Origin of the sequence: Pseudomonas sp. B6001, from assembly GCF_013386015.1 — a bacterium.
Classification (GTDB): Bacteria; Pseudomonadota; Gammaproteobacteria; order Pseudomonadales; family Pseudomonadaceae; genus Aquipseudomonas.
In genome coordinates this window covers 577130-771352 of the sequence record NZ_JACAOX010000002.1, presented here as the reverse complement: position 1 = coordinate 771352, position 194223 = coordinate 577130, and the positions used below count along the sequence as shown (strand labels likewise).

The 194223-nt window shown below is 60.7% G+C and carries 184 protein-coding genes and 1 pseudogene (1 of these 185 running past the window's edge); 99 read left to right on the top strand and 86 right to left on the bottom strand.

The window, feature by feature from the left end:
- Nucleotides 1–124: 124 nt before the first annotated feature.
- Nucleotides 125–1345 carry a CaiB/BaiF CoA-transferase family protein gene (locus HX821_RS05920; protein ID WP_177022447.1) on the bottom strand — a complete coding sequence of 407 codons (1221 nt, stop codon included), beginning with the start codon at nucleotides 1343–1345 and terminating at the stop codon, nucleotides 125–127.
- A gap of 13 nt (nucleotides 1346–1358) precedes the next feature.
- Nucleotides 1359–2540: an acyl-CoA dehydrogenase gene (locus HX821_RS05915; protein WP_177035402.1), complete on the bottom strand. Its 1182-nt coding sequence runs from the start codon at nucleotides 2538–2540 to the stop codon at nucleotides 1359–1361.
- 157 nt (nucleotides 2541–2697) lie between these two features.
- Between HX821_RS05915 and HX821_RS05910 the strand changes: the two genes are divergently transcribed.
- The 11 genes from HX821_RS05910 (at nucleotide 2698) to HX821_RS05860 (ending at nucleotide 12794) form a co-directional block, all read left to right on the top strand.
- Nucleotides 2698–3597, top strand: coding sequence for a LysR family transcriptional regulator (locus HX821_RS05910; protein ID WP_003214745.1), 900 nt, complete (start codon nucleotides 2698–2700; stop codon nucleotides 3595–3597).
- Nucleotides 3598–4044: 447 nt separating this feature from the next.
- The gene (locus tag HX821_RS05905) at nucleotides 4045–5166 is read left to right on the top strand and encodes a Re/Si-specific NAD(P)(+) transhydrogenase subunit alpha (protein ID WP_008439665.1); all 1122 of its coding nucleotides are present in this window, start codon (nucleotides 4045–4047) and stop codon (nucleotides 5164–5166) included.
- A gap of 15 nt (nucleotides 5167–5181) precedes the next feature.
- Nucleotides 5182–5505, top strand: coding sequence for an NAD(P) transhydrogenase subunit alpha (locus HX821_RS05900; RefSeq protein WP_008439664.1), 324 nt, complete (start codon nucleotides 5182–5184; stop codon nucleotides 5503–5505).
- On the top strand, nucleotides 5502–6938 hold the full coding sequence (locus HX821_RS05895) for an NAD(P)(+) transhydrogenase (Re/Si-specific) subunit beta (protein WP_003214748.1): 1437 nt from the start codon (nucleotides 5502–5504) through the stop codon (nucleotides 6936–6938). Before HX821_RS05900 ends, HX821_RS05895 begins: the two co-directional genes overlap by 4 nt.
- A 179-nt stretch (nucleotides 6939–7117) precedes the next feature.
- On the top strand, nucleotides 7118–8611 hold the full coding sequence (locus HX821_RS05890; protein WP_177035401.1) for an acetyl-CoA hydrolase/transferase family protein: 1494 nt from the start codon (nucleotides 7118–7120) through the stop codon (nucleotides 8609–8611).
- A gap of 318 nt (nucleotides 8612–8929) precedes the next feature.
- Complete coding sequence (locus HX821_RS05885; RefSeq protein ID WP_003214752.1) at nucleotides 8930–9145, top strand: DUF1127 domain-containing protein; 216 nt, start codon at nucleotides 8930–8932, stop codon at nucleotides 9143–9145.
- A gap of 262 nt (nucleotides 9146–9407) precedes the next feature.
- Nucleotides 9408–9602: a DUF1127 domain-containing protein gene (locus HX821_RS05880; RefSeq protein ID WP_003214754.1), complete on the top strand. Its 195-nt coding sequence runs from the start codon at nucleotides 9408–9410 to the stop codon at nucleotides 9600–9602.
- A gap of 151 nt (nucleotides 9603–9753) precedes the next feature.
- Entirely contained in the window at nucleotides 9754–10074 is a 321-nt protein-coding gene (locus HX821_RS05875; protein ID WP_008439660.1) for a DUF2388 domain-containing protein, read from the top strand.
- 106 nt (nucleotides 10075–10180) lie between these two features.
- On the top strand, nucleotides 10181–10489 hold the full coding sequence (locus tag HX821_RS05870) for a DUF2388 domain-containing protein (RefSeq protein WP_008439654.1): 309 nt from the start codon (nucleotides 10181–10183) through the stop codon (nucleotides 10487–10489).
- Nucleotides 10490–10515: 26 nt separating this feature from the next.
- Nucleotides 10516–10836, top strand: coding sequence for a DUF2388 domain-containing protein (locus HX821_RS05865; protein WP_003214760.1), 321 nt, complete (start codon nucleotides 10516–10518; stop codon nucleotides 10834–10836).
- Nucleotides 10833–12794 (top strand): DUF4105 domain-containing protein, encoded by a 1962-nt coding sequence (locus HX821_RS05860; protein WP_003214762.1) that lies wholly within the window; start codon nucleotides 10833–10835, stop codon nucleotides 12792–12794. The genes HX821_RS05865 and HX821_RS05860 overlap by 4 nt, the downstream gene beginning before the upstream one ends.
- Here HX821_RS05860 and HX821_RS05855 read toward each other — a convergent pair.
- The gene (locus tag HX821_RS05855; protein WP_008439652.1) at nucleotides 12791–13192 is read right to left on the bottom strand and encodes a GFA family protein; all 402 of its coding nucleotides are present in this window, start codon (nucleotides 13190–13192) and stop codon (nucleotides 12791–12793) included. The genes HX821_RS05860 and HX821_RS05855 overlap by 4 nt on opposite strands.
- A gap of 272 nt (nucleotides 13193–13464) precedes the next feature.
- On the opposite strand from HX821_RS05855, the gene HX821_RS05850 reads away from it, so the two are divergent.
- The 9 genes from HX821_RS05850 to HX821_RS05810 all read left to right on the top strand — a co-directional run bounded on the left by HX821_RS05850 (nucleotide 13465) and on the right by HX821_RS05810 (nucleotide 23634).
- The gene (locus HX821_RS05850) at nucleotides 13465–14772 is read left to right on the top strand and encodes a CitMHS family transporter (RefSeq protein ID WP_003214766.1); all 1308 of its coding nucleotides are present in this window, start codon (nucleotides 13465–13467) and stop codon (nucleotides 14770–14772) included.
- A gap of 65 nt (nucleotides 14773–14837) precedes the next feature.
- On the top strand, nucleotides 14838–15605 hold the full coding sequence (locus tag HX821_RS05845; protein ID WP_003214768.1) for a TerC family protein: 768 nt from the start codon (nucleotides 14838–14840) through the stop codon (nucleotides 15603–15605).
- Between the two features lie 214 nt (nucleotides 15606–15819).
- Nucleotides 15820–17478 carry a Na/Pi cotransporter family protein gene (locus HX821_RS05840; protein WP_003214770.1) on the top strand — a complete coding sequence of 553 codons (1659 nt, stop codon included), beginning with the start codon at nucleotides 15820–15822 and terminating at the stop codon, nucleotides 17476–17478.
- A 58-nt stretch (nucleotides 17479–17536) separates the two neighbouring features.
- Nucleotides 17537–18919, top strand: coding sequence for a pitrilysin family protein (locus tag HX821_RS05835; RefSeq protein WP_177035400.1), 1383 nt, complete (start codon nucleotides 17537–17539; stop codon nucleotides 18917–18919).
- A gap of 71 nt (nucleotides 18920–18990) precedes the next feature.
- Nucleotides 18991–20034, top strand: a complete 1044-nt coding sequence (locus HX821_RS05830) for a DUF5924 family protein (protein ID WP_003214774.1) — start codon at nucleotides 18991–18993, stop codon at nucleotides 20032–20034.
- A 55-nt stretch (nucleotides 20035–20089) separates the two neighbouring features.
- On the top strand, nucleotides 20090–21238 hold the full coding sequence (locus HX821_RS05825; protein WP_032899919.1) for an ABC transporter permease: 1149 nt from the start codon (nucleotides 20090–20092) through the stop codon (nucleotides 21236–21238).
- Nucleotides 21235–22038 carry an ABC transporter ATP-binding protein gene (locus HX821_RS05820; protein WP_003214778.1) on the top strand — a complete coding sequence of 268 codons (804 nt, stop codon included), beginning with the start codon at nucleotides 21235–21237 and terminating at the stop codon, nucleotides 22036–22038. Before HX821_RS05825 ends, HX821_RS05820 begins: the two co-directional genes overlap by 4 nt.
- A gap of 1 nt (nucleotide 22039) precedes the next feature.
- Nucleotides 22040–22978, top strand: a complete 939-nt coding sequence (locus HX821_RS05815; RefSeq protein ID WP_003214780.1) for an MlaD family protein — start codon at nucleotides 22040–22042, stop codon at nucleotides 22976–22978.
- Nucleotides 22975–23634 carry an ABC-type transport auxiliary lipoprotein family protein gene (locus tag HX821_RS05810; protein ID WP_177022442.1) on the top strand — a complete coding sequence of 220 codons (660 nt, stop codon included), beginning with the start codon at nucleotides 22975–22977 and terminating at the stop codon, nucleotides 23632–23634. Before HX821_RS05815 ends, HX821_RS05810 begins: the two co-directional genes overlap by 4 nt.
- Before the next feature lie 86 nt (nucleotides 23635–23720).
- Here the strand turns inward: HX821_RS05810 and HX821_RS05805 are convergent, their stop codons facing one another.
- The 5 genes from HX821_RS05805 to HX821_RS05785 all read right to left on the bottom strand — a co-directional run bounded on the left by HX821_RS05805 (nucleotide 23721) and on the right by HX821_RS05785 (nucleotide 28107).
- On the bottom strand, nucleotides 23721–24950 hold the full coding sequence (locus HX821_RS05805; RefSeq protein WP_003214785.1) for a nucleoside recognition domain-containing protein: 1230 nt from the start codon (nucleotides 24948–24950) through the stop codon (nucleotides 23721–23723).
- Between the two features lie 99 nt (nucleotides 24951–25049).
- Nucleotides 25050–26381 (bottom strand): glutamate/aspartate:proton symporter GltP, encoded by a 1332-nt coding sequence (gene gltP, locus HX821_RS05800; RefSeq protein ID WP_003214787.1) that lies wholly within the window; start codon nucleotides 26379–26381, stop codon nucleotides 25050–25052.
- Between the two features lie 729 nt (nucleotides 26382–27110).
- Nucleotides 27111–27578 (bottom strand): inhibitor of vertebrate lysozyme family protein, encoded by a 468-nt coding sequence (locus HX821_RS05795; RefSeq protein ID WP_102604421.1) that lies wholly within the window; start codon nucleotides 27576–27578, stop codon nucleotides 27111–27113.
- Between the two features lie 2 nt (nucleotides 27579–27580).
- Complete coding sequence (locus HX821_RS05790) at nucleotides 27581–27745, bottom strand: DUF1328 domain-containing protein (RefSeq protein ID WP_003170804.1); 165 nt, start codon at nucleotides 27743–27745, stop codon at nucleotides 27581–27583.
- A gap of 77 nt (nucleotides 27746–27822) precedes the next feature.
- Nucleotides 27823–28107 (bottom strand): hypothetical protein, encoded by a 285-nt coding sequence (locus HX821_RS05785; RefSeq protein ID WP_087694545.1) that lies wholly within the window; start codon nucleotides 28105–28107, stop codon nucleotides 27823–27825.
- Nucleotides 28108–28499: 392 nt separating this feature from the next.
- Between HX821_RS05785 and algB the strand changes: the two genes are divergently transcribed.
- Nucleotides 28500–29846 (top strand): sigma-54-dependent response regulator transcription factor AlgB, encoded by a 1347-nt coding sequence (gene algB / locus HX821_RS05780; RefSeq protein ID WP_003214793.1) that lies wholly within the window; start codon nucleotides 28500–28502, stop codon nucleotides 29844–29846.
- A 10-nt stretch (nucleotides 29847–29856) separates the two neighbouring features.
- Nucleotides 29857–31644 carry a KinB sensor domain-containing domain gene (locus tag HX821_RS05775; RefSeq protein WP_008439641.1) on the top strand — a complete coding sequence of 596 codons (1788 nt, stop codon included), beginning with the start codon at nucleotides 29857–29859 and terminating at the stop codon, nucleotides 31642–31644.
- Nucleotides 31645–31661: 17 nt separating this feature from the next.
- Here HX821_RS05775 and HX821_RS05770 read toward each other — a convergent pair whose 3' ends face one another.
- The 6 genes from HX821_RS05770 to HX821_RS05745 form a co-directional block, all read right to left on the bottom strand.
- On the bottom strand, nucleotides 31662–32438 hold the full coding sequence (locus tag HX821_RS05770) for an N-acetylmuramoyl-L-alanine amidase (RefSeq protein ID WP_008439640.1): 777 nt from the start codon (nucleotides 32436–32438) through the stop codon (nucleotides 31662–31664).
- Between the two features lie 102 nt (nucleotides 32439–32540).
- Nucleotides 32541–34646 (bottom strand): GGDEF domain-containing protein, encoded by a 2106-nt coding sequence (locus HX821_RS05765; RefSeq protein WP_177035399.1) that lies wholly within the window; start codon nucleotides 34644–34646, stop codon nucleotides 32541–32543.
- On the bottom strand, nucleotides 34643–35521 hold the full coding sequence (locus HX821_RS05760) for an endonuclease/exonuclease/phosphatase family protein (protein WP_087694547.1): 879 nt from the start codon (nucleotides 35519–35521) through the stop codon (nucleotides 34643–34645). The genes HX821_RS05765 and HX821_RS05760 overlap by 4 nt, the downstream gene beginning before the upstream one ends.
- Before the next feature lie 10 nt (nucleotides 35522–35531).
- Nucleotides 35532–36170 carry a thiol:disulfide interchange protein DsbA/DsbL gene (locus HX821_RS05755; protein WP_177035398.1) on the bottom strand — a complete coding sequence of 213 codons (639 nt, stop codon included), beginning with the start codon at nucleotides 36168–36170 and terminating at the stop codon, nucleotides 35532–35534.
- A gap of 169 nt (nucleotides 36171–36339) precedes the next feature.
- Nucleotides 36340–36945, bottom strand: coding sequence for a cytochrome c4 (locus HX821_RS05750; protein WP_177035397.1), 606 nt, complete (start codon nucleotides 36943–36945; stop codon nucleotides 36340–36342).
- A gap of 33 nt (nucleotides 36946–36978) precedes the next feature.
- Entirely contained in the window at nucleotides 36979–37281 is a 303-nt protein-coding gene (locus HX821_RS05745; protein WP_003214809.1) for a cytochrome c5 family protein, read from the bottom strand.
- A gap of 192 nt (nucleotides 37282–37473) precedes the next feature.
- Here HX821_RS05745 and yihA point away from each other — a divergent pair, with 192 nt between their 5' ends.
- On the top strand, nucleotides 37474–38115 hold the full coding sequence (gene yihA, locus HX821_RS05740; RefSeq protein ID WP_003214811.1) for a ribosome biogenesis GTP-binding protein YihA/YsxC: 642 nt from the start codon (nucleotides 37474–37476) through the stop codon (nucleotides 38113–38115).
- Nucleotides 38116–38381: 266 nt separating this feature from the next.
- On the opposite strand, the gene polA is transcribed toward yihA, so the two are convergent.
- Entirely contained in the window at nucleotides 38382–41174 is a 2793-nt protein-coding gene (gene polA / locus HX821_RS05735) for a DNA polymerase I (protein ID WP_177035396.1), read from the bottom strand.
- A gap of 74 nt (nucleotides 41175–41248) precedes the next feature.
- Between polA and HX821_RS05730 the strand changes: the two genes are divergently transcribed.
- Together HX821_RS05730 and HX821_RS05725 are read left to right on the top strand one after the other, a co-directional pair.
- A complete protein-coding gene (locus HX821_RS05730; protein ID WP_003214814.1) occupies nucleotides 41249–41539 on the top strand; it encodes a DUF2782 domain-containing protein in 291 nt (96 codons plus the stop codon).
- 56 nt (nucleotides 41540–41595) lie between these two features.
- On the top strand, nucleotides 41596–42549 hold the full coding sequence (locus tag HX821_RS05725) for a homoserine kinase (protein WP_087694550.1): 954 nt from the start codon (nucleotides 41596–41598) through the stop codon (nucleotides 42547–42549).
- Between the two features lie 127 nt (nucleotides 42550–42676).
- Here HX821_RS05725 and HX821_RS05720 read toward each other — a convergent pair whose 3' ends face one another.
- On the bottom strand, nucleotides 42677–43606 hold the full coding sequence (locus HX821_RS05720) for a zinc ABC transporter substrate-binding protein (protein WP_008439631.1): 930 nt from the start codon (nucleotides 43604–43606) through the stop codon (nucleotides 42677–42679).
- 58 nt (nucleotides 43607–43664) lie between these two features.
- Between HX821_RS05720 and HX821_RS05715 the strand changes: the two genes are divergently transcribed.
- The 4 genes from HX821_RS05715 to HX821_RS05700 are packed head-to-tail and all read left to right on the top strand — an operon-like array spanning nucleotide 43665 to nucleotide 46470.
- A complete protein-coding gene (locus HX821_RS05715) occupies nucleotides 43665–44147 on the top strand; it encodes a Fur family transcriptional regulator (RefSeq protein ID WP_003214819.1) in 483 nt (160 codons plus the stop codon).
- The gene (gene znuC, locus HX821_RS05710; protein ID WP_003214821.1) at nucleotides 44147–44932 is read left to right on the top strand and encodes a zinc ABC transporter ATP-binding protein ZnuC; all 786 of its coding nucleotides are present in this window, start codon (nucleotides 44147–44149) and stop codon (nucleotides 44930–44932) included. Before HX821_RS05715 ends, znuC begins: the two co-directional genes overlap by 1 nt.
- A complete protein-coding gene (gene znuB / locus HX821_RS05705; RefSeq protein ID WP_003214823.1) occupies nucleotides 44925–45713 on the top strand; it encodes a zinc ABC transporter permease subunit ZnuB in 789 nt (262 codons plus the stop codon). Before znuC ends, znuB begins: the two co-directional genes overlap by 8 nt.
- Nucleotides 45714–45750: 37 nt before the next feature.
- Nucleotides 45751–46470: a PA5502 family lipoprotein gene (locus tag HX821_RS05700; RefSeq protein ID WP_003214825.1), complete on the top strand. Its 720-nt coding sequence runs from the start codon at nucleotides 45751–45753 to the stop codon at nucleotides 46468–46470.
- A gap of 112 nt (nucleotides 46471–46582) precedes the next feature.
- Here the strand turns inward: HX821_RS05700 and katE are convergent, their stop codons facing one another.
- Complete coding sequence (katE, locus tag HX821_RS05695; RefSeq protein WP_177035395.1) at nucleotides 46583–48724, bottom strand: catalase HPII; 2142 nt, start codon at nucleotides 48722–48724, stop codon at nucleotides 46583–46585.
- 268 nt (nucleotides 48725–48992) lie between these two features.
- Between katE and HX821_RS05690 the strand changes: the two genes are divergently transcribed.
- The 3 genes from HX821_RS05690 to HX821_RS05680 are packed head-to-tail and all read left to right on the top strand — an operon-like array spanning nucleotide 48993 to nucleotide 51499.
- Entirely contained in the window at nucleotides 48993–50000 is a 1008-nt protein-coding gene (locus HX821_RS05690; RefSeq protein ID WP_003214829.1) for a methionine ABC transporter ATP-binding protein, read from the top strand.
- A complete protein-coding gene (locus HX821_RS05685) occupies nucleotides 50000–50674 on the top strand; it encodes a methionine ABC transporter permease (RefSeq protein WP_003214831.1) in 675 nt (224 codons plus the stop codon). The genes HX821_RS05690 and HX821_RS05685 overlap by 1 nt, the downstream gene beginning before the upstream one ends.
- Nucleotides 50675–50725: 51 nt before the next feature.
- Complete coding sequence (locus HX821_RS05680) at nucleotides 50726–51499, top strand: MetQ/NlpA family ABC transporter substrate-binding protein (protein WP_003214835.1); 774 nt, start codon at nucleotides 50726–50728, stop codon at nucleotides 51497–51499.
- Between the two features lie 212 nt (nucleotides 51500–51711).
- Here the strand turns inward: HX821_RS05680 and HX821_RS05675 are convergent, their stop codons facing one another.
- The 5 genes from HX821_RS05675 to HX821_RS05655 are packed head-to-tail and all read right to left on the bottom strand — an operon-like array spanning nucleotide 51712 to nucleotide 55629.
- Nucleotides 51712–52347 carry an SCO family protein gene (locus tag HX821_RS05675; protein ID WP_008439627.1) on the bottom strand — a complete coding sequence of 212 codons (636 nt, stop codon included), beginning with the start codon at nucleotides 52345–52347 and terminating at the stop codon, nucleotides 51712–51714.
- Nucleotides 52344–53243 (bottom strand): heme o synthase, encoded by a 900-nt coding sequence (cyoE, locus tag HX821_RS05670; protein WP_003214839.1) that lies wholly within the window; start codon nucleotides 53241–53243, stop codon nucleotides 52344–52346. Before cyoE ends, HX821_RS05675 begins: the two co-directional genes overlap by 4 nt.
- Nucleotides 53231–54310 (bottom strand): heme A synthase, encoded by a 1080-nt coding sequence (locus tag HX821_RS05665; protein ID WP_177035394.1) that lies wholly within the window; start codon nucleotides 54308–54310, stop codon nucleotides 53231–53233. The genes cyoE and HX821_RS05665 overlap by 13 nt, the downstream gene beginning before the upstream one ends.
- 10 nt (nucleotides 54311–54320) lie before the next feature.
- A complete protein-coding gene (locus tag HX821_RS05660; RefSeq protein ID WP_177035393.1) occupies nucleotides 54321–54920 on the bottom strand; it encodes a hypothetical protein in 600 nt (199 codons plus the stop codon).
- Nucleotides 54886–55629: an SURF1 family protein gene (locus tag HX821_RS05655; protein WP_177035392.1), complete on the bottom strand. Its 744-nt coding sequence runs from the start codon at nucleotides 55627–55629 to the stop codon at nucleotides 54886–54888. The genes HX821_RS05660 and HX821_RS05655 overlap by 35 nt, the downstream gene beginning before the upstream one ends.
- An 84-nt stretch (nucleotides 55630–55713) precedes the next feature.
- Here HX821_RS05655 and HX821_RS05650 point away from each other — a divergent pair, with 84 nt between their 5' ends.
- Complete coding sequence (locus tag HX821_RS05650) at nucleotides 55714–55917, top strand: twin transmembrane helix small protein (protein WP_010168612.1); 204 nt, start codon at nucleotides 55714–55716, stop codon at nucleotides 55915–55917.
- Nucleotides 55918–55923: 6 nt separating this feature from the next.
- Here HX821_RS05650 and HX821_RS05645 read toward each other — a convergent pair whose 3' ends face one another.
- From HX821_RS05645 to coxB, 4 genes are all read right to left on the bottom strand, one after another.
- A complete protein-coding gene (locus HX821_RS05645; protein ID WP_003214849.1) occupies nucleotides 55924–56811 on the bottom strand; it encodes a cytochrome c oxidase subunit 3 in 888 nt (295 codons plus the stop codon).
- Between the two features lie 35 nt (nucleotides 56812–56846).
- Complete coding sequence (locus tag HX821_RS05640; RefSeq protein ID WP_008439615.1) at nucleotides 56847–57398, bottom strand: cytochrome c oxidase assembly protein; 552 nt, start codon at nucleotides 57396–57398, stop codon at nucleotides 56847–56849.
- A gap of 141 nt (nucleotides 57399–57539) precedes the next feature.
- A complete protein-coding gene (ctaD, locus tag HX821_RS05635) occupies nucleotides 57540–59129 on the bottom strand; it encodes a cytochrome c oxidase subunit I (protein WP_003214853.1) in 1590 nt (529 codons plus the stop codon).
- 58 nt (nucleotides 59130–59187) lie between these two features.
- Complete coding sequence (gene coxB, locus HX821_RS05630; RefSeq protein WP_177035391.1) at nucleotides 59188–60315, bottom strand: cytochrome c oxidase subunit II; 1128 nt, start codon at nucleotides 60313–60315, stop codon at nucleotides 59188–59190.
- A 368-nt stretch (nucleotides 60316–60683) separates the two neighbouring features.
- On the opposite strand from coxB, the gene HX821_RS05625 reads away from it, so the two are divergent.
- Complete coding sequence (locus HX821_RS05625; RefSeq protein ID WP_003214855.1) at nucleotides 60684–61331, top strand: hypothetical protein; 648 nt, start codon at nucleotides 60684–60686, stop codon at nucleotides 61329–61331.
- Between the two features lie 129 nt (nucleotides 61332–61460).
- Here the strand turns inward: HX821_RS05625 and HX821_RS05620 are convergent, their stop codons facing one another.
- The 3 genes from HX821_RS05620 to HX821_RS05610 form a co-directional block, all read right to left on the bottom strand.
- On the bottom strand, nucleotides 61461–63008 hold the full coding sequence (locus HX821_RS05620) for a SulP family inorganic anion transporter (RefSeq protein ID WP_008439613.1): 1548 nt from the start codon (nucleotides 63006–63008) through the stop codon (nucleotides 61461–61463).
- Between the two features lie 85 nt (nucleotides 63009–63093).
- Entirely contained in the window at nucleotides 63094–63825 is a 732-nt protein-coding gene (locus tag HX821_RS05615) for a carbonic anhydrase (protein WP_076013306.1), read from the bottom strand.
- A 196-nt stretch (nucleotides 63826–64021) separates the two neighbouring features.
- Nucleotides 64022–65080, bottom strand: a complete 1059-nt coding sequence (locus HX821_RS05610) for a PA0069 family radical SAM protein (protein WP_177035390.1) — start codon at nucleotides 65078–65080, stop codon at nucleotides 64022–64024.
- Between the two features lie 287 nt (nucleotides 65081–65367).
- On the opposite strand from HX821_RS05610, the gene HX821_RS05605 reads away from it, so the two are divergent.
- Nucleotides 65368–65553: a hypothetical protein gene (locus HX821_RS05605; RefSeq protein ID WP_173406106.1), complete on the top strand. Its 186-nt coding sequence runs from the start codon at nucleotides 65368–65370 to the stop codon at nucleotides 65551–65553.
- A gap of 54 nt (nucleotides 65554–65607) precedes the next feature.
- Here HX821_RS05605 and HX821_RS05600 read toward each other — a convergent pair whose 3' ends face one another.
- From HX821_RS05600 to HX821_RS05590, 3 genes are read right to left on the bottom strand one after another with little or no spacing between them, the layout of a single operon-like run.
- The gene (locus HX821_RS05600; protein ID WP_177035389.1) at nucleotides 65608–66891 is read right to left on the bottom strand and encodes a cytochrome c; all 1284 of its coding nucleotides are present in this window, start codon (nucleotides 66889–66891) and stop codon (nucleotides 65608–65610) included.
- 12 nt (nucleotides 66892–66903) lie between these two features.
- A complete protein-coding gene (locus HX821_RS05595) occupies nucleotides 66904–68688 on the bottom strand; it encodes a GMC family oxidoreductase (protein WP_003214867.1) in 1785 nt (594 codons plus the stop codon).
- Between the two features lie 2 nt (nucleotides 68689–68690).
- Nucleotides 68691–69431 carry a gluconate 2-dehydrogenase subunit 3 family protein gene (locus HX821_RS05590; protein ID WP_003214869.1) on the bottom strand — a complete coding sequence of 247 codons (741 nt, stop codon included), beginning with the start codon at nucleotides 69429–69431 and terminating at the stop codon, nucleotides 68691–68693.
- A gap of 284 nt (nucleotides 69432–69715) precedes the next feature.
- Here HX821_RS05590 and HX821_RS05585 point away from each other — a divergent pair, with 284 nt between their 5' ends.
- The gene (locus HX821_RS05585) at nucleotides 69716–70402 is read left to right on the top strand and encodes a tyrosine-protein phosphatase (RefSeq protein WP_177035388.1); all 687 of its coding nucleotides are present in this window, start codon (nucleotides 69716–69718) and stop codon (nucleotides 70400–70402) included.
- 27 nt (nucleotides 70403–70429) lie between these two features.
- Here the strand turns inward: HX821_RS05585 and HX821_RS05580 are convergent, their stop codons facing one another.
- Nucleotides 70430–70702 carry a YheV family putative zinc ribbon protein gene (locus tag HX821_RS05580; protein ID WP_003214872.1) on the bottom strand — a complete coding sequence of 91 codons (273 nt, stop codon included), beginning with the start codon at nucleotides 70700–70702 and terminating at the stop codon, nucleotides 70430–70432.
- Nucleotides 70699–72798, bottom strand: coding sequence for an oligopeptidase A (gene prlC, locus HX821_RS05575; protein WP_173406107.1), 2100 nt, complete (start codon nucleotides 72796–72798; stop codon nucleotides 70699–70701). The genes HX821_RS05580 and prlC overlap by 4 nt, the downstream gene beginning before the upstream one ends.
- Before the next feature lie 54 nt (nucleotides 72799–72852).
- Between prlC and HX821_RS05570 the strand changes: the two genes are divergently transcribed.
- Together HX821_RS05570 and HX821_RS05565 are read left to right on the top strand one after the other, a co-directional pair.
- Nucleotides 72853–73395: a gamma carbonic anhydrase family protein gene (locus HX821_RS05570; RefSeq protein ID WP_003214876.1), complete on the top strand. Its 543-nt coding sequence runs from the start codon at nucleotides 72853–72855 to the stop codon at nucleotides 73393–73395.
- Between the two features lie 11 nt (nucleotides 73396–73406).
- Nucleotides 73407–74060, top strand: coding sequence for an HAD family hydrolase (locus HX821_RS05565; protein ID WP_177009008.1), 654 nt, complete (start codon nucleotides 73407–73409; stop codon nucleotides 74058–74060).
- 96 nt (nucleotides 74061–74156) lie between these two features.
- Here the strand turns inward: HX821_RS05565 and HX821_RS05560 are convergent, their stop codons facing one another.
- A complete protein-coding gene (locus HX821_RS05560) occupies nucleotides 74157–75212 on the bottom strand; it encodes an aminopeptidase (protein WP_177035387.1) in 1056 nt (351 codons plus the stop codon).
- A 142-nt stretch (nucleotides 75213–75354) separates the two neighbouring features.
- Here HX821_RS05560 and HX821_RS05555 point away from each other — a divergent pair, with 142 nt between their 5' ends.
- Nucleotides 75355–75777, top strand: coding sequence for a hypothetical protein (locus HX821_RS05555; RefSeq protein ID WP_032899915.1), 423 nt, complete (start codon nucleotides 75355–75357; stop codon nucleotides 75775–75777).
- Here HX821_RS05555 and HX821_RS05550 read toward each other — a convergent pair whose 3' ends face one another.
- Together HX821_RS05550 and HX821_RS05545 are read right to left on the bottom strand one after the other, a co-directional pair.
- Entirely contained in the window at nucleotides 75778–76017 is a 240-nt protein-coding gene (locus tag HX821_RS05550) for a DUF1161 domain-containing protein (protein WP_003214887.1), read from the bottom strand.
- 182 nt (nucleotides 76018–76199) lie between these two features.
- Nucleotides 76200–76631 (bottom strand): OsmC family protein, encoded by a 432-nt coding sequence (locus HX821_RS05545; RefSeq protein ID WP_003214889.1) that lies wholly within the window; start codon nucleotides 76629–76631, stop codon nucleotides 76200–76202.
- Nucleotides 76632–76848: 217 nt separating this feature from the next.
- On the opposite strand from HX821_RS05545, the gene HX821_RS05540 reads away from it, so the two are divergent.
- Entirely contained in the window at nucleotides 76849–77850 is a 1002-nt protein-coding gene (locus HX821_RS05540) for an LLM class flavin-dependent oxidoreductase (protein WP_087694564.1), read from the top strand.
- Between the two features lie 118 nt (nucleotides 77851–77968).
- Here HX821_RS05540 and HX821_RS05535 read toward each other — a convergent pair whose 3' ends face one another.
- On the bottom strand, nucleotides 77969–78196 hold the full coding sequence (locus HX821_RS05535) for a DUF1161 domain-containing protein (RefSeq protein ID WP_003214893.1): 228 nt from the start codon (nucleotides 78194–78196) through the stop codon (nucleotides 77969–77971).
- Nucleotides 78197–78313: 117 nt separating this feature from the next.
- Nucleotides 78314–78529 carry a dodecin gene (locus tag HX821_RS05530; RefSeq protein ID WP_008439585.1) on the bottom strand — a complete coding sequence of 72 codons (216 nt, stop codon included), beginning with the start codon at nucleotides 78527–78529 and terminating at the stop codon, nucleotides 78314–78316.
- Between the two features lie 156 nt (nucleotides 78530–78685).
- Here HX821_RS05530 and HX821_RS05525 point away from each other — a divergent pair, with 156 nt between their 5' ends.
- Nucleotides 78686–79012: a YqjD family protein gene (locus tag HX821_RS05525; protein WP_003170746.1), complete on the top strand. Its 327-nt coding sequence runs from the start codon at nucleotides 78686–78688 to the stop codon at nucleotides 79010–79012.
- Here HX821_RS05525 and HX821_RS05520 read toward each other — a convergent pair.
- Nucleotides 79009–79905, bottom strand: a complete 897-nt coding sequence (locus HX821_RS05520; protein WP_177035386.1) for a LysR family transcriptional regulator — start codon at nucleotides 79903–79905, stop codon at nucleotides 79009–79011. The two genes, HX821_RS05525 and HX821_RS05520, sit on opposite strands and share 4 nt — an antisense overlap.
- 109 nt (nucleotides 79906–80014) lie before the next feature.
- On the opposite strand from HX821_RS05520, the gene trpB reads away from it, so the two are divergent.
- The 3 genes from trpB (at nucleotide 80015) to HX821_RS05505 (ending at nucleotide 82635) form a co-directional block, all read left to right on the top strand.
- Nucleotides 80015–81241: a tryptophan synthase subunit beta gene (gene trpB / locus HX821_RS05515; protein WP_003214899.1), complete on the top strand. Its 1227-nt coding sequence runs from the start codon at nucleotides 80015–80017 to the stop codon at nucleotides 81239–81241.
- A complete protein-coding gene (gene trpA, locus HX821_RS05510; RefSeq protein WP_177035385.1) occupies nucleotides 81242–82051 on the top strand; it encodes a tryptophan synthase subunit alpha in 810 nt (269 codons plus the stop codon).
- A gap of 140 nt (nucleotides 82052–82191) precedes the next feature.
- Entirely contained in the window at nucleotides 82192–82635 is a 444-nt protein-coding gene (locus HX821_RS05505; protein WP_003214903.1) for an anti-virulence regulator CigR family protein, read from the top strand.
- Between the two features lie 203 nt (nucleotides 82636–82838).
- Here the strand turns inward: HX821_RS05505 and HX821_RS05500 are convergent, their stop codons facing one another.
- The 6 genes from HX821_RS05500 to HX821_RS05475 all read right to left on the bottom strand — a co-directional run bounded on the left by HX821_RS05500 (nucleotide 82839) and on the right by HX821_RS05475 (nucleotide 88519).
- Nucleotides 82839–84143: an MFS transporter gene (locus tag HX821_RS05500; RefSeq protein ID WP_003213647.1), complete on the bottom strand. Its 1305-nt coding sequence runs from the start codon at nucleotides 84141–84143 to the stop codon at nucleotides 82839–82841.
- A 180-nt stretch (nucleotides 84144–84323) separates the two neighbouring features.
- Entirely contained in the window at nucleotides 84324–85472 is a 1149-nt protein-coding gene (dgoD, locus tag HX821_RS05495; protein ID WP_003213645.1) for a galactonate dehydratase, read from the bottom strand.
- A 33-nt stretch (nucleotides 85473–85505) separates the two neighbouring features.
- Nucleotides 85506–86126 (bottom strand): 2-dehydro-3-deoxy-6-phosphogalactonate aldolase, encoded by a 621-nt coding sequence (locus HX821_RS05490; RefSeq protein ID WP_003213643.1) that lies wholly within the window; start codon nucleotides 86124–86126, stop codon nucleotides 85506–85508.
- A 13-nt stretch (nucleotides 86127–86139) separates the two neighbouring features.
- Complete coding sequence (locus tag HX821_RS05485; protein WP_003213641.1) at nucleotides 86140–87108, bottom strand: 2-dehydro-3-deoxygalactonokinase; 969 nt, start codon at nucleotides 87106–87108, stop codon at nucleotides 86140–86142.
- Between the two features lie 102 nt (nucleotides 87109–87210).
- Nucleotides 87211–87537: a DOPA 4,5-dioxygenase family protein gene (locus HX821_RS05480; protein ID WP_003213639.1), complete on the bottom strand. Its 327-nt coding sequence runs from the start codon at nucleotides 87535–87537 to the stop codon at nucleotides 87211–87213.
- A 31-nt stretch (nucleotides 87538–87568) separates the two neighbouring features.
- A complete protein-coding gene (locus HX821_RS05475) occupies nucleotides 87569–88519 on the bottom strand; it encodes a LysR family transcriptional regulator (protein ID WP_177035384.1) in 951 nt (316 codons plus the stop codon).
- Nucleotides 88520–88622: 103 nt separating this feature from the next.
- Here HX821_RS05475 and betC point away from each other — a divergent pair, with 103 nt between their 5' ends.
- The 3 genes from betC (at nucleotide 88623) to HX821_RS05460 (ending at nucleotide 92808) form a co-directional block, all read left to right on the top strand.
- Nucleotides 88623–90137: a choline-sulfatase gene (betC, locus tag HX821_RS05470; protein ID WP_008439571.1), complete on the top strand. Its 1515-nt coding sequence runs from the start codon at nucleotides 88623–88625 to the stop codon at nucleotides 90135–90137.
- Nucleotides 90138–90153: 16 nt separating this feature from the next.
- Nucleotides 90154–91074 (top strand): choline ABC transporter substrate-binding protein, encoded by a 921-nt coding sequence (gene choX, locus HX821_RS05465; RefSeq protein ID WP_177022425.1) that lies wholly within the window; start codon nucleotides 90154–90156, stop codon nucleotides 91072–91074.
- 165 nt (nucleotides 91075–91239) lie between these two features.
- Complete coding sequence (locus tag HX821_RS05460; protein ID WP_177035383.1) at nucleotides 91240–92808, top strand: SulP family inorganic anion transporter; 1569 nt, start codon at nucleotides 91240–91242, stop codon at nucleotides 92806–92808.
- A gap of 114 nt (nucleotides 92809–92922) precedes the next feature.
- On the opposite strand, the gene aroE is transcribed toward HX821_RS05460, so the two are convergent.
- Nucleotides 92923–93741, bottom strand: coding sequence for a shikimate dehydrogenase (gene aroE / locus HX821_RS05455; protein ID WP_177022423.1), 819 nt, complete (start codon nucleotides 93739–93741; stop codon nucleotides 92923–92925).
- Nucleotides 93741–94670, bottom strand: coding sequence for an oxygen-dependent coproporphyrinogen oxidase (gene hemF / locus HX821_RS05450; RefSeq protein ID WP_003213625.1), 930 nt, complete (start codon nucleotides 94668–94670; stop codon nucleotides 93741–93743). Before hemF ends, aroE begins: the two co-directional genes overlap by 1 nt.
- Nucleotides 94671–94828: 158 nt before the next feature.
- On the opposite strand from hemF, the gene HX821_RS05445 reads away from it, so the two are divergent.
- Nucleotides 94829–95806 carry an NADPH:quinone reductase gene (locus HX821_RS05445; protein ID WP_076013283.1) on the top strand — a complete coding sequence of 326 codons (978 nt, stop codon included), beginning with the start codon at nucleotides 94829–94831 and terminating at the stop codon, nucleotides 95804–95806.
- A 145-nt stretch (nucleotides 95807–95951) separates the two neighbouring features.
- On the opposite strand, the gene HX821_RS05440 is transcribed toward HX821_RS05445, so the two are convergent.
- From HX821_RS05440 to HX821_RS05430, 3 genes are all read right to left on the bottom strand, one after another.
- A complete protein-coding gene (locus tag HX821_RS05440; protein WP_003213622.1) occupies nucleotides 95952–96509 on the bottom strand; it encodes an L-threonylcarbamoyladenylate synthase in 558 nt (185 codons plus the stop codon).
- Nucleotides 96510–96563: 54 nt separating this feature from the next.
- Entirely contained in the window at nucleotides 96564–97658 is a 1095-nt protein-coding gene (gene dprA, locus HX821_RS05435) for a DNA-processing protein DprA (protein ID WP_177035382.1), read from the bottom strand.
- A gap of 63 nt (nucleotides 97659–97721) precedes the next feature.
- The gene (locus HX821_RS05430; RefSeq protein ID WP_177022420.1) at nucleotides 97722–98510 is read right to left on the bottom strand and encodes a peptidoglycan-binding protein; all 789 of its coding nucleotides are present in this window, start codon (nucleotides 98508–98510) and stop codon (nucleotides 97722–97724) included.
- 150 nt (nucleotides 98511–98660) lie between these two features.
- On the opposite strand from HX821_RS05430, the gene def reads away from it, so the two are divergent.
- The 5 genes from def to HX821_RS05405 are packed head-to-tail and all read left to right on the top strand — an operon-like array spanning nucleotide 98661 to nucleotide 103217.
- Nucleotides 98661–99167, top strand: a complete 507-nt coding sequence (def, locus tag HX821_RS05425) for a peptide deformylase (RefSeq protein ID WP_003213617.1) — start codon at nucleotides 98661–98663, stop codon at nucleotides 99165–99167.
- Between the two features lie 57 nt (nucleotides 99168–99224).
- Nucleotides 99225–100184 carry a methionyl-tRNA formyltransferase gene (fmt, locus tag HX821_RS05420; protein ID WP_003213615.1) on the top strand — a complete coding sequence of 320 codons (960 nt, stop codon included), beginning with the start codon at nucleotides 99225–99227 and terminating at the stop codon, nucleotides 100182–100184.
- Complete coding sequence (rsmB, locus tag HX821_RS05415) at nucleotides 100181–101491, top strand: 16S rRNA (cytosine(967)-C(5))-methyltransferase RsmB (protein ID WP_177035381.1); 1311 nt, start codon at nucleotides 100181–100183, stop codon at nucleotides 101489–101491. Before fmt ends, rsmB begins: the two co-directional genes overlap by 4 nt.
- 22 nt (nucleotides 101492–101513) lie before the next feature.
- Complete coding sequence (gene trkA / locus HX821_RS05410) at nucleotides 101514–102887, top strand: Trk system potassium transporter TrkA (RefSeq protein WP_003213611.1); 1374 nt, start codon at nucleotides 101514–101516, stop codon at nucleotides 102885–102887.
- Nucleotides 102888–102905: 18 nt separating this feature from the next.
- On the top strand, nucleotides 102906–103217 hold the full coding sequence (locus tag HX821_RS05405) for a lipopolysaccharide assembly protein LapB (RefSeq protein WP_003213608.1): 312 nt from the start codon (nucleotides 102906–102908) through the stop codon (nucleotides 103215–103217).
- A gap of 134 nt (nucleotides 103218–103351) precedes the next feature.
- On the opposite strand, the gene HX821_RS05400 is transcribed toward HX821_RS05405, so the two are convergent.
- Together HX821_RS05400 and HX821_RS05395 are read right to left on the bottom strand one after the other, a co-directional pair.
- The gene (locus tag HX821_RS05400) at nucleotides 103352–104239 is read right to left on the bottom strand and encodes a lysophospholipid acyltransferase (protein WP_003213605.1); all 888 of its coding nucleotides are present in this window, start codon (nucleotides 104237–104239) and stop codon (nucleotides 103352–103354) included.
- 40 nt (nucleotides 104240–104279) lie between these two features.
- On the bottom strand, nucleotides 104280–104837 hold the full coding sequence (locus tag HX821_RS05395) for a DNA-3-methyladenine glycosylase I (protein WP_087694571.1): 558 nt from the start codon (nucleotides 104835–104837) through the stop codon (nucleotides 104280–104282).
- 81 nt (nucleotides 104838–104918) lie between these two features.
- On the opposite strand from HX821_RS05395, the gene glyQ reads away from it, so the two are divergent.
- The 4 genes from glyQ to HX821_RS05375 all read left to right on the top strand — a co-directional run bounded on the left by glyQ (nucleotide 104919) and on the right by HX821_RS05375 (nucleotide 109317).
- Nucleotides 104919–105872, top strand: a complete 954-nt coding sequence (gene glyQ, locus HX821_RS05390; protein WP_003213601.1) for a glycine--tRNA ligase subunit alpha — start codon at nucleotides 104919–104921, stop codon at nucleotides 105870–105872.
- Nucleotides 105869–107923: a glycine--tRNA ligase subunit beta gene (glyS, locus tag HX821_RS05385; protein WP_003213599.1), complete on the top strand. Its 2055-nt coding sequence runs from the start codon at nucleotides 105869–105871 to the stop codon at nucleotides 107921–107923. The genes glyQ and glyS overlap by 4 nt, the downstream gene beginning before the upstream one ends.
- 2 nt (nucleotides 107924–107925) lie before the next feature.
- Nucleotides 107926–108462 (top strand): D-glycero-beta-D-manno-heptose 1,7-bisphosphate 7-phosphatase, encoded by a 537-nt coding sequence (gene gmhB / locus HX821_RS05380; RefSeq protein ID WP_177035380.1) that lies wholly within the window; start codon nucleotides 107926–107928, stop codon nucleotides 108460–108462.
- Between the two features lie 84 nt (nucleotides 108463–108546).
- Nucleotides 108547–109317: a 1-acyl-sn-glycerol-3-phosphate acyltransferase gene (locus HX821_RS05375; protein WP_177035379.1), complete on the top strand. Its 771-nt coding sequence runs from the start codon at nucleotides 108547–108549 to the stop codon at nucleotides 109315–109317.
- A 180-nt stretch (nucleotides 109318–109497) separates the two neighbouring features.
- Here HX821_RS05375 and HX821_RS05370 read toward each other — a convergent pair whose 3' ends face one another.
- The 3 genes from HX821_RS05370 to HX821_RS05360 all read right to left on the bottom strand — a co-directional run bounded on the left by HX821_RS05370 (nucleotide 109498) and on the right by HX821_RS05360 (nucleotide 113324).
- On the bottom strand, nucleotides 109498–111789 hold the full coding sequence (locus HX821_RS05370) for a CHASE2 domain-containing protein (RefSeq protein WP_177035378.1): 2292 nt from the start codon (nucleotides 111787–111789) through the stop codon (nucleotides 109498–109500).
- An 18-nt stretch (nucleotides 111790–111807) separates the two neighbouring features.
- Complete coding sequence (locus HX821_RS05365; RefSeq protein ID WP_256344268.1) at nucleotides 111808–112803, bottom strand: FecR domain-containing protein; 996 nt, start codon at nucleotides 112801–112803, stop codon at nucleotides 111808–111810.
- A gap of 269 nt (nucleotides 112804–113072) precedes the next feature.
- On the bottom strand, nucleotides 113073–113324 hold the full coding sequence (locus HX821_RS05360) for a hypothetical protein (protein WP_003213590.1): 252 nt from the start codon (nucleotides 113322–113324) through the stop codon (nucleotides 113073–113075).
- 173 nt (nucleotides 113325–113497) lie between these two features.
- Here HX821_RS05360 and HX821_RS05355 point away from each other — a divergent pair, with 173 nt between their 5' ends.
- Nucleotides 113498–114220, top strand: a complete 723-nt coding sequence (locus HX821_RS05355; RefSeq protein ID WP_003213588.1) for a response regulator transcription factor — start codon at nucleotides 113498–113500, stop codon at nucleotides 114218–114220.
- 98 nt (nucleotides 114221–114318) lie between these two features.
- Here HX821_RS05355 and gyrB read toward each other — a convergent pair whose 3' ends face one another.
- Genes gyrB through dnaA form a run of 4 tightly spaced genes read right to left on the bottom strand, consistent with a single transcriptional unit; the run spans nucleotide 114319 to nucleotide 120534 of the window.
- Nucleotides 114319–116742: a DNA topoisomerase (ATP-hydrolyzing) subunit B gene (gene gyrB / locus HX821_RS05350; protein ID WP_003213587.1), complete on the bottom strand. Its 2424-nt coding sequence runs from the start codon at nucleotides 116740–116742 to the stop codon at nucleotides 114319–114321.
- A 4-nt stretch (nucleotides 116743–116746) separates the two neighbouring features.
- Nucleotides 116747–117850: a DNA replication/repair protein RecF gene (gene recF / locus HX821_RS05345; RefSeq protein WP_003213585.1), complete on the bottom strand. Its 1104-nt coding sequence runs from the start codon at nucleotides 117848–117850 to the stop codon at nucleotides 116747–116749.
- Between the two features lie 20 nt (nucleotides 117851–117870).
- The gene (dnaN, locus tag HX821_RS05340; protein ID WP_003213582.1) at nucleotides 117871–118974 is read right to left on the bottom strand and encodes a DNA polymerase III subunit beta; all 1104 of its coding nucleotides are present in this window, start codon (nucleotides 118972–118974) and stop codon (nucleotides 117871–117873) included.
- A gap of 39 nt (nucleotides 118975–119013) precedes the next feature.
- Entirely contained in the window at nucleotides 119014–120534 is a 1521-nt protein-coding gene (gene dnaA, locus HX821_RS05335) for a chromosomal replication initiator protein DnaA (RefSeq protein ID WP_177035377.1), read from the bottom strand.
- A gap of 585 nt (nucleotides 120535–121119) precedes the next feature.
- Here dnaA and rpmH point away from each other — a divergent pair.
- From rpmH to mnmE, 5 genes are all read left to right on the top strand, one after another.
- Nucleotides 121120–121254, top strand: a complete 135-nt coding sequence (gene rpmH, locus HX821_RS05330) for a 50S ribosomal protein L34 (RefSeq protein ID WP_003213577.1) — start codon at nucleotides 121120–121122, stop codon at nucleotides 121252–121254.
- 16 nt (nucleotides 121255–121270) lie between these two features.
- Nucleotides 121271–121675 carry a ribonuclease P protein component gene (gene rnpA, locus HX821_RS05325; RefSeq protein ID WP_010168490.1) on the top strand — a complete coding sequence of 135 codons (405 nt, stop codon included), beginning with the start codon at nucleotides 121271–121273 and terminating at the stop codon, nucleotides 121673–121675.
- Entirely contained in the window at nucleotides 121668–121913 is a 246-nt protein-coding gene (gene yidD, locus HX821_RS05320; protein ID WP_003213574.1) for a membrane protein insertion efficiency factor YidD, read from the top strand. The genes rnpA and yidD overlap by 8 nt, the downstream gene beginning before the upstream one ends.
- Before the next feature lie 2 nt (nucleotides 121914–121915).
- Nucleotides 121916–123598, top strand: a complete 1683-nt coding sequence (gene yidC / locus HX821_RS05315; RefSeq protein ID WP_003213572.1) for a membrane protein insertase YidC — start codon at nucleotides 121916–121918, stop codon at nucleotides 123596–123598.
- Between the two features lie 80 nt (nucleotides 123599–123678).
- Nucleotides 123679–125049 (top strand): tRNA uridine-5-carboxymethylaminomethyl(34) synthesis GTPase MnmE, encoded by a 1371-nt coding sequence (mnmE, locus tag HX821_RS05310; protein ID WP_134327611.1) that lies wholly within the window; start codon nucleotides 123679–123681, stop codon nucleotides 125047–125049.
- Between the two features lie 22 nt (nucleotides 125050–125071).
- On the opposite strand, the gene HX821_RS05305 is transcribed toward mnmE, so the two are convergent.
- From HX821_RS05305 to HX821_RS05295, 3 genes are all read right to left on the bottom strand, one after another.
- The gene (locus tag HX821_RS05305; RefSeq protein WP_102370204.1) at nucleotides 125072–127513 is read right to left on the bottom strand and encodes a TonB-dependent siderophore receptor; all 2442 of its coding nucleotides are present in this window, start codon (nucleotides 127511–127513) and stop codon (nucleotides 125072–125074) included.
- A gap of 93 nt (nucleotides 127514–127606) precedes the next feature.
- Complete coding sequence (locus HX821_RS05300) at nucleotides 127607–128551, bottom strand: FecR domain-containing protein (protein ID WP_087694576.1); 945 nt, start codon at nucleotides 128549–128551, stop codon at nucleotides 127607–127609.
- Entirely contained in the window at nucleotides 128551–129057 is a 507-nt protein-coding gene (locus tag HX821_RS05295) for a sigma-70 family RNA polymerase sigma factor (RefSeq protein WP_008439546.1), read from the bottom strand. Before HX821_RS05295 ends, HX821_RS05300 begins: the two co-directional genes overlap by 1 nt.
- Before the next feature lie 586 nt (nucleotides 129058–129643).
- Between HX821_RS05295 and mnmG the strand changes: the two genes are divergently transcribed.
- From mnmG to HX821_RS05205, 18 genes are all read left to right on the top strand, one after another.
- Nucleotides 129644–131536, top strand: coding sequence for a tRNA uridine-5-carboxymethylaminomethyl(34) synthesis enzyme MnmG (gene mnmG / locus HX821_RS05290; protein WP_177022416.1), 1893 nt, complete (start codon nucleotides 129644–129646; stop codon nucleotides 131534–131536).
- Nucleotides 131533–132177 (top strand): 16S rRNA (guanine(527)-N(7))-methyltransferase RsmG, encoded by a 645-nt coding sequence (rsmG, locus tag HX821_RS05285; RefSeq protein WP_003213561.1) that lies wholly within the window; start codon nucleotides 131533–131535, stop codon nucleotides 132175–132177. Before mnmG ends, rsmG begins: the two co-directional genes overlap by 4 nt.
- An 18-nt stretch (nucleotides 132178–132195) precedes the next feature.
- On the top strand, nucleotides 132196–132993 hold the full coding sequence (locus HX821_RS05280) for a ParA family protein (RefSeq protein ID WP_003213559.1): 798 nt from the start codon (nucleotides 132196–132198) through the stop codon (nucleotides 132991–132993).
- A gap of 9 nt (nucleotides 132994–133002) precedes the next feature.
- A complete protein-coding gene (locus tag HX821_RS05275) occupies nucleotides 133003–133875 on the top strand; it encodes a ParB/RepB/Spo0J family partition protein (protein ID WP_063033750.1) in 873 nt (290 codons plus the stop codon).
- Nucleotides 133876–134023: 148 nt separating this feature from the next.
- Complete coding sequence (locus HX821_RS05270) at nucleotides 134024–134431, top strand: F0F1 ATP synthase subunit I (protein WP_003213556.1); 408 nt, start codon at nucleotides 134024–134026, stop codon at nucleotides 134429–134431.
- A gap of 16 nt (nucleotides 134432–134447) precedes the next feature.
- Nucleotides 134448–135317, top strand: coding sequence for a F0F1 ATP synthase subunit A (gene atpB / locus HX821_RS05265; RefSeq protein WP_003213554.1), 870 nt, complete (start codon nucleotides 134448–134450; stop codon nucleotides 135315–135317).
- Nucleotides 135318–135450: 133 nt separating this feature from the next.
- Complete coding sequence (atpE, locus tag HX821_RS05260) at nucleotides 135451–135708, top strand: F0F1 ATP synthase subunit C (RefSeq protein WP_002555987.1); 258 nt, start codon at nucleotides 135451–135453, stop codon at nucleotides 135706–135708.
- A gap of 56 nt (nucleotides 135709–135764) precedes the next feature.
- Nucleotides 135765–136235, top strand: a complete 471-nt coding sequence (locus tag HX821_RS05255) for a F0F1 ATP synthase subunit B (RefSeq protein WP_008439543.1) — start codon at nucleotides 135765–135767, stop codon at nucleotides 136233–136235.
- Nucleotides 136236–136247: 12 nt separating this feature from the next.
- Nucleotides 136248–136784 (top strand): F0F1 ATP synthase subunit delta, encoded by a 537-nt coding sequence (locus HX821_RS05250; protein ID WP_003213551.1) that lies wholly within the window; start codon nucleotides 136248–136250, stop codon nucleotides 136782–136784.
- A gap of 21 nt (nucleotides 136785–136805) precedes the next feature.
- Nucleotides 136806–138350, top strand: a complete 1545-nt coding sequence (gene atpA, locus HX821_RS05245; RefSeq protein ID WP_003213549.1) for a F0F1 ATP synthase subunit alpha — start codon at nucleotides 136806–136808, stop codon at nucleotides 138348–138350.
- Between the two features lie 50 nt (nucleotides 138351–138400).
- A complete protein-coding gene (gene atpG, locus HX821_RS05240; RefSeq protein ID WP_003213547.1) occupies nucleotides 138401–139261 on the top strand; it encodes a F0F1 ATP synthase subunit gamma in 861 nt (286 codons plus the stop codon).
- A gap of 27 nt (nucleotides 139262–139288) precedes the next feature.
- Nucleotides 139289–140668, top strand: coding sequence for a F0F1 ATP synthase subunit beta (gene atpD, locus HX821_RS05235; RefSeq protein WP_003213545.1), 1380 nt, complete (start codon nucleotides 139289–139291; stop codon nucleotides 140666–140668).
- Between the two features lie 44 nt (nucleotides 140669–140712).
- Nucleotides 140713–141138 carry a F0F1 ATP synthase subunit epsilon gene (locus HX821_RS05230; RefSeq protein ID WP_008439541.1) on the top strand — a complete coding sequence of 142 codons (426 nt, stop codon included), beginning with the start codon at nucleotides 140713–140715 and terminating at the stop codon, nucleotides 141136–141138.
- Nucleotides 141139–141253: 115 nt separating this feature from the next.
- Nucleotides 141254–142621 carry a bifunctional UDP-N-acetylglucosamine diphosphorylase/glucosamine-1-phosphate N-acetyltransferase GlmU gene (glmU, locus tag HX821_RS05225; protein WP_177022415.1) on the top strand — a complete coding sequence of 456 codons (1368 nt, stop codon included), beginning with the start codon at nucleotides 141254–141256 and terminating at the stop codon, nucleotides 142619–142621.
- Nucleotides 142622–142849: 228 nt separating this feature from the next.
- Nucleotides 142850–143617 carry a DeoR/GlpR family DNA-binding transcription regulator gene (locus tag HX821_RS05220; RefSeq protein ID WP_003213539.1) on the top strand — a complete coding sequence of 256 codons (768 nt, stop codon included), beginning with the start codon at nucleotides 142850–142852 and terminating at the stop codon, nucleotides 143615–143617.
- 10 nt (nucleotides 143618–143627) lie between these two features.
- Nucleotides 143628–145460, top strand: coding sequence for a glutamine--fructose-6-phosphate transaminase (isomerizing) (gene glmS, locus HX821_RS05215; protein ID WP_008439539.1), 1833 nt, complete (start codon nucleotides 143628–143630; stop codon nucleotides 145458–145460).
- A 161-nt stretch (nucleotides 145461–145621) separates the two neighbouring features.
- Nucleotides 145622–146203 carry a LemA family protein gene (locus tag HX821_RS05210; protein WP_177035376.1) on the top strand — a complete coding sequence of 194 codons (582 nt, stop codon included), beginning with the start codon at nucleotides 145622–145624 and terminating at the stop codon, nucleotides 146201–146203.
- The gene (locus HX821_RS05205; protein ID WP_177035375.1) at nucleotides 146200–147366 is read left to right on the top strand and encodes a hypothetical protein; all 1167 of its coding nucleotides are present in this window, start codon (nucleotides 146200–146202) and stop codon (nucleotides 147364–147366) included. The genes HX821_RS05210 and HX821_RS05205 overlap by 4 nt, the downstream gene beginning before the upstream one ends.
- Here the strand turns inward: HX821_RS05205 and pbpC are convergent, their stop codons facing one another.
- From pbpC to HX821_RS05190, 3 genes are all read right to left on the bottom strand, one after another.
- The gene (gene pbpC, locus HX821_RS05200) at nucleotides 147367–149664 is read right to left on the bottom strand and encodes a penicillin-binding protein 1C (protein ID WP_177035374.1); all 2298 of its coding nucleotides are present in this window, start codon (nucleotides 149662–149664) and stop codon (nucleotides 147367–147369) included.
- On the bottom strand, nucleotides 149645–155488 hold the full coding sequence (locus HX821_RS05195; RefSeq protein ID WP_177020331.1) for an alpha-2-macroglobulin: 5844 nt from the start codon (nucleotides 155486–155488) through the stop codon (nucleotides 149645–149647). The genes pbpC and HX821_RS05195 overlap by 20 nt, the downstream gene beginning before the upstream one ends.
- A 79-nt stretch (nucleotides 155489–155567) precedes the next feature.
- Nucleotides 155568–156197, bottom strand: a complete 630-nt coding sequence (locus HX821_RS05190; RefSeq protein ID WP_177035373.1) for a LysE family translocator — start codon at nucleotides 156195–156197, stop codon at nucleotides 155568–155570.
- A gap of 145 nt (nucleotides 156198–156342) precedes the next feature.
- Here HX821_RS05190 and HX821_RS05185 point away from each other — a divergent pair, with 145 nt between their 5' ends.
- Nucleotides 156343–156816 (top strand): Lrp/AsnC family transcriptional regulator, encoded by a 474-nt coding sequence (locus HX821_RS05185; RefSeq protein ID WP_032899927.1) that lies wholly within the window; start codon nucleotides 156343–156345, stop codon nucleotides 156814–156816.
- Between the two features lie 173 nt (nucleotides 156817–156989).
- Here the strand turns inward: HX821_RS05185 and HX821_RS05180 are convergent, their stop codons facing one another.
- The 6 genes and pseudogenes from HX821_RS05180 to HX821_RS05155 all read right to left on the bottom strand — a co-directional run bounded on the left by HX821_RS05180 (nucleotide 156990) and on the right by HX821_RS05155 (nucleotide 162665).
- The gene (locus tag HX821_RS05180; RefSeq protein ID WP_063033761.1) at nucleotides 156990–157922 is read right to left on the bottom strand and encodes a phosphatidate cytidylyltransferase; all 933 of its coding nucleotides are present in this window, start codon (nucleotides 157920–157922) and stop codon (nucleotides 156990–156992) included.
- A gap of 1 nt (nucleotide 157923) precedes the next feature.
- Nucleotides 157924–158544 (bottom strand): 1-acyl-sn-glycerol-3-phosphate acyltransferase, encoded by a 621-nt coding sequence (locus HX821_RS05175; protein WP_003213522.1) that lies wholly within the window; start codon nucleotides 158542–158544, stop codon nucleotides 157924–157926.
- Between the two features lie 9 nt (nucleotides 158545–158553).
- Entirely contained in the window at nucleotides 158554–158997 is a 444-nt protein-coding gene (locus HX821_RS05170) for a hypothetical protein (protein ID WP_003213520.1), read from the bottom strand.
- The gene (locus HX821_RS05165; RefSeq protein WP_177022410.1) at nucleotides 158987–160285 is read right to left on the bottom strand and encodes a phosphatase PAP2/dual specificity phosphatase family protein; all 1299 of its coding nucleotides are present in this window, start codon (nucleotides 160283–160285) and stop codon (nucleotides 158987–158989) included. The genes HX821_RS05170 and HX821_RS05165 overlap by 11 nt, the downstream gene beginning before the upstream one ends.
- A gap of 3 nt (nucleotides 160286–160288) precedes the next feature.
- Nucleotides 160289–162031 (bottom strand): annotated as a pseudogene (locus tag HX821_RS05160) (bifunctional alpha/beta hydrolase/class I SAM-dependent methyltransferase).
- A 10-nt stretch (nucleotides 162032–162041) separates the two neighbouring features.
- A complete protein-coding gene (locus HX821_RS05155) occupies nucleotides 162042–162665 on the bottom strand; it encodes a CDP-alcohol phosphatidyltransferase family protein (RefSeq protein ID WP_102370198.1) in 624 nt (207 codons plus the stop codon).
- Nucleotides 162666–162849: 184 nt separating this feature from the next.
- Here HX821_RS05155 and hflK (HX821_RS05150) point away from each other — a divergent pair, with 184 nt between their 5' ends.
- The 8 genes from hflK (HX821_RS05150) (at nucleotide 162850) to cfaB (ending at nucleotide 172032) form a co-directional block, all read left to right on the top strand.
- A complete protein-coding gene (hflK, locus tag HX821_RS05150) occupies nucleotides 162850–164781 on the top strand; it encodes a protease modulator HflK (RefSeq protein ID WP_177022408.1) in 1932 nt (643 codons plus the stop codon).
- Nucleotides 164782–164790: 9 nt separating this feature from the next.
- Entirely contained in the window at nucleotides 164791–165789 is a 999-nt protein-coding gene (gene hflC, locus HX821_RS05145) for a protease modulator HflC (protein ID WP_161635746.1), read from the top strand.
- On the top strand, nucleotides 165786–166820 hold the full coding sequence (hflK, locus tag HX821_RS05140) for a protease modulator HflK (RefSeq protein ID WP_003213508.1): 1035 nt from the start codon (nucleotides 165786–165788) through the stop codon (nucleotides 166818–166820). The genes hflC and hflK (HX821_RS05140) overlap by 4 nt, the downstream gene beginning before the upstream one ends.
- On the top strand, nucleotides 166817–168712 hold the full coding sequence (locus tag HX821_RS05135) for a cation-translocating P-type ATPase (RefSeq protein ID WP_003213505.1): 1896 nt from the start codon (nucleotides 166817–166819) through the stop codon (nucleotides 168710–168712). Before hflK (HX821_RS05140) ends, HX821_RS05135 begins: the two co-directional genes overlap by 4 nt.
- Before the next feature lie 107 nt (nucleotides 168713–168819).
- Nucleotides 168820–169071, top strand: coding sequence for a hypothetical protein (locus HX821_RS05130; protein ID WP_003213503.1), 252 nt, complete (start codon nucleotides 168820–168822; stop codon nucleotides 169069–169071).
- A gap of 67 nt (nucleotides 169072–169138) precedes the next feature.
- The gene (locus HX821_RS05125; protein ID WP_003213501.1) at nucleotides 169139–169984 is read left to right on the top strand and encodes a DUF692 domain-containing protein; all 846 of its coding nucleotides are present in this window, start codon (nucleotides 169139–169141) and stop codon (nucleotides 169982–169984) included.
- On the top strand, nucleotides 169975–170760 hold the full coding sequence (locus tag HX821_RS05120; protein WP_177035372.1) for a DNA-binding domain-containing protein: 786 nt from the start codon (nucleotides 169975–169977) through the stop codon (nucleotides 170758–170760). Before HX821_RS05125 ends, HX821_RS05120 begins: the two co-directional genes overlap by 10 nt.
- 87 nt (nucleotides 170761–170847) lie before the next feature.
- Nucleotides 170848–172032 carry a C17 cyclopropane fatty acid synthase CfaB gene (cfaB, locus tag HX821_RS05115; protein WP_003213498.1) on the top strand — a complete coding sequence of 395 codons (1185 nt, stop codon included), beginning with the start codon at nucleotides 170848–170850 and terminating at the stop codon, nucleotides 172030–172032.
- 130 nt (nucleotides 172033–172162) lie between these two features.
- Here the strand turns inward: cfaB and cls are convergent, their stop codons facing one another.
- Nucleotides 172163–173602, bottom strand: a complete 1440-nt coding sequence (gene cls / locus HX821_RS05110) for a cardiolipin synthase (RefSeq protein WP_177035371.1) — start codon at nucleotides 173600–173602, stop codon at nucleotides 172163–172165.
- Nucleotides 173603–173732: 130 nt separating this feature from the next.
- On the opposite strand from cls, the gene HX821_RS05105 reads away from it, so the two are divergent.
- A complete protein-coding gene (locus tag HX821_RS05105) occupies nucleotides 173733–174254 on the top strand; it encodes a DUF3617 domain-containing protein (RefSeq protein ID WP_003213494.1) in 522 nt (173 codons plus the stop codon).
- A gap of 142 nt (nucleotides 174255–174396) precedes the next feature.
- Here HX821_RS05105 and HX821_RS05100 read toward each other — a convergent pair whose 3' ends face one another.
- The 7 genes from HX821_RS05100 to folE2 are packed head-to-tail and all read right to left on the bottom strand — an operon-like array spanning nucleotide 174397 to nucleotide 180039.
- Nucleotides 174397–175734 carry a dihydroorotase gene (locus HX821_RS05100; RefSeq protein WP_177035370.1) on the bottom strand — a complete coding sequence of 446 codons (1338 nt, stop codon included), beginning with the start codon at nucleotides 175732–175734 and terminating at the stop codon, nucleotides 174397–174399.
- Between the two features lie 2 nt (nucleotides 175735–175736).
- Nucleotides 175737–176297 (bottom strand): DapH/DapD/GlmU-related protein, encoded by a 561-nt coding sequence (locus tag HX821_RS05095; protein WP_087694587.1) that lies wholly within the window; start codon nucleotides 176295–176297, stop codon nucleotides 175737–175739.
- Nucleotides 176294–176719, bottom strand: a complete 426-nt coding sequence (gene hisI / locus HX821_RS05090; protein WP_177035369.1) for a phosphoribosyl-AMP cyclohydrolase — start codon at nucleotides 176717–176719, stop codon at nucleotides 176294–176296. Before hisI ends, HX821_RS05095 begins: the two co-directional genes overlap by 4 nt.
- Complete coding sequence (locus tag HX821_RS05085; protein ID WP_102604031.1) at nucleotides 176716–177600, bottom strand: metal ABC transporter substrate-binding protein; 885 nt, start codon at nucleotides 177598–177600, stop codon at nucleotides 176716–176718. The genes hisI and HX821_RS05085 overlap by 4 nt, the downstream gene beginning before the upstream one ends.
- An 11-nt stretch (nucleotides 177601–177611) precedes the next feature.
- The gene (locus HX821_RS05080; protein WP_003213483.1) at nucleotides 177612–178478 is read right to left on the bottom strand and encodes a metal ABC transporter permease; all 867 of its coding nucleotides are present in this window, start codon (nucleotides 178476–178478) and stop codon (nucleotides 177612–177614) included.
- Nucleotides 178478–179146, bottom strand: a complete 669-nt coding sequence (locus tag HX821_RS05075) for a metal ABC transporter ATP-binding protein (protein ID WP_008439505.1) — start codon at nucleotides 179144–179146, stop codon at nucleotides 178478–178480. The genes HX821_RS05080 and HX821_RS05075 overlap by 1 nt, the downstream gene beginning before the upstream one ends.
- On the bottom strand, nucleotides 179143–180039 hold the full coding sequence (gene folE2 / locus HX821_RS05070) for a GTP cyclohydrolase FolE2 (RefSeq protein WP_003213480.1): 897 nt from the start codon (nucleotides 180037–180039) through the stop codon (nucleotides 179143–179145). Before folE2 ends, HX821_RS05075 begins: the two co-directional genes overlap by 4 nt.
- A 128-nt stretch (nucleotides 180040–180167) precedes the next feature.
- Here folE2 and HX821_RS05065 point away from each other — a divergent pair, with 128 nt between their 5' ends.
- Nucleotides 180168–181391: an N-acetylmuramoyl-L-alanine amidase gene (locus tag HX821_RS05065; protein WP_003213478.1), complete on the top strand. Its 1224-nt coding sequence runs from the start codon at nucleotides 180168–180170 to the stop codon at nucleotides 181389–181391.
- Here the strand turns inward: HX821_RS05065 and HX821_RS05060 are convergent.
- A complete protein-coding gene (locus HX821_RS05060; protein ID WP_003213476.1) occupies nucleotides 181388–181756 on the bottom strand; it encodes a hypothetical protein in 369 nt (122 codons plus the stop codon). The genes HX821_RS05065 and HX821_RS05060 overlap by 4 nt on opposite strands.
- 127 nt (nucleotides 181757–181883) lie before the next feature.
- Between HX821_RS05060 and dksA the strand changes: the two genes are divergently transcribed.
- The 4 genes from dksA to HX821_RS05040 are packed head-to-tail and all read left to right on the top strand — an operon-like array spanning nucleotide 181884 to nucleotide 185173.
- On the top strand, nucleotides 181884–182288 hold the full coding sequence (dksA, locus tag HX821_RS05055) for an RNA polymerase-binding protein DksA (protein WP_003213474.1): 405 nt from the start codon (nucleotides 181884–181886) through the stop codon (nucleotides 182286–182288).
- A gap of 27 nt (nucleotides 182289–182315) precedes the next feature.
- Entirely contained in the window at nucleotides 182316–183521 is a 1206-nt protein-coding gene (gene zigA / locus HX821_RS05050) for a zinc metallochaperone GTPase ZigA (protein WP_177035368.1), read from the top strand.
- Entirely contained in the window at nucleotides 183521–184165 is a 645-nt protein-coding gene (locus HX821_RS05045) for a DUF1826 domain-containing protein (protein WP_102370191.1), read from the top strand. The genes zigA and HX821_RS05045 overlap by 1 nt, the downstream gene beginning before the upstream one ends.
- A 45-nt stretch (nucleotides 184166–184210) precedes the next feature.
- Complete coding sequence (locus HX821_RS05040) at nucleotides 184211–185173, top strand: GTP-binding protein (protein WP_177035367.1); 963 nt, start codon at nucleotides 184211–184213, stop codon at nucleotides 185171–185173.
- Here HX821_RS05040 and HX821_RS05035 read toward each other — a convergent pair.
- Nucleotides 185167–185565, bottom strand: a complete 399-nt coding sequence (locus HX821_RS05035; protein ID WP_003213466.1) for a DUF3301 domain-containing protein — start codon at nucleotides 185563–185565, stop codon at nucleotides 185167–185169. The two genes, HX821_RS05040 and HX821_RS05035, sit on opposite strands and share 7 nt — an antisense overlap.
- A gap of 117 nt (nucleotides 185566–185682) precedes the next feature.
- Between HX821_RS05035 and pdxY the strand changes: the two genes are divergently transcribed.
- Nucleotides 185683–186555, top strand: coding sequence for a pyridoxal kinase PdxY (gene pdxY, locus HX821_RS05030; RefSeq protein WP_003213465.1), 873 nt, complete (start codon nucleotides 185683–185685; stop codon nucleotides 186553–186555).
- On the opposite strand, the gene HX821_RS05025 is transcribed toward pdxY, so the two are convergent.
- On the bottom strand, nucleotides 186552–187037 hold the full coding sequence (locus tag HX821_RS05025) for an acyl-CoA thioesterase (RefSeq protein WP_003213461.1): 486 nt from the start codon (nucleotides 187035–187037) through the stop codon (nucleotides 186552–186554). The genes pdxY and HX821_RS05025 overlap by 4 nt on opposite strands.
- A 295-nt stretch (nucleotides 187038–187332) precedes the next feature.
- On the opposite strand from HX821_RS05025, the gene HX821_RS05020 reads away from it, so the two are divergent.
- A complete protein-coding gene (locus HX821_RS05020; RefSeq protein WP_177035366.1) occupies nucleotides 187333–189096 on the top strand; it encodes a cation:proton antiporter in 1764 nt (587 codons plus the stop codon).
- Between the two features lie 80 nt (nucleotides 189097–189176).
- Here the strand turns inward: HX821_RS05020 and HX821_RS05015 are convergent, their stop codons facing one another.
- The 3 genes from HX821_RS05015 to uvrD form a co-directional block, all read right to left on the bottom strand.
- A complete protein-coding gene (locus HX821_RS05015) occupies nucleotides 189177–189584 on the bottom strand; it encodes an SMI1/KNR4 family protein (RefSeq protein ID WP_003213456.1) in 408 nt (135 codons plus the stop codon).
- 136 nt (nucleotides 189585–189720) lie between these two features.
- Entirely contained in the window at nucleotides 189721–190596 is an 876-nt protein-coding gene (locus tag HX821_RS05010) for a Tim44 domain-containing protein (protein ID WP_003213454.1), read from the bottom strand.
- A gap of 191 nt (nucleotides 190597–190787) precedes the next feature.
- A complete protein-coding gene (gene uvrD / locus HX821_RS05005; RefSeq protein ID WP_003213452.1) occupies nucleotides 190788–192971 on the bottom strand; it encodes a DNA helicase II in 2184 nt (727 codons plus the stop codon).
- A 279-nt stretch (nucleotides 192972–193250) separates the two neighbouring features.
- Here uvrD and HX821_RS05000 point away from each other — a divergent pair, with 279 nt between their 5' ends.
- Nucleotides 193251–194223: the beginning of a GGDEF domain-containing phosphodiesterase gene (locus HX821_RS05000; RefSeq protein WP_008439498.1), read on the top strand. The gene runs 1901 nt beyond the window's last position; the window shows 973 of its 2874 coding nt (coding positions 1–973); its start codon is at nucleotides 193251–193253; the stop codon falls past the right edge of the window.

Here is a 194223-nt window from a genome sequence, read left to right as displayed (position 1 = left end):
ACTTCCAGAATCTGCCGTCAACCCTTAATTCAGCTTTTCTATCAAATAGGCATTTCTGGCTAAAAACCGACCAACTTCCCTCCATATAGAGAGCCTCAACAACCCTCTATATAGAAGAGAAGCTTCAGATGACCCCGGCCTCCCTCAAAGCCGACACATTCGCTGGCGTCAAACCCAGCACTTGCTGCAGCACCTGATGGGTATGCTCACCCAACAGCGGAGGTGCGCTGCGGTATTCAACAGGCGTCTTGGACAGGCGCATAGGACTTGCCACCTGGGGCACAGTACCAGCCAACGCATGAGGCAACTGCATCGCCAACCCGCGCGCTTTCACCTGAGGATCGGCAAACACCTGCGCCAGGTCATTGATCGGGCCGCAAGGCACACCTACTCGCTCCAGCTGAGCCACCCATTCAGCCGTGCTCTTGAACACGGTAGCCTGACGGATCAACGGAATCAGCACCGCCCTGTTAGCCACTCGCAGCTTATTAGTAGCAAACCTAGGATCATCCGCCCACTGGGGCTGCCCAGCCACTTCGGCAAATTTGCGGAACTGCCCATCATTACCCACAGTAAGAATGAAGTCGCCATCCGCCGTAGGAAAATCCTGATAGGGAACGATATTCGGATGAGCGTTACCCAGGCGCTTTGGAGAGACGCCCGTCGTCAGGTAGTTCATCGCCTGATTAGCCAGACAAGCCACCTGCACATCCAGCAACGCCATATCGATATGCTGGCCGCCACCATCATGATCCCGGTGAGCCATGGCCGCCAGGATCGCAACTGTCGAGTAAAGCCCCGTAAGAATATCCGTCAGCGCCACGCCAACCTTAACCGGTCCGGCGCCGTCTTCACCCTCCGGGCGGCCAGTCAGGCTCATCAGCCCGCCAAGCCCCTGGATCATGAAGTCGTAGCCCGCCCGCGTCGCATAGGGCCCGGTTTGACCAAACCCGGTAATCGAGCAGTAGATCAACTCCGGATTGAGCTCCTTGAGCGACTCATAGTCCAACCCATAGGCCGCCAAGCCGCCTACCTTGAAGTTCTCGATCAGAATGTCGGACTTCGCCGCCAGGTCACGCACCAGCTTCTGGCCCTCCGGCCGCGTGAAGTCGATCGTCACCGATTCCTTGTTGCGATTGGCAGACAGGTAATACGCCGCCTCAGTGGTGTTTTCCCCATACGCATCCTTGAGGAAGGGTGGCCCCCAGGCACGAGTGTCGTCGCCATTCCCGGGCCGCTCGACCTTGATCACTTCAGCGCCAAGGTCTGCAAGTATCTGCCCGGCCCAAGGGCCCGCCAGCACTCGCGACAAATCCAGTACCCGCAGGTGCGAAAGCGCGCCCATGGTCGTTCTCCTATTAATAGAACGCCTGAATACCGGTTTGCGCTCGCCCCAGGATCAATGCATGCACGTCGTGAGTACCCTCATAGGTATTCACCACTTCAAGGTTGACCAGGTGGCGGGCAATGCCGAACTCATCCGAGATGCCGTTACCACCGAGCATGTCACGCGCCATCCGGGCAATGTCGAGCGACTTGCCACACGAGTTACGCTTCATGATCGAGGTGATTTCCACAGCCGCAGTGCCCTCATCCTTCATACGACCCAACCGCAGGCATCCTTGCAGCGCCAGGGTGATTTCAGTCTGCATGTCTGCGAGCTTCTTCTGAATCAGTTGAGTAGCCGCCAAAGGCCGCCCGAACTGCTGGCGATCAAGGGTGTACTGACGCGCGGTATGCCAGCAGAACTCCGCGGCCCCCAAGGCACCCCACGAGATCCCGTAGCGTGCCGAGTTAAGGCAAGTGAACGGTCCTTTCAGGCCACGCACATCCGGGAAGATGTTCCCTTCAGGAACAAACACGTTATCCATGACGATTTCACCGGTGATCGAGGCGCGCAATCCGACCTTGCCGTGGATCGCCGGAGCACTCAGGCCTTTCCAACCCTTTTCCAGCACGAAGCCGCGAATGTCGCCCGCATCGTCCTTGCCCCACACCACGAACACATCCGCAATCGGGCTGTTGGTAATCCACATCTTGCTGCCAGTGAGGCTGTAGCCGCCATCCACTTTGCGCGCGCGGGTAATCATCGCGCCCGGGTCGGAACCATGGTTAGGCTCGGTCAGGCCAAAGCAGCCAATCCATTCACCAGAGGCCAGCTTCGGCAGGTATTTCTGCTTTTGCGCTTCGGTACCGAATTCATTGATAGGCACCATCACCAGTGAGGACTGCACACTCATCATCGAACGGTAGCCAGAGTCCACACGCTCTACTTCACGAGCGATCAGGCCATAGCTGACGTAGTTCAATCCACTGCCACCGTACTGCTCTGGAATCATCGCCCCCAGCAGGCCGGTCTCACCCATTTCGCGGAAGATCGCAGGGTCAGTCTTTTCATGGCGGAAGGCTTCGAGAACACGGGGCGCCAGCTTGTCCTGGGCGAACTGTTGGGCACTGTCGCGCACCATGCGTTCTTCTTCGGTGAGCTGTGAATCCAGCAGCAGTGGATCGATCCAGTTGAAGCTTGCCTTACCGCCCATGAGTGAGTCCTCGCGAAGTAAATCAAAAGTCGTGCATGGAGCCTAGGCCGGGCAGGAGAGGAGGGCAAACGAGGATTTTGCATAGCCTTGTGCTAATTTCTCACTCCGTAACATTCAAAAGCGACATAGATGCTCTTTACTTGTGAGGTCACGGTACATGCGCAGAAAAATTCCCAGCACCACGGCGCTGGTCAGTTTCGAGGCTGCAGCCCGCCACGAGAGCTTTACCAAGGCGGCACAGGAGCTTTCGATCACCCAGGGCGCAATCTGCCGACAAATCGCCAGTCTTGAGGAGTTTTTAAGTGTCGAGCTGTTTCGACGCTCGCGCCGGGGCGTGAAACTGACAGAAGCAGGGCTTTCCTACAGTCGCCGGGTGGCTACGCAACTTGACGCCGTGGAACGCGACACCCTTTCGATCATGGGACAGCAGGGCACCAACGTTATTGAATTGGCGGTGGTCCCGACCTTCGGCACCCAATGGCTGATCCCACGCCTCAAGGACTTTCAGCACCAGCATCCCGAAGTCACCGTCAACCTGACCAACCGCACACGGCCTTTCCTGTTCGCCGATACCGAATTCGACGCGGCAATCTACTTTGGCGATGCCGACTGGTCCGGTACCGAATCCCACAAACTGATGGGAGAAAACCCGCTCCCGGTATGCAGCCCGCGCTTGCTGGGCGATCGCACGCACTTCACTGCACACGAAATCGCCGAACTGCCCCTGCTGCAACAAACTACTCGACCCTATGCCTGGCGCCAGTGGTTCAACGCGCAACAGCTGGACATACCCCGCGACATGACAGGCCCGCGTTACGAGCTATTCTCCATGTTGTCCCAGGCAGCCATGCACGATATGGGCATTGCACTGATACCGCCGTTCCTTATTCAAAGGGAACTGAGCGATGGGCACTTGGTGATTGCCAGCCCTCAGGTACTGGCGAGCTCAAAGGCTTACTACCTGATGATTCCCGAGAGAAAGGTCGAATCAGCTTCTCTGCATGCGTTCAGAGACTGGCTGATTGATCAGTCGCATCGTTACAACCCCAATATCTAAAGGGTCTTCGTCAATTTATTAACTTTGTAGTCAACAAAATAAAATACCTACATATGTATATATATGTCGCAATTTAGAAGACCGCATCTTTTGACCCTGAAATGGCCTTTAAGCCATGTAGGTATTGGCCTGTAGCCATAAAATTGCAGCGATGCCCAATCATTCACGTCGGCGATGGAGAAGCGCTGATATTTCGGTAAAAACTCTTTAATCTCCTGTATTTAAACGACTTTAATCTATCCATTGCGACAATCGGTCACGGGGTGACTTGTAGTTAATTTTTTGTCACCCGTCATAATCTCTTGAAGGCCGTAAAGTTCGCCTGCAAAATGCCGCGCCCCGCTGTATTTCAGCGGGATCGTGCTGATCGGCCGCCCAGATTCGCCTGTCGTGGCGCACTGGCCTTTTACAAAAATCAAAGCAAAAAGATCATGCAGGAGATTTGACGTGCACATTGGTGTTCCTCTCGAAACCCAGACCGGTGAAACGCGGGTGGCTGCCACCCCGGAAACCATCAAGAAGCTGATCGGCCAGGGCCACAAGGTCACTGTGCAAAGCGGGGCAGGCATCAATGCCAGTGTCGTCGACAGTGCCTATGAAGCAGCGGGCGCAACCATTGGCAGCGCCAGTGATGCATTCGGCGCCGAGCTGATCCTCAAGGTGGTCGCCCCCAATGACAGCGAACTGACGCTGATCAAAAGCGGCGCAGTGCTGGTGGGCATGCTCAATCCGTTCAGCAACGAAACCATCACTCGACTGGCCGAGCATGGCATCACGGCCTTTGCCCTTGAGGCCGCGCCGCGCACCTCCCGCGCGCAGAGCCTGGATGTGCTTTCTTCCCAGGCAAACATTGCCGGCTACAAGGCTGTACTGCTCGCCGCCCATCACTACCCACGCTTCATGCCAATGCTGATGACCGCCGCCGGTACGGTGAAAGCCGCTCGCGTGCTGATTCTTGGAGCTGGTGTAGCAGGGCTGCAGGCGATCGCTACCGCGAAACGCCTGGGTGCGGTCATCGAAGCGTCCGACGTGCGTCCGGCGGTAAAGGAACAGATCGAATCCCTGGGCGCCAAGTTCGTCGACGTGCCATACGAAACTGATGAAGAACGTGAATGCGCGGTTGGCGTGGGCGGTTACGCGCGCCCAATGCCAACAAGCTGGATGCAGCGCCAGGCCCTGGCCGTGCATGAACGTGCCAAGCAAGCCGACATCGTCATCACCACCGCATTGATTCCGGGTCGCAAGGCACCGACCCTGCTCAGCGCCGAGACCGTCGCTCAGATGAAGCCAGGCTCGGTGGTCATCGACCTCGCCGCAGCCCAGGGCGGCAACTGCCCGCTGACCGTGGCAGACCAGGTGGTCGTGGAAAACGGTGTGACCATCTGCGGCCCGACCAACCTGGCCGGCGCCGTCGCCGCCGATGCCTCGGCGCTGTACGCACGCAACCTGCTGGACTTCCTGAAGCTGGTCTTCACCAAGGAAGGGCAGTTTGAAATCAACCTCGAAGACGACATCGTCGCCGCGTGCCTGATGTGCCGCGACGGCCAAGTCATCCGCAAAAACGCCTAAGCAGGGATTCAGACGATGGAAGAGCTTATTTCCCCCGGTATCTACAACCTGATCATCTTCGTGCTGGCGATTTATGTCGGTTATCACGTGGTCTGGAACGTCACCCCGGCCCTGCACACCCCGCTGATGGCCGTGACCAATGCGATTTCGGCGATCGTGATCGTCGGCGCCATGCTGGCTGCCGCACTCACCGTGACACCGCTGGGCAAGACCATGGGCACCCTGGCCGTGGCGCTCGCAGCGGTCAACGTGTTCGGTGGCTTCCTGGTTACCCGCAGGATGCTTGAGATGTTCAAGAAGAAAGCCCCGAAAGCAAAAGAAGAGGCGCCATCGTCATGAGCATGAATCTGGTCACGACGCTCTACCTGATCGCGTCGATCTGCTTTATCCAGGCCCTTAAAGGCCTGTCACACCCGACGACGTCCCGGCGCGGCAACCTGTTCGGCATGCTCGGCATGGCGCTGGCAGTGCTCACCACCGTGGGCCTTATCTATAAGCTCGGCGCCGAGCTGGCCACTGCCGGCATTGGCTACGTCATCGTTGGCCTGCTGGTCGGCGGCACCGCCGGCTCGATCATGGCCAAGCGCGTGGAAATGACCAAGATGCCGGAGCTGGTGGCGTTCATGCACAGCATGATCGGCCTGGCTGCAGTGTTTATCGCCATCGCCGCAGTCGTGGAACCACAGTCGCTGGGTATCGTGAAACACCTGGGGGATTCGATCCCCGCCGGTAACCGCCTGGAGTTGTTCCTCGGTGCAGCCATCGGTGCAATTACGTTCTCCGGCTCGGTCATCGCCTTCGGCAAGCTGTCGGGTAAGTACAAGTTCCGCCTGTTTCAGGGCGCACCGGTACAGTTCGGCGGTCAGCACAAGCTGAACCTGGTGCTGGGGCTGTTGACACTGGGCCTGGGCCTGGCCTTCATGTTCACCGGCAACCTCAGCGCCTTCGCATTGATGCTGGCCCTGGCGTTCGTGCTGGGCGTGCTGATCATTATCCCGATTGGCGGCGCCGACATGCCGGTGGTCGTCTCGATGCTCAACAGCTACTCCGGCTGGGCTGCGGCGGGGATCGGCTTCTCGCTGAACAACTCGATGCTGATCATCGCCGGTTCGCTGGTGGGTTCAAGCGGTGCGATCCTGTCGTACATCATGTGCAAGGCGATGAACCGCTCCTTCTTTAATGTACTGCTCGGCGGTTTCGGCAACACGGCAGACGCCGCCGGCCCGGCCGGCTCGAAAGAAGCGCGCCCGGTGAAATCCGGCTCGGCTGACGATGCAACCTTCCTGCTGACCAACGCCGATACCGTAATCATCGTACCGGGCTACGGCCTGGCGGTGGCACGGGCACAACATGCACTGAAAGAGCTGACCGAGAAGCTGACCCACCGCGGCGTGACCGTGAAGTACGCGATCCACCCGGTTGCAGGCCGTATGCCTGGTCACATGAACGTATTGCTGGCCGAGGCAGAAGTGCCTTACGACCAGGTGTTCGAGATGGAAGACATCAACTCCGAGTTCGGCCAGGCCGACGTGGTGCTGGTGCTAGGCGCCAACGACGTGGTCAACCCGGCCGCCAAGAACGATCCCAAGTCGCCCATCGCGGGCATGCCGATCCTCGAAGCGTTCAAGGCCAAGACCATCATCGTCAACAAGCGCTCGATGGCCAGCGGCTATGCCGGCCTGGACAACGAACTGTTCTACCTGGACAAGACCATGATGGTCTTCGGCGACGCCAAGAAGGTCATCGAAGACATGGTCAAGGCCGTCGAATAAACACTGCGCCAGCGCAATACCCAAAACCCTGGCCTTTAGTAGGCTGGGGTTTTTTATTGCCGGTAAAAACCGACAAAAGGCTCTAAATCGCTGCCTGGCATTCGACCATGGTAGCGGGACGAAATTTTTTGAAATCACTAGACTGCGCATCTTGCTTCCGTAGCCCGAGATAACAATCCATGTACCGTGATCGTATCCGCTTGCCTTCGTTGTTGAACAAGGTCATGAGCGCGGCTGACGCTGCCGCACTGATCCAGGACGGCATGACCGTCGGCATGAGCGGCTTCACCCGCGCCGGTGAAGCCAAGGCCGTGCCCCACGCCTTGGCCGAACGCGCCAAGACATCACCGCTGAAAATTACCCTGATGACCGGCGCCAGCCTGGGCAACGACCTGGACAAGCAACTGACCGAGGCCGGTGTACTGTCGCGACGCATGCCATTCCAGGTAGATAGCACCCTGCGCAAGGCGATCAACGCCGGCGAGGTGATGTTTATCGACCAACATTTGTCGGAAACCGTCGAGCAGCTGCGCAACAATCAGCTCAAGCTACCGGACATCGCGGTGATCGAAGCCGTAGCGATCACCGAGCAAGGCCACATTGTGCCAACCACTTCCGTGGGCAACTCCGCCAGTTTCGCGATTTTCGCCAAGCAGGTGATCGTCGAGATCAATATGGCGCATAACCCGAACCTGGAAGGCCTGCACGACATCTATATCCCGAGCTATCGCCCGACCCGCACGCCAATTCCGCTGGTGGCCGTGGACGACCGTATCGGCAGCACCGCGATTCCGATTCCGCCGGAAAAGATCGTCGCGATCGTCATCACCAATCAGGCGGATTCGGCCTCCACCGTGACGCCGCCCGACAGCGACACCCAGTCGATCGCCAATCACCTGATCAACTTCCTTAAAGAAGAAGTCGACGCCGGACGCATGACCAACAAGCTCGGCCCGCTGCAGGCAGGCATCGGCAACATTGCCAATGCGGTGATGTGCGGTTTGATCGAGTCGCCCTTCGAAGACCTGACGATGTATTCGGAAGTCCTCCAGGATTCCACATTCGACCTGATCGACGCAGGCAAGCTGAGCTTTGCCTCAGGCAGTTCGATCACATTGTCGGAACGGCGCAACGCCGACGTGTTCGGCAACCTGGAGCGCTACAAAGACAAATTGGTGCTGCGGCCCCAGGAAATCTCCAATCACCCGGAAGTGGTGCGGCGCCTGGGCATCATCGGCATTAACACCGCGCTGGAGTTCGACGTCTATGGCAACGTCAACTCCACCCACGTCTGCGGCACCCGGATGATGAACGGAATTGGCGGCTCGGGCGACTTTGCGCGCAACGCGCACCTGGCGATCTTTGTCACCAAGTCGATTGCCAAGGCCGGCGCGATTTCCAGCGTGGTGCCAATGGTCAGCCATGTGGACCATACCGAGCATGACGTCGACATCCTCGTGACCGAGGTCGGCCTGGCGGACCTGCGGGGCCTGGCGCCGCGGGAGCGGGCTCGGGTCATCATCGACAACTGTGTGCACCCGGCGTACCGCGATGCCCTGAACACCTACTTCACCCAAGCCTGTGTGCTGGGCGGGCACACCCCGCATATCCTGCGAGAAGCACTGAGTTGGCACATCAACCTGGAAGAAACCGGGCATATGCTGAAGGCGTGATTGATACAGATTCGGGCTGATGCAAACACAGTTTCATCAGCCCGAGCTTCCGAGCCCAACTTTTATAAAAAACTGTACTGCTGTACCGGTCATTTCCTACCGAAATATCCTACCTCGAACTCCATAAACGCCTAAAACGCACCATAAAAGTGCCGACAGGTACAGTTGCCCCAATTTCGTACAGTACAGCCCCTATAAACAGTTAACTGGCCCCTCACAATACAGGTGAACTGTATCTAGAGAGTCTTGCGCGGGAGGAGGATCATTGGCACCAGTTAAACCACTACCTAATCCCGCCACAAGCGGAAGGATGTCATCATGGAACGTACACTCAGTTCCGATCTGTTCTTCGAAGAAAAAGCTGTAAACACCCAGGCTTCCCTGCCTCTGCGCGTTCTCGCCAACCTGATGTTGTGGCAGCGCCGCATCTCCAGCCGCCATCAACTGGCTCGTCTGGATTCGCGTCTGCTGGCTGACGCCGGTATCAGCGAAGCACAACGCTACGAAGAGCTGAGCAAGCCGTTCTGGCGCTAATTAGCGTCCGCTGGCCCTGACCCACCGGGTCCACCGCCAGCACTCCGAATTGTTAAAGCAGAACCCGCCCCGGGTAACCGGCGGCGGGTTCTGCTGTTTCTGGGGTTTGGATTTTCAATGGCGAAAACAGTCGGCTTTCTACAGACAGATACAGTTTAAAAAATATAACAATTAAGCAGTACAATTTAATCCGCGTGTATCTGTACCGGTAGCACCCTCCAGCCCAAGATGGTGTTCCAGGACCTCATGAAAGGCGCGCGTCATGAATACCAAAAACCAGCAACACCCTCGGTTGATACAGCTACTCAAGCGCACCGCTGCAGCACTCGTCTGCTGGGGGCAACGGGCCCGCACACGCAGGCTGCTGGCTCAACTGGATCCGCGGGAATTGTCCGATGCGGGTATCAGTCACGGCGACCGGGCATCTGAGCTGGCCAAATCGTTCTGGCGCGAGTAATCACCGCAGGAAGCTATCCGAACAGATAAGCGGCGGCTAATATCCGGCTACCACGTGGCGAACCCTGTAGAACGGGCGTCTGATGCCCATGGTCTCGCTGCTCAAGCAGTAGCTTTGTGCCACCCTTTCGTTCATTTACAGGAGTCACCCCATGTCCCGTCTTCACCTGCTGAGCGCTGCAGCCCTGCTGGCCCTGGCTGCCAATGCCAACGCCTCCAGCCTGATCGTGACCACGGATTCGATCGTCGGCGCACTGAAAGCCACCTCAGACGCCACCTCCGATGCCACTTCCTCCCTGCGTGACAACAAGGTCGTACGTGCCGCCCGTGACGACGCCGCCAGCTTCGTTGCCAGCGAAGGCGCCATCCGTGGCGTAAAACTGGAAAGCGCCCTGGCCCAGATCCGCCAACAGGCTCCACAACTGAATACCGCGACTGACGCGCAGCTGGCCCAGGCGATCCTGGCCATCTGACCGCTGGTGGGATAAAGGGGGCGCCAGGCGCTCCCCGAACCCTCCGCGCTGGCTCTCGCCCGGGCATTGCGCTAGCCTTGGCGCTCGTTTTCAGTTGTCGAGTCCCATGGCTTTTTCATACCGCCTGTTGATCGCTCCCGTAGTGTTTTGCACCTGCTGGTCCACGCAAGCTCCGGCCTTTGACCTGTCCACCCAGAGCCTCGTTGTCAGTGCGTATGCCACCAGCAAAGTGACCTCCGCACCGTTCGACCATAAACTGATACTGGCCGCCCAGGATGACGCTGCCGCTTTCATTGCCACTGACGGCCAATGGCGGGGAGCCCGACTGGAATCAGCGCTGGATTATCTGCGCCATACCCAGCCAAAACTTAACGCCAGTGACCTTGAACTGGCGCAAGCAATTCTCGTCCAATAATCATCTTTGTATTTCGGAGTCATTCCATGCGTAGCCCGCTGATCGCCGCCGCTCTCGGCCTGCTGTTGTTGGCCGGTGTTGCCCAGGCACAAACCCTGAAGGCCACCAGTAACATCATCGTCCGAGCCTCGGCCCGTACCATCGATTTCACCTCGGACACCACCACGTCCATCCGCGACTCCAAAGTCGTACGCGAAGCCCACGACGATGCCGCCAGTTTCGTCGCCAGCAATGGCGAGATTCGTGGCGCTCAACTGGAAGCCGCCTTCGACACCCTGCGAACCCGCGTGCCGGAAGCCCGCGACGCCAGCGACCAGGTCCTCGCCGAAGCTATCCTCTCTCTGTGAGGCGCATTGCCGCCTGGCTACTGGCCGGCACCTTGCTGCTGGGCGCCAGCGCGGCTCAGGCCGCCCTGCAACTGCGGCTCAAGACCGATGGCTTGAGCCCGGCCCAGCAGCAGGCGAGCCAGGCATTGCTGGATGAAGCGATGCAGGCGTTGCCGCCGCGCTTCATCGAGCAACTGGACCGGACCATCGACGTCGGCTGGACCGACAAGATGCCCGAGAACGCCTACGGCCAGGCTTCGCTGGTGTCCGAACTGGACCTCAACAGCAACTTGCTGGAAAGCCTTACCGACGGCAGTGCCGCGACGCAAAAAACCAATCGCCCCCACGGCACCGTGCGCCGGGAAATGCTCGCCACCGTGCTGCATGAACTGACCCACATCTATGACCGTGCCCGCCTGTGGTCCAGCGCCGACCGCAAGCTGATCCAGCGTTGCAGCCGCCAGAACAACATCACCGGCCTGATCGGCCTGCCCGATCAATGCCGGGGCCAGAACGACCGCCGCTTTACCCTCAGCGATGACCCACGCCTGCTGGACCTCGCCGGGTGGCCGCAATACGTCGGCCGTCGCGGCGAACGTGAACAGAACAACCATCAGGTCGCCCGCAGCCCGGACATCTACGAAACCACCAGCCCGCTGGAATTCGTCGCCGTCAACATGGAGTACTTCCTCCTCGACCCGAGCTATGCCTGCCGCCGGCCTTCGCTGTACCGCTATTACAAGGAACACTTTGGCTGGGCGCCGCCCGCCAAGGACACCTGTGCCAAAACCTACGCCTTCCTCAACGCCGGCAACGACTTCGCCAAGACTCCACTGGGCCAGGTCGACCCCGAGCGGGTCTACGAAATCGACTACCTGCTGGCCGAAGCCAACCAGAACCTCGTGAGTCGCTGGGGCCACAGCATGCTGCGCCTGGTGATCTGCGCCCCCGGCCGGCCACGGGGCCCGGACTGCCGCCTGGACCTGGACCAGCACCTGGTGTTGTCCTACCGCGCGTTTGTCGGTGACGTACAACTGTCGAGCTGGGACGGCCTGATCGGCAAATACCCGTCGCGGCTGTTCGTGCTGCCGCTGTCTCAGGTCATTGACGAGTACACCAAGACCGAGCTGCGCGGCCTGGCGTCGGTGCCGTTGAAGCTCACGCGCCAGGAGATCAACGATACCGTCGAACACGCCGCCGAAATGCACTGGAGCTACGACGGCAACTACTTCTTCATCTCCAACAACTGCGCAGTAGAGAGCCTGAAACTGTTACGCAGCGGCAGCGCCAACCCGCAGCTGACCGGCCTGGACAACATCACGCCCAATGGCCTGCTGGAAGTCCTCAAGGGCCGAGGCCTGGCCGATACCAGTGTGCTGGACGACAAAAAACGCGCGCTGCGCCTCGGCTATCACTTCGACTCCTTCCGCGAGCGCTACCAGGCGATGTTCGAGGTGTTGAAAAAGCGCCTGCCGATCAAACAGGCTGAAGTGGAGGATTGGTTGTCACTGAGTGCCGAAGAGCGCCGCCCATGGTTCGCCGAAGCCGACCTGCGCGCCAGCGCCGCCTTGTTGCTGCTGGAACAGGCGAGCTTCCGCAAGCAGCTCATGCTGGCCCAGGATGAAGTCAAGCAACGCTACCTTGGCGCCCGCGAGCTGAAGAACGGCGGCATGGAAAAGGCCAACGCGACGTTGCAGCAGATCCTCGCCAACAGTGGCTTCCTCAGTCGCCCGGCAGAGCTGCTGGGCACCAGCGGTTACGGCTTGCCACAACCAACAGAATCCAAACGCCTGGAATCAGAGAGCGCCGCGCGCCAGAAGCAGTTGCAGTCGCTGACCGGCGATCTGGACAAAGAGGTGAGGGCGCTGCTGGAACCGGCCCGCGCGGCGGAGATTGCCGCATGTGAAGCCAACCTCAAGCAGCTAGGCGAGCACTTGCGCGCACTGCACAAGGCCTCCGGCGGGTTCGAACTGCCCTAGAGCGCTTCTCCGGCTTCTTCCGGTAGTTGCTCATCCAGGTGTAACCACGGCAATCGGCTCTCTACCCAGATATGCCGATCTGCCGGGGCCAGCTCCGGGTGATCCAGGGTTGCGATGGTCACATCGATACTCTCGGCACTCAGTTGCGTTACCAGCGCCAAATGCGCCCCACAGTTAGAACAGAAATACCGCACGCATGTCGGCGAAGATTCGTACTGCGCCGGCGTTCCCGCCACCCAGGCGAACGCGGAACGGGGCAGGGTGATCCAGGTTGTCACCAAGCCGCCGCTGACCCGCCGGCAAATCGAACAGTGGCAGTGGGCAATATCCACCAACGCCCCGCTGAACTGATAACGCACCCGCCCGCAATGGCAGCCGCCTTGGTGTTGCTCATGCATGCTCTGTCTCCCACATCCTTATTTCACACAGGACCAGTCGTCCATTCAACGTAGCCCGTTTCTCAAGCGAAAGCTGGCTGAAAGCTTCCGGGACTAGGATCGCCCACCACTACCGGCAACAGACCGGTTGTTAACAACAACAATGGTGATTCCCGATGTCCGCTCGTACCCGCCTGTTTGCCCCGACTCCACCCGTACGCCTCGTGCCTTTCGTTCTGCGCTGACCCAACCGGTTCGCCATTCCCTAGCCGCGCTACGCCTGGAGTATTCCTATGCTGACTTTCCTTGGCTTTGCCATGGTCATCACGTTCATGTTCCTGATCATGACCAAGCGCCTGTCTGCGCTGATCGCCCTGATCATCGTACCGATCCTGTTCGCGCTGTTCGGCGGCTTTGCCCCGCAGATCGGCCCGATGATGCTCGCGGGCATCACCAAGCTTGCGCCGACCGGCGTAATGCTGATGTTTGCCATCCTCTATTTCGCCTTGATGATCGACTCCGGCCTGTTCGACCCGGCCGTGCGCAAGATCCTCAAGCTGGTCAAGGGCGACCCGCTGAAGGTCTCGGTCGGCACCGCCGTGCTGGCCCTGGTGGTATCACTGGACGGAGACGGCGCCACCACCTACATGATCTGCGTGGCCGCCATGCTGCCGCTGTACCAGCGCATCGGCATGAGCCCGCGGATCATGGCCGGCCTGATCATCCTCGCCGGTGGGGTGATGAACATGACCCCATGGGGTGGCCCGACCGCCCGCGCCGCCAGTGCATTGCACGTGGACCCATCGGATATTTTCGTACCGATGATTCCAGCCATGGCCGCCGGCGTCGTCGCCATCCTGGTGATTGCCTATATGTACGGCAAGCGCGAACGGGCACGCCTGGGCGAGTTGCACCTGCAAGGCGATGAAATCGACCACAGCGAAATCAGCGTCTCGCAATACCCGGACGCCCGCCGTCCGAAACTGATCTGGTTCAACGGCGCACTGACCTTCGCCCTGATGTGCACCTTGATCGCCGGCCTGTTGCCACTGCCAGTACTGTTCATGGTGGCCTTCAGTATCGCGATGATCGTCAACTACCCGTGCCTGCAGATGCAGAAAGACCGGATCGCCGCCCATGCCGGCAGCGTCCTGGCGGTCACCGGCCTGATCTTCGCCGCCGGTATCTTCACCGGCATCCTGTCCGGTACCGGCATGGTCGATGCCATGTCCAAGAGCCTGCTGGCCGTCATCCCTGACGCGCTGGGGCCTTATCTGGCCGTGATCACCGCGCTGGTGAGCATGCCGTTTACCTTCTTCATGTCCAACGATGCCTTCTACTACGGCGTTCTGCCGGTACTGGCCGAAGCCGCCAGCCACTACGGCATCACTGCCGTGGAAATGGCCCGCGCCTCAATCGTTGGCCAGCCTGTGCACTTGTTGAGCCCACTGGTTCCATCGACCTACTTGCTGGTAGCCCTGGCGGGTATCGAATTTGGCGATCACCAGCGCTTCACCCTCAAGTGGGCGGTGCTGGTGTGCCTGTGCATAATGGTCGCCGCTTTGCTGATGGGGATTTTTCCGCTGTTCAGCACTCTATAATCGTACAACTCACTGCGCCGGCTCTTAAGGCTGGCGCGGTCTAACACTCGCTCAAAGGAATACACATGGAATGGCTGACCAATCCGGAAATCTGGATTGCCTTCTTCACCCTGACGGCCCTCGAGATCGTCCTGGGCATCGATAACATCATCATGATTTCGATCCTGGTCAGCCGCATGCCCAAGCACATGCAGGCGCGTACCCGGATCTTCGGCCTGGCGCTGGCGATGGTCACGCGGATCCTGTTGCTGCTGTCGATCACTTGGGTCATGCGCCTCACCGACGATCTGTTCGTGGTGTTCGGCCAAGGCATTTCCGGCCGCGACCTGATCCTGTTCTTCGGTGGCCTGTTCCTGCTGTGGAAAAGCTCCCAGGAGATGTACCACGCCCTGGAAGGTGAAGACGAAACCCACGACGAGCCGAAGGGCGCCGGTGGCAAGTTCATCTACACCATCATCCAGATCGCGATCATCGACATCGTGTTCTCCCTGGACTCGGTGATTACCGCCGTTGGTATGGTTTCCCACGTACCGGTGATGGTGGCCGCGATCATCGTCGCCGTACTCGTGATGATGCTGGCCGCTGGCACCATCAGCGATTTCATCGACAAACACCCGTCGCTGAAGATGCTGGCGCTGTCGTTCCTGCTGGTGGTGGGTACCGTGCTGATCGCCGAAGCCTTCGACGTTCACGTGCCAAAAGGCTACGTTTACTTCGCCATGGCGTTCTCCCTGGCGGTTGAAGCGGTGAACATCAAGATGCGTACCGCCATCGCGAAAAAGAAGAAACAGCAGGACCCTGTGAAACTGCGCAAGGACATTCCGGGTCAATAACCTGGACCCGCTGCTGAAAAAGGGGCTTTAGAGCCCCTTTTTTTCATCTGCAAAAAGCTGATTTCATGACAGTTTTGTTTCAATCCCGACTTTAGCTATGCGATGCTGGCGCCGAGCCCATTCGCCAACTACAGCTTAAGTACAAGACGTAGAACGGCACGCGGCACTATTCACTTGCTCCGATTGGAGCACGACTCAACACAGGGGGCCCAGCATGCTGACCCTGCTCAATCTGCTTTCCGCGGTAACCCTGCTGATCTGGGGCACGCACATCGTCCGTACCGGCATCCTGCGGGTCTACGGCTCCAACTTGCGCCAGGTCATCGGGCAGAACATGTCCAAGCGCTGGCTGGCGTTTATCGCCGGCATCCTGGTGACGGCCATGGTGCAAAGCAGCAACGCCACGGCGATGCTGGTGACTTCGTTTGTCGGCCAGGGCCTGATGGGCCTGATGCCCGCCCTGGCGACCATGCTCGGTGCCGATGTCGGTACCGCGCTGATGGCCCGGGTGCTGACCTTTGACCTGTCGTGGCTGTCGCCGCTGTTGATTTTCCTCGGGGTGATTTTCTTCCTGTCGCGCAAACAGACACGCGCCGGGCAGATGGGCCGTGTCGGGATCGGCCTCGGGCTGATCATCCTTGCGCTGCAACTGATCGTCGAAGCCGCGGGCCCGATCACCCACGCGCAGGGCGTCAAGGTCCTGTTCGCCTCGCTGACCGGCGACATCTTGCTCGATGCCCTGGTCGGCGCACTGTTCGCGATGATCTCCTACTCCAGCCTGGCCGCCGTCCTGCTGACCGCGACCCTCGCCGGTGCCGGCGTGATCGGCCTGCACGTGGCCATCGGCCTGGTGATCGGCGCCAACATCGGCAGCGGCGTGCTGGCCTTCCTCAGCACCAGCATGCAGAACGCCGCCGGGCGCCAGGTGGCCCTGGGCAGCCTGCTGTACAAGCTGATCGGCTTGCTGCTGATCATCCCGGTACTCGACCCGCTGGTCGGCTGGATGGATAACCTGGACTACAGCGCCCAAGGCATGGTGATCACCTTCCACCTGCTCTATAACGTTATTCGCTGCCTGATCCTGCTGCCCACCATCGGCCCGATGTCCCGCTTGTGCGCCTGGTTGCTCCCGGAACGCGAAGAGGTCAACGGCCTGGCCAAGCCGCGCCACCTGGACCTGGCAGCACTCGCCACCCCAAGCCTGGCACTGGCCAACGCCGCCCGCGAAACCCTGCGTCTGGGCGACCTGATCGACAACATGCTGACCTCGATGCTGGAAGTGCTGCGCGGCAAGCAAACCGCCATCACCCAGGAAATGCGCAGCCTGAGCGACGATGTCGAGGCGCTCTACAGCGCGATCAAGCTCTACCTCGCGCAAATGCCCCGGGAAGACCTCAGCGAACAGGACAGCCGACGCTGGGCCGAGATCATCGAACTGTCGATCAATCTGAAACTGGCCGGCGACCTGATCGAACGCATGCTGCGCAAGGTCCAGCAGCAAAAGACCTCCCAGCGCCGCTCATTCTCCGAAGTCGGCCTGGAGGAACTCGCGGGCCTGCAAACCCAACTGATCGCCAACCTGCGCCTGGGGCTCTCGGTGTTCCTCAGTGCCGACCCGGAAAGCGCCCGGCAACTGCTGCGGGAAAAGCGCCGCTTCCGCGCCCAGGAGCGTCGCCTGGCCCACGCCCACGTCAGCCGCTTGCAACGTAAAATCGTACAGAGCCTGGAGACCAGTTCCTTGCACCTGGAGCTGATTGCCGACATGAAGCGTCTCAACTCGCTGTTCTGCAGCAGCGCTTATGTGGTGCTGGAAACCACCGACACCGGCGCCCTCTCGGCGGACGATATTGCCGACATCACCCATTCGCCCTGAACGTACGACGGCGAGTGAAGTCAGTTAACAATGGACCTCACTCGCCAGGAAGCCTGTTATGCGTCGCCTGCTATTCGCCTGCCTGCTCATGGGTTCGGCACACACCTTTGCCTTTGACCGCCTGCAAGTCGAGGGCTACACCCTGCCCAACGGCCTGCAATTGCTGCTCAAGCCGGGCACCGAACGCGGCCACGTGGCAATCCGCCTGGTGGTGGGTGTGGGCCTGGATGACTTCAGTTGCGAAGACAAGGAACTGCCGCACCTGCTGGAGCATTTGCTGTTCAGCGGAATCGACGGTGGCGGCGAAGGTGAGCTGGAAGAACGCATGCAAGCCCTCGGCGGCGACTGGAACGCCTACACCAGCAATGCCGACACCACTTTCGTCATCGAGGCTCCGGCGCAGAACCAGCGCAAGGTGCTCGACCTGCTGCTGGCCATCATCACCCGCACCCAATTGACCGACGCCAACATCAATGCCGCCAAACAGGTGGTGGAGCGCGAAGACGGCGGCCATTACTCACACCTGCAACGGCTGCTGGACCGCCAGGACCTCGGCCACAAGGCCAGCAGTCAGCTTGCCGTCGAACTGGGGCTCAAATGCGCCGAGCGGGCCGAAGTCGAGCACCTGACCCGCGACCAGTTGGAAAAGCTGCGCAAGGCCTGGTACGCCCCCAACAACATGACCCTGATCATCGTCGGCGACCTCGACAAGCTGCTGCCGGCCTATCTCGAACGCACTTACGGCGCACTGGATCCGGTTGACCCCAGCGAACATCGCCCGTTGCCGGAGATTCAACACGCCGCCGCCGTCCGCCTCGACCTGATCCACGGCTGGGTCGGTGACAACGCCAAGCTGCACTGGTTATTCCCCGAGCCGGTGCTGGACGACCAGTACGATGAAACCTTCGACCTGCTCAAGGACTACCTGGATTGGGCGCTGTATCGTCAATTGCGCTTGCAGCACGGCTTGTCCTATGGCCCATGGAGCGAGCGCGAAGTGCTGGGCGGCGTCGGCTTCATGAGCCTCAACGCCGACCTTGAACGCGACAACCTGCCCGAAGCCGAGCACGTGCTGGAAACCCTCAGGGCCCAACTGCTCAAGGACGGCCTCGACCCGGCCACCTTCGCCCGCCTGCAACAAGCCGCCATTGCCCGCCAGGCGTGGGCCGTTCAAGGCAACAGCGCGTTGGCCGACTATTACTGGAGTGCCTCGGGCGACTACGCCAAAGGGCATTTCAGCGACCCGGCCAAGCGCATCAAGGCCGTCAGCCTGGAGCAAGCCAACCAGGCCATGCGCGAGTTGTTCAAGCAGAACGGCTACTGGCGCATCGAGAAACCGTTGTTCAGCTACGATAGCCTCAACTGGATCGCCGCAGGCGCACTGGGGCTGATTGCGATTGTGTTACTAGGTGTGTGGCGTTATCGCAAAGGGATTGCGTAATCGGGCCCCGAGAAAACGGCTAAAACGTTATTCTGTCTGGGATTTTTCCTACAAAGACTGTGAACTGCCGAATGCCTATCCTGACCCACACCATCCAGCGCATCCTCGAGCTGATGAAGCGCTACCCAGGGGTGATTGCACTCGGCGGTTTCATCTCGGGTGTGGGCAGCTTCATCCTGGTGGATCGCCAGCAAGGCATGGCCAGCTGGATCGCGATCATCATGCTGGTGAGCTGGTTATGGCTGATGCTCGAAAACAGCCTCACCCAGCTGTTCAGCAAAGTCTTCAAACGGGAAATCCCCGAACCGCTGCTGCGCTACGCCACGCAGATGATCCATCAGGAAAGCCTGTTTTTTGTCCTGCCGTTCTTTTTTGTCACCACCACCTGGAACAGCGGCCAGTCGATCTTTACCGGCCTGCTGGGCGCGGCGGCACTGGTATCGATCACCGACCCGCTGTACTACAAGTGGCTGGCACCCAAGCGCTCGCTGTTTCTCGCACTGCACACCCTGACCCTGTTCGCAGCCCTGCTGACCGCGCTGCCGATCATCCTGCACCTGACCACCGCCGAGAGTTACAAACTGGCCCTCGGCGTGGCGATGGCGCTCTCTATCCCGAGCCTGGCCGTGAGCCTGCCGCTGCGTAGCATCAAGGGCTGGGCGATGCTGTTGGGGGTTACCGCAGCGATTGGTTGCGCCGGCTGGTTCCTGCGCACTTGGGTGCCACCCGCGACGCTGTGGATGACCGAAGTGGCCATCAGCACCCAATTGCAGGACCGCACGCCCGGCGATGACCTAAAAGAAGTCAGCGCCGCCCAACTGCGCAGCAGCGGGCTGTATGCCTACACCGCGATCAACGCACCGCGCGGCCTGGATGAGCGGATCTACCATGTGTGGAAATTCAACGGCAAGGAAGTCGACCGCATCGCCCTGGACATCCATGGTGGGCGCAAGGAAGGCTATCGGGCCTGGACCCACAAGCAGAACTTCCCCCCCGACTCGGTAGGACGCTGGCAGGTACGGGTGCTGACCGAAGATGGCCAAGTGATCGGCGTATTGCGCTTCAAGGTGACTGACCCCGGTCAGGGCGCTACAACGCCAGACGCGCCAAAGTAGGCAGGATCGTGCTATTACGTAGGAATTCTGGAATAGCCAAACAAGCTCGGAGCTTATGACCAGTAGCACAACGGCCGGTGCAGCCCATCTGGACACGTCCACCCAGCCTCCATTGCTGAGGATTACAGGGGATTGGACGCTTGCCCACTATGCCAACCTGAAGAAGCTGTCGGAAAAGCTCGACGGCCAGTACGACGCTGGCGCACGTATCGACCTTAACGGCCTCGGCGCCCTGGACACGGCCGGCGCCTCGCTGCTGGTGGAATTGCTCGGCCCCGAGCGCATCGAACAGTCCGCCGAACAGACCGACTGCAGCCTCTCGACCGCCGACCGCGCGTTACTGAAAACCGTCTACCGCTCTCTGAACGACTTCTGTGTGCCGGTCAAGGAACCCGAAGAAGCCGCCGGCATCATGTTGCTGGCGCGCATCGGCGGCGCGGTCTACACCGTCTGGCAAGACGGCATGAAACTGCTGGGCTTTATCGGCCTGATCCTCGAAACCTTCGCCCGTGGCGTATTCCGGCCCAAGCGCTGGCGCGTGACGCCAATGGTTGCGCATATCGAACAAACCGGCCTCGATGCGGCCCCCATCGTGGCCTTGCTGACCTTCCTGGTGGGCGCAGTGGTGGCGTTTCTCGGTGCCACGGTGCTGGCCAGTTTTGGCGCGAGTATCTTCACCGTGGACCTGGTGGCGTTCTCCTTCCTGCGGGAGTTCGGCGTGTTGCTCACCGCGATCCTGATGGCGGGCCGCACTGCCAGTGCCTTCACCGCACAAATCGGCTCGATGAAGGCCAACGAAGAGATCGATGCGATCCGCACCCTGGGCCTCGACCCGATGGAGTTGCTGGTGCTGCCCCGCGTACTGGCGTTGCTGGTGGCGCTGCCGATGCTGACGTTCCTGGCAATGCTCTCGGGCATTATCGGCGGCGGTGTGGTGTGTGCCGTGGCCCTGGATATTTCGCCGGCAATGTTCCTGTCGCTGCTGCAATCGGACATTGGCGTGCAGCACTTCCTAGTCGGCATGGTCAAGGCGCCGATCTTCGCGTTCCTGATCGCGGCCATCGGCTGCCTCGAAGGTTTCAAGGTCAGCGGCAGCGCCGAGTCCGTCGGCGCCCACACCACCTCCAGTGTGGTGCAATCGATTTTCGTGGTGATCGTGCTGGATGCGGTCGCCGCACTGTTCTTCATGGAGATGGGCTGGTGAGTCGTCTGCGCCGTGCGCCCACTGAGGCGGTGATCGAAGTCCGCGGGCTGTGCAACCGGTTTGGTTCGCAAAGCGTGCACGAGAACCTCGACCTGGACTTGTACAAGGGTGAAATCCTCGCCGTCGTCGGTGGCTCCGGCAGCGGCAAGTCGGTACTGCTGCGCAGCATCATTGGGTTGCGCCAGCCCAGCGAAGGCCAGGTGCGGGTGTTCGGGCAGAACTTGCCGAGCCTGTCGGAACACGAGCGGTCGCTGGTGGAGCGGCGCTTCGGCGTGCTGTTCCAGAAGGGCGCGCTGTTTTCCTCGCTGACGGTCACCGAGAACGTTGCGTTGCCACTGATAGAGCATGCCGGCCTCAGCCGTCCCGATGCCGAGCACCTGGCGGCAGTGAAACTGGCGTTGGCCGGGCTGCCGCTGTCGGCCGCCGACAAATACCCCTCGTCACTCTCCGGCGGCATGATCAAGCGCGCGGCCCTGGCCCGTGCCCTGGCTCTGGACCCGGATATCCTGTTTCTCGACGAACCCACCGCCGGCCTCGACCCGATCGGCGCCGCCGCCTTCGATCAACTGATCCTGACCCTGCGCGATGCGTTGGGCCTGAGCGTGTTCCTGGTCACCCACGACCTCGACACGCTGTACACCATCACCGACCGTGTAGCGGTGTTGGCGCAGAAAAAGGTACTGGTGGCGGATGCCATCGATGTCGTCTCGGAAACCGACGACGCCTGGATTCACGAATACTTCCATGGCCCACGGGGCCGCGCGGCATTGGATGCCGCTCAACTGCTCAACGAGGTATGACATGGAAACCCGAGCCCATCATGTGATGATCGGTCTGTTCAGCGTGATCGTCGTGGTCGGCGCCATGCTGTTTGGCCTGTGGCTGGCCAAGTCCAGCGTCGACAGCGCATTCCAGGATTACGAAGTGGTGTTCAACGAGGCGGTCAGTGGGCTGTCCCAAGGCAGTGCCGTGCAGTACAGCGGGATCAAGGTGGGCGACGTCACCAGCCTGCGCCTCGACCCGAAAGACCCGCGCCGGGTGCTGGCGCGCATCCGCCTGGCCGGGCAGACGCCGATCAAGGAAGACACCCAGGCCAAGCTGGCCCTGACCGGCATCACCGGCACCTCGATCATCCAGCTCAGCGGCGGTACGCCCCAAAGCCCTGAGCTCAAGGGCAAGGACGGCAACCTGCCGGAGATCATTGCGTCGCCATCGCCGATCGCGCGACTGCTGAACAACAGCAACGACCTGATGACCAGCATCAACTTGCTGCTGCACAACGCCAATCACATGTTCTCCCGGGAGAACGTCGAGCGCCTCAGCAATACCCTGGACAACCTGCAACAGACCACCGGCGCGATTGCCGATCAGCGCGGCGACATCAAGGTGGTGATGCAGCAATTGATGCAGGTGAGCAAACAGGCCAGCGCCACCCTGGAGCAAACCACCGCGTTGATGCGCAACGCCAACGGTTTGCTCAACGACCAGGGCAAGCAGGTTTTCGGCAGTGCTGAAAAGGCCATGCAGTCCCTTCAACAGAGCACGGCCACGATCGACACCTTGCTGACCAACAACAAGGATTCCCTGAACAGCGGCATGCAGGGTCTCAACGAACTGGCGCCAGCGGTGCGCGAGCTGCGCGAAACCCTGGGTTCGTTGCGCGCCATTTCCCGCCGCCTGGAAGCCAACCCCAGCGGTTACCTGCTGGGCAGCGACAAGAACAAGGAGTTCACGCCATGAAGCGTGCGTACCAAATGATCGCCCCCGTTGCGCTGGTATTGGTCAGTGCGTGTTCCATCCTGCCGAAGGCGGATCCCTCGGACGTGTACCGGTTGCCATCGGCGCAGGCCGCCACGCAGGCCAGCCCGGTGGCCTGGTCGCTGCGGGTGGCGAAGCCGCAGACCAGCGAATTCCTCGACAGCCCGCGGATTGCCGTGGTGCCTAACGGTGACTTGATCAGTAGTTACGCGAATTCCCGCTGGAGCGATCCAGCCCCCGTGCTGTTGCGTAATCGGTTGCTGGACGGGTTCCAGCGGGATGGGCGGGTGACGTTGCTCAGTACCGATGAGACCAATCTGCAGGCGGACTTTGAGTTGGGCGGGCAGTTGCAGGCGTTTCAGAGTGAGTATCGCGGCAGCGCAGTTGAAGTGGTGATACGGCTGGACGCACGGTTGGTGCGCGGCAGTGATCAACGGATTATTGCCAGCAAGCGGTTCGAGGTGAGGCAGCCGGTGGGGGATACCAAGGTGCCGGCGGTGGTGGCCGGGTTTGGTCAGGCTGGCGATGTACTGAACAGGCAGGTGGTGGATTGGGCCGTCGGCCTGGGAAGCCGCGCTTTTGTGGCGAGGGAGCTTGCTCCCGTTGGGCTGCGCAGCAGCCCCAAAACCAGTCAATGAGCTTTGACTGACACACCTGAGATAACTGACTGGGGCCGCTTCGCGGCCCAACGAGAGCAAGCTCCCTCGCCACAGGGATTCAGGTCTTAGCCGAAGAACCAGTAGCACACCGCAATCGCCGCCACCACACCAGCAAACTCCGCCAACAACGCACACCCCACCGCATGCCGTGCCCGCTGGATTCCCACCGAGCCAAAGTACACCGCCAACACATAGAACGTGGTCTCGGTGCTGCCCTGAATCGTCGCCGCCACCAGCGCCGGGAAGCTGTCCACGCCCTGGGTCTGCATCGTCTCGATCAACATCGCCCGCGCCGCACTGCCGGAGAACGGCTTGACCATCGCCGTCGGCAGCGCATCGACAAAGCGCGTGTCCATGCCGGTCCAGGCCACCACGTGGCGGATGCCTTCCAGGCCGAAATCCAGCGCGCCGGACGCCCGCAACACGCCCACTGCACACAGCATCGCCACCAGGTACGGCAGCAGGTTCTTGGCAACGTCGAAGCCCTCTTTGGCACCTTCGACAAACGCTTCGTAGACCTTCACCTTGCGCAGCGCGCCGATCACCAGGAACAACATGATCAGCCCGAACAGCGTGAGGTTGCCGAGGATCGACGACAGCCCCGCCAGCGCCGTGGCTGAGAGCGTCGCCAGCAAGGCCATGAAGCCACCCAGTACCAGCGCACCCGGAATCAGATACGCCAGCACCACCGGGTCCCACAGCCGCAGGCGTTGCATCACCGCCACCGACAACAGGCCCACCAGGGTCGAGGCGCTGGTGGCCAGCAGGATCGGCAGGAACACCAGCGTCGGGTCCGCCGCACCTTGCTGGGCGCGGTACATGAAGATGGTGACCGGCAGCAGGGTCAGGGAAGACGCGTTGAGTACCAGGAACAGAATCTGCGCGTTGCTGGCGGTATTGGGGATAGGGTTGAGCTCTTGCAGCGCCTTCATGGCCTTGAGGCCGATGGGCGTAGCGGCGTTATCGAGGCCCAGGCCGTTGGCGGCGAAGTTGAGCGTGATCAAGCCGATGGCCGGGTGACCGGCAGGCACTTCCGGCATCAGGCGCCGGAACAGTGGCCCCAGGGCCTTGGCCAGCCAGTCGACGATCCCGGCTTTCTCGGCGATACGCAGGAAGCCCAGCCACAAGGTCAGGGTGCCGAACAGCAACACCATCACCTCGACCGACAGCTTGGCCATGGCGAAAATGCTTTCCACCATGGCCGCAAAGATCCCGGCATTCCCGCCGATCAGCCATTGCGCCAGCGCAGACACCATCGCCACGATAAAGAAGCCAAGCCACAGGCCATTGAGCATCAGTTGAATCCCCCGAAAGATGGGGCGAATGATAGCGGGGCTGGCAGAAACGACAAACCCCGGATTTTCCGGGGTTTGTGTAGGAGCCAGTCCTGGCGGTCAGCCGCGAGTGGTCTCGCCGGCCGGCAGTGCTTGCTTGGTGCGCCAGTGCGGCAGGGAGTTCCAGTAGCGCTCGCCCTTGGCATCGTCGTACATGCCTTCCCAACGGGAGATGACCAGTACGGCCAGGGCGTTACCGATCACGTTCAGTGCGGTACGGGCCATGTCCATGATGCGGTCGACACCGGCGATGAACGCCAGGCCTTCCAGCGGAATGCCCACGCTGCCCAGGGTCGCCAGCAGTACCACGAACGACACACCCGGTACGCCGGCGATGCCTTTGGAGGTGACCATCAGGGTCAGCACCAGCATCAGTTGCTGGCCAATCGACAGGTCGATGCCATACAGCTGGGCGATAAAGATCGCCGCGATGCTCTGGTACAGGGTCGAACCGTCGAGGTTGAACGAGTAGCCGGTCGGTACCACGAAGCTGCAGATCGCCTTCGGCGCGCCGTAGGCTTCCATCTTCTCGATCACACGCGGCAGCACGGTTTCAGAGCTGGCAGTGGAGTAGGCCAGCACCAGCTCATCCTTGAAGATGCGCATCAGCTTGATCACTGAGAAGCCGAACAGGCGGGCGATCAGGCCCAGGACCACAAAAGCAAAGAACAGGATGGCGACGTAAACCAGGATCACCAGCTTGGCCAGCGGCAGCAGCGAGGCGAAGCCGAAGTTGGCGACGGTCACCGCGATCAGGGCAAATACACCGATCGGGGCGTATTTCATGATCATGTGGGTGACTTTGAACATGCTCTCGGACACGCCCTGGAACATGGTCACCAGGGGCTCGCGCAATTCAGGCTTGAGGCTCGACAAGCCGAGGCCGAACAACACCGAGAAGAAGATGATCGGCAGCATGTCGCCACGGGCCACGGCGGCGAAGATATTCGACGGGATCAGGTTGAGGATCGTCTCGATGAACGCGTGCTCGTGCTGGACCTCGGCGGCGGTGGCCGTGTATTTGGAAATGTCGACGGTACCCAGGGTACTCATGTCGATGCCGGTACCCGGATGGAACAGGTTGGCCAGCAACAGGCCGACCACAATGGCAATGGTGGTGACCACTTCGAAGTAAAGGATGGTTTTAACGCCGATCCGGCCGAGCTTTTTCGCATCGCCAACACCGGCGATTCCGACAATCAGCGACGAAATCACGATCGGGATAACGATCATCTTGATCAGGCGGATAAAGATATCGCCAGCGGGCTGCAACACGTTGCTGATCCACCAGGCCTTTTCAGCACTGAAATGGTTAAGCACCGCACCGATTGCAATCCCCAGCACCAGACCGATGAGGATCTGCCAGGCGAGGCTTAGCTTTGCCTTCTTCATGTCATTACCCTTACTTCAAGTGGACTCAGGCAGATGCGCCAGCAGCTGGAACGCTCGAGAGCGAAAAAGTGTGTGCATCTGCCCCCGTAGAAGGTCACCGCAGTTGGCCGATATGGCTCACTGGCAGGCGAAAAAAGGCGCAACTATTCCGATGCAAGGAGGCGACGTCTAATGCCGTAAACGCCTACCCTATGCCGAATCGGCATGAGTTTTTTTGAGTTTTTCTGTCTGAACGGTCAGTTCGAATACGACATTTCGGCAGGCATAAATGCCGCGAACCGGCCATTTCAGGCTCGCGCAGGGTTTTTTGAAAATCTACGGTCGCGGTTGAAAACCCCTGAAAATTCCTACGCATACCATCGAAAAACTCGTCTGGCAGGAGACAAACTTTCTCGATAGATGGTCACGCGGAAACACCAAGAAATGGTTGGGCGGACGCAAAAAGGAGAATTGCCGCTATGGGCGGCATGACAGAAGCGGGCATAGGAGCCGCAAGCCCGTCGCAAGTTCCACAAACCATCGGCTTGGGAACTTGCGTCGCAGCTTTTCACCTGACCCGGCCCTTGCGCAGGCACTCCCTGTCCCCGTAGGTCACGCCGATCCAAACGATCAGAGCAACCCGGCCCCCTGGTCATGCACCACCCTTGTCGGGCGATGCAAACAGAAAGAAGCACGGCGCTTCTTTCTATGGACGTTAAGCCGGTAGACGACAGCGTCGTCAGACCGAACCTAGTACCAATTCGGATCTTTCTTGAGCTGTTCCATCAGCAGCTTTTGCATGCCTTCGTCCGGCTTGCCAAGAAAACGGTAGTCGGCGTGCCGCGTTGGCGATTTGTCCGCGGGCAAGCCCGCCGGGACTTCTACCAACATCGCGTAAGCATCTTCCTTGTCGAAGCTGAAAGCGACGATCAGGCGCTTGTTCAGGCATGTGTCTGCGGTTTCACAGAGCGGCCCGACTAAGTACTTGTCACCATCCTCTTCAACGGCATTCATCTGTTCAGCGCTACCCGACAGGTTCATCACCCATTCAGGCAGGCGCTCTTCCTTCTTGACCACGCTCTGCCAGGTCTCGCGGTACTGCGGGTCCGCACTCAGCAGTTCGTTGGCTCGGGACTGGCCATCATTGGCAGCCAGCACCAAGCCGCTGCCGCCCAACAACAGGGCGGCAGCCAGGACTTTAAGGGACGAGTTGAACATGCTTAGCCTCGACCACGACGGCCAAAGAAGAAGGAAGCGATGAACATCACCAGGAAGACCACAAACAGAATCTTGGCGATACCCGTGGCGGTGCCCGCGATACCACCGAAGCCCAGGACTGCAGCCACAATGGCGATGATCAGAAATGTGATTGCCCAACTCAACATGGTGATTCTCCTTACGCTTCTTTTAGGGGTAACAGCGGTAGTGCCTGCGGTCGCTCGATTCGAGGACCGTGTATTGCCTAGAACACCCAGCGTTCCTGCGATGGCAGGTCGCCGAGGGTGGAGTCCTGTTCAACCGCCGCCAATTGCGGGGTTGTCACATCGGCGGCAGTGCTGCCGACGGAGCGGAAATGGGTCTGGGTCATCATCGGACGTTCAAACTGCACGACTTGCTGCTGACTCTGCTGCCAATGCGCCAATTGCTGACCGCCAATCAAGGTCACCATCAGGGCCAGGCTGGCAAACAGCCCCTGTTGCAGGCGCAGTGGCGATACACGCAGTTGGGTCAGGCTTTGGCGAGTCATGCTGTATCTCTCCCGCATTCTGATTATTCGTAGATGAAACTCGTATGAGGTGTATTGCAGCCTGCGTGCCAGTTTTTTAACAAAATAAAAATCAATAAAATCAACAAGTTAAAAACAAAAGCGCTTTGACACCACGAGCATCCTGCACGATGCCCCTATCCTTGCCGTGCGAAATGCACGATGGTCACTGGTCGGATCAAGGGATAGGAAGGCAACGTTCGACTGCCGAAGTGGCAAGAGGGAGACAAAAACGCCTTTTGTGGGCGTCTTTGTAAGAAGAAGCGCAGATAGCTGCGCGGTGACGGCTTTAATCAATCAGAATAAACCATGCAACTTGCCCGATTATTCCGGGACTAAACAACATCATTCATTCTTAAGGGAGCGCGGGACAGATGGAATCAGCCAAGGAACTTCAAGGCCGCATTCTTTTAGTGGATGACGAATCCGCGATCCTTCGCACCTTCCGTTACTGCCTGGAAGATGAAGGCTACACCGTAGCCACCGCCAACAGCGCCGCCCAGGCCGATGCCTTGTTGCAACGCCAGGTGTTTGACCTGTGCTTCCTGGACCTGCGCCTGGGCGAAGACAACGGTCTGGACGTACTGGCGCAAATGCGTATCCAGGCGCCGTGGATGCGCGTGGTGATCGTCACGGCCCACTCGGCCGTCGACACCGCCGTGGATGCGATCCAGGCCGGCGCGGCCGACTACCTGGTAAAGCCTTGCAGCCCCGACCAATTGCGCCTGGCCACGGCCAAGCAGCTGGAAGTGCGCCAGCTCTCGGCACGCCTGGAAGCCCTGGAAGGCGCAGTGCGCCAGCCCAAGGACGGCCTCGACTCCCATAGCCCGGCGATGATGGTGGTGCTGGAAACCGCACGCCAGGTGGCGGGCACTGATGCCAACATCCTGATTCTCGGCGAATCCGGCACCGGTAAAGGTGAACTGGCCCGGGCGATCCACGGTTGGAGCAAACGCGCGAAAAAATCCTGTGTCACCATCAACTGCCCGTCCCTGACGGCGGAACTGATGGAAAGCGAGTTGTTCGGTCATAGCCGTGGTGCGTTTACCGGCGCCAGCGAAAGCACCCTCGGCCGCGTCAACCAGGCCGATGGCGGCACCTTGTTTCTCGACGAGATCGGCGACTTTCCGCTTACTTTACAACCCAAGTTGCTGCGCTTTATCCAGGACAAGGAATACGAGCGCGTCGGCGACCCGGTGACTCGCCGTGCCGATGTGCGAATCCTCGCCGCAACCAACCTGAACCTGGAAGACATGGTTCGCGACGGCCGTTTCCGCGAAGACCTGCTGTATCGCCTGAATGTCATCACCTTGCACCTGCCGCCCCTGCGCGAACGCAGCGAAGACATCCTGACCCTGGCCGACCGCTTCCTGGCGCGCTTCGTGAAGGAATATGCGCGGCCGGCGCGCGGCTTCAGCGATGAAGCCCGTGAGGCACTGCTCAACTACCGCTGGCCGGGGAACATCCGTGAGCTGCGCAACGTGGTTGAGCGGGCCAGCATCATTTGCCCGCAGGAAAAAGTTGAGATCAGCCACCTCGGCATGGCCGAGCAGCCGACCAACAATGCCCCGCGTATCGGTGCGGCGTTGAGCCTGGATGAACTGGAAAAGGCGCATATCGGCGCCGTGCTGGCCACCAGCGACACCCTGGACCAGGCGGCCCGAACCCTTGGCATTGATGCGTCGACGCTGTATCGCAAACGCAAACAATACAACCTGTGAGCTGTAGCCTATGAAGCTTGCGATGACCCTGCGCACTCGGTTGTTCCTGAGTATTTCCGCGCTGATCACCGTCGCCCTGTTGGGGTTGCTGCTGGGGCTGGTGAGCGTCATGCAAATGGCCAAGACCCAGGAATCGTTGATTCGCAGCAACTTCATCACATTGGACCTGGGGCTCAAGCTTCGGCAGACCCTCGGCGACCAGTTGATGATCATGCTCAATGAACAGCCGAATACCGCTGCGCTGGAGGACTCCAAGCAACGCTATTTCGCCCTGTTGCAGCAAGGTATCGACCACGAACAAAAGGACGCGGTAACCAGCGGTTTTACCCAGGCCAAGACCAATTACCTGAGCTTTCTCGAGGCGTTCGATGAAAAGGAGAATGCTCCGCCGCAACTGCGCAACAACGACGAGCTGACCAAACGCTTCAACATCCTGCGCAACGGCCTGATCGCCGAGCACAAGAAAGCCCTGGATAACATCAACGATACCGAACACAAGTCCCGTGAACGTGCGCTGCTGATTGCCGGCCTGCTGGGCCTGGTCGGGCTGGCCGTGCTGATCATCGGTTTCGTTACCGCCCACGGTATCGCCCGACGCTTTGGCGGGCCGATCGAAGCGCTGGCCAAGGCCGCCGACAAGATCGGCCAGGGCAACTTCGAAGTCACGCTGCCCATTTCATCCGCAGCGGAAATGAACCTGTTGACCCGACGCTTCGGCATCATGGCCGAGGCGTTGCGCCAGCATCAGGCAACCAATGTCGACGAGCTACTCGCCGGGCAGCAACGCCTGCAAGCGGTGCTCGACAGCATCGACGACGGCCTGCTGATGATCGACCGCCAGGGTCGCCTGGAACACCTTAACCCGGTGGCACAACGTCAACTCGGCTGGGACGAGAATCGCCTGGGCCAAGGCCTTGGCGACGCCCTGGGCCGCCCGGAACTGGATGAACAGCTGCAGCTGGTACTGCGCGGCGGCAACCTGGAGCGCGCACCTGAAGACCTGGAAGTAGAGGTTGAGGGTGAGCTGCGCCTGCTGACGTACAGCCTGACGCCGGTCAGCCATACCCAGGGGCACATTCTGGGCGCGGTGATGGTGCTGCATGACGTTACCGAACAGCGTGCCTTTGAACGAGTGCGCAGTGAGTTTGTATTGCGCGCGTCCCATGAATTACGCACGCCGGTGACGGGCATGCACATGGCCTTCGGCTTGTTCCGGGAACGGGCGAAGTTTCCTGCGGAGTCGCGCGAAGCGGACCTGCTGGATACGGTCAACGAGGAAATGCAGCGCCTGATGCAGTTGATCAACGACTTGCTCAACTTCTCGCGCTACCAGAATGGCTTGCAGAAACTCACCTTGGGCCCGTGTGACATCAGCGACCTGCTCGAACATGCCCGCGCCCGCTTCGCGGAGCAGGCGAATGCGCAGAACATCGAGCTGCTGGTTGAGGAACAATCCCCGCTACCGAGGTTGCATGCCGATCGAGCGCAGCTGGAAAGGGTGCTCGACAATTTGCTGGGCAATGCCCTGCGGCACACAGCCGACGGTGGGCAGATCCGCTTGCAGGCGCGTCGTCATGGCGAACGGGTGATTGTCAGCGTTGAAGACAACGGTGAAGGCATTGCCTACGGCCAGCAGGGACGAATCTTCGAACCGTTTGTGCAGGTAGGCCGCAAGAAAGGCGGCGCCGGGCTGGGCCTGGCGCTGTGCAAGGAGATCGTGCAATTGCACGGTGGCCGCATGGGGGTGTATTCGCGGCCGGGGCAGGGGACGCAGTTCTACATGGCGTTGCCCCTGTAGGACCAACGCGCCAACCGTTATTGGTGATTCAACGCCCGCAGGATCGCAGCACTTTCGGCATCCGGCGTCCCATCAAACAGCGACGCCCGGAAATGCATCTGGAACGCGGCCACCACATGCCGCGTCGCCACATCCAGCTCGCCCGTCTGCGGCGTCGGATAGCCCAGCTTCGCCAACTCTTCCTGGAACCAGGTAATGCTCGGCAGATCGGCTGCGTACTGCACCTGGTAACGGGCCACCGCCTTGGCGTCCGGCCACATGCCCAGCCCTTCATCCGCCAGGCGCTTCCAGGGGAACAACGGCCCCGGGTCCAGCTTGCGCAGCGGGGCAATGTCGCTATGGCCGATGATGTTTCGCGGGTCGATGCCGTTGCGTTTGGTGATGTCCTTGAGCAGCACCACCAGCGACTGCACCTGCGCTTCGGAATAGGGATACCAGACGCGGCCCGTCGGCAAATCCCGATAACCCGGGTTCACGATCTCGATCCCGATGGAGCTGGAGTTGAGCCAGGTGCGGCCCATCCATTCACTTTCTCCGGCATGCCAGGCGCGCTGGCTTTCATCCACGAGCTTATAGATGGTGGCCGAGGCGTTATCACCGATCAGGTAATGACTGCTGACCTGGCCATGGGTCAACAGCGCCAGGGAGCGCTCAAGGGACGCCGAGGTGTAGTGCACGACGACAAACTGCACACGATTGTCGTGGTTCACCGAAGGATGACTGGTGTCCAGGCGAGGGCCGCTCGCGCAACCGGCGAGCAGGAGAAACAGAAAGGCAGAACACAGAAGTTTCATGGCAGCAAATAGTACGCTTAAGACGATAATGCAACAGTGTAACGTACCGTTTGCTGCCAGGCGGCCAAATGCGATGTTTTAAACAAAATGGAACATTTCCGGTCAGGCCGCCTGCACCTGATTACGCCCCGCCGCCTTGGCACGATATAACGCCTCGTCAGCGCGCTTGAGCGCCAGGTCACTGCGTTCTCCCGGCTGAAACTGCGCCATGCCCATGGACACCGTAATCGTCACCGGCTCGCCCTTGAAGTGAAACGGGCAGGCTTGGATGGCTGCACGCAGGGTTTCGCCCACCGCCAACGCATCGGACAGCGACGAGTTGGGCATCAGCAGCACAAACTCTTCACCGCCAAAACGCGCGATGAAGTCGTTCGGCCGCAGGCGTTTGCGAAGCACCGTGGCGATGATCTTCAGCACCTTGTCGCCCGCCAGATGACCATAGCCGTCGTTGATGCGCTTGAAGTGATCGAGGTCCAGCATGGCCAGTGACAGGTTATTTCCACGCTGGTGCCAGGCGTTGACCTCCTGCTCCAGGCGCTCGCTCCAGGCAGCGCGGTTGGGTAGTGCGGTGAGCGGATCGATCAGGGCTTTCTGGCGCTGAACCTCAAGGTGTTCACGGTAGCCCTGAGCCTCTTGCTCCATATTGGCGACCCGTTCGGCCAGGCCCTTGAGCCGTGCAGCCACTTCCTGTTCGCGCTGGTCACGCTGGTGGCGGTGTTCATCCATGGTGCCCAGCAACCCTTCGAGATGGCTCTCCAGCACGTGCTTGAGGCTGTCGAGGTCCGCGGCATCCTGCATGCTGGTTTGCAAACCATCCACTTGTTCGCGGATCTGGGTATCCAGTTCCCTGGCCGCCGAGCGGCTGTCGGCGTGGCCGTCACTGGCGACCTGCAGGTGCCCCTGGAACGCCTCGAGACGATCGTTGAGTTGCTTGAGGTAGGCTTCAAACTCGTGCTGGCCGCTGTCGGTGATCGCCAGCATCAACACCGCCAGGTCATCGAGGATCGGCAGCAATTCGTACCAGTTCAATCCGTGGGCCAGGCGTTCACGCATGGCTTCGGCCTGGGGCCGATGGCGCTCGGGCAGCGAGAGGTCTTCCAGTAAGCCGAGCAGGGTATCTTCGATGTGCTTGGCCACCGAACTGTAAGACGGCTCGGGAGTGTCGGGCAGGGCGTAGGCTTGATCCGCTTGCAGCTCGTCTGGGTTCAGCTCTGCCTGCTCGGGCGATTCTTGCGGTTCATCGGCCAGGACCGGGGGCAGGGAAAGACTGCCGATCTCTGTCCGCTCCGGCTCACGGGCCTGCACCTCTGGCACCTCGACCATGGCGGCGAGAGCGCTCTCAAGCTCAACCTCCGCTTCGATCGGTTGCTCGGGTTCTAGCGTTTCGATAAGCGTAGCGGGTGCCTCGACGACAGGCGCTGTGACCGCGACGGCCGGAACAACAGGCACTGCTTCGCTGACAGCGTCGGTAGCCTCTACTGGCGATACCGGCTCAGGGGGCGACTCGATGGGGGCCGGGACCTTCGGCTGCGGTGCAAAAGCCCGCAGCGCCTGGGCCAGTTCTGCCGATTGCGCCGGCGCTTCAACTTCACCCACCGGGCTGGGCTTTGGCGCAGCAGGCGCCGGAGAAGCCGGGCGGGATGGCGTGGGCGCTTCAACCTCCGGCGTGTCGATTGCGTCCTTGGTGCCAAACAGACGCTGCAACAGCCCCGGGCTCGAACGGCTGGTTTCGCCCTCCGGCTCCAGGTTACTCAGCGCCTGCCCCTGCAGGCCGCTCAGCTCGCTCAGCAACAGCGGGATCTCCCGCGCCTGGCCAACCCGACCGTCCAGCTGCTTGGCGAAAGCCTTCAGCGGGCGACTCACGTCCCGTGGCAAGGGCAGTTTCTGCAACTGAGTGACCAGGGCCGTCAACGCGCTGCCGATCTGGTCAACCCGGGTTTCGCGGCGCTGCTCCGAATCCAGCACGGCCTTTTCCAGGCGCGGCAGCAATGCAGCGAGGGCGGCGTCCATGTCGTCGGTGCGCACCACATCGCGCATTTCCTTCATGCATTGGTCAACCGCTCGGTCGGTCCCTTCTGCCGCCAGGGTGCTGCGCACCAGCCCTCGGCGCAGCAGGTCGAGGCGGGCGGCCCAGCGACGCTCGAGCTTTTCTTGTTGCTCGACGCTTTTAAGGTATTTCTCTTTCCAACGCTGGGCGTCGTCGCTCATGCAAGGGGTCCGCGAGGGCCGGGGCTCAACGCGGGCAATGCATCAGCCGTGAGCGAACCCGGCAGACGAATCTCTACCGCGACGGGCAGGTGATCGGAGATGGGCTGCGCCAGTACCTGCACACTTTCGAGTGTCAGGGTCGGGCTGAGCAGGATGTGATCAAGACAACGTTGCGGTCGCCAGCTGGGAAAGGTGGCTTCGACTTGCGGCGCCAGCAACCCAAGGTCGCGCAACGGGGAATTCTGTAGCAGGTCTGTGGCATGGGTGTTCATGTCACCCATCAGCACCTGGTGTTTGTAGCCGCCAATCAACTCACGGATGTAGGCCAACTGCATGGTTCGGGTTCGAGCCCCCAGTGCGAGGTGCATCATCACCACGACCAATGCTTCCGGCCCTTCGCCGAATCGTACGAGAATTGCACCGCGGCCTTTCGGGCCAGGCAACGGGTGGTCCTCGATCGCCCACGGCTTCAGGCGGCTGAGCACACCATTGCTGTGCTGGCCGAGTTTGCCGAGGTTGCGATTGAGTTGCTGATACCAGTAGGGAAAGGCACCGAGTTGCGCAAGGTGTTCGACCTGGTTGATGTAGCCGGAACGCAGGCTGCCACCGTCGGCCTCCTGCAGGGCTACCAGGTCGAAGTCACCCAGCAGGTCGCCGATCTTTTGCAGATTGCCGGCACGCCCATTGTGGGGCAGCAGGTGCTGCCAGCCACGGGTCAGGTAATGCCGGTATTTCTCGGTACTGATACCCACCTGGATATTGAAACTGAGCAGGCGCAACCGACTGTCAGCCGGCAGGCCCGTGGATTCCAGGTGATGTTCGTTGACCTTCGGGTCATGCAGGCCAACGACACGTTCAGTACCCCAGCGACGCATGACGGGCCCCTTACTTGGCTGCGCGCTCTTTGGCGATCAATTGGTCGGCCACGTTCAGCGCCTGCTCTTCGCCGCCGGCACTGCCGATGTCAAAGCGGTATTTGCCGTTGACGATCAGCGTCGGTACGCCTTGCACGCCGTATTTCTGGGCCAGTTCCTTGTATTGGGCCATCTTGCCCTTCACAGCGAACGAGTTGAATGTCTCCAGGAACTTGGTTTTGTCGACGCCTTGGGTGGCGACGAAATCGGCCATGTCTTCAGGCTTCACAAGGCGCTTGCCTTCTTTCTGGATGGCATTGAAGACAGCCGCGTGAACCTTGTGTTCTACACCCATGGTGTCCAGGGTAATGAACAGCTGGCCGTGGGCGTCCCATGGGCCGCCGAACAGGGCAGGAATACGTTTGAAGTTCACGTCCTCAGGCAGCTTCTCGACCCACGGATTGATGACTGGCTCAAAGGCGTAGCAATGCGGGCAGCCATACCAGAACAGCTCCACCACTTCGATCTTGCCCGGTACGGAAACCGGCACAGGATTGGTCAATTCGACATAGGTTTTACCGGCTTCAAGCGGCACATTATCGGCAGCTTGTGCGGTCATGCCGAAAAGGCTGGCAGTGACGAGAGCGGCGCTGAGGATCAGATTACGCATGCTTTACTCCTGGACAAATAAAGTCGCCTCACGCGACCTTTGTTGTGACAGGTCTACGCGGGCATGAGTTCGTTAGTGTAACGGCACCGGCCACAAAAAAGGGCGGCCTGGGCCACCCTTTTTATGCTTGCATCGACGGATTAATCGAGCGTTAACGTAGCCGGGGCACTTAGTGCAGGCCCTGGATGTATTGGGACACGGCTTCGATGTCCTTGTTGCTGAGTTTCGCGGCGATGCTCTGCATGATCTTGGTATCGCCGTCATTGGTGCGATTGCCTTCGCGGAAGTCTGTCAGCTGTTTGCCGATGTACTGGGCATGCTGGCCGCTCAAGTGCGGGAAGCCAGCGGCAGCAAGGCCTGCGCCGTTAGGCGAGTGGCAGCCGAGGCAGGAAGGCATGCCTTTTTCCAGGTTGCCGCCGCGGAACAATTCTTCACCGCGGGCCACCAGTTTCGGATCAGCAGCTCCCACACTGCCTTTCTGGCTGGCAAAATACGCCGCGATATCCGCCAGGTCCTGATCGCTGAGGTTGGTCAACAAGCCGGTCATTTCCAGGACCATACGCTTGCCGTCCTTGATGTCGTGCATCTGCTTGGTCAGGTAACGCTCACCCTGGCCGGCCAGTTTTGGAAAGTTAGGCGCCGGGCTATTACCGTCCGGTCCATGGCAAGCACCACATACGGCGGCTTTCGCCTGGCCAGCAGTGGCGTCGCCTGCGGCATGGGCAACACCGGTGATGCCCAGGGTCAACAGCAGACTCACGATCAGTTTGTTCATCAGCTAATCCAACTACGGCTAAGGGTTAAAGAGTTATGGACCGGGTTCACTCACCATCAACTGAATGACGGCATGGTAATCCTCGGTACTGCAGTCCATGCACAAACCACGCGGCGGCATCGCCTTGAAACCCTGGGTCACGTGTTGCACCAGCGTGTCCATACCTTGAGCCAATCTTGGCTTCCAGGCTGCCTGGTCACCCCGTCCAGGGGCGTTGGGCAGCTGTCCGGCATGGCAGGCCCCGCAAAAGCGGTTGTACACAGCCTCCGGTTCCTGTGTAGCCTGCGCACTGTAAAGTGGCATCAAGAAACCGAAGGCCAGCAGCCACTTGGTCATACATCGACCTTTTCAGGGTTTGAGAGCGTTTTGCGTTCTAATGCGCAATAAAGGTCTATCGCTCCCGTGAACTTCATCCTTCGCTGGGACAAAGCACACACAAAATCTGCGGCATTATATACTGGCGCTACTGAAACGGAAACGACACCGCTTGCCGCACCTATTCCCGGCACCGCCCACATCGGAAAACTCATGCAACTCAAGAATCCCATCCTCGGCCTGTGCCAACAGTCCACCTTCATGCTCAGCGCCGCCAAAGTCGACCAATGCCCCGATGACGAAGGCTTCGAAGTCGCATTCGCCGGCCGTTCCAACGCCGGCAAATCCAGCGCGCTGAACACCCTGACCCACGCCAGCCTGGCCCGCACCTCGAAAACCCCGGGGCGCACACAGCTCCTCAACTTCTTCAAGCTAGACGATGATCGGCGTCTGGTCGACCTGCCGGGCTACGGTTATGCAAAAGTACCTATCCCGCTGAAGCTGCACTGGCAGCGTCACCTCGAAGCGTATCTGGGTGGCCGGGAGAGTTTGAAGGGTTTGATTCTGATGATGGACATCCGTCATCCAATGACCGACTTCGACCTGTTGATGCTCGATTGGGCCGTCGCCAGCGGCATGCCGATGCACGTCCTGCTGACCAAGGCCGACAAACTGACCTACGGCGCAGCGAAAAACACCCTGCTCAAAGTGCAGGCAGAAATCCGAAAGGGTTGGGGTGATGCGGTGACTATCCAGTTGTTCTCGGCGCCAAAACGCATGGGCCTGGAAGATGCCTACACTGTATTGGCAGGTTGGATGGAACTGGCTGACAAAGGTTCGGAAGCCGCCGAGTAAAAACTCGGGGCAAAAAAAACCCCGGACTTCGTATGGGGAGGGGAAGTTCGGGGTCCAAGTTCCGGACCGCTAGGGCGGGGTCCAGATATCTGCCAACACTTAACACAACATAGGAGCATTGAAGGGCTTCACCACCCATTCAGTAACTCTGAGTAGCAATTCACGGGTTAAGTTCCGGCACGTTCAAAAAACTATTGGAAATAACCCGCCGCGTTTTCCGATCTAAAGCGCTGCCGCGGCATGATGCCGCGGCCCAGGCCCCAGGTTTAGTGCGCTTCGTCCCAGTTGTCGCCCACGCCGACGTCTACCACCAGCGGCACATCCAGCTTTGCCGCCTCGCTCATGTGTTCACGAATCCTCGCGCTGACTTCAGCCACCAGGTCCTCACGCACCTCCAGCACCAATTCATCGTGCACCTGAAGGATGACCTTGGCGTCCAGGCCCGAGTCCGTCAGCCAGTTGTCGACCTTGACCATGGCCTTCTTGATGATATCGGCCGCAGTGCCCTGCATCGGCGCGTTGATTGCCGTACGCTCGGCGCCAGCACGCTCCTGAGGCTTGTTGGAATTGATCTCCGGCAGGTACAGGCGGCGCCCGAACAGGGTTTCCACATAACCCTGATCAGCCGCCTGGGCACGGGTGCGCTCCATGTACTCGCGAACCCCCGGGTAACGGGCGAAGTACACATCGATATAAGCCTTGGCGGTCTTGGTGTCGACGCCGATGTCCTTGCCCAGCTTCTGGGCGCCCATGCCGTAGATCAGGCCAAAGTTGATCGCCTTGGCACTGCGACGCTGATTGGACGTGACCTCAGCCAACTCAACCTTGAACACCTCGGCCGCCGTGGCGGTGTGCACGTCCAGGTCGTCGCGGAACGCATTCAGCAAGCCTTCGTCCTTCGATAAATGCGCCATGATGCGCAGCTCGATCTGCGAGTAGTCCGCCGCCAGCAGCTTGTAGCCCTTGGGCGCGACAAATGCCTGGCGGATACGCCGGCCTTCAGCGGTACGCACCGGAATGTTCTGCAGGTTTGGATCGCTGGAGGACAGGCGCCCGGTTGCTGCTACGGCCTGGTGATAGGAGGTGTGCACGCGACCGGTGCGCGGGTTGATCTGCTCCGGCAAACGGTCGGTGTAGGTGCTTTTCAACTTGCTCATGCTGCGGTACTGCATCAGCACTTTCGGCAGTGGGTAGTCGTCTTCAGCCAATTTGGCCAAGACTTCCTCGGCCGTCGAGGCCTGGCCCTTGCCGGTCTTCTTCAACACCGGCAGCCCGAGTTTCTCGTAGAGAATCGCACCCAACTGCTTGGGCGAGCCCAGGTTGAATTCCTCGCCGGCGATCTCATACGCCTGGCGCTCGAGGTCGACCATCTTGTTGCCCAGCTCGATGCTCTGGATGCCCAGCAAGGCGGCATCCACCAGGGCGCCCTGACGCTCAATGCGCGCCAGCACGGGCACCAGCGGCATCTCGATGTCGGACAATACGCTGGCCAGGGTAGGAATAGCGGCAAGCTGCTTGTGCAGTTCCTGGTGCAAACGCAGGGTCACATCCGCGTCTTCCGCCGCGTAAGGGCCGGCTTGCTCCAGGGCAATCTGGTCAAAGGTCAGCTGCTTGGCGCCTTTGCCGGCGATGTCCTGGAAGCTGACGGTGTCGTGGTCCAGGTACTTCTTCGCCAGGCTGTCCATGTCGTGGCGCGTCGCCACGGAGTTCAGCACATAGGATTCAAGCATGGTGTCGAAGGCAATGCCGCGCACGGTGATGCCGTGTGCCGGGTCACCACCGATGGCGCAGTTGGCCAGGATGTTCATGTCGAACTTGGCGTGCTGGCCGACCTTGAGTTTTTCCGGGTCTTCGAGCAACGGCTTCAGGGCCAGCAGCACGGTGTCCCGATCCAGCTGTTCCGGCGCGCCGATGTAGGAGTGGGTCAGCGGAATGTAGGCTGCTTCATGGGCCTGCACGGCAAACGACACACCCACCAGTTGCGCTTTCTGGGCGTCGATCCCGGTGGTCTCGGTATCAAAGGCGAACAGCTTGGCGTCGTTGAGCTTCTTCAGCCAGACATCGAACTGGGCCTGGGTGAGGATGGTTTCGTACACCGGCTCCACAGAAACCGGCGCGACCACCTCAACCGCTTCCTCGGCGACCGCGGCCGAAGGAGCAGCGCTCAACTCGACGCGCTTGGCATCGCGTTGAATCTCGTCAATCCAGCTCTTGAACTCCAGCAGCGTATACAGCTCCAGCAGCTTCTCGCGATCCGGCTCGATCAGGTGCAAATCATCCAGGCCCACGTCCAGCGGCACGTCGATCTTGATCGTCGCCAGCTCGTAGGACAGGAACGCACTCGCCTTATGCTCTTCCAGTTTGGCGACCAGGGTCTTGGCACCACGAATCGGCAAGGTCGGCACGATATCGAGCTGCTCGTAGAGCTCCTTCAAGCCGCCGTTGACGCCTACCAACAGGCCGGAAGCCGTCTTCGGACCAATGCCCGGAACGCCCGGGATGTTGTCGGACGAATCGCCCATCAACGCCAGGTAATCGATGATCTGCTCGGGAGCGACACCGAATTTCTCCTTCACGCCCTCAACGTCCATGGCGCTACCGGTCATGGTGTTGACCAAGGTAATGTGCCCGTCGACCAGCTGCGCCATGTCCTTGTCGCCGGTGGAAATCACCACCGGACGGTCGGCGGCCGCGCTGCTGCGGGCCAGGGTGCCGATCACGTCGTCCGCTTCGACGCCTTCGACGCACAGCAGCGGGAAGCCCAGGGCGATCACGCTCTGGTGCAGCGGCTCGATCTGCACGCGCATGTCATCGGGCATGCTCGCGCGGTTGGCCTTGTATTCGGCGTACAGCTCATCGCGAAATGTCCCGCCCTTGGCGTCGAACACCACCGCGAACGGACTGTTCGGGTATTGCCTGCGCAGGCTTTTGAGCATGTTCAACACGCCCTTGACCGCGCCGGTAGGCAGGCCTTTGGAAGTGGTGAGCGGCGGCAGCGCGTGAAAGGCGCGGTACAGGTAAGAAGAACCGTCCACCAGGACGAGGGGGGCTTGGCTCATGAGCAGGATCAACCTTTTCGGCGGGTCAGGCGCTAGAATAGCCGGACCAATGACGACAAAGGGACAAGGTTATCATGCGTACAGTAAATCGCTTGTTGTTGACCGGCTTGATTGCACTCACTCCGATGGTGGCCATGGCGGCAGATACTGCCCCTTCGGGCGACCCGGAAGTCACCATTCGCACGGAAGGCGACAAGACCATTCAGGAATACCGCCAGAATGGTTTCCTGTACGCAATCAAGGTGACCCAGAAAGGCTTTCCGCCTTACTTCCTGGTGCGCGCGGACGGAACCGATGCGAACTTCATCCGCTCTGACCAGCCGGATATGCTGATCCCGTCATGGAAGATCTTCGAATGGAAATGATTTCTTAACTTTAATCGGCGCTGCCCCCCGCAGCGCCCGTAACGGCAGTTTTAACCATGTCTGTGTTCACCCCCCTGGCTCGGCCCGAGCTGGAAACCTTTCTTGCCCCTTACGGGCTCGGCCGCCTGCTTGATTTCCAGGGGATTGCCGCTGGTAGTGAAAACACCAATTTCTTCATCAGCCTGGAACAGGGCGAATTTGTCCTGACCCTGGTCGAGCGCGGCCCCGTGCAGGAAATGCCGTTCTTCATCGAACTGCTGGACGTGCTCCACGACGCTGATTTGCCAGTGCCTTACGCCCTGCGTACCACCGACGGCGTGGCCTTGCGCGAGTTGGCGGGCAAACCGGCGCTGCTGCAACCGCGCCTGGCGGGCAAGCACATCAAGGACGCCAACGCCCAGCATTGCGTGCAAGTGGGCGAATTGCTCGGGCACCTGCACCTGGCCACCCAAGGCGAGAAGGTGCTGGAACGCAAGACCGATCGCGGGCTGGACTGGATGCTCAGCGAAGGCGCGCAACTGATCTCGCACCTCGACGCGGAACAACGCGGCCTGTTGCAAGCGGCGCTGGATGAGATCGAGGCGCACAAGGCGCAGATCCTCACGCTGCCCCGGGCAAACATCCACGCCGACCTGTTTCGCGACAACGCGATGTTCGAAGGCACGCACCTGACCGGGCTGATCGACTTCTACAACGCCTGCTCGGGGCCGATGCTGTACGACGTGGCGATCGCCCTGAACGACTGGTGCTCGGACGCCGACGGCGTGATCGACGGCCAACGGGCGCGGGCGTTGCTGGGGGCTTATGCGGGCTTGCGGCCGTTTACCGCCAAGGAAGCGGAGCTGTGGCCGACCATGCTGCGTGTGGCCTGTGTGCGGTTCTGGCTGTCACGCCTGATTGCGGCGGAATCGTTCGCCGGGCAGGACGTGCTGATTCACGACCCGCGCGAGTTTCAGGTGCGCCTGGCGCAACGCCAGCAGGTCAAGACCCCGCTGCCGTTCGCGCTGTAAAGATCGTACGCGATCAAAATGTGGGAGCGGGCTTGCTCGCGAATGTGGAGTTTCAGTCACCAGATGCGCTGACTGATGCACCGCATTCGCGAGCAAGCCCGCTCCCACAGTGGTTATGCGGCGTCTGTCAGAGCGACTCCAGGCACCCAGCCAGGTCATTCCCCAGCTTCTCCAGCACCTGCTCATACCCCTGGGCGGAGGCCGGCGTGTAGCCGCCCAACGCATCCAGCTCCGCCAGCTTCACCGGCAAACCCGCCACCAGCGTTTCCGCAAGGCGCGGGCGCAACGGCGGCTCGCTGAACACACAAGTCTTGCCCACTTCCTGCAAACGCGTACGCATCGCTGCCACATGCTGGGCACCCGGCTGCACTTCTGCGGCCACACTGAACACCCCGGTGTGCTTGAGGCCGTAGGCATCTTCGAAGTAATCGAAGGCTTCATGGAACACGAAGTACGGCTTGCCGGCGACGTCCGCCATACGTGCCTTCAAGCGCGCGTCCAGTGCATCCATACGGCCATCAAAGGCCTTCACGTTGCTCTGGTAACGCTCGGCGTTCGCCGGGTCGGCAGCGCTGAGGTCCGCCGCCATGCGGTTCGCAATCACCCGGGCGTTGACCGTCGACAGCCACAAATGCGCATCCAGGCTGCCCGGGCGATGGTCATGATCATGTTCGTCGGCATCTTCAGCATGGGAGTGGCTATCTTCGGCGAACCGACGCAGTTTCATTCCCGGAAGGTCCTGCACCGCCACCGTCGGCAAGCTGCGGCCTTTCAAGACACGCGGCAGAAAGCTTTCCATGTCCGGGCCGATCCAATACAGCAGGTCCACCGACTGCACGCGCCGTACGTCGGAAGGGCGCAACGCATAGTTATGCGGCGAAGCGCCCGGCGGCAGCAATACCTCGGGAATCGCCACGCCATCCTGCACAGCAGCAGCAATCAGTTGTAACGGTTTGATACTGGTCAGCACCCGAACCTCCGCCTGAGCGGCACCGGCAAGCAGCAAACTGGTGACAAATACGACAAAAACGGGAAAAAGTCTGGACACGATGACCACTCAAGGAGGCAGGAACAGGTAACATAATAACGTCTCTCACAAATATCTGTCGCCGCTCATGCCTAAAACACCGCTTGCCAGCCGTCCCCATGACCACTCTCACTGCGTGCACAGCGCACTGTCAGAGGCCGACGCCTTGTGCGCGCGCCAAGGCCTGCGCCTGACCGCCCTGCGTCGCCGGGTGCTGGAGCTGGTGTGGCAAAGCCACAAGCCGCTGGGTGCCTACGACATCCTCGGCGTGCTCAGCGAGCAGGACGGCCGCCGCGCCGCGCCGCCCACGGTTTACCGCGCGCTGGACTTCCTGCTGGACAACGGCCTGGTGCACCGCATCTCATCGCTCAACGCCTTTGTCGGCTGCAACCACCCGGAACACGCGCACCAGGGCCAGTTCCTGATTTGCCGCGAGTGCCACGCCGCCATCGAACTTGAGCAAAAAAGCATCAGCGACAGCATCATCAAGAGCGCCGGCGACGTCGGCTTCAAGGTCGAAGGGCAAACCGTCGAAGTCGTCGGTGTGTGCTCGGGCTGCCAGGGGGCTTGATGAGCACTGCGTTAATCCGCCTGGAGCAGGTCGGGGTCACGTTCGCCGGGCAAAACGTGCTGGACAACATCGCCCTGAGCGTCGAGCCAGGTCAGATCGTCACGCTGATCGGCCCCAACGGTGCCGGCAAGACCACCCTGGTGCGCGCCGTACTCGGCCTGCTCAAGCCCGACAGCGGCAGCGTGTGGCGCAAGCCGAAGCTGCGAGTTGGCTACATGCCGCAGAAGCTGCATGTGGACCCGACCTTGCCCCTCTCGGTGCTGCGCTTCCTGCGCCTGGTGCCCGGTGTCGACCGTGCCCGCGCACAGTCCGCCCTCAAGGAAGTGGGCGCCGAACAGGTGATCGACAGCCCGGTGCAAAGCATCTCCGGTGGCGAAATGCAGCGTGTGCTGCTGGCCCGCGCCCTGCTGCGCGAGCCGGAATTGCTGGTACTGGATGAACCCGTGCAAGGCGTCGACGTCGCCGGCCAGGCCGAGCTGTACAGCCTGATCACCCGCCTGCGGGACCGCCATGGTTGCGGCGTGCTGATGGTCTCCCACGACCTGCACCTGGTGATGAGCACCACCGACCAGGTGGTGTGCCTCAATCGTCACGTGTGCTGTTCCGGCCACCCGGAACAGGTCAGCGGCGATCCGGCTTTTGTCGAGCTGTTCGGCAAGAACGCCCAGAGCCTGGCGATCTACCACCACCATCACGACCACGCCCATGACCTGCATGGCGCTGTAGTCGATGACTCCACCGCATCCCACACCCACGTTCATGGAGATAGCTGCAAGCATGGCTGATTTTCTGCTCTACGCCCTGCTGGCAGGCTTGGCTCTGGCGCTGGTGGCGGGCCCACTGGGCTCGTTCGTGGTCTGGCGGCGCATGGCCTATTTTGGCGACACCCTGTCCCACGCTGCGCTGCTGGGCGTGGCCATGGGATTTCTGCTGGATGTGAGCCCGACCATTGCCGTCACCGTCGGCTGCCTGCTGCTGGCTGTGCTGCTGGTGACCCTGCAACAGCGTCAGCCGCTGGCCTCCGATACCCTGCTGGGCATCCTGGCCCCAAGCACCTTGTCCCTGGGCCTGGTGGTGCTGAGCTTCATGCATGAAGTGCGTATCGACCTGATGGCCTACCTGTTCGGCGACCTGCTGGCTATCAGCCCCACCGACCTGGCGTGGATTCTAGGCGGCAGCGCGGCAGTGCTGGTGCTGCTGGTGACGCTGTGGCGCCCGCTGCTGGCGATCACCGTTCACGAAGAACTGGCCACCGTCGAAGGCTTGCCCGTGGCGGCGCTGCGCATGACCCTGATGCTGCTGATCGCCGTGGTGATCGCTGTCGCGATGAAGATTGTCGGCGTATTGTTGATCACATCGCTGCTGATCATCCCGGCTGCTGCGGCCCAGCGTCACGCCCGCTCGCCGGAGCAAATGGCGCTCGGCGCCAGCCTTCTGGGGATGCTCGCGGTGTGTGGTGGCCTGGCGCTGTCCTGGTTCAAGGACACCCCGGCCGGGCCGTCGATTGTGGTCACGGCGGCCGCCCTGTTTCTGCTGAGTTTTGTCCTGCCCCGTCGTGGGGTGTAGACTTGCTCGCTTTTTGCGCAATTAGAGAGTCGCAGGAATGAAGCTGTTCAACGCCCGTTATCTGCTCCTTGCCGCATTTTCCTTGCTGCTGGGCGCCTGCCAAAGCACCCCGCCCGCCGCCCCCCAGGCGCCGGACGCACGTGCTGCGGCCATCGCACAGCTGGAGCAAAACCTCGCCAGCAGTGAACTGGCCACCGCCGAAGACGAGCTGGCCGCCTTGCAGGCCCAGTCGCCCAACGATCCGGCGCTGGAGCCTTATCAGCGCCAACTGGCCGAAGCCTATTTGCAGCGCAGCCAGATCGTCCTGCAAAAGGGTGATGTCAACGCTGCCGCGACGGCCCTGAGCCGCGCACGGGCATTGATGCCCAAGGCTCCGGCGCTGACCGGTGGCGTCAACAGTGCGATCGCCCATGCCCGTAAAGTCGAGCTGGACAAAGCCGAGGCCGCTCTGAAAGCCGCCGAAGCCAAGCCGCCGGCCAAGGTCATCGACCCGGCAGCGCCAAGCACTACGGTTGCGCTGAACCTCACCGATATCGAGGCGCTGCGCCATCAACTGGATGAGATCGCCACCGATGTGGTGAATTACCAGTGCGATGTGAGCATCCAGGCGCCGCGCACCGAAGATTACCCATGGCTGGCCACGTTGCTGACCAAACGGGTGAAGCGCATCGATTCGGGGTATGACCTGAAGATTCACCGGCAGATCCTGAAGAAGGTTCCGGCGCAGGTCGTGCTGATTCCGCGTAAGACTGAATAACGCCATTCGCGAGCAAGCCCGCTCCCACATTTAACCGAGTTCCAACTTTGGAATGCGGTCAAATGTGGGAGCGGGCTTGCTCGCGAAAGCGATCTAACAAACAACCGATACCTTAAGCCGGAACAGCTTTAGCCTTCGGCTCCCGATCCCAGACCCGATGCTGGGCAATCGCCGCAAAGAACGCCTTAAACGCCTTCGCGTCGCCGCCCACAATCAAGCCCGCATCCGCCTCAAGCTTCAGCACATCCAGCAACTGCTTCGCCTCACCGGCCAGGGCAATTGCTTTCAAGTGCTTGTAGGCCTCCAGCAGGTAATGCAACGCCACACCATCAGCGCTCAACGCCTGAACCGACTTGGCGCCACCCGGCACAAACACCGCATCGAACGCCACCGAAGGCAAGCCTTCCATGGAAGCATCCACCGGCAGGCTCTTGCCATCCGCCGTCGTTACCGGCGCCGAGGTAGGCCCCAGCAACTTCGCATGCGCACCTGCGGCCTCAAGCGCCTTCTTCAAGGCATCAATCTCCGCACCATCAACACCGTTCGCCGCCAGAATCGCCACCTTGCGGGTCTTGATATCACCCGACAGCAAATTGGCCTGGCTCAACGCTGGCGAGCGTTCCGGAGACGTCTTGCGCTCTGGCACCGTACCTTTAGTCGGTGCTGGCAAGCCCAGGTTCTGCGCCACACGCTTGGCCAGTTCCAAGTCGATGTTGGCGAGGATCTCGTTCACCTGGCGAGCGCGAATAAACTCACGCTCCACCTTGCCCAGTTCAAAGCTGTAGGCGGCGATGATGTGCTCCTGCTCGTGCTTGCTCATGCTGCGAAAAAACAGGCGCGCCTGGGAGAAGTGATCACCGAACGACTCGCTGCGCTCACGGATCTTGTGGGCATCAATACGCTCCGGATACGTCTCAAAACCACCGTCCTGCGCCGCAGGCGGAGTTTCTTTCGGCCAGCCGCCATCAATCGAGTTCGGCTCGTAGGACGCGCGGCCCTTGTCTATGGTGGTGCGGTGCATGGCATCGCGCTGGCCGTTATGGAACGGCGCTACCGGACGGTTGATTGGCAACTCGTGAAAGTTCGGCCCGCCCAGTCGGCTGATCTGCGTATCGGTGTAGGAAAACAGACGGCCTTGCAGCAGCGGGTCATTGGAAAAGTCGATGCCCGGCACGATATGCCCCGGGCAGAACGCCACTTGCTCGGTCTCGGCAAAGTAGTTGTCCGGGTTGCGGTTGAGCACCATCTTGCCCAACGGCGTGATCGGCACCAGCTCTTCGGGGATCAGCTTGGTCGGGTCGAGAATATCGAAGTCGAACTTATGCTCGTCCTCTTCGGCGATGATCTGCACGCCCAATTCCCACTCCGGGTAATCGCCACTTTCAATGGATTCCCACAGGTCACGACGGTGGAAGTCCGTGTCTTTGCCCGCCAGCTTCTGCGCCTCGTCCCACACCAGGGAACAGGTGCCAACGGTAGGCCGCCAGTGGAATTTGACGAAGTTGGATTTACCCTCGGCGTTCACCAGGCGGAAGGTGTGTACACCAAACCCCTGCATGGTCCGTAGGTTTTTTGGAATGGCCCGGTCAGACATGGCCCAGATCACCATGTGCGCCGACTCCGGCTGCAGCGAGACAAAATCCCAGAACGTATCGTGGGCTGAGCCGCCGGTAGGAATCTCGTTGTGGGGCTCAGGTTTTACCGCATGCACGAAGTCAGGAAACTTGATCGCGTCCTGAATGAAAAACACCGGCATGTTGTTGCCCACCAGGTCGAAGTTACCTTCGTCGGTGAAGAACTTCACGGCAAACCCACGCACGTCACGCACGGTATCGCCGGAGCCGCGTGGGCCCTGAACCGTGGAAAAGCGCGCAAATACCGGGGTTTTATGTTCCGGGTTACGCAGGAACCCGGCCTTGCTCAGCGCCGAATGATTTTCATAGGTCTGGAAATAGCCGTGGGCACCGGTGCCCCGGGCATGGACGATGCGTTCCGGAATCCGCTCATGGTCAAAGTGCGTGATTTTTTCACGCATGATGAAGTCTTCCAGCAGCGATGGGCCACGGGAGCCGACCTTCAAGCTGTTCTGGTTATCGGAAACCTTCACGCCCTGGTTGGTGCGCAGCGCCTGGCCCGTCGCGTCGGAGCGGAATGTTTCCAGGCTTTGCAGCTTGGCGTTGGTGTTGCCACGGTCCAGAGTGTCGGTGCCCGCAAGTTCGCTCTTGGGCGGGGTAACTGGCTTTTTAGTACTCATCAGACAAAAACTCCTCGTTTGCGTAGGCCAGAGCGATCCCCGGCTCTTCTTGAGCAAAACCCCAGGCACGGCACCTGGGAGTTTCGAGTTGCTTATGTAGTGACTGACACGGTTTTGTACCGTTCCTTTTTTATGACCTTTGATCGCGTTATTGCCAAATCGCTGGTCGGATGAGAAATAAATGCTAAGAAACGCTATACGGACAGGCTAAAATGCGCGCCCGGCTAACCGCTGATCCCTTTTTAATGCGCCCCACAAGGTTCGCTACGTGATCGAGTTTCATAACGTCCATAAAACCTACCGGGTCGCCGGTAAGGATATCCCCGCACTGCATCCCACCAACCTGCGCGTCGAAAATGGCCAGGTGTTTGGTCTGATCGGCCATTCCGGTGCGGGAAAAAGTACTTTGCTGCGTCTGATCAACCGCCTGGAGCAACCCAGCGGCGGCCAGATCAAGGTCGATGACGAAGAAGTCACCGCCCTCGACGCCAACGGCCTGCGCCGTTTCCGGCAACAGGTCGGGATGATCTTCCAGCACTTCAACCTGCTGGCATCCAAGACCGTTGCCGACAACGTGGCGCTGCCGCTGACCCTCGCGGGCGAACTTTCCCGCAAGGAAATCGACCTGCGCGTGGCCGAATTGCTGGCCCGGGTCGGCCTGTCCGACCACGCCAAGAAGTACCCGGCGCAGTTGTCGGGCGGCCAGAAGCAGCGCGTCGGCATCGCCCGCGCCCTGGCCACCAAGCCGAAAATCCTGCTGTGCGACGAAGCCACCAGCGCCCTCGACCCGCAGACCACGGCCTCGGTCCTGCAACTGCTGGCCGAGATCAACCGCGAGCTGAAGCTGACCATCGTGCTGATCACTCATGAAATGGACGTGATCCGCCGCGTGTGCGACCACGTGGCCGTGATGGACGCCGGCGTGATCGTCGAGCAAGGCACCGTCGCCGACGTATTCCTGCACCCCAAGCACCCGACCACCAAGCGCTTCGTGCAGGAATCCGAGCAAGTCGACGAAGGCGAACAGCGTGATGACTTCGCCCATGTACCGGGGCGCATCGTGCGCCTGACGTTCCAGGGCGAAGCGACCTACGCGCCGCTGCTGGGTACCGTCGCCCGCGACACGGGTGTGGACTACAGCATCCTCGCCGGTCGTATCGACCGCATCAAAGACATTCCCTACGGGCAACTGACCCTCGCCGTCACCGGCGGTGACATGGAGGCCGCCTTCGCCGCCTTCACCGCGGCAGACGTCCATATGGAGGTGCTGCGCTAATGGAAATCCTCTTGAGCTTTTTCTCGAACATCGACTGGTCGGAAATCCTGCTCGCCACCGGCGACACCATGACCATGCTGTTCGGCTCGCTGCTGTTCACCGTATTGCTGGGCTTGCCGTTGGGCGTGCTGCTGTTCCTGTGCAGCCCGCGTCAGCTGTTCGAACAAAAGAATGTTTATGCGCTGTTGTCGCTGGTGGTGAACATCCTGCGTTCGCTGCCGTTCATTATCCTGTTGATCGTAATGATCCCGTTCACGGTGCTGATCACCGGCACCTCGCTGGGTGTTGCCGGTGCAATTCCGCCACTGGTGGTGGGTGCCACGCCGTTCTTTGCGCGCCTGGTGGAAACCGCGCTGCGTGAAGTGGACCGCGGGATTATCGAAGCGACCCAGGCCATGGGCGCGACCACTCGCCAGATCATTACCAACGCGTTGCTGCCCGAAGCCCGCCCCGGCATCTTCGCGGCGATTACGGTGACGGCGATTACACTGGTTTCCTACACGGCCATGGCCGGTGTAGTGGGTGCCGGTGGCCTGGGTGACTTGGCGATCCGCTTCGGTTATCAGCGCTTCCAGACCGACGTGATGGTGGTCACCGTGGTGCTGCTGCTGATCCTGGTACAAATTCTGCAAACCGTCGGCGACAAGCTGGTGGTGCACTTTTCTCGAAAATAACGGCTATTGCCGGCGTTAAGCCGGCCAATTCCCGAACAAGGAGCTTGTTGAATGAAAAAACTACTGGTTGCTTTCGCCGCCGTTGCCGCGTTCTCCGCCCACGCCGCCGAAACCCTCACCGTGGCCGCGTCCCCGGTGCCGCACGCTGAAATCCTCGAATTCGTGAAGCCGGCTCTGGCCAAGGAAGGCGTGGACCTGCAGGTCAAAGTCTTCACCGACTACGTTCAGCCAAACGTACAGGTAGCCGAAAAGCGCCTGGACGCCAACTTCTTCCAGCACCAGCCGTACCTGGATGAGTTCAACAAAGCCAAGGGCACTCATCTGGTGAGCGTTGGCGCTGTGCACCTGGAGCCTCTGGGCGCCTACTCCAGCAAGTACAAGAAGCTGGAAGACCTGCCAAGCGGCGCCAACGTCGTGATCCCGAACGACGCCACCAACGGCGGCCGTGCGCTGTTGCTGCTGGCCAAGCACAACCTGATCACCCTGAAGGACCCGACCAACATCCTGTCGACCATCAAGGACATCACTGAAAACCCGAAAGGCCTGAAATTCCGCGAACTGGAAGCCGCCACCCTGCCGCGCGTGCTGACCCAGGTCGACCTGGCGCTGATCAACACCAACTACGCCCTGGAAGCCAAGCTGGACCCCTCCAAGGACGCACTGGTGATCGAAGGCAACGACTCGCCTTATGTGAACATCCTGGTGACCCGCGAAGACAACAAGGATTCGGACGCGGTGAAGAAGCTGGTAGCAGCCCTGCACACCCCGGAAGTGAAAGCGTTCATTCTTGAGAAGTACAAAGGCGCGATCCTGCCGGCGTTCTGATCCAAGGCCGAAACCCCGATCGAAAAAGCGGACGCAGAGCGTCCAGTGCGGCATTCCCACGCAGAGCGTGGGAACGATCCAAACCAATGTGGGAGCGGGCTTGCTCGCGAAGGCGGTGGTTCAGTCGATACATCTGTTGACTGACACACCGCCTTCGCGAGCAAGCCCGCTCCCACATTTGATTTGTGTCGCTCAGAAAATGGTCGGCAGGCTTATTTACGCTGCAACAACCCCGGGAACTGCGCCACCAGCTTCTGGTTGTTCAACGGCGCCCGGATAAACCCGCGTTGCGTTCCATCCGGCCCGATCAGCGCGAGGTTGCCGCTGTGGTCGACGGTGTAGTTGGGCTTGCTGGTGTCTGCCGGAATAAACGGAATGCTCACCGCATTCGAAACCTTCTGCACATCGTCCACACTCGCACCGGTCAGGCCCTCGAACTGTGGATCGAAGTAGCCCAGGTACTGCTTGAGTTGCGCCGGTGTATCGCGGTTCGGGTCAACGCTGACCAAAATCACTTGCAACTTATCCACAACGTCCTTGGGCAGCTCGCTCTTGATCTGGCGCAGTTGGGCGAGGGTGGTCGGGCAGATATCCGGGCAGAAGGTGTAGCCGAAGAACAGCACGCTCCACTTGCCTTTCAGCTCGTTGACCACCACCGGCTGGCCGTCCTGGTTGGTCATGGTCACCGGTGGCAACTGACGGCTTTGCGGCAGCAGGATGATGCCGGCATCGATCAAGGCCGTCGGGTCGCCCTGGCCTTTGCCACTCAGGACTTTGTTGACGGTCAGGCCCATGATCAACGCGACAATGGCCACCAGAATGAAGACAGTTTTTTGAGTTCGAGTCATAGGTTCAACAATAGGTAATGATCTACGAGCAGGGCGATAAACAGCATGAACAGGTACCCGATAGAGTACTTGAAGGTGTTGATCGCCGCGTGCGGCCGACTGCCACGGTACAGCACCCAGGCCCATTGCAGAAAGCGCCCGCCCAGAACCAGTGCGCACACCAGGTACAGCATGCCGCTCATGTGGATGACATAGGGCATCAGGCTGACCGCCAGCAAGGCGAAGGTGTAGAGCAGGATATGCACCTTGGTGTAGTGCTCGCCGTGGGTCACGGGCAGCATCGGGATGTCGGCCTTGGCGTATTCCTCCTTGCGGTGAATCGCCAGGGCCCAGAAGTGCGGCGGGGTCCAGGCGAAGATGATCAGCACCAGCAGCAACGGCTCGGCGCTGACGTGGCCAGTGACGGCAACCCAACCCAGCAACGGCGGCGCGGCGCCGGCGAGGCCGCCGATAACGATGTTCTGCGGCGTCGCACGCTTGAGAAAGCCGGTGTAGATCACCGCATAACCCAACAGCGAGGCCAGGGTCAGCCAGGCGGCCAGCGGATTGGTAAACGCCAGCAACAGCGCCAGCCCGGCCACCGCCAGCACCATCGCAAAAACAAGCGCCGCCACAGGCGATACGCGCCCTTCCGCCAGCGGGCGCTTATGGGTACGCGCCATCAGCGCATCAATGCGCCGGTCCACCACATGGTTGACCGCCGCCGCGCCGCCGGCACACAGCGCGATCCCCAGGTTGCCGAAAATCAGCACCGGCCACGGTACCCCGGCGCGGGTGGCGAGGAACATGCCCACCAGCGAGGTGATGAGCATCAGCACCACCACTTTTGGCTTGGTCAGCTCCAGATAGTCACGCCAGATCGCCTGGCTGTGACGCTCGCTGATCAAGGTCGCCATGGCATCTCTCCTTTAATGGTTATGAGGCCCGACACGTGTTTACGCGGGCTGAAGCGCCAGCCGAACGGCAACTGATGTCGCACCCGAACCAGGCTGGTGCGGGCGTGGTAATTGACCAGCACCAGCGTCAGCAGCAACGCCGCGCCGCCGGCGTTATGCGCGACCGCAACCGGCAGCGGCAGGTGGAAGTACACGTTACTCAGGCCCAGGCAGAGTTGCGCCGTCAGGGCGATCAGCAACAGGCCCGCCAGGCGGGTCATGCCGACCACCTTGAGCTGCCAGGCCAGGCCCAGCAACACGACAGTGACCAGCAGCGCGCCAATCCGGTGGGTGAGGTGAATCGCCGTGCGCGCATCACTGTCCAGTTGCCCGCCGAGGTAATTGGGGCCGATATGCTGGGTGAGGTGAAAGCCATTGGCGAAATCCGCCGCCGGCCACCATTGCCCGTGACAGGTCGGCAGGTCGATACACGCCACGGCTGCGTAGTTGGAGCTGACCCACCCACCCAGCGCGATCTGGCCGATCACCAGCACCAGCCCGGCCGTCGCCCAATACTGCAAACGCCTGGGCACGATCAGCGCCGGCAATACGCCGGACAATCGCAGCGTCAGTAAGAACAGCAGGCTCAACGTCGCAAACCCGCCCAATAAATGCCCGGTGACCACTTGCGGCCAGAGCTTCAGCGTCACCGTCCACATGCCAAACGCCGCCTGGGCGAACACCACCGCCAACAGGAACAACGGCAGCTTCAACGGCTGGCCCGGATGATGCCGATGGGTCCAGGCGCGCGCCGCCAGCAGCACGATCAACAGCCCGAGGGTGCCGGCGAAGTAACGGTGGGTCATCTCGTTCCAGCCCTTGTCCGCCTCGACCGGAGTGTCCGGGTAATGCAGTTCGGCATGGGCCAGCTGGGCTTCGCTTTTCGGCACGCTGATAAAGCCATAGCAACCCGGCCAGTCCGGGCAACCGAGACCCGCGTGGGTGAGGCGGGTATAGGCGCCCAGCAGCACCACGATCAGGGCCAGCAGGGTGGCAAACAGCGCGAGGCGAAATCCAGGTTTGGCCATGACGGTGTCCTTATCCGATGTTCGACAGTTTCAGCAGCAGGCGCAGGTCGTTGAGCAGGTCCTTGCCCTTGACCCGGGCGTCGTAGCGCAGCACCAGGTTGCCGTGGGGGTCGACGATCCACAGCTGGGCATCGCCGCTGCCTTGGGCGGCGGCGTCTTTGTTGAAGGTCGACAGGTCCAGGGAATAGCGTTGCAGTTGCGGGTATTCGGCCTTGAGTTTGGCGTCATACGCGGTGCTGACCGGCTGCGCACTGGCCAGGGCGTGGCTGGCGCGGGAGGCATCACGGCCCAGGCCGATCTGGAGTTGGCGTGCGAGGTACACCAGTTGCTGGCAGTCGGCGGCGCAAGCGGTGGGCGCGGTGACCAGCAGTTGCCAGCGGTCTTCGTCAGCCTGCACGCCAATGTCGGCACGGGTCTGGCCATTGCCGATCATCTCGCCGTGGTAGCTGCGGCTGTCCGGCACCCAGAACTGCAATTTGTACATAAAGGTGGCGAGCACCATCGGGCCGACCACCATCAGCAGGATCAGGATCAGTTGCCAGCGGCCCTTGCGCCGATTGGGCGCTGCCGGCGCGTCAGATATGTTGAGTGGATTCATGGCCGCTCCCATGGCGCTTCTCCTTTTTTGTGTTGTGCCATCCGAGGTAGAGGTAAAGGCCGAACAGCGCCACCGCCATGGCGAACCACTGCACGGCATAGCCCAGGTGTTTTTCCGGGCCCATGGCGACCACGGGCCAGTTGGTTTCGAAAGTGCCAGGGCCCGCTTCAGCCCGCACTTCATAGGCGAATCCGCTGCGGCCCAACTCGGTCCACAGCGCTGCGGGATGCAGCGCGGTCAACAATCGTGGCCACTGTGCGCCCGCCGGATCGGCATGCAACTGGAAGGTCTCGCCAGGCGCCACATAGACCCAGGCGTCGAGATTCAACAGTTGTTCGGGAGTGGTGAAAACCGGCGGTGCACGGCGGTCCGGCCAGGGCAGCCAGCCACGATTGAGCAACAGCCACTGGCCGCTGGCCTGATCATGGAAAGGTTGCAGTAGCTCCACACCAACCTTGCCGTCGCGAAAGCGGTTATCCAGCAACACGCTGTGCTCGGCATCGAACTGCCCGCGCAAATGCACACGACGGAATGCCGGATCTTCGGTGGCCTGCAGTTGCGTACTGCTCATGGGCTCGGCAACGCGGCGCTCGGCGTAAGTGTCCAGCAGCGCCTGTTTTTCGTGACCGCGAGACAGCTGCCAAAAGCCGAGAAATACCAGTAACGGCAGCAGCACGAGTACCACCAGCGTCGGCGCAATACCGGGGCGAAAGGGTTTCATGGCATTGCCGCAGAGGTCGGTGCTGCGCTGGCTATACTGAATCTCATTGCTCGCCCCCTCCAAAAAAGCGCCCCGGAGCCCACCATGCTCAAAGCAGCCATTGCCCTGATGCTGATTGCTACCGTCGTGAGCCTGTTCAGTGGCTTGTTCTTCCTGGTCAAGGACGAGGGCAACTCCAACCGCCTCGTCACTGCCTTGACCGTGCGTGTGGTGCTGGCCGTGATCACCCTGGGGTTGATCACCTGGGGTTTCTTCAGCGGCCAGCTGGTATCTCATGCGCCCTGGTGAAACACCTCAAAGCACGTAAACGAAGAAAAACAGCCCGATCCACACCACGTCCACAAAGTGCCAATACCAACTGGCCGCCTCGAACCCGAACTGGTGTTCGTTGTTGAAATGCCCCTTCAGGATGCGCATCAGCATCACAAACAAAATGATCGTGCCGATGGTCACGTGGGCACCGTGGAAGCCGGTGAGCATGAAGAAGGTCGCGCCGTACACGCCGGAACCCAGGGTCAGGCCCAACTCCTTATAGGCATGGATGTATTCCTCGGCCTGGAACCCGAGAAACGCCCAACCCAGCAACACGGTGATCGCCAGCCAGATCTTCAGTGCGCCGCGATGGCCTTTGCGCAAGGCATGGTGGGCGATAGTGATGGTCACGCTGGAGCTGACCAGCAAGATCGTGTTGATCAGCGGCAAGCCCCACGGGCTGATGGTGCCCTTGGGCGCCGGAAACATTTTCGGGTCAGGATTGTTCAGCAGCGGCCAGGCAAATTCGAAGTTCGGCCACAGCATGTGCGCGATGCCCTTGTGGCCTTCGCCCGCCAGCCACGGCGCCGACATGTGCCGCACATAAAACAGCGCACCGAAAAACGCGATGAAGAACATCACTTCGGAAAAGATGAACCAGGTCATGCCCCAGCGAAAGGAGCGGTCCATCTGCGAACTGTACAAACCGGCGCGACTTTCCTTGATCACCGCGCCGAACCAGCCAAACATCATGTAGGCCAGCAGCAAGCCACCGACGAAAAAGATCAGCGGGCCGTGGGATTCCGGGCGTGCGGCCTTCAAATCGTTGAACCAGGTCGCCAATCCGAACACCGTGATCAGCATCCCCAACGTAGCAATTATTGGCCATTTGCTTTGCGCTGGTACGTAGTACGTATCATGAGTCGACATGTATTCGTTCTCCTAATCGAGCCCGCAAGCAACGCCTAGCCGCCGGTATGGACAGCCACGGGCGGTTGGCGCGCGGTGATATCGAACAGCGTGTACGCCAGGGTCAAATGCTTCACATCCTTGGGCATGTCGCGGTCGACAATGAAGCGCACCGGCATCTCTATGCGCTGACCTGGCTGTAGCACTTGCTGGGTGAAGCAAAAACACTCGGTCTTGTGGAAGTACATCGCCGCCTCGGCCGGCGAAATGCTCGGCACCGCCTGGGCGGTCATCGGCTTGTCGGTGGGGTTGTAGGCCACGAACAGCATCTCGGTGACTGCGCCGGGATTGACCACCACCTCGTCGGCCTTGGAGTGGAATTCCCAGACCATATCGATGGCATTGGTGGACAGGAACTGCACCCGCACCTGCCGCGTCGGGTCCACCACCTGCTCGCCTTCGTACTGCCCGGCGGTCTTGCCATTGATGCCGAACGCCTTGCACATCACGTCGTAGATCGGCACCAGGGCAAACCCGAAGGCGAACATCGCCACCACCAGGATCAGCAGGCGCGTGACCAGGCGCTTGATAGGCACGGACTCAAGCATGGCGGCCACCTGCGAATGAATGTTCTGCGAATGGCCTTTCTGTGGGAGCTGGCTTGCCTGCGATGCTGGCAACTCGGTCGTTCAGGTACACCGAAGTGATGCCATCGCAGGCAAGCCAGCTCCCACAGGATAGGGAGGTGTTCATTTGACCTCCGGTGGCGTGGTGAAGGTGTGGTACGGCGCGGGCGAAGGAATGCTCCACTCCAGCCCTTCGGCGCCATCCCACGGCTTGGCCGGCGCAGGCGGGCCGCCACGGATGCACTTGATGACGATGAACAGGAAGAAGATCTGCGTCGCGCCAAAGGTGAAGGCACCGATGGAAGAGACCATGTTGAAGTCGGCGAACTGCAGGTTGTAGTCCGGCACCCGACGCGGCATGCCGGCAAGCCCTACGAAGTGCATCGGGAAGAACGCCATGTTCATCCCCACGAACGACAGCCAGAAGTGCAGCTTGCCCAGGGTTTCGTCGTACATGTGACCGGTCCATTTCGGCAGCCAGTAGTAGGCCGAGGCGAAGATCCCGAAGATCGCCCCAGGCACCAGTACGTAATGGAAGTGCGCCACCACGAAGTAGGTGTCGTGGTACTGGAAGTCCGCCGGGGCGATGGCCAGCATCAGCCCGGAGAAACCGCCGATGGTGAACAGAATCACGAAGGCCACCGCGAACAGCATCGGCGTCTCGAAGGTCAGCGAGCCTTGCCACATGGTGCTGACCCAGTTGAACACTTTCACGCCCGTGGGCACCGCGATCAGCAGCGTGGCGTACATGAAGAACAGCTCGCCCACCAGCGGGATGCCCACCACGAACATGTGGTGCGCCCACACGATGAACGACAGGAACGCGATGCTCGCCGTGGCGTACACCATCGAGGTGTAGCCGAACAGCGGCTTGCGCGAGAAGGTCGGGATGATCGAGCTGACGGCACCGAACGCCGGCAGGATCATGATGTACACCTCGGGGTGGCCGAAGAACCAGAACACATGCTGGAACAGCACGGGGTCACCACCACCGGCGGCACTGAAGAAGCTGGTGCCGAAGTGGATGTCCATCAGCATCATGGTCACGCAGCCCGCCAGTACCGGCATCACCGCGATCAGCAGGAACGCGGTGATCAGCCAGGTCCAGACGAACAGCGGCATTTTCATCAACGTCATGCCGGGGGCGCGCAGGTTGAGGATGGTGGCGATGACGTTGATCGCGCCCATGATCGAACTGATGCCCATCAAGTGGATGGCGAAGATGAAGAACGTCACGCTTTCCGGCGCGTAAGTGGTGGAGAGCGGGGCGTAGAAGGTCCAGCCGAAGTTCGGCCCGCCGCCGGGCATGAACAGGGTGGAAACCAGCATCAGGAACGCCGCCGGCAACAGCCAGAAACTGAAGTTGTTCATGCGCGGCAGGGCCATGTCGGGCGCGCCGATCATCAACGGGATCATCCAGTTGGCCAGGCCGACAAACGCTGGCATCACCGCACCGAACACCATCACCAGGCCGTGCATGGTGGTCATCTGATTGAAGAACGCCGGCTCGACGATCTGCAAACCCGGCTGGAACAGCTCGGCACGGATCACCATGGCAAACGAGCCACCAAGCAGGAACATGCAGAAGCTGAACCACAGGTACATCGTGCCGATGTCTTTGTGGTTGGTGGTCAGTACCCAACGCATCAGGCCCTTGGCGGGGCCGTGAGCGTGGTCACCGGCATGACCGTGGTCATCGATCACAGCGCTCATGGCCTTTCTCCTGCGAACGAGTGGGCGGGACGGTTCAGGGAATATGCAATGAAGGAAGTCATTTGCTTTCCGCCTGTTTCAGAGCCAGCACGTCTTTAGGCGTGACCATGTCGCCTTTGTTGTTGCCCCAGGCGTTACGTTCATAGGTCACGACCGCCGCGATATCGACTTCCGACAGTTGCTTGCCGAACGCCGCCATGGCGGTGCCGGGCTTGCCGAAGTACACGCGGTGCAGGTGGTCTTCCTTGGGCCCGGTGGCAATAGGTGAGCCCTTGAGCGCCGGGAACATCGGCGGCAGGCCCTGGCCTTCGGCCTGGTGACAGGCGACGCAGGTGGTGTGGTAGATCTTGTCGCCACGAGCCACCAGCTCATCCAGGGTCCATTCCTTGGAGGTCAGCTCCTTGAGCTTGGCGGCCTCTTCCTTACGCTCGCCGAGCCAGGTGTCGTAGTCGGCCTTGGATTTGACCTCCACCACGATGGGCATGAAGCCGTGGTCCTTGCCGCACAGTTCAGCGCACTGGCCGCGATAGATGCCGGGTTTTTCGATGCGGGTCCAGGCCTCGTTGACGAAGCCGGGAATCGCATCACGCTTCACCGCAAACGCCGGCACCCACCAGGAGTGAATCACGTCCGCAGCGGTCACCAGGAAACGCACCTTGGCGCCCACCGGCAGCACCAGCGGCTGGTCGACTTCCAACAGGTAATGCTTGCCTTTGACGGCCTGGTTATGGATCTGCTCGGCGGGCGTGGCCAGGTTGCTGAAGAACTCGACATCCTGGCCCAGGTATTTGTAATGCCACTTCCACTGGTAGCCGGTGACCTGGATATCGATATCCGACTCAGTGCTGTCGTAGATGTTGATCAGCGTCTTGGTGGCCGGAATGGCCATCGCCACCAGGATCAGCAAGGGCACCACGGTCCAGAGAATCTCCACCGTCGTACTCTCGTGGAACTTGGCTGCCACCTGTCCCGTGGAGCGCCGGTGAACGATCATCGACCAGAACATCGCGCCAAACACGACGATGCCAATCGCCACACAAATCCAGAAAATGGTCATGTGCAGGTCAAACACGGCGTGACTGACTTCAGTGGCCCCTGGCGCCATATTCGTTGTCCAGGCGGCTTGCGCCTGGCCGAATACTGACCACAACAGGAGGCCCATCCAAACATGTGGATGTCGCGTCATTGCGGGTTCCCCTTATCATTCTTGTTATCCCGCCGGTTTGCACCTGCGGCCAAGGGAGCGGCTTCCATACTGCTTACAACCGCCAGGCCTTGCCTGCTCATGCAGTCGGGCGTCATCAGCTAATTGCGTACAAAATCGAGTATAGACAGCGACCGCCACCCCGCAATGTGATCGGGCAAATGAACGAAAATGAGGAAACGGACCACACAACAGGACCGGTGGCGCGCGTTATCCGACGAACGATGGCAATTTGATATAACGCCAGCGCATAACCATGAAATAATTATGACAAATGCGTCTTAGGCTCTCGTATAAACGAGCTACCTTATGCTCTCCCTATTTCCTACGCCTGCATCACTGGAGCTTTCATGAACACCGCCGCATTGCGCGAGCAGATTTCCCGTGCCCATCAACACGAATCCAGCACTGGCCAGCTTGCTCAGCAGCTGGAAGTTCAGTTACCGCACCTGCACCCGGCGATTTCCGTGCCTGACGTCGACGCCAAGGGCGTGATGACGCGTTTTGTAAGCGCCTACATCGACCAGGTCCCCGATCTGCTGGACGCGGCCAACGATGTCGCCCGCGAAGCCGGTATTGAAAGCCAGATCAAACCGGTGCTGAAAATCGCCGAGCATTTCTTCCTGCAGCCGCCGGCGATCCTGGCCGGGCATGAAGGCCTGGACGGTTTGCTGGATGAGGCTTACCTGGCGCATCGCCTGGTGGAAGAGGTCAACGATCTGTATATCAAGCACTTCGGCCAGCCGTTGATTCCGCTGGATACCACTGTGGCGAACGTGATTGCCCACCAATTGATCGGCGAGGCGTTTGCCAATCAGCTGGATGAGGCGGTGCACCACGCGGTGGATGAGATGCTTAACGAGGAGAGTTTTGCGCTGGAGTCGGTCGAAGCCTACCGCGACAAGCTCAAGAGCCCGGACACGGAAGCGGCTTGGAAGCGCTGGCCGTGCCTGTCGCGGCAGTTGGGCGTGGGTCTTGAGCTGGACCAGCCAGCTTAGATTTGCCGGCTTGCAAAGATCCAATGTGGGAGCGGGCTTGCTCGCGAAAGCGGTGTATCAGAAACACATTCAGTGACTGACACTGCGCCTTCGCGAGCAAGCCCGCTCCCACATTTTGATCCGATTTCGTCAGCCAACAGACGGCGCCGAGCCTATTCCGGTCGTCGTTCTTACCCGTCCTTCCAACCTGCGCTTCAACCCCCGCGCCTCGATCATCAGCTTCGAGCCCTTGGCCGCATTGGCCCGACCCCATTCCTCCAATAGCTCAAGGCAGGAGTGGTCGATATAACTCAGGTTACTGAGCGGCACATGCAAGGTGGTCCCGGCGGGTACCGTCGACAGCACCTGGGTCAATGCAGGCACCTTGAGAAAGGTCCCGGCCCCCGTCAATCGCAGCTCCATCTCGCCCTCCTGCGGCAGGTCGATCAGGCTTATCTTCAAGCGTGAGGCCTTGAACGCCAGCTTCACCAGCGTCAACCCGAAGCCCACCAACACACCCGTCAGCAGGTCGGTAAAGATGATCGCCAGCGCCGTCGCCGCGTAGGTAAACATCGGCATTCGCCCGTAGCGCGCCAGGCCACGAAACGCCTTCATGTCCACGAGCTTGATCCCGGTGTACACCAGCACACCCGCCAGGCTTGCCACCGGAATGCTTTGCAGCACACTGGACAGCAACAGCACGAACGCCAGCAGCCACAAGCCGTGGAACATCGCCGACAAACGCGTGGTAGCTCCGGCCTGGACGTTGGCCGAACTGCGCACGATCACACCGGTCATCGGCAGGGCGCCGACCAGGCCACACAGCATGTTGCCCACACCTTGTGCCGACAATTCCTTGTCGAAGTCGGAACGCTGGCCACTGTGCATACGGTCGACTGCCGCCGCCGAAAGCAGCGTTTCAGCGCTGGCGATAAATGCCACGGCGAAGGCCGCGATCAACAGATTGGGATCCGCCAGGTTAAGCAGGTCGCTGGGGCGCAGCCAATCGATGGCATCCGCGAGATTTTCCGGCACCTCCACCCGCTTGACCTGCAACGCCAGCACCAGGCTGGTGACTGTCGCCAAACCCACGCCGAGCAGGGCGCCGGGGACGAAGCGCAGCTTTTGCGGGCGGAACTTGTCCCACAGCCACATCACCATAATCGTCGACAGCCCGAGCAAACCGGCCTGCCAGCCGAGCCCGCCGCCCAATGTGGGGATCGCCTGGATCAGTGCCGCAGGGAAGCCGGCAAGGTTATCCAGCCCCGAGGGCTTTGGCACACCGTCGAGCATCACGTGTACTTGCGACAGGACAATCAGCACCCCGATCCCCGCCAGCATCCCGTACACCACTGCAGGCGCAGTCACGCGGAACCAGCAGCCCAGGCGCAAACGCCCGGCCACCAATTGCAGGAAGCCCGCCAGCAACAGGATCGGCCCGAGCATGGCCATGCCATGCTGGCGAACCAGTTCAAACACCAACACCGCCAAACCTGCCGCCGGACCGCTGACTTGCAACGGCGACCCCGCCAGCCAACCGACCACCAGGCCACCGATGATCCCGGTGATCAAGCCTTTGGCCGGAGGCATTCCGGACGCGATGGCGATCCCCATGCACAGCGGCAGGGCGACCAGAAACACAACCACGGAAGCCAGCAGCTCCCGTGGCAGCACAGCTTTCAATTGAGCAGCACGCATAATGACTCTCCCGAGGCATTCGCCGGGCGTGGCAAAGCCTGGCTGCTCGAATGGCAGCCATCGCGTTACCCGACAGGGGATTGTTTTAGAAGCGCGCTTTAGGCGTCGCGGATGGAATCGGCTGGGTACCGTTCAAGGGCAGGAACGCTGCCTGATCCGCATCGTAGGCCCTGATTTCGCTGGTCTCGATGTCGTAGACCCAGCCATGGATAAACAAATGCCCGTTGGCCATGCGCGAGGCCACGGAGGGATGAGTGCGCAGGTGCTGCAGTTGGGCGATCACGTTTTCTTCGGTCAGCACGTGCATGCTTTCGTGTTCGTTGGCGCAATCGCAGTTGTCCTGGACCATGGTCTTGGCGACCTCGGCGTGGCGCAGCCAGGCCTTTACCGTGGGCATTTTTTCCAGGCTTTGGGGGTTGAGCACCGCGCGCATGGCGCCGCAGTCGGAGTGGCCGCAAATGATGATGTGCTGCACACCAAGGGCCAGTACGGCGTACTCGATAGCCGTGGAAACACCGCCGTTCATCTGCCCATAAGGGGGCACGACGTTACCGACGTTACGGGTCACGAACAAATCCCCAGGGGAGCTTTGGGTGATCAGCTCGGGAACGATGCGCGAGTCGGCACAGGTAATGAACATCGCCCGCGGGCTCTGGGCCGTGGCGAGTTTTTTGAAGAGCTCTTCCTGCTGGGGGAAGATCTCGTTATGGAAATGCAAAAAGCCTTCAACGATGTGCTGCAGCGCTGCATCGGCGGATTCCGCCTCGTGAGGGGCTGAAGCCGACGCAGCCAACGGCTGTTTATCCTTGTCACTCATAATTCATCCTCTTGGTTGGAGCAGGGGAGTTTTCCAGTGCGGCCGGCGCCCGAACTGAAACGCCGACTCATTAGTCACTCGATGAACAAGGTACCCGCCGAAACTTAACTCAAACTGAATGAACCGCTCTAGATCAGGGCTTTCAGTGATATCAAAACGCGACTATTGCTACAGAAAAGTACGCTTATCCAGCAGTTTACAATAAAGCCATCTGTCTGCCCGGCGGACAAAACACCGTGCAGTCCAGATTAAACCCTTCCCGTCGGTTGAGCCCCAATCGTTTGATCGCCTTGGCGAAACGTTGCGCCAGCAAATCGGCAAACGGCCCTTCGCCACGCATGCGTACACCGAAGCGGCTGTCGTAGACCTCACCGCCGCGCACCTGCCGCACCAGGCTCATCACATGGGCCGCGCGCTGCGGGTAATGGGCCGCCAGCCATTCCTCAAACAGCGGCGCCACCTCCAGAGGCAAACGCAGCATCATGTACGCCGCGCTCTGTGCCCCCGCGGCATGAGCTTCGGCCAGCAGGCTTTCCAGCTCGCTGTCGTTGATCATCGGGATCATCGGCGAACACAACACGCCTACCGGTATCCCCGCCTCACGCATCACCCGGATCGCCCGCAGCCGGGCCTTGGGTGCAGCCGTGCGCGGTTCGAGGATGCGCTTGAGTTCGTCGTCCAGGCTGGTGAGGCTGATCATCACCGCCACCAGCCGCTGCTGCGCCAGCGCTGTCAGCAGGTCGAGGTCCCGCAGGATCAGCGAGCCCTTGGTAATGATCGTCACCGGATGACGGTAGCGCAGCAGCACTTCGAGGGTTTGCCGGGTGATCTTGTACTCGCGCTCGATGGGCTGGTACGGGTCGGTGTTGGAGCCCAGGTTGATCGGCGCGCAGGTGTAGCCCGGTTTCGACAGTTGCTGCTCAAGCACGTCGGCGGCGTTGGTCTTGGCGATCAGCTTGGTTTCGAAGTCCAGCCCCGGCGACAGGTCCCAATACGCGTGGCTGGGCCGCGCATAGCAGTAGATACAACCATGCTCGCAGCCGCGATACGGGTTGATCGCCCGGTCAAACGGGATATCCGGCGAGCTGTTGCGGGTAATGATGGTTTTCGCGGTTTCGATACGGACTTCGGTGCCCTGGGTCTGTGGCACTTCCTGATACCAACCGTCGTCTTCCGCCACGCTGACGGTGGGCGCAAAACGGTTGTGCAGGTTGGTGGCCGTGCCGCGCCCGCGAGGCGGCAAAGGGACATTCATAGTCAGACCTCATAAACTGTATCCATATACAGTATTCGAGAAGATCGCTTTTCACCAGCACCACTGGGCGGCGCGGTCTAGCATCGACCTTCGCACGAACGGAATGACACCTTCCTACATGTAACCAAACAAGAAATAAATCGCGACATATGTGACATGGATAAAGTTATTAACACATCGCTATGATCACAACTTAACTCATTACCACCTACAGGATATTTATGTCTCAGGATGAACTACGCTTTACATGCGAAGACTTTGAAAAAGATAACAGCCCGGAAGTATTAATGGAGCGCTTTACCGACGGTAAACTGTCCTACGCCATGTATGCCTCTTCCTCCAACAGGGACGGGCACTACGACACCACCTCCACCACCACCGACCTGGATAACGACGGCGACTTCGATGAACAGGACAAGACCATCTTCCTGAACATGGCGAATAGCTTTGTAAAAACCTGCGCCCCTCGATAATTGATCGGCTAGTTGCCAGGCTTATATATAAAACTATAAACCTGGCAACTGACACTACCTCTCTGAAGTTTGATCAGCTTCGGTAGTTACTGCATCTTTTCGCAAGTCTTTCACTTGCGAAGCCTTTACAGGCTCTCCCTTATTACCCCAACTGTCCCGAACGAAACTGACGACATCCGCCACTTCCTGATCCGACAGCCGCCAGGCAAACGCCGGCATGGTGAAGGTCGAAGGTGCCGTATGCGTCGCCGGCAACGTGCCGCCGTTCAACACGATGTTGATCAGCGACGTCGCATCCGCCGTCTGCAATACCGGGTTGCCCGCCAGCGCCGGGAACACGCGGGTGTAGCCGTGGCCGTCGGTACGGTGGCACGCCGCGCAGTTGTCGATGTACACCGAGGCACCCGGCTTGCTGTCATCACCCTTCCACAGCGCATCGGCGACCTGCTTGTCGTACTGGTGCGGCTGATCCTTGGGATCCACCGCCGGCAAGCTCTTGAGGTAACGGGCGATAGCCGTCAGATCCTCTTCCGACATGTACTGCATGCTGTGGACCACAACGTCGCTCATGCCGCCAAACACCGCGCTGCGATCACTGCGCCCGGTCTTGAGGAATTGCACCAGTTGGTCTTCGCTCCAGCTACCCAGGCCGTCCTTGTGGTCGCCCCGCAGGCTTTTGGCAATCCAGCCTTCCAGCGGCGCACTGCCGGACAGGAAAGCGCTGCCATCCGACGCACTCAGGGATTTTTCCTGCATGGTCAGGGCCCGTGGTGTGTGGCAAGCGCCGCAGTGGCCGAGGCCTTCCACCAGATACGCGCCACGGCTGATCACCGGGTCGGCGCCCGCCTGGGCCTGGTAGTCCTCAACCTTGGGGGCGAACATCCAGCGCCACCCGGCCAACGGCCAACGCATGCTCAACGGCCAGGGAATGTCGCTGTCCTTGTTCACCTGCGCCACCGGCTCCACGCCCTTCATGAAGTACGCGTACAGCGCCTGCATGTCGCTTTCGCTGACCCGCGCGTAAGACGGGTAGGGCATCGCCGGGTAAAGCGTACTACCGTTCTTGGCGACGCCATGGCGCACGGCCTGGTCGAAGTCTTCGAAGCTGTAGTCGCCCAGGCCGGTTTTATCCGGGGTGATGTTGGTGGAGTAGATGGTGCCGATCGGGGTTTCCATCGGCAGGCCACCGGCGAACGGTTTGCCGCCCTTGGCGGTGTGGCAGGCCACGCAGTCACCGGCGCGCGCCAGGTATTCACCCTGTTTGACCAGATCGGTTTCAGCCGCACTCACCGAGCAGCTGCTGAACAAAGCCAGGGACGCGATAACAAATGCTTTCATGGTCATCGCTCCTTATGCCTGAACCAGTGGGCCGGGGTTTTTCAGGTACTGCTCGCGAATTGCCCGCGCCGACCAGTAGGTCAGCGCCGCCACCAGGCCCGTAGGGTTGTAGCCCAAGCCTTGTGGGAACGCGGAAGCGCCCGGGACAAACACGTTGTGTACGTCCCAGCACTGCAGGTAGCGGTTCAAGGCACTGGTTTTCGGGTCGGTGCCCATGATCGCGCCACCGTTGAGGTGGGTGGTCTGGTAAGACGCGGTGTTGAAGTGCTCCCCCACCTTTTTGCCCAGCAAGGCAATCGCCTTGGGGTTCATCGCTTCGGCGATCTTGCTCATTTTTTCGACCATGAAGCGGTTCATCTTGATGTCGTTTTCCTGCCAGTCGAAGGTCATGCGCAGCAGCGGCAGGCCGTAGGCATCGCGGTAAACCGGGTCCAGGTCGAGGTAGTTGCCACGGTAGGATTGGTGGGCGCCATGGGCATCCATCGACACCTGATGGGTGTAGTAATCAGCCGTGGCGCGCTTCCACGCGCTGCCCCAGGCCGGCGTGCCCGGCGGGTTGGAGGTGCCCGCAATCGGCCGGCTGCCCGCCTGGTTGACCCACATCGGCGAGCCGCCCACAAAGCCGTGCGGCCCGTGGTCGAAGTTGTCGGCGTTGAAGTCATCGACCGCCACGCCATTGCCGCCGGCACCGATGAAGTTGTTGGTGTGCACGTCCTTGTCGAAGAACGCCTTGATGGTGGCCATGTTCTGGTAGGCGAAGTTGCGGCCCACCACGCCCTCACCGGAGATCGGGTCGTAGGGTTTGCCGATGCCCGACAGCAGCATCAGGCGCACGTTGTTGAACTGGAAGGAACCGAGGATCACCAGGTCCGCCGGCTGCTCGCATTCCCGCCCCTGGGCGTCGACATACGTCACGCCGGTCGCCTTGCTCCTGGTGCTGTCGAGATTGACCTTCAGCACGTGGGAATTGGGCCGCAGTTCGAACTTGGGTTCCTGGCGCAAGGCCGGCAGGATGTTCACGTTCGGCGAAGCCTTGGAATACATGTAGCAGACATAACCGCTGCAGAAGCCGCAGAAGTTGCACGGGCCCATCTGGGCGCCGTAAGGGTTGGTGTACGGCCCCGATGTATTCGCGGAAGGCAGGTTGTAGGGCTTGTACCCCACGGCCGTGGCGGCCTTCTGGAACAGCTGTGCGGAGACTGTGTTCTTCTGCGATTCCAGCGGGAAGTGATTGGAGCGATCCGGCGCATAAGGGTTGCCGCCCTTGCCTTCGCCCACCAACTGGCCCTTCACCGTCCAGGCTTGCCCGGAGGTGCCGAAGACTTTTTCGGCATAGTCGAAGAATGGTTCCAGCTCTTCATAGCTGACGCCGAAATCCTGGATGGTCATGTCCTTGGGAATGAAGTTTTTCCCGTAGCGCTCTTCGTAATGGCTACGCATGCGCAACTCGATCGGGTCCACCCGAAAGTGCACGCCGGACCAGTGCAGGCCTGCACCGCCGACACCGTTGCCAGGCAGGAAAGCGCCCAGTTGGCGGTTGGGCATCGCCACGTCATTCACGCTATGGCGAATGGTCACGGTTTCCTTGGAGATGTCCTGAAAGAGTTTCTTGCGCACGCTGTAGGTCAGTTCGTCGATGACCTGGGGATAGTTGCCGTCCGGGTAGGTGTCCTGCATCGGGCCGCGCTCCAGCGCTACCACGTTGAGGCCTGCTTCCGTCAGCTCCTTGGCCATGATCGCGCCGGTCCAGCCAAAGCCGACAATCACTGCATCCACTTTCTTCATGATGGTCGCCACGTTTACGCCCTCTCGCCACGGATCGAAACAGCCGGGAAGGGGTATTGCTCGTTGCGTTCAACCCAATCCATGAAATCGGCGCGGGCGCCGGGGAAGCCGATCATGGTCCAGCCGACCATGCCTTTGTTGCCACCGTGGACCGGGTCGCAAAAGAACCCTTCCTTGGTGTTTTGCAGCAACAGATTGAAGAAAATCTTCGGCGGGACGCTGTCGAACTGCGCGTCGCCGGCCTCCAGGCGCTGCAACAACTTTTCCTGGGTAGCGCTGTCTTGCTCGGCAAATAACTTACCGTTCATCGCTTTCGACCAGGCATCCGTGGCAGCGATGCCCAGGCGGTAGATCTCCTTGGGCACCAATTTGCTCTGCCAGCCCATTTCAGGCGGCGCGTCGGCATTGAACGGGCCTTGCATGAACCACAGGGCGCCAGCCGCGTACGGCGTGTTCATCTGACGGTCGATGTATTCCGGCGCACCGGCTTCCAGGGCGCCTGGGCCCTGGTCGTCCGCCGGGATCAGGCGCGCAACGGCCGCGTTGATAAAGGCCCATTCCTCGGCAGTGAAATAGCTCGGCTCATAGGCCTTGCTGCTGACGGGCGCCTTCTCCGGGCTGGCTTGAGCCGGTTCGGGAACCGCCATCAGCATCGAACCGCCCAGGCCCGTGCTGGCGACAGTGACCACGGGGATCAAGGTCAAGGATTTGCGTAAAAACTCACGCCGGGGGTTGTCTTGATCTTGATCAGACATGGTGGCACCTCATCATGTGGTCACGGATTTATCAGCCGCTTCGAGGAACGACTTATAGTTTTGGCAGTAAATGGGATCCAAAGGACCCAAGGGGATAGAACACAGCAGCAATCAATAGTTACAAAGGATAGCAGGCTAAGGATTGGGGAAAATCGTTTCAGCGCGAAAAAATCTGCCCGGAGCCGGCTTATTCACGATTCTTTGACGAGTACCTCACACGGCATTGACCCCCTGTAGGCGAATCTGGGCCCCATCAGCCCCTTCCCTATTCGGTTACATCGCGCATGTTCAAGAATCAATTGCTGCCTGCCGTCAGCCTCGTGTTCATGGCGCTGTTCACCACCGCACCGTCCCAGGCCGAAGAGCTCACGCCCATTCGTTCGTTGGAATGGGCCCAGCCTGTGGGCAATCAATACAACCTGTATCAAATGACGCCCACGCTCTATCGCAGCGCGCTGCCGGATAGCGGTGCTGTTCCTGTATTGGAAAAGCTCAAGATCGGAACGGTGATCAACTTTCTGCCCGAGTCCGATGCCAAGTGGCTGAAATCACCCGGTATCAACCAGGTGCAATTGTCCTATCGCACCAACCATGTCGATGACGCCGATGTGCTCGCAGCGTTGCGCGCGATTCAGGATGCCGAAGCCAACGGCCCGGTGCTGATGCACTGCAAACACGGCTCCGACCGCACGGGCCTGGTGGCGGCGATGTATCGGGTGGTGATTCAGGGATGGAGCAAGGAAGACGCGCTGAACGAAATGACCTTGGGCGGCTTCGGCGCCAGTAGCGGCTTCAAGGACGGCGTTCGCTACATGATGAAGGCGGATGTCGACAAGTTACGCACTGCACTGGCCAACGGCGAATGCAGCACCAGCGCCTTTGCGCTGTGCTCGATGAAAAGCTGGCTGAATACCGCGGACAACGCCAAAGACCCGGCCGAGGAAAAAACCGCCTGGGTGGTCGCTCCCTGAGCCATCAACCCAGGGAGCGCTTCACGATCAGTCTTTCTTCAGCTTCGGATTAGGGAAGAACTGCACCGCTTGCACCTTGGGGTCCGGTGCTTTCAACGCCGACGTATTGACCCGCGTACCCAATTCCTTGGGCACTGACAGACCTTGTTCATTCAGCGTGTCGGAATAGCCGCAAGCCACGCATTCGCGGTGCGGAACATCGTCCTCGCTCCACATCATCAACTTGTCCGGCTCGCTGCACGCCGGGCAGACTGCCCCGGCGATAAAGCGTTTTTTGGTTTTCACAGGTGCTTCACTCATGCTGCCGCGTCCTCACTCAGGCCGCTGTGGCGCAAGAGTGCGTCAATCGACGGCGCACGTCCGCGGAAATCGACGAACAGCACCATCGGTGCCTGGGAACCGCCACGGGCCAGGATCGCCTCGCGGAACGCCCGGCCAGTCTCGGCATTGAGCACGCCATCTTCTTCGAACTTGGAGAAGGCATCGGCCGACAGCACTTCCGCCCACTTGTAGCTGTAGTAACCCGCGGCGTAACCGCCAGCGAAGATATGCGCGAAGCTGTTGGGGAAGCGGTTGTAGGCGGGCGGACGCATCACCGACACCTCATCACGCACGCCTTCCAGCACCTGCAGCACGCTGCGGCCATCGCCGTGGGTGGCGTGCAGCTCGAAGTCGAACAGCGAGAACTCCAACTGGCGAACCATCATCAGGCCGGACTGGAAGTTCTTCGCCGCGAGCATTTTTTCCAGCAAGTCCTGTGGCAGCGGCTCACCGGTTTCATAGTGACCGGAAATCAGCGCAAGGCCTTCCGGCTCCCAGCACCAGTTCTCCATGAACTGGCTCGGCAACTCCACCGCATCCCAGGCCACGCCGTTGATGCCGGACACGCCGGCGTGCTCGACACGGGTCAGCAGGTGGTGCAGGCCGTGGCCGAATTCGTGGAACAGCGTGGTCACTTCATTGTGGGTCAGCAGGGCAGGCTTGCCGCTGTCGGCCGGGGTGAAGTTGCACACCAGGTTGGCCACCGGGCTTTGCAGCACGCCATCAACCGTGCGGCGACGGTCACGGGCGCCGTCCATCCAGGCACCCCCACGCTTGTTGGCGCGGGCGTACAGGTCGAAAAAGAAGCGGCCGACGTGCTGGCCGTTTTCCTTGATTTCGAACAGGCGAACATCCGGGTGCCAGGTGTCGAAGCCTTTCTGCTCGGCGATCTCGATGCCATACAGGCGTTGCACGATGGCGAACAGACCGCTGAGTACCTTGTCGATCGGGAAGTAGGCGCGCAGGGCTTCCTGGGAAACGCTGTAACGCTGCTCACGCAGTTTTTCGCCGTAGAAACCGCTGTCCCAGCTTTGCAGGTCCGCGCAGCCTTGTTCGGCGGCATAGGCCTTGAGCTGTTGCAGGTCCTGGGTGGCAAACGGCTTGCTGCGCTTGGCCAGGTCACGCAGGAAGCTCAGCACCTGGTCGCTGGACTCGGCCATTTTGGTGGCCAGGCTCAGCTCGGAGAACGAGGCGAAGCCCAGCAGTTGCGCCAGCTCCTGACGCAGGTCGAGGATCTGTTCCATGACCGGGCCATTATCATTCTGACCGGCATTCGGGCCTTGGTCCGACGCGCGGGTGCAGTAGGCTGCGTAGATTTCTTCACGCAGGGCGCGGTCGTGGGCGTAGGTCATCACCGCGTAGTAGCTTGGGAATTCCAGGGTGATCAGCCAGCCGTCGAGGCCCTTGGCCTGGGCAGCCGCAGCCATTTGCGCCTTGGAGGAATCGGTCAGGCCGGCGAGGGTTGCTTCGTCAGTGACGTGCTTGGTCCAGGCCTGGGTGGCATCGAGCAATTGGTTGGAGAACTTGCTGCCCAGTTCGGAGAGCTTGCTCTGCACTTCGGCATAACGCTTTTGCTGTTCAGGCGGCAAATCGATACCCGACAGACGGAAGTCCCGCAGGGAGTGTTCCAGGATGGTTTTTTGCGCCACGTCGAAGCCGGCGGCTTCCGGGCTGTTGGCCAGGGCGTCGAAGGCCTGGAACAACTCGCGGTTCTGGCCCATCTCGGTGGAGTAGGCGCTCAGTGCCGGCAGGCACGCCTCGTAGGCTTCCCGCAGTTCGGCGCTGTTGCACACGGCATTCAGGTGGCTGACCGGGCTCCAGGCGGCACCCAGGCGGTCATTGAGTTCGTCCATGGCCAGCACCAGCCCGGCCCAGGTCGGATTTTTACCCTGGCTTTGCAGGATCCCTTCGATGGCGACGCGGTTGTCGGCGAGGATCTGTTCAATGGCCGGCTGTACGTGCTCGGCACGGATCGCCGAGAACGGCGGCAGGTCGTAGGACTGCAGAAGAGGGTTGTTCGCGCTCACGGTTGGCACCTTGGCTGAAGAAACATGTAAGAACAAAGATGGGGCCATCTTAATTACAATCAACGCCCACCGCAGCTATCAGCAGAAGAGAGAGAGCCTATCGTGACCCTTCGCACCTACCAGAATCACACGCCGGCCCTGGCCGCCGGGGCTTTCGTCGATGCATCGGCGGTGGTGATCGGCGACGTCGAAATCGGCACCGACAGCTCGGTATGGCCGCTGACGGTGATCCGCGGCGACATGCACCGCATCCGCATCGGTGCGCGCACCAGCGTGCAGGACGGCTGCGTGCTGCACATTACCCACGCAGGCCCCTTCAATCCTGATGGTTTCCCGCTGCTGATCGGCGACGATGTGACCATTGCCCACAAGGTCATGCTGCATGGCTGCACGGTAGGCAGCCGGATCCTGATCGGCATGGGCAGCATTGTGATGGACGGCGCCGTGGTGGAAGACGAGGTGATCATCGGCGCCGGCAGCCTGGTGCCGCCGGGCAAGAAACTTGAGAGCGGTTTTTTGTATGTTGGCAGCCCGGTTAAACAAATCCGCCCGCTGACTGACAAGGAACGGGCATTTTTCACCTACAGCGCCGCGAACTACGTAAAGCTCAAAGACCTGCACCTGGCCGAAGGCTTCGACCAATGACAAGGACACCCATGCATTACCAGACCGTTTTGTTCGACCTCGATGGCACCCTCACCGACCCGCGCGAAGGCATCACCCGCTCGATCCAGTACGCCCTCGCCAAACTGGGGATCGATGAGCCGGACCTGACCAAACTCGAGCACTTTATCGGCCCGCCGCTGCTGCAAGCGTTCATGCAGTTTTATGGTTTCGACGAAGCCAAGGCCTGGGAAGCGGTGAACTTCTACCGCGAGCGCTTCAAGGTCACCGGCCTGTACGAAAACCGCGTGTTCGACGGCGTGATGCCGCTGCTTGAGGAATTGAATGGCCAGGGCCGCCAGCTGTATGTAGCCACGTCCAAGCCTTGGGTATTTGCCCGGGAAATCGCCCGGCATTTTGATTTCGCCAAGCACTTCAAGGTGATCTACGGCAGCGAGCTGGACGGCACGCGCACCAACAAGGTCGAGTTGATCGCCCACCTGATGGCGCAAGAAAGCCTGGACCCGGCCAGCACCTTGATGATTGGCGACCGCAAGCACGACCTGATCGGGGCCCGCAGCAATGGGCTGGATTCGGCGGCGGTGGGTTATGGGTTTGGCAGCCATGAAGAGCTGAGTGCCGAGGCGCCGACCTGGCATTTTGAAACATTGGCCGAGCTGCATCAGGCGTTTTTGCAACGGCCTTGAATGCGCTATCGCAGGCAAGCCAGCTCCCACATTTGATCACGGTCGGCCAAGACAACTCAGTCAAATGTGGGAGCCGGGCTTGCCCGCGATGAGGCCCTACCGGCCAACCACTTGCCCGGATCCCTCCAACGCCCTCAGGGCCGCCTTGCGCTGATCCACCGGCAACCCGCCCAGCTTCTCCACCGCCGCAAAGAACTTCGGCCAATCCCCGCCTTCCTGCCGGAACAACGCGACGAACGCCGGCACCCACTGGTCATACAGCCCAAACGGCAGCAACCTTGCGTTGTTCATCGGCAGGTTGACCCAGGCGTCATAACGCTTGTCGCCACCCCACTGGCTATCGCGCATGTGCCGGTAGTCACTGCGCAGGCGCTCGAATTCAGCGGCCTTGGCCTGGCGCATGGCATCTGCCGTCAGCGGCTGCGCATACAACTGCTCCAGGCGTTTGCGGGTATCGAGCACCAGCCGGGTGAACTGGTCGCGCTGTTTCAGCGCTGACTCGCTGGCAGGCGGCAAGCCTTGGGCTGCGCGCCATTGCCGGGTACCTTCCTGCTCGACGAAGGTGGCGTACGACTCGTTGAACTCGGTGTCGTCCTTCACATAAAACCGCTGGTGCGCCAGCTCATGAAAAATCAGCGTGGCCAGGCGCTCGTCCCCCCAGCTCATCATCGAACTCATGATCGGGTCGTTGAACCAGCCGAGGGTGGAATAGGCCTCCACGCCGCCAATCGACACATCCATCCCTTGCTGCTTCAACAAAGCCGCCTGGCCGCGTGCGGCGCCCTGGTTGTAGTAGCCGCGATAGGCCACGCAACCGGCAATCGGGAAGCAGTGGGTTTGCGGGGACAGGGAAAATTCAGGCGTGGCGAACACGTTCCAGACCACGTAAGGACGGCCGATATCGGCATACAGCCGGTAACTCTGGTTATCCGGCAGGTGCAGGTGTTCGCTGGCGAAGGTGCGGGCTTTCTGCGACTGCGCCAAGTGCTCGCGCAGCACCTGTGGCCGGGACGGGTCGGCGACGACCGCGGAGACCGGCTCCCGGGCACGCAGCAATTGCCATTGGCCGTCTGCCAGTTGGCTGTAATAACTGACGCTGGAACAGCCGCTGAGCAACAGCAGCATCAAGCCGGGAAGCAAACGCCTGACCATTAAAACCTCTCGCCGGTAACCATCCCGCCAGACTATCTCGCCTGTGGGGAATTTTTCCATGGCGTGGCGTGTTTATACTCATAGGGAGCGTGCTGCCGAACGCAGCCGTTCAAAAAACCATTCCTACAGTTGAGTGCTTAACATGCGTCAGCTACTGCTTCCCGTCGCCGCGATTTTTCTCAGTGCCTGTGCGTCGACGCCACTACCGCCGGTTGATCCACACCAGGCCTGGGTCGACTTCGCTACCCCGACACCCGGCGCCAAGCTGGTAATGGCGCAACGCCTGGACGGGAAAAACCTGAACGACGGGCGCTTCTTCCAGGTGCCGCCTGGCAGCCATGAGCTGATGGTACGTTTTGATTTCGAGGTGCCTACCGGCGGCAGTTTCGGCGGGTTTGGCCAAACCACTGACCGTACCTGCTTCATGACCCTGCAATACGACCGTTTCGAGGCGGGCCAGCGCTATCGCCTGGAAGGGCGCTCACTGGGCTACAACCCGAATATCCGGCTGTACAACAAAGCGGGTCAATTGCTGGCCGAAGAACGTAGCGTCAACTGCATCTGATCAGTCGTTGTTCTTCTGGTAGACGATGGCTTTGGTGCCATTCTCACAGCTGCCGACAACCATGGCGCTGTCGTGCTTGTCAGCTTCTTCCTTGGTGACGATTTCGAGGGTGTAGGACGGAACGGCATTCGCCTGGATTTTGACCTCGATCTCCTTCCTGAGCTCTTCACAATCTTTTGGCGCCGCCAGCGCCGACGTGGCCAGTGCACAGCAGATAACCGCCAAGGCAATACGTTTCATGTGTGAAGCTCCCTGAATGCACGCGCACGGGTGTGCGCTGAGTCTGCAATCGGCTATTCGACCATACCTGAACGTGTAGGAGCGAGCTTGCTCGCGAAAAACGTCAACGATAACGCGTGCCGCCTGGAAGAGCGCGGCGCCTTTGAGCGCTTCGCGAGCAAGCTCGCTCCTACAAGGGTCGATCAATTAACGAGGGTGCCATCCAGGGTAATGGTTGCATTCAGTACCTTGGACACGGGGCATCCTTCCTTGGCCTTTTTGCTCAGCTCATCGAACTGCGCCTGGCTGGCGCCCGGGATCTTCGCCTTGAGGGTCAGGTGCACGGCAGTAATCGCAAAGCCACCGTCCACTTGGTCCAGGGTCACTTCGGCCTGGGTGTCGATGCTGTCGGCCTTGAGCCCGGCATCGCCGAGAATCATGGAAAACGCCATGGAGAAACAACCGGCATGGGCTGCGCCGATCAGTTCTTCAGGGTTGGTGCCCTTGCCACCTTCGAAACGGGCCTTGAAGCCGTAAGGCGCTTCACGCAGAACGCCGGTTTCGGTGGAAATGGAACCCAGGCCAGTCTTCAGGTCGCCTTCCCAATGCGCGGATGCTTTTTTAACAATACTCATAGCGGTCTCCTCGAACGGTGGTTTTGCGTCAGTAAGGGTTCTGAGGATAGACGCCACGGCAAAGTTCATCTTGTCGGAGAAACCTAGCGATTAAGTAGGAAATTTCACCATCGCTATTGAATCTCGGGTATATGCCCTCATTGCATAGGACATGCACATGAAGCGGCAGGTTTTGGTTCGTCTAAGAAGCCTGCGCCCCCATTGGAGAAGCAGGCTTATGAAATCGCTGTCCGACGTAAAGTTCTCGACCCTCGACCTCGTGCCCGTGCGCGCCAACGGCAGCCCGGCGCAGTCGCTGCGCAATTCCCTGGACCTGGCCCAGCATGTGGAAAAATTCGGCTACAACCGTTTCTGGGTCGCCGAACACCACAATATGGACGGCATCGCCAGCTCGGCGACCTCGGTATTGCTGGGTTACCTGGCCGGTGGCACCTCGACGATCCGTGTCGGTTCCGGTGGCGTGATGCTGCCCAACCACGCGCCGTTGGTGATCGCCGAGCAGTTCGGCACCCTGGAAAGCCTGTACCCGGGCCGCATCGACCTGGGCCTTGGCCGCGCACCAGGCTCCGACCAGATGACCGCCCGCGCGCTGCGCCGTGAACGCTCCGGCAGCGCTGATGATTTCCCGGAAGACGTGGCAGAACTGATGGCCTACCTCGGCCCGCGCACTCCGGACCAACGAGTGATCGCCGTACCCGGCACCGGCACCAACGTCCCTGTGTGGCTATTGGGCTCCAGCCTGTTCAGTGCGCAGCTGGCAGGCGAGCGCGGTTTGCCTTACGCCTTTGCCTCACATTTCGCACCGCGCCTGATGCATGAAGCGATTCGCGTCTATCGCAACCACTTCAAGCCCTCGGCCGTGCTGGACAAGCCCTATGTGATGCTCGGCATCCCGCTGGTGGCCGCCGACACCGATGAGCAAGCCGACTACCTGGCCACCTCGGTGTACCAGCGAATTCTCGCGCTGATGCGTGGGCAAAGCCTGGTGCAGCGCCCGCCGGTCAAGACCATGGACGGCCTGTGGCTGCCCCATGAGAAAGACGCCGTGGGCAGTTTCCTCGGCCTGGCCATGGTGGGCAGCCCGCAGAAGATCCGCGCCAAGCTGGAAGTGCTGGTGGAGCAGACCGGCGCTGATGAGCTGATCTTCACCTGTGACCTGTACGAGCATGCCGACCGGATTCATTCCTACGAGCTGCTGGCGCAGGTCATGAAGGGCTGAATCCAGGAGTGAGGCGGGACGCAGAGCATCCCAGGCTTCATTCCCACGCGGAGCGAGGGATCGCAGGCATAAAAAAACCGACGCACTCGCGTCGGTTTTTTACGTCTGCAACACGGGATCACCCGCGCTTGTAGGCGATTTCCTTGGTACCGGCTTCACAGCTGCCGACAACCGTGTGGTCACTAGGTGCAGCACCTTTGTCCACGATTTCCAGGGAGTAGCCCGAAGCGCCTTTAGCGTCGATTTTCGCCGCAATCTCGCTTTTCAGCTCTTCACAAGGCTTGCCCGCCGCCAGGGCCGTGCCCGCAATGCTCAACAAACCTACCGCCAACAAAAAGTTCTTCATCCGTCACTTCCTTGGGTTGATCGAAAGGAAGCACGCCGACGCTCGTCACGTCGACGTGCCTAAAGGTTGTAGCGGAGTTTATGGCAATCGGCCAGCGCGCAAGTTCAACCGGCTCAATCAACTACTGGCAATTCGGAACCCCACCTTGAGGGTGACCTGGAAATGCGCAGCCTTGCCGTCCTTGATGTGGCCACGGGTTTCGGTCACTTCAAACCACTCCAAGTGCTTGATGCTCTTGCTGGCTTCAGCCAGGGCATTGTTGATGGCCTCCTCGATGCTGGTCGCGGAAGAGCCCACCAGTTCGACTTTCTTGTAGGTGTGATGATCACTCATAAGTTTTTCTCCTGGGGTCGTTAATCAAGACTAGCAGTGAATTCTCGTACTGCTTCTGGCGGCTATTGCGATGTGAAAGTTCAGATTTACTGCACTTTCTGAAACCGCCGCAGTCGGAAACAACACACGCCACTCAATCACTCCAGGAGAGCCCACATGGCCAACACCTCTTTACGCAAAGCGTCATTGGAAAGCATGGAAGCCGAGATTTCGAGCCTGCTCAAATCTTTGGAAAGCCTCAAGGACGATGCGTCTGACGAGTCGCGCAAAACCCTGAAGGCCCTGAAAAGCAATGCCGAGAACGCCCTCAAGCATTCCCGCCACCTGATCAGCGATGCCTACGAAGAAAGCAAAGTCAAAATCCGCGAAACCGGTGTTGCAACACGGGACTACGCGCAAGAGCATCCATGGACTACCGCCGGTGTTGCCGTCGGCGCGCTGGGTCTGCTGGCGGCCTACTTGCTGTGCAAACGCGGCGATTAAACGTCCTGGCGCGCAAGCTCAGCCTTGAGCCACTGCGCCAGTTGCCCGGCGCGCCCATCTGCGGCGCGCTTGGGTAGCCACAACGCCAGTTGCGCCGGGGTTTCACTGAAACCCCACGGCGCAACCAGGCGACCCGCTCGCAGGTCCTCTGCCACCAGCGGCTCAGGCGCAATTGCTACCCCCAGCCCGGCCACCGCCGCCTCCAGCAAATAATACAAATGCTCAAACCCCTGACCGTACTTCAACGCGCCAGCGTCGATCCCATGGTGCTGCGCCCAGCTGGGCCAGGCTTGCGGGCGTGAGGTAGTGTGCAACAGGGCCTCACTCAGCAGCGCCTCGGGAGGCGCCTGGCGCAATCGCTCGTAATGGGCAAAACGCGGGCTCATGACCGGGCCGATGCGTTCGCTGGCCAATTCATACACCTGCATATCCGCCGGCCATGGAGGTTCGGCGAACACCAGCAGCGCGTCCAGGCCGGGGCGGCGTGGGTCAAGATCGCCTTCACCCGCCGACAGATGCAGGCGCAAATCCGGCAACTCGGCGTTCAGGCGCCCCAGACGCGGAATAAACCAGCGCGCCAGCAGGCTGCCGGAGCAGCCGAGCACAAACGGCGCATCGGCACTGCTTTGCGTGAGCTCGGCGCAGGTGTCCCTCAGTCGCTCGAACGCCTCGAAACTCGCATCCCGCAGACGAATGCCGGAATCTGTGAGTTTGAGGCCGCGCCCGTCCTTGGCGAACAGGCTTACACCAAGGTGTTCTTCCAACACCTTGAGCTGCCGGCTGACCGCACCATGGGTCACGTGCAGTTGCTCAGCGGCCTGGCTAACGCTGTTCAGGCGCGCAGTCGCCTCAAAAGCGCGCAAGGCATTCAGCGGTGGGAGGTCTCGGCTCATCTGTGAGTTTTCCTGACAGGTTGTGGCGATCTTATCGGTTTTCACGTGGAAGCGTCAGGGGTAGAGTGACCGTCATTGCCTCTTACACATTTTCTACCTGGAGCGTCCCATGACTCAGACCCAGACCGATTTACGCAACGGCCCGGATGCCAATGGCCTGTTTGGTTCGTTCGGCGGCCGCTACGTGGCGGAAACCCTGATGCCGTTGATCCTTGATCTGGCCCGCGAATACGAAGCGGCCAAGATCGATCCGGCCTTCAACGAAGAACTGGCCTACTTCCAGCGCGACTACGTCGGACGCCCAAGCCCGCTGTACTTCGCCGAGCGCCTGACCGAGTTCTGCGGTGGCGCCAAGATCTACCTCAAGCGCGAAGAGCTGAACCACACCGGCGCCCACAAGATCAACAACTGCATCGGCCAGATCCTGCTGGCGCGGCGCATGGGTAAAAAACGCATCATCGCCGAGACCGGCGCCGGCATGCACGGTGTGGCCACTGCCACCGTCGCCGCGCGTTTCGGCCTGCAATGCGTCATCTACATGGGCACCACCGACATCGAGCGCCAGCAGGCCAACGTATTTCGCATGAAGCTGCTGGGCGCTGAAGTGATCCCGGTGGTCGCCGGCACCGGCACCCTGAAAGACGCGATGAACGAAGCCCTGCGTGACTGGGTCACCAACGTCGACAGCACCTTCTACCTGATCGGCACCGTGGCCGGTCCGCACCCGTACCCGGCGATGGTTCGCGACTTCCAGGCCGTGATCGGCAAGGAAACCCGTACCCAGCTGCAAGCCCAGGAAGGCCGTCTGCCCGACAGCCTGGTGGCGTGCATCGGCGGCGGTTCCAATGCCATGGGCCTGTTCCACCCGTTCCTGGATGACACCAGCGTCGAGATCATCGGCGTTGAAGCGGCCGGCTACGGCATCGAGACCGGCAAACACGCGGCCAGCCTCAACGGCGGCGTACCGGGTGTGCTCCACGGCAACCGTACTTTCCTGTTGCAGGACGACGATGGCCAGATCATCGACGCCCACTCGATCTCCGCGGGCCTCGACTACCCGGGCATCGGCCCTGAACACGCCTGGTTGCACGACATCGGCCGCGTCCAGTACACCTCGGTGACCGACGACGAAGCCCTCGACGCCTTTCACAAATGCTGCCGCCTGGAAGGGATTATTCCTGCACTGGAAAGCGCCCACGCCCTGGCCGAAGTCTTCAAACGCGCACCGACCCTGCCGAAAGATCACCTGATGGTGGTCAACCTGTCCGGCCGTGGCGACAAAGACATGCAAACCGTGATGCACCACATGGAACAGTCCAAGCAGGAGAAACACTAAATGAGCCGCCTGCAAACACGTTTTGCGCAACTGAAAGAACAAAACCGCGCCGCCCTGGTGACCTTCGTCACCGCTGGCGACCCGGGCTATGACACCTCGCTGGCGATCCTCAAGGGCTTGCCGGCGGCCGGCGCCGATGTGATCGAACTGGGCATGCCGTTCACCGACCCGATGGCTGACGGCCCGGCCATTCAACTGGCCAACATCCGCGCGCTGACCGCCAAGCAGAACCTCACGAAAACCCTGCAAATGGTTCGCGAGTTCCGCGAGGGCAACAGCGACACGCCGCTGGTGCTGATGGGCTACTTCAACCCGATCCACATGTACGGCGTGCCACGCTTTATCAGCGATGCGAAAGAAGCCGGCGTCGACGGCCTGATCGTGGTCGACATGCCGCCGGAACATAACGGCGAGCTGTGCGACCCGGCCCAGGCTGCCGGTATCGACTTTATCCGCCTGACCACGCCGACCACCGACGACGCGCGCCTGCCGACCGTGCTCAACGGCAGCTCAGGGTTTGTGTACTACGTGTCGGTGGCCGGTGTGACCGGTGCCGGTGCCGCGACCCTGGAACACGTCGAAGAAGCCGTGACCCGTCTGCGTCGGCATACCGACCTGCCGATCAGCATCGGTTTCGGCATCCGCACCCCGGAGCAGGCCGCTGCAATCGCCCGCCTGGCAGACGGTGTGGTGGTGGGGTCGGCACTGATCGACCACATCGCCAACGCCAGCAATGATCAACAGGCCATCGACGGTGTATTGACCCTGTGCTCGGCGCTGTCGGAAGGTGTACGCAGCGCCCGTAAGTAAGCGGCTCGTAAGCGTTAGGTAAAGTTCCTGATACAGAGGAATCATGCTGGCAAATCAGCACCTAAGCTAACAAGACCAAGGGATTTCGAACCCGGTTCGAAATCCCTTTTTTGTTCGTGCAGTACTGAGGAAACAGCCCCATGAAAATCCCCAAACGTTTGATTGCAGGTGTAGGCGTGCTGGTGCTTGGCGCCAGCGCCCTGGTCCAAGCTGCGCCCTATGATCAGGGTGGCGGACCTGACCGTGGTGGCCCACAGGGCCAGCACGATCAACGTGGCGATGACCATCGCGGGCCGCAGGACAACCACCGTGGTGGGCCGCCTCAGGACTTTGGTCCTGTGAGACAGGTCATCCGCGACAACCATGGCGACTTCCGCCGTGGCGCGCCGCCGCCTCCCGGCATCCACCTGGTGCGCGGCCAGCGCCTGCCGCCAAACTACTATGGTGAGCGTCTGGACCCACGGGCGCTGGGCCATCTGCCGCAATACCCTGGTTATGAATGGCGCCGTTCGGGTGGGGACATCGTATTGATCGCCGTTGGCACCAGCATCGTCTATCAGATTCTGGATGGCGCGCTGTACTAGAGCCGCACTGCTTTTGTGGTGAGGGAGCTTGCTGTGGCTAGGGAGCTGGTGTGGCTGGGGAGCTGGTGTGGCGAGGGAGCTTGCTCCCGCTGGGCTGCGCAGCGGCCCCAAAATCCTGGGAGCGCTGCGCACTCCAGCGGGAGCAAGCTCCCTCGCCACACCAGCTCCCTCGCCACCGCAAGCCCCGTCGCCGCAGCAGTCGCCTAAATCTCGATACGCTCGACCTTGCCGACCAACAAGATGTAGGACAACGCCCCCAGCAACGCCAGCACCGCGATGTACGTAATCGCCGGCGCAAACGAATCCCCTGTCGCCAGAAAGCCAATCACGATCGGCGTGGTAATCGCCGACAGATTGCCGATGAAGTTGAACACCCCTCCGGTCAGCCCCAGCAGCCTTGCCGGCGCCAGGGTCGACACCAGCGACCAGGTGATCGACGCCAGGCCATTGCCGAAAAACGCCACCGCCAGAAACGCAATCACCCACGCCGTGGAATCAACAAAGTTGGCGCCGATGATCGCCGTGGAAATCAATAGCCCGCCAATGATCGGCAACTTGCGCGCAAACCCCACGGACGCTCCCCGGCGAATCAGCCAATCGGAAAACAGCCCCGAACACAGCACCCCGACAAACGCCGCCAGAAACGGCAGCGAAGCCAGCAGGCCGGACTTGATGAAGTCCATGCCGCGATATTTCACCAGGTAGGTCGGAAACCACGTCAGGAAAAACCACAACGTGGAATTCAGGCAGAACTGCCCCAAGTAGATCCCCCACAGTTTGCGCTTGCTCAACACGATGCCGAGGTCGACCCAGCTGAACGGCGCCTTGGCCGCCTGCGCCTGGATGTCCACCAACCCGCCGCCTTCGCGGATCAGCTCGATTTCCGCCGCATTCGCGCCTTTGAAATCCCGTGGCTCGCGGTACACCGCGTACCAGATCAACGCCCACACAATGCCCACGCCGCCGGTGGCGACAAACACCATGTGCCAGCCAAAGGTGTGTTGCAGCCAGGCCAACACCGGCGTGAGAAACGCCAGCCCGACAAACTGCCCGGAGGTATAAACACCAATCGCCGTGGCCCGCTCACGCTCAGGGAACCAGGTGGTCACCACGCGGCTGTTGATCGGGTAAGCCGGGGCTTCCAGGGCACCGACCGCCATGCGCAACACGAACAGCGCGATGAAGCTGGCGGCGAAACCGAGCATCACCGTGGCCACCGACCACAGCAGCAGGGCGACGCTGTAGAGAATGCGCGGCGGCACCCGGTCCACCAGCCAGCCGCCGGGAATCTGCATGGCCGCGTAGGTCCAGCCGAACGCGGAGAAGATCAGCCCGACATGCACCGGGTCGATCCCCAGCTCGCTGGTCAGGGCCGGAGCGGCAATCGACAGGTTGCTGCGGTCCAGGTAGTTGATCACCACGGTGATGAACAGCAGCACCATGATGAAGAAACGCTTTCGGCTGGGCGTGACTAAAGAAGCCTGCCCGGTGAAGGACTCGGATTGCATGGGGGTTGCCTCTTCTTATGGTTATTGAGGACAGGTCTTACTGAAGAAACCGAATCAAATGTGGGAGCGGGCTTGCTCGCGAAAGCGGTCTACCAGCTGCGGAGGTGTTGACTGACACTCCGCCTTCGCGAGCAAGCCCGCTCCCACATTGATCGGGTTTTCATCTCAAATTCGCGGTGTTTACCACTCCGCGAAGCTGCCGTCGGCATGCCGCCAGATCGGATTGCGCCAGCGATGCCCGATGGCCGCGCGTTCGATCACGTATTCCTCGTTGATCTCGATGCCCAGGCCTGGCCCGTTGGGGATTTTCACAAAGCCCTGGTCGTAGTCGAAAACACCCGGATCGCGCACGTAATCCAGCAGGTCATTGCTCTCGTTGTAGTGAATGCCCAGGCTCTGTTCCTGGATGAACGCGTTGTAGCAAACCGCATCCAGCTGCAGGCACGCTGCCAGGGCAATCGGGCCGAGCGGGCAGTGCAGGGCGAGGGCCACGTCGTAGGCTTCGGCCATGTTGGCAATCTTGCGGGTTTCGGTGATACCGCCGGCGTGGGAAGCATCCGGCTGGATGATGTCGACGTAGCCTTCGCTGAGCACGCGCTTGAAGTCCCAGCGCGAGAACAGGCGCTCGCCGAGGGCAATCGGGGTGCTGGTGAGCGGCGCCAGCTCTTTCAGCGCTTCGTAGTTTTCGCTGAGCACCGGCTCTTCGATAAACATCAGTTTGTAGGGGTCGAGTTCCTTCATCAGCACCTTGGCCATGGGTTTGTGCACCCGGCCATGGAAGTCGACGCCGATGCCGACGTTCGGACCGACCGCATCCCGCACGGCGGCGACGTTGGCCAGGGCCTGGTCGACTTTTTCGAAGCTGTCGAGAAATTGCAGCTCTTCGGTGCCGTTCATTTTCACCGCGGTAAAACCACGGGCCACGGCTTCCTTGGCGGCGCGGGCAGTGTCGGCCGGGCGGTCGCCACCAATCCATGAATACACGCGGATCTTGTCGCGCACCTGGCCACCCAGCAGGTCGCTGACCGACACGCCGAGGGCCTTGCCCTTGATGTCCCACAGCGCCTGGTCGATACCGGCGAGAGCGCTCATATGGATCGCGCCGCCACGGTAGAAACCGCCTCGATAGAGCACGGTCCAGATGTCCTCGATATTGCGTGGGTCCTTGCCGATCAAGTAGTCGGACAATTCCTCGACGGCGGCAGCCACGGTATGGGCGCGGCCCTCGACAACGGGCTCGCCCCAACCAGTCACGCCCTGGTCGGTTTCAACCTTGAGGAAGCACCAGCGCGGCGGGACGATGAAGGTGGTCAGTTTGGTGATTTTCATCTTCTTATCTCTCTTGTAGATGGAGAACGCTGATCAGCCCAAGGCATGCCAGGCGGCGACGTAGGCCTGGGCGTTGCTCGCCACTTGGGCGACGCTCATGCCCGGCTTGAATAACCCGGAGCCCAGGCCGAAGCCTTTGACGCCCGCGTCGAAAAATACCTGCATGTTGTCCGGGGTGATGCCGCCCACCGGCAGCAGCACGGTGCCGGCGGGCAGTACCGCGAGCCAGGCCTTGACCACCGCCGGGCCCATTTGCTCGGCCGGGAACAGCTTCAGCACGTCGGCGCCTTCGGCCAGCGCGGCAAACGCTTCGGTGGGCGTGGCCACACCCGGCGACAGATACAGGCCCGCGGCCTTGGCGGCTCGCAGCACCTTGGCATCGCTATGGGGCATGACGATCACCTGGCCGCCGGCGGCTTTGACTTGATCGACCTGTTCCGGGGTCAGCACGGTGCCGGCGCCGATCAGGCAATCGGCGGGGAGGCTGTCCCGCAGGATGCGGATGCTGGAATAAGGATCCGGCGAGTTCAGCGGCACTTCGATCACCCTGAAGCCCGCCGTGTACAACACCTCGCCGATCGCCAGCGCCTCCTCCGGTCGCAGGCCGCGCAGGATCGCGATCAAACCGTTGTGTGTCAGTGCTTGCTTGAGCATGTCGGGCCTCTCGTCAGGTTGCAGGCAGCAGCCCCGCCGCCATGGCCAGTTGCCAAAGGCCACGCTCGGTAGCCTCCTGCGCCAGGGTCACGTGGGGGAAGCCACAGAGTTGGAGTGCACGCTGGTAGCGGGTGCAGAGTTGGGGTGTGCCGACCAGGACGATGTCGCGCTGCTGGCTGGGCTTGCGAGTGCGCAGGCCGGTCAGTTCGTGGCCGATCAACAGCCCGGACAGATAGTCCGGTTGCTCGTCAGGCGCCAGCTCGCCGGTCAATCCCAGGGAGCGTGCGCTGAACAAGTTCGACAACAGGCCCGTTTGGCCGTCTGCCGACAGCGCAACCTGAACACCGCGATCAAAAGCGGCCACCTGGAACTGTTCGGAAGGGCGCTGGGTGCGCCCCAGAATGCTGTGCTGACTGAGCACGGCGAACAACTCGCCGGTCATGAAAGTATCGAAGTGAGTGATGCAGCCTTCCACCACCTCCACCCACTTGGAATGGCTGCCCGGCAGGCCGATCAATACGTCGCGCCCGGTATGGGCAGACAGGCTTTGCAGCACGCCGAGCACCTGGGTTTCTTCACCGCGCATCACATTGGGCAACGCGCCGCGTTGAATCACGCCGGGCACGATGTGCACCGCTGCGCCCCGCAGGCTGCGCACCACATGCAGCGCCTGGCCGAGGGTAGAGACGTCGGCCGGGGTGTCGCGGTAAGCCGCTTCGCTCCAGCCCTGGGCGCTGCCGACCATGCCGCAAGCGATAACGGGAAGGTCGGGCTGGGTGTCGAGCCAGTCACCGCAGGCTGCGTCAAATGCCAGCTCGAACCCGTTGCTGCAGCGAACACCGGCTATTTCCCGGGCTTCAGTGGGCAGGTGCATGATCCCCGACGCCAAGGTGCGCCGTTCGATCACGACGCCTGCCGGGCCGAGCTTGTAAGCACGAAGGGAACTGGTTCCCCAATCGAGCGCGATCAATTGCGCCTGCATCGCTTCACCTGAGTGTTCTGAGCGGATGAGGCGAATATAAACCCAAGACCGGCAAAGTCTCAATATATAAATATCAGTCCCATATATAGGGAAATTGAAAGTTTAAAATATTGACAGATCCAGCGTGCGCATCGCCCCCATCCAGATCGCGTGTTCGGTGTGGTCCTTGAGGTCATCACCGGTGGTCGGGTGCAGGAACACCACCAGGCCGTTGCGGTTGAGGGCCAGCCAAGGCAGCACGACGCCGATGTATTCAGGTTCGAATGCCAGCTGGCAGCTCCAGTCCGGGTGCGGGCCCACCGGGCGTTCATGCACGCGGCCCATGCGCAGCGGAAACAATTGCGCGGCGTCTTCGCAGAGTTTGCGCGCCTGGTCGATGGTGTTGGCGTCGAAATAGATATGGGCGTGGTAGCCCTTGATACGTTGCATGACAGGCTCCGGGCTCATTGATCGGCAAATCCTAGACCGCAATGGACGGCAGGGCCAGACCGGTCAGCGATTGTGCGCTGCTGGCCTGTTCGGTCATCAGCCAGTCGACGAAACGCTCGATCAACTGGCTGCGGCGTTTGCGCTGGGGCAGCACCACGTAATAGCCGAAGCGTGAGATCACCGTGTCGCCAATCGGCCGGCACAGCCATTTTTGCTCCAGCAGGTTATCCACAAGGTGACGCCAGCCGATGGCCACGCCCTGGCCCGCGATCGCGGCCTGGATCAACAGCGTGTAATTGTCGAAACGCAGTTGGCCCGGGGTGGGCGCAGTGGTGATGCCCAGTTCGCGAAACACCCCGCTCCAGTCGAACCACTGGTTGTTGTTTTGCTGGCGCAGGTGCAGCAAGGGGAACTCCAGCAGGCTCTGCACCGACAGTGGCGCGACTCGGTCCTGGAGTAGCAGCGGGCTGCACACCGGGAACACTTCCTCGTTGAACAGCCACAGGCTGTCGCCCTGTTTGAAGCGGCCGTCACCGAACAGCACCGCTACATCGATATCGCTGCGCAACGTGGCGTGGTTACGCTCGCTGGTGACCAGGCTCACGTCCACCTGCGGGTTGGCTTCATGGAAACGATGCAGGCGTGGCATCAGCCAATACGCGGCGAAGGCAAAGTCGGTCGCCACCTGCAGGACTTCATGCTGGTCCTGCTCGGCAATCGCGCTCAGGCCCTGGTTGATGCTCTGCAAACCGGCCTGTACCTGCTCGAATAACAAGGCGCCCGCGTCGGTCAGCTCGATGCCACGGTAGATGCGATCAAACAGGCGCACCTTCAGCTGTTCTTCCAGGCGCTTGATCTGCTGGCTGATGGCCGGCTGAGTGGTGCCCAACTCCATCGCCGCTGCCGTAAAGCTGCGTTGGCGCGCTGCGGATTCAAAGGCACGCAGCAAGTCGAGTGACAGGTGACCGAGGGATTCATACATAAGCTGGGCTTATCCTAGACATTGCTTCTCATGGGCTTTACCACGATTTCCATGGCCTGCATGCTCATTCGCATAAACATCGACTATGGAATGCCGCGAAACCATGAAGCGCAAGAACATTCTTTTTATCATGGCCGATCAAATGGCCGCGCCGATGCTTCCGTTCTACGGTCCTTCGCCTATCAAACTGCCGAACCTGAGCCGTCTCGCCGCCGAGGGTGTGGTGTTCGATGCCGCCTATTGCAACAGCCCGCTGTGTGCTCCGTCGCGCTTTACCCTGGTGAGTGGCCAGTTGCCGAGCAAGATCGGCGCCTACGACAACGCGGCCGATTTCCCCGCCGACGTGCCGACCTATGCCCACTACCTGCGTCGCCTCGGCTACCGCACCGCGCTGTCGGGCAAGATGCATTTTTGCGGCCCCGACCAGCTCCACGGCTATGAAGAACGCCTGACCAGTGACATCTACCCGGCCGACTATGGCTGGGCCGTGAACTGGGATGAGCCGGACGTGCGCCCCTCCTGGTACCACAACATGGCGTCGGTGCTGCAGGCCGGGCCGTGCGTGCGCACCAACCAGCTGGATTTCGACGAAGAGGTGGTGTTCAAGGCCCAGCAGTACCTGTTCGACCATATCCGCGAAGATGGCGACCAGCCGTTCTGCCTGACCGTGTCGATGACTCACCCACACGACCCGTACACGATTCCCAAGCCGTTCTGGGACCTGTACGACGACAACGACATCCCGCTGCCTGCAACACCGCCACAGGCTGACCTCGACCCTCACTCCCAGCGCCTGCTCAAGGTATATGACCTGTGGGACAAGCCGCTGCCGCTGAACAAGATCCGCGATGCACGCCGCGCCTACTTCGGCGCGTGCAGCTACATCGACAGCAACGTCGGCAAGCTGCTGCAAACCCTGGAAGACACGGGCCTGGCCGACGACACCATCATCATCTTCTCCGGCGACCACGGCGACATGCTCGGCGAACGCGGGCTCTGGTACAAAATGCACTGGTTTGAAATGGCCGCCCGGGTGCCGCTGCTGATCAGCGCGCCGGGGCAGTTTGCGGCCGGCCGGGTGACCGCCGCCGTGTCCACCGCCGACCTGCTGCCTACCCTGGTGGAACTGGCCGGCGGCGAGCTGGACCCGAGGCTGGCGCTGGACGGCCGCTCGTTGGTGTCTCACCTGCAAGGGCAGGGCGGGCACGACGAAGTGTTCGGTGAGTACATGGCCGAGGGCACCATCAGCCCGCTGATGATGATTCGCCGTGGCGCCTACAAGTTCATCTACAGCGAGGACGATCCTTGCCTATTGTTCGATGTGCACAACGACCCGCACGAGCGGGAGGACCTCAGCCAGTCACCGGAACACCGGCCACTGTTCGAGGCGTTTTTGCATGAAGCGCGGGCCAAATGGGACATCCCGGCGATCCACCAGCAGGTGCTCGCCAGCCAACGCCGTCGCCGCCTGGTGTTCGAGGCGCTGACCCAGGGCAAGCTGAAGAGCTGGGACCACCAGCCACTGGTAGACGCCAGTCAGCAATACATGCGCAACCACATCGACCTCGACGATCTGGAGCGCAAGGCACGTTTTCCACAACCCTGCCAAAACCAATAAAACTGAGGGGAAGGCCATGCAAAAGTTATCCACCGTGTTGAGCGTTGCGCTGCTGGCATTGAGCAGTGCCGGCGTCTACGCGGATACTAGCTGCGACACCGTGAAGATGGCCGATCCGGGCTGGAGCGATATCGCCGCCACCAATGCCATTACCGGTTTCCTGTTGAACGGCATGGGCTACAAGGCCAAGGTCGACACCCTTGCGGTGCCGATCACCTTTGGCGGGCTCAAGGACGGCCAGGTGGATGTGTTCCTGGGTAACTGGATGCCGGCGCAGCAAGGCTTCTACGACAAGTTCGTGGCCAATGGCGATGTGGTGCAACTGGCGAAGAACCTCGACGGTACCGAATTCACCCTGGCCGTGCCGGACTATGTCTGGGACGCCGGGGTGCATGACTTTGCCGACCTGAACAAGTTTGCCGACAAGTTCGACAAGAAGATCTACGGCATCGGTTCGGGTGCGCCAGCGAATCTCTCGTTGCAGGAAATCATCAAGAAAAACGACTTCGACCTGGGCCAGTGGAAGCTGATCGAGTCCAGTGAACAGGCGATGCTGGCCGAAGTGTCCCGGGCGGTGAAAAAGCAGAAGTTCGTGACCTTCCTCGGCTGGACGCCGCACCCGATGAACGTGCAGTTGAAGATGCATTACCTCAAGGGTGGGGAGAAGTACTTTGGTGACACCGGCAGCGTGTATACGTTGACCCGCAAGGGCTATGCACAGGCGTGCCCGAATGTGGGGAAATTGCTGACCAACCTGAGTTTCACCCAGGAGATGGAGAACGCCATCATGGCTGAGGTGGTGAACAAGAAGCTCAGTAATGCGGACGCGGCGAAGGCGTGGATCAAGGCGAACCCGGCGGTGCTGGACAAGTGGCTGGACGGGGTTAAAACCGTGGACGGTCAAGATGCGCTGGCCGCTGTAAAAGCCAAACTCTGATGCACTGATCGTTCCCACGCTCTGCGTGGGAACGCATCCGGTGACGCTCCGCGTCACGACTCAAGAGCGGACGCAGAGCGTCCAGGACGGCATTCCCACGCAGAGCGTGGGAACGATCATCATGAGCCTGATACTCTGATTCAAACCTCTTCAACCGAGTTTCCAATGCCCTGGCCCAACCGCCATACACTCTTCCCCTTCCTCAGCTGGCTCCCGCGCCAAACCCGCGCCAGCGTCGGGCGAGATGCAATCGTTGGCCTGAGCGGTGCAGTCCTGGCATTACCCCAGTCCATTGCCTACGCGCTGATCGCCGGGCTTCCACCGGAGTATGGCCTGTACGCCGCGATCATCCCGGTATTGATCGCCTGCTTGTGGGGCTCTTCCTGGCACCTGATCTGCGGCCCCACGGCAGCCATCTCTATCGTGCTCTACGCCAGCGTCAGCCCGTTGGCCGTGCCCGGCTCCCAGGACTACATCACACTCATCCTGTTGCTGACATTCCTGGCCGGCGTCTTCCAATGGCTGTTGGGTATGCTGCGCTTCGGCGCCCTGGTGAATTTCGTCTCGCATTCAGTGGTGCTCGGCTTCACCCTCGGCGCTGCGGTGGTGATCGCCCTGGGCCAACTGCCCAACCTGCTGGGGCTGGACCTGCCCAGCCAGGCCACGGCGATCAACAGTCTGCTGGCGCTGATCAACCATGCCGGGGAGTGGAATCGTCCTTCACTGGTGCTCGGGCTCGGCACCTTGCTGGTGGGGGTGCTGCTGAAACTCTGGGTACCGCGCTGGCCAACCCTGTTGATCGCGCTGGCCCTGGGCAGCCTCATCCCGTGGCTGTGGCCGACGATGTTCGGGGAGGTGGCGCGGGTCAGTTCATTTGTCGGCAAGCTGCCACCGTTCAGCCCGCTGCCGATGGACCTGGACATGGTCCTGCGCCTGCTGCCGAGTGCCGTGGCGGTGGGCATGCTGGGGCTGGTGACCAGCCTGTCGATTGCGCGCTCACTGTCGGCCCGCTCCCAACAATTGCTCGATGCAAATCAGGAAGTGCGCGCCCAGGGTTTATCCAACATCGTCGGCGGATTTTTCTCCGGGTACTTGTCGGCGGGTTCCTTCACACGGTCGGGCCTGAGTTATGAGGCAGGCGCCTGTTCGCCGCTGGCGGGGGTGTTTTCCGCATTGTGGGTGGCGTTGTTCGCGCTGTTCGGTGCGGCATTGATCGCGCATATCCCGATCCCGAGCATGGCCGCCAGCATCCTGCTGATTTGCTGGGGGTTGGTCGACCATCGCGGTATTCGGGCGCTGTTCCGGGTCAGCCGCGCAGAGTTCGTGGTGATGAACCTGACCTGCATCGCTACGCTGTTGCTGGAGTTGCAAACGGCCATTTACGCCGGGGTGCTGGCGTCGCTGTTTTTCTACCTCAAGCGCACCTCACAGCCGCGGGTCCAGCAATGGCGTGACGGAGAGGACGATGTGCTGCGGGTCGGCGGGTCGATCTTTTTCGGCGCCAGCCATTACCTGCAGGTGCGGCTGCAAAGCCTGCACGGCCAGCGGGTGGTGATCGAGGCGCAGCAGATCAACTTCATCGACTATTCCGGGGTGGAGATGCTGCACCAGGAAGCGCGCCGATTGAATGGAGTGGGGCGCAGCCTGGCGTTGCGCAAGGCCCGGCCACAGGTGGTGGAAGAGTTGAGGAAACTGGAAGGGGCCGACAACTGCCCCATCCATTTCGAAGACTGAACGCGGTTGAAACTGTGGGAGCGGGCTTGCTCGCGAATGCGGTGTGACAGTCGCCGTATGTATCGACTGATCCACCGCATTCGCGAGCAAGCCCGCTCCCACATTTGGATTGCGTCAGGCCAGTTGGCTACGCAATTCAGCCAGCACCGGCGCGGAGTCCGGTCGAACGCCGCGCCACAGGAAGAACGCTTCCGCGGCCTGTTCCACCAGCATCCCCAGGCCATCCATTGCCACCGCCGCGCCCTTCTCACTGGCCCAGCGGCAGAAAGTCGTAGGCTCTTTGCCGTACATCATGTCGTAGCAAAAAGTCTTTCCGGGTTCGATCAGGCTGCCGGCAATCGGCGGTACATCGCCTGACAGGCTGGCGGACGTGGCATTGATGATCAGGTCCACCGGTTCACGCAGCCAGTCGAAACCGCTGGCGGACACCGGGCCGAGATCGTCGAACAGCTCGGCGAGCAATTCGGCTTTTTCCACGGTGCGATTGGCAATGATCAGCGAAGCCGGCTGCTCAGCCAGCAATGGCTCCAACGCGCCGCGCACCGCACCACCGGCGCCCAGCAGCAGGATGCGTTTGCCTTGCAGGCTGAACCCGGCATTCACCGTCAAATCCCGCACCAGGCCGGCGCCGTCGGTGTTGTCTCCCAACAGGCTGCCATCGCCGAGCTTGCTCAGGGTATTCACCGCGCCGGCCCGTTGGGCGCGTTCGGTCAGGGTATTGGCCAGGCGATAGGCCTCTTCCTTGAACGGTACGGTGACGTTGGCGCCACGGCCTTGTGCGAAAAATGCTTTTGCACAGCCGGTGAAATCCTCCAACGGCGCGAGCAAGGTGCTGTAGTCCAGTTGCTCGCCGGTCTGTTCGGCGAACAGACGGTGAATCAGCGGCGACTTGCTGTGGCCGATGGGGTTGCCGAAGACGACATAACGATCCATCAGACCGCCGCCTTGGGCAGCACACCCAGCCAGTCGCGGTCTTGCAGGAAGTAGTCGGTTAGGCGCGCTTCTTCGCTGTCGGGGGCGGCTTTCCAGTCATAGCTCCAGCGCACTTGGGGTGGCAGCGACATCAGGATCGACTCGGTACGCCCGCCCGATTGCAGGCCAAACAAAGTGCCACGGTCGTAGACCAGGTTGAACTCGACGTAGCGGCCACGGCGGAATTCCTGGAATTCGCGCTGCTGCTCGGTATAGGCCATGGCCTTGCGGCGCTGGACGATCGGCAGGTAGGCGTCGATGTAGGCGTCGCCGATGGCGCGCATGAAGGCGAAGCTGGTGTCGAAGTCCCACTCGTTCAAATCATCGAAGAACAAACCGCCGATGCCACGCGGTTCGTTGCGGTGCTTGATGTGGAAGTAGGTGTCGCACCAGGCCTTGTAGCGTGAATAAACGTCCGGGCCAAACGGCGCGCAGGCCTGTTCGGCGACGCGGTGCCAGTGGATGCAGTCTTCTTCGTTGCCGTAGTAGGGCGTCAGGTCGAAGCCGCCGCCAAACCACCACACCGGCTCTTCGCCTTCTTTTTCAGCGATGAAAAAACGCACATTGGCGTGGGAAGTCGGCACATGCGGGTTGTGCGGGTGGATCACCAGCGACACGCCGAGGGCCTCAAAACCGCGACCGGCCAATTCCGGGCGATGGGCACTGGCGGACGGTGGGAGGCCGCTGCCAAACACGTGGGAAAAGTTAACGCCGCCTTTCTCGATTACCGAACCGTTTTCGATCACACGGGTGCGACCGCCGCCGCCGGCAGGCCGGGTCCAGGCGTCTTCGATGAAGCGAGTGTCCGTCTCGAAGGTTTCCAGGGCGCTGCAAATGCGGTCTTGCAGGTCAAGCAGGTAGGCTTTGACAGCCTCGGTGCGGGTAGTCATGACATCACCTTGAATCGGGCAACGCTACACGAGGCCATTGGGCATCGGCGGCAAATGGGCGCACAGGATACCACTGCACCCACTGCTGCCACAGTTGACGAAGATCAAGCTTAGGAGTCCGATAGGGGGCTACGCGAAATGACTTAAGGAGAGTGCAGATGGCCAAACGTATCCAGTTCCGTGCCCATGGCGGCCCCGAAGTGCTTGAGTATGTGGACTACACCCCGGCAGAACCCGGCCCGCAGCAGGTTCGCGTGCAGAACAAGGCCATTGGCCTGAACTTCATCGACACCTATTTCCGCAGCGGCCTGTATGCACCACCGGCCTTGCCGTCGGGCCTGGGCGCAGAAGGTGCCGGCGTGGTTGATGCGGTGGGCAGCGAAGTCACTCAATTCAAGGTCGGCGATCGCGTGGCCTACGGCAGCGGCCCGCTGGGCGCCTACAGCGAATTGCATGTGTTGCCGGCTGCCAACCTGGTGCACCTGCCGGACGACATCAGCTTCGAACAGGCCGCCGGCGCGATGCTCAAGGGCCTGACGGTGCAGTACCTGTTGCGCCAGACCTATGAGTTGAAGGGCGGCGAAACCATTCTGTTCCACGCCGCTGCCGGTGGCGTCGGCTCCCTGGCTTGCCAATGGGCCAAGGCCTTGGGCGTGAAGCTGATCGGTACCGTGAGTTCGCCGGAAAAAGCGGCGCTGGCCAAATCCCTCGGCGCCTGGGAAACCATCGACTACAGCAAGGAAAATGTCGCACAACGCGTGCTGGAACTGACTGACGGCAAGAAGTGCCCAGTGGTGTACGACGGCGTAGGCAAGGACACCTGGCTCACCTCGCTGGACAGTGTTGCGCCACGCGGGCTGGTGGTGAGTTTCGGTAATGCTTCGGGGGCGGTGGATGGGGTCAACCTGGGGATTCTGGCGGCCAAGGGCTCGCTGTATGTGACCCGGCCGACATTGGCGACCTATGCCAACAACCCGGAAAACCTGCAGGCGATGGCGGATGATCTGTTTTCGATGATCATCAGCGGGAAGCTGCAGATTGATATTAACCAACGGTTTTCGTTGGGGGATGCGGCGAAGGCGCAAATTGAGTTGTCGGCGCGGCGGACGACTGGGTCGACCATTCTGCTGCCATAGGGCGTTGGATTTTCAGCGGCTTTGAGGGCCTCTTCGCGAGCAAGTCGAATCGTCGCACCGCCGCTCCCACATTTGTCCGCGTTCCAAAAGTTGGACTCGGTCAAATGTGGGAGCGGGCTTGCTCGCGAAAGCAGGCGGCTCGGTCTCAGGAAGGCCGCACAACCTCACCCGTCGCCAGATCCCGAATCAGACTCGGGTTCTTGCGCCCCCCCAGATTCCCCCCCAATACCAGATCCACCTGCCCGCGGAAGTACTGCTCCACACGAATCCGCGTGCGCGCCGCCGGGCGGCCCTGCGGGTTGGCCGAGGTGGAAATCAGTGGCCCGACCAGCGAGCACAGATCCCGCACTTGCGGATGATCAGTCACCCGCAACGCCACCGTGTCATGCACCCCGGTAATCCACTCGGGCAGCAAGTCCTGATGGGGCACCAGCCACGTATTCGGGCCAGGCCAGGTACTGGCCATGCGGTCCATCCACTCATCGGGAAAGTCTTCGAAGAGAAAATCGAACTGACGGATATTGTCGGCAATCAGGATCAGCCCCTTATCCACAGACCGGCCCTTGATCGCCAGCAACCGATCCACCGCTTCTTCGTTCCAAGGGTCACAGCCCAGGCCCCAGACCGCCTCGGTTGGATAGGCAATCACTGCGCCTGCGCGAATTTCTCGTGCGGCTTCTCGCACCCGCCACCTGTTGACCATTACTCACTCTCCGGACTAAAGCTCTGCGCAGTTTACCGATCTTCGTTACAAAACCTAGCCGCGCGCAAGCCAGCGCCCGCTTTCGCAGATCACCCGGCCTTCCAGTTCCAGCTCCGTCAGGCTGGCCAGCACCTCGGACAAGGCCCTGCCACTGGCAATCGCCAGGGCTTCACTGGTGTGGGGCGCCGCGTGCAACAGCGCCACCAGCGGATGATTGACCGCAATCGGCGCCGGGCGGGAGAGGGCCTGCCAGCCACGCAGGTTTTCGAGAATGTGCTCGATGGTTTCCACCAGCACCGCGCCATCGCGGATCAGTTGATGGCAGCCTTTGGCCCCGGGGTGATGGATGGAGCCGGGGATGGCGTATACCTCGCGCCCTTGCTCCGCCGCCAGCCGCGCGGTGATCAGCGAACCGCTGGCCATGCTGGCCTCCACCACCAGTACCCCAAGCGACAGGCCACTGATAATACGGTTGCGGCGCGGGAAGTTGCCGGCCTGGGGCGCGGCGTCCAACGGAAACTCGGAAACCACGGCGCTGCCTTGGGCAATCATCGCCTCGGCCAAGCGTCGATGGCGCTGTGGATAAAAATTTTCGAGCCCGGTGCCCAGCACGCCGATTGTATGTCCACCAACATCCAAAGCCGCCTGGTGAGCAGCACCGTCGATACCCAGGGCAAGGCCACTGGTGATGACAAAACCGGCACTCGCCAGGCTGCGGGAAAACGCGGCGGCGGTATCCATTCCTGGCCTGGAGGCGCGACGGCTGCCGACCATCGCCAGCTGCGGTTTCTCCAGAATCGCCGGGTTGCCGGCGACGAATAATAGCGGGGGTGCATCATCCAATTCTGCAAGCAATGCCGGGTAGTCGGGTTGGTCCCACATCAGCAAATGCTGGGCCGGACGCTCCAACCAGGCCAATGCCGCACTGGCGCCATCACGTACTTCCTCGCAACGCCGGGCATCGGCGCTGGCCACCTTGAGCCCCAGGGAGCACCAGGCACTGGCCGGTGCGCTGATGGCTTTTGACGCAGAACCAAAGGCCTCGATAAGTTTTTTAAAGCCCTTGGGACCCAGTTCCGGCAGCCTGTGCAAGCGTAGTCGGGCTTCCAGTTCTGCCGGGGAAATTTCACGGTCATTCGTCGGTAACATTTGATCGTCCTTGATCGGAACAAGCTGTGGATAACTCTGTTGGTAACTTATTTAGCAACCTAATTATTGTCTTCGTTCAGGCGCCTCAAAACGGTCCATTACCGCCAGCGAACGCGACGCGCTGAGCACCAGGCCGTAGCTGAGCTTTTCGTAGGTACGGAACACCAATAGCGTCCCGGCCGGCTCGTCGGGCATCTTCACCGGAGCACCGGTCACTCGGTCCCGAACGGTTTCCCCGGTTTTCACCACGGCCAGCAAATGGCCTTCCATCAGGCCGTCACGACGGCCCTTGTTCAGCGTCACCGCGTCCAGCACGCCGATCTGCGTCACGCCCCGTGGCACGTCGATGATGTGCCCGGCAGTGGCGCGAGCAGGCATCTGAATCACCAGGCTGGTCAGGTCGATGGGCGCTTGCTGGCTGAGCAATCGGTCGCCGGGCCGCACTTCCTGGGTGACGCGCTGCACACCCAACGTGCTGACATCGCCCGCCGTCACAAAACGTGCGGTGCCAATGTCGTCGACGTTGATACCCAGCAATTCCTGGCTTTGCGGGTCGGTATAGGCCTTGCCGCGACGGAAGATCCCGTAGCTTTCGACTGCAGGGTCCAGGGCACCTCGCGCATAAATACGCTCGCCATCGGCGCCCAATACTCGTCCGGCATCTGCTGCAACAATATAGGGAGCGTGCTCCAGTTCCTGGGGGGTATCGAGAATGCGGTTGTGCAGTAAAAAGCGCTGGATGGCCTGCTGCGTATGAAGCGGCAACGGTTGGCCGGCCTGTGGATAGCTCTCGGGAACCTGGGCAATAACGGCCTGGGCCCACAGCAGCAAGACGAGTAGCGATTTCCTCATGGGGTGAATCTCCTTTATTATGTGCATTCGCGTGAAACGCCTTGGCCTTCGCGGCTTTCGGACGTTTTCCCACGGCACTTATCCCGGCACATCAAGGGTCCATCCCCGGCGCCGACTTGCCTTTACCTCACATGTGCAGCAATTACGCTTATGGCTATTTTGAACATCCTCGAATTTCCGGACTCACGCCTGCGCACCATCGCCAAGCCAGTGGCCGTAGTGGACGCCAAGGTTCGTCAGTTGGTCGATGACATGTTTGAAACAATGTATGAAGCCCCGGGTATCGGCCTCGCCGCGACCCAGGTCGACGTGCATCAGCGCGTCGTGGTCATGGACCTGTCCGAAGACCGCAGCGAGCCCCTGGTGTTTATCAACCCTGAGTTCGAAACCCTGACCGACGAGATGGGCCAGTACCAGGAAGGCTGCCTGTCGGTGCCCGACTTCTACGAGAACGTCGACCGTCCCCAGCGCGTCAAGATCAAGGCCCTGGACCGTGACGGCAAGCCGTTCGAGATGATTGCCGAAGGCCTGCTGGCGGTGTGCATCCAACACGAGTGCGACCACCTCAACGGCAAGCTGTTTGTCGATTACCTGTCCACGCTTAAACGCGACCGGATCAAGAAGAAGCTGGAAAAGAAGCATCGCCAGCAAGCTTGATTCCCTTCTTTCAAAGGCTTGCTCCGGCAAGCCTTTTTCTTTTGTGAGACGTTTCCCATGACCGAGCCACTGCGCATCGTTTTTGCCGGCACCCCCGAATTCGCCGCCGAACACCTCAAGGCCCTGCTCGCCAGCCCTTATGAAATCGTGGCGGTCTACACCCAGCCCGATCGCCCGGCCGGTCGTGGGCAAAAACTGATGCCCAGCCCGGTCAAGCAGCTGGCACTGGAAAACAACATTGTGGTGCTGCAGCCGCCGACCCTGCGCAACGCCGATGCCCAGGCCGAACTGGCTGCGCTGAAGCCAGACCTGCTGGTGGTGGTGGCCTACGGCTTGATCCTGCCCCAGGCTGTGCTGGATATCCCGCGCCTGGGCTGCATCAACAGCCACGCCTCGCTGCTGCCTCGCTGGCGTGGCGCGGCACCGATCCAGCGTGCCGTCGAAGCCGGTGATGCGCAAAGCGGGGTGACCGTGATGCGCATGGAAGCAGGCCTGGACACCGGGCCGATGCTGCTGAAAGTCACCACCCCGATCACCGGGCAAGACACCGGCGGCAGCCTGCATGATCGCCTCGCCGAAATGGGCCCGCCGGCTGTCGTCCAGGCCATCGCAGGCCTGGCTGCCGGCACTCTGCAAGGTGAAGTTCAGGACGACAGCCTCGCCACCTACGCCCACAAATTGAACAAGGATGAAGCCCGCATCGACTGGAGCCGCCCGGCCGTTGAGCTGGAGCGTCTGGTGCGTGCCTTCAACCCGTGGCCGATCTGCCACAGCACGCTCAATGGCGAGGCCTTGAAAGTACTGGCCGCCACCCTGGCCGAAGGCAAGGGCGCCCCCGGCGAGATCATCGGCGCCAGCAAGGACGGCCTGTTGGTAGCGTGCGGTGAACAGGCGCTGTGTCTGACCCGTCTGCAATTGCCCGGCGGCAAGGCGCTGAACTTCAGCGATTTGTTCAACAGCCGCCGTGAGAAATTTGCCGTTGGCATCGTCCTCGGCCAAGCGGTGGACGCGCAATGAACCCACGTCTGGCCGCCGCCAAGGCCCTGGCCGCCGTGCTCAACGGCAAGGCTTCCCTCAATAGTTCGTTGCCGACCCAACTGGATAGAGTCGAAGACCGCGATCGCGGCTTTACTCAGGACCTGGCCTTCGGTACCGCCCGCTGGCAGCCACGTTTATCGGCGCTGGCGGCCAAGCTGCTGCAAAAGCCGTTCAAGGCGGCGGACGCCGATGTCGAGGCGCTGCTGCTGGTGGGCCTGTATCAACTGCTCTACACCCGCGTGCCGGCCCACGCGGCAATCGGCGAAACCGTCGGTTGCGCCGACAAGCTGAAAAAGCCTTGGGCCAAGGCCCTGCTCAACGCCGTGCTGCGCCGCGCCCAGCGCGAAAGCGAAGCGCTGCTGGCCGAGCTGGAACATGACCCGGTGGTGCGCACCGCCCACCCGCGCTGGCTGCAAAAATCCCTGAAGGCGTTCTGGCCCGAGCAGTGGGAAGCCATCTGCGCGGCCAACAACGCGCACCCGCCGATGATCCTGCGGGTCAATCGCCGTCATCACACCCGCGACGCTTATCTCACATTGCTTGGCGAAGCCGGTGTAGCGGCCACGGCCTGCGTCTACAGCCAGGACGGCATCGTTCTTACAGAACCGGGCGATGTACGTAACCTGCCCGGGTTCGCCGAAGGCTGGATCAGCGTGCAGGACGAAGCCGCTCAACTGGCCGCCGACCTGCTGGACCTGGCCCCGGGCCAACGCGTACTGGACGCCTGTTGCGCCCCCGGCGGCAAGACCTGCCACATCATGGAAGTGCAAGCGGACCTGGCCGGTGTCGTCGCCGTCGACCTGGAAGCCAAGCGCCTGGTGCGTGTGCGGGAAAACCTCGCCCGTCTGGGCCTCAGCGCCGAGCTGATCGCCGCCGACGGCCGCGACACCGCCACCTGGTGGGACGGCAAGCCGTTCCAGCGCATCCTGCTGGACGCACCGTGCTCCGCCACCGGCGTGATCCGCCGCCACCCGGACATCAAGCTGACCCGCCAACCCGACGACATCGCCGCCCTGGCCGTGCTGCAAGGCGAGTTGCTGGACGCGTTGTGGCCGACCCTCGAAGTAGGCGGCATCCTGCTGTACGCCACCTGCTCGACGCTGCCTACCGAAAACACTGAAGTCATCGAAGCCTTCCTTACTCGCACCAGCGGCGCACGGGAACTGGACCTCGACATCCAGGCCGGGATCAAGCAGCCTCATGGCCGCCAGTTGCTGGCCCAGGAAGGCGGCCACGACGGGTTCTATTACGCCAAGCTGATCAAGATTGCCGCCGCTCGCGGCTGAATGGTTTTAAGGGAGTGACCGGATGAAAATCATCATCCTCGGCGCAGGGCAGGTTGGCGGTACGCTGGCCGAGCATTTGGCCAGCGAAGCCAACGATATCACCGTGGTCGACACCGACGCGGAGCGCCTGCGGGATTTGGGCGACCGTTTGGACATCCGTACCGTACAAGGCCGCGCCTCGTTTCCTACAGTGCTGCGCCAGGCCGGTGCCGACGATGCCGACATGCTGGTGGCAGTCACCAATAGTGACGAGACCAACATGGTTGCCTGCCAGGTCGCCCACACCCTGTTTCACACTCCGACCAAGATCGCCCGAGTGCGTGAGGCCGCGTACCTGACCCGCGCCGGACTGTTCGACAACGACGCGATCCCGGTCGATGTGCTGATCAGCCCGGAACAGGTGGTGACCCATTACATCAAGCGCCTGATCGAACACCCGGGCGCCTTGCAGGTGATCGACTTCGCCGAAGGCAAGGCACAGCTGGTGGCGGTCAAGGCCTACTACGGCGGGCCGTTGGTGGGCCAGCAACTGCGCCAGTTGCGCGAGCACATGCCCAACGTCGAGACGCGGGTGGCGGCGATCTTCCGTCGCGACCGGCCGATCCTGCCCCAGGGCGATACGGTGATCGAGGCTGACGACGAGGTGTTTTTCATCGCCGCCAAAGCGAACATTCGCGCGGTGATGAGCGAAATGCGCCGTCTGGATGAGACCTATAAACGCATCGTCATCGCCGGCGGCGGGCAGATCGGTGAGCGCTTGGCCGAGGCCATCGAAAGCCGCTACCAGGTGAAGATCATCGAGATGAATCCGGCACGCTGCCGGTATTTGTCCGACACCCTCGACAGCACCGTGGTCCTGCAGGGCAGCGCCTCGGATCGTGATCTGCTGCTGGAAGAAAACATCGCCGACGCCGATATCTTCCTGGCCCTGACCAACGATGACGAAGCCAACATCATGTCGTCGTTGCTGGCCAAGCGGCTGGGGGCGAAGAAGGTGATGACCATCATCAACAACCCGGCCTACGTCGACCTGATCCAGGGCGGCGATATCGACATCGCCATCAGCCCGCAACTGGCGACCATCGGCACCTTGCTAGCCCACGTGCGGCGCGGCGATATCGTCAGTGTGCACTCGTTGCGCCGGGGTGCGGCGGAAGCCATCGAGGCGATTGCCCACGGTGATTCAAAATCGAGCAAGGTGATTGGCAAGGCGATCCGCGATATCGGCCTGCCGCCGGGCACCACCATCGGCGCAATCATTCGCGATGAAGAAGTGATCATCGCCCACGACGACACGGTGATCGCCACGGGCGACCACGTGATTCTGTTCCTTGTGGATAAAAAACATATCCGCGATGTGGAGAAGCTGTTCCACGTGGGCCTGAGCTTTTTCTGATCAAACGGAGTGACCGACATGCTCGAATCCCTGGAAAAAATGCTCGCCAAGGGCGTGGATAACTCACTGCTGCGGTTTGGTTTGGGCAAGGGTTATCTTGATCTGAAGGACAACGCCAAGGCGGCCGAGCATTTGCAGAAATGCGTCGAGTTCGATCCGAAGTATTCGGCGGCGTGGAAGCTGTTGGGCAAGGCGCAGCTGGGGCAGGGTGATAACGCTGCAGCGCGGTTAGCTTGGGAGAAGGGTATTGAAGCGGCCCTGGCACATGGCGACAAGCAGGCCGAAAAGGAAATGACCGTATTCCTGAAGAAACTCGACCGCCAGGCTTAAGCAGAACCCAATGTGGGAGCGGGCTTGCTCGCGAAGGCGTCGTGTCAGTCACCGAATTTGTGTCTGATACACCGCCTTCGCGAGCAAGCCCGCTCCCACATTTTGTTTTGTGCCAACCTTGAGTCAGCCGTACATCAATACCACCGCGCCTCACCCGGCGGGCGTTTCTTGAAGCGTTTCATGCTCCACATGTACTGGCTCGGGTAAGCCCCCACATAGCGCTCCACCACCTTGCTCATCGCCGCACACGAAGTGGCTGTATCGGTGCTGTACATGTCTTCCGGCGCCGCTTCCAGGATCACTTTGTAGCCCGAGCCATCCGGCAGCCGCAGGGCATGCAGGAACACCCCGACCGCCTTGTGCCCCGCCAGCATGTTCGGCACGAACTTGCTGGTCAGCGCCTGGGTGGCGAAGAACGGCACGAAGATCCCGGCCGATTCCGCCGGCTCCGGATCCGCAGGAATCCCCACCTGGCCGCCTTTGCGCACTTCCTTGATGACGCTGAGGATGCCTTCCTTGGTGGACGCCGCCACGCGGTTACCCAGTTGCACCCGCTGTTTGCGCAGCAAGTCATCCACCGCCTTGAGCTTCGGCGGGCGGTAGAAAATGATCGGTTTGCACTGGCTGCAATAGAAGTGGTTCAACACTTCCCAGTTGCCCAGGTGGCTGGTGATACCGACCACGCCTTTGCCCGAGGCCAGGGCTTCGTGCAGCACTTCCAGGCCTTCGACCTCGCGCACCAGGTCGATGGAACGCTGGGCCGGCCAGATCCAGGCGCAGGCGCTTTCGGTCAGGGACTTGCCGATGTCCATCAGGCTGCGTCCAACGAGACGCTCGCGCTCGGCCGGATCCATGTCCGGGAAGCATTTGGACAGGTTGATCCGCACCGTCTCGCGGGAACGGTTGGGGGTTTTCCACATGATCCAGCCAATTGCCGAACCGACCGCTTGCACCGCGCGCCAGGGCAGCAGGGCAAACAACCGAAGAGCGCCTACCAGCAAGGCGCCTTTAAACTTTTCCACAGGTCACTCCTGATCGTGTGTGGTGCGCAAAACCGCCATTCTAACCGGCGTTGGCGAGGTCCGCGTAACGGTCGCAGTCCTGAGTGTGGTCCATGACCATGCCCGAGGCCTGCATGAACGCGTAGCAGATGGTCGGCCCGACGAAGGTGAAGCCGGCTTTTTTCAAGGCTTTGCTCATGGCCTCAGCCTCCGGCGTAATGGCCGGGACCTGGCTGCGGTCCTTGAAATGATTGACCTTGGGCACGCCGCCCACAAACGACCACAGAAACTCCACGGGGTCCTGCAGCGCCAGCCAGGCGGCGGCATTGCGCCGGGTGGCATTGAGTTTCAGGCGGTTACGCACGATGCCCGGATCGAGCATCAGCGCTTCGATCTCGGCATCGCTCAGTTGGGCCAGACGCTGCGCATCAAAGCCGAACAAGACCTTTCGATAATGCTCGCGTTTGCGTAAAACGGTGATCCAGGACAGGCCCGCCTGGAACCCTTCGAGCAAAAGCAACTCGAACAGTCCCTGCGCATCGCGCAGCGGCGTTCCCCACTCCTGATCGTGATAAGCCATGTACAGCGGATCTTCAGAACACCAAAAGCAGCGTGGCATAAGGCTCCAGGGGATGGTGGCGCGGCCGAATCGGGTATACTCCCGCTCTTTAAATCGCAGCCCAAGTAACAGGTGAATTTCGTGAGCCAGCCTACGCCAGCCGTGCGTACCTTCCAAGACTTGATCCTCGCCCTCCAGCAATACTGGGCCGAGCAAGGTTGTGTGGTACTTCAGCCCTACGATATGGAAGTAGGCGCCGGCACTTTCCACACCGCTACCTTCCTGCGGGCCATCGGCCCGGAAACCTGGAACGCCGCTTATGTGCAGCCCAGTCGTCGCCCGACTGACGGCCGCTACGGCGAAAACCCGAACCGCCTGCAGCACTACTACCAGTTCCAGGTGGTTCTGAAGCCAAACCCGGACAACTTCCAGGAGCTGTACCTGGGCTCGTTGAAACATGTCGGCCTGGACCCGCTGGTCCACGACATCCGTTTCGTCGAAGACAACTGGGAATCGCCAACCCTGGGCGCCTGGGGCCTGGGCTGGGAAGTCTGGCTCAACGGCATGGAAGTGACACAGTTCACTTACTTCCAGCAAGCCGGCGGCATCGAGTGCTACCCGGTGACCGGCGAGATCACCTACGGTCTCGAGCGCCTGGCCATGTACCTGCAAGGCGTGGACTCGGTCTACGACCTGGTGTGGGCTGACGGCCCGTTCGGCAAGGTGACCTACGGCGACGTGTTCCACCAGAACGAAGTGGAGCAGTCGACCTACAACTTCGAACACGCGAACGTCGAGAAGCTGTTCGAACTGTTCGACTTCTATGAAAGCGAAGCCAAGCGCCTGATCGAACTGGATCAGCCGCTGCCGTTGCCAAGCTATGAAATGGTTCTGAAGGCATCCCACACCTTCAACCTGCTGGACGCCCGTCGTGCCATCTCGGTAACTGCGCGCCAGCAATACATCCTGCGTGTACGCACCCTGGCGCGTTCCGTCGCCCAAGCCTACCTGTTGGCTCGCGCCAAGCTGGGCTTCCCGATGGCCACCCCGGACCTGCGTGATGAAGTGTTGGCTAAGCTGGAGGCTGCACAATGAGTGCTCAAGATTTCCTGGTTGAACTGGGCACCGAAGAGCTGCCACCCAAGGCACTGAATACCCTGGCCGACGCATTCCTGGCCGGTATCGAAAAAGGCCTGCAAACCGCTGGCCTGAAGTTCGCCGCAAAAAAAGTCTACGCCGCGCCGCGCCGACTGGCTGTGTTGCTCACCGCACTGGAAACTCAGCAGCCGGACCGCAGCATCAACCTCGACGGCCCGCCACGCCAGGCCGCCTTCGATGCTGAAGGCAACCCGACTCAAGCCGCCCTTGGTTTTGCCAAGAAGTGTGGCGTCGAGCTGAGCGAAATCGACCAGAGTGGCCCGAAGCTGCGTTTCAGCCAGGTCATCACCGGCAAGCCGACCGCCAGCCTGTTGCCGACCATCGTTGAAGACTCGCTGAACGACCTGCCGATTCCCAAGCGCATGCGCTGGGGTGCCCGCAAGGAAGAGTTCGTGCGCCCGACCCAATGGCTGGTGATGCTGCTCGGTGACCAGGTCATCGACTGCACCATCCTCGCCCAGAAGGCCGGCCGTGATTCACGTGGCCACCGCTTCCACCATCCGGAAGCCGTGCGCATCACCGCGCCCGCCAACTACCTCAATGACCTGCGTGCAGCCTATGTGCTGGCGGATGCCAATGAGCGCCGCGAGCTGATCAGCAAGCGTACCGAAGAGCTGGCCCGTCTGCAGGAAGGCACCGCCATCGTGCCGCCAAGCCTGCTGGACGAAGTGACCGCTTTGGTTGAATGGCCAGTGCCGCTGGTGTGCTCGTTCGAGGAGCGTTTCCTCGACGTGCCGCAGGAAGCGCTGATCACCACCATGCAGGACAACCAGAAGTATTTCTGCCTGCTGGACGTCGACGGCAAGCTGCTGCCGCGCTTCATCACCGTGGCCAACATCGAAAGCAAGGACCCGCAGCAGATCATCGCCGGTAACGAAAAAGTCGTTCGCCCGCGCCTGACTGACGCCGAGTTCTTCTTCAAGCAAGACAAGAAGCAGAAGCTCGAAGACTTCAACCTGCGCCTGCAGAACGTGGTGTTCCAGGAAAAACTCGGCAGCGTATACGACAAGGCCGTACGGGTTTCCAAGCTGGCGGCCTACATCGCGCCACGCATTGGTGGCGATGCTGCCTGGGCTGCGCGTGCCGGCCTGCTGTCCAAGTGCGACCTGGCCACCGAGATGGTCGGCGAGTTCCCGGAGATGCAAGGTGTTGCCGGTTACTACTACGCCCTGAATGATGGCGAGCCGCAAGACGTCGCCCTCGCGCTGAACGAGCAGTACATGCCGCGCGGTGCCGGCGCCGAGCTGCCGACCACCCTCACCGGTGCGGCCGTGGCCATCGCTGACAAGCTGGATACCCTCGTCGGTATCTTCGGTATCGGCATGTTGCCTACCGGCAGCAAAGACCCGTATGCGCTGCGCCGTGCGGCCCTGGGCGTGCTGCGCATCCTGATCGACAAGAAGCTCGACCTCGACCTGACCCAGGCCGTGGTGTTTGCGGTTGGCCAGTTCGGTGCCAAGGTCAAGCAAGCGGGCCTGGCCGAGCAAGTGCTGGAGTTCGTGTTCGACCGTCTGCGTGCGCGTTACGAAGACGAAGGTGTGGACGTTTCGGTGTACCTGTCGGTACGTGCCCTGCAACCAGGTTCGGCGCTGGACTTCGACCAGCGTGTGCAGGCCGTACAGGCCTTCCGCAAGCTGCCGGAAGCCGGTGCCCTGGCCGCCGTGAACAAGCGTGTGTCGAACCTGCTGAGCAAGGCCGACAACCTCGGCAATGCCGAAGTCGACCCGGGCCTGTTTGCCGATGCCAAGGAGTTCTCGCTGAACTCGGCCATCGCCAAGGCAGAAAATGCAGTGAAGCCGCTGATCGCCGAACGCAACTACGCCGAAGCCTTGGCGCGCCTGGCCACGTTGCGTGAGCCGGTGGATGCGTTCTTCGAAGCGGTGATGATCAATGCCGAAGACGCGGGCGTGCGGAAAAACCGCTACGCCATGCTGGCGCGCCTGCGCGGCCTGTTCATCAATATCGCTGACATTTCCGTGCTGAGCTGACCATGTTGAAACTGCTGATTCTCGACCGGGACGGAGTGATCAATTACGACTCCGACGCTTACATCAAATCGGTGGCGGAATGGATTCCACTGCCCGGCTCGATCGAGGCCATCGCGCAGTTGAGCAAAGCGGGCTGGACAGTGGCCATCGCCACCAACCAGTCCGGCATCGCCCGCGGCTACTACGACATCGCCACCCTCGACGCCATGCACGCGCGCCTGCGCACGCTGGTGGCCGAGCAGGGCGGTGACGTAGGGCTGGTGGTGTATTGCCCGCACGGTCCGGATGAAGGCTGCGATTGCCGCAAGCCCAAACCGGGTATGCTTAAAACTATTGCTGAACATTACGACGTGCCGTTGGCTGGGCTATGGTTTGTCGGGGACAGCCTCGGTGACCTGGAAGCCGCCAAAGCCGTCGACTCTCAGCCAGTTTTGGTAAAAACCGGGAAAGGCGAAAAGACCCAGGCTAAAACCCTGCCGGTAGGTACTTTGATTTTTGACGATCTGGCGGCGGTTGCCGCAGAACTTATCAACAACTAGCAGCCCTTCTGACTTCCTGACCAAGGACTGTTCGGGAGCGCGCTTTTAACAGGCGGGCGTTGTCCCGCAACGGTAAATGCCGCCATGTCGATTTTGCAGGCCATCAGAACCTTCTTCTTTTACCTGCTGTTGGGCACCAGCTCTTTTCTCTGGTGCACCCTGAGCTTTTTTATCGCGCCTTTCCTGCCGTTCAAGGCGCGCTATCGTTTCATCAACGTCTTTTGGTGCAACTGCGCGCTGTGGTTGACCAAGGTGTTCCTGAACATTCGTTTCGAGATCAAGGGCGCCGAAAACGTCCCGGACCAGCCTTGTGTGATTCTGTCGAACCACCAGAGCACCTGGGAAACCTTTTTCCTGTCTGCGTATTTCTCGCCCCTGAGCCAAGTGCTCAAGCGTGAGCTGCTGTACGTGCCATTCTTCGGCTGGGCCATGGCCATGCTGCGACCGATCGCCATCGACCGCGACAACCCCAAGGCCGCACTCAAGCATGTGGCCAAGAAGGGCGATGAGCTGTTGAAGGATGGGGTTTGGGTGCTGATCTTCCCTGAAGGCACACGCGTGCCCTACGGCACTGTGGGCAAGTTCTCACGTGGCGGTACGGCCCTGGCGGTGAACGCCCGGCTGCCGGTGCTGCCGATTGCTCACAATGCCGGCAAGTTCTGGCCAAAGACCGGCTGGGCCAAGCGTGAAGGCACCATCACTGTAATCATTGGCGAGCCCATGTATGCCGAGGGCGAAGGCCCACGTGCCATTGCAGCGCTGAACGACCGTGCCCAGGCATGGAATGAAGCGCAACAAAGGGCCATGGGTTCGTTGCCGCCGGAGCCGGTTGTGGTCGACACGCCGGTGATTTGAGTTTCTGTGGATAACCTGTGTACGGTTTGTTGGCGAATTGCTCTTTTTGGCTTATAGGCTGCTGATTTACTTACATATTTCCCAAGCTCATAAAACAGCGGAAAAGGTGCATAAGTTTTTCCCGCATTAAAAAACCGGTCCTTGAGACCGGTTTTTTATGCACAGGTGAAAAGCCGCGATTCAGTCTCGCCACAATGGCAGCTGAAGGATGAAGGTCGTACCTTTATCCACCTCGCTTTCGCAGCGAATTCTCCCACCGTGACGATCCACGACGGCCTTGACCATGGTCAGCCCCAACCCCAATCCTTCACTGCCCTGAGCCGAGGCGAAGCGTCGGTATTGAGCGAAGAGTTCGGGCAAATCCTGCGGGGAGATTCCTCGCCCCTGGTCGCTGATGCGGCACTCCAACGCGTCTTCATGGCGGGTCAGGCTTAACGTAACGGTGGTGCCCGATGGGCTGTATTTCACCGCATTTTCCAACAGGTTGAATAAGGCGCGGGTCAGCAGCGATTGATCCGCCCAGACCATTTCTTCGCCGTCTTCATCCAGGTGATGGACCAGGCGAATGCCTTTCAACTGGGCGTGCACTGCGAGTTGATCAAATGCGTCGAGCACCAACATGGCGAACAGGCTGGGCTGGAATTGGTAGCCATCGGATTCGGCTTTCGCCAACTGCACGAATGATTCGGTCAGGTTCAGGGCACGGCGGACTTGTTGTTCGATCTGCGCAAATATCGGCGCGGCGGTGTCCTGAACATCCAACAGGGCCAGGATCGCCGAATGCGGCGCACGCAAGTCATGGGACAGAAAGCGCAGCAGGGTCTCCCGTTGCTGCTGGGCATCACGCTCAATGCTCAGGTCTGTGAGGCTCAGCAGCCAGCCCAGGGCCACGTCACCGTCTGCAGGCAGCAGCGGCGCCAGGTCGAGGCGCAGGCTGCGGTCAAGGGTGTCGCGGAACTCGACAATCTCCAGCGTCGACAGGGCAGGGCGAACACCGTCCTGCAGCGGTGGGTAACCTAATGCGGCTAGCTGATCCAAGAGGTTTTCGGCCACCAGTTCATTGCCGAACACATCGCGGGCAATTCGATTGGCCAGCAGGACGTTGCCCCTGGGATCGGTAATCAAGGTTGCTACAGGCAAACATTCCAGCCCATCGGCCATGAAGCGACGAGTGTCCCGGGTACGGCTGACCGCTTGTTCGAGGGCGAAGATTCGTCCCTGCAATACATCACCCTGGCTGGCGGGCGCTCGACGGCGCTCCGGGAGCACTTTGGGTTCGTTGTCCAGGCGTGCCAGTTCCCAGCCGAAGTAGGCCAGGATCACGCTCAGGCGCCGCCAGTTCCAGATCAGATAGCTGAGCAACATGCCAACCAGACTTGCTGCCGGCGACCACCAATGGCCCAGGCGCAACAGGCCCCAAGAACCCAGAAGCGCAGCCCCCATGCAACCGAGGGTCAGCCACAGTGCATAACGCGGGCGAAACAGCAGAAGGCCCAACAGCACCGCGACCATCGCGGTGGCCAGTAGCGTCGCCATCCACACGGGCAGATCGACAATACTGCGCCCTTGCAGCAAGCCATTGAGAATATTTGCCTGGATCTCCACGCCCGGGGTGGTGCCGACACTGGCCGAAAGCGGCGTGACATAACGGTCGCCCATGCCCGGTGCCGTAGCGCCAATCAGGATCAAGCGGTCGCGCAGCAACTCGGATGGCACCTCCCCGCGCAAGACACTGATATACGGCACGCTGGGAAAGCCAGCATGACTGGCAATAAAAGGAATTCGAATGGCATTTTCCCGCTGCCAGCTGGAGCTTTCCGACGGACCAGGTGCGCCCGGCATTCCGGATGGCTGGCCGCTCAGTTCAAACGCCAGCCAGGCTAACTGCGGTGTCAAATTACCGGGTGGACCTTCACGCAAATACAGGCTTCGAACGATGCCGTCGCTGTCCGCTTCCACGTTGATATGGCCGACGCTACGGGCGCAATCACGCAAGGGCAACACGGGCAGGATTTGCGCCACAGGCTGGCCGTAGCGCGGCGAGCCTTCACGAATCAAAGGCAACAGGACGTTGCCAGCGTTGCACATAGCCTCGGCCAGGCGCAGGTCATTGGCTGGCTCCCGGGCGGGCTCGCTGAAGATCACATCAAACAGGATGCCGGCAGGCTTGGCGGCGCTCAGCCGATCAAGCAGGTCGGCATGCACACGTCGGGACCACGGCCATTGGCCGAGCTCCTTCAGGCTTCGGTCGTCGATCGTTACCAGCAGGATGCGTGGATCCACCGATAAAGGCGCCAGCCGGCGGAGGCTGTCATACAGCGGGTTATTGAGGGCCAGGCCAGGGCTCAGGGACAGGAAGGCCGTGATGGGTAATAGCAACAGGCTGACCCACAGCCATTCGCGCACCAGGCCATTGAACAGCCGCTGAGCCTGAGTCGGTTGGCGCTTTTCAGCCCTGTGCCACAGCCTCACCGGCTCGCGTCCAGGGCACTACTGCACGCGGTTCGCGGGTGGGTAATAGAAAATGTCATAAACCCCGGTTTCTCCCTCAAGCCCGTGTTCATCATATGCCGACAAGCGAACGTGATAGAACGATGCTTTCAGCCCAGTGAAGCGCATTTGCGGCTTGTCGGAGAAGTTTTCCTGCTTGATGTTCAGAAACTCCTTATCGGTCGCGACCTGGGCCCGGTAGCGTTGGGCCCCGGCCAATGGCCGCAGGAACAGGGTCCAGACAGGCGCATCGCCCTTTTGGCCGTCCTGGCCGACCAACCGTGGCGCATCAAGCAGTTCCACGGGTTTTAGTTCGCCTTGTTTCTTGAACGCGAGGCCCTGCCGCGCACCAACCTTTACTTCACCAGAGACTGGACCGGTAATGGGCTTCTTCTTGATAGGGCGCGGGCTCGGTGGAGCGTCATCACGATTGACCGCCACTAGCCCGTTGAGTACTTCCACCAGCGATTGTTCGCCATCGTTACGTACACGGAAATGCGTGCCGCGTACCCCCAGAACGCCCACCGGGGTCATGATCTGGAAACGGTCATAGTCGCTGGCACGCTTGATCACGTAAGCCTCGACCTGACCTTCTTCAAGAATCACCTGGGGAATGGATTGCTCCTCGACCAGATGCAATCGGACCTGGGAGCTGGAGGGCAAGACAATCCGCGAGCCGTCCCCCAGCAACAGGCTGACAAATGCGCCCGATGAGGTTTTTACGCTTTCTTGTTCATCGATGAACATGCCTTCTTCCAGGGCCGTGGACACACCCTTGGCATCCAGTTTCCAGGCTTCACCCGTGAGGTGCTGCACCACTGCCGGAAGCGGTTGCGCGCGGCACATCCGGTTGTCGTCGATATAGGGTGCACGGGGAGGGGAAGGGCGTGCCAAGGCCGGAAGACTCACTACGCCAAGCGTAACGATCAGGCCCGAACTCAACAGCGTAGTAGCGGCAGAGCGGAATCGGCAAGGGAAAAAGGTCATGGCGCTCATCAAGATTCTAGTTCTAATGGGTCATCAGAAAGCACTTTCAGGCAGCGTCTTGCAGCGGGAAGACCTTGAGTACCGTCTACGATACTCGATGAGGTATCCAGTCGATAGCCGAAATATCTGGGAGCGTGAGATCCATTGCAGAAGATGACACGTCCCTGTGTCGGAGCACCTCCGTCGCTCCAATCCGTGTGTCATCCAGCGAGAGCGAATTTACCTACAACATAGGTGCATCGGACCGATTCGCAACATTTGTTCAGATTTGCGGGTACTTAAAATACCCAACGTTGGGTCTGCTGCTGTTCGCTGAGTTGCTGAAACGGTGAACGGGCGAAGCCCATGCCATTGCCGGGCTCACTCAAAGTCTGCCGTTCCTCGAACGGCATAGGTATCGCCGGCTTATTGGCCCCGACCGTTTCCGTGCCCAGCGTAGCAACCATCACCACCAATACCAGTCTTCCCCATACATCAACCTTCCCCAGAACGGCCATACGTCTCGAAACAGCATAAAACCAGATTGCCATTGATCCTTTTCCTGAAGGTCTCGAGCCGGTATCTTCCCAGCTTGGGTGTTGACGATTTCCAATGGCTTGCGGCCATTTGATATCAGCGTACCGAGAGATTCAGAGGGCCTGAGAATCTGGCCATAATTGTTCAGATTCGATGCCCGCATTCTTCAATAAGAAAGGACCCTGCCATGCGTGTCGCAATACTGGATGACGAACCTGCTGAACTGCGGCGGGTGGAACAGACACTGCGACAAATCCCCAGCGCTGCGGATCAGCCATGGACCCTGCACTGCTTCGAGCGTGGAGAAGACCTGCTGCGACAACTGCGCCGCGAGACCTTCGACTTGCTGATCCTTGACTGGCAACTGCCCGACCTCAGTGGCCTGGCATTGCTGCGCTGGACCCGCGAGCACATGGAAGCGCCGCCAGCCGCCATCATGCTTACCAGCCGCGATGCCGAGAGCGATATCGTCCAGGCGCTGAACAGTGGTGCCGATGATTACGTCAGCAAGCCGTTTCGTCCCAATGAGCTTAAGGCTCGGGTGAATGCCGTTCTGCGTCGCCACGGGTTGCAGAAGTCTGCAGCCAGTGAGGTGCATACCTTCAATGACCTGACCTTTGATGATGCTGAACTCACGGTGAGCAGGGCGGGAAAACCCATCAGCCTGACGGAGCGCGAATACCGCCTGGCGCGGTGCCTGTTTGAGAACCTGGCGCGGCCGCTGTCTCGAGAGTACCTGTATGAACGGTTCTGGACCCATGAGGAGATGGTGTCGTCGCGGCCGCTGGATACGCATATTTATCGGCTGCGGAATAAGCTCGGGCTGACGGCGGATCGGGGTTGGCAGTTGCTGACGATCTATGGGTACGGATATCGGTTGGAGAGTGTGACGGCGGCTTCCGAGGACTGAGATGTTCCACGTGGAGCATTTATAAAATGCTCATATCCAGCCCATAAAAAAGGCCAACGCTAAGCGTTGGCCTTTTTTGTTTTTGCGCTGCAACCTGATCAGAAGTCCAGGTTGGAAACCGCCAGGGCATTGCTCTCGATGAAGTCACGACGAGGCTCGACCGCATCACCCATCAGGGTGTTGAAGATCTGGTCCGCGCCAATGGCGTCTTCGATGGTCACGCGCAGCATGCGACGCTGGGCTGGGTCCATGGTGGTTTCCCACAGCTGATCCGGGTTCATTTCGCCCAGACCTTTGTATCGCTGAATGGTATGGCGCTTGGTGCTTTCCGCCATCAACCAGTCCAGGGCTTCCTTGAACTCTTTGACCGCTTTCTTGCGCTCGCCACGCTGAATGTAAGCACCGTCGTCCAGCAGGGTGCTCAGTTGCGCGCCGAGGGTAACAACCGTCTTGTAGTCGTTGCTGCCGAAGAAGTCGCGGTTGAAGGTGACGTAGTTCGACAGGCCGTGGGAGATCAGTTCGACCTCTGGCAGCCAGACGTTACGTTCACGGTCTTCACGCAGGCTGGCTTTGTAGACCAGGCCGGATTTTTCAACGGTACGCAGGCGGACTTCGTACTGGGCCAACCAAGCCTGCATGTGGGCATGATCACCCAACTGTTCCAGGCTGACGGATGGCAGGTAGATGAAGTGCTCGGTCAGCTCCTGAGGGTACAGGCGCGACAAACGCTTGAGGGTCTTCATCACCATGCGGAAGTCGTTTACCAGGCGCTCCAACGCTTCACCGGAGATGCCCGGGGCTTCGTCGTTCAAGTGCAGGCTCGCATCTTCCAGGGCCGACTGCGTCATGTACTCTTCCATGGCGTCGTCGTCTTTGATGTATTGCTCTTGCTTGCCTTTTTTCACTTTGTACAACGGCGGCTGGGCGATGTAGATGTAGCCACGCTCGATCAACTCCGGCAACTGACGGAAGAAGAACGTCAGCAGCAGGGTGCGGATGTGCGAACCGTCAACGTCAGCATCGGTCATGATGATGATGTTGTGGTAGCGCAGCTTGTCGATGTTGTACTCATCGCGGCCGATGCCACAGCCCAGGGCGGTGATCAAGGTGCCGACTTCCTGCGAGGAAATCATCTTGTCGAAACGCGCCTTCTCGACGTTGAGGATCTTACCCTTCAACGGCAGGATGGCCTGGGTGCGACGGTTGCGACCCTGCTTGGCGGAACCGCCAGCAGAGTCACCTTCCACCAGGTACAGTTCGGAGAGGGCAGGGTCTTTCTCCTGGCAGTCAGCCAGTTTGCCCGGCAGGCCGGCGATATCCAGCGCACCTTTACGACGCGTCATCTCACGGGCTTTACGCGCCGCTTCACGAGCCCGTGCTGCGTCGATCATCTTGCCGACAACCAGCTTGGCTTCGTTCGGGTTTTCCAGCAGGAAGTCGGAGAAGTACTTGCCCATTTCCTGTTCGACCGCTGTCTTCACTTCGGAGGACACCAGCTTGTCTTTGGTCTGGGAGCTGAACTTCGGATCCGGAACCTTGACCGAGATAATGGCGGTCAGGCCTTCGCGGGCATCGTCACCGGTGGTGGCGACTTTGTGTTTCTTCGCCAAGCCTTCCGCTTCGATGTAGGTGTTCAGGTTACGCGTCAGTGCAGAACGGAAACCCACCAGGTGAGTACCGCCATCGCGCTGAGGAATGTTGTTGGTGAAGCACAACAGGTTCTCGTTGAAGCTGTCGTTCCACTGCAGGGCGATTTCTACGCCGATGCCGTCTTCACGCTGGATGTTGAAGTGGAACACCTGATTGACCGCGGTCTTGTTGGTGTTCAGGTATTCAACGAACGCACGCAGACCGCCTTCGTACTTGAACAGCTCTTCCTTGCCGCTGCGTTCGTCCTTGAGGACGATACCCACACCGGAGTTCAGGAAAGACAGTTCACGAATCCGCTTGGCCAGAATGTCCCAGCTGAAGTGGATGTTCTTGAAGGTTTCAGCCGAAGGCTTGAAGTGAATCTGCGTACCAGTGCTTTCGCTGTCACCGACGATTTTCATCGGTTCCTGTGGAACACCATGAACGTAAGTCTGTTCCCAGATCTTGCCGCTACGACGTACAGTCAGGATCAGCTCTTCAGAAAGGGCGTTTACTACCGAAACACCTACACCGTGCAAACCGCCGGATACTTTATAGGAGTTATCGTCGAACTTACCGCCGGCGTGGAGCACGGTCATGATGACCTCTGCCGCCGAAACGCCTTCTTCTTTATGCACATCTACCGGAATGCCGCGACCGTTGTCGCGTACGGTGATGGATTCGTCCGGGTGGATGATGATGCTGATGTCGTCGCAGTGACCGGCCAAAGCTTCGTCGATCGAGTTATCGACCACCTCGAACACCATGTGGTGCAGACCGCTGCCATCATCGGTATCACCGATGTACATACCGGGACGTTTGCGTACGGCATCCAAACCTTTAAGCACTTTAATGCTGGTCGAGTCGTACGTATTCGTATTTTCTTCGCTCATGCCTTCACTCCCGATGGTCGTGGGTCTGGGTGATACGGCCTTGTTCCACGTGGAACAAAGCGACTGGCGTTTCCGTCTGCCAGCCTTCCCTCAATAATTCGTGGTCTACACAGGTGATAAACACCTGGCAGCGTAAGTCTTCCAACAAGCGGCATAACGCGCGGCGGTGCTGCTCGTCCAGTTCGGACGGCAAGTCATCCACCAGATAAATACATTGCCCGCGCCGGGCCTGGCTAACCAGATGCCCCTGGGCGATACGCAAAGCGCAGACCACCAACTTCTGCTGACCGCGGGACAAGATATCCGCAGCATTATGTGCGCCCAATCTAAGGCGCAAATCAGCCCGTTGTGGTCCGGCCTGGGTGTGACCAATTTGCTGATCCCGTTGCAAGGACGTCGCGAGCACTGCACTCAGTTCCCGGTCTTTGTCCCAACCACGGTAGTAGCTCAACGTCAGCCCCTCGAGTTCAAGTAACTCGCTCAAGGTCTGCTCAAAGACTGGTTTCAAGGCTTTGATATAGGCGCGGCGGTATTCATCTATTTCAGCGCTGGCCAGGCACAGTTCCCGGTCCCAAGCAGCTTGTGAAGCGGCGTCAAGTGTACCATGCCGCAGCCATGAGTTCCGCTGCCGCAGGGCCTTCTGCAGGCGCTGCCAAGTGGCCATGAAACGCGGTTCCACGTGGAACACTCCCCAATCGAGGAATTGCCTGCGGATTTTTGGCGCGCCTTCCAGCAAGCGGAAGCTGTCCGGGTTGATCAGTTGCAGTGGCAGGATTTCTGCCAGCTGCGCAGCACTACGAGCATTCTGCCCATCGATGCGGATTTGAAACTCCCCCTGACGATCACGAGAAATTCCCAGGCTGCTATGACCGCCTTCGGCCAATTCGACTTGGCCAAATACTGTGCACGCCAGTTGCTCGTACTGAATCACCGGCAACAAGCGGGCACTGCGAAAGGAACGAGCGAGCCCCAGCAGGTGAATGGCTTCCAGCACGCTGGTTTTGCCACTGCCGTTGGCGCCGTGGAGGATATTGATGCGGGGGGAGGGGGAGAAGGTCACCGGGTGCAAATTGCGCACCGCGGTGACCGAGACGCGACTGAGGGACATCTAGCTTCTGCTGAACATGATTACAGGCGCATCGGCATGACAACGTAAGCCGAGTCATCGTTGTCGGATTCTTGTACCAGGGCGCTGCTGTTGGAGTCAGACAGAATCAGGCGAACCTGTTCAGTGGTCATCACGCCCAGCACGTCCAACAGGTAGCTGACGTTGAAGCCGATTTCCAGGTTGCCGCCGTTGTAGTCGACGCCCACTTCTTCTTCCGCTTCTTCCTGCTCAGGGTTATTCGCCTGGATTTTCAGTTGGCCGTTGGCCAATTGCAGGCGGATACCACGGTATTTCTCGTTGGAAAGAATAGCGGTACGGCTGAACGCTTCACGCAGGGCCTGACGATCACCGATCACCAGCTTGTCGCCGCCTTTAGGCAGAACGCGCTCGTAATCCGGGAACTTGCCGTCAACCAGCTTGGAAGTGAAGGTGAACTCGCCAGTGGTCGCGCGGATGTGGTGCTGGCCCAGCACGATACTGACATTGCCATCCGGCTCAGTCAGCAGGCGCGCGAGCTCCAGAATACCTTTACGCGGCACGATCACCTGGTGGCGATCCGGCTGACCGATATCGGCTTTCATCGAGCACATGGCCAGTCGGTGACCGTCGGTGGCTACGGCGCGGATGATGCCTTCGGAGACTTCCAGCAGCATGCCGTTAAGGTAATAACGCACGTCCTGCTGGGCCATGGCGAAACTGGTGCGCTCGATCAAACGGCGCAGTCGGCTTTGTTCCAGGCTGCAGGTCAGCGAGCCTGGGCCTTCCTCCACGGTCGGGAAGTCGTTGGCCGGCAAGGTCGACAGGGTGAAACGGCTGCGACCGGCCTTGACCACCAGCTTTTGCTCATCAACCTTGATGTCGATCAGCGCGTCGTTGGGCAGGCTTTTGCAGATGTCCATCAGCTTGCGCGCCGGCACGGTGATCTCGCCGGGTTCGGCGGGCTCTTCGAGCTGGACGCGACCGACCAGCTCGACTTCCAGGTCGGTACCGGTCAAGGACAATTGCTGGCCTTCGACAACCAGCAATACGTTGGAAAGCACCGGCAAGGTCTGTCGGCGCTCGACGACGCCTGCGACCAGTTGCAGGGGTTTCAACAGGGCTTCGCGTTGAATGGTGAAATGCATGGTCTAGTCCCTTGCCTTAATAAGCTGCGCTGGTGTTCATCAAGTAGTCAGTGTACGCAGCAGGTTCTTGTAGTCCTCGCGAATATCCGCGTCGGATTCCTTAAGTTCGTTGATCTTGCGGCACGCGTGCAAGACCGTGGTGTGGTCGCGACCGCCAAACACATCACCAATTTCCGGCAGGCTGTGGTTGGTCAGCTCTTTGGAGAGCGCCATCGCTACCTGGCGGGGACGTGCTACCGAGCGCGAACGGCGCTTGGACAGCAGGTCGGAAATCTTGATCTTGTAATACTCGGCCACGGTGCGCTGGATGTTATCCACACTCACCAGCTTGTCTTGCAACGCCAGCAGGTCTTTCAGGGATTCGCGAATCAGCTCGATGGTGATGTCACGACCCATGAAGTGCGAGTGAGCGATGACCCGCTTGAGTGCGCCTTCCAGTTCACGCACGTTGGAGCGAATGCGCTGGGCGATAAAGAACGCGGCGTCGTGCGGCAGGTCGACTTTGGCCTGGTCGGCCTTTTTCATCAGGATCGCGACGCGGGTTTCAAGCTCCGGCGGTTCTACCGCTACGGTCAGGCCCCAGCCGAAGCGCGACTTCAGGCGCTCTTCCAGGCCTTCGATTTCCTTCGGATAACGGTCACTGGTCAGGATGACCTGCTGGCCACCTTCGAGCAACGCGTTGAACGTGTGGAAAAACTCTTCCTGGGAACGTTCCTTGCGGGCGAAGAATTGAATGTCATCGATCAGCAAGGCATCAACGGAACGGTAGAACCGCTTGAACTCGTTGATGGCGTTGAGCTGCAACGCCTTGACCATATCGGCCACGAAGCGCTCCGAATGCAGGTACACGACCTTGGCATTCGGGTTCTTCTTTAATAGGTGGTTACCCACGGCGTGCATCAAGTGAGTTTTACCCAAGCCAACGCCACCATAAAGGAAGAGCGGGTTGTAACCATGCTTGGGGTTGTCGGCGACCTGCCAGGCAGCCGCGCGGGCCAGCTGGTTGGATTTACCTTCGACAAAGTTCTCAAAGGTGAACGTGCGGTTCAGATAGCTGGTGTGCTTGAGCGCACCCTCTACCTGGACGGTGCGCTGTTCGGCACGAACCGGGGCCTGTTGTGAGCTGGCGCCGGCCATTGGGTCAAAGCTGTCGCGGGACGGCTCTTCATTCATAGGCGCGTTTTTCTGCGACGAGGATTTCGAAGGCGTCTGGGCGACCGGGGCTGGCGAGTTATTAACAGGTGCCGCAGCGGCCTGAGCCTGGGAGGCACTGGCAGCCAACGGTGCATTCGGCGCAGCACGAGGTGCCGAGCTACGTTTGCTGCCTATTAATAAGGAGAGCACCGGAGCAAGCCCGTTGCCGTGTTCGTCGAGCAATTCGAGAACGCGGCTCAGGTATTTCTCGTTGACCCAGTCGAGAACAAAACGATTGGGTGCGTAGACACGCAACTCGTCGCCTTCGGCTTCGACCTGTAGCGGACGGATCCAGGTGTTGAATTGCTGGGCAGGCAGCTCATCGCGCAAAAGCTCCACGCACTGCTGCCAAAGTTCCACTGACACGGATATCCCCTAAGTTGAAAGCCGGTGAGGCAAAAACAGCCGCCATTGTAGCGGCCAGCCGCCCACTTATCCACATGTAGGTTGCTCACAGGGCGCCAAGAATCAATGCCTTAACCGTAAAAAAGGCGACAAATGGTCTGTGCATAAGCTCTGTGGATAAGCGCCCCTAAGCTCGTTGTACAAGTGGGGTCGAAAGTCTGTGGGTAACTGGCCTGTGGATAACTAGCCATTCCACACACAGCTTATCCGATAGCGCAGCACAGGCAGAGCACCGTTTCTCCCCCGTGTTGTCATTCTCTGTACAGCCCGTAGAATATGGCCTAAAGGCAGTTATCCACAGAAGATGGGGTGCCTAGCTTTTATAAGCTTTACAGAAAAGCTTTAAATAACTTCCTTCTTTATTTTTATATCTATGGCATTGCTCGTGAAAGGCGAATCGCCCGGATTCGGTCCGCAGGCCTCCAGATATCTAATTAAAGGAAAAGCTGGTTGGAAATTGACCTAGAGGCTTGCTTTCTCTAGAATCGCCGGTCTCTTAAAACGGGGGCCATTCCGGCCCGTTGTGGACGAACCAGGTAACACGCCATGAAACGTACTTTCCAACCAAGCACCATCAAACGCGCCCGTACTCACGGCTTCCGTGCTCGCATGGCCACCAAGAACGGCCGTGCTGTCCTGTCGCGTCGCCGCGCCAAAGGTCGTGCGCGTCTGGCAGTTTGATAATCCGGTACTGGTGGTGAGTCAGGACTTCAGTCGGGAAAAGCGTCTGCTAACCCCCCGGCATTTCAAGGCAGTCTTTGACTCCCCCACCGGCAAGGTTCCGGGGAAAAATCTCCTGCTCCTTGCGCGTAACAACGATCTGGATCACCCCCGTCTCGGGTTGGTGATCGGCAAGAAGAGCGTAAAGCTCTCCGTTGAGCGCAATCGCCTCAAGCGTCTGATGCGCGAATCGTTTCGCCTCCACCAGGAAACTCTGGTTGGTTGGGATATTGTTATCGTCGCGCGCAAAGGCTTGGGGGACGTAGAAAACCCCGAATTGATTCAGCATTTCGGCAAGCTCTGGAAACGTTTGGCTCGTACCAACAAGCCAGCACCAGCTGTCAGCACCGAAACTGTAGGGGTAGACAGTACTGATGCGTAAACTGGCCCTCGTTCCGATCCAGTTTTACCGCTATGCCATTAGTCCCCTGATGGCAAACCACTGTCGTTTCTACCCCAGTTGTTCCTGCTACGCGTTGGAAGCCATAGAAAATCATGGCCTTCTGCGCGGTGGCTGGCTGACCTTTCGTCGTTTAGGTCGCTGTCATCCGTGGAATCCCGGTGGTTATGACCCGGTTCCGCCTATCCCTACCTCCCGTTCTTCTTCGATGGCCGAGTAATCATGGATATTAAACGCACGATCCTGATCGTCGCCCTGGCAATCGTGTCCTACTCTATGGTTCTTAAGTGGAACCAGGATTATGGCCAAGCTGCCCTGCCGACTCAGAATGTTGCTACCAATCAGTCGGCGCCGGCTATTCCGGATACGCCACTGGGTAACAATGCTGCCGCCAGTGCCGATGTACCCAGCGCGAATGCCGATACCAGTACCCCGGTAGAAACCCCGGTCGTCACCAATAAAGACCTCATCCATGTAAAAACGGATGTACTGGACCTGGCAATCGACCCACAGGGTGGTGATATCGCCCAGCTCAAGCTGCCGCTGTATCCACGTCGCCAAGACCATCCGGATGTTCCGTTCCAGCTGTTCGATAACGGTGGCGAACGTGTATATCTGGCGCAAAGTGGCCTGACCGGTACTGACGGTCCGGATGCTCGTGCTACCGGTCGTCCGGTTTATTCGACCGAACAGAAGACTTATCAACTGGCCGATGGCCAGAACCAGTTGAACGTCGACCTGAAATTCAGTCACGACGGCGTCAACTACATCAAGCGTTTCAGCTTCACCCGCGGTTTGTACGATCTGAAAGTCACTTACCTGATCGACAACGAAAGCGCGAAGCCGTGGACGGGCAACCTGTTTGCCCAGCTCAAGCGTGACAACAGCGCCGATCCTTCTTCCAGCACCGCCACCGGCACCGCGACGTACCTGGGCGCAGCCCTGTGGACAAGTAGCGAGCCGTACAAAAAAGTGTCGATGAAAGATATCGACAAGGGCGCGCTGAAAGAAACCGTTCAAGGTGGCTGGGTTGCCTGGTTGCAACACTACTTCGTGACCGCATGGATCCCGAACAAAGGTGATGCCAACCTGGTTCAAACCCGCAAAGACAGCCAAGGCAACTACATCATTGGCTTTACTGGCCCGACGTTGACCGTCGCTCCGGGTGCCAAGGCTGAAGCCAGCGCCACGTTGTACGCCGGTCCGAAGAGCCAGGCAGTCCTCAAAGAGTTATCCCCAGGTCTGGAACTGACTGTGGATTACGGCATTCTGTGGTTCATTGCCCAGCCGATTTTCTGGCTGCTGCAACATATCCACAGCATTGTGGGTAACTGGGGCTTCTCGATTATCCTGCTGACCATGCTGATCAAGGGGATCTTCTTCCCACTGTCGGCCGCCAGCTACAAGTCGATGGCGCGTATGCGTGCCGTGGCCCCGAAACTGGCTGCGCTGAAAGAACAACATGGCGATGACCGGCAGAAAATGTCCCAGGCCATGATGGAGCTGTACAAGAAAGAGAAGATCAACCCGTTGGGTGGATGCTTGCCGATTCTGGTGCAGATGCCGGTATTCCTGTCGCTGTACTGGGTGCTCCTGGAAAGCGTGGAAATGCGCCAGGCTCCGTTCATGTTGTGGATAACTGACCTGTCGATCAAAGACCCGTTCTTTATCCTGCCGATCATCATGGGCGCGACCATGTTCATCCAGCAGCGCCTGAACCCGACTCCGCCGGACCCGATGCAGGCCAAGGTAATGAAAATGATGCCAATCATCTTCACCTTCTTCTTCCTGTGGTTCCCGGCTGGTCTGGTGCTGTACTGGGTGGTCAACAACTGCCTGTCGATCTCCCAACAGTGGTACATCACACGTAAAATCGAAGCGGCTACCAAAAAAGCCGAGGCGTAATTTACTCTGTGGATAACACCACTCAAGACGCCCCCTAGTGGGGCGTTTTGCTTTCTGTCACTTTTATCCGGGTACCCGCCATGAGCGCTCCTCGTGAAACCATCGCCGCTGTCGCCACCGCTCAAGGTCGTGGTGGTGTCGGTATCGTTCGTATTTCCGGGCCGCTCGCCAGCGTGGCGGCCCAGGCCATCAGCGGGCGGGAACTGAAGCCGAGGTATGCGCATTACGGGCCGTTTTTAGGTGCTGATGAAGAAGTGCTGGATGAAGGTATCGCCCTTTATTTCCCGGGGCCGAACTCCTTTACCGGCGAAGACGTCCTGGAGCTGCAAGGCCACGGCGGCCCGATCGTTCTGGACATGCTGCTGCAGCGTTGCCTGCAGTTGGGTTGCCGCCTGGCACGTCCGGGTGAATTCAGCGAACGCGCGTTCCTCAACGACAAACTCGACCTGGCCCAGGCCGAGGCGATTGCCGACCTGATCGAAGCCAGCTCTGCACAAGCTGCGCGCAATGCGTTGCGCTCGTTGCAGGGCGCGTTTTCCCTGCGTGTGCATAACCTCACCGAGCAATTGATCAGCTTGCGCATCTACGTGGAGGCCGCGATTGATTTCCCGGAGGAAGAAATCGACTTCCTTGCCGATGGCCATGTCCTGGCGATGCTGGATAAGGTTCGCGATGAGTTATCCACAGTGCTGCGCGAAGCCGGGCAAGGTGCCTTGCTGCGTGACGGTATGACCGTGGTGATTGCCGGCCGTCCCAACGCCGGCAAGTCGAGCCTGCTCAATGCCCTGGCCGGGCGAGAGGCCGCGATCGTCACCGAGATCGCCGGCACCACGCGGGATATCCTGCGCGAACATATCCACATCGATGGCATGCCCCTGCATGTGGTGGACACCGCTGGACTGCGTGACACCGATGACCAGGTGGAAAAGATCGGGGTGGAACGCGCGTTGAAGGCCATCACGGAAGCTGACCGCGTGTTGCTGGTGGTGGATGCCACCGCGCCAGAGGCTGCAGACCCGTTCGCACTGTGGCCGGAATTCCTCGAACAACGGCCGGACCCGGCCAAGGTCACGCTGATTCGCAACAAGGCTGACCTGACGGGCGAGGCAATTGCCCTGGAAGTCAGTGAAGATGGCCACGTGACAATCAGCTTGAGTGCCAAGGCTGCAGGAGAAGGGCTGGAACTGCTGCGCGATCATCTGAAAGCGTGCATGGGCTACGAGCAGACTTCGGAAAGCAGCTTCAGCGCTCGTCGCAGGCACCTGGAGGCACTGCGGCATGCCAGCGCCGCCCTCGAGCATGGCCGTGCGCAACTGACGCTGGCAGGAGCCGGTGAGCTGCTGGCTGAGGATTTACGCCAGGCGCAGCAGCTGTTGGGTGAGATCACCGGCGCATTCAGCTCCGATGATTTGTTGGGGCGGATCTTTTCAAGCTTCTGTATCGGGAAATAGGCGGTTATCCACAGCTGGCTGGTTACCAGTTGTAGGAAACAGTTCCGAGTAGCGTCCGGCTTTCACCCCAGTAGCAGCGGCCCGCATCGTTGCAGCCGGACACATACTCCTTGTCGAACAGGTTCTTCGCGTTCACGTCTACCGACCAGTGCTGGTCAATCTGGTAACCAATGGCGGCATCCACCAACGTCACGCTTCCAGCATCCAGCTTCCCGTATAGAGAAGGCGCGGTGTAAGCGAAAGTGCTGTCGAAGTAGCGCACGCCGCCACCGACGGACAAGCCCTTGAGCTGGCCATCAAGAAAGCGGTATTTGCCCCAGACCGAAGCCTGATTACGCGGAACACCGGTCATCTGGTGACCTTCCACGAGCGACGTTGCCGAATCCTTGGTAATCCGAGCATCGGTGTAGGTGTAGGCCGCAGTCACGTTCAAATTAGGTGTGAGGTTGCTGTTGACCTCCACTTCCACACCCTTGGCCCGGCTTTCGCCGACCTGGCGGTAGGTATTGGTCGTGGCGTCGAGGTACGTGTCGTCCTGCTTGCGCAAGTCATAGACCGACAACGTCATCGCCGTGTCCCAGCCGATCGGCTCGTACTTGAGGCCTACTTCGTATTGACTGCTGGTGATCGGGTCCAGCGGTGTGCCGGCATTGGAGATCTGCTGTACCGGAACGAACGCGGTCGAGTAGCTGACATATGGCGTCAGGCCATTGTCGAACTGGTACATGATCCCGCCCTGATAGGTGAACTTGCGGTCTTCAGAGCTGATGTTGCCGGCCTTGGCCACCTTGTCGCGAAAATCACTGTCGACCCAGTCCTGCCGCCCGCCGAGCAAGAATAACCAGTGGTCATACTTGCTCTGAAGCTGTGCATAAACACCTTTCATCTGCTGTTCGAGCAACGTGTTTTGCACCGCGAGAGGCGTCAATGGATCCCTCAGGTACACCGGGTTATACACATTGATCGTGCCTGCAAATCCGGCATTCCAATCCTGGCTGAACGAGGTACGGTCATAGCTGGCACCGAACAGCACGGTATTTTCCAGCCCGCCTACCTGGAATTTGCCTTCCAACTGGTTATCCAGCGAGTAGACCATCGATTTGTTGTAGCGGTCGTAGGCATTCATGTTCAGCTGTGTGCCGAACCCCGCATTATTCAGGTTGCCTGGCCAGGTTTCATGGCGGGTGATTCGCGACTGCATGTAGCGCGAGTTCTGCCGAAACTGCCAGTCATCGTTGAAGCTGTGGCTGAACTCGTAGCCGGTGCTCCAGGTTTCCCGTTCGAAGGTGTTCCAATCCGGGTCACCGAGCATGGTGTGCTTGGAGAGCTTTCCGTTGGGGTTGGTCAGTAACGTGCCTGCTGCAGGTAGGCCAAGTTCAAGATTGGTGTGGTCTTTCTGGTAGTTGGCCAGCAGCGTCAGGGTGTTGTAGTCGTCGAAATTGAGGGTCAGGGACGGTGCGATATACAGACGGTCATCGGGAACGTGATCGGTCTGGGTGTCGGACTTCCTGCCGAGCATCACCACCCGTCCAAGGATATTGCCGCTGTCGTCCAAGGGACCGGAGATATCCACACCCACCTGGCGCCGGTTATTAGAACCGTAGGTCAGCTGAACTTCGCCTTGTGGTGTAGCTGTCGGGTGTTTACTCACCAGGTTGACCAGGCCACCGGGTGCGTTTTCGCCGTAGAGCAGGGAAGAAGGGCCACGGAATATCTCCACCCGTTCCAGGCCATAAGGTTCGCTGGTGGTGTCATACCGGTTGCCTTGGACTCGCAAGCCATCGCGCAGCAGGCCGTAGCCATAATCCGTGGCGTTGAAACCGCGAATGAAGAACAAGTCACCGGCCAGCCCGTCGCCCGCAGCGAAGGGAGGGGCAAAGATTCCCGGCACATAGCCCAGCACTTCTGTGAGCGTCTGGGATTTTTGATCCTTGATGCGCTGGCCGGTCACCACCGACACCGAGCGCGGGGTTTCCGACAATGGTGTGCTGGTCTTGGTACCGATTCGGCTGTTTTGCGCCTTGTAACCTACGTCCCCGGCAATTTCCTGATTGAACCCAGTCTGTTGATACGTGCTGACAGTAGTGGGGGCCAGCATGAGCTGTTCCCCGCTCGCAGCCGGCTGCAGCGCGTAGCTGCCGGGGCCTTGAACCGCCGCCTGCAATCCCGAGTTTTGCAGCAATAACGCAAACCCTTGCTCCACCGAGTAGTCACCCTCCAGCCCAGGACTTTGCAGGCGCGCCGTCTGCTGCGGCGAGAATGACAGAATCACATTGGCCTTCGACGCGAATTGGCTCAAGGCATTGTCGAGTGGCCCGGAGGCGATCACGTAATGTTGCACTGGGCTGGCAGCAATGGCCCGAGTGCATAGCAAGGTGCTGGCAGTCGCTGCCGTGGCCAGCAGCAAGCCATACGTGATGCCGTGATGGGAGAGACGCTGGCGAAGTTTTGTAGGAAGGCGCATGTGTGAGTAAGCCCTGAAGGTAGCATCGTGATTACCTGTAGGGCCGCGCCAGGTAAAAAAAAGATAACCCCCGCTGAGAGTATTTTTTCAGTATCAAGCTGTAAGCGTGACGGAGACCCAATAGCGCGTGAAATACTTCACGTGGATCGGCAGCGTGACCTGCAGGTTGGCCAATACGGCGTCGGTGGAATCCAGACGGAAAGTGCCGGACACCCGCAGCCGCGCTGATGCGGCATCGCACTGCATAACGCCCGGCCGATAGCGCGCCAGTTCGTCGATGACATCCCCCAGTCGCGCATCCAGAACGATCAGTTGGCCGTCGACCCATGCGGCTTGGTTCCCGCGATAGATATGGCTGGGGCCTACGTCTTGCGTGCCGAAGTCGACACTTTCACCAGGTCCGAGCACTCGGCTATGGGCCGGCTGGTCGACGGGTTGCACGCTGACCCGGTCTTCCAGCACACCAACCCGCGTCGACCCTTGCAGTTGGCGAACAGTGAACCGCGTACCCAAGGCTTGAACACGACCCTCATGGGTTTCGACATAAAACGGTGTTTGCCGGCCCGACTTTCCGGTGTGGATAAGTACTTCCCCCTCACGCAAACGGACCAGTCGCTGCTGCCCATCGAAAAGTACGTCGATAGCCGTGTTCGTATTGAGGTCAATTTGAGTGCCGTCGGCCAACCCGATTCGCCGTCGTTCGCCGACCTTGGTCCGATAGTCAGCCCAGAGGTTGCCCAGGGATGTGTGTTGTTGAACGTTCCACCCCAAGTACCCGGCGGCACCGAGCATCAGCATCAGCTTGAGCACTTGCCGCCGTTGTTGACTGGCCGAGAGCGCACGACGGGTGAAGTCCTTGGGTAGCGCACCGAGGCCACGTTGCAACTGCTCCATCTGGTTCCAGGCCGCCTGATGGGAGGGATCGCCGTTGAGCCATTGCTGCCAGGCACTTTGTTGCGCGGGTGTCGGTGGCTGCGATTGAAATTGCACGTACCAACTGGCGGCGGCTTCGAACGTCTTGCGATCCGGGGCAGCCATTACATGCCCGCCATGATCAAGGCGCATTCAGTCAGGGCCCGAACCATATGTTTCTTGACGGTGGTCAGCGAGACACGCAACTGATCGGCGATCTGTTGATAAGTCAGGCCTTCGACCTGGGACAGCATGAAAATTCGCCTGGCCCGTTCCCCCAGCCCACACAAGGCTTTATCCACAGCAACGAGGGTTTCAATGATGATGGCCTTGTCTTCTTCACTGATTGCGATCGCTTCGGGCCGGTCTGCCAGGGTTTGCAGATAGGCCTGCTCAATGGCGCGGCGGCGATAGCGGTCAATCACCAGTCCCCGGGCAACTGTGGCCAGATAGTCCCTGGGCTCGAGGATCTGCGTCGCATTGCGGCCGCCCAGGATCCGCACGAACGTATCGTGTGCCACGTCAGCTGCATCGCAGGCGTTATGCAACTTTCCCTTGAGCCAGCTGTGCAACCACGAATGGTGCTGCTCATAGATGTGCTGGACTGCAACGGTATGCGAGGGAAGGGCCATGAGAGGTGACGAGGCAGGTTAATGATAATAACTATTATTAACTGCCGTGGCGCTTTCTCACAATAGGCGTTCCATCAACCCGTTTCACAAATGCAAATGAACTGTTTCCTGCCTGACCGAGGATTTTCGGAGGCATCTGCCTGCCTGAAACTTATCGGGATCCGTATTTTCTGTGGATTAAGCCCTGTGAATAACCGCCCCTGTGCCCAGTTGATAACCAGGCTTGAAACCTGAGTAAAAACCCCTCTGTGGATAACCACCCGTTTAATCCACAGGCTTAAAGCACTTATCCAAGGGCCTCATTGGCACCTAACCACAGACTTTTGAATCTCTGTACATAAAGTAAATAAAGGCCTGTAGAGATTTATCCACAGAAACATGCCTCAGTAGAAATAAACATAAAAACAAAGATTTAATAAATTTCTCTCTTTTAATTTCTATTGTTCGTGATTCATCCACAGCTGGTTAAATTTTGTGCAAAGGGTTCTTTAGGAAGGGCGAAGTCCCTATACTTGCCGACTCGTTCGAAAACCTGATCTCGAACGCTCATTCCTAATTACCTACAGAAGCAGGCACGAGGTGCGTGGTGGATTTCCCTTCCCGTTTTGAAGTGATCGTCATCGGCGGCGGTCATGCCGGTACCGAGGCAGCACTGGCGTCAGCACGCATGGGGGCAAAAACCCTGTTGCTGACGCATAACGTGGAAACCCTCGGCGCCATGAGCTGCAACCCCGCGATTGGCGGGATTGGCAAAAGCCATCTGGTCAAGGAAATCGATGCCCTGGGCGGCGCGATGGCCATGGCTACCGACAAAGGTGGTATTCAATTTCGCGTACTGAACAGTCGCAAAGGCCCGGCCGTACGAGCCACACGTGCTCAAGCCGACCGCATCCTGTACAAGGCCGCTGTCCGCGAAACCCTGGAAAACCAGCCGAACCTGTGGATATTTCAACAGGCAGCCGATGACCTGATCGTCGAACAAGACCAGGTACGCGGTGTCGTCACGCAAATGGGCCTGCGTTTCTTCGCAGAATCCGTGGTGTTGACCACCGGTACCTTCCTCGGCGGACTTATCCACATCGGTATGCAGAACTATTCCGGTGGCCGCGCCGGTGATCCACCGTCAATCGCCTTGGCTCAGCGCCTTCGCGAACTGCCACTGCGTGTTGGTCGCCTGAAAACCGGCACGCCGCCGCGAATTGATGGCCGGTCTGTGGATTTCTCGGTGATGACCGAGCAAGCCGGTGATACACCGATCCCGGTGATGTCGTTCATGGGCTCCAAGGAACAGCATCCGAAGCAGGTCAGTTGCTGGATTACCCACACCAACGCCCGCACCCACGAAATCATTGCTGCGAACCTCGACCGTTCGCCGATGTATTCCGGGGTGATCGAAGGTATTGGCCCGCGCTACTGCCCGTCGATCGAAGACAAGATCCACCGCTTTGCCGACAAGGAAAGCCACCAGGTTTTTATCGAACCGGAAGGTCTGACTACCCACGAGCTGTACCCGAACGGGATTTCAACTTCCTTGCCGTTCGACGTGCAAATCCAGATCGTGCAGTCGATTCGCGGTATGGAAAATGCGCACATCGTGCGTCCTGGCTACGCCATCGAGTACGACTACTTCGACCCGCGTGACCTGAAATACAGCCTGGAAACCAAGGTCATCGGCGGTTTGTTCTTTGCAGGGCAAATCAACGGCACCACCGGTTACGAAGAAGCCGGCGCCCAGGGTTTGCTGGCCGGAACCAACGCGGCACTGCGTGCACAGGGCAAAGACAGCTGGTGCCCGCGTCGCGATGAGGCGTACATCGGTGTGTTGGTCGACGACCTGATCACCCTCGGAACCCAGGAACCGTACCGGATGTTTACGTCCCGGGCCGAATACCGCCTGATCCTGCGGGAAGACAACGCCGACCTGCGCTTGACCGAAAAAGGTCGCGAATTGGGCCTGGTCGACGACGTGCGTTGGGCGGCCTTCTGCAAAAAACGCGAAAGTATCGAGTTGGAAGAGCAACGCCTGAAAAGTACCTGGGTTCGCCCGGGCACCGAGCAAGGCGATGCGATTGCCGAAAAATTCGGCACGCCGCTGACTCACGAATACAACTTGCTGAACCTGCTGTCCCGGCCGGAAATCGACTACGCTGGTCTGATCTCGGTCACCGGCGCTGGCGCAGAAGATCCACAGGTTGCCGAGCAGGTCGAAATCAAGACCAAATACGCCGGTTACATTGACCGTCAGCAGGATGAGATCGCTCGTCTGCGGGCCAGCGAAGACACCAAGCTGCCTGTGGATATCGATTACACAAACATTTCCGGGCTGTCGAAAGAGATCCAAGGCAAGCTGGGGATAACTCGACCGGAGACCCTGGGCCAGGCGTCCCGTATTCCGGGCGTCACGCCGGCAGCCATTTCGCTGTTGATGATTCATTTGAAAAAACGCGGCGCGGGCCGTCATTTGGAGCAAAGCGCTTGAGTTCGTTGGTCACCTCGCAACACGCCGAAGAGTTATCCACAGGTGCTCGCCAGCTTGGCGTCAACCTGACCGAAGCCCAGCACGAGTTGCTGCTGGGTTATCTGGCCCTGTTGATCAAATGGAACAAGGCTTACAACCTCACTGCGGTGCGTGACCCGGACGAAATGGTCTCCCGCCATCTGCTCGACAGTCTCAGCGTGATGCCGTTTATCGAAAACGGCCGCTGGCTCGACGTTGGCAGCGGCGGCGGCATGCCCGGCATCCCGCTGGCGATCCTGTTTCCGGAGTCGCAAGTGACCTGCCTGGACAGCAACGGCAAGAAAACCCGCTTCCTGACCCAGGTCAAACTCGAACTCAAGCTGGATAACCTGCAAGTTATCCACAGTCGCGTCGAAGCCTTTACGCCTGAACAGCCTTTCAACGGAATTGTTTCCCGGGCGTTCAGCAGCATGGAGAACTTCAGCAACTGGACCCGCCACCTCGGCGACCGCGATACCCGTTGGCTGGCAATGAAGGGCGTTCATCCAAGCGACGAGCTGTTAGCATTGCCGGCAGACTTCCACCTCGATAGCGAACACGCCTTGGCCGTACCCGGTTGCCAAGGCCAACGCCATCTGCTGATACTGCGCCGCACGGCATGATTGGGAACACAAGCAAGAATGGCTAAGGTATTCGCGATAGCGAACCAGAAAGGTGGCGTGGGCAAAACCACCACCTGCATCAACCTCGCAGCATCCCTGGTCGCTACCAAGCGTCGGGTGCTGTTGATCGATCTCGATCCACAGGGCAACGCCACCATGGGTAGCGGTGTGGATAAACACGGCCTGGAAAACTCGGTCTACGACTTGCTGATTGGCGAGTGCGACCTGGCCCAGGCCATGCACTTCTCCGAGCACGGCGGTTATCAACTGCTGCCTGCCAACCGCGATTTGACCGCGGCGGAAGTGGTGCTGCTGGAAATGCAGATGAAAGAAAGCCGTCTGCGCAGCGCTCTGGCGCCGATTCGCGAGAATTACGACTACATTTTGATCGACTGCCCGCCGTCGCTGTCGATGCTGACGTTGAACGCACTGGTTGCGGCCGACGGGGTGATTATCCCCATGCAGTGCGAGTATTTTGCGCTCGAAGGCTTGAGCGACCTTGTGGATAACATCAAGCGTATCGCCGAGTTGCTCAACCCGAACCTGCAAATCGAAGGCCTGCTGCGGACCATGTATGACCCGCGCCTGAGCCTGATGAACGATGTGTCGGCACAGCTCAAGGAACACTTCGGCGATCAGCTCTACGACACCGTGATTCCACGTAACATCCGCCTGGCCGAAGCGCCAAGCTATGGCATGCCCGCGCTGGCGTACGACAAGTCTTCCCGCGGCGCCATTGCCTATCTGGCGCTGGCCGGCGAGATGGTTCGCCGTCAACGCCGCAATTCACGCACCGCTGCAGCCCAGCCAACTTAAGGAATCCCCATGGCCGTCAAGAAACGAGGTCTCGGACGTGGACTGGATGCACTGCTGAGTGGTCCGACTGTCACTTCGCTTGAAGAACAGGCAGTGCAGGCCGACGAGCGCGAGCTGCAGCACCTGCCGCTGGACCTGATCCAGCGCGGCAAATACCAGCCGCGCCGGGACATGGACCCGCAGGCGCTGGAGGAATTGGCGAATTCGATCAAGGCCCAGGGCGTGATGCAGCCGATCGTGGTGCGCCCGATTGGTGCAGGCCGCTTTGAAATCATCGCCGGCGAGCGCCGCTGGCGCGCCAGCCAGCAGGCCGGCAAGGAAACCATTCCGGCAATGGTGCGCGATGTGCCGGATGAAACCGCCATCGCCATGGCGTTGATCGAGAACATCCAGCGTGAAGACCTCAATCCGATCGAGGAAGCGATCGCCCTGCAGCGTTTGCAGCAGGAATTCAAACTGACTCAGCAGGAAGTCGCGGATGCGGTGGGCAAGTCCCGGGTTACCGTGTCCAACCTGTTGCGCCTGATCGCGCTGCCGGAAGTCATCAAAACCATGCTTTCCCATGGCGACCTGGAAATGGGTCATGCCCGTGCTTTGCTCGGTTTGCCGGAAAATCAACAGGTTGAGGGGGCGCGACACGTTGTCGCACGAGGCCTCACCGTTCGTCAGACTGAGGCCCTGGTTCGCCAGTGGCTCAGTGGCAAACCTGCACCGGTCGAAACCGCCAAACCTGATCCGGATATTGCACGCCTGGAGCAGCGCCTGGCCGAACGCCTAGGCTCTGCGGTGCAAATTCGTCATGGCAAGAAAGGCAAAGGGCAATTGGTCATCGGATATAACTCATTGGATGAGCTTCAGGGCGTCCTTGCCCACATCCGCTGAAACAATTGCTTCTGTAGCGCGCAGTCGGAAATCACTACCCGGCAGTTGAATAGGGGCAGAACCGCCCCTATACTCTGCGCGCATTTTGTCGGCACAAATTATGCCAAGTTATTGATTTCCGGCAGCCGACCATTGAGGAGCAAGAGTGATGGAAACCCGCACGCCAAACACGTTGCCGTTCCATCGCTTGGCCGTTTTCCCGGTTTTAGTGGCTCAATTTGTCATTTTACTGATCGCCTCTTTGGCGCTCTGGTATTGGTATGGAGTCGTAGCCGGATACTCGGGACTCTGCGGAGGCCTGATAGCCTTGCTGCCCAATATGTATTTTGCTCACAGGGCCTTTCGGTTTTCCGGCGCCCGAGCAGCCCAGGCTATCGTCCGGTCTTTTTATGCCGGCGAGGCGGGGAAATTGATTTTGACGGCAGTGCTGTTTGCACTGACCTTTGCAGGTGTGAAGCCATTGGCGCCGCTGGCTGTATTCGGCGTCTTCGTGTTGACCCAACTGGTCAGCTGGTTCGCTCCCCTGCTAATGAAAACAAGACTTTCGAAACCTTAGGGCGTTTGAGGCAACCATGGCAGAAACAACCGCTTCGGGCTATATCCAGCACCACTTGCAGAACCTGACCTTCGGTCAGCTTCCCAACGGCGGCTGGGGCTTTGCCCACTCCGCAGCAGAAGCCAAAGAAATGGGCTTCTGGGCATTCCACCTGGATACTCTGGGCTGGTCTGTCGCATTGGGCCTGATCTTCGTCCTGATTTTCCGCATGGCGGCAAAGAAGGCGACTTCCGGTCAGCCAGGTGCTTTGCAGAACTTCGTTGAAGTATTGGTCGAATTCGTCGATGGCAGCGTGCGGGACAGCTTCCATGGTCGTAGCGCGGTGATTGCACCGTTGGCACTGACCATCTTCGTCTGGGTGTTCCTGATGAACGCCGTCGACCTGATCCCGGTCGACTGGATTCCTCAGCTGGCCATCCTGATCTCCGGCGATCACCACATTCCATTCCGTGCGGTTTCGACCACGGACCCTAACGCCACCCTGGGCATGGCCCTGTCGGTGTTCGCGTTGATCATTTTCTACAGCATCAAGATCAAGGGCATCGGCGGCTTCATCGGCGAACTGACCCTGCACCCGTTCGGCAGCAAGAACATCTTCGTTCAAGCGCTGCTGATCCCGGTGAACTTCCTGCTGGAGTTCGTGACCCTGGTCGCCAAGCCGATTTCCCTGGCCCTGCGACTGTTCGGCAACATGTATGCCGGCGAGTTGGTGTTCATTCTGATCGCTGTGATGTTCGGCAGTGGTCTGCTCTGGCTTAGCGGCCTGGGCATTGTTCTGCAGTGGGCGTGGGCTGTGTTCCACATCCTGATCATCACCCTGCAGGCGTTTATCTTCATGATGCTGACCATCGTCTACCTGTCGATGGCGCACGAAGAGAACCATTAAGACCAGTCTCGACTAGTCTGATGTCCCTCCCGGTCAAACGGGAGGGTAGCCCTGAAGGGCTATGAAACGATTTGTTTTACCGCTTTAAAATCTAAAAAACCTAAACCATACGACGTAAAAGTCGGGAGGAAAGATGGAAACTGTAGTTGGTCTAACCGCTATCGCTGTTGCACTGTTGATCGGCCTGGGCGCCCTGGGTACTGCCATTGGTTTCGGCCTGCTGGGCGGCAAGTTCCTGGAAGGCGCAGCGCGTCAGCCAGAAATGGTTCCAATGCTGCAAGTTAAAATGTTCATCGTCGCCGGCCTGCTCGACGCCGTGACCATGATCGGTGTTGGTATCGCTCTGTTCTTCACCTTCGCGAACCCCTTCGTTGGTCAACTCGCCGGTTAATCACTCGTTTTTTCGAGTGATTGGTGTGTTGTGCAACGAACGAGCGAGGTATTGGCGTGAACATTAATGCAACCATTATTGGTCAGTCCTTAGCGTTCTTGATTTTTGTAGTTTTCTGCATGAAGTTCGTATGGCCTCCGGTCATCGCGGCTTTGCACGAACGTCAGAAGAAGATCGCAGACGGACTGGACGCTGCCGCACGAGCAGCTCGCGACCTGGAGTTGGCCCAAGATAAAGCGGGTCAACAACTGCGCGAAGCGAAAGCTCAGGCAGCTGAAATCATTGAGCAAGCCAAGAAACGCGGTAACCAGATCGTTGAAGAGGCTGTTGAAAAAGCCCGTATCGACGCTGACCGTGTGAAGGTTCAGGCTCAAGCCGAGATCGAGCAGGAACTGAACGGTGTCAAAGATGCGCTGCGTGCCCAACTGGGTGCTCTGGCCGTCGGCGGTGCTGAGAAGATCCTGGGTGCCACAATCGATCAAAACGCGCACGCGGAGCTGGTAAACAAACTGGCTGCTGAAATTTAAGCGAGGGCGATCATGGCAGAATTGACCACGTTGGCCCGACCTTACGCTAAGGCAGCCTTCGAGCACGCCCAGGCCCACCAGCAGCTGGCCTCTTGGTCAGCCATGCTCGGCCTGGCTGCAGCAGTGTCGCAAGACGACACCATGCAGCGCGTGCTCAAGGCCCCGCGACTGACGAGCGCAGACAAGGCCGCCACGTTTATTGACGTGTGCGGCGACAAGTTTGATGTGAAAGTGCAGAACTTCATCCACGTCGTTGCCGAAAACGACCGTCTCCCGCTTCTGCCGGAGATCGCCGCTCTGTTTGACCTGTACAAGGCCGAACAAGAGAAATCGGTAGATGTTGAAGTGACCAGTGCTTTTGCATTGAACCAAGAACAGCAAGACAAACTCGCCAAGGTTCTCAGTGCACGACTCGACCGGGAAGTGCGCCTGCAAGTTGCGGAGGATGCCACCCTGATTGGTGGTGTCATCATTCGCGCCGGCGACCTGGTTATCGATGGCTCGATTCGCGGCAAACTCGCGAATCTTGCCGAAGCATTGAAATCTTGAGTTTGAAGGGGCAGCAGAGCAATGCAGCAACTCAATCCTTCCGAAATAAGTGAAATTATCAAGGGCCGCATCGACAAGCTCGATGTGACCTCCCAAGCCCGTAACGAAGGCACTGTCGTCAGCGTATCTGACGGCATCGTGCGGATTCACGGTCTGGCCGACGTAATGTACGGCGAGATGATCGAGTTTCCGGGCGGCGTCTACGGTATGGCCCTCAACCTGGAGCAAGACTCTGTAGGTGCCGTTGTATTGGGCTCCTACCAGACTCTGGCCGAAGGCATGAGCGCCAAGTGCACAGGCCGCATCCTGGAAGTTCCGGTTGGTAAGGAACTGCTGGGTCGCGTTGTCGACGCACTGGGTAACCCAGTTGACGGCAAAGGTCCGCTGAACAACACCGAGACCGATGCGGTCGAGAAAGTTGCTCCAGGCGTGATCTGGCGTAAGTCGGTAGACCAGCCTGTACAGACTGGCTACAAGGCTGTCGATGCCATGATTCCTGTCGGCCGTGGCCAGCGTGAGCTGATCATCGGTGACCGTCAGATCGGTAAAACCGCTCTGGCGATCGACGCGATCATCAACCAGAAAGACAGCGGGATTTTCTGCGTCTACGTAGCCATCGGTCAGAAACAATCGACCATCGCCAACGTGGTTCGCAAGCTGGAAGAAAACGGCGCCCTGGCTAACACCATCGTCGTGGCCGCCAGTGCTTCCGAATCCGCTGCACTTCAGTTCCTGGCACCGTACTCCGGTTGCACCATGGGCGAATACTTCCGCGACCGCGGTGAAGACGCGCTGATCGTTTATGACGATCTGTCCAAGCAAGCAGTGGCTTACCGCCAGATTTCCCTGCTGCTGCGCCGTCCACCAGGCCGTGAAGCTTACCCAGGCGACGTGTTCTATCTCCACTCCCGTCTGCTGGAGCGCGCATCCCGCGTTTCGGAAGAATACGTAGAGAAGTTCACCAACGGCGCAGTGACCGGCAAAACCGGTTCCCTGACCGCACTGCCGATCATCGAAACCCAGGCTGGCGACGTTTCCGCGTTCGTTCCGACCAACGTGATTTCCATCACCGACGGTCAGATCTTCCTGGAATCGGCCATGTTCAACTCCGGGATCCGTCCTGCAGTGAACGCCGGTGTTTCGGTATCCCGTGTGGGTGGTGCCGCTCAGACCAAGATCATCAAGAAGCTCTCCGGTGGTATCCGTACCGCTCTGGCTCAGTACCGTGAACTGGCGGCATTCGCCCAGTTCGCTTCTGACCTGGACGAAGCGACCCGTAAGCAACTTGAGCATGGTCAGCGCGTTACCGAGCTGATGAAGCAGAAGCAATACGCACCAATGTCGATCGCTGACATGGCGCTGTCGCTGTATGCCGCTGAGCGTGGGTTCCTGACCGACGTTGAAATCACCAAGGTCGGCAGCTTCGAACAAGCGCTGATTGCTTACTTCAACCGCGATCACGCCGAATTGATGGCGAAGATCAACGTGAAGGGTGACTTCAATGACGACATCGACGCTGGCATCAAAGCCGGTATCGAGAAGTTCAAGGCCACCCAAACCTGGTAAGCCGCAGCGGGGGCCGCGAGGCTCCCGCTTGCTAACCTGATAGGTGTTACATGGCAGGCGCAAAAGAGATTCGCAGTAAGATTGCGAGCATCAAAAGCACGCAAAAGATCACCAGCGCCATGGAAAAAGTGGCGGTCAGCAAAATGCGCAAGGCACAAATGCGCATGGCTGCTAGCCGTCCCTACGCGGAGCGTATCCGCCAGGTTATTGGTCATCTGGCCAACGCCAACCCGGAATATCGCCACCCGTTCATGATCGATCGCGAAGTAAAGCGCGTCGGTTATGTCGTGGTGAGCAGTGACCGTGGTTTGTGCGGTGGTTTGAATACCAACCTGTTCAAGGCCCTGGTCAAGGACATGGCGGTAAACCGCGAAAAAGGCGTCGAGATCGATCTGTGTGTGGTCGGTAGCAAGGGTGCGGCCTTTTTCCGCAACTTCGGCGGTAACGTCGTTGCAGCTATCAGCCACCTGGGTGAAGAACCGTCGATCAATGATTTGATCGGCAGCGTCAAGGTGATGCTGGATGCATACCTGGAAGGCCGGATTGACCGCCTCTCCGTGGTATCCAACAAGTTCATCAACACCATGACGCAACAGCCTACCGTGGAGCAGTTGATTCCATTGGTGGCCGCCCCGGAACAAGAACTCAAGCACCACTGGGACTACCTCTACGAACCAGACGCCAAAGAGCTGCTTGACGGCTTGATGGTGCGCTACGTGGAGTCGCAGGTGTACCAGGCGGTGGTCGAGAACAACGCGGCTGAACAAGCTGCGCGGATGATCGCGATGAAGAACGCTACCGACAACGCCGGTGATTTGATCAGCGATTTGCAGCTGATCTACAACAAGGCGCGTCAGGCTGCGATCACCCAAGAGATCTCGGAAATCGTCGGCGGCGCTGCCGCGGTTTAACGGTTCAAATATTCAGAGGATCCAGCTATGAGTAGCGGACGTATCGTTCAAATCATCGGCGCCGTTATCGACGTGGAATTCCCACGCGACAGCGTACCGAGCATCTACAACGCTTTGAAAGTCAAAAGCGATGCAGGCACCACCCTGGAAGTTCAGCAGCAGCTGGGCGACGGCGTGGTTCGTACCATTGCAATGGGTTCCACCGAAGGCTTGAAGCGCGGTCTGGAAGTCACTGACTCTGGCGCAGCCATCTCCGTACCGGTCGGTAAAGCGACCCTGGGCCGGATCATGGACGTCCTCGGTAACCCGATCGACGAAGCCGGTCCAATCGACACCGAAGAGCGCTGGGGCATTCACCGTCCTGCGCCTTCCTTCGCGGAACAAGCAGGCGGCAACGACCTGCTGGAAACCGGCATCAAGGTTATCGACCTGGTTTGCCCGTTCGCCAAGGGCGGTAAAGTCGGTCTGTTCGGTGGTGCCGGTGTAGGCAAAACCGTAAACATGATGGAACTGATCCGTAACATCGCCATCGAGCACAGCGGTTATTCCGTGTTCGCCGGTGTGGGTGAGCGTACTCGTGAGGGTAACGACTTCTACCACGAGATGAAGGATTCCAACGTTCTGGACAAAGTGGCACTGGTTTACGGTCAGATGAACGAGCCGCCGGGTAACCGTCTGCGCGTAGCACTGACCGGCCTGACCATGGCCGAGAAGTTCCGTGACGAAGGTAACGACGTTCTGCTGTTCGTCGACAACATCTATCGTTACACCCTGGCCGGTACTGAAGTATCCGCACTGCTGGGCCGTATGCCTTCCGCAGTAGGTTACCAGCCGACCCTGGCCGAAGAGATGGGTACTCTGCAAGAGCGTATCACTTCGACCAAAAACGGTTCGATCACCTCGATCCAAGCGGTATACGTACCTGCGGATGACTTGACTGACCCGTCGCCAGCGACCACGTTCGCCCACTTGGACGCCACCGTCGTACTGTCCCGTGACATCGCCTCCCTGGGTATCTACCCAGCGGTCGATCCACTGGACTCGACTTCGCGCCAGCTGGACCCGAACGTCATCGGCCAGGAACACTACGACACCGCTCGCGGCGTCCAGTACGTTCTGCAGCGTTACAAAGAACTGAAGGACATCATTGCGATCCTGGGTATGGACGAGCTGTCGGAAACCGACAAGCAGTTGGTATCCCGCGCTCGTAAGATCCAGCGCTTCTTGTCGCAGCCGTTCTTCGTGGCTGAAGTCTTCACCGGTGCCTCGGGTAAATACGTTTCCCTGAAAGACACCATTGCTGGCTTCAAAGGCATCCTCAACGGTGACTACGACCACCTGCCAGAACAAGCGTTCTACATGGTCGGCGGCATCGAAGAAGCGATCGAGAAAGCCAAGAAACTGTAATTCCGGCGCCCGGTAACGGGCGCTAATCAGGTTGAGGCAAGCAGATGGCTATGACATTCCATTGCGATATCGTCAGCGCGGAAGGGGAAATCTTCTCCGGTCAGATCGAGAGTGTGATTGCACACGGCGAACTGGGCGACCTGGGTATTAACTTTGGCCACGCGCCATTGATTACATCCTTGAAGCCTGGTCCGATCACTCTGACCAAGCTGGGCGGGGAACGGGAGGTGTTTTACATCTCCGGTGGTTTCCTCGAGGTTCAGCCGAACATGGTCAAGGTACTTGCCGACACCGTGCAACGTGCTGCCGACCTGGATGAAGCCTCCGCTCAGGAAGCCGTCAAGGCTGCCGAGAAGGCCCTGAACGAAAAAGGCGCAGATTTCGACTACGGTTCTGCTGCTGCACGTCTGGCCGAGGCCGCAGCTCAGCTGCGCACCGTCCAGCAGATCCGCAAGAAGTTTGGCGGCTAAGCCGTCAAGCCTCATGCGTGATTGATTAAAAAGGGTAGCCTCGGCTACCCTTTTTCTTTTTTTGCAAAACACTTCTTTGGTCTGAAGTCTGACCGCCCAGGATTGGTAGCCATTCATGTCTCTCGAAATCGTAATTCTTGCCGCAGGCCAGGGCACCCGTATGCGTTCGGCCCTGCCCAAGGTGCTGCACCCGGTTGCCGGCAACTCCATGCTTGGCCATGTTATCCACAGCGCCCGGCAGCTGGATCCACAGCGCATTCATGTGGTGATCGGCCACGGTGCCGATGTGGTGCGTGAGCGGCTGGCGGCGGATGACCTGAATTTCGTATTGCAGGACAAGCAATTGGGTACCGGCCATGCCACCGCGCAGGCCGTGCCGTTCATCAAGGCCGACACCGTGCTGATCCTCTACGGTGACGTGCCGCTGATCGAAGTGGAAACCTTGCAGCGCCTGCTCAAGCACGTGGTGCCAGGCCAGATGGGCCTGCTCACTGTCGAGCTGGACGACCCGACCGGCTACGGTCGCATCGTGCGCAACGCTGACGGCAAGGTCGCCGCCATCGTCGAGCATAAAGACGCCAGCGAAGCCCAGCGCGCCATCACTGAAGGCAACACCGGCATCCTCGCTGTGCCGGCTGACCGCCTGGCTGACTGGATGAGCCGCTTGTCCAACAACAACGCCCAGGGCGAGTACTACCTGACCGACGTCATCGAGATGGCCGTCAGCGATGGCCTGGTGGTCGCCACCGAACAGCCCCACGACCCGATGGAAGTGCAGGGCGCCAACGACCGCAAGCAACTGGCGGAGCTGGAGCGTCACTACCAACTGCGTGAAGGCCGCCGCCTGATGGCGCTGGGCGTGACGCTGCGTGATCCGGCACGTTTCGATGTGCGGGGTGACGTCACCGTTGGCCGCGACGTGCTGATCGATATCAACGTGATCCTCGAAGGCCGCGTGGTCATCGAAGATGACGTGGTGATCGGGCCTAACTGCGTGATCAAGGACAGCACCCTGCGCAAAGGTGTGGTGATCAAGGCCAACAGCCATATCGACGGTGCGCTGATGGGCGAGGGCAGTGATGCCGGCCCGTTCGCGCGTTTGCGTCCGGGCAGCGTGCTGGGCGCTCGCGCCCATGTGGGTAACTTTGTAGAACTGAAAAACGCCCGGATGGGCGACGACGCCAAGGCCGGCCATCTGGCCTACCTCGGTGATGCAGTGATCGGTGCCCGCAGCAATATCGGCGCAGGCGCCATCACCTGCAATTACGACGGCGCCAACAAGTACCAGACGACCATTGGCGAAGACGTGTTTATCGGCTCCAACAACTCGCTGATCGCCCCCGTCACTATCGGTGATGGTTCAAACACCGCCGCAGGTTCCACCATCAACCAGGATGTGGATAAGTCCCAGTTGGCCGTCGCCCGCGCCCGCCAGCGCAACATCGACGGCTGGAAACGCCCGGTCAAAATCAAAAAGACCTGAGTTATCCACAACCCTGAAACACTGCGGTACTTATGTGGGAGCGGGCTTGCTCGCGAAGGCGGTCTTTCGGTTGATACATGCGCCGACTGACACACCGCCGTCGCGAGCAAGCCCGCTCCCACATTTTTATCTGTGTTGATTCAAAAAACTCAGTCGCATGCTTGACCATTTTGAATGAATAGGTTTTGATTGCCTTCGTTATCTTTCGAAACGAAACTTATCATCACCATGTCGAAACGAAATACACCCCAACGTCGCCACAACATCCTTGCCATGCTCACCGAGCAAGGTGAAGTCAGCGTGGACGAATTGGCCAAGCGTTTCGAAACCTCGGAAGTCACCATCCGCAAGGACCTGGCGGCCCTCGAAAGTAACGGCCTGTTGCTGCGTCGCTACGGTGGCGCCATCACCATGCCTCAGGAACTGGTCGGTGATCCGGCACAGCCCATTTCGGCCTACAAGCGCGCCATCGCCCGTGCGGCCGTCCGGCGTTTGCGGGAACACGCGCGCATCATCATCGACAGCGGCAGCACCACCGCCGCCATGATCCCCGAATTGGGCCACCAGCCCGGCCTGGTGGTGATGACCAACTCCCTGCACGTGGCCAGCGCCTTGAGCGACCTGGAACACGAGCCGGTATTGTTGATGACCGGCGGCACCTGGGACCCGCATTCGGACTCGTTCCAGGGCCAGGTCGCCGAACAGGTACTGCGTTCCTACGATTTCGACCAGCTCTTTATTGGTGCCGATGGCATCGACCTGGAGCGCGGCACCACCACCTTCAACGAATTACTGGGGCTGAGCCGCGTCATGGCCGAAGTCGCCCGCGAAGTGGTGGTGATGGTCGAGTCCGACAAGATTGGCCGCAAGATCCCCAACCTGGAACTGCCCTGGAGCAGCGTCCATACCCTTATTACCGATGATCGCCTGCCACTTGAGGCCCGCGACCAGATTCAAGCCCGCGGCATCACGCTGATTTGCGCGGCAGTCATCTAGGAGAGAAACCATGTGTGGAATTGTTGGCGCAGTCGCTGAACGAAACGTCACTGCCATTTTGCTCGAAGGCCTCAAACGCCTGGAATACCGTGGCTACGACAGCGCCGGTGTGGCGCTCTTTACCAACGCCGGCAAGCTTGAGCGCATGCGTCGCCCGGGCAAGGTCAGCGAACTCGAACAAGCGTTGGCCGGTGAGCCGCTGGTAGGCCGCCTGGGTATCGCCCACACCCGTTGGGCCACCCACGGCGCGCCGTGCGAACGCAACGCCCACCCGCACTTCTCCGGTGACCTGGCGGTTGTGCACAACGGCATCATCGAAAACCACGAAGTGCTGCGTGAACAGCTCAAAGGCCAGGGTTATGTCTTCACCTCGGACACCGACACCGAAGTCATCGCCCACCTGCTGAACCACAAGCTCAAGGACATCGGCGACCTGACCAATGCCCTCAAGGCCACCGTCAAGGAACTGCATGGCGCCTATGGCCTGGCCGTGATCAGCGCCAGCCAGCCTGACCGCCTGGTCGCCGCCCGCAGTGGCAGCCCATTGGTGATCGGCCTGGGCCTGGGCGAGAACTTCCTCGCCTCCGACCAACTGGCCCTGCGCCAGGTGACTGACCGCTTCATGTACCTGGAAGAAGGCGACATCGCCGAGATCCGCCGTGAAAGCGTGTCCATCTGGGACGTCAACGGCCAGTCCGTGGAACGTGAAGCCGTGCAGTACCGTGACGGCGCCGAAGCCGCCGACAAGGGTGAGTTCCGCCACTTCATGCTCAAGGAAATCCACGAGCAACCGGCCGTGGTGCAACGCACCCTGGAAGGTCGCCTGAGCCAGAACCAGGTATTGGTGCAAGCCTTCGGCCCGCAAGCTGCCGAGCTGTTCGCCAAAGTGCGCAACGTGCAAATCGTCGCCTGCGGCACCAGCTACCACGCCGGTATGGTCGCCCGTTACTGGCTGGAAGAACTGGCCGGCATCCCGTGCCAGGTCGAAGTCGCCAGCGAATTCCGCTACCGCAAGGTGGTGGTGCAGCCCGACACTCTGTTCGTGACCATCTCCCAGTCCGGCGAAACCGCCGACACCCTGGCCGCCCTGCGCAACGCCAAGGAACTGGGCTTCCTCGGCAGCCTGGCGATCTGCAACGTCGGCATCAGCTCCCTGGTGCGCGAGTCCGACCTGACCCTGCTGACCCAGGCCGGTCGTGAAATCGGCGTGGCATCCACCAAGGCCTTCACCACCCAGTTGGTCGGCCTGTTGTTGCTGACCCTGTCCCTGGGCCAGGTTCGCGGCACGCTGGGCGAAGGCGTCGAGGCACACCTGGTCGAAGAACTGCGCCGCCTGCCGGCCCGCCTGGGTGAAGCCCTGGCCATGGACAGCACCGTGGAGAAAGTCGCTGAGCTGTTCGCCGACAAACACCACACCCTGTTCCTCGGCCGTGGTGCGCAATACCCGGTGGCAATGGAAGGTTCGCTCAAGCTCAAGGAAATCTCCTACATCCACGCCGAAGCCTACCCGGCCGGTGAGCTCAAGCACGGTCCGCTGGCCCTGGTGGATGACGACATGCCAGTCGTTACCGTCGCGCCGAACAACGAACTGCTGGAGAAGCTCAAGTCCAACCTGCAGGAAGTGCGCGCCCGTGGCGGCCAACTGATCGTGTTCGCCGACGAGAAGGCCGGCATGACCAATGGCGAAGGCACCCACGTCATCAACATGCCGCACATCCACGACACCCTGTCGCCGATCCTCTACACCATCCCGCTGCAGCTGCTGTCGTATTACGTGGCTGTGCTGAAGGGCACCGACGTTGACCAGCCGCGTAACCTGGCGAAGTCGGTGACGGTGGAATAAGCCGCACCCGAACCACCAAAACCCCCGTTCTTCGGGGGTTTTGCTTTTTCAGGCTACCGAGCATCGGGTCTTGCCGTTTCTGTGGACTAATTCCGGGAGTATTCCCCTGCTTTACCCCTAGAATGCGCCCTGTGGATAACTAGCCAGGGAATGCCGCCGCCATGAACATCGAACTGCTGATCGCCGGTATCGTCGTGCTGATCATTGTCGTCGGCCTGGTCGGCTGGCTGGTGGGGGTCTACAACGGCCTGGTGATGCGCCGCAACGATGTGGATAAAGCCTTCGCCAACATCGACGTGCTGCTCAAGCAGCGGGCAGACCAGATTCCCGACCTGATGCGCGTGGTGCAAACCGCCATGAACCATGAGAACGCGCTGTTCACCCGCCTCAGCGACGCCCGCACCGCGTACCTCAACGCCAGCAGCCTCACCGATAAAGTCGATGCCTCCAACCAGCTCAATACGGCGCTCAAGTCGGTGATTGCAGTGGCCGAGAATTATCCGACGCTGATCTCCGGCCCCAACATGGTCGAGTTGCAGCAGGCGATCTCGGCAGTGGAGGAACGCATCGCCGACCGTCGCGAGTTCTTCAATGAGTCGGTCAACCTCTACAACATCGCCATCGCGATTTTTCCTGATCTGTTCTTCGCCAAGATGCTCGGCTATCAGCGCATTCCGCTGCTGGCCATCAGCGCCGAAGAAATCCGCTACGACGGCGTGAAGCTTGAGGTGCCGGGGGCATGAAAACCACCCAGGCAGGGGTTGTCACAAAAAAACCAGCGTGGAAAACCCTGGTGGCACTGGCCTTTCTCGCCGGCTTTATTGGCCTGATGGTCTACGCCCCGACGATCCTGGTGGCGCTGTTTTTTCCTGTGTGCATCCTGATCGGGCTGCTGGCCAGCTTCGGCCCCAATTTCTATCGCACCGAACAGCGCCTGGCCACCAGCCAGATACGCTCATTGGCCATGGGGCTGGTGGAAGTGAACGGCAAGGTGATCGTCGACACGCCCCTGATCTCCCCGGTCCACGGCAAGCCTTGCGCGGGTTACGTGTGGGTCATCGAAGAAGGCACCAAAGACAAGGATGGCGATTGGAGCTGGAGCCAGGTCTCGGCCGAGGCTCGCTGCAATGACTTCCGCCTGCAGGACGCCACCGGTGAAGTGACAGTGATTGCCGAGGGTATCGACCTGTTCGGCAAGAAGCGCCCTGACGACCATGAATGGATCAGCAGCTCCCGCCGCCAGGGCGAACTGCTCCTCACCCACGATATGCAGGTGATGCTGATTGGCGACGCCTGCGAGCGTGCGGGCAAGACGGTGATTGCCCAGGGCCGGCAACCTGACGCGGTCTTCGGCCTGGCCGAGACCAAGGAGGTGGAAAACCGCCGTGTGCTGGCGCCGCTGTGGCGCGCCGGTGGTTTCTACGCGGTGGTGGTGGGTTTGATCGGCGTCGGCATCATGGCCATGACGCCGGAACATTTTGCCCAACTGCATTTGCCGGGCCCCGCCACCTACCAGCAAATGGCAGAGCTGAATCCCGCCTATCGGTTTCTGGCCTGGTTGTACCGTGACAATGGCTTCGTGATTCCTTTCATGGCCGCGTTTGGCTTCTTGCTGACGATGTTTGTGGTGTTGCTCGCGCTGCGGCTCTTGCTGCCCACGGGCATGCGCCTGGCGGTAGGCCGCGTGCTGGGCGCCTGGATGGGCCTGGGCATGGTGATTGGCGGCGTAGTGACCTTGCTGCTCGTGGTGGCCCAGGTGGACACCATGAAGGTGTTCCTGGTGTGGATGATGATTCTGCTGGGCACCCTGGTGTTTTCGATCTTTGAGCAACGCAAGCTAGGGGTGGCGTACAAGCATTTCGCAAAAGATGCCGGCACTGCCGGTTTAAGCGACGAGGACGCCTGATCAGGGTACAAACTCAACCTTCAAGCCTCGGCTGGCGCTGCGGCCCTGATCGTCAGTCACCCGCAACCGGTACTCCCCCGACTTACCCGGCCGCCAGTTCAGCGTGGTTTGCGGCGGGCCCTGGCCGATCAGGGTTTGGTCGGCGAACCAATACAGCGTCAGTGCATCACTGGCCGCATTGGCGTTCAGCGGGATGCTTTCCTGGGGCTGGGACAGGCGCAGGTGGTAGCTGACCTGGGTCAGCGGCGAGCGAATCTGTGGCGCTTCGCTTTGATCGCCGACATGGTTGGGTTGGCAGCTTTTCTGCACATTGGGCGGCGTACGCCGGGGCAGCCCTGCGGCGCGGAACAGCCGCTGCACATCGCTGGGCCAGAACTCGAAGACTTCTTCACGGGTGTACTGCGGGTCGAACGGCGGGCACGCGGCCTTGCCGGTGCGGGTGTCGATCAGCACCGGGCGGTGCAGGTTGGACACCCGAATCGGTGACACGCCGGGGATGTACCAGGTCTTGCGGGTACGTGGGCACCAACGGTTGGGCAAGTCACCAGAGGCCGCGCAGACGTCGATGCGGATCAGCCCGGCGGGCGGCTTGTCGGGTTTGATCACCACATTGGGCAAGGCCAGCGGCAGGGCGTCGGCGATACGGAAGAACAGCGGTGCCGCAGTTTTCGCACCGATAAACTCAGGATTCGGACGCCCATCGAAGTTGCCCACCCACACCACCAGCACGTACGGGCCTACGAGGCCGGCGCTCCATGCATCATGAAAACCCCAGGACGTGCCGGTCTTCCAGGCCGTACGCCAGTGGCGCCCCGGCAGCCCGTCCGGGCGCGGGTTGCGCCGCAGCATGTCGCGCACCATAAACGCGGCCTGCGGCGTGAGTAGCTGGGCGCCAGTGGTTTGCGGCTGTTCCTGCAAATAGCGCAGCGGCCGCAAATGCCCGTCACCAGCCAGCATCACATACAGCCGCGCCAGCTCCTCGGGCGTCATCTCGCCGCCGCCCAAGGCCAGCGCCAAGCCGTAATGGCTTTCGCCGCGCAGGCCCTTGATCCCGGCCCTTTGCAGCAATCCGTAGAGTGACGGAGAGCGGGTTTGGCTGGCCAGCCACACCGCCGGAATATTGCGGCTGCGAATCAGCGCGTCGCGGGCTGTCACCGGACCGACAAAACTACCGTCGAAATTTTCCGGCTGGAAGTAGCCGAAGTTACTCGGCATGTCCTTGAGGATGCTCATGGGGTGGATCACCCCTTGGTCCAGCGCCAGCCCATACAGGAATGGCTTGAGGGTGGAGCCCGGCGAGCGCCGCGACAACACGCCGTTGACCTGGCCGTGGATGCTTGTGGATAAGTAGTCTGCCGAGCCCACCAGGGCTTTTACGCTCTGGTCGCGGCTGTCGATCAGGATCGCCGTGGCGTTTTCCACACCGCTGCTGCGGCGCTCGGCGATGAAGCCGGTGATCAGCCGTTCCAGCAATTGTTGCAGCGCCAGGTTGAGGGTGCTGTTCAACTCATTGCCGGTTTGCGAGGCCAGCAACTGTTCGCTCAGGTGCGGCGCGAGAAACGGGATCTGCTGGCGGTTGCGGGCTTCCAGCGGCAGGTCCAGCAAACTGTCGTTACGCGGGTCCTGTGGATAAGTTTCCCGCCAGTCGGCCATCAGCCGTTGCCGGGCGGTTTGCAGGGAAGGCCCAAAGCGCGCCCGACGACCCGGTTGCTGGGGAATCACGGCCAGCGCGAGGGCTTCAGACAAGGACAACTGCGCCGCTGACTTGCCAAAATAGATCCGGCTGGCCGCTTCGGCACCTTCGATATTGCCGCCCATGGGCGCCAGGTTGAGGTAGGCCTCAAGGATGTCGTGCTTGCTGTAACGCGCCTCCAGCCACAGTGCCAGGGCCATCTGCTGCAGCTTGCCGGGCACTTGGCGAGTATTGAGATCCCACAAGCGCCTGGCCAGTTGCATGCTCAGGGTCGAACCGCCCTGACGCTGGCCGCCGCTATAGGTGGCCATGGCCGCCCGCAATAACGCCGGGGGATTGATCCCCGGGTGCCAGTAGAAATTGCGGTCTTCCTTGAGCAGCAACGCCTCAACCAGTGACGGAGAAATCCGTTCCAGGGGAAGCCACAGGCGATATTGCCCGTCAGCCGCCAGGGTCATGCGCAGCAGCGAACCGTCATCGGCCAGCACCACCCGTGAGGAGGTGGCTGCCTGTTCCAGCGGCGCGTGGGGCCACAACCGTAGCCCCGCCAGAATCAACGCCGCTGCCAACAGCGGCGTCAGGCTTTTAAGGCTTGGTAATTTCAAGCTGGCCTACTTTGCCGCGTCCTTGCAGGGTGGTTTCGTACATGCCCTCGGCGTAGGCCGGTGGCGTATTGAAGGTACCGGCGTTGGTGGCGCGCACGCGGTACACGAAGGTGCCTACATCCCGCAGCGCGGTGCCGTACAACACCACTCGGTCATCACGCACGTCGACGTAGTCCGGTTGCCAGTTGCTCAAATCGGTCTCGCCAATCGGCGCCTGCCAGGCGTCGGCTTCTTCGGTGTCTTCGCCGGTTTCAACGTACTCCGAATCGTCGCCTTCGCTTTCCTCGGTGCTGGCCGCTTCCGGCTCCGGCGGCAAGTTATACACAGGCTCGACGCCGCCCGGCAGCAGGTCGACCACCGCCACTTGTTGCACCTGATCACGGTCGGTGGCGCGCAAGCGCAGGCGCACCAGGAACTCATCGCCTACCGCGACCTTGCTGACTGGATTGCCTTTGAGGTCGAGGTATTCGTGGATGATTTCCAGGCCGCTGTTGATCGGCTTGAGGTTGGCGCCCTTGTCATAGCCCGCTTCGCTCAGCATGTAGAACGCCGCCGGGCCGTCGGATTTTTCCATCTGCAGTTTTTGCGTACCGGCAGGCACCGCCGCACGTGGCGGTTGGCCGGCCATCTGCAACAACTGTTGCTGCTTGTCGCTGAGCCATGCGGTGGCCTTGAGGGTCATGTCGCTTTGGGCGCGCTGGCCGTAATTGTCCAGGGCCCGCAGCAACAGTGCCGCCGACAGCGAGTTGTAGCGTTGCTCGTTGAGACGCTTGCCGAGTTTGTCCAGCAGGCTTGTCGGCACATCGTCGAGCATTTCCGGGAAGTGCCGCGCGAGCAAATGCAGGTGCTCGGCGTCGTGCACCAGCGGGTCGTAATACAGGCCGTCGCTGTTCCATTTATCCGACAGGGAAAGCCACGGCACCTTGCGGAACAAGGTATCGGCCTGACGATCCTGCTTGAGCAGCTTGTAGCTGGCAGCCAGGTACGCCGCGCCAATGTCGTTCTGCCAGGTGTCCTTGAAGTAGCTTTCGTAGCGCTCGCGGATATCGCTCAAGGCGCCGCTCACCAGAATCCCCTGACGGCTCAGGAGGTAACTGGCGTAGGCGCGGTTGCGCAATTCCGACAGGCCTTCGCTCGGGCCGTTGGCCAGGTCGGTGAGGTACGCGTTGGAACGTTGCAGCAGGTCTTCCGGCACCGGCAGCCCGCGCTCCCTGGCTTCGATCAGGAAGTCGGTGGCGTACAGGCTGGCATACGGCGCCACATCCGGGTTGGCCGCCCACAAGCCGAAACCGCCGGCCTGGTTCTGCCGTTGACGCAGCATGCGCACCGCACCGCTGAAAGCCTGCTCGGCCTCCGGCGCGTTACCACCCCAGATCAACGCCGGCATGGCCTTGGACACCAATTGCTCGGTGCAGGCGTAGCCATAGTCATCCAGGTAATGCTTGAGGCCGTTGGCCCATACCAGCGGCGAAGCGGCGACGCCCAACTGCACATCGCGCAACTGGCTGAACAGCTCGCGGGTCGGTTTCAGCTCTTTGCTGGCGCTGTCGAAACGGCCCAGGCTCAGGGCCACCCGATGCTCGCTCAAGGGTCGGATCGAAGTGGTTTCCGCCACCTGGATACGCTTGCCATCCGGCAGCACCGCGACGAAGCGCAAGTCGGCCGAGCCTAGGGTTTCCCCAACCTTGATCTTGAACTCGGCAACACCCTCCTTGCGCGGTTGCAGGGCCAGGGTGCTGGCCTTGTCGCCTTGCACCTGCAGGCCATCGCTGGTCTGCACTTCAAACTTCACGTCCGCCGCCGCGTCCAGGTTGCTGAACACCCCGGCGCTGACGCTGAACACATCCCCCGGTGCGACAAAGGCCGGCACGTTCGGCGTGATCACCAGCGGCCCGCGCACTTCGGTGTTGGCCTCGCTGACGCCCACGCTGTCGCTGTCCACGGCCACCGCAAACAGATGCAGCTTGCCATTGAAGCTGTCCGGAACCTGGTAGTGCAGCACAGTTTCACCGGCCGGCAAGTCCACCAGGCCAGACCACCAGGCCACAGGCGGCTGATGTTTACGCTTGAACGGGTTGAGGTGGTTGGCCAGGGCGCCTTCCGTATCGCCACCCGGCGCTGCCCCACTGAGCAGGCGGCTGAATTCCGGCAGGATCAGGTCAAGGATCTGACTGGTGCCGACCTCCAGTGCACGCTTCTGGAAGAAGAAGCCCAACGGGTCCGGCGTCTGGTAGCGCGCCACTTGCAGGATGCCTTCGTCCACCGCGTAGACCACTGCGCGGCCAGGGCGGTCGGCGTTGACCTTGATATCCAGGGTCTGCCCCGGCTCGATCTTCGCCGGGCCTTCGACTTTCAGCGCCATGCGCCGCGCGTCGAGGTTGATGCTGAACGGCACTACGCCGTAGGACAGCGGGCTCATGTAGACCTCGGACGAACCAATGTCCCGTACGAACTGCACGTTGACGTAGGCATTGCCCTCAAGCCCCGCAGGAACGCGGATGTGTTGCACGCTGTTGGTGCTGTCGGCCTTGAACCACTGCTGGGTGTAGACCTTGTCCCGCTCGATGGTGATCAACCCGGCGCCGGTGTACGGCGCGCGAATGCTGATGGCGATCTCATCACCGGTGGCGTAGCTGCGTTTATCCAGGCGCAGTTGCAGTTCGGCGTTGCGCTCCAGGGAGCGCGAGGTGTTGCCCCGGCCGGCGACGCTGTAGTCGATCTGGTTCAGCAGGTTGCCGTTGGCGTCCTTGAGTTGCAGGGTGAAATCGCCCGGGGTGCCGGTGTTCAGGGTTTGCTTGGCGCCGTCCTTGGTCATCACCAGCGGCGAGGCCGGCTGGCTGATGTTCTTGATGCGCGACTCGTATTTGTAGGTGCCGTTGGATTGCTTCACCAGCACCGAGACGTAGCGGTGCTCGACCACTTCACTGGTCAGGCCGTCGACTGCGACTGGCGTAAGGTCTGGCGCCACGGCCAGCCATTGCACTTCACGCGGGGCGTCCTTGGCGACGAAAGACAGCGAATCCTTGCTCTTCACACCCACCAGGTACGGCGCCGCCGACACTAGCAATGCGCTTTGTGCGGCGACGTTGCGACCGCCTTCGGCTTCGTACACCTGGGTCATCACTTGCAGGCGATAGGTGCTGTTGGCGAAGCGTTGCAGGTTCAGGTCCAGCACCGCCTGGCCATTGTCGTCGACGGTGGTTTCGGCCAGGTCTTCGGAGCTGGCTTCTTCCAGCGAGTCATTCAGGCGGAAGCGGTAATCCGGGTAGCGATCAAAGGCCGCGAGCGTGGGGCTCAGGGACATTTTCGCCGTGACGCGACGACCCGCCGCCGGAGCGCCGAACAAGTGCATCGCGGTGACCTTGGCCACCACCTGGTCCGGCGGGATCCAGCCCAGCACCGGTGTATCGTGCAGGCTCAGGCTGACTTTCATCCGGTCCGGTTCAAAGTCGCGGACCTTGAAGCTGACGCTGCCCAGGTCGGTACGACGCTGCTTCTCACCGATCAGTTGCAGGGTCGCGGTGTAATCGCCGGATGGCGCTACTTCGCTGCTTGGGAAATCGAAGGTTTCAAAACCGCTGGCCGACAGTTTCAACGGCTGGCGAATCACCTCAAGGCCACGGGGGTCGGTGATCTGCAACTCAACCGGCAGGCCTTGCAGGGCGCCTTTCCAGTCGCCGCTGCGCACGATCATGCCCAGGTGCGCGGTCTCGCCGGGCCGGTACAGGCCGCGATCGGTAAACAGGTAGGCGCTGAGGCGATTGATCGCACCGTCCTCTTCCAGGCCGCCTACATCAAAGCGTGACAAATCCAGCTGTTGCGACTGACGGGCAATCGGCAGGAAGGATTGGTCATTGCCGCGACTGACCACATACATCAACGGCGTTTTCTCACGGCGCAGTTCATCCAGCTTGGCGAAGTGCGCGTGACCTTCGGCGTCGGTATGGCCGCTGGCGACCGGCAAACCGTTGCGGCCGATGATATCGACCTGGGCGTCGGACACCGGCGAGCCGTTGCCGATGGACTGCACGTACACATCGTGGCTGCCATCGCTGGAGCGCTTGGCGATGATGCCCAAGTCGGTGACCACGATGAAACGCAGGTCGCTGGTGGTGTTGCGCGAGTAGTCGAAGGTGCGATCAGCCGGGTCGTCCTGCGGGCTCAGCTTGAGCACAAAAATCCCCCGGCGGCCGCCGTTGGCCGTGAGGTAGTTGCTCAGGTCGACGTTGTCGTAGACGGTTTTCGACGGGTCGCCAGCCGACAGCGGAATGTCCAGGCTCTGACGCTCCACCATCCGGTCGAAGTAGTCATTGGCAAAATTCGGTCGGGCAAAGCTGCCGCTGCTCTGGTCCACCAGGTGTTGCAACTGGTTGGGCAGCAGGCGCGCGATTTCCACATGGGCGCCGGGTACGCCACGGGCCATGAAGCCCAGGCGTTTTTCGCCGGTGAGGCTGAGCAGGGCGCCGTCGGACAGGAACTGCAGCGTGCGTGGATAAGCCGGCATGCTCACGAGAGAGGCTGTCGGATTTTTCGCCAGGTAGCCGCCGATGGCTTCCAGGTTGGCCGGCACCCGCACATACAGGGCGCGGCCCGGCGGGGCCTTGAACTTGAAGGCGTGCAGGGTATTCAGCGGTTCGACGCTCGGCACGTGGGTCAGCTTGACCTTGGTGCTGCTGGCCAGCAGTTTGTCGTCGATGTCTTGCAGGTTCCAGGGGCGGGTATCGTCCTCGGCTTTTTCCGGCAGCATCCAGGCCTGCACCTTGTTGGCGATGGTCTCGTCGGCCACGGCGCTGGAACTGCTGAACATCAACACCGGCTCGGGTTCGCCGCGCTCGTTGTCGACAAAGCTGACTTCGGCGCCGGTAAAGGTCAGGCGATAGCGGCCGGGCACGGTGACTTCGGCCACCAGCGGTGCCGAGCTGGGATTGCCGCCATCACGGGCCTTGAGGCCTTCATCGAGCTTGGCGCTGACCGGGGTGCTTTCCAGTGGGGTGGCCAGGGCGGCAGAGCGCACAAAGGCGTTGAGCTTGTGTTCGTCGAAGGTGATTTCCGGGCGATTGGGCAGTTGCGCATCGCGGTAGGCCAAGCCTTTGCCGAGGGTGACCGAGGCACGTTTGCGTACGCTGTCTTCGTCTACCGGGTGGGAAAAGTGGAAGGTCGCTACCAGCTGTTTCTGCGTCGGGTTGCTCGGGTCCTGGTACAGCTCGTTTTGCGTCAAGGTGGCGCGGAACGGCTGGGTGGAGAATTGGCTGGTGTATTGGCTGAGCAGTACGCCGTCGGCCAACAGGGTTTTCTTGGCCAGGTCGATAGTGTAGTGGGCGTCGACGGGCCAGTCTTTTTCCGGGGTGAACACCAGGCTGCGGTCATCCGCCCAGCGCCAGGCGCCGGCGATGGCAGGCTTGAGGGTGATGCCTTCGGTGACCGGCTTGCCGATGGCTTCCAGCGGGGCCACTGATTCGGCGAAGCGCACCTGCAAGTTATCCACAACCGGCTGCGGCTGGGTGTAATCCGTCAGGTTGGGCTTGTGCAGCGAATAACCCACGGTGTGGGGCTGAGGCAGGTGGGAATACCAGTGCCAGCCGTAAAAGCCCGCGGCCAGCACGAGTACCAGGGCCAGCGCGCCGCCCGCAGCCTGGCGCGGATAAGCCCGGGCCTTGTGGCCGACGTTGACCAGGCCGTTGCCTGTGGCTTGCAGCCAGCGCGGCGGCTGCCACTGGCCGAACAGGCTGCGCGCCAGCCATCGAACGGCGCTGAACAGAACACTCACCACTGAGATCAAGGCCCCGAAAAAACGGCGGCTGGTCGCTTTTAACGAATCAAACATGGTGAGCATCCCTGGCAATGTGTCGCGTATCTTACACGTCTCTTTGATACAAAAGATGACGGCAAATGCGCCGCAAAGCTCAGGCTTGCTGTACGAAGGTGAGGCGTATCGCAAAACCGATCAAAAGACTGCCAAACAGCCATTGCTGAAGGCGCTGGGCGGACGGGCTGCGTTCCAGCCAGCGGCCGATTCTTGCGCCGGCCAATCCATAGCAACTGTCGAATCCCAGGCCGACCGCCACCAGAATCGCCCCCAACAGCGCAAACTGCGCCGTCACCGATGTGCCATGTGGATCAATGAATTGCGGCAGCAGCACGGAGCAGAACAGCAGCGCCTTGGGGTTGAGCAGGTTGGTCAGCAACCCCCGCTGGAAGGCTTCGCGCCAGGCATGCGCCGGTGCCGTGCTGTGCTCGGCGTTCAGGTTGGGCAGCAGGTTTGAGCGCAGGCACTGCACGCCGATCCACAGCAGATACGCCGCACCGCCCAGGCGCACCACATCGAAGGTCCAGGGTGCGACCTTGAACAGGGTCGCCAGGCCCATCCCCGCCAGCGCCACGTGGCAGGCTCGCGCCAGGCCCAAGCCGCCTGCGGTTGCCAGTGCCATCGCCTTGCCCTGGCGGGCGCCGGTTTGCAGCAGCAGGATCATGTCCGGGCCGGGCAGCAGGTACACCACTGCCAACGCGACTAAAAACAACCAGAGTTCTGCCATGTGCCTGCCCCTTGCGGTAGGTGATTCGTAGGGCAATTTTAGGGGCGAAGGCCGGGGCAGGTGCTTGCGTAGTCAGATGGAAAAGCGTCTAGTCTTGGCACAATCTGCCACTTTTTTCGGGCGAAACATTTCACTTATGCCAAATCTGAAGCTGGACGCATTTGACCGCAAGATTCTTGAAGCCCTGCAACGGGATGGCCGGCTGAGCAACGTGCAACTGGCGGACGAGATTGGCCTGTCGGCCTCGCCCTGCTTGCGGCGTGTGCGGCTGCTGGAAGAGGCCGGGGTGATTCGTGGTTATCAGGCAAGCCTGGACCGGGATGAAGTCGGGTTGGGGCTGACGGTGTTTGTCGGGGTGAAAGTGGAGCGGCATAACGACGAACAGGCGGAGGCGTTTCGGTTGGCGGTGACGGCGCTGCCCCAGGTGATTTCGGCGTTTCTGGTGTCGGGGGAGTCGGATTTCCTGCTGCAAGTGGTGGTGCCGGACTTGCGCGGGTATGAACGGTTCCTGACCGGGAGCTTGTTGAAGTTGCCGGGGGTGAGTGATATCCGCAGCAACTTCGCGATTCAGACGGTGAAGACGCCCGGGGCATTGCCGCTGAGTCACCTTCCCGGCTAGATCGTTCCCACGCAGAGCGTGGGAACGATCAGATAAGAATGCTGGTTGTGGCGAGGGAGCTTGCTCCCGCTGGGCTGCGTAGCGGCCCCAAAATCCTGGGAGCGCTGCGCACTCTAGCGGGAGCAAGCTCCCTCGCCACTGGGGTTGTGTGGATTTGGGGAGGAAGGTGGTCGTCAGGTCCACCAGTAGCGCACGAGATGAAAGAAGATCGGCGCGGCAAAACACACTGAATCCAGCCGATCCAGCATCCCGCCGTGGCCCTCGATCATGTGCCCCCAATCCTTCACGCCCCGGTCGCGCTTGATCGCCGACATCACAATCCCGCCCGCAAACCCCAGCAGGTTGATCAGCAGCGCTATCAGGAACGACTGCCAGGGATTGAACGGCGTGGTCCACCACAGCGCCGCGCCAATCAGCGACGACAGCAGAATCCCGCCGACAAACCCTTCCACGGTTTTAGACGGCGACAAGTTGGGCGCGATCTTGTGTTTGCCGAACAGCTTGCCGCACACGTACTGCAACACGTCCGACAGTTGCACCACGATCACCAGGTAGGCAATCAGCAGCAGGTTGCGGCCTTCGTAGCCGACGATATCCAGGGTCAGCAGCGCCGGCACGAAGGACACACAGAACACCGCGATCATCAGCCCCCATTGCACCTTCGATGCCCGTTCCAGGAAGTGCGTACTGTCGCCGCCCAGTGACGCGAGGATCGGCAACAGCAGGAACACGTACACCGGGATGAAGATCGAGAACAGCCCGTACCAGTCGAAGTAGATCAGCAGGTATTGCAGTGGCAGCGCCAGGTAGAAGGCCGCCACCAGCGCCGGGTAATCGCTTCGCCGGGTCGGCGTGAGTGTGAGGAATTCCCGCAGGGCATAGAACGACACGGCGTAAAACAGCAGGATCACCGCGCCGGTGCCGAGCCAGAACGCCACGCCGATCACCACCACCATCACCCACCACGCATTGATGCGGGCGTTGAGGTTGTCGATCACCGCGTTGGGTGTGCCACGGGTGCGCAGTTTGAGGATCAGGCCGATCAGCGAGGCGAGCACGAGGATCGCGCCGATCCCGCCGAACAACATCAGGGTTTGGCTATCCATCTCAGGAATGCTCCGGGGCAAGGGCGAGCAAGGCGTCGCGGGTGCGGGCGAGGAACAGCGCCTTGTCTTCGCCGTCCTCCAGTTGCAGCGGTGCGCCGAAGCTGGTGGTGCACAGTAAGGGCAGCGGCAGCACACGGCCCTTGGGCATGACCCGGTTGAGGTTGGCGATCCACACCGGGATCAATTCGGCTTGTGGATAACTCTTGGCCAGGTGATACAGCCCGCTTTTGAACGGCAACAGGCCGTCTTCCAGGTTGCGCGTGCCCTCGGGAAAGATGATCAGCGAGTCGCCGTTTTCCAGGGCCTGAAGCATCGGCGCCAGAGGGTTATCCACAGGGTCCTTGCGCTCGCGGTCGATCAGCACGCCGTTGAACACCCGGTTGATGATGTAGCGGCGCAGGGCGCTGGTGTTCCAGTAGTCGCTGCCGGCCACCGGGCGGGTGAATTTACGCAGGTTCTGCGGCAACGAGGCCCACAGCAGCACGAAATCGCCGTGGCTGCTGTGGTTGGCGTAGTAGATGCGTTGCACCGGCACCGGCGCGCAGCCAAGCCACAGGCTGCGGGCGCCGGTGACGGTGCGGGCCATGGAGGTAATCAGGGTGGCGACCACGGGTTCGAACATGGGGATTCCTTATCCGGCGAAGGGCAGCCAGGGGCTGGCCAGGATGACGGCCACGGTCAGCAGCACTTGCGCCGCCAGCAGGTAGGCTTGCTTGCGCAACAGTTTCAGGGCGCCGCGACGGCGCTCGGTCCAGGGGCGGCCTGCGCGTTTGGCGGATTGCAGGCCAAGGGTTTGCATGGCCTGGTCGAAGTCGGGCGTGCGGTCGGTGTCGCGGGCGAGCAGGGCGAACAGGTCGGCGTCGAAGGCCACCCGCAACGCCCAATATTTTTCCAGCAGCCCGAGCACAATCATCCACAGGCTGAGGATCAGGCAGACCGGCGTGATGCTGGCCATCAGCAGTTGAGCGAGGCCGAACAGTACGCCGAGCAGGGTCAGGCCTGTGGATAACTGATCCAGGGAACGGCCCCGCCGCAGCAGGCTGGCGACGACCTGTAATTCCATATCAGCGGGCATGGGCTAAACCCTCCAGGGCTTCACGGTGCGCGGAATGCAGGACCACACGTGGGCGTGCTGTACGAATAATAGCCACCGCCTCGTCGACATTGCCTGCGCGCCCGGTATGTAGCAGCCATGCAGCCACGGCGGTGGCGCTGCGTGAGTAACCGAGGGCGCAGCACACCAGCAAGGGTCCGGCTGAGCGTAGCCGCTCTATCGCTTGGGCGGCTTCCACGCATTGCGCTGCAGTGGGCGCCGTCAGGTCGAGCACTGGCAGGCTGTAGTAGGCGCGACCCTGTGGATTAATCGGCAATTCGGCGCACAGATCGACCACCGCCTTGAATGATCCCAGCTCACCGCTGGTGGGAATTCGCCCCAGCCAAACGTTATCCACAACCTGATCGGGCTGTGGATGTCTACGTGTCCACAGGCGGGAATTGATCCAGGCGGCCACCAGATAAGGCGCCAACAACCAGCGCGCCGCCGGAGTGAGTCGTCCGTCGGCGCGTTTCTGAAATCCTGCAACGCCCAGTACCAGGTAATTCGCCTTCATCAAGCCAAGGGATACCGCCGGCCAAAGCAGCCACAACCAGCCGCCGCCAAGGGAAAACGCCAGGATCAAACACACCAGCGACCCGAAGCCATAGCGCAGCCCCAGCCGCCAACGCTGGCGGTCCCTGGTAAGCTGGGCATTCAGCAGCGGGCTCGGATGTTCCAGCGGCCACAGCCACACGCACAGCCAGCCGGCGAGGGCGCCTGTGGGTAAGTCAATAAAGTGATGTTGATAAGTGGTCAGCACCGAAAGGCCGATCAACGCGAACCAGCCATGCACCAGCCAGCGCCACAGGCCCTGGCTATGCCGCTGATACATTATCCATAGCACCACCAGCAGCGCGATGTGCAATGACGGCGCCTGGTTGAACGGCTTGTCGAACCCGGCGAGTACCGCAAACAGCCAGCCAAACACGCCGTCCAGCGCCGGCCTTTCAAAGGTGAAGCGCAAGGGCCAGATCAGGAAGCAGGTGACGGCAATCACTTGGGCCGTCAGCAGGCGCAAGGCATGTTGTTTCAGTTCATGGCGGGTGCTTGGCAGTAGCAGGGAGAAACCGTAGAGCAGGTCGATCGACCAGTAGGGCACGATGGTCCAGGCCCAGAACGGGATATGGGTTTCCCAGCCGAACACCATCGTGCCCACGTCGCTGCGCTGGCTGGTGACCCACGTGGCAAAGCCGTAGGTGCTGAAAAACAGCGGCGCCAACAGCAGCAGCCACAGCACCGCCGGTTTTAACAGGCCCGGTTCACGCATGGGTCAGACTCGCTGTGCCAGGGACACGCTGAAAATCCCCCACTCATCCACACGCTGGGTGATCTTGCGGAAACCGGCGGCTGCCACCAGTTGATCCATTTCCGCCTGGCTGCGTCGGCGCATTACCCAGGCCTGGCCCTGGCGGTGGCTGGTGAGGGCGCGGGCGATAAGTTCCAGTTGCGGGTGCCACGGTTGGCCGGTGTACACCAGATAACCACCGGGCTCCACGGCTTCGGCCAAGCCCGCGAGCGAGCCACCGACCATCGCGTTATCCGCGAACAGTTCATATAGCCCGGACACCACCGCCAGCGTCGGCTTGGGTTCCAGCGCCGCAAGGTCCGCCCGGTCAAACGCATCGCCTTTGACGAACTGGGCGATATCTCCCAGCCCTTTTTCACGAATCAGCGCGCCACCGTCGCGCACGTTGATGTCGCTGTAGTCCCGCAGCAGGATCGATTCCGGCAACGGCGAAACGCCCTGCAAGGCTTCCAGTATGTACCGACCATGCCCGGCGGCGATGTCGACGATGCGCACTTACCGCTGCTTGGCCATCGCCAGGCGCAGCAGCTCTTCCACGTTCAACTTGCGCTGACGAATACCGCGCCAGCCGATGGAGTTCAGGTAGTTGGTGTCGATCATCCGCCCCAGCCCGCCTTTGCCGGTGGGTTTGTTGCGGTATACGTAGTCCAGGGTGCTGCCGGAGTCGAAGCCGGTGTCGAAACCGAGCTTCACGCCATCCGACAGTTTGCTGCCCAGGCCCATGCTGGCGCGGGTCATGCGCCAGTACAGGTCGCGCAGGGAGTTGCGTGGCAACGGCGCGGCGAGGGACTCGGATTCGGCGCAGGTCAGGCCGATCTTGTCGGCGTCCAGCAAGTTGGCGCGGTCCAGCGGGTGTTCGAAGTTCTGCAGGATAAAGCGCCGGGCGCTGCTCAAGGCCACGGCACGATCACGTTCACCGAGGGTGTCGTGGAAGAAGCCGGGGAGGATGTGCAGCTCTTTCTTCAAGCTGCCGAGGCGGTCGAAAAACTGCTGCTGGGGTTTGCGGTGCACCACAAAGTCCGAGCCGGAGATCAGCAGTTGGGTCGGTACCTGAATTGCCTGGGCATCGGCTACAACCCGGTCGGCCGCTTCGTACAGGCCCAGCAGCACATTCACGGAAATGGCTTTGGTGATCAGCGGATCACTGTCGTAGGACGCCACGCGCTCCGGGTCATGGCTCAGGAACTTGGCCTTGACGTAGCTGTTGACGAAAAAGTTGCCGCGAAACTTGCGCATCAACGCCAGGCCCGGCCGGGCGAAGGGCACGTAGAGCTTGACCTTGAATGCGGGGGAGGCGAGTACCAGCGAGCGAATCTTCGGCGCGTAGTCGTGCACCCAAGTGGCCGCGATCACCGCGCCGACGCTTTGGGCGATCACCGCGAGGTTTTCTTCCTCAATGTTGTAGGTGGCGCCGATATGGTCAACGAAGGTCTGCACATCCCGCGCGCTGGTGGCGAAGCTCGGGCTGTCGCCGCGCGCGCCGGGGGATTGGCCGTGGCCACGGGCGTCCCAGGCGAAGAAGTCGAACTCCGGCAGGTTCAGCTCGTCCACCAGGTGGGCGATACGACCGGAATGCTCGTGGCCGCGATGGAACAGCAAGATCGCCTTGCGCGGCGCAAAGCCCGCGGGTGCGGTGGCGGGCCAATGACGGTAGAAAAGCTCCACCCCGTCATGGGTGCTGAAGGTGTGCTCTTGCTGTTCACGCATCGCAAAATCCTTATGCAGAAGGGGAGGTGTTCGTTTCTTCTTTCAAGCCTTGGCGCACACGGTTGACCAGGGTGTAGGCCAGCAACGCCGCGACCAGCCACATCACCGCATCGACCCAACCGGCACCCAGCCAACCCAGCGCCACGCCGGTGGCCAGCACCCCGAGCACAAACGCCCGATCGCTCTTGCCCATCGGGCCGTCGTAGCGCCGCGAGGCCCCGACCATCGGCCCGAGCACGCCGGCGTATTCGCTGAACACCGCCAGCAGCGTCACCAGCAACACCGGCGCCAGGCTGACCTCGGGGATCAGCGCAAACGGCAGGATCAGTGCGCTGTCGGCGATCACGTCGCACAGTTCATTGAGGTAGGCGCCGAGTCGCGACTGCTGGCCGAATTCCCGGGCGAGCATGCCGTCGATGGCATTGAGGGCCATGCGCAGGATCATCCACAGCGGGATCAGCGCAAACAGCCACACATGTTGTGCGAAGCCGGCAATCAGCAATCCCACCAGCAGAGAAACCACCCCGGCCAGCACGGTGATCTGGTTGGCGGTGGTGCCGTTGTCGTAGAGGCGCTGCACCAGCGGGCGCAGCAGGTTCTGAAAACGCGGTTTAAGCTGATAGATCGAAATCATGGGGAGTGACGCTTCCTTGTCCGTAAGCCCGCGAAAAACTCTGGGGAGTGTGCCGATTTATCACCGCTGAAACCAGTGATGGCTCGTGTTTCTGGGGCTTTCGTCACTATCTGTGTGAAACCAAACAAAAATTTCACGCTTCGGGTTATAGAGTAACTAATTGTTTCTGGGTGGGCGTTTGGGGATGCGAGTGGATCTAGACGCTGATGACGTGGCCATCGAAGGGCTGCCGCGTTTTCAGCAGGGGTTGTTTCATGCCCGCCGGTTAAGGCAGGCCGGCATTGGCCTGACGGTGCTGGCGGTCGGCGGCTGGATGCTGGCGCTGTTTGTGGCGCTGTTCGCCCCGCTGTCGATCTGGCCGGTGGTGCTGATCAACTGCGCCTCGGCGTTGCTGGTGCTGGTGGCTGGCTTGCAATCGGCGTGGTGGGTCGCGGATTGGCGGGCCATGGCGCTGGAGGAGCCGGCTGCACGGCTGATCGAACCGCCGCTGCCACAAGAAGAACCTGGCTGGCTAAACCGGCAGTTCGGTCGCGTCGGTAACGGCTTGCTGGTGCAAATTGGCGCACCGGTGTTCTGGCTGTGCGGCTGGTCGTTGCTGGCATTCTTCAGCGTTCTGGAATTCTGGAGCTTGACCTTGCCCGCCGCGGCGCTGGGCCAGGCTGCCAGTGTGGGCGCCGCCATTGCCTTGGCACTGGCATTCGGCTTGCTGGTGTTTGAACGGCGCATGGCCCAGGAAAGCACCGCCCAATGGCCGGAAGCCGCGCAACTCGCGCAACTGAGCCGGGTGGCGATTATTTGCCTGGTGATCAGTGCGATTTGTCTGCTGTTTGCCGGTGAAGAATCCGTGTGGCCATTGCGCCTGGCCGTGTTGATCGGCCTGTTGCCGGCCCTGGTGGCGCTGGAGTTTCTGCTAAGAGGCCTGCTGTCGTTGTTCAGCCCGCGCCAGGAGCGGCTTGAACCGCGCCTGATGGCGCAAAGTTTTATCGCCGGGATGCTGCGCTGGCCGCCGCAACCGTTGCTCGCCTTGCAGCACGAACTGCACAACCGTTTCGGCATCGACCTGCGGCAGATCTGGGCCTTCACCTATATGCGCCGGGCATTCCTGCCAGTGCTGGTGGTGGTGCTGGCCGTAGGCTGGTTGCTGACCGGCGTGCATGAAGTCGCCCTGCAAAGCCGTGGGATCTATGAACGCTTTGGCAAGCCGGTGGAGGTCTTCGGGCCTGGCCTGCATGCCGGTTTGCCGTGGCCGCTGGGTCGCGTACTGAACGTGGAAAACGGCGTGGTCCATGAGCTGGCCACCAGCGTTGGCGAAGCGGCAAACACCGACGTCGCTCCGGCCGAGGGCCCGGCGCCGCTGATCGCCAACCGCCTGTGGGACGCCAGCCATGTGAATGACAAATCCCAGGTGATCGCCAGCAGCAGCGGCGACAAGCAGAGCTTCCAGATCGTCAATATGGACGTGCGCTTTGTGTACCGCATCGGCTTGACCGACCAGGCCGCACTCGCCGCCACCTATAACAGCGCCGATGTGCCCACGCTGATCCGCAGCACCGCCAGCCGCATCCTGGTGCACGAGTTTGCCTCGCGAACCCTTGATGAATTGCTGGGTGAGGAACGCAACAGCCTCGCCGATGAAATTGGCCAGGCGGTGCAAGCGGACCTGAAGAAACTCGACAGCGGCGTGGAAATTCTCGCCACCGTGGTGGAAGCCATTCACCCGCCCTCCGGTGCGGCGAATGCCTACCACGCGGTGCAAGCTGCGCAGATCGGCGCCCAGGCGCTGATTTCCCGGGAGCGCGGCGCTGCCAGTGAGCAGACCAACCAGGCGTTGCTGCAAGCCAGTACCGCCCGCGACCAGGCCCAGGCCACGGCCCATGAAGTCAGCGCCGGCGCCCAGGCAGCAGACCTGCGTTTCAGCGCCGAACAAAAGGCCTATCAACAAGCCGGCCAGGCGTTCGTGCTGGAGCAGTACCTGAGCCAACTGAGCCAGGGCCTGGCTCACGCCAAGTTACTCATTCTTGATCATCGCCTGGGCGCCAGTGGCGCACCGACCATCGATCTGCGTTCCTTTACCTTACCGGCCGACCCTGCGGTGCCGCGTAAAGCCGTTCAATAAGGAGTTCATCTGTTGAGCGCTCATTCTCACGATCACGCAGGCCATGGTCACCACCACGGCCACCATCATCACCATCATGGCGATGAACACGAAGCCGGCCCGTTCCCCTGGCGGCGTATGGGCTGGGCGGTATTGCTCGTGCTGTTCGCGGTCGCCGCGGCGAGCCTGGTGCAGGTGCGTTCCGGTGAAGCCACGGTGATTACTCGCTTCGGCAACCCGTCGCGGGTATTGCTGGAGCCGGGCCTGGGCTGGCGCTGGCCGGCGCCGTTCGAGGCGGCGATTCCGGTGGACCTGCGCCTGCGCACCACCTCCAGCGGTTTGCAGGATGTGGGCACCCGCGATGGCCTGCGGATCATCGTGCAAGCCTACGTGGCCTGGCAGGTGCAGGGCGACCCCGACAACGTGCAGCGCTTTATGCGTGCGGTGCAGAACCAGCCGGATGAAGCGGCGCGGCAGATTCGCACCTTTGTCGGCTCGGCGCTGGAAACCACCGCCGCCAGTTTCGACCTGGCCAACCTGGTGAACACCGATGCCAGCCAGGTGCGCATTGCCGATTTTGAAGCGCAGTTGCGCCAGCAGATTGATCAACAATTGCTCACCACCTATGGCGTGCGTGTGGTGCAGGTGGGTGTCGAACGGCTGACCTTGCCCTCGGTGACCCTCGCCGCCACCGTCGACCGCATGCGCGCCGAGCGCGAGACCATCGCCACGGAACGAACCGCCGTGGGCAAGCGTGAAGCGGCGCAGATCCGTTCGGCCGCCGAGCGTGATGCGCGGATCGTCCAGGCCGACGCCACGGTGAAAGCCGCCGACATCGAAGCGCAATCCCGGGTCGAAGCCGCGCAGATTTATGGCCGTGCCTACGCCGGCAATCCGCAGCTGTATAACCTGCTGCGTTCCCTCGACACCCTTGGCACAGTGGTCACGCCGGGCACCAAGATCATCCTGCGAACCGATGCCGCGCCTTTCCGCGCGCTGGTGGATGGGCCGAAGGATGTCCAGCCATGAGTGAGCGGGAAAGCCTCGACAGCCCGTGGATCCAGGCTGGACGGCTGACGTTCCTGGCGCTGTATGCGGTGACGGTATTGGCCGCGCTGGCGTGGGCGTTTTCCAACGTGCGCCAGATCGACCCGCAGAACCGCGCCGTGGTGTTGCACTTCGGTGCGCTGGACCGGATCCAGAATGCCGGGCTGCTGCTGGCCTGGCCGCGTCCGTTCGAGCAAGTGGTGCTGTTGCCCGCCGCGGACCGGGTGATCGAGCGCCGGGTGGAAAACCTGCTGCGTTCCGATGCGGCCACCCAAGCCGATCGCGTGGCCAGTTTTGCCACACCGCTGAGCGATGCCCTGGCCGGCTCCGGTTACCTGCTGACCGGCGATGCCGGCGTGGTGCAACTGGATGTGCGGGTCTTCTACAAGGTCACCGAGCCCTACGCGTTTGTGTTGCAGGGCGATCACGTGCTACCCGCGCTGGATCGACTGGTCACTCGCAGCGCCGTGGTGCTGACTGCGGCGCGGGATCTGGATACGATTCTGGTGGCGCGCCCCGAGTTGATCGGCGCCGACAACCAGGCCGCCGAACGCCGCGAACGGCTGCGTGGCGACCTGGTGCGCGGCATCAATCAACGCCTGGCTGACCTGGCGTCCACCGGCCTTGGCCTGGGCATCGAAGTCACCCGGGTCGACGTGCAATCGAGCTTGCCGGGCCCGGCGGTCAATGCCTTCAACGCAGTGCTGACCGCCAGCCAGCAAGCCGACAAGGCGGTGGCCAATGCGCGCACCGACGCCGAAAAACTTACCCAGACCGCCAACCAGGACGCCGACCGCGCCGTGCAAGTGGCTCACGCCCAGGCCAGCGAACGGCTGTCCAACGCCCAGGCGCAAACCGCTACCGTCGCCAGCCTGGCCCAGGTCCAAGACCCAGGCCTGTTGCTGCGCCTCTACCGCGAACGCCTGCCGAAGATTCTCGGGCAGGCCGGCTCCGTGACCACGGTTGACCCTAAAGACGATTCCCGCCTGATCATTCAGGGAGCCGAACAATGACCGCCCACGCAGCCCCGATGCTCTCATCGGCCGAACAACGCAGCGCCGCCCGGCAACTGACCCTGGCGATGCTCGCCCTGGGCCTGCTCAGCCTGGGCCTGGTATGGCGCTGGCTGGCGCCGGACCAGACCGGCGTGAGCCAACTGCTGTTGGGCGTCGCCTCATTGCTGGTGGCCGTGCCCGTGATGCGCTCGGCCTGGTACAGCCTGCGGTATCCAAGTTTGCATGGCATCACCGACCAACTCATTGCGCTGGCGATGCTCGGCGCCTGGGCTACCGGTGACCTGCTGACCGCCGCGCTGCTGCCGATCATCATGATCTTCGGCCATGTGCTGGAAGAGCGCAGCGTCATCGGCTCCCAGGAAGCGATTCATGCCCTGGGCAAGCTGACCCGTAGCCACGCACGGTTGGTGCAGGCGGACGGGACGATCCTGGAAGTGGACAACGGCATCCTGAAGACCGGCGATATCGTCGAAGTGCGCGCCGGTGACCGCGTGCCCGCCGACGGCGTGGTGCTTTCGGGCCAGGCCAGCCTGGACACCGCGCCAATTACCGGTGAATCGGTGCCGCTGGAAGCGAGTATCGGCGTGCAGGTGTTTGGTGGCGCGATCAACCTCGACGGTTTGCTGCGCCTGGAAGTGACCCGCACCGGCAATGAGTCGACGCTGGGTAAAGTCATCGCCCTGATGCAGAGCGCCGAACGTTCCAAGCCGCCGATCACCCGATTGCTGGAGCGCTACGCCGGCAGCTACATGGTGCTGGTGTTGTTGCTGGCGGCGGTCACCTGGTTTGTCACCAATGACGCCCAGGCGATGCTCGCGGTGCTGGTGGCGGCGTGCCCGTGTGCTTTGGTGTTGTCGGCGCCGGCCACGGCAATTGCGGGCATTGCGGTGGCGGCGCGTCACGGCATTCTGATTCGCAGCTCGGCGTTTCTCGAAGAGCTGGCGGACCTGACGTCCCTGGTGGTCGACAAGACCGGCACCCTGACGTTTGGCACCCTGCGTTTGCAGTCCATCGACACCCGCGAGCCGGATCGGCAAGCACTGCTCAATCTGGCGGCCAGCCTCGGCTCGGCCAGCAGCCACCCGGTCAGCCGGGCGTTGGCGGGGCTGGCGACTCAGGAACACATGCTGGTGTTGTCGGATATTCGCGAGCGGCAGGGCCTCGGTGTGGTCGCCCAGACCGGGCAGGGCGAAGCCGCCCTCGGCCGGCCGGAATTGTTTGAGCAACTGGGCATCACGACCACGGCGGTCCCCAATCACGACGGCCCGATTGCCGGGCTTGCGTTGAACGGGCAGTTCCTTGCCTGGCTGTTGCTGGCGGACAGCGTGAAACCTGAAGCGCGCCAGGCGATGAAAGAGCTGCGTGAATTGGGCCTGGGGCGCCAACTGCTGCTGACCGGCGACCGCCAGAGCGTGGCCGACAGCCTGGCGTTGGAAGTGGGCATCAGCGACGTCGAAGCCCAGGCGTTGCCGGAGGACAAACTCAATCGCGTGCTGGGGGAAATCGGCAGCGGTTTCCGGCCGATGGTGGTGGGCGACGGGATCAACGATTCCCTGGCGCTCAAGGCGGGTGTGGTCGGTGTGGCGATGGGCGCGGGCGGGGCGGATATCGCGCTGGCATCGGCGGACGTGGTGCTGATCGGCAGCGACCTGCGGCGCCTGGGCACGTGCGTACGCTTGAGCCGCCAGTGCCGGCACACGCTGCAGGTCAACGTGATCATCGGCCTGGGCTGGACGCTGGCCATCGTGGTGTTCGCCGCATTTGGCTGGCTGGGCGCGGCGGGAGCGATGATTGCGGCGGTGCTGCACAACCTCAGTACGCTGCTGGTGCTGGGCAATGCGGGGCGTTTGTTGCGGTTCCAGGAGCCGCTATTGAAACTCGAGGAATAAATTTTTCAGTCGCGCTGTAACGCCATGGGGGGACCTCACTCTAGTGCTATGTCGAGACTGAACAATCCGTTCAGACCGGCTCCACTACCGATCATGAGGAATACACAATGAACATCAAATCCGCTGCTGCTGGTGCCGCCCTCGCTATCGCCGCTGCTGGCATGTTTGCCGGTGTTGCCACTCAGGTACAGGCAGCAGACGCCCAGGTCCATTGCTATGGCGTCAACGCCTGCAAAGGCCAGAACGACTGCAAAACCAAAGACCACGCCTGCAAAGGCATGGGTTCTTGCAAAGGCCAGGGCTTCCTGTCGATGAGCAAGGCGATGTGCGACCAGAAAGGCGGCAAAGTCGGCGAATAACCGACAACCGAGTGCAACCGCAGCGGGCACCCCCTCCGCTGCGGACACTTTCCCCAGGAGTGTTTTTATGTCCGCTTCCCTTCCGAGTCTGGGTTACGGCCTGGGTTTACGCAGCGAGTACTACCAGCAGATCCTTGAACAATCGCCGGCCGTGGATTGGTTCGAAGTGATCTCCGAGAATTATCTGGTGCAGGGCGGCAAGGCTTTGTACTACCTGGATGCGATAGCCGAGCGTTATCCCCTGGTGATGCATGGCGTGTCCCTGTCTATCGGCGGGCCCCATGCCCTCGATACCGATTACCTGAAACAACTCAAGCAGCTCTCCGAGCGCATCCGGCCGGCGTGGATTTCCGATCACCTGTGCTGGAGCCGTGGCAACGCGCACCAGTTGCATGACTTGCTGCCGCTGCCCTACACCGAAGAAAGCCTGTACCACGTCGCCGCTCGCGTACGGCAGGTGCAGGATGTGTTGCAGCGTCCTTTCGTGCTGGAAAACGTCTCCAGCTACGTGCGCTCCAAGGCGGATGAGTTTACCGAATGGGAATTTCTCAACGCCCTGACCCATCTCACCGGCTGCCAGTTGCTGCTGGACGTGAATAACGTCTACGTCAGCTCGCGCAATCACGGGTTCGACGCCTGGGAATTTATCCGCAACCTGCCGCCCGAAAGCATCCGCCAACTGCACCTGGCCGGGCATATGGATTACGGCGACTACGTGATCGACACCCATGACCATCCGGTATGCGATCCGGTGTGGGCGCTGTATCAGCGGACCCTGGAGCACCTCGGGCCAGTCTCGACCTTGCTCGAACGCGATGACCATTTCCCGCCTTTCCAGGAGCTGCTCGACGAGTTGAACAAGGCCCGCGAACTGGGCGCGAGCGCGCTGGACAGGAGAGCGTTATGCGCCTGATCGATTGGCAATTGGCCTTTGAGCGGCATTTGCTGGCCGAGTCTTTCACTGCCAGCAACAGCTTCAGCGCCACCTTGATCGGCGGTCCGACCCTGGATGTCGAGACGGGCCTGGCGATTTACCACAACGCCTATCACGCCCGATTGCAGGAGGTGCTGCGCGATGACTTCAGCGCCGTCTGGTATTGGCTGGGGGACGAGGAGTTTGCAGCGTTGGGTTCGGCCTATATCTGCCGTTATCCCTCGGCCCATTACAGCCTGCGCTGGTTTGGCGAGCGGTTCCCCGGGTTTATCGTTGAGCATTATGGCGAGCAAGGTTTGGCGCCTGCCGAGCTGGCGCGGCTCGAGTGGGCATTCACCCTGGCCTTTGATGCACCGCAGGGCGAGCCGTTGACCCTGCAAGACATGGCAACGCTGCCGCCCGAAGACTGGCCAGGGCTGCAGGTGCAGTTGGTGCCCTCGGTGCAGCAGGTGCTGTGTGATTTCAACAGCCTGGGCATCTGGCGTGCGAGCAAGGGCGAGTGGGACTTTCCCGGCAGCGAAGCCCTGCCGTTGGCGCAGGTGTGCCTGGTCTGGCGCCATCAGAATGTCTGCCAATACCGCAGCGTTGAACCGGCGCAAGCCAGCGCGCTGACAGGCATGGTCGCCAACGGTTGGAGTTTTTCCGAACTGTGTGCCGAGTTGGCAGTCACTTACCAGGAGGGCGCGCCATTGCAAGCGGTTACCTGGCTGAAACAGTGGGTCCAGGAGGGTTTGCTCCAGCGGCGGGCACCATAGAAAGGCGCTATTGTTTCGATAGCCTGCTAATTTTTCCGTGGATGGTCTACCCTCATTTCAGACGTCTGAAACAAGGGGGGACTACTCATGCTCGCGCAACTTCCACCGGCCTTACAGAATCTCAAGCTACCGCTGCGTCTTCGACTCTGGGACGGCCATGAATTCAACCTGGGCCCGGATCCCAGCGTCACCATTGTGGTCAAGGACCCCATGATGGTTTCAACGCTCAGCCATCCGACGCTCGACTCACTGGGCGAAGCTTTCGTCGAGGGCAAACTGGAGCTGGAAGGCTCCATTTCCGAAGTGATCAGGGTCGTTGACGAGTTGAGTCATGCCCTGGTTGATGACGACGAGGGGAGTCGTCCGGTGCGCTCGATCCACGACAAGGCCACCGACGCAGCGGCTATTTCCTACCATTACGACCTGTCCAACGAGTTCTACCAGCTGTGGCTGGACCGCGACATGGCCTATTCCTGCGGGTATTTCGAAACCGGCAGCGAATCCCTTGATCAAGCCCAACAAGACAAATTCCGCCACCTGTGCCGCAAATTGCGGCTGCAGCCGGGGGAGTATTTGCTCGACGTGGGCTGCGGTTGGGGTGGGCTGGCGCGGTATGCCGCGCGGGAATTCGGGGTCAAGGTGTTCGGTATCACCCTGAGCAAGGAACAGCTGGCGCTGGCCCAGGAGCGGGTGAAGGCCGAAGGCCTGGAAGACCAGGTAGAGCTGACGCTGCTCGACTACCGCGACTTGCCCCAGGATGGCCGGTTCGACAAGGTGGTGAGCGTGGGGATGTTTGAACACGTCGGCCACGCCAACCTGGCGGAGTACTGCAAGATTCTCTACGGCGCGGTGCGTGAGGGCGGCCTGGTGATGAACCACGGGATTACCGCCAAGCACATTGATGGCCGGCCCGTGGGCCGTGGCGCCGGGGATTTTATCGAGCGTTATGTGTTTCCCAATGGCGAGTTGCCGCATCTGTCGATGATGACCGCCGAGATCAGCGACGTGGGCCTGGAAGTCGTCGATGTCGAAAGCCTGCGCCTGCATTACGCGCGCACGCTGGATCACTGGAGCGAGCGCCTCGAAGACAACCTGGAAGCGGCGGGCAAGATGGTGCCGGAGCAAGCCTTGCGCATCTGGCGCCTGTACCTGGCCGGCTGTGCGTATGCGTTTGCCCGGGGCTGGATCAACCTGCATCAGATTCTGGCGGTGAAACCCCATGCCGATGGTAGCCATGAGCTGCCGTGGACGCGGGATGACCTGTACCAGTAAGCAATGGTACCGGTGATCTAAAAGGTGGGAGCGGGCTTGCTCGCGAAGGCGTTGTATCAGAAACACATTCAGTGACTGACACTCCGCTTTCGCGAGCAAGCCCGCTCCCACATTGGGTTCGGTGCAAGCCTTACAAAATTGGAGAAATCAGCCGCGCGATCCGCATGCCCAATTGTTGCAGGCGGTGGGTCTGGCGGTTTTCTTCCTGGCTGATTTCATGGGCCAGGGCGAAGTCTTCCAGCAGCATGTGCTCCACCTGGCTGGCGAAGGTGTCATCTACCGTCAGCAACATCACTTCGAAATTCAGCCGGAACGAGCGGTTATCCAAGTTCGCACTGCCGATGGCGCTGATTTCACGGTCGACCAACACCACTTTCTGATGCAGGAATCCTGGCGTATAGCGAAATACCCGCACCCCGGCGCGCACGGCTTCGATCGCATACAGGCTGGAAGCGGCGTAGACGATGCGGTGATCCGGCCGTGACGGCAGCAGCAGGCGCACGTCGACACCGCGCAATACCGCCAACCTCAAAGCCGCAAACACCGCCTCATCGGGAATGAAATACGGGCTGGTGATCCATACCCGCTCGGTGGCCGCATGAATGGCCTCGACGAAAAACAGCGAGCAGGTTTCATAAGGGTCCGCCGGGCCGCTGGCCAGCAACTGGCAGAGCACGCCGTCGTCCGGGTAGGTATCCGGCAGCAGCAGCGGCGGCAACTCCCGCGCGGCCCAGAACCAGTCCTCGGCAAACGACTCCTGCAAGCACGCCACCACTGGGCCGCTGACTTGCACATGGGTGTCACGCCATGGCGCCAGCGGCGGTTTCTTGCCCAGGTACTCATCGCCGACGTTATGCCCACCGACGAACCCGGTAATGCCATCCACCACCACGATCTTGCGGTGGTTGCGGAAGTTGACCTGGAAGCGGTTGAGCCAGCCGCTGCGCGTGGCGAAGGCCTTGACCTGCACCCCGGCGTCTCGTAGCGACTGCACATAACGATGGGGCAGGGCATGGCTGCCGATACGGTCGTACAGCATGAAAATGGCTACGCCTTCGGCGGCTTTTTCCTTGAGCAAGGTGTGCAGTTGGCGGCCAAGTTCGTCGTCATGAATGATGAAGAACTGGAACAGCACGGCGGTCTTTGCCGAGCGAATCGCCTCGAAAATCGCGCTGAACGTAGCCTCGCCATTGATCAGCAAACGCACCTGATTATTCGCCAGGCACGGCATGCGCCCCAGCTTGGGCATGGCCCGTAGCGAAGCGTAGGCCTGGGAGTTGCGCGCGGCCAGCGCCTCTTCAACCCATGGGCGCCAGTTCAGCTCGGTGATCGCCTTGTGCATTTCCTGGTTGGCCTGGCGCCGCGCCTGAATGTAGGCGTCGAAAGTGCTCCGGCCAAAGATCAGGTAGGGAATCAGCGTCAGGTAGGGGATGAACATCAGCGACAATGCCCAGGCAATCGAGCCTTGGGCGGTCCTGACGGTCAGCACCGCATGGATGGCGGCGAGGGTGCCCAGAAAATGCAGGGTGGCAATGAAATAGGCGAGCAGGTGCGGGCCAAAGAAATCCATGGACAACGGTACTCCTGACGAACAAGTGCCTAACAGACCATGTTCGGCCACGAATGTCGCTATTTTATTTGCTGTGCAACACTGGCGCTTTTGCGGCGTCTAACGCCGACAATTGCCCAGGAGTTACCCGATGAATGCTCGTCTGCTTGGTTTGGCCATGGTTGTTGGTTTGACGCTGCCTGTGGCGGCGCAAGCGCAGATGTTGGCGCCGGGCTTGTGGGAGTTGACCACCAGCAACATGAAGGTCGATAACCAGGACCTGCCGGACTTGTCGCTGATCCTCGGTCAGCTCAAGCAACAGATGACCCCGGAACAACGCGCGATGCTTGAGAAGCAAGGCATCACCATGGCCGGCAAAGGCGTGCAGGTGTGCCTGACTCCGGCCCAGGTGGCGTCCGATTCCATCCCGCTGACCGATCCGCAATCGGGCTGCAAGCAGGAAGTGACGGACAAGACCGGCAACCAATGGAAATTCCGTTTCAGCTGCCCGAAAGCCCAGGGCACTGGCGTGGCGACGTTCCAGAGCCAGCAGGAATTCACCACTACGGTTAACGGTACCTTCAACGCCACCGGCGTACAGCAGAAGGGCAGCCTGGACACCCACGCGCAGTGGTTGGGCAGCAACTGCGGCACGGTCAAACCCCGCGCCTAACCTAAGACATACCCCGATCAAAATGTGGGAGCGGGCTTGCTCGCGAATGCGGTGAATCAGTCACAGGTGTATTGGCTGACCCACCGCATTCGCGAGCAAGCCCGCTCCCACATTTGATTGCATTGCCAGGTACAGAGTCTCTTCAACGCTGGAAATGCAGCGGCAACCCCTGGCAACTGTCGTGCACGCGCCCGTCGTGCCAGGCCAGGTGGCCGGACACAAGCGTGGTGCTGACGCTGTGCCGGAAGCTGCGCCCGGCAAAGGGCGTCCAGCCGCAGCGGGCCAGGATCGGCTGGCTGCTGACGGGCTTGCCGTGAGGCTCGGGTTGGATCAGCACCAGGTCGGCCCAATAGCCTTCGCGCAGGTAGCCACGGTCGGGGATCGCAAACAGGTCCGCGACCCGATGGCTGGTTTTCGCCACCAGCGTCGTCAGCGGCAGCAGGCCGTCGGCGACCAACTCCAGCAGCGCCGGCAGGGCGTGTTGCACCAGCGGCAAGCCTGACGGCGCCTCGCGATACGGCAGTTGTTTTTGCGCCCAGGTGTGCGGCGCATGGTCACTGCCAATTACATCCAGACGATCACTCAACAATGCCAGGCGCAAGGCGTTGCGGTCGGCGCGTGTCTTGATCGCCGGGTTGCATTTGATCTGGTGGCCGAGGCGGGCGTAGTCGCGGTCATCGAACAAGAGGTGATGCAGGCAGACTTCCGCCGTGATGCGTTTTTGCGCCAGGGGTTTGTCTTCGAACAGCACCAACTCCCGGGCGCTGGTGATGTGCAACACATGCAGGCGCGTGCCGTGCCGCTTGGCCAGTTCCACCGCCAGGGACGAGGAGCGATAGCAGGCCTCGGCATCGCGGATCAGCGGGTGTGCCACGGCGGGAATGTGTTCACCGAAACGCTCGCGCATCCTTTGCTCGCGGGCCAGGATGCTGGGCGTGTGCTCGCAGTGGGCCAGGAGAATGGTCGGCACCTCGGCGAACAGACGCTCGAGGATCTTCGGATCATCCACCAGCATATTGCCGGTAGACGCACCCATGAACACTTTGACCCCGGCGACTTCCCGCGGGTCCAGCGCGGCGACGGTGTCGAGGTTGTCGTTGCTCACTCCGAAGTGAAAGCCATAGTTGGCCACCGAATGCAGCGCCGCGCGGCGCTTCTTGTCGGCCAGGGCTTCCAGGTTCAGGGTCGCCGGGTTGGTGTTGGGCATGTCCATGAAACTGGTGATGCCACCGGCCACCGCCGCACGGGACTCGCTGTAGAAGCTGCCTTTGTCCGGCGCGCCGGGCTCTCGGAAGTGCACCTGGTCGTCGATCATTCCCGGTAGCAGCCACTGGCCTTGGGCGTCGATTTCCACGGTGGCGTTGGCGTTGTCGATGCTGCCGGCGATCTTCTCGATACGGCCATTGGCGACCAGCAGGTCAGCGTCGAATTCCTCGCCTTCGTTCACCAGGCGGGCGTTGCGGATCAGCAGGCGGCTCATGGTCAGAACTCGTTTTGCAGGGCTTTGTAACCCAGTACCAGGTCGACGTTGGTGCGTGCCACGTCTTCGGAAAACTCCGAAGCGCTGACACTCACCGGCGGGAACTGGGACAGGTCGGTGTTGGGGCCGATGCGGGTGGTGGAGGGCACGTAGAACGCGTCGGGCAAATCGCGGCCGTCGACTACAGAGTTGTGCCGCACCACGCAGCCATCGCCGACGACGCAGTTGAACAGCACGCTGTTGAAGCCGATGAACACCCGGTCACCAACGGTGCAGGGCCCGTGGACGATGGAGCGGTGGGCGATGGAGGTGAACTCGCCGATGGTTACGGCGGCGCCGGATTTGGAGTGGATCACCACGCCGTCCTGGATATTCGAATTGGCACCGATGGTGATCGGGTCCATGTCACCGTTGGCGTCGACTTCGTCGGCGCGGATCACCGCGTAAGGGCCGACAAATACGTTTTCGCCGATGATCACCTTGCCGCAGATGATTGCGGTTTTGTCGACGTAGGCCGATTCGGCAATCACGGGCAGATCGCCGGAAGGGTTCTTGCGGATCATGGGTCAGGTTCCTTGAGAGGAGCGGTGATGATGTTTACGTGATGGCCGTCGATGGCGTTGTAGAAGCAGGTGGGCCGGCCGGTGTGGCAGGCCGGGCCTTGCTGGTCGACGATCAGCAATACCGCGTCGCCGTCGCAATCCAGGCGGGCCTCCACCAGCAGTTGCCGGTGGCCGGAGGTTTCGCCCTTGCGCCACAGTTGCTGGCGCGAACGGGACCAGTAGCAGACGTGCCTGGTGGCCAGGGTTTCGTCGAGGGCCTGGCGGTTCATCCAGGCCAGCATCAACACTTCGCCGCTGCCGTGTTGCTGGGCGATGGCGGCGATCAGTCCATCGCTGTTCCACGGCAGGGCGTCGAGCACGCTATCGAGTGGAAAGCGGCTGCCGATGGCAGCCTCTTCCAGGTCAAGCATGCTCAGGCTCATGGCTTGCTCAGGGCCGCGCACAGGGTGTTGAGGTTGTATTCGAACAGGCCGGTAAAGGTGCTGGCCGGACCTTCTGCAGCCAGGGCGTCCGAGTACAGCGTGCCGCCGATCTGCGCGCCGCTCTCATCAGCAATCTGCTGGAGCAGACGCGAGTCCTTGATGTTTTCCATGAACACGGCCTTGACCTTGTCCTTGCGGATCTGGGTGATCAGCGTGGCGACTTCGGCGGCCGACGGTTCACGTTCGGTGGACAGGCCTTGAGGCGACAGGAACTCGATACCGTAGGCCTGGCCCAGGTAGCCGAAGGCATCATGAGAGGTGACGATGCGACGGTTACCCGGTGGCAGCGCGCCGAACTTGGCCTTGGCTTCAGCCAGCAGGCGGTAGATTTCTTTCAGGTATACCTGGCTGTTGTGCTCATAGTCGGCCTTGTTGGCCGGGTCGGCAGCGATCAGCGCCTTGGTGATGTTGTTCACGTAGATAACGGTGTTGGCCAGGTTGTGCCAGGCGTGCGGGTCGGGGATGGTTTCGCCGTCCTCTTCCATGGTGTGGGAAAGCACGCCTTTACTCGCAGTGACCACAGTGGCCTTGGTCTCGGTGCTGGTGATCAGGCGATCCAGCCACGGCTCGAAGCCCAAGCCGTTCTTGATGATCACCTTGGCCTTGAGCAGGGCCTTGGCATCGTCCGGTGTTGGTTCGTAGGTGTGGGCGTCGGCGTCGGGGCCGACCATGTTGCTGATCTGGATATGATCGCCACCGACCTGGTGGGTCATGTCGTCAAGAATACTGAAGCTGGTAACCACCTGAAGCTTGTCGGCAGCCTGGGCCGTCGCGAACGACAGCGGCAGCAACACACTGAACAGCACGAGTAGAGCGCGCATCGGGAAACACCTCATTGGGATGTAAGCAAAGGCGGGCGGCGCAGCAAGCCGTGCACCGGACCGAAGACCACGGACAGCAGGTACCAGCCGCCAGCCACCAGCACAATTGCCGGGCCGCTGGGCAGCGAGTAGTAGAACGACAGCAACAAGCCAAGCCATACCGACAGGCATCCCAGCACCGCTGATATGGCGATCAACACCGGCAGGCGCCGGCTCCAGAACCGTGAAGCAATCGCCGGCAACATCATCAGGCCGACGACCATCAACGCGCCGATGGCCTGGAAACCGATCACCAGGTTCAGCACCACCAGGGTCAGGAACAGGCCGTGGGCCAGCGGGCCGAGGCGGCTGACGGTTTGCAGGAACAGCGGGTCGAGGGTGTCCAGCAGCAGCGGTTTGTAGATCACCACCATGGCGATCAGGCTGAAGCCCGAGACCCAGAGCATGCCGGTGAGGGTCGGGCCGTCTACCGCCAGGGCCGAGCCGAACAGCAGGTGCAGCAGGTCCAGGCGTTTTCCGGCGAGGCCGAGGATCAGCACGCCGCTGGCCAGGGAGATCGGGTAGATGGCGGCGAGGCTGGCGTCTTCCTTCAGCCCGGTGCGACGGGTAATCCAGGCGGCGAGGCCGGCCATGCTCAGGCCGGCGCCCAGGCCGCCGATGGTCAGCGCGGGCAAACTCAGGCCGGCAAACCAGAAGCCCAGGGCGGCGCCGGGCAGGATGCCGTGGGACACCGCGTCACCGATCAGGCTCATGCGGCGCAGGATCAGGAACACCCCGAGCGGCGCGGTGCTGCATGCCAATACCAGACCGCCGACGAGCGCGCGGCGCATGAAAACGAAATCGAGAAACGGCATCCACAGGTGGGCGGCGAAGTGCATCAGGCCACCTGCATTTGCGGCTGCGGGCGGATCAGTTCTTTGCTGGAGCCGAACACGCAGCCACTGCTTTTGATCTGCACCACTTGCTGGGTGTGTTGGCGTACGGAGCCGAGGTCATGGCACACCACGACCACCGTGCGGCCTGCGTCGTGCCAGGCGTGGATGTGTTTCCAGCACAGCGCCTGGCCGTCTTCGTCGAGGGCGGCGTGGGGTTCGTCCAGCAGCAATATCGGCGACTCGGCCAGGCTCATGCGGGCGAGCAGGGCGCGTTGCAGTTCGCCGCCCGACAAGGCCATCAACGGCCGATGCTCCAGGCCGCTGAGGCACCAGTCTTCGAGCACGGCGCTCAGGCGTTCGGTACGTTGTTGCGGGGTTTGCCTGCTGCCCCAAAAACCGGCGGCCACCAATTCTTCAAGGCTGATAGGAAACTGGCGATCGAGGTTCTGTTGCTGGGGCAAAAACGACAGGCCACCTCGGCGTGGAACATCGATCGTCACTTTCCCCGCCAGTGGCTTCTGCAATCCGGCGATAACTTTCAGCAGGCTGCTTTTGCCGGTGCCGTTGGCGCCGATGATGCCGGTAAGGCTGCCTTTTTCCAGGGTGAAATCCACGGCGGGGGTCAGTGGTTGGCCGGGGGCGCCCCAGCGCAAAGCGGTGCAGGTGATCATTCGGAAGGTCTCGTCCAGCGGCTTTCGGCCACGGCATCGTGCGCGTGAAGGCTTTCGGCGTGGATTACTTTCAAGTGGAAGGCATTGACCGCATCCGAGCGTTTCAAGGCGAGGTTCAGGCGGCGGGCGGCGTCTTCGCAGAACATCAGGTTCTGCCCGTTGGCCAGGGCGAAGGCTTGTTCGTCTGCACGCTTTACGGCGGTTTGCACGGCAGTGCCGAGGGCGGCTTCGGTTTCGTCGATCAACTGGGTCAGCGGCAGTGTTGGCTGATCGCCTTGAAGCCGGACCTGCAACAGCGCGCTGCTGCGCTGGCTGTGGGGCGTGGCGACGATGCCGTTTGCGCTGCCGAGCCAGGTCAGTACGTCTTCGTGCTGCAGCGGTGTGCCGGCAAAGTCCTCGATAAATTGCTGCTGAATCAATTGCCTGGCGAGGGCAGCGGAGCAAGGGCAGGTTGAAGAGTAAGTAACGTCAATTTTTAGTTCCACGTGGAACATCTGGTTTTCCAAGCGCGCCTCGATGCTCACCGGGTAGCTTTTCCAGCCGGCCAACGGGCTGACCAGCGCCGGACGTTTCAGCAGCAGACCTGCATGAATTCGCAGGTAGGCATTTGTGGATAAACCTTCATGACTGTCGAGAAAACGTTGCAATACACTGCGCAGCAGTGCTGGCGAAAGCGGTTGCTGTTCAAGCATTTCCAGCGCCAGGTAAAGCCGTGACATATGAATGCCACGGGCCTCGCCGTCGTCCAGGCTGACGCCGGCATCAGCCGTGGCGCTAAGGCTTTGGCCGTCGATCAGAATGGGCAGGGCAATGCCGCACATGCCCACCCAATCGAGCGGCAAGGCTTGGCGTGAAGCCTGCGCGGCGATATCGGGCAGAGTCAGCGCGTTCATGAGCAGGTCCATCGTTGGAAATAAAAAGACATGTTATATTATTACAATTGAAACGACGAAATTTTTTCTGTTCTGTCTTTTATTCAGTCATGTCGAGTACGGAAGCTCCTTTATTTGCGGTGTAAGTCATGCACAGACGTCAACTCCTCAACCTGCTGCTGGCCAGTGCGGTGTTCACCTTGCCCTTGGGCGTGTCTGCCGCGCAGATCCGCAATGCACGGCTGTGGCGGTCGGATAACAAGCTGCGGCTGGTGCTGGACCTCAGCGGCCCGGTGCAATACAAGACCTTCACCCTGACCGCGCCGGAGCGGTTGATCATCGATTTGAGCGGCGCGAAGCTGACCGGTGATTTCAGCCAACTGGCCCTGACCAACAGCGGCATTACCTCGATTCGCTCGGGGCATTTCGGGCAGGGCGATACGCGGATCGTGCTGGATTTGAAGGCGCCGATGCAGCTCAACAGCTTTCTCCTGCCGCCGCAGGATGGCCAGGGCCACCGCCTCGTGCTGGACCTGACAAGCGCCACTCATGCGCCTATGCAAATCGCTGCGGCACCGGCCGCGTTGGCTGCACCCGTGCCGGCGCCGGTGGACAGGGCTCATCCGAAACGCGACATCATCGTGGTGGTCGACCCTGGGCACGGCGGCAAGGATCCCGGCGCGATTGGCTCAAAGGGCCAGCGCGAAAAAGACGTGGTGCTGTCCATCGCCCAGTTGCTGGCCAAGCGTCTGAAGCGCGAGAAGGGCTTCGATGTGAAGCTGGTGCGCAACGACGACTTCTTCGTGCCGCTGCGTAAACGTGTGGACATCGCCCGTCAGCACAAAGCCGACATGTTTATCTCGGTACACGCCGATGCCGCGCCACGGCTTACGGCGTCCGGCGCCTCTGTCTATGCGCTGTCTGAAGGCGGCGCCACCTCCGCCACTGCACGGTTCATGGCGCAGCGGGAAAACGGCGCCGACCTCTTGGGCGCCACCACCTTGCTCAATCTCAAGGACAAGGACCCGATGCTCGCCGGGGTGATTCTCGACATGTCGATGAACGCCACCATCGCCTCCAGCCTGCAACTGGGCAGCTCGGTACTGGGCAGCCTGCAAAGCATCACCACGCTGCATCAAAAACGCGTGGAACAGGCCGGCTTTGCGGTGCTCAAGTCGCCGGACGTGCCGTCGATCCTGGTGGAAACCGGGTTTATCTCCAACACCCAGGACGCCCAGCGACTGGTCACCGCGCGCCATCAACAGGCGGTGGCAGACGGTTTATTTGAAGGGTTGAAAAATTACTTCCAGAAGAACCCGCCGATGAACAGCTACATGGCCTGGGTTCAGGAACAGAAAACCGGCCAGGTCTAACAGCCGGTGATTCGACTACAGGTGAACTTGGCGCTGGCACCACCGGAACTGGAAAACCGGTTGAGGGTGGTCCAGCCCACTCGCCGCGTGTAGCCCACCCACGCCTCACCATCGGAAGCCAACCCGGTAAAGAACGTCAGTTGCCCGTAGCGGCTGCTGGTCTGTGCCCAATAGCGTTTTCCGATCACTTCAAAGCCCCGCAAATACGTAGTGCTGCCTGCCGTCGCGACGCTGTAGGCATTGCCCTGGGCGTCGACGCACGCCAGCAGGTTGGCGCTGCGGGTGCAGTTGGCCAGCAGGCTGGGCACCTGGGCGTTGGCCAGGCTCGCCAGCATCAGCAACACAGCACACAGCAGGTATTTCATAGAGGCTCTCGGGGCGTTATTCGGCTGCCAGCATTGCGCCCTTCGTCGTCACGAGCAAGGGGGATTGGCTTATTTGCATTGTTATACTATAACATTAAAAAACAGCCTGACCCGTGAACCACCTCCGATGACCGAACAAGACCTTCTCGCCCAACCCTGCGCCGACTACATGAATGAAGCCCAGCAAGGTTTCTTCCGCGAGCTGCTGCTGGCCCAGCGCAACGAGCTGCAAGCGCGTATCGACGCTGAATTCATGGTGCTGCGCGAACAGGAGCCCAACAGCGATCCCGCCGATGTCGGCAGCGCAGAAGAACAGCGCCAATGGCAACTGCGCCTGCTGGAGCGCGAAAAAAAGCTGTTGGACAAGATCGACGAAGCCCTGGAACGCCTGGCCCGCGGTGAATACGGCTGGTGCCGTGAAACCTGCGAACCCATCGGCCTCAAGCGCCTGCTGCTGCGCCCCACGGCCACCCTGTGTATCGAAGCCAAAGAACGTGAAGAGCTGCGCGAACGCCATCAACGGGCGATTTGACCGGCCAACCCTGATGAGGAATACCTGATGCCCAATCGTCTCCCCGTTACTGTGCTGTCCGGATTTCTCGGCGCCGGCAAAAGCACGCTGCTCAACTACGTCCTGCGCAACCGCGAAAACCTGCGGGTGGCGGTGATCGTCAACGACATGAGCGAAATCAACATCGATGGCAGTGAGGTCCAGCGCGACGTCACCCTCAATCGCGCCGAAGAAAAACTGGTGGAGATGAGCAACGGCTGCATCTGCTGCACCTTGCGCGAAGACTTGCTGGAAGAAGTCGGAAAGCTCGCCAAGGAAGGTCGGTTCGATTACCTGTTGATCGAGTCCACTGGGATCTCCGAGCCGCTGCCAGTGGCCGAAACCTTCACCTTCCGCGATGAAGAAGGCCAGAGCCTGGCGGACATTGCCCGGCTCGACACCATGGTCACCGTGGTCGACGGCATGAACTTCCTGCTCGACTACCAGGCTGCCGAAAGCCTGGCGTCCCGGGGCGAAACCCTCGGTGAAGAGGACGAGCGCTCGATCACCGACCTGCTGATCGAGCAGATCGAATTTGCGGATGTGATCCTCATCAGCAAGATCGACCTGATCAGCAGCAGTGAGCGCGAGGAGTTGATGGCGATCCTGGAGCGCTTGAACTCCCAGGCTGAAATCATCCCGATGGTCATGGGCGAAGTGCCGTTGGCGAAGATCCTCAACACCGGCCGTTTCGACTTCGAGCGTGCTTCCCAGGCGCCGGGCTGGTTGCAGGAACTGCGTGGCGAACACCTGCCGGAAACCGAAGAGTACGGCATCGCCTCCACCGCCTATCGCGCCCGCCGCCCGTTCCACCCGCAGCGGTTTTTCGACTTTATCGACCGGCCTTGGGTGAATGGAAAACTGCTGCGCTCCAAGGGCTTTTTCTGGCTGGCCAGCAAACACCAGGACGCCGGTAGCTGGTCCCAGGCTGGCGGCCTGATGCGCCATGGGTTTGCCGGGCGCTGGTGGCGTTTCGTGCCGAAAACCCAGTGGCCCCAGGACGAAGAAGGCACCGCCGCAATCATGAAAAACTGGCAACTGAGCACCGGCGATTGCCGGCAGGAGCTGGTGTTTATCGGCCAGAACATCGACTTCGCCCAGATGACCGCCGAGCTGGACGCTTGTTTGCTGACCGACGATGAAATGGCGACGGGTGTCGAAGGCTGGCGCTTGTTGGCCGATCCCTTTGGCCCTTGGTTCGAAGAGGCTGCCTGATGCTGGCACCGACCCTGAAACTGCGCCCGGTGGTTCGCCAGACCCACGGCGAAACCCCGGCCGTGCTCACCGATATCCTTGAGGACGGCGTGAACCTAGCGGTGTGGCAGCGTCAGTTGCCTCTGCACATCGCCGAGTTCGGCGCGTTACTGGTGGCACTCAATGAGCCATTGGCCGAGTCGCTGGTGGTTGAACTGAACAGCGAAGACGCCGAGCCAAACCTGCAGGACTTTGCATCGGGTTGCCGTGACCTTGAAGGCTACGAAGGCTTTATCGCCGATGTGTCGTGGCTGGTCAGCGCCTTTGCCTGTTTGCTGGGAGCCAAGCGTATCGGCGTGCGTTTGCGGCTATTGGACAAGGCCATGTGCCCGCGTTTTCATGTGGATCATGTGCCGGTGCGGCTGATCACTACCTACGCCGGCATTGGCAGCCAATGGCTACGCGAAGGTGTGATGGAGCGGCGGCACCTGAGCCAGGCGAGTGCTGAGCCGGAAGAATGCATTGAGCAAATCCACTGCGGTGAAGTGGCGTTGCTCAAGGGCGAAAAATGGCACGGCAACGAAGGCTTTGGCCTGATCCACCGCTCGCCGCCGCTGCAAGCGGATCAACGACGGTTGATTCTGACGCTGGATTGGTTGGCGTAACCGGGTAGGATCGAACCTCTCTACACGGTCTGAATGATGTCCACCATGCTGCAGAACATTCCCACCCACGTGATTGCCGGGCCCCTGGGCGCCGGCAAGACCAGCCTGATCAAGCACCTGCTGGCCCAGCGCCCGGCCAACGAGCGTTGGGCGGTGTTGATCAATGAGTTCGGGCAGATTGGCCTGGATGCCGCGTTGCTCACCCGTGATGACGACGGGATTGCCCTCGGTGAAGTGGCGGGTGGCTGCCTGTGTTGCGTCAATGGTGCGCCGTTCCAGGTAGGGCTGGGGCGTTTGTTGCGTAAGGCAAAGCCCGATCGGCTGTTTATCGAGCCGTCCGGGCTTGGGCATCCGGCTCAATTGCTCAAGCAACTGCGGGAAGCGCCCTGGCAGCAGGTACTGGCGGTGCAGCCTTGCGTACTCGTACTGGACGCCCAGGCGTTGGCGGCGGGCAAACCTTTACCCAATGCCCAACGGGAGGCATTAGCCAGCGCCGGGCTGTTGGTATTGAACAAGAATGAAGCCTTAAGTGATGCGCAGCGCCTGTTGATTCAAGGACAACTGCCCGACCGGCCGATCTATTGGACGCAGCAGGCGCAACTGCCCTTGGCCCGGTTACCGGGTGTGAATGCTCAAGCGGCAGCGGCTGTGGATAACTTCGAGTTGCCCAAAGGCCTGGGGCAAATGCCGGCCATCTGGACGGATCCGGCATCGCCGATCTGCCTCAGCCAGGGCCAGGAGGATGGCTGGAGCATTGGCTGGCGCTGGCATCCGAGTCAGCGATTCGACGCGCGGCGCATTCAGCTATGGCTGCAATCGTTGGACTGGCGACGGGCAAAACTGGTTATCCACAGCCTGGATGGCTGGGTATCGGCCAACGCTGTGGATAACGCCGCGTTGGCCTGGCAGCCCAGCGAATGGCGGCGGGATTCGCGTATCGAATTGATCTTCAGCGAAGTGCAGGACGTTGCGCAGTTACAGGGTGGGTTAACCGCTTGCCGTCAGTGACGGGTCTTGCTGTTGCCATGCTCCTGGCGCCACTGGCTTAGCTCAATGATCTCGGCGCTGGGCAATGGCGTCTTGATCTCGAACGGGTAGGGCGCCAACTCGATTTGTGCACTGTGGGCGCCGAATTGGGTGATGGTCCCCGGGTGCCGCGTTTCGCCGGTCACGGTGAATTCGAAGTTGTAGATCCGTGCCAGGCGCCGCCGCCCGCTGGCATCTTTCACAAAACCGATGCGCTTCAACGCCACGGCGCCATCGAGCAGCTCGATGTCGAGCTTGGCGCAGTGCTGCTTGACCCGTTCCAGCGCCCGCTCGCGCAGGCCGTGGTTGTGCCACAGCCAGGCGGCACCGGTCGCCAGCAGCATCAGCACGAAGATATTTCCGAGGGTCAGCATTCGATGAACTCCAACAAAGTAGGGCCAGCTTAACTGCGTCTCCGGTCTGTCGTACAGGCCGCGTTTAGTCGCATACTGCGCAGCCAGAATATCAACGGCTTTACGGAAATCCCCTGCATGAAACGTACGCCCCATCTGCTTGCGATCCAGTCTCATGTGGTCTTCGGCCACGCCGGAAACAGCGCCGCCGTGTTCCCCATGCAACGGGTCGGGGTGAACGTGTGGCCGCTCAATACGGTGCAGTTCTCCAACCACACCCAGTATGGTCAGTGGGCGGGAGAAGTGTTGGCGCCGCAGCAAATTCCTGCGCTGGTGGAAGGCATCGCGGCGATTGGCGAGCTGGGCAACTGTGATGCAGTGCTGTCGGGCTACCTGGGCAGTGCGGCCCAGGGCCGGGCGATCCTCACCGGCGTGGCGCGGATCAAGGCGATCAACCCCAAGGCTCTTTACCTGTGTGACCCGGTGATGGGGCATCCGGAAAAAGGCTGCATCGTGCCCCAGGAGGTCAGCGACTTCCTGCTGGAGGAAGCGGCGGCGATGGCCGACTTCCTGTGCCCCAACCAGCTGGAGCTGGACAGCTTTGCCGGGCGCAAGCCGCAGTCGCTGTTCGATTGCCTGGGGATGGCCCGTGCGTTACTGGCCCGCGGGCCGAAAGCGGTGTTGGTCAAGCACCTGGATTATCCCGGCAAGCTGCCGGACGGCTTCGAAATGCTGTTGGTGACGGCTGAAGGCAGCTGGCACCTGCGTCGGCCACTGCTGGCATTCCCGCGTCAGCCGGTGGGCGTGGGCGATCTGACGTCGGGCCTGTTCCTGGCGCGGGTGTTGTTGGGCGATAGCCTGGTGGCGGCCTTTGAGTTCACTGCTGCAGCGGTGCATGAAGTACTGCTGGAAACCCAGGCGTGCGCCAGCTATGAGCTGGAACTGGTGCGCGCCCAGGACCGGATTGCCCATCCGCGAGTTCGCTTCGAGGCAACCCCGATAGGGCTTTAAGGCCCGTCTGCCTTGATTTCCTGATAGCGCTTTTCCAGCTCCTGGCGAATCTGCCGGCGCTGTTGAGCCTGCACAAACCGGCGTTTGTCTTCGCTGTTCTGCGGTTGCAGCGGCGGCACGGCGGCCGGTTTGCGCTGGTCATCCACCGCGACCATCGTGAAGAAGCAGCTATTGGTGTGGCGTACCGAACGCTCACGGATGTTCTCGGTGACCACCTTGATCCCCACTTCCATCGACGTGTTGCCGGTGTAGTTGACCGAGGCCAGGAAGGTCACCAGCTCGCCGACATGGATCGGCTCGCGAAAAATCACCTGGTCCACCGACAACGTCACCACATAGCGCCCGGCATAACGGCTGGCGCAGGCGTAGGCCACTTCGTCGAGGTACTTGAGCAGCGTGCCGCCGTGCACATTGCCAGAGAAGTTGGCCATGTCAGGGGTCATCAATACTGTCATCGACAGCTGGGCGTTTCCGGGTTCCATAGCACACTCACGGGTTGTAGGCATTGGGTGGGGAGGCACCTCTGCGGGTGCTGGAGTCTTTGCAGAGCCATTCATAACGGGACGCTGGGCCCCGGCTTGCCGTCACGCCTGGGGCGATCTGTTTCCATATATTGCACCGGCTTTCTGCCGCAAGTCGCGGTGTTACCCTTCAAAAGCCCGTCTCAAAGGCAATTCTTACGATCAAGGCAGACTTTTCTTTCCGTTCATTGCGACCTTTCGGGGTGCATGCGTGGAAATGGGAAAAGCGCCAGTACCCCTCAAGGAGCCCCTCGCCATGCACGCCATCAGCTTTATCCAGGACCTGGCCGTGATCATGCTGGTGGCCGGGGTGGTGACGATCCTGTTCCATCGGCTCAAGCAGCCGGTGGTGTTGGGGTATATCGTCGCCGGCTTCATCATCGGCCCGCACACCCCACCGTTTGGCCTGATCCACGACGAAGACACGATCAAGACCCTGGCCGAGCTTGGGGTGATCTTCCTGATGTTCTGCCTGGGCCTTGAGTTCAGCCTGCGCAAGCTGTTCAAGGTTGGCGCCACCGCCTTTATCGCGGCGTTCCTCGAAATCATCCTGATGATCTGGATCGGCTACGAAATCGGCCGCTGGTTCGACTGGAACACCATGGACTCGCTGTTCCTGGGCGCGATCCTGGCGATTTCCTCGACCACCATCATCGTCAAGGCGCTCAATGACCTGAAGATGAAAAACCAGCGCTTTGCCCAGCTGATTTTCGGGGTGCTGATCGTCGAAGACATCCTCGGCATCGGCATCATCGCCTTGCTGTCGAGCATTGCCGTCAGCGGCACGGTCAGCTCCGGCGAGGTGTTCTCCACCGTCGGCAAGCTCTCGCTGTTCATGATTGTCGCACTGGTGATCGGGATTTTGCTGGTGCCACGCCTGCTGGAGTACGTGGCCAAATTCGAAAGCAACGAGATGCTGCTGATCACCGTGCTGGGCCTGTGCTTCGGTTTCTGCCTGTTGGTGGTCAAGCTGGAATACAGCATGGTGCTGGGGGCATTCCTGATCGGCGCGATCATGGCTGAATCCCGGCAATTGCTGAAGATTGAGCGCCTGATCGAACCGGTTCGCGACATGTTCAGCGCGATCTTCTTTGTCGCCATTGGTTTGATGATCGACCCGCAGATCCTCCTGCAATACGCCTGGCCGATTGCGGTGATTACCTTGGCCGTGGTGCTGGGCAAGATGTTGTCCTGTGGGTTGGGGGCGTTTATTGCGGGTAACGATGGCCGCACTTCATTGCGAGTGGGGATGGGGCTGTCACAGATCGGCGAATTTTCATTCATCATCGCCGCGCTGGGGATGACGTTGCAGGTCACCAGCGACTTCCTGTATCCGGTGGCGGTGGCTGTTTCTGCGATTACCACACTGCTCACACCCTATCTGATCCGTGGCGCAGACCCGCTGTCGCTGAAGATTGCCGCAGTGATGCCCAAGCGCATGAGCCGGGTGTTCGGGATGTATGGCGAGTGGCTGCGCAGCATTCAGCCCCAGGGCGAGGGTGCGATGCTGGCGTCGATGATCCGCAAGATCATTCTGCAGGTGGGGGTGAACCTGGCGCTGGTGGTGGCGATCTTCTTTGCCGGCAGCTTTTTCGCGGCGCGTATTGGCAGCTACCTGGAAGGCTGGGTCAGCGATCCGAGCTGGCAGAAGGCATTGATCTGGGGTGGGGCGTTGCTGCTGTCGCTGCCGTTTTTGATTGCGGCGTACCGCAAGCTCAAGGCGCTGTCGATGCTGCTGGCGGAGATGAGCGTGAAGCCGGAAATGGCCGGGCGCCACACTCAGCGCGTGCGCCGGGTGATCGCCGAAGTGATCCCGATTCTTTCGCTGCTGGTGATTTTCCTGCTATTGGCAGCCTTGTCGGCCAGTATCCTGCCGACCAACAAGTTGCTGGTGCTGATCGCCGTGGTGACGGCCGCGGTGGCCGCCGTGCTCTGGCGCTGGTTCATCCGCGTGCATACGCGGATGCAGGTCGCCTTGCTGGAGACCCTGGATAACCATAAGGATACGCCGGAGCACTGAGTGGGTCGCAGAGGGCTGCTTCGCAGCCCAGCGCGAGCTAGCTCGCTCGCCACAACAAGCGCCCTCGGCACACAGGGGTCTCAGCTTTCCAGCCAGACGTCTCGTGCCCAGTGCCACACCGATTCCCAGGTTTCTTCGGTGACGAGCTCTTCTTCGCCGGACCACAGCACCACGGTGCCGTCTTCCTCGACGCAGTAGTAGTCGTCGCCGTCCTGGCAGATCGGGATCATGCTGCGGTCAACACCGGCATCCCAGGCGTTGGCGGCAACGTCCGGCAGGTAGGTGTGGGACTGTGGGTCGGTGACGGTCACCGGCTCCAGGCTGCCGTAGACCACATCGCTGACGGTCAGCAGAAATTCACGGAAGACGAACGGAATATCGATGAACAGTTGTTCCTCGATTTCCACCAGTTGATCTTCGTCAGGCAGCTCCAGAGGAACCGGTACCGGTTCGTTGGCTTCACGCAATTGTTCGATAACTTCTTCCACGGCCGGGATCCTCTTGCTAGATGGCGCGGTTTATAGGGGCGTTTTATACAGTAGCTCGCTATAAGTGCAACCGTGAAATAGAAAACCCCGGACAAGTCCGGGGTTTTTGTTACTGCGTACTCAAAGCGGGCAGGGATCAGCCGTTCTGGCGGATACCGGCGACCAGCCAAGGCTGGTTTTCGCCTTGTGGGCGCTCCATGTTCCAGCTTTCGCTGAACACTTCGCCCTGGTCGAAACGCGAGGTCTTTGACACACCGCTGAAGGTCAGGGTGGCGATGGTCTTGTCGGCGCGGTCATCCACACCTTCAAGCTGCACTTTCAGGTCGTCGATGTAGGTCGACTGGAAGCCGTCGCCCAGGTCGGCACGTTCGCGCTTGAGGAACTCCAGCAGTTGCGGGGTCACGAACTCGGCGATCTTGTCCATTTCGTTGGCGTCCCAGTGTTGCTGCAGGGACTGGAAGTGGCTGCGGGCCGCTTCGACGAAGCGCTCTTCGTTGAACCAGGCGGGTGCGTTGATCACCGGACGAGCGGCGGCAGGAGCAGCCGAACCGCCGAAGATCGAACCCATGGCAGCAGGCTTTTGCTCGAACACTTCACGCTGCATCGGCGCGCCGGCTGGAGCCATGTGCTCCTGTTGCTTGCGGCGACGGGCGGCGATAAAGCGGAAGATCAGGAAGGCGATGACCGCCATGATCAGGATGTCGAAGATCTGCATGCCCTGGAAGCCGCCGCCCATGAACATGGAGGCGAGCAGGCCGCCGGCCGCGATACCGGCCAGAGGGCCCAACCAGCGCGAAGCACCGCCAGCCTTGGCAGCAGCGCCTGCGGCACCGGCAGCGCCAGCGGTCGCAGCTGCGCCGCCCATGCCGCCGCCGGATGGGGCCATTTGGCTGGTCTGGTGGCTCGGCGCCGAGCCCATGGATTTGCCGCCACCGAAGCGCTTGGCGTTGGCGTCGAGGCTCATCGTCAGGCCGATGCACAACGCCATGGCGATGCTAAGAAAACGTTTCATAAAGGGAATTCCCATTTGTGGATTGCACGCGCGCCATGTTGCACAGGTGTGATGTCAGTGGCTAGCGGCATAGTGTTTCGGGCTTTTGCGTAGGGCCAATACCGAATCGTCTGTAGGACTTATTACAGATATTGGCCCCACCGCTGCCAAATACAAGGGTGGGGCAACATCCTTCATGTTCTACAGTTGTTTCAGATTGCTTCGAGCTTGGCGTAGCCCATCATCAGCCACTTGCTGCCTTCGGCGAAGTTCACCTGCACCCTGGCCTGGGCACCGGCGCCTTCGAAGTTGAGGATCACGCCTTCGCCGAAGATCGCGTGCTTGACCTGCTGGCCAAGGCTGAACGGCGTCTCGGGGATTTCCGAACCAGCGAACATGCTGCTGGAGTTCTGCTGCTGGCCGCCGCCGAACGGTCGGCTGACGCTGTTGGACAGGCGCACTTCCTGAATCAGCCCTTTCGGCACCTCGCGTACGAAGCGCGACACCTTGTTGTAGGTCTCGCTGCCGTACAGGCGCCGGGTTTCGGCGTAGGTCATCACCAGGTTCTGCATCGCCCGGGTGATGCCCACGTAGGCCAGGCGGCGTTCCTCCTCAAGGCGGCCGGGTTCTTCCAGGCTCATCTTGTGGGGGAACAGGCCTTCTTCCATGCCCACCAGGAACACGTAGGGGAATTCCAAGCCCTTGGCACTGTGCAAGGTCATCAGCTGAATGCTGTCTTCATGCTCATCAGCCTGGGTGTCGCCGGCTTCCAGGGAAGCGTGGCCGAGGAATGCCGCCAGTGGCGTCAGGTCTTCGTCTTCTTCGGTGTTTTCGAACGCGCGGGCGGCGCTGACCAGTTCCTCAAGGTTTTCTACCCGGGCCTGGCCTTTCTCGCCTTTTTCCGCTTCGTGGTAGGCGATCAGGCCGGACTGCTCGATCACGGTCTGGGTCATCAGGTGCAGGGGCATTTCCATGCACTTGGCGGCCAGGTTCTCGATCAGCTCGACAAACACGCTCAAGGCACCGGCCGCACGGCCGGTCAGGCCCTTGTTGGCGATCAGCAGGCGCATCGCTTCCCACATCGACACATCGCTGTGGCGTGCGTGGTCGCGAATCGCCTCGACGGTCTTCTCGCCGATGCCGCGGGCCGGAATGTTGATCACCCGTTCCAGCGCCGCATCGTTGCCGCGACCTTCCAGCAAGCGCAGGTAGGCCATGGCGTTCTTGATTTCGGCACGTTCGAAGAAGCGCTGGCCACCATAGATGCGATACGGAATGCGCTCGCGCAGCAGGGCCTCTTCCAATACCCGTGATTGGGCGTTGGAGCGGTAGAGAATCGCGATATCGCTGCGGGCCAGGCCGGTTTTCAGGGCGCTTTCGATGGTTTCCACCACGTAGCGCGCTTCATCGTGTTCGTTGAAGGCGGCGTACAGGTTGATCGCTTCGCCTTCGCCGCCGTCGGTCCACAGCTCTTTGCCCAGGCGCCCGGTGTTGTTGGCGATCAGGGCGTTGGCGGCCTTGAGGATCCCGGCGGTGGAGCGGTAGTTCTGTTCCAGGCGGATGGTTTCGGCGTCCGGGAAGTCGTCGCTGTACTGGTAGATGTTCTCGATTTTCGCGCCGCGCCAGCCGTAGATCGACTGGTCGTCGTCGCCCACCACCATCAGGCTGTCGCCGCCCTTGGCCAGCAGGCGCAACCAGGCGTACTGCACGGCGTTGGTGTCCTGGAACTCGTCCACCAGGATGTGGCGGAAGCGTTTCTGGTAGTGCGCCAGCAAGCCCGGGTTGTCGCGCCACAAGTCGAGGGCGCGCAGCAGCAGTTCGGAGAAGTCGATGACGCCGGCGCGCTGGCAGGCCACTTCATAGGCTTCATAAATGCTGCGCATGGTGGCCAGGAACAGGTCGCCGCTGGCCTGGATATGTTGCGGGCGCAGGCCTTCATCTTTCTGGCCATTGATGAACCACTGGGCCTGACGGACCGGCCAGCGTTGTTCATCCAGGCCCAGCTCGCGGATCACCCGCTTGACCAGGCGTTGCTGGTCGTCGCTGTCGAGAATCTGGAAGGTCTGGCTCAGGCCGGCTTCCTGCCAATGCGCCCGCAACAGGCGGTGCGCCAGGCCGTGGAAGGTGCCCACCCACATGCCGGCCGGGCTGATGCCCATCAACTGCTCGATGCGATGACGCATCTCGGCAGCGGCCTTGTTGGTGAAGGTCACCGACAGGATGGAATGCGGTGAGGCGTTCTCGACCTGGATCAACCAGGCGATACGGTGCACCAGCACTCGGGTTTTACCGGAGCCAGCACCGGCCAGGACCAACTGACGGCCAACGGGGGCCGCTACGGCCTGGCGTTGGGCATCGTTGAGGGAGTTCAGCAAAAGAGAGAGATCATCGCGCATCGGCGCATTCTAGGGTGCCCGGGGGAGTCGGGCAAATCCCAATGCCGGGTGGTCACGGGAAAACTTCTGCGTCGACACAGGATAAGGCAACAATCTATTCACGGTGATGACCGGTCGGTCATCGCCCACAGCCCGCGCCCTGTCTCACTCAAGCTGTCTGGCTCCAAGGTTTGCGCCTGATTGTCGCGCTGTTTTTATGACTTGGGGCAGTTTGGCCCGAGCGTTTGCTTGTGTATGCTCCGTCGACGTTTCGGGCTCACCATTATAAGAACACTGCCTATGACCCTTAGCATTGACCTGGCGGGACCCTCCGTGGCGCCGGCGCAGGTTATCCGCAAGCACTACGCCATGGAGATGGCGGTGGAGCGCACGCGCCTGCTTTACCAAGGCTCCCTGCTGCCTACTTTATTAATGCTGGTGAATGGACTGGTCTGCGCCTGGTTGCTCTGGAGCCCGCAGCGCTATCTGCTGGACAGCATTTGGCTGGTATGGCTGCTGGCGCTGGTGGCCTTGCGGGTAATTCAGGTGGCGGCGTTCGATTCCGCCATGCCCAGCCGCCAGGCGCAGCCGATCTGGCGACGCATGTTCATGCTGGGCTCGGCCGTCAGCGGCTTGACGCTGGCCAGTGCTGCCATCGCCCTGGTACCGGTGGACAGCTTTGCGCAACAGGCCTGGGTGTTCGGCCTGCTCGGCGCGGCGACCTTGTCCGCCAGTGTGGCCTATGCCGTCAGTCTGCCGGCTTTCCTGTCGTTTGCCGTGCCCTGCCTGGTGCCGGCCATCCTCTATTTATTCTGGAGCGGCGACCCGCAACAGCAAGGCTGGGGTTGCCTGGGCCTGATTCTGCTGGCATCCCTGAGCCTGGTGGCATGGCAGGTCAATCGCCTGATCCAGCGCGGGCTGCTCAGGCGCTTCCAGAACCAGGCGTTGATCGAGCATCTGCAGCAAGCGCAACAACGCAGCGAGCAACTGAACCAGGAACTGGTGCGTGAGGTGGAGCAGCGGCGCCAGGTCGAACAAGAGTTGCGCGAAGCACAGATCGGCCTGCAGCAACGCGTCGATCAGCGCAGTCAGGAACTGGACGCGGCCAGCCTGGCCCTGAGCAAAAGCGAGGCGCGTCTGGCCATGGCGCTGCAGGCCAGCGAACTGGGGCTGTGGGACTGGAACCTGCAAACCGATGAGGTCCACCACACCCAGCTCAAGGAGTTGTTCGGCCTGGAGCCGGAATACGTCACGGCGATGCTCAGCCACCTCA

Bases quoted from the DNA above. Each gene is read 5' to 3' on its own strand.
- HX821_RS05135 (WP_003213505.1), top strand. From the start codon at position 166,817: ATGACCGCCCACGCAGCCCCGATGCTCTCATCGGCCGAACAACGCAGC.
- HX821_RS05560 (WP_177035387.1), bottom strand. From the start codon at position 75,212: ATGGTCAGGCGTTTGCTTCCCGGCTTGATGCTGCTGTTGCTCAGCGGC.
- HX821_RS05485 (WP_003213641.1), bottom strand. From the start codon at position 87,108: ATGCAGGCGCAATTGATCGCGCTCGATTGGGGAACCAGTTCCCTTCGT.
- HX821_RS05675 (WP_008439627.1), bottom strand. From the start codon at position 52,347: ATGACTCGAACTCAAAAAACTGTCTTCATTCTGGTGGCCATTGTCGCG.
- HX821_RS05590 (WP_003214869.1), bottom strand. From the start codon at position 69,431: ATGTCTGATCAAGATCAAGACAACCCCCGGCGTGAGTTTTTACGCAAA.
- pdxY (WP_003213465.1), top strand. From the start codon at position 185,683: ATGAAACGTACGCCCCATCTGCTTGCGATCCAGTCTCATGTGGTCTTC.
- HX821_RS05550 (WP_003214887.1), bottom strand. From the start codon at position 76,017: ATGAAACGTATTGCCTTGGCGGTTATCTGCTGTGCACTGGCCACGTCG.
- HX821_RS05915 (WP_177035402.1), bottom strand. From the start codon at position 2,540: ATGGGCGGTAAGGCAAGCTTCAACTGGATCGATCCACTGCTGCTGGAT.
- HX821_RS05180 (WP_063033761.1), bottom strand. From the start codon at position 157,922: ATGGATAGCCAAACCCTGATGTTGTTCGGCGGGATCGGCGCGATCCTC.
- HX821_RS05865 (WP_003214760.1), top strand. From the start codon at position 10,516: ATGCGTAGCCCGCTGATCGCCGCCGCTCTCGGCCTGCTGTTGTTGGCC.
- fmt (WP_003213615.1), top strand. From the start codon at position 99,225: ATGACCGAGCCACTGCGCATCGTTTTTGCCGGCACCCCCGAATTCGCC.
- atpD (WP_003213545.1), top strand. From the start codon at position 139,289: ATGAGTAGCGGACGTATCGTTCAAATCATCGGCGCCGTTATCGACGTG.
- HX821_RS05280 (WP_003213559.1), top strand. From the start codon at position 132,196: ATGGCTAAGGTATTCGCGATAGCGAACCAGAAAGGTGGCGTGGGCAAA.
- HX821_RS05475 (WP_177035384.1), bottom strand. From the start codon at position 88,519: ATGTATGAATCCCTCGGTCACCTGTCACTCGACTTGCTGCGTGCCTTT.
- HX821_RS05105 (WP_003213494.1), top strand. From the start codon at position 173,733: ATGAATGCTCGTCTGCTTGGTTTGGCCATGGTTGTTGGTTTGACGCTG.
- HX821_RS05750 (WP_177035397.1), bottom strand. From the start codon at position 36,945: ATGAACAAACTGATCGTGAGTCTGCTGTTGACCCTGGGCATCACCGGT.
- HX821_RS05625 (WP_003214855.1), top strand. From the start codon at position 60,684: ATGAACACCGCCGCATTGCGCGAGCAGATTTCCCGTGCCCATCAACAC.
- glyS (WP_003213599.1), top strand. From the start codon at position 105,869: ATGAGTGCTCAAGATTTCCTGGTTGAACTGGGCACCGAAGAGCTGCCA.
- HX821_RS05775 (WP_008439641.1), top strand. From the start codon at position 29,857: ATGAAGCTTGCGATGACCCTGCGCACTCGGTTGTTCCTGAGTATTTCC.
- HX821_RS05745 (WP_003214809.1), bottom strand. From the start codon at position 37,281: ATGACCAAGTGGCTGCTGGCCTTCGGTTTCTTGATGCCACTTTACAGT.
- HX821_RS05900 (WP_008439664.1), top strand. From the start codon at position 5,182: ATGGAAGAGCTTATTTCCCCCGGTATCTACAACCTGATCATCTTCGTG.
- HX821_RS05010 (WP_003213454.1), bottom strand. From the start codon at position 190,596: ATGAAACGTTTTCTTAGCATCGCCATGGCGTTGTGCATCGGCCTGACG.
- HX821_RS05440 (WP_003213622.1), bottom strand. From the start codon at position 96,509: ATGGTCAACAGGTGGCGGGTGCGAGAAGCCGCACGAGAAATTCGCGCA.
- cyoE (WP_003214839.1), bottom strand. From the start codon at position 53,243: ATGGCGACCTTGATCAGCGAGCGTCACAGCCAGGCGATCTGGCGTGAC.
- HX821_RS05505 (WP_003214903.1), top strand. From the start codon at position 82,192: ATGAAAATCCCCAAACGTTTGATTGCAGGTGTAGGCGTGCTGGTGCTT.
- HX821_RS05085 (WP_102604031.1), bottom strand. From the start codon at position 177,600: ATGCGCGCTCTACTCGTGCTGTTCAGTGTGTTGCTGCCGCTGTCGTTC.
- HX821_RS05770 (WP_008439640.1), bottom strand. From the start codon at position 32,438: ATGAAACTTCTGTGTTCTGCCTTTCTGTTTCTCCTGCTCGCCGGTTGC.
- hflK (WP_177022408.1), top strand. From the start codon at position 162,850: ATGCGAGTGGATCTAGACGCTGATGACGTGGCCATCGAAGGGCTGCCG.
- HX821_RS05645 (WP_003214849.1), bottom strand. From the start codon at position 56,811: ATGTCGACTCATGATACGTACTACGTACCAGCGCAAAGCAAATGGCCA.
- HX821_RS05230 (WP_008439541.1), top strand. From the start codon at position 140,713: ATGGCTATGACATTCCATTGCGATATCGTCAGCGCGGAAGGGGAAATC.
- HX821_RS05095 (WP_087694587.1), bottom strand. From the start codon at position 176,297: ATGATCCGCAAGAACCCTTCCGGCGATCTGCCCGTGATTGCCGAATCG.
- algB (WP_003214793.1), top strand. From the start codon at position 28,500: ATGGAATCAGCCAAGGAACTTCAAGGCCGCATTCTTTTAGTGGATGAC.
- folE2 (WP_003213480.1), bottom strand. From the start codon at position 180,039: ATGAACGCGCTGACTCTGCCCGATATCGCCGCGCAGGCTTCACGCCAA.
- HX821_RS05875 (WP_008439660.1), top strand. From the start codon at position 9,754: ATGTCCCGTCTTCACCTGCTGAGCGCTGCAGCCCTGCTGGCCCTGGCT.
- def (WP_003213617.1), top strand. From the start codon at position 98,661: ATGGCTATTTTGAACATCCTCGAATTTCCGGACTCACGCCTGCGCACC.
- HX821_RS05680 (WP_003214835.1), top strand. From the start codon at position 50,726: ATGAAAAAACTACTGGTTGCTTTCGCCGCCGTTGCCGCGTTCTCCGCC.
- HX821_RS05815 (WP_003214780.1), top strand. From the start codon at position 22,040: ATGGAAACCCGAGCCCATCATGTGATGATCGGTCTGTTCAGCGTGATC.
- HX821_RS05600 (WP_177035389.1), bottom strand. From the start codon at position 66,891: ATGAAAGCATTTGTTATCGCGTCCCTGGCTTTGTTCAGCAGCTGCTCG.
- HX821_RS05080 (WP_003213483.1), bottom strand. From the start codon at position 178,478: ATGCACTTCGCCGCCCACCTGTGGATGCCGTTTCTCGATTTCGTTTTC.
- trkA (WP_003213611.1), top strand. From the start codon at position 101,514: ATGAAAATCATCATCCTCGGCGCAGGGCAGGTTGGCGGTACGCTGGCC.
- rsmB (WP_177035381.1), top strand. From the start codon at position 100,181: ATGAACCCACGTCTGGCCGCCGCCAAGGCCCTGGCCGCCGTGCTCAAC.
- HX821_RS05270 (WP_003213556.1), top strand. From the start codon at position 134,024: ATGGAAACCCGCACGCCAAACACGTTGCCGTTCCATCGCTTGGCCGTT.
- HX821_RS05060 (WP_003213476.1), bottom strand. From the start codon at position 181,756: ATGAAATACCTGCTGTGTGCTGTGTTGCTGATGCTGGCGAGCCTGGCC.
- HX821_RS05020 (WP_177035366.1), top strand. From the start codon at position 187,333: ATGCACGCCATCAGCTTTATCCAGGACCTGGCCGTGATCATGCTGGTG.
- HX821_RS05525 (WP_003170746.1), top strand. From the start codon at position 78,686: ATGGCCAACACCTCTTTACGCAAAGCGTCATTGGAAAGCATGGAAGCC.
- katE (WP_177035395.1), bottom strand. From the start codon at position 48,724: ATGAGTACTAAAAAGCCAGTTACCCCGCCCAAGAGCGAACTTGCGGGC.
- HX821_RS05845 (WP_003214768.1), top strand. From the start codon at position 14,838: ATGGAATGGCTGACCAATCCGGAAATCTGGATTGCCTTCTTCACCCTG.
- HX821_RS05275 (WP_063033750.1), top strand. From the start codon at position 133,003: ATGGCCGTCAAGAAACGAGGTCTCGGACGTGGACTGGATGCACTGCTG.
- HX821_RS05040 (WP_177035367.1), top strand. From the start codon at position 184,211: ATGCTGCAGAACATTCCCACCCACGTGATTGCCGGGCCCCTGGGCGCC.
- coxB (WP_177035391.1), bottom strand. From the start codon at position 60,315: ATGACGCGACATCCACATGTTTGGATGGGCCTCCTGTTGTGGTCAGTA.
- HX821_RS05035 (WP_003213466.1), bottom strand. From the start codon at position 185,565: ATGCTGACCCTCGGAAATATCTTCGTGCTGATGCTGCTGGCGACCGGT.
- rpmH (WP_003213577.1), top strand. From the start codon at position 121,120: ATGAAACGTACTTTCCAACCAAGCACCATCAAACGCGCCCGTACTCAC.
- HX821_RS05165 (WP_177022410.1), bottom strand. From the start codon at position 160,285: ATGCGTGAACCGGGCCTGTTAAAACCGGCGGTGCTGTGGCTGCTGCTG.
- HX821_RS05895 (WP_003214748.1), top strand. From the start codon at position 5,502: ATGAGCATGAATCTGGTCACGACGCTCTACCTGATCGCGTCGATCTGC.
- HX821_RS05620 (WP_008439613.1), bottom strand. From the start codon at position 63,008: ATGCGTGCTGCTCAATTGAAAGCTGTGCTGCCACGGGAGCTGCTGGCT.
- HX821_RS05785 (WP_087694545.1), bottom strand. From the start codon at position 28,107: ATGACTCGCCAAAGCCTGACCCAACTGCGTGTATCGCCACTGCGCCTG.
- cfaB (WP_003213498.1), top strand. From the start codon at position 170,848: ATGCTCGCGCAACTTCCACCGGCCTTACAGAATCTCAAGCTACCGCTG.
- HX821_RS05540 (WP_087694564.1), top strand. From the start codon at position 76,849: ATGAAATCGCTGTCCGACGTAAAGTTCTCGACCCTCGACCTCGTGCCC.
- HX821_RS05715 (WP_003214819.1), top strand. From the start codon at position 43,665: ATGCCTAAAACACCGCTTGCCAGCCGTCCCCATGACCACTCTCACTGC.
- cls (WP_177035371.1), bottom strand. From the start codon at position 173,602: ATGGATTTCTTTGGCCCGCACCTGCTCGCCTATTTCATTGCCACCCTG.
- HX821_RS05825 (WP_032899919.1), top strand. From the start codon at position 20,090: ATGACCAGTAGCACAACGGCCGGTGCAGCCCATCTGGACACGTCCACC.
- betC (WP_008439571.1), top strand. From the start codon at position 88,623: ATGAAGCGCAAGAACATTCTTTTTATCATGGCCGATCAAATGGCCGCG.
- HX821_RS05120 (WP_177035372.1), top strand. From the start codon at position 169,975: ATGCGCCTGATCGATTGGCAATTGGCCTTTGAGCGGCATTTGCTGGCC.
- trpA (WP_177035385.1), top strand. From the start codon at position 81,242: ATGAGCCGCCTGCAAACACGTTTTGCGCAACTGAAAGAACAAAACCGC.
- HX821_RS05125 (WP_003213501.1), top strand. From the start codon at position 169,139: ATGTCCGCTTCCCTTCCGAGTCTGGGTTACGGCCTGGGTTTACGCAGC.
- glmU (WP_177022415.1), top strand. From the start codon at position 141,254: ATGTCTCTCGAAATCGTAATTCTTGCCGCAGGCCAGGGCACCCGTATG.
- HX821_RS05700 (WP_003214825.1), top strand. From the start codon at position 45,751: ATGAAGCTGTTCAACGCCCGTTATCTGCTCCTTGCCGCATTTTCCTTG.
- aroE (WP_177022423.1), bottom strand. From the start codon at position 93,741: ATGGATCGTTATGTCGTCTTCGGCAACCCCATCGGCCACAGCAAGTCG.
- HX821_RS05665 (WP_177035394.1), bottom strand. From the start codon at position 54,310: ATGGCCAAACCTGGATTTCGCCTCGCGCTGTTTGCCACCCTGCTGGCC.
- uvrD (WP_003213452.1), bottom strand. From the start codon at position 192,971: ATGCGCGATGATCTCTCTCTTTTGCTGAACTCCCTCAACGATGCCCAA.
- HX821_RS05170 (WP_003213520.1), bottom strand. From the start codon at position 158,997: ATGCCCGCTGATATGGAATTACAGGTCGTCGCCAGCCTGCTGCGGCGG.
- HX821_RS05395 (WP_087694571.1), bottom strand. From the start codon at position 104,837: ATGCCACGCTGCTTTTGGTGTTCTGAAGATCCGCTGTACATGGCTTAT.
- HX821_RS05615 (WP_076013306.1), bottom strand. From the start codon at position 63,825: ATGAGTGACAAGGATAAACAGCCGTTGGCTGCGTCGGCTTCAGCCCCT.
- HX821_RS05405 (WP_003213608.1), top strand. From the start codon at position 102,906: ATGCTCGAATCCCTGGAAAAAATGCTCGCCAAGGGCGTGGATAACTCA.
- HX821_RS05910 (WP_003214745.1), top strand. From the start codon at position 2,698: ATGCGCAGAAAAATTCCCAGCACCACGGCGCTGGTCAGTTTCGAGGCT.
- HX821_RS05605 (WP_173406106.1), top strand. From the start codon at position 65,368: ATGGAGCGCTTTACCGACGGTAAACTGTCCTACGCCATGTATGCCTCT.
- atpA (WP_003213549.1), top strand. From the start codon at position 136,806: ATGCAGCAACTCAATCCTTCCGAAATAAGTGAAATTATCAAGGGCCGC.
- recF (WP_003213585.1), bottom strand. From the start codon at position 117,850: ATGTCCCTCAGTCGCGTCTCGGTCACCGCGGTGCGCAATTTGCACCCG.
- atpB (WP_003213554.1), top strand. From the start codon at position 134,448: ATGGCAGAAACAACCGCTTCGGGCTATATCCAGCACCACTTGCAGAAC.
- HX821_RS05075 (WP_008439505.1), bottom strand. From the start codon at position 179,146: ATGATCACCTGCACCGCTTTGCGCTGGGGCGCCCCCGGCCAACCACTG.
- HX821_RS05220 (WP_003213539.1), top strand. From the start codon at position 142,850: ATGTCGAAACGAAATACACCCCAACGTCGCCACAACATCCTTGCCATG.
- HX821_RS05810 (WP_177022442.1), top strand. From the start codon at position 22,975: ATGAAGCGTGCGTACCAAATGATCGCCCCCGTTGCGCTGGTATTGGTC.
- HX821_RS05565 (WP_177009008.1), top strand. From the start codon at position 73,407: ATGCATTACCAGACCGTTTTGTTCGACCTCGATGGCACCCTCACCGAC.
- HX821_RS05920 (WP_177022447.1), bottom strand. From the start codon at position 1,345: ATGGGCGCGCTTTCGCACCTGCGGGTACTGGATTTGTCGCGAGTGCTG.
- HX821_RS05880 (WP_003214754.1), top strand. From the start codon at position 9,408: ATGAATACCAAAAACCAGCAACACCCTCGGTTGATACAGCTACTCAAG.
- dksA (WP_003213474.1), top strand. From the start codon at position 181,884: ATGACCGAACAAGACCTTCTCGCCCAACCCTGCGCCGACTACATGAAT.
- ctaD (WP_003214853.1), bottom strand. From the start codon at position 59,129: ATGAGCGCTGTGATCGATGACCACGGTCATGCCGGTGACCACGCTCAC.
- HX821_RS05520 (WP_177035386.1), bottom strand. From the start codon at position 79,905: ATGAGCCGAGACCTCCCACCGCTGAATGCCTTGCGCGCTTTTGAGGCG.
- HX821_RS05610 (WP_177035390.1), bottom strand. From the start codon at position 65,080: ATGAATGTCCCTTTGCCGCCTCGCGGGCGCGGCACGGCCACCAACCTG.
- HX821_RS05375 (WP_177035379.1), top strand. From the start codon at position 108,547: ATGTCGATTTTGCAGGCCATCAGAACCTTCTTCTTTTACCTGCTGTTG.
- HX821_RS05430 (WP_177022420.1), bottom strand. From the start codon at position 98,510: ATGAGGAAATCGCTACTCGTCTTGCTGCTGTGGGCCCAGGCCGTTATT.
- znuB (WP_003214823.1), top strand. From the start codon at position 44,925: ATGGCTGATTTTCTGCTCTACGCCCTGCTGGCAGGCTTGGCTCTGGCG.
- zigA (WP_177035368.1), top strand. From the start codon at position 182,316: ATGCCCAATCGTCTCCCCGTTACTGTGCTGTCCGGATTTCTCGGCGCC.
- HX821_RS05730 (WP_003214814.1), top strand. From the start codon at position 41,249: ATGCGTACAGTAAATCGCTTGTTGTTGACCGGCTTGATTGCACTCACT.
- HX821_RS05360 (WP_003213590.1), bottom strand. From the start codon at position 113,324: ATGGCAATCTGGTTTTATGCTGTTTCGAGACGTATGGCCGTTCTGGGG.
- glmS (WP_008439539.1), top strand. From the start codon at position 143,628: ATGTGTGGAATTGTTGGCGCAGTCGCTGAACGAAACGTCACTGCCATT.
- HX821_RS05295 (WP_008439546.1), bottom strand. From the start codon at position 129,057: ATGGCCCTTCCCTCGCATACCGTTGCAGTCCAGCACATCTATGAGCAG.
- HX821_RS05155 (WP_102370198.1), bottom strand. From the start codon at position 162,665: ATGATTTCGATCTATCAGCTTAAACCGCGTTTTCAGAACCTGCTGCGC.
- atpE (WP_002555987.1), top strand. From the start codon at position 135,451: ATGGAAACTGTAGTTGGTCTAACCGCTATCGCTGTTGCACTGTTGATC.
- HX821_RS05305 (WP_102370204.1), bottom strand. From the start codon at position 127,513: ATGCGCCTTCCTACAAAACTTCGCCAGCGTCTCTCCCATCACGGCATC.
- HX821_RS05045 (WP_102370191.1), top strand. From the start codon at position 183,521: ATGCTGGCACCGACCCTGAAACTGCGCCCGGTGGTTCGCCAGACCCAC.
- HX821_RS05755 (WP_177035398.1), bottom strand. From the start codon at position 36,170: ATGCGTAATCTGATCCTCAGCGCCGCTCTCGTCACTGCCAGCCTTTTC.
- HX821_RS05355 (WP_003213588.1), top strand. From the start codon at position 113,498: ATGCGTGTCGCAATACTGGATGACGAACCTGCTGAACTGCGGCGGGTG.
- HX821_RS05890 (WP_177035401.1), top strand. From the start codon at position 7,118: ATGTACCGTGATCGTATCCGCTTGCCTTCGTTGTTGAACAAGGTCATG.
- yihA (WP_003214811.1), top strand. From the start codon at position 37,474: ATGCAACTCAAGAATCCCATCCTCGGCCTGTGCCAACAGTCCACCTTC.
- HX821_RS05500 (WP_003213647.1), bottom strand. From the start codon at position 84,143: ATGCAATCCGAGTCCTTCACCGGGCAGGCTTCTTTAGTCACGCCCAGC.
- dgoD (WP_003213645.1), bottom strand. From the start codon at position 85,472: ATGAAAATCACCAAACTGACCACCTTCATCGTCCCGCCGCGCTGGTGC.
- yidC (WP_003213572.1), top strand. From the start codon at position 121,916: ATGGATATTAAACGCACGATCCTGATCGTCGCCCTGGCAATCGTGTCC.
- HX821_RS05580 (WP_003214872.1), bottom strand. From the start codon at position 70,702: ATGAGTGAAGCACCTGTGAAAACCAAAAAACGCTTTATCGCCGGGGCA.
- HX821_RS05850 (WP_003214766.1), top strand. From the start codon at position 13,465: ATGCTGACTTTCCTTGGCTTTGCCATGGTCATCACGTTCATGTTCCTG.
- HX821_RS05445 (WP_076013283.1), top strand. From the start codon at position 94,829: ATGGCCAAACGTATCCAGTTCCGTGCCCATGGCGGCCCCGAAGTGCTT.
- HX821_RS05190 (WP_177035373.1), bottom strand. From the start codon at position 156,197: ATGGCAGAACTCTGGTTGTTTTTAGTCGCGTTGGCAGTGGTGTACCTG.
- HX821_RS05585 (WP_177035388.1), top strand. From the start codon at position 69,716: ATGTTCAAGAATCAATTGCTGCCTGCCGTCAGCCTCGTGTTCATGGCG.
- HX821_RS05765 (WP_177035399.1), bottom strand. From the start codon at position 34,646: ATGAGCGACGACGCCCAGCGTTGGAAAGAGAAATACCTTAAAAGCGTC.
- HX821_RS05870 (WP_008439654.1), top strand. From the start codon at position 10,181: ATGGCTTTTTCATACCGCCTGTTGATCGCTCCCGTAGTGTTTTGCACC.
- HX821_RS05205 (WP_177035375.1), top strand. From the start codon at position 146,200: ATGAAAACCACCCAGGCAGGGGTTGTCACAAAAAAACCAGCGTGGAAA.
- dnaN (WP_003213582.1), bottom strand. From the start codon at position 118,974: ATGCATTTCACCATTCAACGCGAAGCCCTGTTGAAACCCCTGCAACTG.
- HX821_RS05685 (WP_003214831.1), top strand. From the start codon at position 50,000: ATGGAAATCCTCTTGAGCTTTTTCTCGAACATCGACTGGTCGGAAATC.
- HX821_RS05835 (WP_177035400.1), top strand. From the start codon at position 17,537: ATGCGTCGCCTGCTATTCGCCTGCCTGCTCATGGGTTCGGCACACACC.
- polA (WP_177035396.1), bottom strand. From the start codon at position 41,174: ATGAGCCAAGCCCCCCTCGTCCTGGTGGACGGTTCTTCTTACCTGTAC.
- gyrB (WP_003213587.1), bottom strand. From the start codon at position 116,742: ATGAGCGAAGAAAATACGAATACGTACGACTCGACCAGCATTAAAGTG.
- choX (WP_177022425.1), top strand. From the start codon at position 90,154: ATGCAAAAGTTATCCACCGTGTTGAGCGTTGCGCTGCTGGCATTGAGC.
- mnmE (WP_134327611.1), top strand. From the start codon at position 123,679: ATGAGCGCTCCTCGTGAAACCATCGCCGCTGTCGCCACCGCTCAAGGT.
- HX821_RS05130 (WP_003213503.1), top strand. From the start codon at position 168,820: ATGAACATCAAATCCGCTGCTGCTGGTGCCGCCCTCGCTATCGCCGCT.
- HX821_RS05855 (WP_008439652.1), bottom strand. From the start codon at position 13,192: ATGCATGAGCAACACCAAGGCGGCTGCCATTGCGGGCGGGTGCGTTAT.
- HX821_RS05250 (WP_003213551.1), top strand. From the start codon at position 136,248: ATGGCAGAATTGACCACGTTGGCCCGACCTTACGCTAAGGCAGCCTTC.
- HX821_RS05480 (WP_003213639.1), bottom strand. From the start codon at position 87,537: ATGCAACGTATCAAGGGCTACCACGCCCATATCTATTTCGACGCCAAC.
- HX821_RS05490 (WP_003213643.1), bottom strand. From the start codon at position 86,126: ATGCTCAAGCAAGCACTGACACACAACGGTTTGATCGCGATCCTGCGC.
- HX821_RS05660 (WP_177035393.1), bottom strand. From the start codon at position 54,920: ATGGGAGCGGCCATGAATCCACTCAACATATCTGACGCGCCGGCAGCG.
- HX821_RS05025 (WP_003213461.1), bottom strand. From the start codon at position 187,037: ATGGAACCCGGAAACGCCCAGCTGTCGATGACAGTATTGATGACCCCT.
- prlC (WP_173406107.1), bottom strand. From the start codon at position 72,798: ATGGCCCCATCTTTGTTCTTACATGTTTCTTCAGCCAAGGTGCCAACC.
- hisI (WP_177035369.1), bottom strand. From the start codon at position 176,719: ATGAGCCTGAGCATGCTTGACCTGGAAGAGGCTGCCATCGGCAGCCGC.
- HX821_RS05840 (WP_003214770.1), top strand. From the start codon at position 15,820: ATGCTGACCCTGCTCAATCTGCTTTCCGCGGTAACCCTGCTGATCTGG.
- znuC (WP_003214821.1), top strand. From the start codon at position 44,147: ATGAGCACTGCGTTAATCCGCCTGGAGCAGGTCGGGGTCACGTTCGCC.
- HX821_RS05300 (WP_087694576.1), bottom strand. From the start codon at position 128,551: ATGGCTGCCCCGGATCGCAAGACGTTCGAAGCCGCCGCCAGTTGGTAC.
- dprA (WP_177035382.1), bottom strand. From the start codon at position 97,658: ATGTTACCGACGAATGACCGTGAAATTTCCCCGGCAGAACTGGAAGCC.
- HX821_RS05555 (WP_032899915.1), top strand. From the start codon at position 75,355: ATGCGTCAGCTACTGCTTCCCGTCGCCGCGATTTTTCTCAGTGCCTGT.
- HX821_RS05175 (WP_003213522.1), bottom strand. From the start codon at position 158,544: ATGTTCGAACCCGTGGTCGCCACCCTGATTACCTCCATGGCCCGCACC.
- HX821_RS05065 (WP_003213478.1), top strand. From the start codon at position 180,168: ATGCACAGACGTCAACTCCTCAACCTGCTGCTGGCCAGTGCGGTGTTC.
- HX821_RS05365 (WP_256344268.1), bottom strand. From the start codon at position 112,803: ATGAGCGCCATGACCTTTTTCCCTTGCCGATTCCGCTCTGCCGCTACT.
- HX821_RS05650 (WP_010168612.1), top strand. From the start codon at position 55,714: ATGCTCAAAGCAGCCATTGCCCTGATGCTGATTGCTACCGTCGTGAGC.
- HX821_RS05530 (WP_008439585.1), bottom strand. From the start codon at position 78,529: ATGAGTGATCATCACACCTACAAGAAAGTCGAACTGGTGGGCTCTTCC.
- HX821_RS05725 (WP_087694550.1), top strand. From the start codon at position 41,596: ATGTCTGTGTTCACCCCCCTGGCTCGGCCCGAGCTGGAAACCTTTCTT.
- yidD (WP_003213574.1), top strand. From the start codon at position 121,668: ATGCGTAAACTGGCCCTCGTTCCGATCCAGTTTTACCGCTATGCCATT.
- HX821_RS05885 (WP_003214752.1), top strand. From the start codon at position 8,930: ATGGAACGTACACTCAGTTCCGATCTGTTCTTCGAAGAAAAAGCTGTA.
- HX821_RS05195 (WP_177020331.1), bottom strand. From the start codon at position 155,488: ATGTTTGATTCGTTAAAAGCGACCAGCCGCCGTTTTTTCGGGGCCTTG.
- HX821_RS05795 (WP_102604421.1), bottom strand. From the start codon at position 27,578: ATGTTCAACTCGTCCCTTAAAGTCCTGGCTGCCGCCCTGTTGTTGGGC.
- HX821_RS05830 (WP_003214774.1), top strand. From the start codon at position 18,991: ATGCCTATCCTGACCCACACCATCCAGCGCATCCTCGAGCTGATGAAG.
- gltP (WP_003214787.1), bottom strand. From the start codon at position 26,381: ATGAAGAAGGCAAAGCTAAGCCTCGCCTGGCAGATCCTCATCGGTCTG.
- HX821_RS05100 (WP_177035370.1), bottom strand. From the start codon at position 175,734: ATGAGCCGCCTGCTGATCCGCAACGCCCGCCTGGTGAACGAAGGCGAG.
- atpG (WP_003213547.1), top strand. From the start codon at position 138,401: ATGGCAGGCGCAAAAGAGATTCGCAGTAAGATTGCGAGCATCAAAAGC.
- HX821_RS05790 (WP_003170804.1), bottom strand. From the start codon at position 27,745: ATGTTGAGTTGGGCAATCACATTTCTGATCATCGCCATTGTGGCTGCA.
- HX821_RS05805 (WP_003214785.1), bottom strand. From the start codon at position 24,950: ATGCTCAATGGCCTGTGGCTTGGCTTCTTTATCGTGGCGATGGTGTCT.
- HX821_RS05545 (WP_003214889.1), bottom strand. From the start codon at position 76,631: ATGAGTATTGTTAAAAAAGCATCCGCGCATTGGGAAGGCGACCTGAAG.
- HX821_RS05210 (WP_177035376.1), top strand. From the start codon at position 145,622: ATGAACATCGAACTGCTGATCGCCGGTATCGTCGTGCTGATCATTGTC.
- HX821_RS05460 (WP_177035383.1), top strand. From the start codon at position 91,240: ATGCCCTGGCCCAACCGCCATACACTCTTCCCCTTCCTCAGCTGGCTC.
- gmhB (WP_177035380.1), top strand. From the start codon at position 107,926: ATGTTGAAACTGCTGATTCTCGACCGGGACGGAGTGATCAATTACGAC.
- HX821_RS05760 (WP_087694547.1), bottom strand. From the start codon at position 35,521: ATGCGTCGCTGGGGTACTGAACGTGTCGTTGGCCTGCATGACCCGAAG.
- trpB (WP_003214899.1), top strand. From the start codon at position 80,015: ATGACTCAGACCCAGACCGATTTACGCAACGGCCCGGATGCCAATGGC.
- HX821_RS05640 (WP_008439615.1), bottom strand. From the start codon at position 57,398: ATGCTTGAGTCCGTGCCTATCAAGCGCCTGGTCACGCGCCTGCTGATC.
- hflK (WP_003213508.1), top strand. From the start codon at position 165,786: ATGAGTGAGCGGGAAAGCCTCGACAGCCCGTGGATCCAGGCTGGACGG.
- HX821_RS05655 (WP_177035392.1), bottom strand. From the start codon at position 55,629: ATGAAACCCTTTCGCCCCGGTATTGCGCCGACGCTGGTGGTACTCGTG.
- hemF (WP_003213625.1), bottom strand. From the start codon at position 94,670: ATGACTACCCGCACCGAGGCTGTCAAAGCCTACCTGCTTGACCTGCAA.
- HX821_RS05535 (WP_003214893.1), bottom strand. From the start codon at position 78,196: ATGAAGAACTTTTTGTTGGCGGTAGGTTTGTTGAGCATTGCGGGCACG.